This window comes from Pandoraea bronchicola, from assembly GCF_902459805.1.
Lineage (GTDB): Bacteria > Pseudomonadota > Gammaproteobacteria > Burkholderiales > Burkholderiaceae > Pandoraea > Pandoraea bronchicola.
In genome coordinates, this window is record NZ_CABPST010000003.1 from 1 (window position 1) to 227406 (window position 227406).

Below are 227406 nucleotides of genomic sequence, written 5' to 3' on the forward strand. Positions count from 1 at the left end.
CAATCGCCGATTGCCGGCATGCCGATTCTCGAGGCCTACAAGGCCAAGACGATCATCGTCAACAAGCGTTCGATGGCGGCGGGCTATGCCGGGCTGGACAACGACCTGTTCTATCTCGACAAGACCATGATGGTCTTCGGCGACGCGAAGAAGGTGGTGGAGGAAATGGTCAAAGCGGCGGCTTGATCCGATCGATCGGCTTGATCGGGGTATCACGGGGCGCGCCGCCGGATGCGGCGCGCCAGAGCCATTTCGATGGCTCGTTTGCTCACTTTCTGGCAGGGCACAAGCACATGAACGTATCGCTGAGACAGCTCAAGGTCTTCATGGTCGTGGCGCGCAGCAAGAACTTCAGCCGCGCGGGCGCCGAGATCGGCCTGACACAACCGGCCATCAGCCGTTGCATCAACGAACTGGAGGGACAACTTGGCCTGCGCCTGGTCGACCGCACCACGCGCGAGGTCGCGCTGACCGACGCGGGTGTCACGCTCGCCAGCAATCTCGACCGTGTGCTCGACGAACTCGAGATCGCCCTGCTGCAAACGCACGGCGCTGAAGCGCGCACGACCGGCCGCGTTCGTATCGGTGCCGCGCCGACGATCTCTGCGACGCTGTTGCCGCGCGTGTTGCTGGCGTCGCAGGCGACGTATCCCGACATTGCGCTCGCGCTCGTCGACCAGATGCAGCGCGCCGTGCTCGACAGTGTGCGTGCAGGAGACGTGGACTTCGGTATCGTGGTCGCCCCGCAAGGCGCAGACGATCTCACGACCGAGCACCTGATGAGCGAGCCATTTTGTCTTGTGTGTCGCAGCGATCATCCGCTTGCGACGCAGGCGGCAGTGCACTGGTCGGAGCTCTCGGGCGAAAACCTGGTGCTGCTCAATCAGAGTTCGGGCAGCCGTCCGTTGATCGATCGCGCGCTGACTACCCAGAAGGTGCAGGGCACGATCACGCAGGAACTGGGGCACGTGAGCACCATCTTCCGCATGGTGCAGGAAGGGTTGGGGGTGAGTGTGCTGCCGCCGCTGGCGTTGCCGTTGCCGGAGAACTCGACGCTGGCCGTGCGTCCGCTATTGCCAGCCTTCGAGCGCAACATCGTGCTCGTGCGCCGCAAGAACCGCTCGCTCTCGCCGGTGGCCCATACGGTGTGGGAGTTGATTCACCGCGTCGTTCGAGAGCGCAACAAGGGATTCGCGATGGGGGCGGAACACCATGTCGCTGCCGCAACGGCTTCGGAGAACTGAATCTTCGATTCGAATCAATTACTTGAGTCCCGTCGTCAAGGACTTTTCCACAGACTTGAACACAAAATCTGTGGATAAATCAGAGGGGCATGCGGCGCATTTGCCTGCGAGTGCCTCCTTCTGATCTATTTCCCCAAAAACGCCATACCGATCAATCGCTTGGCGATTCTCCCGTGCTCGTTGTCCACAGCCTTGTGAACAAAAACGGTGGATAACTCCCGGCTCGGCGGCTGTCTCGTGACGTCGACTCCCGACAGGTTAGTGTCGGATTGCCAAGATGCCCCGGCGCGCGGGTGCATAGGATGCCCAACGGCTGGTGCCTGCGCACTCGCGGCTCGGGCATCGACCTGATCCTTCGCGGGCGGGCTGGCAAGCCCTCATCCCTTAGATCAGGAGTTGCTCGATGTTCCCTTCGCCAAGCGGCGGCCTCGCCCCGTATCGTTCCGAAGTCCCGGTGCCGTCGTTCGAGCATCGGCCGTGTCGCAGTCATTGCCAGTCCGATGTCGCGGATCTGCGCCAGCGGTACCTGCGGGCGCCACGAGACAGCCCGCTTCGCGAGAGCCTGTTCTCGATGGCGACGAGTGCCTCCGGCAGTGTGGCGGTATTTCTCGAGCCATTACTGCCTCGCGATGTCAGGGGCGGCTTCCTGTTGAACGCGCAGGAGCTGGCGACGTTGCGATGCATTGCTTTCCTGCCTGCTGCGGACGTCGGCCTGGACCTGCTGCTGCGCGCAGGTCTGCCGGAAGACGCGGCGCACGACCTGTGCGAGCTGCTGCGCAACGCGCCCGAAGATGCTGTCATGACCACACTGGCGTCGCTCCTGACGGCACCGTCACCGCTCGCGCACTGGTGGAATCACGCGCCGGCACCCAGCGGCGACAGCGTGTCGCGCGATGCACGGCGAGCGCTTCGCCTGCTGCAACTGGCCGGCCACCGTCAGTGGCCGTTTGCCGAACATGTCTGGCGCGGCGCGGTGACGCTCGCGGGGCAGGCATTGCGAGGCGACGCTAATTCCGGGGTGCCGCCAGATCCTCACTTGGGGGTCGCGTTGCTCGATTTGCTGCCGCGAAATCTGCATTCGCAGCGTCTCATGGTGGCGTTTACCGGCGAACCGATCCTGCTGTTCTCGATGCGCACCGGATTCCCGGCGGCAGCCGTCGAGAAGATGTTGTCGCTCGGATTCGATGCCAATGTCTCGTCGCCAGAGGGACGTGCGCCCGCAGGAGATCCAGTGCCGATTCTGCCGGGGGCCACGCCGTTGCATTACGCAGCCCTTCACGGCGATCTCGAGCTGATCGGGCTGCTTGCGAGTCATGGTGCCGATCTCAACGCGCGCGATGCACGCGGCTATTCGCCCATGCTGTATGCGAAGGCGGGGGCACCGCTACTGTATGGCTACGACACGGTGACGACGCTCAGGCCCGAGGATCGTGCCGACATAGGGCTGCGCGACGCGACGGCCGCAGTCGTGCGTTCGCTGTGCCGTCTCGGCGCCGATCCGAGTGTTTGCGGCCGTGACGGCGCGGGGCTGGGGCGCACGCTGATCCTGTCCGTCATCGCGTCGTTTTAGGGCGGTGGCATGGCGCAGTGGCCTGAGTTCGAACAGTTGCTCGTCATGCTGAAGGGCAGGGGAGTGCACTTCAACATGCCGGGCGGCACCGGGGTCAGCCATGTCACGGCATTCGCCGAGGTCAATGCGCGCGACGATCCGGACGACGCGATCTGGGCGCTTCGCACCCTGCTGGCAAAGCTCGACGCCCGATGACGCGCACGCGGCCGAGAGGCGGTGCCCCGTCTTTTTCAACGCCACATGGATTCGCCGCCCAACGGCAATCGCGCGATGGGTGCACAGCACCGTCACACGGAGTGCGTTAGAATTCCGGGACCGGGCAGCCCCGCATCCTGCCGGGGCTTCGCCGGTCTTCTCTTCAAACGACAACGCAGTTGTCTCTGCCGCGTCATTCCCGCTTCTCCTGCGATTCCCATGACTTCCGAAATGACGAAGCCACGTACGGGCTTTTGGCCTGCACGCGCGGCGACGATGGCATTGCTGTTTTGCAGCGGATTCCTGTATGCGACGTGGGGTGTTCATGTGCCCACCGTCAAGGCGATGTTCGACCTGAACGACGCCAGCCTTTCCGTGGCCATGTTCGCCGTGGCGGGCGGCGCGATCGTCACGATGTCGCGTATGGCGCGCTGGGTCGGCCGCGCGGGCAGCCGGCGCGCGAGCCTGCACTCGGGCATCGCGTTGGCGCTCACGAGCGCCTTTATCCTGTCGATGCCGAGCTATTGGGGGCTCGTGGGCTGGCTTGCCCTTTACGGCGCGGCGAACGCGACGTACGACGTCGCCGTGAATGCGCAGGCCGCCACGCTCGAAGCCCGCTATCGCCGGCCGATCATGGCGTCGCTGCATGGCTGCTTCAGTCTGGGTGGCATGGCGGGGGCGCTCGTCGGTGGCGCATGGCTCGCCCATCACGGCTCGCCGCAATGGCACATCGGCCTCGCTGCGCTCATGTGCGCGGTGGTGATCGTTGTTGGCGCCCGTTTCATGCAGTCCGACATGATGCCCGGCGAAGCGCCAGTCGCGAACGAAAGCGACGGCAAGGGGGCGGCCCGCCAGCATACGCCGCCACCCGCGCTGGACGACGCCGCGCGTCGCAAACTGCATCGCAAGCTCACGGGCTTCGGCGTTCTCGCGTTTCTGGGGCTGGTAGTCGAAGGCGCGATGTACGACTGGACGGCGGTGTACATGCGCGAAGTGATTGCCGCGCAAGGGGCATGGGTGGGCGCCGGGTATGCCGCCTTCTCGCTGGGCATGGCCGGCGGGCGCTTCGGTGGCGACCCGGTACGTGCCCGCACGGGCGGTGCGCGACTGCTGCGCGTGAGTGGTCTGCTATGTGTCGGCGGTGTTCTGCTGGCGTTGTTCTGGCGTGTGCCTGCGGCAGCCGTCGTGGGCTTCGCGCTCGCGGGACTCGGACTGTCGAATGTGATGCCCGTGATGTTCGCCGCGTCGGGCGAGGTCGCGCGCGGCGCTGGCATGGCGAGTGCCGAAGCCATCGCGGTGATGGCGCGGCTGGCCTATCTGGGACTGCTTACCGGTCCGGTGCTGATCGGCGCGATTGCCCACGGCATCAGCTTGCCGGTGGCGTTGGGCGCGGGGCTGCTTTGCATTGTGCCGATTGCGTTACTCGCGCCGAAGATGCTGGCAGGCGCCGACGGGCGCGCCACGCAGCGCTGAAAAGCCGCGTGTGCGCCGGACGCGTTCACTTCAGCGTCACGGACACTTCACCGATGCCATCGATGGTGCCACGCAGCAAGCCTTTCGCACTGGCGGGGATCATGCCGACGTAGGAGCCGCAGGTGATGATGGCGCCTGCGCGCATGGTGATGCCGCGCTTGCCGTTGTGGTTGACGAGCCAGGTGAGCAGGGCGCGCGGATCGCCACCGGTGTTGCCGGTGTGCGCCGGCGCGATGTTGTTGCCGTCGAGCGAGAAGGTGAGCTTCGGCGTCAGGTAGTTCAGCGAAGCATCGTAGTCACGGCCGCTGCCGATCACGAGCGCGCCATTGTTCTGCAAATCGGCGAGCGTGAATCGGCTGTCGAGACCTTTCGACGCGAAGCGGCTGTCGGTGACCTCGATCGTGGTCAGCGTTTCGCCGACGAACATCATGGCCTCACGCTCGTCGTAGCTGCCCGGTTTGATGTCGCGTGCCAGACGGAACGCGATTTCCAGTTCCAGACCCGGGCGGAAGAAGTCGTCGAGGCTCAGGGTGCCGCCGGCATCGCTCACGACGGACGCGGGAATCGGCGCGCAATTCGGCAGATCCGACGGCGCCTTGGCGCCCACTTTCCACGCCGCAATCGTCTCGCCGAGCAGGTCGAGTGTGCGCAACTGCACGGCATAGGCGGTGCTGGCGTCAGCGGGCAGCAGCGCAGGTGCGGGGGAGTCGATCGGCGTGTCGCCGCGGCGGGTGTCGGCCAGCAGTTGCGCCAGCGCGTCGACAGCGGCTTGATTCTCGAACATCTTGCAGGTCTCCTGAGGGAAGGGCGATGCGCCAGGCATTTGCCGGCTGCCCATTGCCCACATCGTATACAAAATTCATGTGCCATTGCGCAGTGCAACGAACGTGATGCTTACTCAGTGAAAACACCACCTAACGTAGTCAAATTCGCCTTGATCTGCGAGAATCGGACTTCGTAATAATTCGTAATATTTCGTGCGGTGTGGCAGCGGAGGTGAACGCCGTCGCGCGCGAAAGTGCAGTGCGTGCAGTCGATGACCTTCTTCTCAAAGCGAACGACCCGGCCAAGCCTATGCACTCTGTGACCCTGAACGCCGTACGTGACACGCTCATCCATCCGCCGGACAACGGTGCGGCGCAGCCGATCAGCCGTCAGGCGCTGCATCATGCCGTGATGGATCGTCTGCGCAAGATGATTACCGAGGGGGCCCTGTTGCCGGGGGCGCATCTGAATGAGCGGGCCTTGTGCGAACAGCTTGGCGTGTCGCGCACGCCGCTGCGCGAGGCGCTCAAGATGCTTGCCGTCGAGCGGCTGATCGAACTGCTGCCGAATCGGGGTGCGCGCGTGGTGACGCTCTCGGCCAGCGATATTGCCGACGCGTTCGAACTGCTCAGCGGTCTCGAAGCGCTGGCGGGTGAATTGGCCTGCGAGCGCATGACTCAAGCGGAAATCGACGAGATTCAGGCATTGCAGTCCGCCATGGACGCGTGTCACGCGAACGGCGATCTGTCCGGCTATTTCGATTTCAATCAACGGATTCACGATTGCATCAACGCTGCAGCCCGCAACCCCGCACTCACGCAGATGTATCAATCGGTCAATCGGCGCTTGCAAGCGCTTCGATTCCGATCCAATCTGCACGCGGGCAAATGGGAGCAAGCCATTGACGAGCACTCGGCGATGCTGCGTGCCTTGCATCAGCGCGACGGTGCCGCATTGGGACGACTGCTGCGGGGACACCTGATGGTCAAATGCGCGACCGTACTCGCCAGCATGCGCGCCGCCGCGTGACGCTCAGGCGCGGCGCACACTCCCACGCGCCTGCACTCATGCCGCGCGACTCATACTCACCAACCCGTCGTTGAGCATGGCCGCCACGTAGGCGTCGGTCTTGCTGCGCAGGTGCGCCTCCATCAGCGCGCGCAATCGCTTGCCATCGCGGCGACGCAGCAGCGCGAGCATTTCAGCGTGTTCGTCAACGGCCTGACGCCAGCGCTCGGGCGTGGGCGTGAGGCGCTCGCGCACGTGCCGCAAGCGGGCATTGAGATTGTGAAAGTACTCCGCCAGCGGGCCATTGTCCGCCATGCGCAAAATGCTCAGGTGGATCTGCTGATTCAGCGCGAAGTAGGCAGCATGATCGCAGCGTTCATAAGCCGATTCCATTTCGCGCTGTCGTTGCGCCAGGTCGTCCAGATCGGCGTCCGACGCTTTCTCGCACGCCTGCTCCCCAGAGAGTCCTTCGAGCACCGCCATCACGGCGAGCAGGTTCACGACCTCATCGACACTCACACGCGCCACGCGTGCCCGGCGGGTTTCCGAAATCTCCACCAGTCCCTCGTTCGCCAGCCGCTTGAGCGCTTCGCGTAGCGGCGTGCGCGAGACCGCCAGTTCGTCGCAGAGGGTGCGTTCCGAGAGCGGCGCGCCAGGGCGCAAGTCACCGCGCACAATGCGCGCCTTGAGGGCTTCGTAAGCGGCAGCATTCAGCGAGGCGGACGTGCTCATGTGCAAGGATTGAAAAAAATGGAATACCAATTTTGGTGGTAACAGGCGAGGCCGTCAATCGAAAATCCTATGTTTTTGCACGTTAACCCTAATTTTCGAGATTGCTGCTTGCCAACAGCCTGACGATGAATTTATCGTTTACCAAAAATTGGTATACCAAAAAGGAAGCCGGCTGACATCGGGTGCGTGCTGGCATTTGAAGGAGGCAATGTGACATCGAACGTTCTGACCGAGCGACACGGCGCAGTTGCGCTGGTCACGCTCAATCGCCCAGAGAAGCTCAATGCGTTGACCCGGCCGATGTGGCAAGCCTTGGGTGACGCGATCCTCGCGTTGTCCGAGACGCCCGGTGTGCGCTGCATCGTGCTGCGCGGCGCGGGAGAGAAGTCGTTTGCGCCGGGCAACGACATTGCCGAGTTCGAGACGGATCGGGCCAACGTGGAGCAGGCGCGCACGTATGGCGCTCTCATGCACCGCACGCTCGATGCGCTGGCCCATTGCCCAGTGCCGCTCGTCGCGATGATTCATGGCATTTGCGTGGGGGGTGGCATGGAAATCGCGGCGGCCTGCGACGTGCGTATTTGCGGTGAATCGAGCCGCTTCGGTGCGCCGATCAACAAACTGGGTCTGGTGATGGCGCACGCCGAGCTGTCGGGGCTTGTGCGGCTGCTCGGGCCCGCCCGGGCGCTGGAGATTCTGCTCGAGGGGCGGATTTTCGATGCGCAGGAGGCGTTGCGCATCGGCCTCGTCACTCGCGCCGTAGCCGACGCCGACGTCACGCGCGAAGCGCTCGCGAGTGCGCAACGCATTGCCGCCGGGGCGCCGCTGGTTGCGCGCTGGCACAAGCGCTTCGTGCGCGAACTGGCGAGCGGCCAGCCGCTCACGCCCGCGCAGATCGATGAGGGGTTCGCGTGCTTCGGCACGGCCGATTTCCAGACGGGCTATCGGGCCTTCCTCGCGAAGACCGCGCCCGTGTTCGAGGGGCGCTGACATGACCCGTCCGGAGAAGAAGGCCAGCGGGCCGTTGCACGGCGTCAAAGTGATCGAGCTGTCGCACATCATGTCCGGTCCGGTGTGCGGCATGATGCTCGCGGACATGGGGGCCGATGTCATCAAGGTCGAGAAGCTGGAGGGCGACGATGCGCGTCGATTCGCACCGATCCTCCCGCACGGCGAATCGGCCTCGTTCATGATGCTCAATCGCAACAAGCGCGGCATTGCACTCAATCTCAAGACGGAGGGCGGCAAGGCGGTGCTGCGCAAGATGTTGGCGAGTGCCGACGTCGTCACTGAAAACTACCGCAAGGGGACGATGGAAAAGCTCGGCCTCGGCTACGAAACGCTGCGCGAGGCCAACCCCGGCCTCATCTATTGCGCCATTTCCGGCTATGGCCGCACTGGCCCGTATGCGGACAAAGGTGGCTTCGATCTGATCGCGCAAGGCCTCTCGGGCCTGATGAGCGTGACCGGCGAGCCAGGGCAAGCGCCTATCAAGGCGGGCTCACCGATTGCCGACATCAACGCGGGCATTCTGGCGGCACTCGGCATTTCGGCGGCCTATGCCCATCGACTGCGCACGGGGCAAGGGCAGATTGTCGACACGTCGTTGCTCGAGGCGGGTTTTCAGCAGATGTACTGGGCCGCCGCCAACTTCTTCGCGAGCGGCGAGAATCCGCCGAAACTCGGCTCTGCGAACCCGACGAGCACCCCCTATCAGGCCTTCCGCACGCGCGACGGCTGGATCAACATCGGCGCGGCCAATCAGGCGAACTACGAGCGTCTCCTTCAGGTGCTCGACGCCCCCGAGATCGCCAGCGATCCGCGCTTCGCCACCAATGCCGGGCGCACCACGCATCGCGCCGAACTCGTCGAACGGCTCACGGATTATCTGAAGCGCGACACCACGCAGCACTGGGTCGAACGTCTCGACGCGGTGGGCTTGCCCGTCGGCCCGGTGCTGCCGATCTCCGAGGCGGTGTCGCACCCGCAGATCGTAGCGCGCGAGATGGTGGTGGAGACCGTGCATCCGCTTGACGGCCCGACGCGCAGCATCGGTTTGCCGATTCGCTTCTCAGAAACGCCGAAGTGCACCGGCGGTCCTGCGCCGCGGCTTGGCGAACACACTCGCGAAGTGTTGGCCGAGTATGGTTTCGATGCGCAGCAGGTCCATGACCTGTTGGCGCAGGGAGCGGTGCATGGACTGGAAGCGGCGGCGCCTGCGAGCGCATGACGTATGTGCCGCGTTTGCGATGCGGATTCTCCGCGTCTTCGCAAATTGCATAGAACTTCCCTCCCGGTGGCCGGTCGGTTTTTGGACGGGGGCCTGACAGGCCTCCGACCAATCTGACCCGACGGCAACGTCGTAAGGAGGGAGAGCATGACGCTTGACACAATCTCCGGCAGCAACCCCGTCCCACCATTTGCCCGATGGCCGCGTGCCGGCGACGCGCGTACCATAGGGCTTCACGCGCTCGCGTTCCCCGGCCGCAGCCGGGGGGCACCGTTCCTCCCCTGTTCGCGAGGTGAGCATGCCGGCACGTATTGAAGATTACGCAATGATTGGCGACTGCCGCAGCGCCGCGCTTGTCGCCCGCGACGGCTCCATCGACTGGCTCTGCTGGCCATATTTCGATTCCCCCGCCTGCTTCGCTGCGCTTCTCGGCGGTCCCGAGCACGGCCGATGGAAGCTCGCTCCCGACGACCCCCATGCCACCTGCACGCGGCGTTATCACGACGACACGCTGATTCTCGAGACCCGCTTCGAGACCGTGGAAGGTTGCGTCGCCGTGATCGATTTCATGCCGTTGCGCGATGGTGCCGCCGATCTGGTGCGGCTGGTCAAGGGCATACATGGCACGGTGTCGATGTCGATGGAGCTGATCCTGCGTTTCGACTACGGCGCGTCGGTGCCGTGGTCGCGTCCGCTCGAGAGCGACGATCCGACCGGGCCGGGCATGCGGCTCATCGCCGGGCCCGACAAAGTGGTGATGCGCACCCCGGTCGAGATTCAGGATGTGCCGGGCAGTCTGCGTGCGCGATTCGACGTGAAGGCGGGCGACACAGTGCCGTTCGTGCTCTCGCGCGTGCCGTCGCATCACGCCGATCCGCGCGAGATCGATCCGCTCGCGGCGCTGACCGATACCGAGCGCTACTGGCGCACATGGGCCAATCGCTGTCAGCTCGACGGCCGCTGGACCGATGCGATTCGTCGCTCGCTCATCGTACTCAAGGCGCTCACGTTCGTGCCGACGGGCGGTGTGGTCGCTGCACCGACGACGTCGCTGCCCGAGCAACTCGGCGGCGAACGCAACTGGGACTATCGCTATTGCTGGCTGAGGGACGCCACGCTCACCTTGCAGGCCCTCATGCTCGGCGGCTATTACGCCGAGGCGAACGACTGGAGCCATTGGCTGGTGCGCGCCGTCGCAGGGGCACCGTCGCAGGTGCAGATCATGTACGGTCTGTCGGGCGAGCGGCGCCTTCCCGAGTGGGAAGTCGAATGGCTGCCCGGCTACGAAGGCGCGAGACCTGTGCGCGTGGGCAACGGTGCCGTAGGGCAGTTGCAGCTAGACGTTTATGGCGAGGTGATGGATGCCTTGCATCAGGCCCGTCTGGGCGGCCTGCGACCGGACGACGCCACGTGGGAGGTGCAAACCAAGCTGGTGGCCCATCTGGAAACCGTCTGGCGCAAGCCGGACGAGGGCATCTGGGAGGTGCGCGGCGGGCGTCAGCACTTCACCTACTCGAAGGTGATGGCCTGGGTCGCGTTCGATCGCGCGATCAAGTCGGCCGAGCGCTTTGGCCTGCCGGGGCCGGTCGATCAATGGCGGCGCTTGTGCAAGGAGATTCACGCGGATGTATGTACGCATGGCTTCGACAAGGGGCGCAATGCGTTCATGCAGGCCTACGGTTCGTCGGAGATGGACGCGAGCGCGCTGATGATTCCGCTTGTGGGTTTTCTGCCGGCGCACGATCCGCGCGTGATCGGCACTATCGAGGCGGTGGAGCGCGAACTCATGCATGACGGGCTGGTGCAGCGCTATCGCACGAGCCGTGTCGCCGATGGTTTGCCGGCGGGCGAGGGCGCGTTCCTTGCGTGCAGCTTCTGGATGGTCGATTGTCTGGTGATGATCGGCCGTCAGGCTGACGCCCGGGAGCTGTTCGAGCGATTGCTGTCGTTGCGCAACGATGTCGGCCTGCTGGCCGAGGAGTACGACACGCATCACAGGCGCCAGGTCGGCAACTTTCCGCAAGCGTTCTCCCACATCGCACTCGTGCACGCGGCGATCCGTCTCGAGGCGTTCGCCGCCGACGATCATGCAGACGACGCGGCAGAAGCGCGCGAAGCCGATGACGAAGCGCGGTTCGAGCATGTGGGCTATCGGGCGGTGAGGGTCTGAGGCGCAGGGGGGGGCTGCGGCGGGTAAGCGCCGAAGCGCCGAAGCGGCGACGGGGGCGACGGGGGCGACGGGGGCGAGTGGACCGGCGCCGCTGCTGCGGCTCAAGGAACTCGGTGGGTTGCCGTAAATACTTTTGAATCCTTACCAATCCTTACTATCTCTTCCTGCCGAGCCCCCGTTTTCATGACTATCATCATTCCGAACAAGGGAAGTGCGACGTCCGGCCTGCTGGAGGTCTGGCAATCGCATATCCAGCAGCAACAGACTGAAAAGGCGCAGGCGGCGGCCAATGTGTCCAGCAGCACGTCCGGCGGGACGTCCGGGAGTGCGGCCCAGCCCAGCCCGGCACCCAACGCACCCAACGCACCGGACGCGGTAAGCGCTGCCAATGCGGCCAACGCCGCCGGCACCCACGCAACCGAGAGCAGCGACACCAGCGACGCCGGCTCGAACAACGGATCGAACTCCCGCCGGATCGACACCAATATGGTCGATATGGTGCGCGGCGCGCGCGATGGCGCGAAGCAGACCGGCAAGGCGGTGAGCGCTGCTTCAGACGCTGGCGGTGCGGGCGACCCCATCGTTGCCGAGACGATCCGAAAGCTCAAAGCGATGCTTGCGAAGGTCATGGCGCAGCTCGACGCTGTGCGCAACAATGATCGGCTGCCGCCGGAAGACAAGCTCCAGCAGACGACGGCCCTTTCCGCGCAAGCGATGTCGATTCAGGCGCAGATCTTGGCGCTGATGGATCCGACAAAGACGAGCGGCACGCACGTCGATACGACAGCCTGAGTCTGGCCGGCATCGCCGCTGATGCAAGATTCGCATCAGTCGGTCAGGCCAGGCGCGCTAGAATTCTGCTTTCGCTTAATTCTTCACAGAGCCACGGCCAGCCGCCATGCCTCGTCAACGTGCCGCATGAAGCAAGACAAGACACTCACCGCCCTGCTATGGATCGTCGCGGCGGGCTTTTTCATGCAGGCGCTCGACACGACCATCGTCAACACGGCGTTGCCCGCCATGGCGGCAAGCCTTGGCGAGAATCCGCTGCGCATGCAGCCGGTGGTGGTGTCTTACTCGCTGACGATGGCCATGCTGACCCCCGCATCGGGGTGGCTGGCGGACCGCTTCGGCACGCGCCGTGTCTACTTTGTCGCCATTCTGCTGTTCGTCCTCGGCTCGATCTGCTGTGCGATGGCGCATACGCTGCCGCAACTGGTGCTCGCGCGTGTCTTGCAGGGGGCGGGGGGCTCGATGCTGCTGCCGATCGGCCGTCTGGCGGTGCTGCGCACTTTCCCGGCTGGCGAATATCTGGCGGCGCTTGCCTTCGTGTCGATTGCCGGACAGGTCGGTCCGATGATCGGCCCGGTGCTGGGCGGCTGGCTCGTGCAAGTCGCTTCGTGGCACTGGATATTTCTCATCAACGTGCCGATCGGCGTCATCGGCAGTCTGGCCGTGCGGCACTACCTGCCGCGGCCCTCCCGGGACGATGTCATCGACACTGGTTTCGACTGGGGCGGCTTCGCGTTGCTTTCGGTCGCGATGGTGACGTTCACGCTCGCACTCGATCATCCGTTCTCCGATACGGGATGGGGCGTGTCGGTGGGGCTGGCGTTGCTTTGCGTCGTCACGACGTTGGCGTACTACCCGTATGCCCGGCGCCGCGCCGCGCCACTGTTCCCGCTTGAACTCTTCGAGACGCGCAGTTTCAGCCTTGGCCTGCTGGGCAATCTCGTCGCTCGGATTGGCAGCAGTGCGGTGCCGTTCCTGTTGCCGCTGCTGCTGCAAGTCGCCATGGGCTACAGCCCGCTCGCGTCGGGCCTGATGATGCTGCCGGTCGCCCTCGCGGGCGTGGTCGTCAAGCGCATGGTCACGCCGCTGGTGCAGCGCCACGGCTACACGCGCTTTCTGATGGTCAACACGGCCGTTGTCGGTGGATCGATCGCGAGCTTCGCGCTGTTCGGTCCGGGCTGGCCGATGTGGCTGGGGCTGGTGCAGTTGGCGGTGTTCGGCGGTGCGAACTCGATGCAGTTCGCCGCGATGAACAGCGTCACGTTAAAAGACCTCGGCACGCGTCGTGCGAGCTCGGGCAATGGGCTGTTTTCGATGGCGCAGATGCTTGCGCTGGGATTGGGCGTGACCATCGGCGGCCAGTTGCTGGCGCTGTTCGGTCATCTGGCCGGGCAAGCGGGTGAGGCGGGGGTGGCGGGGGTCGCGGGGGATGTGGGCCTGGGCAGCACCGTGGCGGGCTTTCGCATGACGTTCGTGTGCGTCGGCCTGATTACGCTTGCCTCGGCGCTCGTGTTCCGTCGCGTGGAAGACCCGGCGGCGGGCAAGGCCCGCGCCGGTGGCGAGACGCCATCCGCGTCTGCCACCGATCTCAAGCGCTAAGCGCGCAGCTTACTTCTTTACCAGCGCACACTTCGAATCGGCCAACGGGGCGAATGCCTTGTCGCCCGGAATCGTCTCCACGATCTTGTAAAGATCCCATTCCGACTTCGACTCGGCCGGCGTCTTGACCTGCACCAGCAGCATGTCGTGCACCAGCTTGCCGTCGGCGCGAATCTGGCCGTTGCGGATCACCGGATCGTCGATTTTCATCGACTTGAGCTTGGCCATGACGGCGTCGGCCTCGTCCGTGCCGGCCGCCTGTACTGCCTTCAGATAGTTGAGGACTGCCGAATAGACGGCGGCCTGCATCATCGTCGGCATCTTCTTGTGCTGCGCGTAGAAGCGCTGGGCGAACGCCCGCGAGCGGTCGTCCTGATCCCAATAGAAGCCGTTGGTCAGCATCATGCCCTGAGCGTTCTTCAGGCCCATGCCGTGGACTTCCGTGATCAACGACAACAGCGGGGTGAAGACCTGCTTGCCGCCCTGGATGATGTTGAACTGCGAGGCCTGCTTGACGGTGTTGAGCGTGTCCGTGCCCGAGTTCGCCAGCGCAATGACCTGCGCGCCGGACGTCTGCGCACGCAACAGATATGACGACAGATCGGGCGAGTTCACCGGGTGCTTTACCGAGCCCACGACCTTGCCGCCCTGACGCGTGAGAATCTCGCTGGCGTCCTTCTCCAGCGCCTGACCGAACGCGTAGTCGGCGGTGATGAAGTACCACGACTTGAGGCCGCGACGCAGCAGCGCCTGTGACGTCGAGTTCGCGAGCGCATAGGTGTCGTACATCCATTGCACGCTGTGCGCCGTGCATTGCTCGTTGCTGATGGCGGAAGAACCCGCACCAGTCACGAGCGCGATCTTCTTCTTTTCGTCGGCGATGCGATCGACCGCGAGGGCCACGTTCGAGAACGTGAGGTCGGTAATCATGTCGACCTTGCCCCGGTCGTACCACTCCCGTGCGATGGTGGCGCCGGTGTCGGTCTTGCCTTGCGAATCGGCGGAGATCAGTTCGATCGGTGCGCCCAGCACCTTGTGATCGCGTGAGAAGTCGTCGATCGCCATGGTGGCGGCAAGCACGCTGCCTTTGCCCGCGTTGTCGCTCGACACGCCGGACAGGTCGGTCAGCACACCAATCTTCACGACACCATCGGAGATGCCGCTCGCCGGTGCGGCATGAGCGGTCGTCGTGGCGGCGCCAAGTGCGGTGAGGGCGAAGGAAGCAGCGATGGCAATCGTACGGCGCAGATGGCCGGTGAGGCTGGGCATGTCTTGTCTCCAATATTCGAGTGATGGCGCCCCGTCGGCCGCTATCTCTTTCGGATGGCTGGTGCCGCCGGGTCTCAAACATCTTAAACATTTCGTAATCGATTGCGCAATCCGTAATGACCGTGAGGTGCATCAGGATTTTCCTGACCTTTCGCGTTTGTGCGAGACGGCGTATGTGCCGCTTCGACGCGCGGCTTTGGCAAGCCGCGAGAACGGGACGTGCGAACGGGATCGGAAATCACGATTTTCAGTCAGCAATGCGACATAATCGGACGCATCGCCAGCACACGATCCCTTGCACGCGTTTGCGCGTCGCCTCTCGAATGCCGACCGTTTTCCTGATACGGATTGCGCAATGGCCAGACCGCTGCGCGGCTGGGCATGACCGAGAAGTCCGTCAAGGCGCATGTGTCGGCGGTGCCGGGCACCCTCGGTGCGCTCAGCCCTGGCAGCGCGGCGTAGTGCCTTGTGCGTTGGTGGCGATGGCGTTGGCGATGCCGTTTGCCAGACGATCGGCGAGCTTGCGTTGCGCGGCAACGACCTCGGCAATGCCGCCCGAGGCGGGCTCCGTCCCCGCGAAACGGCAGGTCAGCACAATATCGCCCGGCACTCGGCGAACACTCCAGACGGCGGTGAGCGAGGCTTGCTCGCCGGGGACGGACTCGAAACGTTGGACCGACGTCGACACACGGTACACGCTGAGGCCGTCGGCGCGGGGCAGCCCGTAGACGTCCATCGCACCGAGACGCTGCGTGAGCTCACGTGAGATCGTCGACGTCAGCTCGTTCTTCAGCGGGGCGGCCCAGCGTGATTCCTCCAGAATGTCGACGCGACCGCCGCCACGCGTCACGACGATCTGTGGCCGGTCGACCTGCTCGGGCACGGCCACCGGTGAGACTTCGATGGCATAAGGCGTTGCTGGCGCGTTGGCGCCGGTCGCAGCAACGCCGCCTGAGCTGGCGGTGCCGAGGGCATCGGTCAGCGTGTAGAAGCTCGACGGCGGCGATGCGCAACCGGCGAGTATCAACGTGAGGGCGGCCAGGGCGGTGCCGGCCATCGGCGTTGCACGACGGCGCGGGCGACGGATCATCTCGGTTGGCCTTGTCATGGTTGCGGGTCCTTCGGTTTGCCACGCAGCAGCGCCTCGGGATGCTGCTGCAGATAGTCGGCGAGCGTGTTGAGCGAACGCAGGGTCTTCGTGAGTTCCTGCATGGCCTGGCGAACGTCCTGCTGCACCGGAGCGTCTTCCGAGAGCGTGCGCTCGGCGGCGCCGAAGCTCTTCTTCGCCTCGCCCAGCGTGGCCTTCGCCTCGGGCGCGATCTCGCCGTCGAGCTGGCGGAACAGGCCCTGTGCGCTGTCGAGTGTCTTGTCGAGCTTGCGCAGCGACGAATCAAGGCTCTGCCCGATGCTGTCGAACGGAATTTTGTCGAGTTTGCTCGCGATATCGGCGATCTGAAGCTGCAACTGGTCGAGCGTGTTGGGCACGGTCGGCATGATCAGGATGTTGTCGACTTCTTCGGCCTTGGCGGGCTTCACGTTGGGGAAGAAGTCGAGCGCGACGTACAACTGGCCGGTCAGCAGGTTGCCGGTACGCAACTGGCCGCGCAGACCACGCGCCACGAGCGCATTCAGAATCTGATGGCTGGCGAGCTGCGTGGGCGGCAAGTTCTTCTTCGGATCGCGGCGGCGCAGGCGGTCCGGATAGAGCTGCACCGTCACCGGCATGCTGATCTGCTTGGTCGCCTGATCGAATTCCACCCCAATCGACGTCACTTCGCCCAGCGCGATACCGCGGAAGTCCACCGGTGCGCCCACGGCCAGGCCGCGCAACGACTGCTGGAAGCGGAACACTACTGTGACCGGATGCGTGTCCGGTGCCTTCATTGCGGTGGTCTCATCCGGCGCCAGACTGAATTCCTGCCCCGGCTTGGCCATCACGCCGGCACCTGAGTCGCCCGGCGCCTGGAACGCAATGCCGCCAATGACCACCGACGCCAGCGACTGCGTGTTGACCTGGAAGCCGTTCGAGTCGAGCCGCAGATCGATGCCGCTGGCGTGCCAGAAGCGGGTGTTGGAACCAACGTACTGGTCGTAGGGGGCTTGCACGAATACGCGCAGCGTCACGCCTTTGCCATCCGGATCGAGCGAGTAGGCTTCCACCTGACCGACCTGAATCCGGCGGTAGTAGATGGGCGAGCCAATATCGAGCGAGCCGACGTCTGCCGCATGCAGGATGAACGGCTTGCCAGGCTGGCCGGTGGAGACGACCGGCGGCACTTCGAGTCCGATGAAATGGCTCGCGGTATCCCTCGACTTGCCTGCGTCGGCGCCAATGTAGGCGCCCGAGAGCAGCGTCGAGAGGCCTGAGACGCTGCCCCCGGCCACGCGCGGGCGCACGATCCACCAGCGCGAGTCCTTGACGGCGAATTTCTTGGCGTTTTGCGTGAGGTCGACGGTCACGCGCACATGCGACAGATCGTCGGACAACTCGATGCTCTTGACCGTGCCGATGTCGACTTCCTTGTACTTGACCTTCGTCTTGCCGGCTTCGAGGCCTTCTGCCGACTTGAAGTCGATGACGACACTTGGCCCGCGCTCGATGAGCACCTTGACGACGAGCGACACGCCAATCAAGGCGGCCACCAGCGGAATCAGCCAGACGAGCGACGGCGCCCAGCGTTTGCGCGGTTCGATCGTCGGCGTGGGCAGGTCGTTGGCGCCGGGCGGCGGCGCGGCCTTCGGGTCTTGCGGATCTTTCGGGTCAGTCATGATCGTCCTGTTCGGTATCGTCGTCTCGGATCTGATCCCAGATCAGGCGAGGGTCGAACTGCATGGAGGCCAGCATCGTGAGTACGACCACCGAGCCGAACGCCACGATGCCCGGACCAGCCTGAATGACAGCCAGCGACTGAATATTCACGAGCGCCACCATCAGCGCGACGACGAAGACATCGAGCATCGACCAGCGGCCGATGAACTCGATCATGTGATACAGCTTGGTGCTTTGATGCGGTTTCCAGCCGGTGCCACGCTGCGCGGTAAAGCACAGCAGCGACAGCGCAATGAGCTTGAGCATCGGGACGAGAATGCTCGCCGTGAAGACGACGATGGCCAGGTCGTACTCACCGCTGGTCCAGAAATAGATCACCCCGCTCATGATGGTGTCGCTGGAGTTTCCGAGCAGCGAGCGCGTCTGCATCATGGGCAGGACGTTGGCGGGAATGTACAGGATCGCGGCGGCGATCAGCAAGGCCCAGGTGCGGGCAAGACTGTCGACCTTGCGTTGGTGCAGCACGGCCCCGCAACGCGGACAGCGCGCCTTTTCGACCGTTTTGACGTCGCGCGAGAGCCGTCCGCACGCATCGCATGCCACCAGACCAGCGTCTTTGGCGGATAGGTATTTCATCGCTGCGACGCCCGCGATTGTGCGGCGCGGTCCCCGTTCGGGTCTGGTGTGCGATCGATGATGATCCAGAGATTGCGCACATCGTACGACAGCACCAGCGCCAGCAACACGGTGAGTGCCCCGAACGCCCACAAGGCGATGCCGGGCAGCACGCTTGCCATGGCCGAGAGTTTGACCAGCGAAACCAGTACCCCCAGCATGAAGACTTCGATCATGCCCCACGGGCGGCAGAATTCGATGGCCCGCATCACATGGAAGACGGCATACGGCCGCCGGCCCACCGAAAGCGGGGCGATCATATGCACCAGGGCAAGCAGTTGCGACAGGGGAATCAGCACTGTCGTGGCGAAGACCAGCAGCGCGACGAGCCACATGCCTTCGCGATAGAGCGCCCAGGCGGCGCCCACGAGGGTCGTCGCCGTATAGATACCCTGTACCTCGATCTCGACAATGGGGAACGCGTTTGCGATGGCGAACACGATCAGGCAAGTCAGGGTGAGCGCGAGCACGCGCGACAGGCGTAAATCGAGAGCGCGGTAAAGAACCGAGTGACAGCGCACGCAGCGGGCGGTCTTGCCCAGCGGCAGGTCCAGGCGACGGTGCAGCGTGTCGCAGTTCGGACATGCGATCAGGTTCGTCACGTCATCTTGTGGGGGCAATGTGTCCATTACCGGGGACCGTGACCAAAGTGACGCTCAGAATACCAAATTGACAAGGAAGTTCCCATGGAGTCAGGCACAACGCATGATGCGGCACGATTTGTGCTAAGTCACGGAAAACATTACGCCTTTGCTCTATACTCAACGAACTCCAGCAAAGTTTCTCAAAATTTGAGGAGAATTCCCCCATGCTAAATATGTCCAGGCGCCAGTTCCTCAAAGTGAGTGGCGCAACGCTGGCAGGGTCCAGCCTGGCAATGCTCGGGTTCGCGCCCGACGCGGCGCTGGCGGAAGTCCGCCAGTTCAAGCTGGCGCGAGCGACCGAGACCCGTAATACCTGTCCGTACTGTTCTGTCGCTTGCGGCATTCTCATGTACAGCTACGGCGACGGTGCCAAGAACGCGAAGAAGAGCGTTTTCCACATCGAGGGCGACCCGGATCACCCGGTCAATCGCGGCACGCTGTGCCCGAAGGGCGCCAGCCTGATCGATTTCATTCACAGCCCGAACCGCCTGAAGTACCCCGAGTACCGCAAGCCGGGCTCTGACAAGTGGGAGCGCATCTCCTGGGATGACGCGCTCGATCGCATCGCCAAGCTGATGAAGGCCGACCGCGACGCCAATTTCGTCGAGAAGACGGATGACGGCATGACGGTCAATCGCTGGCTGACGACGGGCATGCTCGCCGCATCGGCGTCGAGCAACGAAGTCGGTTACATCACGCACAAAGTCATCCGCAGTACCGGGATGCTGGGATTCGATAATCAGGCGCGTGTCTGACATGGTCCGACGGTGGCAGGTCTTGCCCCGACGTTTGGCCGTGGAGCGATGACGAACCATTGGGTCGACATCAAGAACGCGGATCTGGTTCTCATCATGGGCGGCAACGCAGCCGAGGCACACCCGTGCGGTTTCAAATGGGTGACCGAGGCGAAGGCGCACAACAAGGCGCGCCTGATCGTCGTTGACCCGCGCTTTAACCGTTCGGCATCGGTCGCGGACTATTACGCCCCGATTCGTACCGGCACGGATATCGTCTTCCTCGGCGGGTTGATCAACTACCTGCTCACGAACGACAAGATTCAGCACGAATACGTCAAGAACTACACCGATTTCACCTTCCTGGTGAAAGACGAGTTCACGTTCGAAGACGGCATTTACTCGGGCTACAACGCGGAGAAGCGCACCTACGACCGCAGCTCCTGGGACTACCAGAAGGGCGCGGACGGTTACGTGCTCACCGATCCCACGCTGCAACATCCGCGTACGGTCTTCCAGTTGATGAAGCAGCACTACTCGCGCTACACCATCGAGATGGTGGAGCGGGTGTGCGGCACGCCGGCTGACAAGGTCGAGCACATCTTCAAGCAGATTGCCGAATGTTCCACGCCGACGCGCACCATGACCATCATGTACGCGCTGGGCTGGACGCAGCACTCCATTGGCTCGCAGATGATCCGCACCGGCGCGATGGTGCAGCTGTTGCTGGGCAACATCGGGGTGGCGGGCGGTGGCATGAACGCGCTGCGCGGTCACTCGAACATCCAGGGGCTGACCGACCTCGGCTTGATGACCGACTTGCTGCCGGGATACATGTCGTTGCCGAAGCAGGCCGAGCAGAGCGTCGAGCAGTACCTGACGGCGCGCACGCAGAAGCCATTGCGTCCGAACCAGCTCAGCTACTGGCAGAACTACCCGAAGTTCTACGTGAGCCTGATGAAGGCGTGGTGGGGCGATGCGGCGACCGCCGAGAACAATTGGGCGTACGACTATCTGCCCAAGCTCGACAAGCCATACGACCTGCTGCAGGTGCTCGAGTTGATGAACCAGGGGAAGATGTCCGGCTACATCGCGCAGGGCTTCAACCCGATCGCGGCCGCGCCGGGCAAGTTCAAATGGGATCAGGCGCTTGCCAAGCTCAAGTTCCTGGTCGTCATGGATCCGCTGGCAACCGAGACGTCGGAGTTCTGGAAGAACTTCGGCGAGCACAACAACGTCGACTCCAGCAAGATTCAGACGGAGGTGTTCCGCCTGCCCACGACCTGCTTTGCCGAAGAAGACGGGGCGCTGGTCAACTCGGGACGCTGGCTGCAATGGCACTGGAAGGGGGCCGAGCCGCCGGGTGAAGCGCGCACCGACATCGAGATCATGACGGGACTGTTCCTGCGCCTGCGCGAGATGTACAAGACGCAGGGCGGCAAGTTCCCCGACCCGATCGTGAATCTGTCGTGGCCGTATGCCCAGCCGGAGAGCCCGTCGCCCGAAGAAATCGCCAAGGAGTACAACGGCCGTGCGCTCAAGGACATCGTCGATCCGAAAGATCCGACCAAGGTCACGCGCAAGGCAGGCGAGCAATTGGCCGGCTTCTCGGAACTCAAGGATGACGGCAGTACCTCGTCCGGCTGCTGGATTTTCGCCGGTGCCTGGACGCAGGCGGGCAACCAGATGGCGCGCCGCGACAACAGCGATCCGACCGGTATCGGTCAGACATTGAACTGGGCGTGGGCGTGGCCGGCAAACCGTCGCATTCTGTACAACCGCGCGTCGGCGGACGTGGCCGGCAAGCCGTTCAACCCGAAGCACAAGCTCGTTTCGTGGAACGGCAAGGCGTGGGTGGGTGCCGATGTGCCCGACTTCAAGGTGGATGAAGATCCGGCCGGTGGCATGGGCCCGTTCATCATGAACCCCGAAGGCGTAGCGCGCTTCTTCGCGAAGGCGGGCATGGCCGAAGGGCCGTTCCCGGAGCACTACGAGCCGTTCGAGACGCCGTTGGGCTACAACCCGCTGCATCCGAAGCAACCCAAGGCCACCAGCAATCCGGGCGCACGCGTGTTCCCGGACGATCTGGCGATGATGGGGACGGTGGATAAATTCCCTTACGTGGCGACAACCTATCGTCTGACCGAGCACTTCCACTACTGGACCAAGCACGCGTTGCTCAATTCGATCATCCAGCCTGAGCAGTTCGTCGAGATCGGCGAAGCGCTTGCGAAGGAGATCGGCATCGTAGCGGGCGACACGGTCAAGGTGTCGTCCAACCGGGGCTTCATCAAGGCCAAGGCGGTTGTCACCAAACGCATTCGTGCGCTCAAGGTGGACGGCAAGACGATTCACCACGTGGGCATTCCGATTCACTGGGGCTTCAAGGGGGTGGCTAAACCCGGGTTCCTTGCGAACACGCTCACGCCGATCGTCGGCGATGGCAATTCGCAGACCCCCGAGTTCAAGTCGTTCCTGGTGAAGGTCGAGAAGGCATAGGGAGGCGCCATGGCATTGCAATCACTTGATATCAAACGGCGCTCGGCAACGACACTGCCGTCGCCCTCGGTGCGCGAGGCGCACACGGGCGACGTCGCCAAACTCATCGACGTCTCGAAGTGCATCGGCTGCAAGGCTTGCCAGACCGCGTGCATGGAGTGGAACGACCTGCGTGACGAGGTCGGCGAGAACGTTGGCGTGTACGACAACCCGCGCGACCTGTCGGCGGACTCGTGGACGCTCATGCGTTTCACCGAGTACGAGAACCCGAAGGGCGACCTCGAGTGGCTCATCCGCAAGGATGGCTGCATGCATTGCGAGGACCCGGGCTGCCTGAAGGCTTGCCCGTCGCCGGGCGCGATCGTGCAGTACGCCAACGGCATCGTCGATTTTCAGGAAGAGAACTGCATCGGCTGCGGGTACTGCATTACCGGGTGCCCGTTCAACGTCCCGCGCATCTCGCAGAAGGACCACAAGGCGTACAAGTGCACGCTGTGTTCCGACCGCGTGTCTGTCGGGCTGGAGCCGGCGTGCGTGAAGACGTGCCCGACCGGCGCCATCATGTTCGGCACCAAAGAAGCCATGCAAGATCAGGCGGCCGAGCGCATCGAAGACCTGAAGTCGCGGGGCTTCGATAATGCGGGGCTGTACGATCCGGCGGGGGTGGGCGGCACGCACGTGATGTATGTGCTGCATCATGCGGACAAGCCGTCGCTGTACCACGGCCTGCCGGATAACCCGCGCATCAGCCCGATGGTGACGTTCTGGAAGGGTATCGCCAAGCCGTTGGGCGTGGCCGCCATGGCGTTGACTGCGATTGCCGGCTTCTTCCACTACATCAAGACCGGTCCGAACGAGACGGCCGAGGAGGATGAAGAGGACGCCCGCCGGTACGATGCCTCCCGTAAGGGCGGCGGTCCCGATGGCCAGAAAGGCGTTGCCACGCACGAGGAGGTCTGACCATGTCGCACGAACAAAGCGATCGCAAGGATGATCTGATCGAGCGTTACAACGCGGCGGAGCGCATCAACCACTGGATTGTCGCGGGCACGTTCGTCCTGCTCGCGCTCTCCGGGCTGGCGCTGTTCCATCCGTCGATGTTCTGGCTCACCCATCTGTTCGGTGGCGGGCCGTGGACACGGGTCCTGCATCCGTTCGTCGGGCTGGTGATGTTCGTCGCCTTCGTGTGGCTCGCGCTGCGGCTTGCCCGCTACAACAAGTTCGAGTCGCGCGATACGGAGTGGATGAAGAAGATCGGTGACGTGCTCAACAATCGCGAAGAGAATCTGCCGGAAGTCGGGCGCTACAACGCCGGACAGAAGCTGCTTTTCTACGTGATGGTGTTGTGCATGATCGGACTGTTGCTCTCGGGCATCGTGATCTGGCGCGCCTACTTTGCGTTCTACTTCCCGATCTGGGTGATTCGTCTGGCATCCGATGTGCACGCGGTGTGTGCATTCGTGTTGATTTGCGGCATCATTACGCACATCTACGCGGCGATCTGGATCAAGGGTTCCGTGCGCGCCATGACGCGCGGTACCGTCACCCGCGGCTGGGCGTGGAAACACCATCGCGCCTGGTACAAGCAACTCAACAAATGAGTCCGGCCCAGGTGGCCGGACGCTCTTACGAGGCCGGCCACCTTGCAACGCATTCTTGAACCCGGACAGATCGAGTCGCTCGATCGCACCTCCATTCCCCGTCTACGCATGCCGCAACGTGCCGAGGTCTTCTCGGCGCGCGCGGCGCGTTTGCGTCAACTTGCCGACGGCCATCCGCTCGGCGATTACCTGCGGCTAATGGCCGCACTTGTCGACGCGCAGCAACACGTGCTCGACAACTTCCAGGCAGAACGTCCCTCGACCGAATCGATCGAGCAGGCGCAGCAACATTGCATGCCGCTCGTGCCCGCCACGGGGGGATACGATGCCGGTCGCTGGCAGCCGTTGCTCACGCCACTGCTCGATGCCGTGGCGGCACAGCCGGACTTGCCCGCGCCGGTACGCAGTGTGCTCGACCGCGTTCGTGCGGCCGATCCGGCGGCGCTCGAAGCGGGTGCGCAATCGCTGCTCGCCGGGCATGGCAAGGGTGTCGACGCGGCGAGCGCGCCGTTTCTGATGGCGGCGCTACAGGTGCTCTGGACGGGCGTGGCCAGTACGTTCGACGCTGGCGACGTGCCGATGCTCGACGTGCCCAATGTCTGCCCGGTGTGCGGCACGCTGCCGGTGGCGAGCGTCGTTCGCATCGGCGGGGCGCACGAAGGCTATCGCTATCTTGCCTGTGGACTGTGTTCGACCGAGTGGCACATGGTGCGCGTGAAATGCACGCATTGCGAGGCGAGCGAGCATGTGGCGTATCACGTCGTCGACAAGTCCGGCGATGTGGCGGCATCGGCTGCGCAGACACTGGCGGCGGCGGTTGCCGAAGGTGACGACGCCAAGCGCGCCGACGGCCGTCCGACGCTTGACGAAGCGGCCAAGCGTGTCGCGTCGTCGGCCATCCGGGCAGAGTCGTGCGACGATTGCCACGGTTATCGCAAGATCTTCTATCAGGACAAAGACCCGTTCGTTGAGCCGGTCGCCGATGACCTCGCGAGCCTCGCCCTCGACGTGTTGATGGGCGAAGCAGGATACGCGCGCGCCAACGGCAATCCGTTGCTCTGGCAGAACGCCGAAGACGCCTAAGGGGATGGGGATGGGGATGGCCGAGCACGATCGTGGGCTGGCGGGAGCGGCGGATCTGCCGTCGCTCGACCGGCTGCTGGGAATGTCGGAGTTTCAGGCGGCGTTGGCGGATTTCGGGCGCACACAAGTCACGGCCGCCTTGCGCCGTGACCTCGACGAATGCCGCGCGGCGGCGCTGGCGGGCAGACTCACGCACGACACGCTGACGCCGGCCGCCTTCGGCATGCGCGTGACCCACGCGCTGTCCGAGCGTAACCGGGGCACGTTGCGTCCGGTCTTCAATCTCACCGGTACGGTGCTGCACACGAACCTCGGCCGGGCGTTGCTGCCGGAGGCTGCCGTCGAGGCAGTCATGCAAGCGCTTACCGCCCCGGCCAACCTTGAGTTCGATCTTGCGACGGGCGGACGTGGCGACCGCGACGATCTCGTGGCTCCCTTACTTTGCGAGCTGACCGGGGGGGAGGCGGCAACCGTCGTGAACAACAACGCGGCGGCGGTGCTACTGATGCTGGCAACGCTTGCGAAGCGGCGTGAGGTGGTGGTGTCGCGCGGCGAGCTCGTCGAGATCGGCGGCGCGTTTCGCATCCCCGACATCATGACGCACGCAGGGGCGAAGCTCGTCGAAGTGGGCACGACCAATCGCACGCACGCGGCCGATTATCACAATGCCATTGGCGACAGGACGGCGTTGCTGATGAAGGTGCATTGCAGCAATTACGAAGTCTCCGGCTTCACCAAGAGTGTCGATGTCGCCGAGGTGGTGAAAATCGCGAAGCCGCACGGTGTGCCGGTGGCGGTGGACCTCGGCAGCGGCACGCTCGCGCCGCTCGAGCGTTGGGGCCTGCCCCACGAAACCACGGTGCAGGAGACGATTGCGGCCGGCGCCGATCTCGTCACCTTCTCCGGAGACAAACTGCTGGGTGGACCGCAGGCGGGCATGATCGTCGGCCGCAAGGACCTCATCGCAAAGATCAAGAAGCATCCGCTCAAGCGAGCGCTGCGTGTGGGCAAACTGACGCTCGCCGCGCTGGAGCCGGTACTTCGGCTGTATCGAGATCCCGATCATTTGGCGGAGCGGCTTACCACGTTGCGGCTGCTCACACGCACGCGTGCCGACATGGCCACGCAGGCCGGGCGTCTCGCACCAGTGCTCGCGCAGTCGTTGGGCGACGCCTATACCGTCGCCGCGGCACCGATGGTGAGTCAGATCGGCAGCGGCGCATTGCCGGTCGAGCAACTGCCGAGTTATGGACTCGCCATTGCGCCCGCCGGCGGTGGCAAGCGCGGTAGCGGCCGTGCGCTCGCCAAACTCGAGGCGGCGTTGCGCGCGTTGCCGTATCCGGTGATCGGCCGGATTGCGGATCAGACGCTATGGCTCGATCTGCGTTGCCTTGAAGCTGAGGAAGAAGCACGGCTCGCGCTGCAATTTGCGGAGCTGCGCGCATGATCGTGGGCACCGCCGGTCACATTGACCACGGCAAGACGAGTCTCGTTCGCGCGTTGACCGGTGTCGACACCGACCGGCTCAAGGAAGAAAAGGCACGCGGCATTTCCATTGAATTGGGGTACGCCTACACACCGTTGCCCGATGGCGAGGTGTTGGGGTTCATCGACGTGCCCGGTCATGAGAAGTTGATTCACACCATGGCGGCCGGTGCCGTTGGCATCGATTTCGCGTTGCTGGTGATCGCAGCGGACGACGGCATCATGCCGCAGACGCGCGAGCATCTCGCCATTCTGACGATGCTGGGCGTGCGGCGTGGTGTGGTGGCGTTGTCGAAGGCGGATCGCGTCGATGCGGCGCGTCTGGCTGCGGTGACGCAGGAGATTTTGCAGTGGCTCGCGCACACGCCGCTGGCGCAGGCTGAGGTTGTCCCGGTGTCTGCGACGACGCCGGGCGACGCGGGCGTGACGAGGCTGCGAGCGTTGTTGACGCGAGCGGCGCAGGCCCTGAGCGCGTCAGGCAACGCGACGCGTCGCGACGACGCCTTGTTCCGGCTGGCGGTGGATCGCGTCTTCACGCTGGCGGGCCACGGCACGGTTGTGACCGGCACGGCGTTCGCCGGCACCGTGCGTGTGGGCGACACCCTCACCGTGATGCCGCAGGGACTGCCGGTGCGGGTGCGCAGCATTCATGCGCAGAACCGGCCAGTGGAAGCGGGCAGGGCCGGGGAGCGCTGCGCGTTGAATCTGGCGGGTGTCGAGCGCGACCAGCTTGGGCGGGGCGACTGGATCGCCGCCACGGGATTGTCCGGGCCGTCGACGCATGTGGACGTCGAGCTGCATTGGTTGGCGGGCAGCGCACCCCTCACGCAATGGTTTCCCCTGCATGTGCATTTGGGCACGACGCATGTGCAGGCCCACACGGTGCTTCTGGGGGGCGATACGTTGGCACCCGGCGGCACGATGCGCGTGCAGTTGGTCTTCGATACGCCGGTTTGCACGATGCCGGGCGATCGCTTCATCGCGCGCAATCCGCAGGCGACGGCAACCGTTGGCGGGGGGCGGGTGCTCGATCCGGCAGCGCCGGAGCGAAAGCGTCGTTCGGCGGCGCGCTTGGCGTGGCTCGACGCTGTGGCGCAGTATCTCGACGGTGACGGACTGGATGCGCTTCTCGCACAGTCGGCGTCGGGGCTGACGGGGACGCAGGTGGTGGCGCTGACGGGGTTGCCCGCCGGGCAATGGCAGTGGCCGGCGAACGCCGTGGTGCTCGCGGGGGCGGAAGATGAGTCTGTGGCGTTTGCCCCGCAAGCATGGGACACCCTTCGGGCAAGGGTGCTCGACGCGTTGCGCGACTATCACGCTCGCTTGCCCGACGAGCCGGGTCTCGATGCTGCGCGTCTGGGCCGCATGACGTGGCCGTCGCTAGACGCCTCGCGCTGGCGCATGGTGGTGCGTGCGATGTTGCAAGAGGGCGTGATGGCGCGCACGGGGGCGTGGTGGCATCTGCCGGCGCACCGCGTTGAGATGACGGACGAGGAGAGTGCGCTGGCCGAGGCGTTGTTGCCACGCGTGGCGCAGGGGCGCTTCGACCCGCCTTGGGTGCGGGACATGGGCCGCGAGTTGAGCGTGCCGGAAGAGCGGGTGCGGTCGGTGCTGCGTAAGCTCGCGCGGCAGGGGCGAGTGCATCAGATCGTCAAGGATCTCTTTTACGACGACGCTTGCGTCCAGACGCTGGCAGGCATAATCGCCGGCGCGAACGGCAAGGTCGAGGCGGGCGCGTTTCGCGATGCGACGGGACTCGGACGCAAGCGCGCGATTCAGATTCTGGAGTTCTTCGATCGTGCGGGATATACTCGCCGCGTTGGCGATTTGCATGTGCGGCGTCCCGATGTGGAGTGGGGCGCGGCGTAAGGCGGTCGCGGCGTTCTCAGAAGGCGGCGTAGGCGGTTCGCGCAAGGCAGAGCGCTTACGTCAGCATCAAGCAATTGACATGGCTTCGTCTTGAGGAAGGCATCCGTATCCGGTGATACGGCCGGGCTTCAAACCCGGTTGGGGGCGTCAGTCGCTCCCAGGTCGGTTCGACTCCGGCTGCTTTCCGCCATTAAAGGCTCCCAGCGATTCTCGTATGTTCCCGCCTTCACTTTCAAAAGCCCCTTGCGGGGCTTTTTTGTCTTCCGGTAGGTCAGGCCGAAAATCCACCATCAATACTCAGGCTGGCCCCGGTGATATAGCCTGCTTCCGGGCCCGCCAGATAGGCGACAAAGCCAGCAATCTCTTCGGCCTTACCATAGCGATGCAGCGCCATCAGTGCTTTCAACTGCTCGGCTGACTCTCCATCGGCCGGATTCATTTCAGTGTCCACAGGACCGGGCTGCACGTTGTTGACCGTAATACGGCGCGGGCCGAGGTCGCGAGCCATGCCTTTGGCTAACCCAACCAGTGCCGATTTGCTCATCGCGTAAACCGCGCCACCCGCCATGGGAATACGGTCAGCATTGGTACTGCCGATGTTGATGATGCGGCCACCATCACGCATATGGCGTGCCGCCTCTTGGCTGGCGACAAACACGCTCCGGACGTTGATCGCCAGGGTGCGGTCGAGATCTTCCAGAGTGAGGTCCTCGGTTGTGCCCCACGCCAGTACCCCGGCATTGTTGACAAGAATATCCAACTTGCCAAAGTGCTCTGCGGCCTGACGCACGGCACGATGCAACGCTGCGGCATCGGCACTGTCGGCGCGGATGGCGAGGGCTTTGCCATTTTCCGCTTTGATGTCGGCGACTACCGCGTCAGCCCTGTCTGCGGATGCCATATAGGTCAGTGCAACAGCGGCTCCTTCACGCGCCAGACGCTTGGCGATTGCCGCGCCGATACCGCGTGAACCACCTTGCACGAAAGCGACTTTTCCTTGAAGGGTTTGAGTAGCCGACATAAAGTTTCTCCAAGCTTGGCAGACGAGTGGGGAGTCACGAACAGGAACGGCACTGACGTTTCCGCCGCATGGATCACATGATACCGTTTTGCATCAGGAGAGCCTCACTCCTTCGGAGAGCGTAATGACGACTGAGCCTCATGATCAACGATCAGGTGTCGGGCGGCGGCTTGCCAACAACGCTCGGGGCGACGCCGTTCCATTTTGTGACGCCTCCAAACTCGGCAATACCGGTAGCTGCTCATGCACCAAAGGCATAGAAATTCGTTCCGCAACTATGAGGCGACTCTATCAACAACGCGTCCCAAATCAACAAGTTTCCAACCGCTCGCGGGACGCGAAACTACGTAAGCCATTAATCGTTATCAAAAGACGGCCGGGCTTCGAACATGTCGCTGAAGAGGACCCCCATGGCGGGCGCTGCGGCCCGGGAAACGGTTCCTGCCCGTCGGGACAGGCAACGAAGGGGGAACTGCCGACGCAGTCGGGGACAGGCAGCGGACTTGTCGCGAGTGCGAAAGCGTCCGAGTCTTCGGATTCGGAGGTTACGTCGGCAGGTGACGAACGATCGTGGCGACGGCCTGCGCCACCGACACGCGAGCGGTGTCGATGACGAGAGGCTCGGTATCCCATGCGTCGTATTGCCGTTCGAGCACGCTTTGCCATGTCGGCAGCTTGTGGCCGGGAATATCGGCTTGTCGTCGCTCGACCCTCGCACGGTGCATGGCTGAATCGGAGCAAATCAGCGCAACCTCGGCGATCGGCACACCGGCGTCGCGTGCCACCTGTCGCCAGGCGTTTCGCGTCACCTGCAAGGCATTGACCGAGTCTGCGACGACGCTCAGCCCAAGGCGCAAATTGTCCTTCGCCACAGCATAACCGGCGAGATAACCGGCAGGTCCCACCTCGGCGCCACAGCTTCCCGACGAGATAAATGCCTGCTCCAACGTGTCGATGCGCAGATAGACTGCGGCGATTTCGCGAGCGAGCGCTTGCGCCACGGTTGTCTTGCCGGTGCCGGGCAGTCCGGCGAAGGCGATCAACCTTGGAGAGGTTCTCATCAGGGGGCGGTCACTTCGTTGCGCCGTTCGACGTCGCCAACGCGGCCACGCCGAGGCCCATATAAAGCAGGCCGGCCACATATTTCCCGACACCCGGCCGACGGCTGCGGTTGGCGAGGGCACGGCCAATGGCTCGGGCGAGTGCTGCGTAAGTGACGTCGCTCATGCCGCCGACCAGCACAAGCAGCAGACCCAGCGTGACAATCTGCAGCGGCACATGACCCATCGCCGGATTCACGAACTGCGGCAGGAACGCGGCGATGAACAGCCCCGTCTTCGGGTTGAGCAGATTGACGAGAAATCCCTTCTTCATCGAAGCGCCCAACGCACGTGCGGGCGGCTGTGCTTCGGCGCTCGCGGGCGCGGCGCGGCTGCGAATGACCTTGATGCCGATGAAAATCAGATAACCCGCACCGAGGTATTTGATCACCGCGAACATCAGCGGCGACGCGAGCAGCAGGGCGGTGAGTCCGGCCGCAGCGAAGCTCACGTGGACGATCGTAGCGAGCATCACACCGAAGCACGATGCGAGGCCGAAGCGAAATCCCTGACTGGCGCTGGTCGTCGAGATGTATAGGGTGGTCGGCCCGGGAATCGCGACGAGCACTGCGACTGCGGCCAGGAAGAAGGGCAAAAGGGCAAGATCGATCATGACGGAAGTCTCTGCGGAAATAGCGTGACGAAACGACCGGCGATGGGGGCGTCGCTGCGTGTCGCCGCATCGTAACATCGCGCCGGAGAACTGCCGTGTTGCGAGCATTGTCCGGCGCGATGGCGCAACGGCGTGACAGTGTTCAGTGCGCCGCGTGACGCACCGCCGCCAGCATGTCATGCAGGTTGTACGTCATGAGCGAGAGGAAAGCGAGCAGGCCGAGGTAATAGGCCCCATACGTCACCTTAGTCTCCGTCGTCACCCCGTAGTAGCGCACGTTCTCCGGCGCTTGCGGGTCGTAGCGCCAGGCCTTGGCCAACTGCGGGAGCGCGAGGAGGGCGACCAGAATCAGGATCGGGCTCGGATGCCAGAGGAACAGCGCGACGAGTACCGGCACGCCCGCAAACCAGATGCGCGGCGACAACACGGCGGTGATGCGTCCGCCATCGAACGGCGAGAGCGGGATCAGGTTGAACAGGTTTAGGAAACATCCCGCATAGGCGAGCGCGAGCAACAGATTGCTGTCCTGCTCGCGCGCAGCGAAATAGCAGGCCATCGACGCGAGCGTGCCGACGAACGGCCCGCCCAGTCCCACGTAGGCTTCTGTTTCGGCGTTGAGCGGCGTTTCCTTGAGTTCGATCCATGCGCCGACGAACGGGATGAACGTGGGCAGCCCTACGTCCAGCCCGCGCCGGCGTGCAGCCACGTAGTGACCGGCTTCATGTGCCAACAGCAGGATCACGAAACCGAGCGCGAACTTCCAGCCATACACGAAGGCATAGACGACGATGGACAGCAGCATCGTGCCGCCTGTCGTCAACACCTTGCCGAGCTTGAGTCCGCCAAACACCAGCAACAGAAGTTTGGTCATCGTGTCTGTCAGACGCGCGGTGCGTTGCCGTCGTGGGGCGTGGATGCGCCGGCCGATTGGCTGACGACCGCAGTTGCCGCGTGAACGTCAGGGACGGGCACAACAGCGGTTTCGGGAGTGCCGACGCCTGCGGACGGGGTGGCTTGAGGCGGCACGGGCAGCGGCTTCGGTTTGCGCTTGAACAGCTTGCCGAACGCGGCACCCGCGCCGAGCAGGGCCAGCAGGCCGACCTTGGCGAATTTCGCGACGAACGCGGCGATCAGCGCAAACAGGCCGAGCTTCTTCGCAGCAACCCCCGCGACCAGGGCGGCAAGGCCGTATTCCGCGACGCGGTCGGTCTTCTCGTTGAAATCGGCATAGCGCTTGCCGTCGACGAAGGTCAGGCCCGCGAGAATCTTGTCGGCCACGGGCTTGTCTGCCGCCAACAGCGATTCGCTGGTGACCAGCGTGGTCGCCAGATAACCGTCGCGGCCAAGCGCCGTGGTGCGGTAGTTCACCGAAGGATCGTCGTCGACCCGAATTCCGGTCTGCTTGTGCCCCACGCGGGCCGCCCACACCAGCCGGTGCGTGCTGCTGTCGTATTGCGGCAATTGTGCCCAGCCGGTGACTTCCAATTCGGGCACGCCATGCTCGCGTCGTGTGGCGTTCGCGCTTTCCGTGCTCTTGCGCAAGGATTCGAGAATGTCATCCGCCTTCCAGTCACGCGCGTCATCGTCGCGAACGTAGCCGTCGTTGACATAGGCGATGACGTCGAGCCACTCCCCTTTGCCGTCCGTAGGCACGACGAGGCCGGCCAGCGTCGTCTCGTCAATGGTGTTGCCCAGCGCGCGCAGCAGGCGCGCGGCGGTGGCGCCCGGAATCCAGCCCATGCCGCTCGGCAGCGAGAACTTCGCCTGATCGCGGATATCGATGTTCTTCGGGCCTTCGATCAGCGCCTCGTTGGCCGCCTTGAAGGCGGCCCGCGCTTCGGCTTCCCGGGCTTCCGGCGTCGCCGCCGCAACAGGCGCGGGCGCCGGGGTCTGTGCGAAGGCGCCGGATGCGTTCAGCGCGAGAGCAAGCAACAACGTGCGGAGGATGGAAGACATGATTTGGCTTTCCCTGATCGGCGTCGTTTTGAAGTTTCACATCTGAAGGATGTGTGCCGCGGCGGATTATGCCAGAAGCAACATCGGATTCCGAAGTGTTACGACGGCAGCGTACCGCCGGTGCAACGGGGCTCGCGCAGGCGATGACGTCGCATCGATGCGCACAGGTCGCCAGCCAGCCGACGACATACCGGTCACGATCGACCCCGGCAAACTACCGGACCGCCACTGGGCGCCGTCGATTCTCCGTTGCCGAATCCAAGTCATCGCCAACCGTCGAGGCACCCTGCGGAGTCATCATCGTTTACCCGCAATTTGCTTTGCCGGACAGGTTTTCTCATTGACCGGTAAATTGTTTTTTGCTGGTATACCAGTCATGAACCAGACCCAACGCACCCCTGCCCTGAGCGATTCGGCATACGAGGCCATTCGCGCCCTGATCGTTTCCGGCGAAATTCGCGCGGGCGAAGCGCTATCGGAGCGCGCCCTGTCGGAGCGTTTCGGCATCAGCCGCACGCCGGTGCGCGAGGCGATTCGCACGCTTGCCAACGATGGCCTGCTCGAGATCGTGCCGATGCGCGGCACCTTCGTGCGGCAGCTATCGGTACGGGATCTGAGCGAGATTCACGAAGTCCGGCTCGCCCTCGAAGGCATGGCGGCGTGGCTGGCCGCCCAAAAGGGCGTGACGCCCGCGCTCGAAGCGGTCGCCGTGCGTCTGCGTGCCCTCGATGCACAAGGCGAGCAGGGCTTGCCGCTCGACGTCGACATCACGCAGCGCGTGGGTTGGCAATTCCACGAGGCGATGTTTGCCGCGGCCGACAACGGGCGGCTCACCGAGACCTATCACGCGTTGCGAACCCAGAACGGTCTGGCGCTGCAACGCATTCCGCATTACGACGCCGAGCGCACGCGCGCCGCAGTTCGCGAACACCTCGCGATCTTCGATGCCATTGCCGCCGGGCGTCCCGAGGACGCCCAGCGTCATGTCTGGGACCACCTCACGCACGCCATGCAAGCTCGCTTGCAGGCGCTCGTTCCTCCCGCCGCACCGCCCGGCACCGGGCGTTGAGCCCCCTCTGACAAGCGCGCTGCGTCGCCACGCAATTTCCGGAGATAGTCGTCATGTCGTCACGTTCTGCCAGCAAGAAGCGCCTCATCCCGTTGCCCGTCCAGATGCTGATCGGTCTGGCGCTCGGCATCGGCTGCGGCATGGTCGCCCCGGCGCTCGCCACCAAGCTCATGCCTGTGGGCACCGCGTTCGTGCAGGCCGTCAAGATGATCGTCGTGCCGCTCGTTTTCACGGCGATCACACTCGGCATTTATCAGATGGGACACAACGCCCGCGCACTCGGACGTGTCTCGGCTATCAGTCTCATCTACTTCTTCATCGCAACGCTGGTCTCGATCGTGATTGGGCTCGGCCTCAACGCGATCTTCCGCCCCGGGCTCGGGGCGAACCTCGCGGCGGCACATGCGTCGGCCAAACCGATCGCCGCCTCGGTCGACTGGACCAAGTTCTTCCTGGACATGATTCCGTCGAATATCTTTGCGGCGATGAGCGGCAGCAATCTGTTGCCGGTGCTTGTCTTCGCCGTGCTGCTCGGGCTGGCGCTCTCCGCTATCGGCGAGCGCGCCAAGCCGCTCGTGGGCGTGCTCGACGCCCTCATGGGGGCCGTGTTCAAGCTGACGGACTGGATCATTTCGCTCTCGCCGCTCGCGATCTTCGCGATCATTTCGTGGCTGTTCGCAACGCAGGGCGTCGGCACGATCCTCGCGCTCGTCAAGCTCGTGGGCACGATGTATCTCGGCCTCGGGGTGCTGCTGGTACTGTTCTGGATTCTGCTCAAGGCCATTGGCGAAAAGCCGCTTGAGACGACGCGCGCCATCGGTGAGCCGGTGATTCTCGCATTCGCCACGCGCTCGTCGGAAGCCACGCTGCCGCTGCACATGGAGAAGCTCATCGGCATGGGCGTGCCCAAGGCGATTGCCTCGGTCGTGCTGCCGCTCGGTTATGCGTTCAACCGCGACGGCTCGATCATGTACTTCGCACTGGCCGTCGGCTTTCTGGCCGATGCCTATCACGTGCCGCTCGACATGCCGACGCTGCTCTCCATCGTGCTCGTCACCACGCTCGCGAGCAAAGGCAGCGCGAACGTGCCTTCGGGCGGGCTGGTGGCCATCGCCATGGTGCTCACGACCATCGGCGTGCCGATCGAAGCGCTCGCGATCATTGCAGGTGTCGATGCCTTTCTCGACATGGGCCGTACTGCCATCAACGTATTCAGCAATACCGTGGCCATCAAGCTCGTCATGAAGCTCGCCGGCATTCCGTACGAGTCGCCCGAGGCCGTGCAGGCGGCGCTCGCCGCCGAGTCGGCGAGCGCGAACGCAGGCAGCCATGCCCACGGTCAGGAGTTCGCATGACATCAGGGAATACCGAACGCTTCATCGATTTGCGAAGCGATACCGTCACCCGTCCCACGGCATGGATGTGGGAGGCGATGCAGACCGCTTCGCTGGGTGACGACACGCTCGAGGGCGACCCCACGGTACGCGCCCTCGAACATCTCGCGGCGGTCATGACCGGGAAGGAGGAGGCGATGTTCGTCGTCTCCGGCACGATGGGCAATCTGATCGCGTCGCTGTGTCATGCCACGCGCGGCGGCGAAGCCGTGATCGACGCGCAGGCGCACATGGCGAAATCGGAGGCGGGCGGCATGTCGCGGCTCGCCCATCTGTTTCCGGTGCTGATTCCGTCCGTGCGCGGCGAGATGGATCTCGATCAACTGGCCGGGGCGTTGCGTCCCGGCTTTTCGCGTTACGGGCAGCCCACGGCGATGGTGGGTGTCGAGTCGACGCATAACCACTCGGGCGGCTACGTGCCTTCGCTGGCGTATCTAGCCGATGTGCACGCGTTGGCGTTGCGTGCAAGTGTGCCGGTGCATATGGATGGGGCACGCATATTCAACGCGGCCGCCGCGCTGAGTGTCGACGTCGCGCAAATTGCCGCCCATTGCGAAAGCCTGACGTTCTGCCTGTCGAAGGGACTCTCGGCGCCAATGGGCGCGATGCTCGCCGGCTCACACGCGATGATCGAACAGGCGCGCACGTTCCGGCGCATGACCGGGGGCGGTTTGCGGCAGGCAGGCATCATGGCCGCAGCGGGCAAGGTGGCGCTGGAGACGATGGTCACGCGTCTGGCCGAGGACAACCGGCGTGCGCAGCGCCTGTGGACGGGGCTCGCAGCGATCGATCCTCAATTAGTGGATGCTGTGCCGTCCAACAGCAATATCGTGCGGTTGCGCGTGGCGGAGCAGCGGGAGCGCAATCCCAAAGCGTGGGAGGCGGCGCTGGCGAAACACGGTGTTCTGGCGCGCGCGAGCGGCACTGCCACGCTGCGGCTGGTCACGCACCGTCACATCGGTGACGACGACATCGAAGAAACCATCGCGGCCGTTGCCTCCATACGCGACGCATTCGCGGCGAGCGCCGCGCCCCTTGGCGGACTTTGAGCGCATCTGACGAGGCGCGCCGGGGCTGCGTTAGCCGATTCGGCAGCGGCGTGCAACAGTGTGTTGCACGCCGCTGCCGGCTGAAAATTGGAAATGGCGGTACACTCCGAGCACACGCCTCCGCTGTGCGGTGGCACGCGACTCTCCAATTTCGGCCCGTTTGAACGTCATCATGAAGTCCCCTGGTAATGCCTCTGCCACGCCCGCGTGCGACGCTGGCGAATGCGTCGAGCTTGTCGCCACCGCGACCCTGCCGACCCGCTATGGCACTTTCACGTCCCACGCGTTTCGCGTCAAAGGCAGCAACAACGAGCATCTCGCGCTGGTCATGGGCGATGTGTCGACCGACGCGCCGACGCTGGTGCGTCTGCATTCGGAATGCCTGACGGGGGACGTATTCGGGTCCTATCGCTGCGATTGCGGGGAACAACTCGACTCGGGCATGCGCAAGATCGCCGAAGAAGGACGCGGCGTTATGCTGTATCTGCGTGGTCATGAAGGGCGCGGCATCGGCTTGAGCAACAAGATTCGCGCGTACCTGCTGCAAGAGCAGGGCCGCGATACCGTCGAAGCGAACCTCGATCTGGGCCTGCCGGACGACGCTCGCGAATACGACTCGGCTGCCGCCATCCTGCGCATTCTCGGCGTGCGTTCGGTGCGTCTCATGAGCAACAATCCGAAGAAATTCGATACGCTCGCGAAGCACGGCATCCCCGTGTGCGAGCGCGTGACGCTCGACATTCCGATGCGCGAAGAAAACGAGCGCTATATCCGCACCAAGCAAGCGAAGTTCGGGCACTACTTCGAAGAGAACGAGTAAGGGCGTGCCGACCGCACCGGCCGGCACTTCCCGACGTCAAATGCCGCGGGTCAGCGCGGCCTGCGGCGCGCTGCCACGATCAGTGCGAGATACACCAGACCGGCCGCCATGCTGGTCTGGCCGCTGAAGTTCACCAGCCCGAACCCCCATCCCTGATTGGTGACGCTCACGCCGAGCGACACGACCAACGCTGTCCATCCAATGCGGCGGTATTGACGCGTGCGCACGCGCGAGACGCCGTTGAACAGCGTCTCCTGCTGACGTCCGCTCGCCAGTGCCAGTGCGGCGAACCCGGCCACACAGATCGCAAACGTGCAGAGATGCGTCATGCGCGGTCCTCGTTCAACATAGTATTGACCGTCGCCTTGGGGGCCTGTGCTGTCTTTGCCGCCCGCGCCGGCCTCGTTTTCGGCGTGTGCCAGGCGGTGCGCAGCGCGAGCCATGCGTGCAGTGCGGCCAGCGCCAACATCATCAGGTCCACGCCTGCATAGACCCAATCGCCTGCCGCCAGACTGTGCCGGAGGCCGCGCGACGTAGTGACGGCGTTGAGCACTGGCAGTAATGCCAGCAACGCGGCAGCGACCCACAACAGTTCGATCCACGCGCGCCTGGCCGGACGCACCAGCGCGTAAAGCAGCGCGGCAGCCCACACCCCAAAGAACACGTCGACTTCCGAAGCGCTGCGTCCTGCGGCGTCTGCGGGAATCAGACGATTTCCCCACAGGAACGCGGTCATCGCGACCGAAAGCCCTGCAATCGCCGTGATGTTCAGCCGCTCGACTACATGAAAACCGAAGTGCGGCCGCGCCGAGTCCTGCCGTTTGTTGCGACGTTTCACGGTCCACATCACCAGTCCGGTGCCGACCATCGCCGTACCGCCCAGACTGACGAGGAAGTACAACCAGCGCAGATGAAGGTCGCTGAAGCGTCCGAGGTGCAGCGCATACATGACGCCGCGTGTCTCGGCTGCCGCACCGACGTTGTCCTTCACGTCGATCAGCTCGCCGGTCGTGCCGTTGAAAAGCAGGTACTGCGGACTCATCGACACGCGCGTAGCTTCGCCGCGTGTGACGGCGACACGTGCAGCGGCGTCGCCGGGGGTCGTAACGATGACGCGTCCTACGTCGTGCGTGCCCCAGCGGGCCTGGGCCTGTCGCACCATCGCGTCAATGGGGGCGAGCGGCCGAGGCTCGCCGACAGCGTGACCCAGTGGCGCAAACGCACTCAACTGCGCACTCATCTGTGCGCGTTCGACTGGCGTCTTGAGGGCGACCTGACCGCCCCACGGCATGTACATCGCCATGAGGGTGACGAGGCCGGTGTACGTGATCATCAGGTGGAAGGGCAGGCCGAAGACCGAAAGCGCATTGTGGGCGTCGAGCCACGAGCGCTGCCCCTTGCCCCACCGGAAGGTGAAGAAGTCGATGAAGATTTTCTTGTGCGTAATCACGCCACTGATGATTGCCACCAACATGAACATGGCGCACAAGCCTGCAAGCCAGCGTCCCCACATCACCGGAAGCGGATGGAATTGGAAGTGAAAGCGATAGAAGAAGTCGCCCCCGAGCGTTGCACGTGCCTTGAGCGTTTGTCCCGTCACCGGATCGAACGTCGCCTCTTCAAACGTGCGACCGCTGCCTTCCTTGCCAACCGCGGGCGCGTTGCGCCAGAACACACTGGCGACCGGGTTGCGTTCGGTCGGAAGGTAGATGCTCCATTGCGGGCTGCCCGCGGCGCGCGTCGTCAACTGGTTGCTGACCGCTTGCGCGACCGAGGCCGAATCGGGGAGCGCCTGCTGGTGAGGCATTTCGGGGCGCATCCATTGAGATAGCTCGTCTTTGAAGTAACTTACCGTGCCCGTGAGGAACATGGCGTACAGCAGCCAGCCGACGAGCAAGCCGGCCCATGTGTGCAGATCGGACATCGTCTGCCGGATGCCACGGCCCTGCGGTTCGTTTTTCGCTGTATTGGCCGCTGTCATGCGGCACCTCCGCCGATCAGCCCCGACGACACCGCCCACGCGGCGAGCGCGAGCGGTGCGGCAACGGCGAGCAGACCGGCCCAGGCGCGCCATGCGCTACGCACGGCGAACACCCAGACGACCGCGCCGGCATAGATGGCGAAGCTCACCAGCATGCCGGTGATGACCGCCTGAGATTTGTCCATTGGCAACGCGAGAACGGCAACGCTCGCCAGGGCGGCGGCGATGTAGCCGCCGCCGATGGCCGCAACGATGCGGGAGACGAGCGCGCCAATGTTGGCAAACGCCGCGCGACGAACCTGAGCCATGATGCGAGTCGCCTATTTGTTGGGCGTGGCGGCCGGACCGGCCGGGAGCGGTTCGATGCCGTCCGCTTGCATGACGGTCGTGGTCGTCACGTAGCTCACGCCCTGGTAACGCTCGGCTCCCTTGGCACCCGTGCGCTCGCCCGGCGTCTTGTCCGTGTGGCTGACTTCGGCAACATACATGCCCTTCCACGGCATGTCGAAGGTGACGATGCCATGACCATCGGTATGGGCTTCCTTGGCCCAGCCAGACTGGGTGACGAACGACACCTTCGCCTTGGGCAGCGGCTTGCCCTGGAAGAACAACTGGAATTCACCCGGTTTGCCGGCCGGCACCAGATCGAGCGCCAGTTGCGGCTTTTGCTTCGAGAAGTCCGTGGCCAGACGCGCCGACGGGCGGTACCAGTTTGTGACTTCCTGACCGTCGCGCTTGAAGGTGAAGAGCGGGTAATGGGTGTCTTCCGCCACGAGGGCTTCACCGGCGCCGGCCTTGAACGGCAGGGCGAAGCCGTTCGCCGTTTTCGAGGCTTCGGCCGTCTTCTCGCCCTGTGCGGAGGTCAGCGTGCCGGTAGGCGCAACGAACTTGTCGAGCAGGCCCGGCGAGGTTTCGCGCAGGTTTTCACCGAACTCGCCGAAGCGGATCACGGCGTTCTGGCCGGCGCTCTGCTCGATCCAGATCTGATGCGCCTGTGCGGTGCCGGCCATGGCGGCGAGTGCCGCGAATGTCAGTAACGTCAGTCGGCGGGAGGCAGTCTTCTTCATAGCGGTTTCCTTGCTGAAGTGGCTAACGGGGTAAAGAGCAGGGTAAAAAGCACGGTAAAAAGCAGGGCGAAACATGAGGGCGACATATCGGTCTTCCTCAGAAGTCGATCTGCGCGGACAGCAGGAACGTGCGCGGCGCGGCCACGGTGGCGTAGGTGCCGCTCATGAGCCAGTAGTTGGCATTGAACAGGTTCTCAATGTTGGCGCGGTACACGACAGACTTGCCCGCGACACGCGCGCGATAACGTGCACCGATGTCGTAACGGGTCCACGCGGGCAACGCGAGCGTGTTCGACGCGTTGAAGGCCATGCGCGACGTGTTGATGATGCGGCCATTCAACGAGAGCCCCGGCACCCAGGGCGTATCCCAGTCGACCCCAGCGTTGAAGGCCCGCTTGGGCACGCCGTTGGCATCGTTGCCGTCGTTCGCGCCGCCCGCCGTCTTGGTGAGTTTGGCGTCGTAGAAGGTGGCGCTGGCCATCAGACGCAGCCCCTGGATGACTTCGCCATAGGCCGACACTTCGAGGCCACGGTTGCGTTGTTCGCCGTCGAAGCTGTAGATGTTGGTGGCCGGATCGGTGATCGCGTTCGGACGTTGCACCTGGAAGATCGAGACCATCGTCGTCACCCGTCCCCAGTCGGCCTTCACGCCCGCTTCGTACTGCTTGGACTTGTACGGCGGGAATGCCTGACCGGCGTTGCGGGCGGTAGCCGGGGCGATGCCGCCGCGCGACAGGCCCGACGTGAAGTTCGCGTACACCGAGATGTTCTGCCGCGGCTTGACGACGATGCCGGCGAGCGGCGATACGGCGCTCTGGTCGTAGCTCGACGTCAGTGCACCGTTGGCGGTGTTGAAGTTATCGAGTGCGACGCGTTGATGACGCAGACCCCCGGTGAGCAGCAAGCGATCGTTGAAGAACGACAGCGTGTCGGTGACGGCGATACTCGTCAACGCCGATTCGGAGGCCTTCGTCGGATCGGTGCGAGGGGCGTTCACGACCGGCAGCGGCGACGGGTTATAGATATTTGAGGGCACCAACGCCGAGCCCGGCACGTAGGCGTTTCCGGCATCCTGCTCGAGCCGCGAGGCCTGCACTGTGAGCGTGTGGCTAATGTCGAACGTTCTGAACGCCGCACGCGCGCCCGCGTCCGCCGTACGTGAACGTGTGTACGAGTCGTAGTACGAGTTCATCACGGTGAAGTTGCCGAGGGCGTCGGCGGGGCCGCTCGGGAAGGTCTGGTATGCGGTGGCATAGTGGTAGCCCACGGCGCCCCAGACCGTCACGTTGTGCAGCACGTCGTATTCGAGACGCGTCGTCACGGCCGAATCGTGTAGGTGCAGTTCGCTGCCCGGATAGAAGTTGCGGTAGCCCGAGGGCGCCTCCGGAATGCGCGTGACCGACGACTGGAAGCCGATTTGCGGACGGAAGTTGTCGTCGCCTTCGTGTTGTGTGTAGGCGTCGAGCGTCCAGCGCAAGCGCCGGCCGGTGTAGTCGAGTCCGACGGCGCCGAAGCCGATGCTTTGCTTGCCGTTATCGAGCGTGGTATTCCCGTTGCGATAAACGCCGTTCACGCGCACGCCCCACTCTTGGTTCTCGCCGAAGCGACGGCCGACGTCGGCTTCCACACCCAGTTGCGACTTGCTCTGGAAGGTGGTCGTCAGACGCGTGAGCGGTTCGCTCGCGGCGCGCTTGGTCACCACGTTGATCGCCCCGCCGATGCTGCCACTCGGGCCGATGCCGTTCATCAGCGTGCCCGGCCCCTTGAGCACTTCCACACGCTCGACGATGGCGGCGGGCACCCGGCTTGCAGAGGCCATGCCGTACAGGCCGTTTAGGCCCACATCGCTGCTCGACACCGTGTAGCCGCGAATCTGAAAGTCCTCGCCGAAACCGCCGCTCGAGGTCAGCATGCGCACCGACGATTCGTTGATGACGACATCGGCGAGCGTGCGTGCCTGCTGGTCACGCATCATTTGCTCGGTGTAGTTCATCGTGCTGAACGGCACGTCCATCGCATCGGCCGAGCCCAATATGCCAAGGCCGCCGCCGCGGGCGATCTGGCCGCCCGCGTACGCGGGTTGCAGGCCGTTGTCGTAAGCGGCGGCAGTGACGTTGACGGCGGGCAGCATGATGGCGCTGTCCGCCGCGGTGCCGTGGGCGGCGGGCTGAATCAGATAGCTGCCGTTCGATTGCGGCACCACGTCGACCCCCGTGCCGGCCACGAGCGTTTCGAGCCCGTTGCGCGGCGTGTACGTGCCTTTGAGGCCGCTGCTATGACGTCCCGCAGTGACTTCGGGCTTGAAGGACAGCATGATGCCCGCATCGCGTCCGAAGCGGCTCAGGACGTCTTCGAGCGAGCCGGCCGGGATGTCGAAAGCACGGGCGCCAGATGTGGTGGCGCTTTGCGCGTGGGCGGTGAGCGGTGTGAACGATGCCGCGCCGATAGGGACGGCGACGGCCGCACCCAGGGCAATGCGACCCAATGCGCAGGCCAGCCGCGTGCGGCGGTGTACCCGATGTGGTTGGCGTGGCTGGTGTTGCAGCCCCCGGACGTGACCCATGATCTGACCTTTCGTGTGGAAGAAGAGTGGTAGTGCTCGTCCTCCATGACCCGCGAAAAATCGAAACGGATCACCTTTTTCAAAGAAATTTTCGGTTGTGCCGATTGACGGCGAATTACGCCGGCATCAGGCGGATTTCACGGGCGCCCCAGAATCGTGTGACCGACTCGGTTCGCACCGCGAGCGTGGTGCCGAGCGTGTCGAGCACCTTGCCGACGTCGTCGAGCGGAAAAGTGCCCGACACGCGCAAGTTCGCGACACTGGCATCGCACGAGAGCGACGCGTTGCTGTAACGCGCCAGCTCGGCAATGAAATCCGCGAGCCGCATGCTGCGTGCCACGATGAAGCCTTCGGCCCATGCGGCGTCGCCTGCCAGAGCGTCGCTCGGTTCCGAAATACTGTCTGCCGTGTAGCTGGCATGCATGCCGGAACGCAAGATAAGGGACTGCGCGGGCTTGGCTCGCGGACGAATTTCGACCGCGTCCTGATAGACACTCACATGCGTGCCGTCTTCAAATTGCCTCACCGTGTAGCGGGTGCCGAGAGCATGTGCAGTGCCTTGCGATGTCTCGACGAGAAAGGGGCGCGGGGGCACATGGGTGTCCGGCGCCGTGGTAATCAGCACCTCACCGGTAATCAGTCTGACGCGACGCTCGTTCTCTCGATAAGCGATGTCGACTGCGCTGTCGGTGTTGAGCACGAGTTGCGTGCCGTCGGTGAGTTGCAGCGAGCGCCGTTCGCCGACGGCCGTGCGAACGTCTGCTGACCAGCGTTGCCCCGCCGACGAATGCCACAAGCCCCACGTACCGCTGCCCGCAAAGAGAAGCAGGGCGAGCGCCTTTACCGCGCGTCGGCGCTGCTTTGATGCGGGCGGCGCCAACGCCGCCTGTGCGATACCCGCTTCCACGGGGGCGGCGAGCGGCGCCAACTTGCCTTTGACGGACTCAATGCGCTGCCAGGCCCGTTCGTGATCGGGATGCGCTTCGCGCCACTGCTGCCACTCGGCGATGCGCTGCGGCGAGATGCCGTCGCTTTGCCATTCGATGAGCCACTCGACGGCGCGCTCGGCGACTTCGGCCGGCACGGTGGCGGCGTCGGCGGTGGCGTCGTACCAGGTCGAACGAATGGTGGGCATCGGGTCGTCTCTCGCGGTCACTTCAGCGTCAGCCGAGGAACGACAGGTCGGCGAAGTAGCATCGCTGCAATGCCTTGGCGAGGTATCGCTTGACCGTCGGGATCGAGACGCCGAGTGTCTGCGCGACTTGCGCATGTGTCTGACCGTCAAGCTGTGAGTGCAGAAATGCTCGCCGGACGATGTCCGGCAGGCCATCGAGCAGACGATCGAGTTCCAGCAGCGTTTCCAACACCATTGCCCGTGTTTCGGGCGACCATTCGACATCGCGCGGCACGTGAGCGAGCGCTTCGAGATAGGCGCGTTCCAGCTTCTGACGGCGCCAGTGATTGGAGACGAGATTCTGCGCGACCGTCGTGAGATACGCGCGAGGCTCGTCGAATATGGCCGGAACCCGATCGCTGCCCAGCAAGCGCACGAAGGTGTCGTGTGCGATGTCGGCGGCCTGCTCGGCACTTCCCAGACGCCGATGCAGCCAGCCCTTCAGCCAGGAGTGGTGATGGCTATACAGCAGTTCGACAGTGGAGGGGAGGGTGCCCGGTGTTTGCATGATCCTAAGTCTGATGTCCGACCCACTCACGACGCGCTGGACCAGCGCGAGCCCTGGTAACGGTCATGCCGTCGTTGAGACGAGTGCCAATAATTTGGTAATGATAATCATTATTAATATCGAATGGGAAATATCCTTATCAATGCCAAGTGATTTGCGAGGACGCCGATATATCGTCGAGGGCGTAGGGCCGGGGGCGCGCTCAAGCCCGTCCCGTGGCCGTGACCGGCGATGAGGGCCTTAATCGCTGGGCAAATTCTCAACTGAGTTGCGGTGCAACAATTTGTGCTTGACGCTGCAATTTGGCCTCAGTTACCATCCGCCCTGTCTTCAATTTAAGGGGTTGTCCGTGAATTCCGATGCCAGTAGTAGTCGACCGTTGATCGACTGATTGCCTGAGGATCCACAGCCTTCCCTGTGCCGCGTCCTCATGCAGGATGCGGTGTCTCGCGCCAACAAACGCTCTTCCTGAGCGTTACGTCTCCGGCGCAGTTCCCGCAGAAATTCCACCGTTGTGCCCGTGATGGGCGTTGTCGTCTTGCGCATGCGTTTAGCATCGAGACGGCGCGCGCACGAGCCGACCGTTCATGCCGCGTACGGTAAGGACGATTCGCAGCCATGCGAGGAAGTCATGCGAGTTTTTCAAACGTTTCAGGTTTTTCAAAGCCAACCGACACGCACCGCCCCGGTGTCGCGTCTGACCATCGTCTGCCTGGCCGATGCCCTAGGGGCACTGCGCAAGCAGATGTTCATCGATCTCACGGCACTCGGGCTTCGCGCCACACACGTCAGCATTACGCGCTGGAGCGATCGCGACGAAGCTGCCGCTACCGTCACACTCGACTGCCCGCTCGCTTCGCGCGCGTCGCTCACGTCGCTCGTCATGCGGCTGTCCGGCGAGCATAGCGTTCGCCGTGTGTTCTGGTCCGACGATGGTGCACGTCGTGCGCCCGCCGGCACGATGCCCGCGCACGCGTAGTGCACGGGTTTCTGATTGATACGCCATTTCCTTGCCGCGCAGCGCAATAGCGTCTGCCGGTGTACCGAATAGTGAAAACCCAGGAGTCCGATATGGAAGATGGAAGTAGCCGAATGAGGCCCGTCGGAACCGCGCGCGCAGCGCGCGGACTTCCGGCGGGCGATCCGATGCCAGACCCAAGAATTTTCGTTATTACCGACCGCGCGCCGCGCGGCGCGGCTGGGTGCGTTCGCGCTTTTTTCCGGAGACATGAGATCCGGTAGCGCTTGACGAGACCGGCCGGCCGCCATGCCAGCGTAAGCCGTGCCAGGAAATCGTCATGACTAAAAACCTTCGCTCGCGCCATAAACAGCGCGGCTTCGTCGAACATTCGACAACATCCGACCTGCCGCTCTCGGGCCCCGACGCCGTTGCCCGGCTCGCGACCGAGCCGCTGCAGGACGTTCTCCACACCCTCGGGACCGACGTGAGTGGCCTCACGCTCGCCGATGTCGGCCAGCGACAGACGCGCTATGGCCCCAACGAAATTGCGCACGACAAGCCGCCCCACTGGACGGTGCAACTGTTCTTCGCCTTCAAGAACCCGTTCGTGATGGTGCTGCTGGCACTTGCCACGGTCAGCTTCTTCACCGACGTCTACTTCGCTGACCCGGACGACAAAGACTACAAGGGCATCATCATCCTGTTGACGATGGTGACAATCAGCGGCCTGCTGCGCTTCTTCTCGGAGTTCCGCTCGCTGCGCGCGGCCGAGAAGCTCAAGGCGATGGTGCGCACGACGGCCACCGTACGCCGCCGTGTGACAGTCTCCGGGGAGTCGGAACGTCACGAAGTCGCCATGCGCGAGTTGGTCGTGGGTGACATCGTGACGTTGCAGGCGGGCGATATGATTCCGGCCGACCTGCGTCTGATCGAATCTCGTGACCTGTTCATCAGTCAGGCAGTGCTGACCGGCGAGGCGCTGCCCGTCGAGAAGTACGACACGCTGGGGGCTGTCGCGCAGAAGTCGGCGGAGATTGCCGCCGGGCAGGGCAAAGCGAACCTGCTCGAGCTGTCGAACGCCTGCTTCATGGGGACCAATGTGGTGAGCGGTACGGCCACCGGCGTGGTTGTCGCGACGGGAGGGGACACCTATTTCGGCGCGCTGGCGAAGAACGTGGTGAGCCATAAGCGTGTCGAGACGAGCTTCGACCGGGGTGTGAACAGCGTGAGCTGGCTGCTTATCCGCTTCATGCTGGTGATGGTGCCGGTCGTCTTCATGATTAACGGCCTGACCAAGGGCGACTGGCTGAGCGCATTGACGTTCGCACTGGCCGTCGCCGTTGGTCTGACGCCGGAAATGCTGCCCATGATCGTGAGCGCCAATCTGGCGCGCGGCGCACTGGCGATGGCGCGCCGCAAGGTGGTGGTCAAGCGGCTGAACTCCGTCCAGAACTTCGGCGCCATGGACGTGCTCTGCACCGACAAGACCGGCACGCTCACGCAAGACCGCATCATCCTCGAGCAGCATCTCGACGTGACGGGCGACGTGCAGGAGGATGTGCTTCGGCTTGGCTGGCTCAACAGCTACCACCAAAGCGGTCAACGCAATCTGATCGATGTCGCGATCATCCGCCGCGCCAACGAGATCGGCGACGCCGTGCAACCGCGCACGTTCGCCAAGATCGACGAACTGCCGTTCGACTTCGTGCGCCGGCGTTTGTCGGTCGTGGTGGCCAACGAGCGCGGCGAGCACCTGATGGTGACCAAGGGCGCTGTCGAAGAAATGCTGTCCGTCTCCACGCATGTGAAGACCCCGCAGGGCGTGCGAGCGCTCGACGACACCGCCCGCGCCATGTTGCTGGCGCGCGCCGAAGCCTACAACGAAGATGGCTTCCGTGTGCTCGTTGTCGCCACCCGTGACATTCCGGCGGGTGAGACGAAGACGCAATACAAGACATCTGATGAGGCGGGCCTGATGGTCTGCGGCTTCCTGACGTTCCTCGATCCGCCCAAGGATTCGGCCGCACCCGCCATTGCCGCGCTGCGCGAGCATGGCGTGACGGTGAAGGTGCTGACGGGCGATAACCCCATCGTCACGATGAATGTGTGCCGTCAGGTGGGCATTGAGCCGGGCACGCCCTTGTTGGGTTCGGACATTGAGCCGATGGACGACACCCGGCTGCGCGAGGTGGTCGGCCGCACGACGGTGTTCGCAAAACTGGCGCCGCTGCACAAGGCGCGCGTGGTCAAGGCATTGCAGGCGAATGGCCACACGGTGGGTTTCCTGGGGGACGGTATCAACGACGCCCCCGCATTGCGCGATGCCGACGTTGGCATTTCGGTGGACACCGGCGCCGATATCGCCAAGGAGACCGCCGATATCATCCTGCTCGAAAAGAGCCTGATGGTGCTGGAAGAGGGCGTCATCAAGGGCCGCGAGACGTTCGGCAACATCCTCAAGTACCTGAACATGACGGCCAGCTCGAACTTCGGCAACGTGTTCTCGGTGCTGGTGGCGAGCGCGTTCCTGCCGTGGCAGCCGATGCTCGCGATGCAACTGCTCGTGCAGAACCTCGTGTACGACATTTCGCAAATGTTCTTGCCGTGGGATCGCATGGACCCGGAATTCCTCAAGAAGCCGCGCAAGTGGGATGCTGGCAACATCCGGCGCTTCATGTTGTGGCTTGGACCTACCTCGTCGGTGTTCGACATCACGACCTACGCTCTGATGTGGACCGTCTTCGGTGCGGGAGCGCTGTATCACGCGCATGGCGGAGATGCCGGGCAGGTCATCATGAACTCGGGTTGGTTTGTCGAAGGGTTGGTGTCGCAAACGCTCGTGGTGCACCTGCTGCGCACGCAGAAGATCCCGTTCCTGCAAAGCACGCCGGCGCTGCCGATCATGCTGTCCACGTCGGTGGCGATTGCGCTTGCCTGCTGGCTGCCGTACTCGCCGTTCGCCGAGGCGCTGGGCTTTGTCGCGCTGCCGGGTTCGTACTTCTACTGGCTCGTGGCGACCATGCTCGGATACATCGCGCTGGCCCAGGTGGTCAAGACGATCTACATCCGCCGCTTTGGCCGCTGGTTCTGACGGAGCCCCGAGCGGTACCAAACACACATTGACCTGAGGCGACGCTCCCGCCCGGCAGGGCGGGGATGGCGCCCTACACGTACGCTCCGGGACTATGAACGGGGCGTAACACACAAAAAAGAGAACGACTCATGAAGAAGCAATTGATGTATCTGGCGCTGTTCTGTCCGCTGGGCGCCTTCGCTGCCCACCCCCTGGTGACCGACGACACCGGCACGCAAGGCGATGGCAACTGGCAATTCGAAACGAATGGCGAGTTCACGTCGAAACAGCAGGACATCGGGCGCCAGACTCTCTGGAACAGCACATTGACACGCGGAGTCGGCGAGGCGCTCGACCTCTATGTCAACGTTCCCTATACGAACCTCCAGAACCGCGCCGATACGGCGGGCAGCGGGATTGGCGACGTGGAGACCGGCGCCAAGTGGCGCATGTACGACGACGGGGCGTTCAGCATTGGCCTCAAGCCCTACCTGACGTTTCCCTCGGGCAACGATCGGCGAGGCCTCGGCACTGGCCGGGTGAACGCCGGTGCGACGTTGCTCACGCAGTACGTCATCGATGACTGGACATTCCTGGCCAACGCCGGTGCCGTGTATCAGGCGAATCGTCAGGGACAGCGGCAGTCTGTGTGGAAGGCCTCAGCCGCCGTGCTCTACCGTGTGTTGCCGACTACGCAACTGATCCTGGACGTTGGCACGTCGCAGAACCCCGACTTCGCCCAGCGGACCCATCCGGCGTTCATGATCGTCGGGGCGATCTACAGCCCGAAGCCGTGGCTGGATCTTGACGTCGGCTATCGACGCGGCCTCAATCCGCAGACTTACGACTACTCGTGGATGGGCGGCATGACCGTGCGCTGGTAAGCACGTCAACCGGTCAGAAGAAGGCCGGGGCGCGGCAGAGCGGGGTGCAGCAAGACCTCGCTCGCCGGGATAAAGATAACTTTGCAGTATAATTTTTTTTCAAAGTCATTTTTCCGACGCGCCGCGCCGCTTACCGATCATTCCCATGCCCAAATCGTCGGCCCAGAAGGCCCTGACCGTTACCAACCCGGCCTGTCTCATCGACGGCTCCGACGCCGAATTCCGTCATCTGATCAACGGCTTGCTGCCGTTCGCCGCACGCTTACTGTCGGTGCGTGACGGCTTTGGCAGTCTGATTGGTCTGACCGGTATCCAATATTCGCTACTCCAGTCGGTAGTGCATCTCTCATCGCTGGGGGATGTCACGGTCAATCAACTGGCGGAGCATTTGCACCTGTCGGGTGCGTTTGTGACCATCGAGACGAACAAGCTCAAGGCGCTCAAGCTGATCGACAAACGACAGAATCCGGAGGATCGCCGCAAGATGAGCCTGACGGTCACGCCAGCCGGTGCCAAGTTGCTCCACGAACTGACGCCTTCGCAGCAGCGTATCAACGATGTGCTGTTCGAAGGCGTGACGCGTACCGAATTCAAAGTGCTGTGTGCCGTCGTCGACAGACTCGTCGCCAACGGCGACCGCGCCACGCTGGATCTGAGCCACCTGCTGGCGATCCGCGATAAGCGCTGATCCCCCGGGCGCGGTACCGGCGTTCGCTGTTCGCTCAGTGAGCGGCCCACTGAATCGTGTTCAGATCGACGCCGTCCTGATACATGTCCCATAGCGGGCTCATCTCGCGCAGCTTGCCGACGGCGCCAAGTACCTGCTCGATCACGCTGTCGACTTCGGCCTCGGTCGAGAAGCGTCCCAGCGTGAAGCGGATGGAGCTATGCGCGAGTTCGTCGCTTCGCCCGAGCGCGCGTAGCACGAACGACGGCTCGAGCGACGCCGACGTGCAGGCCGAGCCTGACGACACCGCCACGCCTCTGATCCCCATGATGAGCGACTCGCCTTCCACGAAGTTGAAGCTCACGTTCAGGTTGTGCGGTACACGGTGCGTCATGTCGCCGTTGATGTACACCTCGTCCATCGCCTGAAGCCCTGCCAGCAGGCGGTCGCGCAGCGCACCAACCCGTTCGGCTTCCGACGCCAGTTCGAGCTTCGCCAACCGGAACGCTTCCCCCATTCCCACGATTTGATGGGTCGGCAACGTGCCCGAGCGCATCCCGCGTTCGTGGCCGCCGCCGTGAATCTGCGCTTCGATACGAATGCGAGGTTTGCGCCGCACGTAAAGGGCGCCGATGCCCTTCGGCCCGTACAGCTTGTGGGCCGTGACCGTCATCAGATCGACCTTGAGCGTTTGCAGATCGATCGGAATCTTGCCGGCGGCCTGCACGGCGTCGCAGTGAAATACGATGCCGCGTTCGCGGCACAGGTCGCCGATCTCTGCGATCGGCTGAATAACGCCAATTTCGTTGTTCACCATCATCACCGACACCAGAATGGTGTCTGGCCGCAGCGCGTTGCGCACGGTATCAACGGTGATCAGACCGTCCTCCTGCACGTCGAGATAGGTGACCTCAAACCCTTGCCGCTCCAGATCACGCATGGTGTCGAGCACGGCCTTGTGCTCGGTCTTCACGGTGATGAGGTGCTTGCCCTTGCCACTGTAGAAATTCGCCGCGCCTTTGATGGCGAGGTTGTTGCCTTCGGTGGCGCCCGAAGTCCAGACGATCTCACGCGGGTCCGCACCCAGGAGCGCCGCGACGTGTTCGCGGGCTGTCTCCACAGCCTCTTCGGCGGCCCAGCCGTAGCTGTGACTGCGTGAGGCGGGATTGCCGAAACTGACGTTCAGGTAAGGAACCATTTTCTCGACCACGCGCGGATCGACCGGGGTCGTTGCGCTGTAGTCCATGTAGATGGGGGCTTCGAAAAGCGACGGCGTAGTAGACGGCATAGGGGACTCCGAATCGTCCGGTGGACATCTTGAATTGCGGCCGAGTGTAGCACCGCATTTCTCACGCATTGCACTCTCCCACATTGAAAAAAGGGTTTCATGCCGCCCATTTTGGGTGCCGATCGCCTCGGGTAAACGAGACGAATTGTGCGCAATACGGTTGTGTCTTGTGCATCGCGTGAATCGCATAACCCCAATGCCAGCAAGGGATCTGCCGGTTTGTGGTGCGGCGATGCACCAGAGAAATGCACGTGCACTTTCATTGCGCTCAGGGTTTACCTTGCTTGTTTAGCTATTTTTGTTAACGTTAAATAATTGCTAACAAACAAAGCTAAATGAACAAGGCGGTTTGTCTGGGGGAACGGCGCGGACGATGTCGTTTCGCTCGTCGGACTGGTTTGAGAAGGAGGTAATCGTGAACGATGCATCGACCGCAGTGCAGGTTTTGGAAGACGAGGCGCGACAGTTTCGTCGCACGCTCGCCATGTTTGCCACGGGGGTGGCCGTGATTACAGCGCCGCGTAATGACGGACCGCCCATTGGCATCACCGTGGCCTCGTTCAATTCCGTCTCGCTCGCGCCGCCGCTGGTGTTGTTCTCGGTCGACCGGCGCTGTCTTAGTCTCGCCGATCTGTGCTCGGCAGGGCGCTACACGGTGAACGTGCTCGACGAGAGCCAGCGCGAGACCTCAAACCGATTCGCGACTGCCCGCGGCAACAAGTGGGACGGGGTGAGCTTCGAGGGCGAGGGCATTGGCCGGCTGCCCGGGGCGCTGGCCGCTTTCGAATGCGAGCCTTACGCACAGCACGATGGCGGCGATCACGTGATTTTCATTGGCCGCGTCGTGCGGCACGCGGCGCGGCATGGTGGCCGGCCGCTCATATTCTTCGGCGGGCAGTACCGCTCGCTCGATACCGCGCCGGTTGCGGCGTGAGTTCCCCCAGGGTTTCAGGAGAGAGTCATGGTAAAGAACGGTAGTCAACATATCGGCCAGCTGCGTGACGGACGCGAAGTGTATATCGACGGCAAAGCCGTCGGCGACGTGACCACCCATCCCGCGTTCCGCAACTCCATTCGCAGCTACGCAAGCCTGTACGACTTTCAGGCGCGCCCCGAGAATCTCGAAGCGATGACCTTCGCGTCGCCGGACACGGGCGATCGGGTCTCGCGCATTTGGCAATTGCCCACGAGCTATGACGCGCTGGTGCAGCGCCGGGAGATGCTCGAGGCGTGGAGCGAATTGCATTACGGCTTCATGGGACGCTCGCCGGATCACGTGGCATCGTGCATTTCCGGCATGGTGATGGGCATTGACGTCTTCGAGCAATACGACACCAGGCGCGCCGGTGCGCTGCGTGACTACTACAAATATGCTCGCGACAACGACCTGTTCCTGACATATGTGATCGTCAACCCGCAGGCCAATCAGTCGAAGGCCGCGCACGAGCAGGAGGACAAATACCTCGCAGTCGGCATCGTGGATCAGGACCATGAAGGCATTACGGTGCGTGGCGCCAAGATGCTCGCCACCAGCGGCATCATGGCCAACGAGGTCTTCTGCAGTTGCATTCAACCGCTCAAGGCGGGCGACGAAATGTACGCGTTGTCGTTTGCCATCCCCATGAATACCAAAGGCTTGCGCGTGCTGTCGCGCAAGTCTTACGAGGGCAGCGCTACATCCGTGTTCGACAATCCGCTCGCCTCGCGCTTCGACGAGAACGACGCCGTGCTGTATTTCGACGATGTGAAAGTGCCTTGGGAGCGCATCTTCGTCGCAGGCGATACGGCCATGTGTGCGAAGCAGTTCCATGCCACGCCCGCCCACAGCTACCAGAACTACCAATGCCAGGTGCGCTTGATGGTCAAGCTGCGCTTCCTCGTGGGCATCGCCCTGCGCATTACGGAGGTGAACGGCACGAACGCCTTCCCGCAAGTGCGCGAGACGCTCGGACAACTCGCGGCCGAGGCGGCCATGGTCGAAGCGTGGGTGCACGGCATGGAAGCGAAGGGCCATATGGAGAAGGGCTACTACGTGCCGGATCGCAGCTTGCTGTATGGCTCGCAGGTACTCACGCAGCAGCTCTATACGAAGGTGCTCAGCACGCTTCGCGAACTGGCGGGTGGCGGAATGATCATGCTGCCGTCGAGCATCCACGACTTCGAGAACCCGATGCTCGCCAGCATCATCGAGAAGACGCAGAAATCGCCGGTGGTCGACGCCGAAGCGCGCGTCAAGTTCTTCAAGCTTGCCTGGGACGCCGTCGGCTCCGAATTCGCGTCTCGCCATAACCAGTACGAGATGTTTTACGCCGGGGCCACGTTCGTGACCAAGGGCCACGCCTATCGCACGTACGACTGGCAGAAGGCCACGCGTCTGGTCGACACCCTGCTCGGCACCTATGCGCTCTCGGACGAGATCGTCCGGCAGCCCGTCGCGGCCTGATCCGCACGTCACTCAGACGACATCCGCATTACCCCGACCGTCCCCGCCACAGACAAGGAGTTCCCATGGCGATCAACAAGTTGCACGACGAGTTTCACTCCATCGACATGAAAGAAGGATGGGAGGTGCCGCCGGGCTATCCCCCGGGCATCGAACAGAAGATCCTCGCGGGTTCGCTCGACGAGCCGAACCGCGCGGGCAGCCGCACGCGCTTGCTGCGTTTCGCGCCGGGTATCTACACCAAAGCGCCGTTCGTGCATACGTATTGGGAAGAGGTCTATCTCGTCTCGGGCGATTTGACCGTCGGCAACGACGCTCAGGGTGAGGGCGGCGAAGCCTTTGCGCCGAACACGTATGCATGCCGTCCGCCCGGCGCGTTCCACGGCCCGTTCAAGTCGAACGGCGGCTGTCTGCTTCTCGAAATTCACTACTACGACCCGGCCTGACACGTTCAAGGCAGGGCGTCGGGCGCGGCGAACGTGAGGGCGTTGCCGCGCCGTCGGGAGACCGTTTCACCTACACCACACCTCTACAGGCTATCGGGAAAACATCATGTCTACGTTTCGCGCAAGTCGTATCACGTCAATGGCCGCACTGGTGCTCGCCGCCGCCTTCGCCACGCCGTTCGCCGCACGGGCCCAGCCGGCCAGGATGAGCGACGGTGTCGTGAAGATCGGCGTGCTCACCGACATGTCGTCGATCTTCTCCGACATCGGCGGCAAGGGCTCGGTGATCGCCGCGCAAATGGCCGTCGACGACTTTGGCGGGAAGGTCAACGGCGTGCCGGTCAAAGTGATTTCGGCCGACCACCAGAACAAGACCGACGTGGCGGCGACCATCGCCCGAGACTGGTTCGACAACCAGCAGGTCGACGTGGTCGAGGACTTGCTGCCGTCCTCCGTGGCACTGGCGGTGGCCAATGTCGCCAAGGCCAAGCGTCGTATCGCCATCGTGACGGGCGCGGGCACCACACGGCTCGTGAACGAAGACTGCTCGCCCTACACGGTGCAGTACTCATACGACACCTATTCGTTCGCGTCGAACACGGTCAAGGCGATGACGCGCAGCGGCGACAACAGTTGGTACTTCCTGACGGTCGATTACGCGCTCGGTGCGTCTCTCGAGAAGGACGCCACGCAGGCGCTGCAACACGTGAACGGCCAGGTCGCGGGCCGCGCGAAGCATCCGCTCAATTCGGCGGACCTGTCGTCATACCTGCTGCAGGCGCAGGCCTCGCGCGCCAAGGTGATTGCGCTGGCGAACGCGGGTGCTGACACCGTGAACGCTATCAAGACGGCACGCGAGTTCGGCATCACCGGCCCTGGAAAGCAGAAGATCGCGGGGCTGCACATGTTTATCAGCGACATTCACAGTCTCGGGCTTGAAGCGGCGCAGGGAATGACGTTGACCACCGCCTTCTACTGGGATCGCGACGACGCCTCACGCACCTGGGCCCAACGCTTCTTCGCGAAGACCGGCAAGATGCCGACGCTCGTCCACGCGGGAACCTACTCGTCCGTCATGCATTACCTGCAGGCCGTGCAGCGCACTGGCACCGACGAGGCCGACACGGTCATGGCGTCGATGAAGCAAACGCCCATCAACGACTTTTTCGCCAACGGCGGACAGATTCGACCTGACGGCCTGATGGTGCACGACATGTACCTCGTCGAAGTGAAGTCACCCAAGGCGTCGAAGAAGCCCTGGGACTACTACAAGGTGCTGCAGACGATTCCCGCCAATGAGGCGTTCCGTCCGCTCGCCCAGAGCCAGTGCGCGCTCGTCAAGAAGTGATCTCAGGAAGTCAGGCCATGACCGGAGTTGGGAAGATGAATCTCATGCATTTCGTTGTGCAAACGGCAGACGGTGTCGTCGATCGCGACATCGCCATCAAGCAGCTCGTGATTGCGGGCTGGACAGGGCGAGACGTCGACGCGATGGAACATCACATCCGCGAGCTCGAGGTGTTGGGCGTGAAGCGCCCGGCCGCCACGCCGATGTTCTACCGGGTGTCGAGCGATCGGCTCACGACGCAGGCGCATATCGAGGCGAGCGGCCGCGCAAGCAGTGGAGAGGTCGAGTTCCTGCTCGTGCGCAGCGGGGGCGAGACGTATGTCGGCGTGGCGTCGGATCACACCGACCGCGAGGTGGAGACATACGGCATTACGGTCTCGAAGCAGATGTGCGAGAAGCCTTGCGCAGCGGTGCTCTGGCGGCTGGCTGACGTGGAGCCGCATTGGGACCGGCTCATGCTGCGCAGTTACGCCAATATCGGCGGCGAAAAGGTGCTGTACCAACAGGGGCCGGTCACGGCAATGCGCTCGCCGCAAGACCTGCTTGCGCGCTTCGCCGAGGCCGGCGGACGCTTTGAAGACGGCACTGCCATGTTGTGCGGAACGCTGGCGGCCATCGGCGGGATTCGGTCGGCCGAGCGTTTCGATTTCGAGCTGGAAGATCCCGTGCTCGCGCGTCGTTTGCAACACGGGTACGGCATTACCCCGCTGCCGGTGGCGGGGTAAGCGCATGCATCACGACGACATCATTCTCGAGACCCGCCGGCTTACGAAGGCGTTTCGCGGCTTTACCGCTGTGGGCGGCGTCGACCTGAAGGTCAGACGCGGTGCGATTCACGCCCTGATCGGCCCGAACGGGGCGGGTAAGACAACGTGCTTCAATCTGCTGACCAAGTTCCTGACGCCGACCTCGGGCCAGATTTTCTATCGTGGCGAGGACATTACGCGTCTCGCGCCAGCGGCGGTCGCGCGGCGCGGCATGATCCGCTCGTTCCAGATATCGGCAGTGTTCGGGCATCTGTCGGTCATCGAAAACGTGCGGGTGGCTTTGCAGCGCGCCACCGGCCAGTCCTATCACTTCTGGCGCAGCACGCGCGGCCTGGGCGATCTGGATTCGCGTGCGATGGCGTTGCTCGATGAAGTGGACATTGCGGCCTATGCGGACGAGTTGACCGTTTCGCTGCCCTATGGACGCAGGCGTGCGCTGGAAATTGCCACCACACTCGCCATGGAACCCGATGTCATGCTGCTCGACGAACCCACGCAAGGCATGGGACATGAGGATGTCGACCGGGTGGCTGCGCTCATCCGGCAAGTCGCGGCCGGCCGCACAGTGCTGATGGTCGAGCACAACATGAAAGTGGTGTCGGGCATTGCCGACACGATCACCGTATTGCAGCGTGGCGAGGTGCTGGCCGAAGGCGACTACGCCCAGGTCACGGCGGACGCCCGCGTGCGCGAAGCCTACATGGGGTCGGCGCACGCCTCACTGGAAGGAGCGCACGCATGAAGGCGCATGAATCGTCGCTCGTTGCGGCCAGCGTTCCGGCGCTGGCCGTGACCGGCCTGCAAGCGTGGTATGGCGAATCGCACATCTTGCACGGCGTCGATCTGGTGGCGGGGCAGGGGGAGGTCGTGAGTCTGCTGGGACGAAACGGCGCAGGCCGCAGCACGACATTGCGCGCCATTCTCGGGCTCACGGATACGCGCGATGGCTCGGTGCGTGTCTTCGGACGCGAGACCATCGGCCTGCCGACGCGCAAGATCGCGCGATGCGGCGTGGGCTTCTGTCCGGAGGAGCGGGGCATCTTCGCCAGTCTGTCTTGCGAGGAAAACCTGTTGCTGCCGCCCGTGCTGGTGCCGGGCGGTTCAGCGACCGGACAGGCCGGCATGTCGCTCGACGAGATCTACGCGATGTTCCCGAATCTGGCGGAGCGCCGGCACAGTCCGGGCACACGGCTATCGGGCGGGGAGCAGCAGATGCTGGCGATCGCGCGCATTCTGCGCACGGGCGTCCGGCTGTTGCTGCTGGACGAAATCTCCGAAGGGCTTGCCCCCGCCATCGTGCGCACGCTCGCCCGCATGATCGAGACGCTCAAATCACGCGGCTACACCATCGTCCTTGTCGAACAGAACTTCCACTTCGCCGCACCGCTTGCCGAGCGCTTCTACGTAATGGAGCACGGCCGCATCGCGCTGCAGTTCGACGCCGCCCAGTTGCCCGCGCACACGCAAGCACTGCAAACCCTGCTCAACGTGTAACCGCTCAGAAGGTCATTGCCGTGAATCCTTTCGATATTCCTCTTCCGGCGTTGCTCAGTCAACTAATGCTCGGGCTGGTCAACGGATGCTTCTACGCCGTGCTGAGTCTGGGCCTGTCGGTCATCTTCGGCTTGCTCAATGTCATCAACTTCGCGCACGGGGCGCTCTTCATGATCGGGGCGCTCGTCGCGTGGATGGGCGGCCAATATCTCGGCCTGAACTACTGGGCGATGCTGGTGATCGCGCCGCTCGCGGCCGGATTGCTCGGCGCGGCCATCGAGCGCGGGCTGCTCTCGCGCATTTACAAGCTCGATCATCTGTATGGACTGCTGCTTACGCTCGGGCTCACCCTGATCATCGAAGGGCTGGGCCGGTCGGCGTATGGCGTCTCGGGCATGTCGTTCGACGCGCCGTCGTTGCTCGTCGGTGCCACGCGTCTGCCATTCATGGTGTTGCCGAACTATCGCGCTTGGGTCGTGGTCGCGTCGCTCGGCGCCTGTGCGCTCACGTGGTTCGTCATTGAGCGCACACGTATCGGGGCGTTGCTCCGGGCCGGTACCGAGAATGCACGGCTCGTCGAGACGTTCGGGGTGAACGTGCCGCTCATGGTCACGCTCACCTATGCGTTTGGTGCCGCGCTGGCAGCGTTTGCGGGTGTGCTGGCGGCGCCCATCATGCAGGTCTCCCCCATCATGGGGCAGCCGATGATCGTGACCGTCTTTGCCATCGTGGTGATCGGCGGTATGGGATCGATTGCCGGTTCGGTTGTGACGGGCCTTGCGCTCGGCGTGCTGGAGGGACTGACCAAGATTTGGTACCCGGAGGCTTCGGCCACGGTCGTGTTCGTGATCATGGCGTTGGTGCTGCTCGTGCGCCCGCATGGTCTGTTCGGTGGTTATGCCTACAAGTGAGTCGTCGATGATGCGTCAATACCGTTTCGATCTTGTGCTGCTCGTGCTGCTGGCCGCACTGCCGGCCCTCGGGGTCTATCCCGTCTTCGCAATGAAGGTGCTGTGTTTCGCGCTGTTCGCCTGCTCGCTCAATCTGGTGCTCGGTTACACAGGACTGTTGTCGTTTGGCCATGCCGCGTTCTTCGGCGGCGCGGCGTACTTCGCGGGGTACGTGATGCGCGATCTGGCGTGGTCGCCGTTGGCCGGTGTGTTGACCGGCGTTGCGACCGGGGCCGTGTTCGGGTTGGTTTTCGGGTTGTTTGCGATCCGGCGTCAGGGCATCTACTTCGCAATGATTACGCTCGCCTTCGCACAGATGTTCTATTTTTTCTGCCTGCAAGCGCCTTTCACCGGCGGTGAGGACGGCCTGCAAGGCGTGCCCCGTCAAACGCTTTTCGGCCTGTCGCTGGACAGTGATCTCACGCTGTACTTCGTGGTGCTCGTCGTGGTGGCGGCAACGTTCGCGCTGATGTCGCGGGTTACGGCGTCGCCCTTCGGCCGAGTGCTGGCCGCCATCAAGGAAAACGAGCCGCGTGCGATCTCGCTGGGCTACGAGGCCGAGCGTTTCAAGCTGCTGGCGTTCGTGCTCTCTGCTGCGGTGGCGGGCCTCGCCGGGGCGCTAAAAACGCTGGTGCTCGGCTTCGCCACGCTCTCCGACGTGCATTGGTCGCTCTCGGGGTCGGTCATTCTGATGACGCTGGTCGGCGGCATGGGCACGCGTTTCGGGCCGGTCGTGGGAGCATTGCTCATCGTCTCGCTGGAAACCAAGCTGGGCGATATCGGCAACTGGCTGGCGCAGGCCACTGGCTGGCAAGCCTTTACCGGACTTGGCTCGATGGTGAGCGTGGTCACAGGGGTGATCTTCGTGCTTTGCGTGCTGTTGTTCCGCCGTGGCATCGTGGGTGAATGGCTCGTCTGGCGGCAACGCTGGATGGCGCGCCGAAGCAGCGCGATGGGCCGGGCGGCATTGGTCGGCGCGCTCAAAGGGTAGGCGGCCGGAGGATGGGGGCATTCGGGATGGCGTCAGGTCCCGGCGGGCTATAAGATGCCTGTCGCGGCCATGTTAAACTGCCTCGCGAGATTATCGGGCGGCACACCGTGCCGCCTCGTTTGTTCCCGCCGTGTCCCCCGCTGAATGCGACTCACCGACCATACCGACTACAGTTTGCGCACGCTCATCTACGTCGCGGTTCATCCCGACGAGCTGGTGCACGTGCAATCCGTGGCGGAAGCGTTCGACATTCCCAAGAACCATCTTGTGAAGATCGTGCAGAAGCTCGGTCAACTGGGCTTCTTGCACACCGTGCGAGGGCGTTCGGGCGGGATTCGCCTGGGACGCGCGCCGGAGCGCATCAGACTCGGCGAAGTCGTAAGGGCGATGGAGCCTGACTTCGCGCTGGTCGAGTGCTTCCATGAGGGCGAGAACGCTTGCGTCATTACGTCGGCGTGCAATTTGCGCGGCGTGCTGGGCGAGGCGCTGCGCGCCTACTTTGCCGTGCTCGACCGCTATACGCTGGCCGATCTGGTCGGCAAGCCTGCCGTGTTGCGGCGCCTGCTCGGGGATGCGGTGGCCGCCGCCATTCCGGTCGCGGACATCAAGGTCAAACGGCGCATCGCCGAATCGTAATTCCGAATCGATGACGGACAGCCTTCACCGGCATTTTTCCCCGTGCTTTCTGCACACCCTTTTTTCGACGGACTCATCGACGTTGGCTATCGGCGCCATAGCGCGTGTCAATGGCTATCGCGAGATCTGGACGATTGGTTGCATCTTGCGGACGCGCAGCCGCGAAATTTGCGCCGCCCTTTCGTAATCTTGAGTCGTACCCGATAGCGCCAGCCGAGTGGTTCAAGGCTTGAGAAGGCGCTCCGAGGAAACCGACAACCGGCACGCATTGCCGAACGAAAGGAGTCTCACCATGAACGCTCGTATTTTCGCCGCCGCCCTGATGGCCACCGCCACGCTGGCTTCCGCTTCTGCTTTCGCCGAAACCCAGATCGCCGATGCGGGTCAGGCGGCCACCACGCAAGGGGTCACCCGCGCACAGGTGCGCGAGGCATTGCGCCAGGCACGGGCGTCGGGCCAGCTCGACCAGTCGCTCGAGACCTATCCGTCGCTGTTGCAACAACGCTCCTCGGCCGGTCGCTCGCGTGCAGAAGTGCGCGCGGAAATCGGTTCAGGCACGACTGCGAGCGACAACCGCGCCTGAGGCGTTGCCATCGATTGGCAGTCGTCGAACGGGGAGCGGCCGGTCCAAGCAAGCGTTGGCCAAATCCTCCATAATCGGCGCACCGGGTTATATAAGTTGAGTGCGCTATGGATCGGCTCTCCACTCTGATTTCAAATTTCGGCGTTCGCGCCGGTGTTTTTCATAGCGGCGGCCTGTGTGGCATTGCCAGCTATGGTGTCGATGCACACGATGGCGGACACTTGCATTTGCTGCGCGCGGGCGAAGTCTCGCTGGTGCTCGAAGACGGCTCGCGGCAGGATATCGTCGAGCCATCGTTGATTTTCTTTCCACGCCGCAATCATCACCAGTTGCTCTCGGGCGAAGATTCGCGAACTGAACTCGTGTGTGGATCGTTGTCGTTCGACGGCGGCCATCACAATCCGCTCGTGGCGGCGCTGCCGGAATATCTCGTCCTTCCGACGAAATCGCTTTCCACGCTCGAACTGACGTTGAACTGGCTCTTCACGGAAGCGTTCGGCGCTCAGTGCGGGCGCCTTGCCGTGATGGACCGGTTGTTTGAATTGCTGGTCATCCAGTTGCTGCGTCATGTGCTGGAAAAGCGCATGGTGAGTCGTGGCATGCTGGCCGGGCTGGCCGATCCGCGGCTCGCGCGAGCGCTTCATGTGATTCACCATCAGCCGGGGGAAGCGTGGACGGTGGAGTCGCTGGCCGGGACAGCCAATATGTCGCGCGCAAACTTTGCAGCGCAGTTTCGCGAGGTCGTCGGGCAATCTCCGGCGGATTATCTGCTGGACTGGCGTATCGGCCTCGCACAGAAGCGTCTGCGCGACGGTCAGCCGATAGCACGCGTGGCCGATGAGGTGGGGTACGAAAGTGCATCGGCGCTCGCTCGCGCCTTCCGCCGCAAGACGGGCAGCAGCCCGCGTGATTGGTTGCGCGCCCAGATGCATGCTGTGACAACGCTGCCGCCGCCGCGCGTGACACTCGTTCCGGCGCTACCGGCGCAGGCGGCTTAACGTCTTACGCGCCTTAAGCGGGGGCATCGAAAAACGCCCGGCGAAGCCGGGCGCAAGTCATGTGTCACAAGACCGGCCGGCACGTGCGTCAACGCGCAACGTCATCGGCCGGTTAGCTTGTCAGACTTAGAAAACGTGGCTGACCCCCAGGCGCACGACGGTCTGCGAATTGGTTGCCGACGACATGCCATTCGCGGCATCGCCTACCGAGGCCGTCGCGTCGATCACGTTGCCGAAAGCGTCGAGCGTGCTGCCGGAGGCCTTCTGATAGCCGGCCAGTGCGTACAGCTCCGTGCGCTTGGAAAGGTTATAGAACGCCGCGAGATTGAACTGGTGGTACTTCGCACCCGACGCGTTCGCTGCCGGCGCATTCACGTTGGTGAAGCTATAGCCGCCGCCCAACCGGAACGCATTGGTGAAGCGATACATCGCCAGCACGCCGACCGAGTCGAACTTGGCCGTGCGGGTAAAGCGCGAGTAGCTGCCTGCCGAGTACTCGGTGTGGCTGTAGTTCGCACCCAGCGTGGTGTCGCCAATCTGATAGGTCATCGAGGTGGCAATGATGTCGCGTGCCTTGGCGCTCGCATAACCGGCGTTGATCGACGACGCGAATGCCGATTCGGACGAACCCGCCCAGCTTCCGATCGTCGTGTCCGTAGCGCTCGCCTTGTCGTTGTTGGCATGCGAGTAGCCGACGCCCCAGGTGATCGGGCCGTTCGCGTACTGCCCGGCGAGGCCCCATGTGTTCTGGCGTCCCATGGTGCCCGGCTGGCCACCGAAGCCGTACATGGCGCCGAACGTGAAACCGCCCCATGTCGGCGAGCGGTATTTCACGCTGTTGTTCACGCGCGAGCTGTGATCGAGGTTATCGACGTCGCCCGGGTGTGCTGCAACGCCCGAGAGCAGCGCCGTGCCGCCGACCGAGCCGACCAGATCGATCAGCGGGTCGTACTGGCGGCCCAGCGTAACGGTGCCGTAAGCCTTGTCTTGCAGGCCGACGTACGCGTGACGGCCAAACTCCGCGCCGCCCTGACTCGCGGTGCCGTTGCCAATGTTGAAGCCATTCTCAAGGCGGAACAGCGCCTTGAGGCCATTGCCGAGGTCTTCCGTTCCCTGCATGCCCCAGCGGCTGCCTTGCCAAGTGCCACTCTGGAACGCGTAGTTCGATGCGCCGCTCATGAGCGCCGGGCGGCCGGCAGCACCTGCACGCGTGACGGAGGCGACATTGCTGGCATAGCCGATGCCGCCATCGACGATGCCGTACAGTGTGATGTTGGACTGGGCGTGCGCAAGCGTGGCGGCGCCGCAGCCGATAACCAGTGCGGCTGCACGGGCGAGAGGAGAGCGAGCAAGAGACTTCATGGTGTGTTTCCTGTGCGTAGTGGTGAGGTGCGATGCATTTCCCGGCGTGACGATCCGTGTTGTCGCATGGCGATTTGAATTAGGAATCCTAAAAAATAAGCGATGGACGCTCCGAGAAGACATCACCTGACTTCAGCGGAAAATCATGCCGCGCGAGGTTCGTTCAGCGCGCGGCCGCAGAGGGCCTCGTGGAAAGACGGATTACTTCGCTACCCCCTGTCCCTGATGGGCCAGCGCCGCGCGCAAGCGGGCGGGGGAGTCGGTCATCACGGCATCGAAACCAAGCTGCGACGCCGCTTCGAAGTCCTGCGGCGTTTCGATACCGAAGGCGACGAGATGCACGTCGCCGCGTGATTTGAAGCACTGCACGGCGGCGGGTGTCCACCAGTTCGCGACGACTTTCGAGATACCTTCACCGAGCGTAAAGCGCTCCACCACTTCGACCTGTCGATGGAATTCGATGCCGGCCCACGTGCCGGGCGCGGGCGGCGTGGCGCATTGGCCTGCGAGGGCGGCGGCAACGAGGCGGTTGCGGGTGGCGTCGCGCGATTCGAACAGTTGTGCCTGAGGACGGCGAGCGCGCATGCGGTCGGTCGCTTCGGCTTCGGTCGAATAGAGGCGCACGCGCGACCAGGCGTTGGTCTCGTCGAGCACCTTGATGACGGCTTCGACCAACGGCGCGGCGGGCGTTTGCTTCATGTCGAGCAGCACGGGCACGTTGGCGGGCACGGCGGCGAGGGCTTCGCGCAAGGTGGGAATGGGCAACGGATGGTCGCGGTACGGATAGGCGGTCTGACCGTCGGCGCCCTTGCGGGAAAACGCATAGCCCGCATTGAGCTTGTGCACGTCGGTGTAATCGACGTCGGAGAGCTTGCCGCGTCCGTCAGTCAGCGCGGAAAGATCGGCCGGACGGTACATCACCGGAACGCCGTCGCGCGTGACCTGCACGGTCATCCACAGCGCCTGCGCGCCGTTCTGCAACGCGTTGGTGAAGGCCTGCACCGTGTTCTCGGGGGTGTCGCCGGTGCCGCCTCGATGCGCGACGATCAGCGGGGCGGCGCTGGCGGCGACCGGCGTCAGCGCACCGGATGCGCAGGCGAGGGCGGCGATGCTTGCGGCGGCAAGGCGTGTCCACGCGGGCGTGGCCGACACGGCGAGGAAGCGGTGGGAGCGAAGCAAAGCGGATGACATGACGGGCGGTCTCGGGGGCGAAGGGGATGCGTTCGGTATCGGGTCAGACGGTGAGAATTTCGGGCGAGGCAAATGATGACGGCGACGCCCGCAAGTGCTCGCGCAACGGCTCGGGCAGCGCGCCGTCGGTGACGACGAGATCCTGTTCGTCGATCTGACCGCCTCGCACGCTGGGCTTGCGGGAGAACTTGTAGGTGTCGGCCACGAGAATGCGATAGCGGCTGGCGTCGCGCAGGGCTTCACGCGAAGCGGCTTCCTGACGGTCGTAATCGAGCAGCGTGCCGTCGTCATCGATACCGCCAACGCTGTACACGCCGACATCGGCGCGATAGGCGCGGAACAGCCGGTCGGCTTCGTCCCCAAGAATCTCCGGGTTGGGCGAACGCAGTTCGCCGCCGGGGACAATCACGCGGTGCTCGGGATTGCTTGCCAGTGCGAGCGCAGCACGCAAGTTGTTGGTGATGACGCAAAGGCGCTTGCGATGCACGAGGGCAACGGCAACTTGTTCGGGCGTTGTGCCAATGCCAAGCAGCACGGTGGCGCCATCGGGGATACGCTCGGCCGCCGCGTGACCGATGCGCAGTTTGCCTTCGAGGTTGCGCACGCGACGCACTTCGTACGGCTGGTTCGGACCCGGCGTGAGCAGACGCGCGCCACCGTGATAGCGACGCAAAACGTTGGCGTCGCACAGCGTATTGACGTCGCGGCGAATCGTCTGCGTGGCCACGCCGAAGTGATCGGCAAGCGCATCGACACTCATTTCACCATGCTGGCGAAACAGGGCAACGATGCGAGTCTGGCGTTCGGAAAGGTCCATCTGGCGGTCGTGTCGCGCACATTCGTTCTGGAATGGGCGTCACTTTGACAGCCGAGCGTGACATTCAAATGACGATGCTGAATGTTCAAATGAACATTTTCAGTCAGCGGGAAACGTTCGGACGAATGCGCGCGTTGGCCTCGAATTTTGCGCATCGCGTTGAGAAGAACGTGCGCACGTTGCGAATATTCGCCGAGCTTTTGAACAGCCGTCGCGCGAGTTCGTCGTATTCCGCCATGTCGCGGACTTCGGCAATGATCACGAAGTCAGGCCCCGGCGACACACGGTAGCACTGGGTCACGGCAGGCTCTGCGCAAATGTATGACTCGAAGGCGTCGTAGTCCTCCGCGGTTTGCCGGTCGAGACTCACTTCGACGACGGCGCGCAATGTCGGCCCAAGCGTCGACGGATCGATGATGGCGATCTGGCGCGCGATTACGCCCGCTTCGCGCAGTGCCCGCACCCGGCGCAGGCAGGTCGGGGCAGACGCGTGGACGCGTCGCGATAATTCAAGATTCGAGAGGGAGGAATCGGCTTGCAGCACGTTCAAGATACGCAAGTCCAGATCGTCCAGCGTGATACCCGCCATGAGATCTCCTATGGGTTGATTTGAAATTAAATTTCACATCAAGATTATTGTGAATTTATATTTCACATATCAAGAAATATCGATCATTAATTTCAATTCATCGACTCTACCATCGCTTCACTGGCTGGCATCGAATCATTTCGGAGAGGTGTTATGTGTGGAATCATCGGCGCGGTCGCGCAACGGAATATCGTCCCCAATCTTGTCGACGGTCTGAAGCGTTTGGAGTATCGGGGGTACGACTCGTGCGGGGTTGCGCTTTATCGCGATCGTGGGTTGGTCCGGGCGCGCAGCGTCGAGCGCGTGGCGAATCTTCAAGAAGAAATCGGCCGAATGGCGCTGACGGGTTACACCGGCATCGCTCACACGCGCTGGGCGACGCACGGCAAACCGATCACCGATAACGCCCATCCGCACTTCTCGCCGAGTGCTGAGGCGCCGCGCATCGCGCTGTCGCATAACGGCATCATCGAGAATCACGAGGCGTTGCGCGCAACGTTGGAGGCGCATGGCTATGACTTTTCGAGCCAGACGGACAGCGAAGTCATCGCGCATCTGATCGACCACCTCTACGATGGGGATTTGTTCGAAGCGGTGACGGCGGCAGTGGCGCAATTGCGCGGTAGCTATGCCATTGCGGTGATTTGCCGCGACGAGCCGCATCGCCTGGTCGGGGCGCGCGACGGCATGCCGTTGATCGTCGGTGTGGGGGAGGGGGAAAACTTCATTGCGTCGGACGCGATTGCGCTCGCGAACGTCACTGACCAGATCGTGTATCTGGAGAACGGCGACGTGGCGGACGTTCAGCTCCACCGCTACTGGGTCGTGGATGCACGGGGGCAGCGGGTCGAACGCGCAGTCAATCGGGTCGCCGCCCACAGCGGGGCGGCCGATCTCGGACCGTACCGCTACTACATGCAGAAGGAGATCTTTGAGCAGCCGCGCGCGGTGGCGGACACGTTGCAGGATGTGACGTCGATCATGCCGGAGCTATTCGGCGACAACGCGTGGCGGGTGTTCAATGCGGTGGACTCGGTGCTGTTGCTCGCTTGCGGCGGCAGTTATCACGCAGCGTTGACGGCGAAGTACTGGATCGAGAGTCTTGCGCGACTGCCGGTGAGTGTGGAAATCGCAAGCGAGTATCGCTATCGCGACAGTGTGGCCAATCCGAAGACATTGGTCGTCGCCGTCTCGCAAAGTGGCGAGACAGCCGACGTGCTTGGTGCCGTGCACGTGGCGAAGCAGCGAGGGATGTGTCACACACTGGCCATCTGCAACGTAGCGACGAGTGCGTTGGCGCGGGAGTGTGCATTGACGTTCTTCACGCGGGCCGGGGTGGAGATTGGGGTGGCGTCGACGAAGGCGTTCACGACGCAGCTCGTCGCCTTGTTTCTTCTGGCGCTGACGCTGGCGCAAAGCCGCGAGCATCTGTCGGATGACGACGAGCAACAGCATTTGCGCGCACTGCGCCATCTGCCGGACGCCATCGCGAAGGTGCTGGCGCTTGAGCCACAGATCATCGCCTGGGCCGAGCAATTGACGCGGCGGCAGGACATCCTCTTTCTGGGCCGGGGGCTGCACTATCCGGTTGCTATGGAAGGGGCGCTGAAGATGAAGGAGATTTCGTACATCCACGCGGAAGCGTATCCGGCGGGTGAACTCAAGCATGGGCCGCTTGCTTTGGTGAGCGATGAAATGCCTGTGGTGGCGGTGGCGCCGAACGACCGTCTGCTGGAGAAGCTGAAATCGAACATGCACGAGGTCAGTGCGCGAAACGGCAAGCTCTATGTTTTCGCCGACAGCGATTGCGGCCTGTCGCCCGGCGCAGATATCGACGTCATCCGGCTGAATGAACACTACGGACTGCTGTCCCCCATTCTCCACACGATCCCGATGCAACTGCTGGCCTATCACGCTGCCGTTGCGAGAGGGACCGATGTGGACAAGCCGAGAAACCTGGCGAAATCGGTGACGGTGGAGTAGGGGATATGAAAGGCTGGCCGGCGCGCATTGATCGCCGTCATGGCATCTCCGTACGAGGCTAATGCGCCTTCGCCGAGGCGCGTTGCCGTACCAGCAGCAAGCTCGTCAGAATAAACGCTAGTAAGGCCAGCGAGGCTGAGTATCGGCTTAACGCCAGCCCGCCGGCGCTGATGGGCTTATCCAGAAAATCGCCGACGACCGCGCCTAGCGGACGGGTGAGGATGAATGCGGCCCAGAACAGAAAAACGCGTGACGTTCTCGTCCAGAAATACGCGCCCACGAGAACCAGCAGAAGCCCACCGAAGACGACCGCTGCACCGGTGTAGCCGAGCCCGGCCGTATCGGCCGTCCAATCCCCCAACGCCGTCCCCAGCGTCTGGGAGAACATGATCGTGACCCAATAAAACGCCTCCGCCTTTGGCGAGTTGACCGTATCGACAGCCACCGAGCCCATCGCGCGGTGCCAGACCCACAGCGAACCGAGCAGCAATGCCAGCAGGATCGACGTTCCACCAGCGTACCCGATGCCCAGCGAACGGTCGGCAAAGTCGGCCAGTGTCGTACCAACGGTCGTCGTGGCAATGATCGTCCCCCAGTACAACGCTGGATGAAACGATTTCGCGCGAATCTGTGCCGTGACGGCGACGGCGAAGACCAGCGCAAAGATCGCCGTGGCGACGAGGTATCCAAGATTCATCGACATGGAAACTGCATCGCCGCCCGTTTCGCCCAGGGTCGTCGCCGCAATCTTGACCACCCAGAACATAAGCGTGACTTCAGGAACCTTGCCTAAAGTTTTCTGCAAATCTGCGTTCATGTCTCAACCTATTGTGCAGACGCTCGCGCTTGTTTTGCGCTAGCGTGAATGGTGAATAGGTTAAGTTTCTCGCGAGACTCTTAGTTCAGGCATAGGCCGAGGGGTTGGGGTATTGTCGTGTCTGCGCATGAGAGCCAATGGCAGCGTGCGTCGCATGTGCCGCCAGCGCGAGCATCTCACTCCGCCGCTGACCAGACGGCGAGTTCGTAGCCATCCGGGTCGGTGAAGTGAAAGCGGCGGCCGCCCGGAAATGAGAACACCGGGAGCGTGATGGCGGCGCCTGCGGCTTCGATGCGGCGTTGGGTTGCCGCGAGGTCGTCGGCATACAGAATGATCAACGGTCCCCCCGGCCTGGCTTCGCCAGTGGTGAAACCGCCGGTGAGCCGGCCATCGCTGAATTCGGTGTAGGTCGGGCCGTAGTCGGTGAACGTCCAGCCAAACACACTGCCGTAGAAGGCCTTGCTGCGAGCGATATCGCTCACGTTGAACTCGATATTGTCGATCTGGCGGTCAATGCCTCGCGTGCTCATCACAGTCTCCCGATGGGTCGTTCAGTGGTGTGCGCCGCCATGCCCCTCGGGCAGCGCGTAGTCGAACACGTAGGAATGCTGGCCGTCGGCGATGGTGATGACCAAACTCCCGGTGATTCCCGACAGCGCGTCGGTACCGGAATCGGGCACCACGATGATGGACTGCGCGGGCACCCCGCGCGTCATGGTCGAGCTGTGCTGAAGCACGAAAGTGCCGTTGCGGCCATGCAGCGTCCCGCGCACCGTTTCCATCGCCACATAGCCCGCAGAACCCTGGGTGCTGCTGCGGAACGACAGCATTTCCCCTTGGCTGCTCGCCTCAAGATCACCATGAAACGTTTTGTTCAGCGATAGACGGCCGAGTCCGGTGCCGTCGGCAACAGGGCTCAGTGGCTGTGGCTCGAGTTGAATGTCAAAGCGCCCTTTGGCTGATGGGTTCATTTTCGGACTCCTTAATAGGGGGGGGTAAAAATACTGTGTTTTTGTACAGTGCCAAGTGTACCCAAACATTGCCAATATGCAAGTGGTGGATGCAAGGGCACCCCAAAAAAAAGCCCCGGGCAAGGCGGGGCTTTTTTGTACAACGAACCTTGGCGGGTTTTCAGGTGCGGCGTGACACCAACCGTAAGCCGCTGGCAAGGCAACCGGCTGCCGAGAATACGGCACCCCAGGCCAGCGCCCACGTCGAACCGTGTGTGCCCGCAAGACCGAGGGCGAGGGCGACGAGTGCCGCGCCCGTCGCCTGTCCCAACAGTCGTGATGTGCCCACCATGCCGCTTGCACCACCGCTGCGTTCGGGCGGCGCGCTGTGCATGAAGGCTTTCAGATTCGGCGACTGGAAGAAGCCGAAGCCCAAACCGCACAGCGCCATGCGCCAGCCGATGTCCCATAACGCGGCATGCTCGGGCATGATCGCGAGCAACGCCATGCCCGCGCTCAGCATCGCCAGACCAATCGCACCCAGCGCACCGGGCGGGTAACGGTCCGACAGGCGTCCCGCCACCGGTGCAATCGCAGCCACGAAGAACGGCCACGGCGTCATCAGAAAGCCTGTCTCGATAGGGCTGCGATGCAGCACGTTCTCGAAATAGAACGGCAACGACACAAGCCCCAGTCCCTGCGTCGCAAACGCGCAGATCGCCGTGATCGTCGAGAGCGCGAAGGCAGGCAAGCGCAGCAGATCGACCGGCAGCATCGGCGCACGATGGCCGCGTTCGCGGCGAATCAGCGCCCAGCCGGACACCAGCGCCCCGACGAAGCAGCCCAGCGTCAGATGCCAGTCCGCCTGTTGCGCGCTTTGACTCAACGCGAAGATCAGCAGTGAAAATGTCAACACGTTGAGCAACGCGGCGATCATGTCCGGCTTATGCTCACTGCGCGGTGTGTCCGGCAGGTTGCGGCGCGAGAACGCCAGCGCCAGCAGCGCTGTCGGCACGTTGATCAGGAACAGCCACGGCCAACTGGCGAACGCAAGCACGAGAGACGCGATCGTCGGCCCGATGGCGAAGGAAATGCCGACGATGAGTGCGTTCAGCCCGACGCCGCGTCCAAGCTGATTCGCCGGGTACAGGAAGCGAATGAGCGCGATGTTCACGCTCATCACCGCCGCGGCCCCCACGCCTTGCAACACGCGAGCGCCGGCGAGAAATCCGAGCGTGGGCGACAGCGCGCACAGCAGCGACGCCACGAGGAACACCGCCACCCCCCACATGAACACGCGTTTGTGACCGACGCGCTCGCCCAGCGAAGCAAAGGGAAGCAGCGTCGCGACCATCGCCAGTTGGTAAGCGTTCACGATCCAGACCGACGCCGACGGCGTCGTGTTCAGATCGAGCGCCATCTGCGGCAGGGCAGTGTTGGCGATAGCGGTGTCGAGACTGGCGAGCGAGACGGCGAGCAGGATCGCCGTCATGGCGAGGCCGCGTCCTGTGGCGGGCGGTTCGTGCGATTGCGCTCCGGCAGGGGCGCCAGCCGCCGGAGTATCGGCAGTCGGGGGCAGCGACGACATGACGGATCAGCCCTCGGCGAGAATCTGGCGGATGGCCTGCTCGAAGACTTCCGGCGGTTGGCCGCCGCTGATGAGATGGCGGTTATTGAAGATGATGGCGGGCACCGAACGGATGCCGAGGTTCTGGTAATGACGCTCGAGCGCGCGAACTTGCTCGGTGTATTCGTCGGTCGCGAGGATCTCGCGGGCGCGCACCGGATCGAGGCCGGCTTGCTGCACGGCGTCGACCAGAACTTCCGGATCGCTGGTGCGCTTGCCGTCGGCGAAGTAGGCGCGGAACAGCGCTTCCTTGAGTGCCAACTGCTTGTCGTGACCGACCGTCTGCGCCCAATGCAGCAGACGATGCGCATCGAACGTGTTGTAGGCGTGCGTGCGCAGATCCATGCGCATCGGGAACCCTTCTGCCGCTGCGCGCGCGCTGATGTTCGCCTGATTCTGTGCCAATTGTTCCGGCGAGAGCCCGTACTTGTGCGACATGTAATCGGCGAGCGGGACACCTTCTGCCGGCATGTCGGGATTGAGTTCGAAAGGGCTGAAGTGCAGGTCGGCATCGACCTCGTTGCCCAAACGGCCGAGGGCTGTCTTCAGCGAGGCAAGGCCGATGGCGCACCAGGGGCAGGCGACATCGGAGACAAAGTCAATCTTGAGTGTGGCGGGCATGGTCTGACGGCGCCGTAGCGGCGCGTGCAATGAAAAACGCGTCGCCTTGCGCGACGCAACGACGCAATCGTCGCATAATTCGACAATTCTCGCCGGTCCCCGGCAAGATGGGGCCGCTAGCCTTGATTCATGCCGTCCTCAGGGCGTGAGCGAGAGGAGAGCGTTGGGGCTATGTGTTTTGACAGATGGAATCGATGTTTCGTCTGGTGAGTCATTGGGCGCTGGGTGGCAGATGATGGCCGCAATACGATAGCGTGCAGTGTGCTCGTTTTGATTGCCCCTTTCCCTATTCAGGAGTCCGTCATGGTGTCTGCCGCCGATCTCGTCACCGCTCTCGCGCTTGAGCCGCATCCGGAAGGCGGGCACTATCGCGAGACATACCGTGCGTCTGGCACGATCGCCGAAGAGGCGCTGCCTGAAGGCTTTTCAGGGCCGCGCAACATTTCCACGGCGATTCTCTATTTGCTCGAAGCCGATGATTTTTCCGCGTTTCATCGGATTCGCAGCGACGAGATCTGGCATTTTCATCTCGGCGGCACGCTCTGGATTCATGAGATCGACCCGGCCGGTAAGTTGACGACGACATGGCTGGGTAGCGATGTCGCTGGCGGTGAGCACCTTCAGCACGTGGTTCGCGCAGGGCACTGGTTTGCCGCACAGCCTGCGCCGTCAACGCGCTACTCGCTGGTCGGATGTACCGTCGCCCCCGGTTTCGCGTTCGAGGACTTCGAGTTGGCCGACCCGGCGGCGCTTGCGGCGCAGTGGCCGGCACACCGAGCGCTGATTGAGCGCTTCGGGCGGAGACCGTCAGCCTGATCGAAACGACACTCGCCGTGCAACGCACGATCACGGAGTGCGTTAGCATCAGCTGCAACTTCTCAACTTCTCAACCTCTCAACCTCGTCTTCGCTGTCTCATGTCCAACGACGTCCATTTCTACGACCCGGCCAAGGGCCATGGTCTGTCCCACGATCCGTTCAAGGCCATCGTCGCGCCGCGTGTGATCGGCTGGATCTCCAGCCGCGACGCCGAGGGGCGAACCAATCTCGCCCCCTACAGCTTCTTCGGCGCCTTTGCGACATTCCCGCCGATCATCGGTTTTTGCAGCGAGGGCTTCAAGGACTCCATCGCCAACGTCGAGGCTACCCGCGAATTCGTCTGGAATCTGACGAGTCGTTCGCTGGTCGAGCAGATGAACCAGACATCGGCCCCCGTACCGCATGACGTCGACGAGTTCGAACTGGCGGGATTGACGAAGGCACCTGGCGTGAACGTCGATGTCCCTCACGTGGCGGAGTCTCCTGCGTCGCTCGAGTGCAAATTGCTGCAGATCGTGCGCCTGCAAGATCTCGACGGCAAGCCGATGAACAACTGGCTGGCCCTCGGGCAAGTGGTGGGGGTTCACATTCGCCGCGAGTATTTGCGCGAAGACGGACGCTTCGATACGGCGAAGGCGCATCCGGTGATGCGTGCGGGTTATCTCGGTGACTATGCCGAGATCGGGCCGATGTTCGATCTGCGTCGTCCGAAGGGCTGAGCGGTCATTATCGTCATCTCGTCTTCCCGAGGGCTCGCGCCTTTTTTCGCGGCGCACCTTCGCGTCTCTCTTTCGGGTGTCGCAAGTCGCGACGCCCGCAATGCCTTCAAATTCTGCAATGCGTTATTGACGAATTCGATGCAAGCGTCGATTGACTTCGTCACATCCGCGTCGACGCATCTGGCCGTGCTTGACCGCGTGGGCATGACAACGCAGACGCTATCGCCGACCGTCCGGTCGGACGAAGTGCTCGCAATCATTCGTAAAATTTGCTGCGATGCAAAATGTTTTCGAGGCGCGTATGCTTGCGACCTTCGTTGACGCCCTCGCGCCTGGCGTCCCCTCCCGTAGGCATTGATTTGCCGTGATTTGTGCGCATCGCAACCCGCGATGCGTGCTGGGTTGGTTCGTCCCTGGCCACGTTGAAATGGTGCGTTTGCGCTGAATTTTTGTTGCAGCACATCAGGACCCCCCCAATGTTCCCCATCCTGTCCCTTCTCATCTGGCTTCCTATCGTTGCTGGCGCGCTCGTCATGCTGCTGGGCCAGGATCGTTATCCCAATACCGTTCGGTGGGCGTCGCTTGCCGCCGCCGTGATATCGGCATTGCCCATCGTGCCGCTCGTGCAGGGTTTTCGAACCAGCGTTGCGAACCTTCAGTTCGTTGAGCGTTTCCGCTGGATCGATTCGTTCGATGCATCGTGGCACGTCGGCATCGACGGCATATCGCTGTGGCTCGTGGCGTTGACCGGGGTGACGACCATCATCGTCGTGCTGGCGTCGTGGCGCGCCGTGACGACGCGCATGAGCTCGTACTTCGGCAGCTTTCTGGTGCTCTCGGGGCTGATGCAGGGCGTGTTTACCGCGCAGGACGGCATGCTGTTCTTCGTGTTCTTCGAAGCAACGCTGCTGCCCCTGTACCTGCTGATCGGCGTGTACGGACGCGCCAATCGCACGCATGCAGCCGTGAAGTTCTTCTTCTTTTCGCTCACCGGCTCGCTGATGATGCTGGTCTCGATGCTCTATCTGTACATGCAGACGCAGAGCTTCGACATCGCGCGCTGGCAGACACTGCATCTGCCGCTTGCCGTGCAGGTGATGCTGTTCATCGGCTTTCTCGGCGCGTTCTCGGTCAAGGTGCCGATGTGGCCCGTACACACGTGGCTGCCCGAGGTGCATCTCGATGGCCCGACGGGGGCTGCCGTCATGCTCGGCATGCTCAAGCTCGGTGGCTATGGGCTGCTCCGATTCAATCTGCCGTTGTTGCCGGATGCGAGCCATTTCCTCGCGCCGCTCATGGTCGTGCTGTCGCTGATCGCCGTGATTTACGCGAGTCTGGTGGCGCTGGTGCAAACGGATCTGCGCAAGCTGCTCGCCTATTCGGCCGTGGCGCACATGGGGCTGGTGACGCTCGGGCTGTTTCTCTTCTCGGAGATGGGCACCGACGGGGCGGTGATGCAGATGATCTCGTACGGCATCGTCTCTGGCGCGATGCTGCTGTGCACGGGCATGCTGTATGACCGAACCGGCAGCGCATCGATCGATAGTTATGGCGGTGTGGCGGCGACGATGCCGCGCTTCGCCGCGTTCGCGATGCTGTTCTCGATGGCGAATGTCGGCATGCCGGGAACGTCCGGCTTCGTGGGCGAGTTTCTTGTGTTGATGGGGGCGATCAAGGCAAACTTCTGGATCGGCGCCCTGGCGTCGCTCACGCTGGTGCTGAGTGCGGCGTATACGCTGTGGATGGTCAAGCGCGTGATCTTCGGGCGCGTACGTCATGCGCGCGTGGCATCGCTCACGGATGTGAGCCGTCGTGAGTTTGCGCTGCTCGGTGCGATGGCGGTGATGGCGCTCGGCATCGGCCTCGACCCCAAGCCGCTCACAGACGGCATCGATGCTACGGCGATCCAGATGGTGCAGGACATCGAGAACCATCGCCTGCCGGCGGGCGATCCGGGCAGTCGCGAGATGGCCGGGCGTCGGCATGGCGATGCCGCTGGGCATGCGGCGGCGACGGTGAAGAGCACACGGCCTGCCGCTTGATCGAGCCTGACCGGCGAGACGTGATTCAGAAAAAACGGGCGCAATGAAGCGCCCGTTTTTTTATGTCGGCAGAGCGGGGCGCGACGGTTCCCCGGTCAGGGGCGATCAGCGCTTGTTGCAGACAACACCGCCGACAACCGACGCCACGGAGTCGCCGTTCAGCGCGATATCCCACTTGTCGGAAATGCCGCCGTCGAAATTCAGCTCGTAGAGCGTTCCGTAGCCACGTTCGCAATCCGCCGAGGCAATCACGAATTCGCTGTACTCGTATGTCTTCTCGCGAAGATTGTCAAAGCGCGACAGAATCGACACGGACGGCTTGCCCTTGAAGGCGCGCTTGCGAAGCGTGTCGCGTTTCAGGAATACCTTATTGCCGGACTTCTCCACCTGTGCGGCAAACTCCCATGAATCGCCCTTTTCTGCGAGTGAGACTTTGCCTGTGTCGTTGTCCCAACTCTGGCAGGCGGTACTGCCGAGATTGTCAGCGACGGTGGGGCCGAAGCGCACGAATTGGTCTTTGCCGAGGAACTGGCCTTCCATGCCGTTGTAGTAGACGTACCCGAAGCCCTTCCTGCACGCATCGAGCAGCACAACGGCCTGCGCATAGTCGAAGGTGTTCTTCGACTTGTTCCTGACTTGATAGAGATACTTGTAGCCGCTGTTCTTCTTGCCGTCGACGTTGGACAGCGCGCCGCTGCCTTTCTTGCCCTGCCAGAGGGATTTCTGCGTTTCGGCGATGGTGACCCAGTCTCCTCCGTCTTCTGCCCATGCGGCATTGATCAGCGCAGCACCGGCCAGCGCCCCCAGAACGGTTTTCACAAACATGTAGTTCTCTTCCCCGACGTCGATGGATTGAAGCGTTACTTGTCCCCCGCTGCGTGCAATGCGACGCGTCGTTTTACGTTACCGGGAGACAGAACGCTTCTTCGGCATGTCGGCGGAAAACTTTAGGGGGATCGCTTCGAGGTCCCGCTGATTTTGAGAGGTATCGGTCTCTGGGTTTCATCAGGAATCACCGAAGCGACGTTCACAAAAATAGCGTCGGCAGTGCTGCGGTGCCATCACGTTCGCGTATGCGCATTACCAATGCCGCTGGCACGTCGGCTCCGATCGCTGTGACGGTCACTGTGCAGGCCGTGCCGGTGACGGCCTCCGGCCGTCAGGTCAACGTAAGCGCAAACGAGTCGACAAATCACAAACCGGGCTTTGTAAAGGACACGCGAATCGGCACCCTCTCGCCGTATATCCGGGTGGAGTTGCAGCACGACGTTAACGGACAGCGTGTCGCTGGACTTGCCTATGCCGACATTGCCGGCAGCGGCCCGGTGTACTTCGTGCCGGGTAGTCCGTAGGGCAGCGATCGCGTGCAGGTCGGATTCGGCGCCAAGCTGCGCGCGGGCGGAGGTCCGCCCGCTTCGAATGGGCTCAGAAAAACATTTCGAAATTCACGCCGACGTGCGTGCGCGAGCCGACATCGCCGCCAGCGACACCATTGACGAATGCCGACACCTTCGCCCGCCGGCTCATCTTGTAGCCCACCCGGGCACCGTACTCGAACCAATTGAGTTGGCTCGACACCTGCGGTGTGAGGCTGCCGGCGCCGCTCACAGTCAGTTGCGAGCCGTCACGGTAGCTAAAGCCATGCGCCCACGCCCCCCAGACCGCGGCGTCGATGGTCGACGTGAACGCGTGTACCCATTTCTGCCTGATTTTCAGCAAGTTCATCGTGGATGACGAGGCCCCCATACTCGCTTCGAACGGGTTGCCCGGTGAGAGCACTTCACTGTAAGACGACGTGCGCAAGACCTGACGCCCGAGTTCAATCGATTGCGTCAACTGATCGTTGGCCGTCACGTTGATGAGCATGCCGAGGCGCCCGAATCCATAGGCTTGCCGCCCGGACGCGCTGGCGCTCCCCGTCGCCGTGCCGGCGCCGTTGGCATAGTTGCGGGAAAAGCGGTAGTTGCTATCCGGCGAGAAGAAGCCCCCGAGCTCACCGAACCATCCGAAGCGCTCGTCGAACATATGCGTGTAACGCAGTTTGGCCGCCGCTGTGAAAGCGCCTTTCATCTCCGTATCCGCATAGCGCTCGGAGGCATATCCGACACCCGCGATGAGTTCGAACGGCGCCAGATTCAAATGCCCCGTGATGCCCGCTGCCAAAGAGCCGACTGAGCCAAAGGCCGCCACGCCGCTTGGTGAATCGGAGATTTTCCCTTCCCCCAGCATCTGGTCGGCAAATCCGTGCATTTGTCCCATGACGCCCTGCCGGGCTTTACCCACCTGATTGGCAGAGGCCTGAACCGATGACGGCGTGGTGACACCGGCAATCACGGGGTTTGTCGGCGGGGAGGATGCAGAAGGCGTTGAAGGTGTCGTGGGGGGTGACCCGCTTCCCGGCGTGCCGGCCGGGTCAGGGTCTGGGTTCGGCTTGGGCGAGACCGTCGCATCGATGTAGCGAACGAGGTAGACCTGGCCAACGCCGCTTGATGCCGGTGTGCCGCCATCTCCCGCGATGTATTGCCCGTTCGCGGATATGCCGGTTACGGAGCTCAGGATGATGCCTCGCATGTTCACGCCGGCGTTCGTTAGCAGCGTTACCAGATCTTGCATGCCTGTTGCACTCGTCCAGCGAAAGACGCGCATGTTGCCTTGATCGTTGTACGACAGTCCCGCAACGACGGCCCCGTTGGCGTTGACCGCCACCGCGCCGGACAACGGCCCGCCCAGCGTTCCGAGGTCGACCATCCCTGTCGCGTTCGTCCAGCGAAACGCATGCATGTAGGGGCTACCCTGCGTGAGCGCGCTACCAACGACGGTTGAACCATCGGAACTCATGGCGCCGAAATAGGCGTCAGTCCCGCCTAACGTGCCGAGATCCTGCATGCCAGTGGCGCTTGTCCAACGGAATGCGCGTGTGGCGCTGGTCGCGGTGTTCGCGATGCCGGCGACAGCGGAGCCGTCGGCGCTGACGGCCCGGGCATCGGAAAGACTGCCGCCGAGCGAGCCGAGATTTTGCATGGCCGTGGCCGATGTCCATCGGAAGGCGCGTGTCTCAGTGCCCGTCGTGGCCGAACCGACCACGACGCTGCCATCGGCGTTGACGGCATTCGCGATGGAGCTGGTGCCGCCCAACGTCCCCAGGTCCACCATGCCGGAGGTCGTCGTCCAGCGAAACGCGTGTCGATCGATCGAGCCGCTCAAGTCGCTAACGCCCGCGATCACTGCACCATCGGCACTGACAGAGGTCGCTGTGGAGGCGTTGCCGCCAAGCGTGCCGAGGCTCTGCATGCCAGTCGCGCTTGTCCAGCGAAAGGCGCCACCGCCGGTATTCCCGACGATGACGCTGCCATCGGCATTCACGGCGGTAGGCGAAGCGTTGTTTCCGCCCAAGGCCCCGAGCTGCTCAATACCCGTGGCGCTCGTCCATCGAAAGGCTGGCGTGCCATTGGCCATTGTCAGGGTGCCGATCACGGTGGACCCGTCGGCGCTCATGGCCACGGAATTCGTCGAGTTGGCCTGAGGCAGTGAGAAAAGAATGGGGGCGTCCGCGATCACCGCATCGGCGGCGAAGGCTGCCGGGGAAAACAACGTACCGACCGACAGTGCGACGAGGGACAGGCGCGGTGAAGCGCTTCGGCGAGAAAGGAAGAGGGCTGACATCGTAGAAGATCAGGGAAAAAAGCCCGATCTTCCACGAACAAAAGAACGCTCACCCCGCATCACGTCTCAGAAAACATGACCGTGGATCCAGGCGGCGGCGATCGCGCTTGGGGCGTTGTCACGCACAACTAAACACCCTTTTCGCTCGAGAAGCCGTAGCGCGCCGGGGAGAAGCAGGGATTCAGCAGCGCCTGGGAATAGCAGCAACGTCTGATCGCGACGCAGGTTCTCTTCGAGCCGGATAACGCGATGGGGAAGGCGGTACGCTGGGCAATCGGCATGGCCTGCGGCGAGCCGGTTGTTATCGCCCGCTGACGAAACGTCTCCATCAGCCGGGGAGCGAGAAGCGTTCGGTCATCATCATCAAGCCCGCCGACTACGACGACTGCTTTGGCGCTCGATCGATGGATGAGGCAAGGTCTTTTATCATGCTGCCGGATGCAACGGAGTTGATTGGTGCTGCGGCGTCGAAGACGTAGGACTGCTTGCCTGGTTTGATACAAACGTGTCACAGCGAACGCTCAAAGCCTTATTTCGCTGGTCCCCGCGACAGGCCGGTGCGGCGAACGTGTGCAGGCGTCGCGAACTCCAACAGAAAGCCCACGAACCATTCGTTACGCGTGGTGCACCAGCAGCGGTGCATTTCAGGGAGTACAAGGGAAGGCAGTGATTGATACGCGAGTGCTGAACCTTGGTGCGAGCCCTCGACACCTGGTAATAGGTTTTGGCCAATTCCAGCAAGTCGTGGTGGCCGGCGAGCTGTGAATCCAAGTGTTGTCGATAGGCTCCGGGCCTGAGCATCTCTCGGATGACCTGCGCATCTTTCGGATCGTTCTTGTCCCACGAATTGCGCACGGCTTCGCGGTAACGCACCTGTGCCTCCGAGTTGATACTGGCGACTTCATGTCCGGCCCGCAACGGTCGATTCGCTAAGGGGGGGATGATGGTCGGCAGTAGGCTCGAGCGCCACCCGGCAGTTTCCCGGTTGCGCGTGAAGATAACTCAATAGCCGATCAAAGTCGGCCGCGCTGTTCGTCATTCGAAAGCGTTGCCGCTTGCCGTCCTATGATTCAATCAATACGGCGTTCGAATAGCGCGCGAAATCAATTGCGATGAGATTTTCAGGGGCATCGTGTCATCGAGCAAGTCAGCCATCTTGGTTTCCTCCGGTAGCGACCGGAAAAAACGAAGAATGCCTGTTGCCCTGATGGCTGACGTTTTGCATGTACTACTGGCCGGAATTTGTCAGTACGGCGCTTTTGAAATGGGCGCTCCAGGAGCAGATCGAGACGGCGCTGATTGATCCAGGCAAGCTCTGGCAGAACGGCACCAACGAAAGCTTCAACGGGAAATTCCGTGATGAGTGTTTTGCGATGGAGTGGTTTCGGAGCCGAATCGAAGCGAAGATCGTGATCGAAGTCTGGCGAACACACTACAACGAAGTGCGCCTGCATTCGAGTTTGCAATACCTAACCCCGGCAGAATTTCGACGGTTCGGCGAACGTAGTTCAACCACTGGGGCCGTGAATCTCTAGACACCAGCGGTACGAAAAAGTCCGTCAGGTTAGGGCGACTGCTGACGCTGTGCTAAAAGAGGCATCGATCGCGTCTGGTGTACTGGCGCGGCGCGCGTGGCTGATGTATGAAGGGGGGTACGGCGCATTGCGTTGAGGGACTGGCGACGCCGATGACGAGACGTGGAGGCGAGAGCACGGCAGTTGCCAACGGTCTGGCAGCCGCCGTGCCTGCTGTCAGAACTGACGTGATATCTTGGGCTGGCTTTGCTGCAGTTCGCCATCGAGGTATCGATCGACGACGCGGTTGCCATACAACTCATACACGGTGTGGAGGTGCGCGGGACGCCAGTCGACCGATCGCCAAATGCGACCTGTCGTGGTTTGCTTAAACGGTCCCTTTATATTGTCGGCCGCCACAATCGCCATCAACTGCTCCATGTCGTTGCACAGGGACGTGACGGCACGACACGCAGTGTCATGAACGCCGTCGCCTCGCACCATCTCAGCCAGGCTCTGGTGGATCACGTCACCGCCGTCGATGTCCTTCGTCAACTCGTGGACGGTCATGCCTGTCATCTGCGGCTCAAGAAGGAAGCTCGGCCAGAAGTGCGTGATAACCCCGCGATACCACGGCGAAAGACCACCGTGAATGTTCCACTTCAGAGGTGCGCGGATTGCATCAAGCGTTTCCGGCGTGAGCTTGTGTACGCCGTACGACAAAACCAAATCCGGTGCCAGAGCGTTGATGAAATCGACGGTCGCCTGAGTGTTGAGTTCTTGCATTTTGACCGGGCGTGTGGGCACGTCAGGTACCGTCGCGTCCCCGAAGAACTTGGCTTCAGCCTCGTCACGTCCCTCGAAATGCTCGATGAATAATTGCCGCGTCGAAGCGGGGATGTCCTCAGGCGGGGCCGGGATAAATGCTTCTCGCTGCTCGATGACTAGGCCCGCGAGAACGCCCGCGTTTGCGATCGCGCGCGCCACGTGAGCGTGTCGCGGGTGTGATCCAGTAAGAAATACAACTTTCACTGCGCGCCTCCCTGGAAGCTCAAAATGCCTTCCTTATGAAGGCGGTTAGCGACCGGCAACAGATCGCGGACTGTGCAGCCGCAGCGACGCGAGATGTCAATCAGATCGTTTTGCCCGTCACTATAGCTCAGCACGTTTAGAATGCGTTCGAGCAGCACGCGGCCATCAAATTCGCCATCGCTCGACGAGCCCCACGTGTTGGCTGAGTTCAGGTTCGGGTAGAGGCCACGTCGGCCAAGCTGCGGTTCGCCGTAGGGCACGAGATTCATCCAGCCACCGACGTTGTCGAGTTCGCGGGCGAAACCTTCGATGCTGTGAATGCTGTCTATCAGCGCGTCAATACCCATCGACTCTTTGGTGTCTAACGAGTTGTGGTAGCCGTCATACTCCCCGTAGACCGTGCGGGCGAACTGTCCCATTGGCAGGTTGAATCCAGGCGAGCAGTACTGACGCTCGTCTGATCCGCCTGTCGGTGTGAACGCGCGAACCTCGATTGGCTCGCCACGCCCCACCCAATGCTGCGCCAGACGGTCGATCTTGGCATTCTCGCGGCGTGTCTGCTTATAAGACAGTCGCCCCGGGCCGCCTAGGCAGGTCAACACCAGCCCTGCGTCCATTTTTTCCTTGAGATGCTCGCCGTGCGTGTGCAGGTAGCAGAGGCTGCCGATCGTTTCGGGATTCAGGACGAAGCGGAAGGTGTGCTGACGCTCAGGCCACGCTGCAATACGCCGATAGAGGCCGAGTAATGCCAGCGGTCCGCTCAGTTCATTGTTTGCGAGCGACGGGTGACAAAGGTAGCTTGAGATCACAATTTCGCGATCGCTCTTGCCCGGCAGCGTGGTGTGTGCAAGCGGCACTCGGCCACCAATGAAATCGGCGTCGATCTTCGCGTGGTAGATGCCGTCCTTGAGTGCATCCCGCTGTTGCTGGGACAAGCAAAATCCCCACGTGCGCTTGTAGTAGCTCGTGACGTACGGGATAGCATTTGGAAGATGCTTCAGACTATGGATATGCGGCTGAAGTTCGGCGAGTGTGAGCTTCTTGTCGACAGCTTCCGAATAGTTCACGACATGCAGATTGGATTGCGCCATGTCGCATACGACTTTCCCGTCAGGTCCAATCAATATCGCGGACCTGCAATGCCATTCGGGAGGAGTGATCCAGTCGAAGACCTGCCGCCCAGTCGGAACGCCGAACGTTTCGAGCGGCATGTGACGCCCAATGATTCTATAGCTTTCCTCGATTCCCGGACCGGTTATCGACCGCAGCAGCGGAAAGAGTTCGTCGAATAGGCTGTCGACCAGCAAGTACTCCTCAGTGCAAGACATATGGGTTCCCGTTTCTCTTAAATAGTCTGAAGCTTGCGTCTCACCCCGAACGCCAGAGAATATAAGACATCTAGCGGTGATGCGATACGTAACCAATCCATTTGCGCGGATTCTTATTTTGTAAGTGATCGGAAGGGTTCGTGATAGCGGTTCATCGGAAGGTGTTTGAAACGCTTCGAGGATGGTAGCACTACTCGACGGCCGTGCCAGGCGGGTCAACGCTTCGGCTCATACCCGCCGTGATTGTTCGGTCTGAACTGGCCCGGCGCTTCAATCCCGACGGCGCCGCGCTCGAGCGGCTCTTATATGGCCCCGGCTTGAACTACGCAAACTACTCCCGCGCTCTCGCTAGGTCCATGTGGTGACGAGTCTTATACCAGCGCTTCTCGCCGGGCATTTGGTAGCAGAAGCAGTGGATGGGCTTCATGGTGTTTTGCGAAAACAAAAAGGGGTTGCGATGACTCGCAACCCCTCGAATTCGTTTGGTAGGCCGTGCGGGATTCGAACCTGCGACCAACGGATTAAAAGCCGATACGCATCCGATCTAGGTGACAGGAGATTACCCGGAGACGCAGGGGAATTCAAGCGCTTTTGTGTCTAGGTGTGTCTCGGTGTCACATGCCACTACGGTCGATTTCCGGCACTTTTCCGGCGGCAGATCTGCCGGATGAGGGGCGTCGCGCACCGGGCGGGTCATATTTGGGGACAAGCCATTCGCCGTCCGCTGAAATTGCAAAGAGAGCCATTTCTGGCTCACAAGCGCGCCGTAATAGATCACGCGACTTCAAGCCGGCAGACAAGTCACCTAAGACGGTGAAATGATGGGGTGGTGCGGATGGGGACACGAAAAAGACATTTGCGCCTCGAGACTCGTCCCAGCTACTCTCGACGAATCTGCAAGAAGCAGGGTCAATTTCGATGACTTGTAGCCTTCTGGCCCGGCGTTGTGACAGATAAGCCACTCGAGACTCCAGCCGCAGAAGTCCAGCAAGGCTTGGGGCGGTTTCTCCCCGCAGATACTCGCTGAGTACCTGGCCGATTGGATTTCCTGCCAAACCGAGCATTTCTTCCACCTCGCTGCGAGACAGGCCGCGTTGCTGTCCCGAAGCGACGGCTTCTTCTGCAAGCGCTTGAGCAGCCGTGCGGCGCGCCTCGGTCAGATTCGACTTCACCTAGACCTCCCTAAACACAAATTTGCCTTAGACGCGTAGTTTGTCGTCAGCAACTATACGCCATCTACTGCTATGTGATACGGGAGGTTACATGGACTTTCGAGTGGCGTTCGCGAAGATGGATCCCGCCGCGCTGATAAACGGGGAGGAGCTGGCTATCCTCCTATGCACGACCTATCGGAATATTCTGGTCATGAAGACTAGGGGGCAGCTTCCGCCCACCGCATTCCCGGCTCGGAAGATCAACCGATGGAATGTGGCCGTGGTACGCAATTGGCTGTTACCCAACGCAGATGCCCCAGAGGCTAGCAACGATGTCGTCGATGGGGTTGGACAGCGATGCAATGTGAGCGAATTGAGAAGGCGTCCTACCGGGCGTCCGAGGGCCCAGGTCGAACGCTTGTGAGGTTGGCCCAATGAGCGTCGTCAAAGTTATACGGCCGGATACCGGGTTTGCTCAGATTCCAAATGAATTCGCTGAGGATCTTCGGCTGAGTGAGGCTGCCGTGGCGGTGGGTTTGTTCTTGGCATCTCGATGGAACGATTACCGATTTCGTCCAGAAGACATTAGGAAAACCTTCTCAAAGAGGCCGGGAAAGACTCGAGGGCGCGACTGGTGGAGGCGGGTTTCAAACGAGCTGGAATCTGCAGGATACATGCGGCTTACCGTCAGTCACGGGACCAACGGAAGGTTCGTAAGCGAATGGTCATTTTGCGTAATTGGATTTCCAGACGAGGACCCTGATGGGGGATCAGCCGCTGTCGGCTCAGCCGACAGCGGTGAACCCGCCGGTGGTTCGGCCGATAGCGGCACACCCGGCACATATACACAACAAGGGTCTTCACAAGAAGGGTTTACACAACACGAAACTACCACTACAAGGGCGATGGTAAGTGGTGTTGCTTCTGAAAATAGACGTTGGAAAACTGAAGAGCTAATGCTTGATCGGTACATAGCGGCGCATCGCGATGATCTCGCCGAACTGCTCGGCAATTTGCCGCTGGAGCATGCTCAGGACATCGCGGATGAGCTGGCAGGCGCGATGCGTAAGGCGAACTTGGGGGAGCGGCCGCCGATCGGCAGCGTTTATCGGTGGGTCAAGTCAATGGTAAAGAAGCTCAGAAAGGGCGACTTCAAACCAGAGCTTGGGAAGGCGATCAAGGCTACCAGGGCTGAACAGCTCGCTGAAGCCAATCGGCTATCCGAGGAGCGCGAATCCGCTTTGCGAAATACCGAGCTATCGCGCGCCTGCATTCGCCAAGGTCTGGACGCTATAGCGAAGGGGCAACGCAATTTGCATTCGAAAAGGGTTGCGCAACGGGGGAAGGATGCCGAGAGCCTCTAGTTGCGCCATCGGCTCGCCGGGCTACGGGGTCGCCCTTCGGGCGAGTCCTGCCGGACCGGCCCCTACCGGCTCGGCGGCTTCGCCGCTTCCCTACATGGCTTGGTGAAAACGTCCCGGTTAGGAAATGTGGGAATGGTTTTGCAGAGAAAAGGCGAGGTGGCAGGACTTCGCCCATTGCGGCTTGAACATGGCCCCGTAGTGCCGTTGGTTATCGTCGGGGAATGGCTCGGGGGCGGCTCGCGGGGCCAGGGGCTACAAGGGCCGGAATTTGCGTGGCCACTTTGACAAAGATCGAGCGACTCCTGCTTTTCCGAACGCTCAGCCTTTCATTGCGTAGCAGTTGGCACGGGCGTCGTTCAGCGCATGATGGCGGCCTCCGTGCGTGCGGTAATAGTCCTCAATGCGGGTCGGATCGATCTGGGCATTGACCTGCAGGGCCTGCCAGCCGGGTGGCAGTTCGTGCACCAGGTCAAGCAGTAGCTCCCAATCGCCTGCATAGTCGAAACACAGCGCTCGGTAAGGCGTCCCGGCGAACTGTTCGAGCCAGGCTAGCAATGCAATGCGTAGCGCGTCGCGTGTGAACGAGCGGCCAGGAGGCTGGCCAAGCTGGGGCAACACAGCCGCCCGTACAAACTCGCTACAGGCCGCCCGGTCGAAGTCGGAGCGCTCGCCGTAGAATTCACGACCGTCTTCAGCCACCACAGCCACGCTGATAAGGTCGCAGTCGATGAAGTCGGTGAATTCGGTGTCTACAAAAAATCGCATTGTTTTGCCCCGGAACGTTCCGCCAGTCTCCTAGCTGCACTCAAACTGGCTAACATCGCATGGGTCTTCAAGATTTCGACGAGTTCATTGTCGGACTGGGGCAATCGAAGCCAACTGGCACATATGCTGGCGGAATATATGGCCCATGCCCAAGCGAGCTTTTCGCGCTCGTAGTCTATCCCCGAATCGCGGGCACTGATTTCCATTCGCTCAACGTCGTCGGCGAAGTCTTCCATCAATGCCAGCACGTCATTTCTGTCCGGTTTCATCATCGATTCATTCTAACTGGCATGGCGTTCTTGGTTAGCGCGACCGTCCAGAGTTCGACAAATAGCCGGGAAGGTCAGTCAAGGGCCAGCCCGCAGGCCGCATGCCCGACCGGGAGGGAGGGATCGGGCGAGGACTGGGCGAAGCGAACCCTTGACGGGCCTGGAGGGCGCGACGCTCGCGCAAACGGGGCAGGAGTTGTATCCCTGCCCCGGCTGCCTCCCGGCGAGGGCGGGGTGCGGGGCGGAGCCCTGCAGGGGATTCCAAAGGGGGTTCCCCCTTGGCCCATGACTTTGCGGAAGCAAAGTCTAGTGGGTTAGACCTCGCAATACTGCGAGGTCGTCGCCAGTCGCAACGCGACTGTGCGCTGCGCGCAAAAGCAAACTCCTGAGCAAAATATCCCTTGCGCGTGCTCTCTCTGGCCTGCGATTCTGAACGGCGACGATTCAATTTTGAGTTGGAGCCGAAGGGGATGGCGAACTACTGCATCATGCGCGTAAAGAAGAGGCGCACCGGGGAAGCGGCCGCGATGGCACGGCACGCACTCCGGCAAGAGAACGTACACAACGCAGACCCTTCGAAGCGCGGGCTTAACGAAATATTGATTGGCGCCGGGACGGTCGAATCGGTAATGGTCGCGCTCCGGCACAAGCTTCCTCCAAAACGTAGGCGCGACGCCGTAACCTGTCTCGAGTTCTTCATCGGCGCCAGCCCCGAAGCCGTTGCGGCCATGAGTAAGGAGCAACAACGGGCGTATTTCGAACGGGCTCTAGCTTGGGTTGGCTGGCGCTTCGGCGGCATGGAGAACATCGTTAGCGCGGTTGTGCATCGAGACGAGACATCGGCGCACCTGCAGGTGCTGACAGTCCCTCTTCTCAATGGACGATTGAACGCGAAACAGCTCGTCGGCAACAGGCAGCACCTTCAGGCCCACCAGGACTCGTTCGCAGAGATTGTCGGTGCCTCTCACGGACTCAGGCGAGGTGTGCGTGGATCAAAGGCCAAGCACACTTCCATTCGTCAGTTCTACGGCGCAATTCAGGCAGCAGGAAGCGCGGAAGCGCTCCCGGCGAGAATGGCTGTTCCAGAAATCCCCAAAGAGCTACCGTTCTGGGCGACGTCCGAACAACGAACCGCCCGTAACGCCGCGTTGAAACGTCGTGACGACGCATTAGCGTCAAACCGCCGCCGCCAATCTGAAATAGAAAGGTTGGCGCGCCTCGCACTCGCCACACACGGGCGCGCGAGTCGACGCTCTCCAGACCCGGAGGCTGCGCGCAAACAGACGGAGCGGGCAGAGACACTCTTAGCCAGCCAGCGAACCGAGTTCAATGCACGGGCAAATCGGTTATCCCAGTTGCAGGAGAGCTTAGATGTAGCCGCGCGGAACCTGAAAGAAATCGAGCGCGTACGTGGTGACTTGCTGAAAGAGATTGAGGCTCTAAATCCTGAGCTCGCGCGAGATCTCGGACTCGATTCGAAGATTACACAAAAGCCTGCAGAAATTTGATGCGCGTGCCCAAGCACAGTTGGTACTTTTGTTGAGTGAGCAAAGAACACAACAGAGGTCCGACCATGAAAATGAAGCACGTATGTCGCCAGGCGCTTGTTTCGATTGGCTTGTATGTGTTTACATGCGTTGCGTCTGCACAAGACTCCGGCGCATCCCTAGACGGGTTGATGAGCGCTACGCCAGCCTCTGATCAGAGCATTCAGATGCTCCGGTATGTATTCGGCTCGTTCGCCGACAATCCATTCGGGTCTTTCGGAGGAATAGGTGACAGTCTGATCGGGCAGCTTTTCTATAACCTTAACGTCTTCGTGTTCCTCGTGGCTGGCTTCTGGTCTGCCTACACGATTGGCGCGAGCATTGTTCAAACGGCCAATGAGGGGCAGTTTCTCGGCCAGCGGTTCTCCACCGTTTGGTATCCGGTCCGGATGATCTGGGGCGCCGCAACGCTGATCCCGATCTTCGGCGGATTCGGTCTTGGGCAGTGCATCTACATGTACTCTGGTTTGGCCTCGGTCGGCGCAGCCAATTTGCTAACCAACACTGCGATCGAGCAGACAGCGAAGTTTACCGAGATGGTTCAGGCACCCGCGATCAGTCCGGCGACCAGCGCGGCAACAGCGGAGATGGCCGACAACCTGTACCAGATGTGGTTGTGCCAGCAGGTTCTCTCCTCGCGCACCGACGTTGCACCGAACAGTCAGGTTCAGTTGAAGGTAATCACCGGAGGCATACAGATTGGCTCCGCCGCAGAGCCCACTTTGTGCGGTCGGGTTACGGTGACGCCGGCCACGAGCTTCCGCTCGACAAACACGCTTGGCTTCAGCGTCAATAGCGTCAACTATCAGGGCATTGCGAATGCGGTCTCGCAAAACATCGGGCAGGCGCACCAAACAGCGCTAGTGAAGATGAGCAACGACCTCGCCCTGAATGCCCAGTCGTGGTACGGCAAGTATCAGGCAGCGAAGACGTCTGGCCAGCCGATCGCTGAGCTGGGAAGCAACGTGCTTGAGGCGGTGCGAATCACGTACAACGAGGCGGTTCGGCAATCTCTGCACGATTTGTTAAGTCAGAATCAGACCAAGGCGCTGACGGATCAGGCCATCAAGAACATGAAGTCGACTGGCTGGATTGGTATTGGTGCCTGGTACTCCACCTTTGCCGAAGTCAATGCCGCAATGGCAGATGCGACGAAGGTGGAGTTCCACTTTTCGCCCCCGACATCGACGGACTCCGAGTTTGTAGAGGCGCTCACTGCGTTCCGAAAGTCCATGACGCAGCTGGCGGCAACCGGGCAAGTCGCGGGCGCTACCGATGCGGAAATGAGTGCCGGTTCGCTTGCGACAAGGTTGATCAAACGAGCCTTTTGCGAGAACGAGACGGGTAACGTGTCGATCGGGCAGTGCTTCGTTGGCGCGGGCATGTCGGCGGTCTATCAAAACTCGGAAGGCAATGGTCTCGTCGACCCGATCATCGCGAGCAAGAATTTTGGTGACTATTTGATGACCGGTGCTGAGACGTTGCTGGTCGTGGCCGGAGGCATCGAGGTTGCCATGTCTGCGGCAGATGCGGCGAAGTATACGGTTGCTGGAAAGACAGTGGGGTTCTTCTCCGGGGGCCTCAGCGATATCGCGATTGGCGCTTTGAAGGCGGTAGGCAAGGTCGCGATCAAGATCATCTACTTCTTCATGATGCCGCTGTTTGTCGTGGGACTTGGGCTGGCCGTGTACTTACCACTGGTCCCATTTATAGCGTGGTTCAGCGGCGTTCTTACCTGGTTCGCGGCGTTTATCGAGTCTCTGATCGCGTCGCCGCTGTGGTCGATGGTTCACCTCGAAGGTGAAGGCGAGGGCATGGGCCGGCGCTCGCAGCACGGCTACTTGTTCCTGGCCAACATGCTATTGCGGGCGCCTTTGATGGTGATTGCTTTCTTCGTGGCCAGTGCTGGCACGCGCATCGGAGGGACAATCCTCTACTTTCTGTTCAGTAGTGCTGTTGCCAACGCGCAGGGGAATTCAGTCACAGGACTCGCGACGATTGTGGGCCTGCTGATCATCTTTGCAGGGCTAAACATCCTTGTCGTTCAGATGATGTTCAATGTCGTCCATGTGATCCCAGACCAAGTAATCGGCTGGTTGGGCGGCAACGTGTCGGCAACGCTCGGTCGCGAGCTGGAACAGCGCGTGAACGGATTATTCATTAAAGCCGGAGGGAACCTTCAAGGAGGTGTTGCATCAAGCGTTGGCAAGCGACAGAAGGAGGGCACCCCTCCCGGAGGTAGCAAATCCAAACAGGCTAAAAAGGAGTTTTAGTCTCAAGCTGGGGGCATGAGTGATTTGCTCACTACCCCAGCGTCGGCGAGATCCTCGCGGCCGCCGTGAATGAACGCGGCCAACCCGCGCTCTGCTACGCTGCGCCGAACGTCTTCCTGCAGCAAGGGATTTGTAGGATCTAGGCGCCGCAACTCAACAAGCAGAGCATCCCTGATGGCCGACTGCTCTGCAGCGGCATCCCATCCCTCCCAGCCTGCAGCGCCTGGAAGGAAACGTGCAGCCTCCTCCGCCCTAGTTCGCGCACGCTCGTCCCAGCGAGATTCCAATGCTCGTACAAATGCTGCCGACGACTCGCCAAGCCTCTCCCAATCTTCTCGTGTAGACATACGCGTAACCTTTAAGCATGCCGAATTTCGCTTAGACTACTACAAGATTTGCTAGCGAACGGTACTTCTCGAAGGCGTTTTACCGGTAAAACGATCCGACGCAAATGAATTCAAATATTTCGAATTCTTCCATCGACAAGGCCCCCTCCGCACATCGCCCTAGAAGTCCGTGGAAGCTTAGGTTCTTCCTCGACGCGGAGTTCTCTAGCTTCGTCGAGACGGACCGCCAGCTTATCAGTATCGCGATCGTTGCTGAGGACGGTCGTGAATTCTATGGGGAAGTGAATGACTTCGATGCGGGCCGGCTGAGTGACTTCGTGAGACAGACGGTCGTGCCTCAATTGGGCCTCTTTCCCGGGCGAGCCATGACACGAGCTCAATTGCGGGCCGAACTGTTTGCCTGGATCTCAAGTGTTCCTGCGAAGCCGAGACGACCAATTCTAAGTTTCGACTATGAGGGTGATCGCGTGCTACTGCTGGAGCTATTGTGTGGGCCCTTGCCGCCGTTCTGGCGGCAAGAGAATATCCGAAATCGGGTAGACCCGGCTCGCCGCGCTGCGTATTTTCAGCGTAATGGGGGAGAGCACCATGCCCTGCTCGATGCGAGGGCCAATAGCGAAGCGTTCATCTAGGGCAATGAAACTGCGTCCGATTCCTCTTACCTAGACTTGGCTAGACCCTTTCAGGTGGGCGGCCCCTCCCATCGGCTTAGGGGGCCTCATGTTTGGCGGCTATTATGCATCGAAATAGGCCGTATCTGCCATTTTTCCTCTGAGTGGGAGTGACAACGACAGCTTGCGGCTGCGGATTCAACCGGTCAAGGCGCGCGCCTCGATTGCACACAATCCCGCGATTGACATGACGGCGCCCACCCGAAAAAATGCGCAACTATGCTAACGAATGAATAGCCAGTAAATTCGAGTAACGTGCGTCGAGCTCGGGAAAACTACGTTTCCGACTGACCATCTACCAATCGCACCATGCCGCACTTCTCTGACCTAAATCCTGAACTCCTTAACCCGGCTGGCGATCCCCTCGTATTCCGCGCCACATTGAATGCACACGGGCTTTACAGCACGGAGAACTTCGTGCTTCGGCTGAGCCCGCGCGTTCACGAGCTGATGGATGCCGTCCTGCAGGGAGAGACGGACGGCTTGGATCCGGCCGAGATTGTGCAAGCCTACTCCACGTATTTGCATGAGACATTGCACTGGTGGCAGCATGTCGGCTCCTCTGCGGGCTTAATCCTCAGCTTGGCCTACCCGGCCCAGGTTCTTGGCAGCATGGAGTTTGCTCGGTCGTTCGGACAGATAGTAGGCGCCGTGAAGCCGATGATGGCATGGGCTCTGCGCGCAGAGCTTGATGGGAAGACCCACGAAGATCCAGCGCTTCAGGCTGCGAACATCGTGGTCAACAACACACTCGACATCAGCTACTACAAGCAGATCGCGTCCAATCCACGGCGCACCAAGGAACTGGCGCGCTCCACTCCCTACTTCGAGAGCGTCGGACATAGCTATTTGAAGGCTTATGGGGACGTCCTTGGGGCCATCACCGGGTCATGCGACTTCCCCAACGATGAGTTTCCGGACCCTACACGCTGGGAACCGGAGTGGTATCGGCTCAGGGAGGAAAGATGCGATGGCTTCGTCCACGGTTCAATTCCTCCCCTCGCCAAGGTAGGACTGTTTGCCATCTTCGAAGGCCAAGCTCGCTTCTCGCAGATTCAATTTCTAGCCTCGTCCGGGGGGCCAGCACTGCTTCAGACATATCGGGAGGATGGTTACTTCGCTTCTCCGTACGGCGATGCATTCGAAGAGTTCCTACGGCTTACCGGTCGGGAATGGCCGGAACGTTTCGATAGTCCACTCGTCGGCCTCTTTCTGTTGATCTGTGATCTCGCGATCAACCCAACGCGGGGATTCCCACTCGATATCGAATACTTCGAGGACTTCATCCGCGACGTCGACCCCGGGGCACGATTCACAATACTTTGCCTAGCAGCGGCCGACCAGCCGGAACTTGCCTCTGCCATTCAGAAGTTCAATGCAATTGAGTACGAGTTCGTCGCCATGCGTCTTGCCGAGCGTTGCGGCTACGATGATCCCCGCAAAGCGCTCGATGCCGTCGTTGCTCTGCTTGGTGATAAGGGCCCCGTAGACGCGCTGATGGAGGAATATCGAACCTTCGCGTATGGGCTCACCAACATGCCAATACGAGTGATGGTCTCCCACTACATTGCGTTCTGCCGCGACAAGAGAAAGCGGCCAGAGTTCTTCTGCTGGCCTGGGATCTGGATGGCCGCGAGCAAGGCTACCGCCGAGCATCAATCACTGTTCCTCGCCCATCTGTCGCTGTTTCAGGACCGGGGGGACACCAGCAAGATTTTCCCGCGCGCTATGCCAGGAAAGACTCCAGGCAACCTTACAAGGCTGGTCAATGGATTCTACAGCTCCATGCTTCTCTTCGACATGACTTTGCAGTGGGCGGTGGCCCCCGGTCCCTTTCGATATGATTTTTCGTGGCTTACTGGGGAGTCCGATAACCCTGAGCTGGTGAGAAGTGCAAAGCGCCAATTCGTCCAATTCTACGGGTTGGATCCCGACTCGTTTGACCTCATTGACAGCTCCAACGCGCCATCCGTCGACAAGAAAGGCGCCTAATGAGGGGCGTGCCGCTCACCGCCCGCACCGAGATTTGCGTGTTAGGACTACCTCGCAACCGCGCGTGCTCAGTAACTCTCAAACATCAATGGGCGGCGGTGGACATAGTCGGTGAGCAGGCGCTTGCAACCTGCCAATGCCTGTGGGGCCGACCAAACAACCTCAAACGACCGCTTTAGATCAAGGCGGCAGGCTGCTCAGGGTCGCAAACCGTCCATCGCGCCCGTCAGCAACCGGCCACGTTCTGTCCCTCACTTGAACCATGCGATGGTCGCCCGAACGACTGGTCCACTCCGAAATCCGCCCGATGCTCAATGCGTAGTTGTCGGCCTTTGCTGACATTGAGGCGTGTTGGGTTGTACGCTGGCAATGTGGCAGATTGCTGACGATGGAGGCGCGGACCAGCCGAACGACAGCTTCCTTCATCGGCGAACTCACACTCTCGCCCCTGAGCGGAAGCCCGATTGCTCGGCCGTGTCGCCTAAATTCGGTCATACAGGCAACCAGTCAAAAGGTTGGGCGCTCCCTGTCTTGTTGTCTACCGGTGCGGCACGGACTTTAGCGACGCGACGCGGCGCGTGAACCACTGATTCCGCCAACTGCATCGTCCTGATCCGAAATATCTCCGCTACTATCCTCCGGTTCGTCGAACACCAACCGCAGCGCGTACGGAATGGACCGGGGCCGGGTCACGCCGGCAAACATCACGAGTAGCCGCTGCACCTCATGACGGGCGAATCCCGCCGGCGGCACATGCAGCTCCAGGCGTGCGGGAAGCGGAACACTGTCGCCCGCACGTTTTCCAGCCCGTTCGACCCTAGCGCGCGCTTGACGCATACGCTTTGCCAGCTCGGCGGGAGCGGGCCCGATTTCCGGGGCAGAGACCGATTTGGCCAGCCACCGCAGCAGCGACCCGATCGGCGGACGGTTGCCACTAGCGATGCGTTCCGCCACCTGCTGCGAATTGAGTTCCACTGGGAACGATATCTCGTGCAAGGCCTGTCGCACCGGCTCCCACGTGCACTGCGACGGCGCACCAGCAGGCTGAGCGTGCTCTAAAAGCTGCGCCCATTGCGCCTCCGTGTCGACGTGGACGATCGAGCCAGTCAGCGACGCCACATACAGCGCCGCTTCTAGGCTTAGCCCCTTGAGGATCTGGTACTGCGCAGCGTCCTTGCCTACCGGAAGCGGTTGCAGCAGCGTGTAGGGATCAGCTTCGGCCAAACGCTTGAAATACGCGATGACCCGATCCGTCATCACCGCGTCTGCGTGTGGCATGCGCTCGGCAATGAAGCGCCGCTGGGACGCTTCTGGGAGCATCCAGATGACGCGACGGGTTTCCTCTTCCTCGAGTTTCAGGAACCGGTGCAGGCCGCCGCCCTTGGGGGGCGTCCATCGCAAGGTGCGCCGCGTGAGCACTTCTCGGACATGATGGCCGAGCGGGGCACTGACCTCGCCAGGATCGGGCACCAAATGCACCAGGCCGGTGCGAATAAATGGCTCCAGCACCAGGAGCAGCATGACATTCTTGAGCGTCTGCATCTTGTGGCCGGTAGGCGACTCGATGGGGCTGAACTCGGGCTTTATGCGCGTGCCTAGGAAGAATGGGTTCACGAGCACGATCTCATCGACAAACGGCAGCCAGCCCAGCACCGCCGCCTCGACGGTGCGCGGATCGCTGAAGCCCATGTAGACCGAGCGCAGGACTTTCGGGTTGGGCCGCGGTAGCAGGGAGGCCAGATCGGTGTCTTCGGGCCAGAGGCTCGCAAACGCGCTATGGATGCGCTTGACGTGCTCATCGCTCAGGTTGCGGCGCACGTCCTCCCAGGACACACCGTCAGAGAGGCCCAGGATGCCTCGAACGGCATTGCAGAACATCAGGTTGCGCTCGCGCAGGCCGTAGACATCCCACGACGGACGCTCTGCGGCGGGCAGCCGCTGGCAGCAGTCCCTGAACGCGTAAGCGCTGCCGCAGCCGCAGAAGTCATTGGCCCCGATATTCTTGCGGGGAGACTTGCGGGTAAGGAACTCGTGGGCCTTGGACGTACGGCCATACTCGTCCCAATAGCCAGAGCTGCCGTCCTTGTAGCCGACGTAGGTCTCTCCGCCGAAGCGCCATAGATCGGTCTTAGGCCGCAGCACGTTGGCGATTTGCGCCCATGACCCGTTGAATTCCCGCTCCGGGTAGAGCCAGGTCTTGTCGGCACCTGCGATGTAGCGCTTCGCCCGCGACTTGAGCAGGTGGTTGATCGCGATCACCTCGTCCCGGCTCAGTCGCCGGTCTCGGATGAAGTTGTCGGTGCGCGTCATGCCCACACCCAGATGCCGCGCGTTCGTGCGCAGACGCGTCAAGCCTAGTTGATCCGGCTCCTTGGCATATTCCAGGTGAGTGAGGATCAGGCAGGTATTGGCGTCAAGCGCGAACACAGTCTGAGAGCCCAATGCTGCTACAAGCGGATCCTGCGGGTAGGCACACTGCTCGGACGTGGGATCCACCGCCGCGTTGTAGATCGTTACCGGGTGGTCCGTCAGGATGAACTTCACGTCCGAGTCCTGCGCCGAGACGATCTCCCGCACGCCCTCGACCCACATGGTGCAGTGCATCAGGCGCAGAGCCTGCATTTCAACCATCAGGTCGACTTGGCCCAGCGCGCCGTAGCACGAGCGGATCCAGTCGAGGCCCTTGGGCGTGCGTAGTTTCTGCGCTGCCATGTGCTCGAAGAAGTCTTGGAACGACTCATGCACGTCAGCGTGGTTGCCGAGCGAGAAGGCGCGGACTGCTTTTGCCCCCTGGTCGTCGATCACGCCAAACAGATACCTTTCCACGTCGTCGTTGATGATCGGACCGAAATGCGTGGTGTACAGGTCGTACTCGACGAAGCAGTTCTTCGTGCCCCATTCGTGAAGCGCCGTACGCGGCACCTGCCGGCCATCGGGCAGTGTCTTGCGATCCGGGGCCAGGTTGAGATGAAAGAGGCGGGACTGACCGGGAGCGAGGAAGCCGCGCTGGTACCACTGCGGGACGTAGTGGTTGTTCCGGGTTTGTTGATCGGTCATCGTCTCACTTGGGCTCGTTGGTGCACAGATTGTCCCTTGGCCGTTGCGGGCTTGCTGGTAGCCGCCGTCCACTGGCGTGTTCGAGGTCGCAAGATAGAGGGGTAGCCCCAAAGCTGACGGTGGCCCTACCAGACGTTTTCAGGTACTGACGAGACGATAGAATAGACGAAACCTGAGGCGCCGCTATGGCGAAAATCGGAATTCGGGTTCTCGGCGTACAGAAGCACTTCGACAACACTAAGACGCGAAGAGGAAAGACGTAGTGGAGATCATCGGCAACCAAAAGATCTGGACGTTCTCGGCCGCCTCAGGAGGCATCAAACCGTTGACCTGTGGCGCTATTCGTAAGGAGCCCGCTTTTTTTGTCCGCACGTATATGGAACTAGCGACGAAAGTCGCCGAACTGCAGTTCCTGAACCGCGATTTCGTTCTTATGTTTCGCGGCCAAGCTGGGGATTACAAGAACAAATCCGGGTATACCTCGCTGAAACCATCACTACTGCGTGCCGGTGTTCCAGGCAAGGTCCCGAAGGACAGCACGATCAGCGCGCGCTTTGACAAACTCGTTGAGGCAGAGAAAGCTCTTGTGACTGAGTACGAGGCGCGAAAATATATCGGACGCGATCGACTGAAACGGCAGCGTATTTTGCGTTGGGCGATTCTGCAGCATTATGAGATCTGCGACACGCCACTTCTCGATGTCACGCAATCGCTTCGCATCGCGGCTTCCTTCGCCACTCACCACGCAAACGGCGAGGCCTTTATTTTCGTTCTCGGCATCCCCCACATCAGCGGCGCGATCACAGCGAGTGCTGAAGCTGGAATCCAGATCGTTCGCCTCGCTAGCGTGTGTCCTCCCGCGGCCGTCCGCCCCCATATTCAAGAAGGCTATCTGCTTGGTGAATACCCAGAGTTTGCCAGCGCCGAGCAGAAGCTTTTGTACGAACACGCCGAAATGGATTTCGGTCGAAAGTTGGTTGCCAAATTTCGCTTCACGCCTGAGACGTTCTGGAAGAAGAGCGGATCTTTTCCGCAGATTGGCAAGCAGGCCCTCTATCCCCCTGCTACCGAGGATCCCTTGTCCGGGCTCGCCAACGCAGTGAAGGCCGCAATCCATCGGTAGCGGAGAACGTAATTACTTGCATCCGGGATCGGACGCGACGCTTTTACTCGTCGCCAAAAGCCTTCCGAAGCAAATCTGTTCGCGTAGAACCGCGAAATTGTGCGGCAGCAGCATCGTATTCCGTCGAGTGACTAATCGCGGCTATGGCCAGTAGTAGCTGGAGCGCTGTCACACTGGCGACCGATATGCTTTCGGAGGCGGCCGACTGGAATGAGGTATGCAGAACGGCCGAGTTGGGTCGGAAACGGTCAGCCGACAGCGGGCCGTTACCCGCCATTTCCGTCCGTTCAATGGGCCGGGAAGCCCGCCGTTGGAACGGCTGCATTACTTGGGAACCTGACGGGCGAGCTAGGAGCGTGATTTGGCCTTTTCTGACGCTCATGTAACGGCCTCCTCGAGGCAGTTAGCGGGCGCTTTGGTGATGCTCGCTCTGCCATAGCCGAACAGCCTTATTCAATGTGGCTTCAGCGCGCGTTCAAGATGCGGCTGAAGTTCGTCGAGGTAAGTGTCCACGTCCGCATCCTGTTTCGCCTGGGGCGCCTTCTGTGCAACGGTGTCCAGAGGCCAGTTGATCATGGTTGCCGACTTCATGATCGCGTCCAGCAGTGCCGACAGCGCAACTCCGGGATACCGGCGCTCTAGCTGCCCGGTACGCACAGCATAGCGAACAAGGATCGGCGCGATGGATCCGGTAGCCATGAGGTCCACCGGATCTTCAATTGCACCCAACCGCTCGAAAGACATAGCGCGGACTTCATCAAGTTCATATTGCTTCATTGGTTCCCCCATGGTGTCCTGTTTCACTTCATCGCATTCAAACACGACGCGAATGTCTTCGGCATCGATCGGGATCGGCGCTAGGAAATCTATTTGAGTTGCCTCACCTCTGAGTTTCTTTCGCGCTATAGACGCGATAATAAAGCAGATCGCGGACGCTTCGGACCGGCTGGCACATTAACTTGCTGTTGTGCCACGCCTTGCGAGATCGTTCAGTCTCCCGAACAAAAGAGGCCGTGGGCTCGTTGCCACCAGTCTGTCAGTCGCTTAGCAAGTCTGAGGCGGAGGAGATCAAGAGGGAGAGGAGATTTGCTGCATTTAACGCATCGTCCAGCGCGCGGTGGTGCGCTCCCTCAAATTCCACGCCGGCCAATTCACATGCCTTTCTCAGTCCTACGTCTTTGATTCCACCGCGAGCCTTTGAGAACCATCTTTTTGCGTTGACGTGGGGGAGGGCGATCGGATCCTCTAAGCCGTGAAACTCGCAATCGTGTGCAAGTTGGCGTTTATCCCAGGCACCCCAACTGATCCAGAGGGAGTTGGGCTGTTGGTATGCGGTTACGAATTCGCGAAGCAAACTTGCCGCAAAGGCAAATGACGGGGCGGCATCAACGTCGGATTGGTGGATGCCGGTCAGATCTGAACAAAATTCCGTGAGGTGGGGGTTGATGACGGGCCGAACGAACGTCTGGAATCTATGCGGAGTGGACGCGTCCGGCTCGAGCCAGCAGGCCCCGATCTCAATCACCTCCATATCCCAGTTGGTCATGACTTCGTCGCACGTGGCTTCCAAATCGACGACGAGGATTCTGGTGTACATGGCATGAGGCGCGCCGGCGCGGCAAGTTGAAAGTTGAACGTGGCACGACGTGTGAGAAGGTGTTTGAGACCATTGTGATACGTTGCACCAACGTGCCCCAAGGTGACCTGTCGACGAACTATTGGACAATGGGCGGACATGTCTTCGCCGGAAGTACGCGTGCAAGATCCACGATCCTTTGGCGTACAGTATCGTCTTGCGCCCACCGAAACAGATCAAATACATCATGTGTGAGCATCAGAACCACGTCGTCGAGCGAGATGGCGATGTTTGTTATCACACTTGGCGCTACGGAGAATGTTACATTTTGACTAGCCACTCGTTCACCTCGCGGTAGGTGATGCTTGGTTAGATCCGACCTGTTGTTGGCGCAGCAGGTCGGATCGCTTCTAACTGCTTATCGTCTTACCCGAGCTTCTCGAGCAAGTTCTCAACACGAAGGTGCGTGTACCGCTTGAGCATGATAAGCGTCTGATGGCCGGTAATGGCCGCGACCTCCATGGTGGCCAGTCCCCGTTCGAAAAGACGGCTCGTGGCTTCGTGGCGAAGGTCGTGCCATCTCAGATCTGCAATTTCGAGATCGGCCAGTGATCGTTTCCAAACGCAACGAATTGCGTTTGCGCTAGTGTCCAAGACGGTACCCGCAGGGTTGTCTTGTAACTGGCCATCTGGTGTTTGGGGATGAATTTCGCGTAGGGCAGCCACCGCTCGTGTCGAAAGGGGAAGGACAGCCGGCACCCCCTTGTTCTCGGCACCGCGCTGCTCGAGTGGAATGCGAACCATCCGTGCCTCCAGATCGACCCACTCCCACTGCAAGCGGAATAGGGCACCTTGTCGCAAGCTAGTTTCGATCGCGAGATCAAATGCGGCCCTGGCAAAGCGATTCCCCGACTGTTCGAGGCGGCTTCGGATTAGCTCGTACTCGCCGGCCCTGAGCCGGCGTTCGCGCGCCCGGCTTCCGCTCGGCTTCTTGATGTTCTTAAGCGGATTCGAAAGACTCTCCATCCCCCATTCCTTCCGTGCAGTCTCAAAAAGATGACTGATCAGTTGGAGTTCGAGCCGAATGGTGTTTTCGGCACGACCGGCGTCACGCCGTTCGTCGCGATATCGGGCGAAGTCTGCGCCGCGCAAGCTTCCCAAGGTCCGATAGGCCAAGTCGTGCCGTAGCCAGCGGTCCACGCGTTGGTACTCTTGGTTCGGATATCGCTTCAGGGCTGCGACGTCGTTCTTATATCGTTCGAGCGCCTCTCGGAGGGTGGTGCGCTCAGCGTCAGTGCGATCAGTGAAAATGCCACGATCCATTTCTGACTCGATCAACCTGGACCATTGCTGAGCCTGCAGACGAGTGTCGAATGTTCGGTAGACGGGTTTGTAACCTCGGCGGCGGACTTCCGCCCGCCAGAATTGGCCGCGTTGCGCGATGTATGCCATCGATATCTCCAGACAAAAATATGGTCTGGATCGGATGGTGCAATTCCGGCATTTTTCCGGCAAAGGCGAATTTGTGCGTCCGCTTTGCGGAAAAGAAAAGGGCCTGCATCTCTGCAAGCCCTCGAATTCGTTTGGTAGGCCGTGCGGGATTCGAACCTGCGACCAACGGATTAAAAGTCCGCTGCTCTACCAGCTGAGCTAACGACCCAACGAAGAAAAAGATTATAGCGTCGCGGTCGTTATAGTGTCAATACCCGTGTGACGCGGATATGTCCGATTCGCGAGCATTTCCCGCATACGCGCGCGAATTACCGTCAAACGCTGCGCTCAATGCGCCACATCTGATACTTGAATGCGCAGACGCCGCCCGCGAGAATCGCCACGATCGCAAGGAACGATCCCAGCGCCAGTGTCGACACGCCCGACAACCCCTGGCCGACCGTGCAGCCCAATGCCGTCACACCACCGAAGCCCATCAGCACACCACCCACCATGTGGTTCGCCGTGTCTTCCGTGCCCTGAAATCCTTCCCAGCGGAAATTACGCGACGCGAGCGCGTAGACGAACGAACCGGCAATCACGCCCAGAACGCTCGCAATGCCCAACGTGATGACGTTGCTCGTGTCGCTCCACATCATCAGCCAGTACAACGTGTACGCCAGCGGCGAGACGAACGACAGGGCTTCCATCTTCCCGGAGTTCGTCGCAACAAAGCTCTCCTCCAGCGTGTTCGGATTCTCGGCAACGTAACCGACCTTGCCCGAGACGTACCACAGCGCCACGATGATCGCGCCCACGACAAGGCCGCCCAGCAGATTGTCGAACGTCCAGAATTCGCGCCGTGCGAGCGCCGCAATGACGAATGCGCCACCGATCAACAGCCCAAGAATGAGCTGCGCACGATGCACGTCGCCACCGAACATGCCGCCCAGCAATGTCGGCAAATCCTGTGATGTCGCCAACGTCGTCTGCACGCTGTCGATGGCCGTCACGCGTAGTACCGCGAACACACCCTTGAGCGTCATGTAGGCCGACAAGCCGATCATCATGAACACGAGCAGCGACTTCAGATTACCGCCGCCGATGCGAACCAGCGTCTTGCTGCCGCAACCGGATGCCAGCACCATGCCGAAGCCGAACAGCCAACCGCCCACGATATACGACAGCCACGTAAAGCGCGGCGTCGTGTAGATCGCCTTGACCGGGTCGATGATGCCCTGTGAAGCGAGGATGCCGGTGCCGATGGTCGCCACGCCGATGGCAAGCCACCACATGCGCATGCGATTCCAGTCACCGATGTTCACGATGTCGGAGAGGGCGCCCATCGTGCAGAAATGCGTGCGTTGGAGCACGGCACCAAACACGAAGGCCAGACCAAAGGTGAGCCACACGACAGTGTGGGAGAGGGCGGTGAGGTCGACGTCGGTCATGAGGCGAGAAGACGATAGCGGCCGGGCACGGCCGTTCGATACATTGTCGCGAGCCACGGGGTGTGGCCGGCTTTGTTGTTATCAGATATGCCGCGCATGTCGTGCGCAAACACATCGCGGGTGCGGTCGTCGTGTGATGCCGGGCCATTCTATCGGCCGGCACACATCCCCTGAGACGCCGCGCCTCGAGCGCTTGGAAAGACCGTATTCTACTTGAGGTCGCCGCCTGTTCTCGCAAACCCCGGAAACGACAACGCCGCCCAAAGGCGGCGTCGTGCGTTTGACGAGAGTCCTCACGCGGAAGGCTGGTTCGCGCAACCTCCCGAGGGGCGTATTACTTCAGCTTGGCCACACGCTTCTTGGCCTCCGCTGCCGATTCGCTGTCCGGGTACTTGGCCACCAAATCCTGCAACGTTTTTTTCGCTGCTGCAATCTGCCCCGATTCTGCCTGGTTGCTGGCAATTGCCAGCATGGCCTCGGCAGCCTTCGGGCTCGTCGGGTACTTCGTCACGATCCCCTGCAGCGTCGCAGTCGAACCCTTCAGATCCTTGTTGGCATACTGCGCATTGCCAAGCCAGAACTGTGCTTCGGGTTGATACGGACTGCCGGGATACTTGGCCGAGAAGGTCCGGAAATCGGTCTGCGCACCCTTGTAGTCACCGTTGCGGAATTTCGTCAGCGCGGCGTCAAAGACATCTTTCTCGCCCGGTTGGACGGTGCCTGTCACGCCGCCGACGGTCATCTGCTGCGGTTCGAATTTCTTCAGACGGCCATCGAGGTCGGTGTAGAAATCCTTTTGGCTCTGCTGCAGGTTCGCAAGCTGATTCTTCAGATCTTCGTTCTGACCGCGCTGGTCGGCCAGATCACGTTGCAACTGCTGGATCTGGTTGTTCAAATCCAGCACGTTGCGCGTGAGCCCCTCGATCCGCTGCTTGTCCGAATCCAGACGGCTGCGGATATCGAGGATCGCTTTGCGCGCCTCGTCGTCGTCGAACAATCCGGCATGCGCCAGCGGACTCAGCACCGCAGTGCCGAGCGTCGCCGCGCAGATCATGTTTTTAAGCAAACGAGACGTCATGACGATTCAATCAATAAGCCAGATCGGCGCGACGGTCCTGGGCCCAACCCGCTTCGTCGGTACCCGTGGCCTTTTCCTTGCCCAGCGAAACGGCTTCCATCTGGCTGGTGTTGGCGCCCAGTGCGGACATCGCCTTCACCACGGCTTCAGCACGCTTCTGACCCAGGGCCAGGTTGTACTCGCTCGTGCCGCGCGGGTCGGTGTTGCCCTGAACCAGCACGTGACGTTGCGAGTACTTGTTCAGGAAGCTGGCGTGCGCCTGGAGCATCGGGGTGTACTGAGCGTCGACGCTGTACTGGTCGAAGCCGAAGTACACGCTGCGCTTGGCGAGCGGGCCGTTCGGGTTGTTCAGTTCGTCAGCCGATGCGTCGACGGGGGCGACAGCGCGGGCGTCGGTCGTGGTCTGACCCTTGTTGGCGTTAGCCTGGTCGTCGAGCTTCACGCCCGACGAGCAAGCGGCCAGAGCGGCCAGCGAAGAGATGGCGAGGATGTTACGAAGCAGGGAACTCATATGAGCCTCCGATTGATGTTGCTGTTGATGTTATTGCATGAAAGGGCCCCAGGAGGGTTCGCGAACTTCCCCTCCCCGGACCTGAAGAATCTGCCGGGTTTGCCCGTCCACCGAGACTGCCGCGAGAACCTTGCGGCCTCCCGACTGCGTTGCATAAAGAATGTACTTGCCGTTTGCGGCGAAACTCGGTGACTCGTCGTGGCTGGTGTCGGTCAGAGCCGTAACATCGCCAGTACTCATATCCTGCACGCACAGCTTGAATCCGCCACCCTGACGCGCGATGAACGCGAGCAACTTGCCGTCGGGGCTGATTCGCGGGCTGACGTTGTAACTCCCCTTGAAGGTGACGCGCTGCGCTCCGCCTTCACCTTCGCCACCGGCCGGCATCTTGTAGATCTGCGGACCACCGCCACGATCGCTCGTGAAGTAGATCCATTTGCCGTCCGGGGAATACTGCGGTTCGGTGTCGATCGCGCCGCTGCGCGACAGACGCTTGAGGCCACCGCCATTGGCGTTGACCTGATAGATCTGCGTATTGCCATCACGCGAAAGGGCCACGGCGAGCTTGCTGCCGTCCGGCGCCCACGACGGCGCGGAATTGTTGCCCTTCTCGTTGGCCAGCACCGCACGGCGGCCCGACGGCAGATCGTGGATGTACACGACCGGCTTGCGCTTCTCGAACGACACGTAAGCGACCTTGGTGCCGTCCGGCGACCACGCCGGCGAGATGATCGGCTCGCGGCTGTTGAGCGCGACGCGTGCGTCCTGACCGTCCGAATCCGAAATCTGCAACTGGTAGTTGCTGCCGCTATGCAAAACGTAAGACAGGCGCGTGGCGAACACACCGCGATCGCCCAGCAGCTTCTGATAGATGTAGTCGGCGATCTTGTGCGCGGTCAGCCGCAGATTGGCGGCCGACGAGGTGAGGGCCAGGCCGCCGAGCGGCTGACCATTCACGGCGTCGTACAGACGGAAGCTGACCTGGAAGTTGCCGTTGCCTGCCGGGGCGATCGTGCCGGAGACGAACGCGTTCGCTCCCTTGGCGCGCCACGTGCCGAGATCGACCGAATCGTCCACGCCGACGGTGGCGCCGCCCGTATCGATCTGATTAAAACGGCCGCTGTTGCTCAGGTCAGCCTTGACGACGGACACGATGTCCGTCGGCGCGACGCCCTTGAAGTTCGACACGGCGATCGGGTAACGGTTGGTACCGACGCCATTGATCTCGACGGTAAGCGGGGTTTGCGCATGGGCGATCGTGCAAGCCGCAGTAAGCCAGGTGGCTACCAGCGCACGCCATGCATATTGACTGGAAATTCGCATGCGTTCGATTCGTCAGTTACGCGGTGCAAGGGCCATTTTTACCACATCCAGATGAAAATGGACTCGCATCGCTCGGTTTTCGTTCCCGTTTGACAACATTCCTCAGCCCTTGGGCCGGAGGCGAATGTCGAGCGTCGGGGGCGGAGCCTTGCCGTCGGCACCGCGCGGCAAGGGGTCTGATTTCTTGATGGCGGCCATGGCGGCGGCGTCCCACGCCGGATTGCCGCTCGACTTCGTCAACTGCATCGACAGGATGCTGCCGTCCGGCGCAATGCGCACGGCGACGATAGCCTGCGGGTTGCCCGTCGTATCGCCGGCATAGGCAATATTCGGCATGACCTTGGCGCGCACGCGTTCGGCATAGCCCGCCGCGCCCGTGCCGCCGCCGCCAGCGCCCGTGCCGCCAGCCTGTGTGCCCAGACCGTTGCCGTTGGCGCCCGGCGTGCCGTTCGCCATGCCGCGCAACGACGCCAGACGCTCGGCGCGTGCCGCGTCAGCCGCCTTCTGCGCGGCAGCTTCCTTCGCGGCCTTGGCCTTGGCGGCCTTGTCTTCCGCAGCCTTCTTCTCGGCGTCCGCCTTCTTCTGGGCATCGGCCAGTTGCTGCTGCTTCAATTGTTCGGCCTTCTTGGCGTCTTCTTCCTTCTGACGCTTCAACTCGTCAGCCTTCTTCTGATCGGCCAGTTTCTGCTGACGTGCCGCGTCCTCGGCGGCCGCTTTCTTGCGGGCGAGTTCGGCCGCTGCCTGCTGCTCGGCGAGTTGCTTGCGCTTGAGCGTGTCCTGACGCGCCTTTTCCTGCTGGGCCTCGAGCAGACGCGCCTGTTCGGCAGCTTGCTGCTCCTGCTTGCGCTTTTTCTGCTGGAGGGCGATGTCGGCGTCTTCGGCCGGCGGCGTCGGTGCGGCGATGGCGGGCGGTGCCGGTGTCGGCGCGGGCGTCACCACCGGTGGCGTCGGCTCGGCGACCTCGGAGGGCGTCCACAGTTCGGCTTCGGAACCGGCAGGGGAGCTGTTCTGCCAGCGCATGCCATAGAAGAGCAGCGCGAACAGCAGCGCGTGCATGAACAGCGCGAGGAGAAATGCCCGCCCCGTGCCGCGCTCGTCGTTGCGCGGGCCGATAGGGCGATTAGGACGGTCGGAACGGGCTACGGTGCGGCTCATTTCTGCTTGACGAGCAGGCCCACGCGCTTCACGCCCTGGGCCTTGAGATCGGACATCACATTCATGACGATTTCATAGCGCACCGACTTGTCGGCGGCAATGACGACCGGCTGATCCGGATTCGCGGCCTGACGGCCTTGCAGAAAACCGGTCAGATCGCCGCCGCTCATGCGCTGCTCGATGGTGTTCTCCCCATCCTTGTAGCGCACCAGCATGCGGTTATCGGCTTCGATATTGACGACTACCGGCGGCGTCTGCTGCTGCGGACTCGCGTTAGCGACGCTCGGCAAATTGACGATTGACGGCGCGACCAGCGGTGCGGCCACCATGAAGATGACGAGCAGCACCAGCATCACGTCGATGTACGGCACGACGTTGATGTCCGCCATGGCGCGACGGCCGCGGCGAGCGTTGCGCATAGAACCTGCCATGTCTCGGCGCTCCCGGAATGCTTAGTGAATCTGCCGTTGCAGGATGTTGGAGAACTCTTCGATGAAACTCTCGAAGCGGATCGACAGCCGGTCGATGTCGGTGGCGAAGCGGTTATAGGCAACCACGGCAGGGATAGCGGCGAACAAACCGATGGCCGTAGCCACCAGAGCTTCCGCGATACCCGGCGCCACATTGGCGAGCGTGGCTTGTTGCACGTTCGACAGGCCGCGGAATGCGTTCATGATACCCCACACCGTACCGAACAGGCCGATGTACGGGCTCACGGAACCGACCGACGCGAGAAACGGCAGATTGGCTTCGAGCGAGTCCATTTCACGCTGATAGCAAGCGCGCATGGCACGGCGCGCGCCGTCCAGAATGGCATGCGGATCGTTCAGACCTTTTTCGCTCGCCTTGATGTATTCGCGCATGCCCGATTCGAAGATTCGCTCGAGCGAGCCCGTCTGATGGCGGTTGTTCAGGGCGCTCTGGTAGAGCGCCTGAAGATCGCCGCCCGACCAGAAATCGCGCTCGAAGCGCTCGGTCTGGGAGCGGGCACGGCGAATCGCGAAAATTTTGCGGAAGATGTGCGTCCACGAGAGCAGCGAGAGCAGCAGCAGCAGGCCCATGACTGCCTGGGCGAGCACGCTGGCATGCATGACCAGCGAAATAATAGAAAGATCTTGATCGGGCATGGTGTGGTTGTTGACTGACCGGAATTCTTGTCTTGGGCTTCAGGCGGCTGCCGGACGGGCAGACTCACCCGCTGCGGCGTTGGCCGACTTGGCGGCCGATTGCATGACGAAGCGCACTGGCGCTGGGATTTTGCCCGGGCGCAGGGTGTCTGCCGCCACGCAGCCGATTTTGATGGTTCCGCGCGCCAACAGTTCGCTGCGCCCGTCGGGCGTGTCGCGCCAGGCTTCCTGTTCAAAATCGACGGAGGCCCCGCCAATGCGCTCGATACGGCTTTTGATGGTGAGGAGATCGTCTAGCCGGGCGGGGCTCAGATAGTCGACGGCGGTTGAGCGCACGATGAAAATCATCCCGGTACTGCGGGCCAGCTCGAGTTGCTCGATACCGAGCGAACGGAGCCACTCGGTGCGGGCCCGTTCAAAGAATTTTAAGTAGTTGGCGTAGAAGACGACGCCTCCGGCGTCCGTGTCCTCGTAGTAAACGCGAATTGACCAACTGGTATCAAAATCAGCCATGCCGCGCATTGTATCGGAACCGGGCAGCAACGCCAGTCACGGAAACAGAATTTTTCAAACCGGCACTGCGGGGTTCTGTTTACAGATGATTATGAGAACCGCTGCGACGCACCAATCTGGGGCGAAAAGGCGTGAATGCCCCGTGTGGCGGGGGATTGCGCTGGCGCACGGGGGCAGCCCGTCTCTATAATGATGGCTCGCAAGCCCCCTGAATTTCAGACAGGACCATTGTGTGCGCATGCCGGCATCGCGTGCCCGTGAGCCCCTTCTTAGCGAATCAACCTGCGAGGCCCTCGAATTGACTTCCCCCTCATCGCAAGCATCTTCCCTTCGCGTCGCATTTCTCGGTCTGGGCGTGATGGGTTATCCCATGGCCGGCCATCTGCAACGTGCGGGCCATCAGGTCACGGTTTATAACCGCACGGCGGCCAAAGCGCAGCAATGGGCGAAGGAGTATGGCGGGGCATCCGCCGCCACCCCGGCCGAAGCGGTGCGCGACGCCGATATCGTCGCTGCCTGCGTGGGCAACGACGACGATTTGCGCAGCATCGTACTCGGCGAGCACGGTGCCTTCGCCGGCATGAAGGCTGACGCTGTGTTCGTCGATCACACGACCGCATCGGCCGATGTGGCGCGCGAACTTTACGCAGCGGCCCGTGAGAAGGGGCTGCACTTCGTCGACGCCCCTGTGTCGGGCGGCGAAGCCGGCGCCAAGAACGGTGTGCTCACGATCATGTGCGGCGGCGACGCCCCGGCGTTCGACCGGGTCGCGCCCACGCTCGGCGCTTATGGCCGTGCCGTCACCCGGATCGGCGAGGCCGGCGCGGGCCAACTCGCCAAGATGGTCAATCAGATCTGCATCGCGGGACTGGTGCAGGGCTTGTCCGAGGCGATCAACTTCGGTCAGCGCGCCGGTCTGGATATGCCGCTCGTGCTCGACGTCATCAACAAGGGCGCAGCGGCAAGCTGGCAAATGGACAATCGCGGCCAGACGATGATCGACGGCAAGTTCGACTTCGGTTTCGCGGTGGACTGGATGCGCAAAGACCTCGGGCTGTGTCTGTCCGAGGGACAGCGCAATGGGGTATCGCTGCCGGTCACGGCGCTCGTCGATCAGTTCTATGGGGATGTGCAGGCGCTCGGCGGTTCGCGCTGGGATACGTCCAGCCTGATTCATCGCTTGCGGGTGTTATCCGGCAAGGCCTGAGCCACTCAGGCGAGACAGCCGTCCCGGCGGCGGTGAGACGCCCGGCAACGAGCCGGGTATCTCACCGCCGTGCGTCGCGGTCAGGCATCAGGTATTAGGTATTCGAAATATCTCCGGGTTTGTCTCCAATCGTCAGCAGGTGCCGATTGGCACTAGAATGCGGAAAACGGGACGTCGCGGCGCGACGGTACGCGGCGTGGCGGCTTGGGAGCGGGCTGAAGCGGTGGCGTGCCGACGTTGGGCAGCAGGGAGACCGCCGCGAGCGATAACGATCTAGAACACAACTCGAACCCGAGATCCAGATACCGACATGAGCAATCAGTCGAACGCCGCGGCCGTCCGCGCATTTCGCATTCTCGAAATTCTCAGTGCCTCAGGCACGCCTATGACGCTGGCGGAGATTGTCGCCGTCATCGGTCTGCCGAAGCAGACCGTGCATCGTATTCTCAAACAACTCGAAGCCGCCTGGCTGGTCACGCGTGAGGCCGGCAGCCGGCATTACGAGCCGTCGTCGCGGGTGCGCGCGATGGCCGTCAACGCGCTGATGCACGTGGGCCCGGCGGCAGCGCGTCATGCCATCCTCCAGCAACTGGTCGACAAACTAGGCGAGACTTGCAATCTGTCAATGCTCTCGGGCGACGACCTTGTCTATCTCGACCGTGTGGAGACCGAGTGGTCACGTCAGCTCAAGCTCTCGCCCGGCTCGCGTGTGCCGCTGCACTGCACGGCGAGCGGCAAGCTGTTGCTGGCGTTCCTGCCGCGGGCGCGTCGCGAGAAGCTGATCGCGCATCTGCCGCTGCGGCCGCGTGCGGAGAACACCATCACCGATCTCGAAGACCTGCGCGAGGAACTGACCGAGACACGCAAGCGCCGGGTGGGGACCAACAACGAAGAGCACGTGCCGGGCATGATCGCGGTGGCCGTGCCGGTGATGCTCGACCGCAATCGTGCGTGCGCCGCTATTGCCGTGCAGGCGAGCGCGCAGCATTGCACGCTCGACAAGCTCATGACGTTTTTGCCCGAGCTCGAGGCGGCGGCCGAGACGATGGCGGCGACGTTCAACGAGTAAGGCGCGCGACCTCACGTCCGTTCTCTACACCGTCACTGGGCCGCAGCGGCAGCGGCGCTCGCGGCGGCGGCCGGTATTGACGCGGGGGCAGAGGGCGCGGGGGCCAGCGCCGCGAAGACCTGTTCGAGCTGCTTCGCGCCTTGTGCCGATTCTGCGCGCATGCGCGGCCCGATGAAGATCGGATCGAGGATCAGGAAGAGCAGATTCGGTGTGCGATAGATGAAGTCGCGCTCGAAGCGGGTGCCGGTGCCGTCCGGCGTGAGTTTGTAGCGCACCTCGCCCGACGCACGCCGGTTGACCTCGCCTTCGACGCGCCATTCGAGCGGCGGATTCGCGTCGACGACTCTCCAGTGAACGATGCCGTGACGACCCGCGAGCCGGAATTCTTCGGCGACTTCCTCGCCCACTTTGAGCGGATGGTCGGTCGCCCCTTGCACGGTGAGCGAAGCCGGATGCCACTTTGGCCAGTTGTCAGGCGTGGTCGCGTAGTCGTAGACGATCTGCGGTGGCGCGCGCAGCGTGACCGTGCTCACCACGTGCGTCTGGCGCTCGAACGGCAGGGGGAGCAGCGAGAGCAGGGCGGTGATCGCCACCGCCCCGAGGACGAACAGGAAGGCTCGCTTCATCGGTGCGCGCTCACGCACCGCCAGGCGAATCGAGTTCGACATCGACCATCAGGTCATCGGCAAGGCTTTCCAGCGTCTCGCGCAACGATTCCGTACTGACGCTCGCAGGCACGTGAAGGCGGGCTGTGGCGCGGAACAGCGTGCCGCCCGACATCGACCCCTCGACGCATTCCGTGGCGAGTTCATCGATGCTGATGCCGCGCGAGAAGAGGACGTGCGAGATTTCCTTGACGATGCCCGGATGATCCTGCCCGACCAGATCGAGCTGTAGTGTACGGGCGGCGGGATCGGTGGCCGCGCTCTGGGCACGCGTGACCGAGATTTGCAGGCCGTGCGTTTCCAGCGCGTGCAGGGCTTGCGTGAGCGCGTCGGCGTGCTCGTCGGGGACTTGAAGATGAATGATGCCGGCGAACTGGCCGGCAAGATTGGCGAGGCGGCTCTCCAGCCAGTTGGCGCCGGAGGCCGTCGCGCGATCGGCGATTGCATTGACCAGGCCCGGGCGATCCGGGCCGATCACGTTGAGAATCAGGGACGTCGTCATCACAGGCTCCGTCGAAACTGAGAGGCAAGAGGCGGCGCAGGCCGCGCGCTTGCTTTTCGGCAGGCGCCGTCGCGCGCGGCAGGCTTAAGTGTAGTGCAATCGCGGGGTGCCCCGCTACGGCGAGCCTTCCGTGCAACGTGGATTTTCGGCAACCGTCTATGGGCGATCGGCTGCCATGGCGAGCAGCGCGATCACGGTGGCGTCGTCGGTTTGCGCAAACTCGTTATACGCCACGCTAACTGCGTAGAACGGCTGTGGCGTCTCGAGGCAGACGACAGCGTCGGCCAACGTCGCCAGCCGTGCAATGGCGTCGGGCGCGCCGACCGGCGCACAGGCGATGAGCGGTGTCGCCCCGAGACGCCGCATCGCTCGCAGTGCGGCGATCATCGTCGAGCCGGTCGCGATGCCGTCGTCGACCACTACGACCGGCCGGCCCTGCACATGCGGCGCCCCACGCCCCGGTGTATACGCCTGACGCCGCTGCTGGATGAGCGCGCGCTGACGCGCGGTTTCATGCGAGAGATAAGTGCCCGTCGCACCAAGGGACAGCGCGTGGTCGTCGAGGAAGATGCCGCCGAACTCGTCGACGGCGCCCACGGCCAGTTCCGACTGATGCGGGGCGCGCAGCTTGTGAGCGAGCAGCACGTCGAGCGTGCCGTTCAGTTGGCGGGCGATGGGCAGTGCCACCGGCACGCCGCCGCGAGGAATGGCCAGCACCAGCGGCGGCGCACAGCGCGTGATCAATGCATGGGACGCGAGCATTTCGGCCAGCGCATGGCCTGCGGCGGCACGATCGGGAAACGAGGCAACGGCGGGCATGGGGCGAGGGCGGGGAGCGAACCCGGTAGAGGCATCGGTTCCGTCATCCTAACGCCGGGTCCTCACGCCCGTTTGCGCCAATCCGCGCGTTTGCCGATGCAACGCCGAGCAATTCAGGTTTGGCAATCGCGAACACGTGCAGCATCTGCGCCGTGATGACGCCATGCTCGAGATAGCGAAGCGCGCATACACCGACCGGCACCCCGATCAGGCCACACCTCGCCGACTCACGAAATGGCTGCCTCGCCGGGGGGGGCGTCACGCACCCGCGCGGATACGCCAGCGCTGCCAGGCGGCCACGAATGCCGTGCCGACTGCGATGCCCAGTGCTGCGCCCGCAAGCGCGTCGCTCGTCCAGTGATAGGCGGCGGCGATCTGGCCGAAGCTCGTGAGTGCAATGGCGACGGCACATGGCCAGCGCAGCGCGCGATGTCGCAGCGAGAGCACCGTCGCGAACGCGAGCATGACGGTGAGGTGCCCGGACGGAAATGACGCGTAGGCCGCGCCGTCGCCGCCGAAGAACCGGAATTCGAAAACGCCGTCGCGCAGGTACGACGGATTCTCATGAATCCACGTGGCTGGCCACGTGCGTCCGAACGCGAGCTTCAGGCCTTGTTTGAGCTCACGCCCCACGCCTGTCGCGCCCGCCGCGAGCCAGAGGGTGATGGCCCATGCCGGCAACTCGCGGCGCCAGATCAGCACCGCGCCAATGATCGCGAACGTCGGCCAGGCGAGGACGAACAGCGGCGAGGGCAACTCTGCGATCTGCTGAATCCAGCGTGTGCCCTGCGTGTGGACGTGCGCGAAGTCCACCACCGGCCGGTCGACCCACGCAATCGCAACCAGCGCCATCAACAGGCAGGCCGCCGCGCTGAGCCACGCCGTGCGAAGACAGGGCCGCGAGGCAAGGGAGGTGTCGGCGGCCGGTGATGCCGCCGGTCGCGAGTTCGGAGCCAGTGGGTTCATGACGTGGATTCGGCCAAGAGAGGGTGTCGACGTGCGATGGAACCGCGACATGGTAGTCGCCCTTGGGGGACGGCGTCGCGTCGAATTCCACATTCCCGATGTGCATGCCCCGTTGAGCGCCTCCCCGGCATGACTACGCATGACGACGGATAGGCACGACAACGCATATATCGCTGCTCGCCCGACGTCCCCGGTACGGCAGAACGTTCGACGCTGCGCTGCCGTCATGGCGATTTGATGACGGTCACGGTGCGGGCGTTGCGCCTATGACATGCTTGGGCCGCAAGGAAAAGAAAGATTTCTTTGCGGGTTGAGGGGGCAACGTCCTACAATCGTCCCCTACGTAAATGTCGTGCAATGGCGTGTCGTGCAATGCCGGTCGCATCGCTCGACGACGATCCGGGTCTCCGGGCCCAACTCCGTATCTGGGCGTCGCACGAGGTGCCGCGCTTCGAGAACTGGCAGCCGGGCCGTTGAGTTGGCAGCGGGGATATGCGTTCACACAGACATCGAACAAAGTCACAGCAGTCTTGGATGTGGTAGTTCGCTTGGCAAAACAAAATCAATATCGCATGCGGGGGCAGTAGTGAACCGGGGATTCGAGAGCATCATCGATCGTCTGGCGCGTGAGTTCTGGCGCGCCGCACACACGCGCGAGCAGCAACACGCCCAAATGCAGGCACGCTCGCTGGCGGAAGTCCGCGCCGTGGATCAGGCGCAGCGTGCCGCGCAAGAGGCGCCAGCCGCGGACGCGGCCGTTCGCGAACGTCTGCTGCTCGCGTGGCGTCAGGCAGAGGCGGCGGCGCAGGGGGCGAGGGCGAAGCTGGAAGTCGCGCGGCTCGAGCGTTTGCTCGCCGACGGCCTCACGCGCGATCTGCGCATCCCGCCGGCCGACCTGCGCGCGCGCAACACGCCGCCGGTGCTCGATACCCGGCATCTCCCAAAGATTCTGGCCAAACCCGAATGGGAGTCTTTCGCGCCCGAAAAACCGGGTAGGCTCGCCTTGGCCATGCCGGGCGCATCGGGGCGTTACGAGCAGGCCGTCGCCAAGGCGCGCAGCGAATTCGTCCATGCCGAGCGGGAGTACGAGGCGTCGAAGATCCGTCGCACACAAGGCTCGATGATTCTCCAGATCGCGCAGCAGAAGGCCACGGAAGCCGCGCGTGCCGATAGCGCGCGTCATAACGCGGCCGTGGCCGAGTTCGAGGGGGCGCTGTTGCGCGGTGAAGCGGCGGCCGTCACCGGCTATGCGCGCATCGTGCTCAGCCGCAGCCCGTATCCGGAAGCGTTCTTGCAGACGCTCGCGGCGCATTACGTCGAAAACCACAAGCTGCTGGCCATCGGCTACGACGTGCCGACGCTCGACGCCACCGTGCCCGTCGCGCTCGAGTACCACTACAACGCTGCGGAAAATCTCGTGCAGGGGGTGCCTGCCGGCGAGGCGATGCGCGCGCAGGTCTACGCCAACGCGCTGCGCCAGATCGTGCTGCGCTCGTTGCACGAGCTGTTCTCGGCGGACCCGCTGCGACATGTGAACGCTATCGTGTTCAACGTCTACGCCGCCGATGGCGACGCACGCGTGTGTCTGGCGAGCGCGCACGTGGCGCGTGCCGACTTCGCGGCGCTCGCGCTTGCGGAGGGCGATCCGGTGACGCATCTGGCGGCGCTGGGGGCTCGCATCTCCGCGCGTCCCGAGGCGCTGGAAGCGGTTGTGCCCGTGGCGGGTGTCGACATGACGCAGGTCGTCACGGACGCCGACGTGGCCGTCGACCGCCGTTTCAATCTGATGACGCTCACCGACAAGGATTTCACGCAGGTCATGTTCCACTTGCTGCGCTCGCACGGCTTCGAAGGCCCCCCGCTGCTGCCGGGCGAGACGCCGGGCTTGCTGACGTGCCGCGCGTGGGACCCGCATCCGATTTTCGGTGGTGATGTGGTCGTGCACATCTACCGGGAGTTGGTCCCTTGCGCGCGTCTCGGGATGAATGCCGCCCGCGCCATGCTCGCGGAGATGCAGCAGATTGGGGCGGCGCGAGGCATGCTGATCACCACGGGGGAGTTCGACGACGGCGTCGAGGAGTTTGCACGCGATCGCCGCATCGAGTTGCTCGCCGGGCATCATCTGGTCTTCCTCCTCAAAGAGAACGCGGGCGTGGATGCCAGCGTCGCAGTGCCGGAAGCGCTCGATACCGCCGCGGCGTTGTTCTGACGTTTTCGCGCTGGCGGCATTCATCGTCCCCGCGCAGACGTCCTGCTATAGTGAGCCGACCTGACCCACGTCATTTGCATCACGGAGGATCGTATGTCGCGACGCACGGAACGTTTGGCTGATGCCGGTTGGACGAGAACCAAAACCGGAGTGGTGGGGGCAAGCCTTGCACTGGCGCTGACCATCGGCGCACCGATGCTTGCGCATGCGCAACTCGATCTGCTCAAGAACGCCGTTGGCGGAAACTCTGGCGGCGGCAACGCCGGCGGACTCGCTGGCAGTCTTGGGGGGCTTGGCTCGGCCGGCTCGCTGACCTCCGGCAGTGTGGGCAATGCAACCGGCGTGTTGCAGTTCTGTATCAAGAACAACTATCTCAGCGGCGCGAATCTGAGTTCGGCGACCGATGTCAAAGACAAACTGCTCGGCAAGATCGGTACCCAATCGGGGTCGCCGGCCGCCAGCCCCGGCTATCTCGATGGGGCCAAAGGTCTGCTGTCTTCCCCGGACGGCAAGACAGTCGATCTGAATGGCGGCGGGCTCAAGGAGCAATTGACGCGTCAGGTCTGCGACAAGATTCTCGATCAGGCCAAATCCTTCCTCTGACACGGCCCTTGGCGTCGTTTTCGGGCTGCATCCGTCACCCGAAAACGACTGGAGCAAGGTGCCGCCAGGTACCTCGATGGCACCAAGAAAATTACGAGCGCTGGGTCTTTGCTAAGGGCCACGCGCGGACGTACGCTACGCGTTGTGCCACCCCCGCCGATTTTGTCCGGAGCCATCGATGTATCAGCCCGCCGCCTTCACCGAGACTCGTCCCGACGTTCTGCACGAGCTGATTCGCGCCCATCCCCTCGGTCTGCTCGTGAGCGCCGGTTCGCAGGGGTTGATTGCCGATTCGATTCCGTTTCTTGTGTATCCCGGCGAAGGCGAGTTCGGCACATTGCGCGCGCATCTGGCCCGCGCCAATCCGCATGGTCCGGCGCTGCGCGAGGTCGAGGAGTGTCTGATTGCATTCACGGGACCGCAGGGGTATATCACGCCATCGTGGTACGCCGCCAAGGCCGAACACGGCAAAGTCGTGCCGACCTGGAACTACGCGGCCGTGCATGTGTGGGGCAAACCGCGCGTCATTGACGATGCGGCATGGGTGCGACGCCTCGTGGGCGATCTCACACAATCGCAGGAGCGGGGCCGCTCCGCCCCGTGGGCGGTGGAGGATGCCCCGGCCGACTTCATCGATAGCACGCTGCGCGCTATCGTGGGTGTGGAGATTCCGATTCGTCGCATCGAGGGCAAATTCAAGATGTCGCAGAATCGCGCGATGCCCGATCGGGTCGGTGTGGTGCAAGGGCTGCGTGCCGACGGGCCGATGAACGAGCCACTGGCCGCGCTCGTCGCCCAGCGAGGCGAGGTGCCTGAGGCCTGAGCGGCTTGAGCAGGTACGGCGCGGCGGTCGCAAGCCGGCGCGATCAGCGTAATCGATGTGATCGGCATGATCGACAGGACCGGCAGGACCGGTGTAACCAGCGGAAGTCGTCGACGTAACGAATCGAAACAATTCAGTGGGGTGGGGACAGGCTGTCTGGCGGTGTCCCCGCATACAATGCGGCAACCCAACTCGGATGCCGCAATGAAAACGCTGCTCCTCATGCTCGCGATGGTGCTTTGTCTGCTCTTTCTCGAACAGGCATGGTTGCCGGCTGCGCAAGCGGACGAGTGCGGCAACCTGGGCCCCGCTCAGACGCTGCAATGCGCGGCCTACGGCGCGGGGAATGTCGTCCCCGAATAGCCGTTCATCCGCTACAATCGCACCCCCTGAGGTCTTACCCTAAGCAGTGCGATGAAGCAGTCTCGATGGACGGTCACCGCAGTGCGCGCGAACGGCTTGCGCGCGATGGCCGGGCAGTTGGCAGTGTCCTTTGCCTCTCTGATTTCCCTTTCTTCCGCAGTTGCCATCACGGCATTTCCGGGCGATGCGTTCGCAGCCGCCTCGGCGTGCGGCGATCACTACTGGGCCGGAACGGCGCCCGATATTACCAACACCGCGATGACGCGCAACGCGCGCGAGGTGTGCTTCAGCGCGTTCGGTGTGATGCACTCGGGCGTGACACGCACGCCGCTGTGGTCGGCGGAGCGTCTCACGCGAGCCGGTCTGAGCGATGCACGTCAGGTCTCTCGCGTCGACAAATTCCATGCCGAGTCGCAACTTCCCCCCGGGGAACGGGCGGAACTGCGCGACTATGTGCGCTCAGGGTATGACAGGGGGCACATGGCGCCCTCGGCCGATATGCCGGACGCGCAGGCGCAGTCGGAGAGCTTTTCGCTGGCGAATATGGTGCCCCAGAACAGCGAGAACAATCGTTATCTGTGGGCGGGCATCGAGTCGAGCGTGCGCAAGCTCGCGCAGGATCGTGGCGAATTGTTCGTGCTTACCGGACCGCTTTTCAAGGGCAAGTCGATCACGCAGGTCGGCAATCGCGTGATGGTGCCGACGCAGCTCTACAAGGTGATCTACGATCCCAAGCGCAAGCAGGCGGGCGCCTACCTTGTCGCCAACGAAGCGACAGGTGACTATTCGGTCGTGAGCGTGGCAGAACTCGAGACGCTGGCCGGCATCGACTTCTTCCCCGGTATGCCCGCAGACGTGAAGCGTACGGCGATGCGTCTGCCCGCGCCTAAGGCGGCGGGCGGCAAGCGCAAGCGAGATCCGGACGTGCCGTCGTATCGCGAGGTGCAGACGGTGCTCGACTTCTTGCGTACGATCATCCGTTAAGCACAGCGGCAACGCTCTTGCCGCATGGTTTCGGGCGTTGCCGGGTCGACGGGCTTGCCGCGCTCGTTGACCGGTCTCCACCGACTGATTTCTCTCTTGACTCAGGAGCCTCAGATGTCCGCTTCGTCTCCAGCCGACGCCAAATTCGCCCCGTTTGCCAACGACGCCGATGCGCTCACACTTGGCGAACTTAACGTCGAAAATCACACGGACCACGTTGCCATCTTTGGCAACCTCGAGCTTCGTCGCGATGCCGAAGGGCTACGCCAGGCGCAGGCGCTCAAGACGGTGCTCGACGCCGTGGTGGCGTCGCTCGCCAGCGCCGATCTGCCAGCCCATGTGGAAGCGTCGGGCGGCACCACCGCACGACAGGTGAGGAATCCGTTCGAATCGTAACGGTGAAGGGAAGGGGGCGCCGCACCCCCGGATTTACCCCAGCTTTGTGGCTTATTCGAAGAATCGATGTTGCACCGCACGACGCCACTGGTGCTCCGCTCCGCGCACGCCCTATCCTTCCCGGTCGCCCGGTTTACCGCGGTTGTCGCACCTGCGGCATGACACCCGCTGCCGCACCCCGAAAATTCCCCAATTCCACGGTTCATGCGGGTTGCGCGACAACTTGTCGCACCTGCGACATTCTGTCGCATTGACACGCTCCGTCACAAATCCCGAATCACGTCACCGTGACGGTATTCATCGGTGTATTTTCCCGTCTCGAAAACCATCCGAATCAAGCGTTTTGCTTGCGGCGACGCAGCACGGATAAGGGGTTTACGGTTCCCAGACAAAGCGCATACTAGCCCTGCGTCTCGTCGATTCCGATAGTGTGAATCGATGACCGGCAAGGCTACGAACACTAAACAACGCGAGGTAACTTATGCACATCCGTTGGAAAAAAGTGTATTCGAGTGGTTGGGGAACGATTCATCACGATGCACCCCGTTCCCATCGCAGCGCTGCTGAGCGCGAGCAACTCTTTCAACGCCTGTTGGCAATCGCGATCGCCTGTAGCGTCGGCGGTTTCGTGCTCTTGTCCGTAGGTGCGGCCTTTCTGGGGCGCTAAAGTCACCGATCTTCCCGATCTTCCTTTTCGTGCGCGGCACCGCCTTCGGCGGATTGCCGCGCAGCGTTGCTTCGGCTGACGTATCTCCCGCACTCCCTGCTTTTCACTCGGATAATCCGCTCCCGCCTCGATGGTGCAGGAGGCTGTGGTTCGTTCGTCACGCCGATTCAATCACCCGCTTTGAACGAACGTCCGTGCTGTTTTGAAACGTCTTGTTACAAAGATAGGGGGTTTCAAAAAGGCTGGCGTGGCCAATTTCCGGCAATTTTCTGCAATTCTCTGTTAAAGATCTGTCGCGACATACGATAAAGCGCGCAATATGCGTTGATATCCATCGTCGATGACGTGGTCTCTCGTGGTGCTGCGGCCGCATTCTGCAAGTTCACGCTATTGCGTTTACGAAAGAATAGTGCGATCTTGAAGCCAAAGCGCGGTGTCGGAATTTTGGCTAATTCTCATTCGGAATTTGCCCGGATTTATCCGAATTGTCTTGCGCTTCAAAACTTTCGATAAATAAGAAAAGAACAGTAGTGCGGGCTGGTTTGATTGATTTGTGAGGTGCGCCATGGAAATTCGCTGGGAAAAGTTGTACTCGGGCGGATTGGGTCGTTTCTACGACACTTCGGAATCGAGCCGCCGCCGGGCACGGCGCGCGCAGTTGGCATGGTTTGGCGTGGTGATCTCCATTGGTGTCGCCATCGGGGCCATTGCCATCGCATGGCGCTGGGTCTGATGTTCATCACGGCAAAGCGCTGCTCGGGAATCAAGGCAATGTGGGTGCTGCTCGCCTTCGCGGCGAGCGTGCCGGTTCGCGCTCAGACGCCGGCCATGCCGACAGAGCCGCTCGATGCGGCCGGAAAGCCGTGCGGGGCGCTGCGAGCGCTGCCTGCCGATGTCACGCAGTATCGCTACGAGGTGATGAACCGGTGCGAACGTCCGGTCACGTTCTTCTGGCGTTGCAGCGCCAGCGACATCGAGCATTCGCTCGAAGTCCCGGGCAAGGCGACGCAGGCCGCCACATGCGTCAAGGCGACGGCGGCGGCCGGGGAAATCGTGTTTCGCTTCGACCCGCCGGGCACGGGCAACTAAGCGTCGCTTCGGCGCCCTCGATTCACCCCATTTTCACCCCGCATGACCTGCGCCGCGCCCTGACCGGCTGAGGATGCCGGGGGCGCACGCCACCGCTGGCCGGCCGGTCGCCACCGCGGCCGGGAATGGCTATCATGACGCCATATGGCCCGCCGGAACCCCCAGCGAGTGCCCGGGACGGCGTCGCGCCCCCTGCGACCGGATCCGTCACGTCAACCAAGACACCCCCAAGGACTTCCCCATGACCGACCCTGTCACCTTGACTCAGCCGTCGCTCGATTCGGCAGCATTGCGTGAATTCGTCGAACGCAAATGGAATGACGAAATCCTGCATGCGCTGACCGACTACATTGCCGTACCCGCCAAAAGCCCGGGCTTCGATGCCGATTGGGCGCGCAACGGGTATATCGATCGCGTGGTGCGCGACGCTGCCCAGTGGGCAGAACGTCAGCCCGTGAAGGGGCTGACGCTCGAAGTGATTCGTCTGGAAGGCCGCACGCCGGTGATCTTCTTCGAAGCCCCGGCCACCCGCTCGGGCAGTACCGAGACGATCGTGCTCTACGGTCACCTCGACAAGCAGCCCGAGTTCGACGGATGGCGCAAGGACCTTGGCCCGTGGACCCCCAAGTTCGAAGACGGCAAACTCTATGGCCGCGGCGGCGCAGACGATGGCTACGCCATCTACTCGAGTGTGACGGCGCTCGCCGCCCTCGATGCGCAAGGCGTGGAGCGCCCGCGTTGCGTGGGGCTCATCGAGACGTGTGAAGAGTCGGGCAGCTACGATCTGCTGCCGTATGTCGATGCGCTGCGCGAGCGCCTGGGCCGCGTCGGTCTGGTTGTTTGCCTCGATTCGGGGGCCGGCAACTATGACCAACTGTGGCTGACGACATCGCTGCGTGGCCTGATCTCGGGCAGCCTCGAAGTGCAGGTGCTCGACGAAGGCATTCACTCGGGTGGCTACGGCGGCATTGCGCCGTCGAGCTTTCGCATCATGCGCCAGTTGTTCGAGCGGCTCGAAGACGCCGGCACCGGTAACGTGCTGCCGCAGGGCTTTCATACCCCGATTCCGTTGCAGCGTCTGAAAGAGGCGGAAGCCACCGCGCACATTCTGGGCGACGATGTCTGGAAGAAGATGCCGTGGGCGTGCGGTCAGGACGGCCTGTCGGTGTTGCCGACCACGACCGATCCGAAGGAAGCGCTGCTCAATTCGACGTGGCGTCCGTCGCTGTCGGTGACGGGGGCCGCCGGTCTGCCTGCACTGGCCGATGCCGGGAATGTGTTGCGTCCGCGTACGGCGTTCAAGCTCTCGCTGCGCCTGCCGCCGCTCGTCGACGCGGCCAAGGCCGTGGCCGAACTCAAGTCACTGCTCGAACTCGACCCGCCGTACAACGCGAAGGTGACGTTCAAGTCCGACGCCGGTGCGGCCTCCGGATGGAATGCCCCTGACGTCGCGCCGTGGCTCACGTCGGCGCTGAACACGGCATCGCAACGGCATTACGGGGAGGACGTAGCGTACATCGGGCAGGGCGGCACGATTCCCCTGATGAATACGCTGCAAGCGGGTTTCCCGACGGCGCAGTTCATGGTGTGCGGCGTCCTCGGACCGAAGTCGAACGCACACGGCCCGAACGAGTTCCTGCACGTGCCCTATGCGAAGAAGCTGACCGCTGCGGTGGCCGAGGTGATCGCCTTGGCGCCGTGAGCACACTAAGTTCGCCAAGGCGGTCAGTGCCGCCGCGATAAACGACCCGTCGGGCCGCCTGAGTGCGGCCCGATTTGTTTTCGGCAGCGAGGGATGGGGGTGGGTTCAGAGGCGACGCGTGGCGGCGTCGATGACCTGTACGCCGCGCATGAAGTCATCGAGGTCCATGCTTTCGAGCGGATTGTGCGAGCCGTTGGCATTGCGCACGAACACCATGCCGCTCGGAATGCCTGCGTTGGCGAAGATTGCGGCGTCGTGACCGGCGCCGCTCGGCACCCGTTCTTGCGGAAGATCGAGCATGCGGCAGGCATCGAGCAGCAGCGACGACACGTGCGTGTCCATGATCGCCGGAGGCGACGCCAGACGCCGGTCGAACACAAACCGCACGCCGCGATCGCGTTCGATGGCGCGGCATTCCGTTCGCATCAGCTCATAGAATACGTCGAGCGTATCGGCACTCTGGCTGCGGACTTCCAGACTGAAATCCACCTTGCCCGGAATGCGCGAGATGGCGTGCTCGGCGGGATCGGTGCCGACGATGCCGGTCGTCACCACCATGTCGATGCCACGCTCGAGCAGGGCGCGCCAATGTTCGTCGAGACGCGTGATGAGATCGGCCACCGCGAACATGGCGTCGTGACGCAGCCAGCGCGGCACCGCGCCCGAGTGACCCGCTTCGCCCACGCACGACACTCGGTTGTGCCGCACATTGCCACGAATGCCGGGCACGACGGCCACGGGCATGTTGCGTGCGATCATCACCGGGCCCTGCTCGATGTGCAGCTCCAGCCACGCCTTGGCTCGCGAGGCGTCGAACAGCGTGGCGCCGCCGCGAATCGCGTCGATATCGGCGCCGGCCTGCGCCATGCATACCGCGAGTGTGCGGCCATGCGTGCGGTGGGGCATGGCGAGATCGGCCTCGTTGAGTTTGCCGAACAGCGCGCTCGATCCCATATAGGCCTTGCCGAACCAAGCGCTTTCCTCTCCGCGCAGCGCGAGTACGCGCACCGGCGTGGCGGTATGGTGCTGAGTGCGCCGTTGTTCGACGAGACACAGCAGACCGGCCACGATGCCGGCGAGACCGTCGTAATTCCCGCCTTGCGGCACGGAGTCGAGATGCGAGCCGATCCACGTGGCGGGGGCGTCGCCGGTATCGTCGGGCAGGGTGAAGATCAGGTTGGCGGCGCCGTCGCGGGTGACGCTCAGGCCCTGATGGCCGGCCCATTCCGTCAGATACGAGGCTGCGGCATTTTCGCCTTCGCCGTAGCTGTCGCGGGTAATGCCGACGCCATCGTCGCCAAGATGGCGCAGGTCGGTGAAGAGTTGTTCGGCCAGCGGGGCCAGCGCGTTCAGTTCCATGAGTGTGCTTCTTTTCGCGCGATGCTTCGCGAGGGTTGCGTATAACGTGTGACGGCGCTCAGCCGGACTGCTGCGCGAAGCGCAGCCAACGGTCGGTCAGTTGGGCGTCGAGGGCGACGGCACCGGTGAGCGTCGCGATGCGATCGACGGCCTGCGTATCGCAGTACGCGGCCAGCCCGTCGATGATGTGTCCCATCACGGCCGGATCGCGGAACGACGCCGTGCCGACCTGCACAGCCGAGGCGCCCGCGAGCATGAACTCGACAGCGTCGTCAGCCGTTTCGATGCCGCCGCAGCCAATGATCGGGATGCGCACCGCACGATGACACTGATGCACGAGCCGCACCGCGAGCGGTCTGATTGCCGGCCCCGACAGTCCGCCCATTACGTTGCCCAGCTTGGGCTTGCGCGTGCGCACGTCGATGGCCATGCCGAGCACGGTGTTGCCCATGACGATGGCGTCGGCGCCCGCATCTTCTGCTGCTCTGGCAATCAGCGCGATCTGGCCTGCGTTGGGCGTGAGCTTCACCCACAGCGGATGCGAGGTGCGCCGCCGAATGGCGCTCACGGCCTTGTAGGTGCTCTCGGGCTGCATGGCGAAGGCCATGCCGTCCGCTTCGAGGTTGGGGCAGGAGATGTTCGCTTCGATTGCCGCGACCTCCGGCAGCGACAGCGTCTCGCAGGCTTGTCCGAAAGACTCTGCCGTGTCGGCCGACACGGATACCACGACAGGCGTATCGAAACGCGTATACGCGGGCAGGACATCGCGCCGATAGGCGTCGAGCCCCTTGCTCGGAATGCCGATGGAGTTGAGCATGCCGCTGGCCGTTTCTGCCACGCGCGGCGTCGGATTGCCCGCACGCGTGGCAGGTGAGACGCTTTTGACGACGAGCGCGCCGAGTCGCGTCAGGTCCAGCGCTTCGGCATATTCGACCGCGAAGCAGCCGGAGGCCGGCATGACCGGATTGCGCAAGGTGAGCGAGCCGATGCGTACGGAAAGATCAGCCAAAGTCCACCTCCCCGACGACGTCGCGAATCGGAAATACGGGGCCTTCGCGGCACACGCGCAGAAATTGCTTGTCGCCATCGCGATCGAACAGGCGCACGCACGACAGGCAAACACCCATGCCGCACGCCATACGTTGCTCCATCGCGACCTCGGCCGTGATTTGCGGGTGAGCGCGCAGCACGCGCTGGAGCAGCATCAACAGGCGGTGCGAGCCGCAGGTGTAGACGGCGTCGTGCGGTGTCGCGTCGAGCAGGGCGCGAATTCGCGGCTCCAGTGCCTCGACGGCCGACGAGCCGTCGGTGTCGAATACGCAATGCACGTCGGCCAATGCGAGGGCCTCAGGTGAGCGCAGGAATTCCTCACGCATCAGATCGGCTTCGCTGCGGGCCGACATGACGACCGTCAGCTTCAGCCCGGCGGCTGCCGCTCGCTGCACGAGCGGCGCCATCGTCGCCAGACCCACGCCGCGCGCCACCAGCATCACGCGCTGCCACTGCGTATCGAGCGTGAAGGTGTTGCCGAGCGGGCCGACGATGTCGAGCGTCGCGCCTTCGGGCAGCGTAGCGAGCGCGCGCGTGCCGACTCCCGTCACGTTGTAGAGAAACTCGATGGTGTCCGGCTCGGGGCCGGTGCCGTACACGCTCATCGGACGCAGCAGGAAGGGGGCGTCGCTGTCTGTCACCGGGCACTTCAGTTGGTAGAACTGGCCGGGATGTGTCGTGAGGGCGATGGGGGCATTCGCCTGCAGACGCAGATAGCGATAACGGGCATTGACAGCGTGATGTGCGAGCACGCGGCAGCGATGCGTCGCGACCGTGGGCGTGGCGCACGTGGCACGGTGCGCGTCGCAGGTGTGCGGGTGTACCCGCCCCAATGGGCGGGGGACGCCGGTACACGTCAGAGTAGCAACTGACATGAGGACTCCGAATAGTGGGGGGCTGGCGCTGCATCGCGACGCGGCGACGTCGTAACGTTGCGCGCGTCGCAGACGTCACGTATGTCGTTATTCGAGTTCAACGCCTTTGAGTTCGGGGATCAGGAAACGCGTCGCGAGCATGTCGAGCACATACAGGCCCGCGAGCAGCGCGATGGCAATCTGGAACGAGTAGCGGGCCGCGAGCGCCCCGACGACGACAGGCCCCAGTCCGCCGATGGCGCGTCCGATGTTCCACAGCACGTTCTGCGCGGTGGCGCGTGCGGCGGTAGGGTAGGCCTCCGACATGAGCGTGCCGTAGCCCCCGACCATGCCGTTGACGAACATGCCCATCAGTGCGCCGGCGAAGAGCATGACTGTCGGGTCGGTCAACTGAGCGTAGACGATCACCATCACCACGGCCCCTGCCTGATACAGCAGGAACGTGGGGCGGCGTCCGATGCGGTCCGCCAACTGCCCGAAGACCCAGACGCCGATCATCATGCCGATCACGGTGGCCGCGGTCCAAAGGCCGGATTTCGTGAGCGAGAAGCCGAGCTTTTGCGAGAGGAACGTCGGCAGCCAGATCATGATGCCGTAGTAGCCGAAGTTCTGAACCGAGCAAAGAATCACGATACCCAGACTCACACGGGTCGTGCGGGCATCCTTCACGAGCAGGCGGAAGGCGTTGCTGCCCTGACCCGGCTTCGCGGTCCTGTCAGTGCGCCGCACGAAGACTTCCGGTTCGTGCAGCTTGTTGCGCAACACCCAGGCAACGAGCGCGGGCAGCACGCCCACGAGGAACATGCCGCGCCAGCCGATGTGCATCAGCAGCAGCGGTGTGAGCAGCGCTGCCGCGAGAACACCTGTCTGCCACCCGAGCGCGACGTACGACGAAACGCGTGCGCGTTTGGCCGCCGGCCAGGCCTCGGCGGCCAGCGCCATGCCGATACCGAACTCGCCGCCGAGACCGATGCCCGCAATCGTGCGATACACGAGCAAGTCCCAGAAGCCCTGCGCGAATGCGCACAGCCCGGTGAAGATGGCGAACAGCAGGATTGTCCACGTGAGCATGCGCACGCGGCCGTAGCGATCCGAGAGCGCACCGAAAAGAATGCCGCCCGCGACGGCACCGATCAGTGTCCACGTCACGAGTGCGCCGGCCTGGCCGGGCGAGAGTTGCAGCCCGGCCGTAATCGCCGGCAGCATGAAGCCGAGAATGAGCAGGTCGAAACCGTCCATCGCATAGCCGATGGCAGAGCCCGCGAGCGCTTTCCATGCGTATGGCGTGACGACTTCGTCGGACGTGGCACCCGCGCGTTGCGCACTCGGTGTGTTCAGGTTGGCTTCCATGATCGGTTCCTGTTGGGGGCAGCGAATCGGCGCAGCGATAAACGCCGCGCGGTTTTCGTCGATTTGTCTAAATTTATAGACGATCGGGTCAAAAAAATACCGCCGGTGGGGGCGCGCCGATACTTGCGGACTCACACATAGACTTCGGTCGTCAACTGCGCGGCAAAGCCGTTCAGCGTGGCGAGGAAGCTGGCATCGGACGTGGCCGCTGCATCACGCAACATCGTGGCATAGGCTTTGCTGCGGGCGAGGAATGCCTGAAACGTCTCGCCATTGGCGGCAATGCCAGACTGACGTTCCACGAACGTTTGTGCGGCCTGTGCCAACAGCAGCAACGCAGCTGATTCCCGCGTAGCCGTGCGCGACGCATTCAGACAACGCGCAGCAAAATCCTCGATGTCGGACAGACCGACCGTGTCGCGTTGCAACCAGACGCATGCAAGCTGCAGATCCATCATGCTCTCCATTTGTCTAAATATTTAGACTAAACGAACCCGGCGGGGCAGGCAAGGCGAAAATAATCGGGTCAAACCCTGATGTCGATGCAGTGCGACGGCAGCCATAAACGAGGAGAATCGCGTGCCGCCGCATGCCTCGGGAGCGCTGGCGCTATCGCCGGCGCTCGCTCAGAACTTCATGCGCAGGCCGGCGCCGTATGTCTGGCCGGTCGACAGGTCGCTCATGTGGTCGTACTTGTACGCGGCGTAGATGTCGGTGCGCTTGGACAGCGGATAGTCGTAACCGAGTGCCCAGGTGGTGCGACGCTGGTTGTCGCCGGAGCCGTTCGATCCGGTGTAGGCGACCGATGCGAGCACGCTGCCACGGCCGAGCGGCACCGAAGCGCCCAACTGTCCCGTATTGGCGTGAAAATTGCCGCTCGCGGCCTGACTTGCGATGAGCATGTACTGGGCGAAGACCTTCACCACGGCGAAGTCGTACGAGAGGCCGAGCTGTGCCGTGTTCTGGTTGGTCAGGCCAGTGACGCCGGGCAGTTGCGTGCCAAAGTCTCCCGGTGTCGCGCTGAAATTCACGTACTGATAGTTCACGGCAGCGGCGAACGGGCCGTTGGCGTAGGTGATTGCGGCTGCCCATTTCTTCGCGCTGTGGTCGGTCGGGCTGTTGCCGGTGGCATAGAGCAGCGTGCCCGCGACCCCGGCGTAGTTCGGCGACGTGTACGCCACCGCGTTGTTCCAGGCCGAGTCGCCCACCACACCCTGCGTCCCCAGACCCTTGTAGGTGTGGAAGATCATCGGCGAGAAGGTGTACGAGTTGTTGAACGGGTTGAACTGGATCGTGGCGAGATAAAGCGGGGTGGTGATGCGTCCGAGGCGCAAGGTGCCCATGGCGTTGGACAGGCCGACGTAGGCGTTGCGCGAGAAGAAGCTGTCGCCGGCGAAGCGGCCGTACGTTCCGTTGTTCGGCTGGAAGTAGCTTTCCAGCACGAACAGCGCGCTGTTGCCACCGCCCAGATCTTCGGTGCCAGCCATGCCCCAATACGACGTGGTCATGCCGCCGCCTTGCTGCACGACCGCAGCGTTGCCGCCGGGGTTCTTCACCGAACCGACGTAGGCGTCTGCCAGGCCGTAGAAGCTCACACTCGATTGCGCGTGAGCCGTGGTTGCGAGCGTTGCGGCGCTCAACGCGGCGGCGCCAGCCACCTTGTGCCAGGTTTTCATCATTCCCTCTTTGTTTGTATAAATTTCTGGACGGCGCGCAGGCTATCACTGCCAGCGCGTGGGGTCATCCCCCAAACTGCGTCGGGCTTGCCCTCGGTGCACGGCTTTCCCACGCCGTGGGGTATCCGTATGCGGCATCGTGCGGAAATCTAAAAAAATAGACAATCGGAAAAATATTCTGCGTGCCGATGTGGGGTGTTTGCGACACAGAGGCACGCGCTCAGTGCCGAGTCGTGGTCGCACGGGCGTGGCGTCAGGACTTGCGGGTGACCGGTATAATCCCGGCACTGCAATGTGGGCGAGGCTTGACTGGCCGGGCCAGGCATTGGCATCCGACAGGGGGCGATTTGAATCGAGCTGTGACGACATCCCGGGCGCCGAGAGGCGCGCGTTTCAATTTTCGAGCCATCGGCGAACGTTTGCGCGCCTACCGGCTGGCGGCGGAGTTGCGTAGTGAGGATGTGGCCGAGCAGCTCGACATCTCACGCGCGGCCATCTATAAGCTCGAGCGCGGCGAGATCGTCAAGATTGACACGCTTGAGCGGCTTGCGGCGCTGCTGGGCGTGTCGCTGGCCAATCTGCTGGGCGTGGAGGTCGAATATCACGACTCGGCGGTGAGCTATTTCGAGCGGATGCGTCAGTTGGAGAGCCGCTCCGAGCGTATCGTCGCGCACTTCGATCCGATTTCCTTTCTGCTCACGTCAGACGACTACGACGTGTGGCTGCGTCACATGCTCGACGAGAGCATTCCGCCCACGCTCGCCGACCGCCATTGGGCGAACACGATCGATCGGGTGCTGGGCATTCTGCAGGAGCGCAAGTCGAGCTTCTCGCGTCAGCGGCTGGCAGTGACCAGCCTGATCGGGCTGCGTCAGATCGAGCAGTTCCTGCATCACGGACTCGTTGGCCGGCTGGGACTGCCGCCGGGTGTTCAGCTCGAGCGGAAGATGGCGGCCCGTCGCGAGGTCGCGCGCATTGTCGAGTTTCTCGAAGCCGACACGGCGGGCGTGCAGATCGGCATTGTGAGCGACAACATGCCCAACGAGACCTTCCAGATCTTCGAAGCGCAGGGCGAAGCCTATGTCGCTGTCTCGCCGTTCCGTCTGGGCGAGTTACCGAACTTGCGTACCGGTATCGCGACCATCACCACATCGCCTGACGGTGTGGGCATGTATCGCGCCATGATCGACCGTCTGTGGGCCGATTCGGCCAAGGGCAAGGAAGGCGCCGCCCTATTGGGACAATTGCTCGCACGATTCTGATCGCTGGCGCAAACGGATGCGCTGGTGCCACAAAGCGAAGCCATTCGACATTATCGAAATCGCCTCACGGCGATTCCCTTTAGTCTCCTCGCGCCTGAAGACCATCCGGTCTGTTTACCTGGAGACGATTATGGGAACAATTTCCGCGGCATCGAGCCATTCGCCGGTGCAAGTCATTTCCACTAGCTGGTCGAAGCCGCCTGGGGACGGGAATAGCTTCGGCTCAGACTTTCAGCGGCTGGGATCGGTCGCAACCTCTGCGCTCGCGCCGCTCGGCAAGGCTTGGCAGACATATCCTGCACGTCAGAGAAGCGATTTGGAGAACAGCGGCATTCCGCTCGGCAGTTGGTGCGGCGAGCGCGATCGGGATGTGCTTCGTGCGAACCGCCTGCAAGCGCACCCGCTGATGCCCAAGCTTGTTGGCGAAACACTCGAGCGCTGGCGCGCCACGTACCTCGACGCCATTGCCAAGGACGTGAGCTTCGAGCGCGATCGCTCGACGTCCATGCAATTGGTGCGCAATGGTATTCAACTCGGCGTCGAGCCGTTTGTTCGAACATTCGATGTCGCGCCAGTGCGGGCCCAGCTCGAGGAGATCGCGCCGCTAAACGATGAGATTCGTAAGTTGCGGGCGACGGTGCAATCGTTGCCGGATGGGGAAGGGAAGCGGATCGCACAGGGAAGTCTCGCTGATCTCGCTTCACTCCGGGATGCCATGCTGGATCTGACGCTGGGGGCGCATGAACGCAAGCGCGACGAACTCAAGGTGGAAATCAGCGTGCTGATCGCGCTCAACGACATGGCGCGCGAAGCGGAACGAGAGATGCGCAATGGCGGCGCCAATGTGCCATTGCGACTCTGCGTGCGCGATGGTAACTGGGTGCTCAAGCCGGCCGCGTCGACATCCTGGTTCGCCAAGAACAAGACGCGTGCGGCCAACGATGCGGCGCGGCTCGCGTTGCTTCTTGGTTATCCGGCAGACCAGCGCATCACGCTCAAGACGATTCGGGAGCGGGGGTTCGGGGCACACGAGTATTCGTCGGTGCTCAACGATGCCCGGGCCCTGGGGCAGGGGTCCACGTGTTCGTGGCTCGCGGCCAGAGCGTTGGACATCGACGTTTGGAAGCGCGAAGGCAGCACGGTACTGGATGACGTCATGCGCACCCACGAGCGCCGCAGGCTTGGCGACGCACCGGTGCCTGCACACGACGACACCATGCTCGACGAGGAACACGACGCCGTGCCGCATCTCTTCGGTCCGGATGGCGCGGAGTACGCACTCGTTACGCACGTCAAAACATCGTCGAACGTCGCCGGGAGGTCGCAAGCGTCTGGAAGGGTACATTTTGCGGAGGCGCTCGGCGCGGCTCGCTCGCTTGAGCGGCAAGCGTCGGAGGTGTTGCCGCCCCCGGTGCCGCCGCGGATGCCGCCGCTGCCGGCTTCCCCGCCGCCAGCCCTGCCGGCATTACCGTCGTCACTGCCGCCCATCCTTGAGTAATTCACTGCAATCGCCGAGTTAAGCAGAACAGGCCGCGACCGGAATAGGGAGCGGCCTTTTTCGTGCTTCAGAACACTTCGGCCATGACGCATCTCTCATCCCGTAACCAAAACGCAAGGCTGAAATTTCGCCGGCCGAAACGCTTCATGCGCGCGTAATAGTAAATATTTTAATTATTCGCAAGCCTTTCTAATCAATATGTTGCGCGATTTACGCAACAATCTCTTGCTTTGCCATGTAGGGAACTTGTCAGTAGAATGGCCGCGTTAAATGCGCTACGCGAGGTGAATAGCCTGTCAGGTTTTCTTCACGCACGGCGAGCCACCGCTTGACTGTCATGCGTGATTCGTCCCGTCCCCCACAAAAACGGAGAACTCCATGTCACAGGACAAGGAACCGCGCCGGCGCTTTCTGCGCCAGGTGCTGGCGATCGTGCCTGCCACGACGCTTGCCACCGGTGCGACGCTTACGCAGTCTGCCTGTAGCAGCGACAAGCCTGCTGCCCCCGCCGCTTCGACCACTCCCTACGAGCCCAAGTACTTCACTGCCGACGAATGGCGTTTCGTGAATGCTGCCGTGGACCGTTTGATTCCCGCCGACGATCTCGGGCCGGGTGCGCTGCAAGCCGACGTGCCGCAGTTCATCGACCGCCAGATGGAAACGCCCTTCGGGCACGGCAAGCTCTGGTACATGCAGGGGCCGTTCCATCCCGATCAGCCGCCCGAGATGGGCTACCAGTTGAGCCTCGTGCCGCGTGACATCTATCGCCACGGCATTGCGGCTTGCGATGCCTACTGCAAGAAGCAGTACAACAAGGCGTTTGCCGACCTCGATCACGCTACGCAGGAAACCGTGCTTGGCGATCTGGAGCACGCGAAGGTCGAGTTCGATAGCGTGCCGGCGCGCACGTTCTTCTCTTATCTGCTGGCCAACACGAAGGAAGGGTTTCTCTCGGATCCTATCCACGGCGGTAACAAGGACATGGTCGGCTGGAAGCTGGTCGGCTTCCCTGGCGCTCGCGCTGACTTCATGGACTGGGTGGATCAGCCCAACGTCAAGTACCCGTACGGGCCCGTGTCGATTTCTGGAAAGCGGGGCTAAGGGGGCGAAGCTATGGCAATCAAAAAAGATAAGGTCGACGCCGTCATCGTGGGCTTCGGCTGGACCGGGGCCATTCTCGGTCAGGAACTCACCGACGCAGGACTCAACGTGGTGGCGCTCGAGCGCGGCGGCATGCGCGACACGCCCACCGATGCGCAGTATCCCAAGGTCATCGACGAACTCGAATACTCGGTGCGCGGCAAGCTCTTTCAGGAACTGGCGCGCGAGACCGTCACAATTCGTCACACGCCGGACGATCTCGCCGTGCCCTACCGCCAGAACGGCTCGTTCCTGCTCGGCAACGGCGTGGGCGGCGCGGGGTTTCACTGGAACGGCATGCATTACCGCATCCTGCCGGAAGAACTGAAGCTGCGTAGCCATTATGAAGAGCGCTACGGCAAGAAGTTCATCCCCGACGGCATGACGATTCAGGACTTCGGTGTGAGCTACGAAGAGCTGGAGCCGCATTTCGATTTCGCCGAGAAAGTGTTCGGCACGTCGGGTAAGGCCGGGAACCTGAACGGCAAGATCGTGCCGGGTGGCAATCCGCGCGAGGGCGCACGCTCGAGCGAATTCCCCACGCCGCCGCTGCAGAACACCTACGGTGCGACGCTGTTCGAGAAGGCCGCCCGCGAAGTTGGCTTCAATCCGTATCCGGCACCTGCCGCGAACACCTCCGAGCCTTATACGAATCCGTACGGCGTGCGTCTCGGGCCGTGCAACTTCTGCGGCTTCTGCGAGAACTACGGCTGCTACATGTATTCGAAGGCGTCGCCGCAGACGACCATCCTGCCGGTATTGCTCAAGAAGACCAATTTCGAGCTGCGCACGAACGCATATGTCGTCAAGGTCAATCTCGACAGCGATGGCAAGAAGGCCACCGGTGTGACTTACATCGACGCACAAGGTCGTGAAGTCGAGCAACCTGCCGATCTCGTCATCATGGCCGCGTACCAGATGCACAACGTGCGCTTGCTGCTGCTCTCGGGTATTGGCAAACCGTACGATCCGAAGACGGGCGAAGGCGTTGTCGGCAAGAACTACGCTTATCAGATGAACGGCGCCGTGAACGTGCTGCTGCCCAAGGGCACGCAGTTGAACCCGTTCATCGGCACGGGCGCCGGCGGCGTGTCGATGGACGACCTGAACGGCGACCAGTTCGACCACGGACCGCTGGGCTTTATCGGCGGCGCGAGCATTCGTCACATTCGCTATGGCGGACGTCCGATCAAGATGACTCCGACCGTGCCGGGCACGCCTTCGTGGGGCAGCAAGTGGAAGGCGGGCATTGCAGATGCGTATCAGCGTTACATGACCATCGGCATTTCCGGCTCGGTCATGTCGTATCGCGACGCGTGTCTCGATCTTGATCCGACCTACAAGGATGCCTATGGCGTGCCGCTGCTTCGCATGACGTTCGACTGGCATGACAACGAATACGCCATGCTGGGCTATATGGGCGATCGGATGGAAGAGGTCGGCCGTGCGATGAACCCGGAGAAGGTGTTCCGTGCGATTCGCAAGAAGGGCACCCGCTACGACACGCGGATCTATCAGAGCACGCATACGACCGGGGGCGCCATCATGGGCACGAATCCGTCGAACAGCGTGGTCAACAAGTATCTGCAGAGCTGGGACGTGTCGAACGTGTTCGTGATGGGGGCATCGGCGTTTCCGCAGAACATGGGTTACAACCCCACGGGCGTGGTGGCGGCGCTGGCGTACTGGTCTGCGAAGGCGATTCGCGAACAGTACCTCAAGAACGCCGGCCCGCTGGTGCAAGCCTGAGGAGCGAACCATGATCCGCAAAACGATGATGAAACGCTCTGTTGGCGCACTGACGGCCGGTGCCTTGGCGCTTGCAGTCGCCGCCGTGTGGGCGCAGACGGCGACGGCGCCTTCCGGGGCGGCCGTTTCGCCGGTGCCGACACCCTCCGTGCCCGCTGTGACGGTGGAGGCTGGCACCCAGACACCCGCCGCGAACGATCCGCAAGCGCGACTCGTGAAGCAGGGCGAATACCTCGCGCGTGCTGCCGATTGCGCCGCGTGTCACACGGCGCCCAAGGGCAAGCCGTTCGCGGGTGGCCTGCCGATTGCCTCACCGATCGGCACGATTTACTCGACGAACATCACGCCGGACAAGGACACCGGTATCGGCAGCTACAGTCTTGAGGACTTCGACAAGGCGGTGCGTCACGGTATCGCGAAGAATGGTTCGACGCTGTACCCGGCCATGCCGTACACGTCGTACGCGAAGGTGCGTCCGGCTGACGTGAAGGCGTTGTATGCCTACTTCATGAGCGGTGTGCAGCCCGTCGCGCAAGCGAACAAAGCGACCGACATTCCGTGGCCGATGTCGATGCGCTGGCCGCTCTCGATCTGGCGCAAGATGTTCGCGCCGGCGGTCGTGGCCGATGCGGCGTCGACCGATAACGATCCGATCTCGCGCGGACGCTATCTCGTCGAAGGTCTGGGCCATTGCAGCGCCTGCCACACGCCGCGCGGCATTGCCTTGCAGGAGAAGGCACTGACCGACGACAGCACGGCGTTCCTCTCGGGCGGAGTCGTCGAGAACTTCCTCGCGAAGAACCTGCGTGGCGATGTCACCGACGGTCTGGGCAACTGGAGCGAAGGCGATATCACGGCGTTTCTGAAGGGCGGGCGTAACGATCATTCCGCCGCCTTCGGCGGCATGTCGGACGTGGTGCAGCACAGCACTCAGCACATGAACGACGACGATCTGAGCGCCGTCGCCAAGTACCTGAAGACGCTGAAGCCGGTCGACCCGAACGCCAAGGCGCTCGCTTACGACGAAACCGTAGCCAAGGCATTGCGCGCGGGTTCCGACAAGAGCAACGGTGCGCTCACGTTCATCGACAACTGTGCGGCATGTCACCGCAGCACGGGCAAGGGCTATACGCAGACGTTCCCGACGCTTGCGCTCAGCTCGACGGTGAACTCGGCAGACCCGACCTCGCTTGTCCATATCGTGTTGCGCGGCGCGGAAATGCCGTCGACCAATACAGCGCCGACGCATTACGCGATGCCGGGCTTCGACGATCGTCTGACCGATCAGGATGTGGCCGATGTGCTGACGTTCGTGCGCTCGAGTTGGGGCAACAAGGCGCCAGCAGTGACGGCCGCGCAGGTGGCCAAGGTGCGCAAGGACGTTGGCGCGGCGCCGCAGCCGCAGCGCTAAGCGCAAGAGGCGTTGCGTTCGCGACCGGTGCATGCCGGCGCGAGTGCCTCGCCTGTGGTGAAATGAAGCCCCGCCGGGCAGTTCCGCTGGCGGGGCTTTTTTGATGTTCGCGATGGATGGTCGCGAACGGTGATGATGCAGGGAGAAAGCTGTGCCATTCATTCTTCTGGCGCTCGTTGTGCTGGCGGGCATTGTGTACGGAGCGGTGCGGCTATACGCGGCCGTAGCGCTTCGGTTCGGCACGCCGGCCGCCGTGGCGACGATTGCCGTGTGTGTGCTGCTCGTCGTGTGGCTCGTGGGGGATGCGGTGCGCCGTTATCGCGCCGTGCATGGCGTGCGGCGCGACGGCAAGCGCCTTGTGAGCGTCTCAGGCGAGTGGGGCGAACTTACGCTCGACGCCGATCGCAAGATGGGGACGATTCGCGTGGACGGTCGCCAGGCCCGGTTCGTGTTTTCGGATGTCCTGTCGGCGCATGCGGTCAGCGAGGGCGGACGTTGGTGGCTCGTGCTCGAACTCGCCCACAGCAAGCAGGCGAATTGGCGCGTGCCGATGCCCGCCCGCTCGCTGGCGCAACGCTGGACGAAGATCTTCCGGCTGACGAATGCGCACCGGCTGTAACGTGAGGGCTCAGGCGCCGACGGGCATCGGCTGCCGGACCGGCGGCAGCACGCTTTCGTCGTTGATCGGGAAATGCAGGGCCGCCGCCACAACGCCCAGGATCGCTGTCGCGGCCCAGATAAGGTTGTAGGAGCCGGTGACGTCCAGTACGTAGCCGCCGAGCCACGCACCGAGGAACGAGCCGACCTGATGGCTCATGAAGCACAGGCCGAAGAGCGTGCCCAAGTGTTGCGTGCCGAACACCTTTGCCACCAGACCGCTGGTGAGCGGCACGGTACCGAGCCACGTCAGCCCCATGACCGCGGCGAAGATCACCACGCTCGCATCGGATTTCGGCAGGAGGAAGAAGAGCGCGATGGCCGCCCCGCGAATCAGGTACAGCCAGCCGAGTACGTGATGTTGACGATACCGTCCGCCGAGCCAGCCGCAGGCCCAACTGCCCGCCATATTGAACAGCCCGATCAGCGCGAGCGCGGTAGCCCCGAGACCGACGGGCATGTGACACATCAGCAGATAGCCGGGCAGGTGTGTGGCGATGAAGGCCAATTGGAAGCCGCAGGTGAAGAAACCCAGCGTCAGCAACTGGAAGCCGCGATGGGTGCGCGCCTGCTGGAGGACGTCGCGTAGCGAGACGTGTTCGCCGTCGTTGCTCGCGGCCGGTGCGGCCGTTGTGTCGGCATCCGCCGGTGCAGCCGCCTTGCTGCGCCGGTTCAACGTCATGAACAGGCCAAGCGGGGCGGCGCAGCACAAGATCACCGCGAGGACGAAGAGCGACGTCGACACGCCGTAGGTCTGCCGCAGACCTTGGGCGATGGGCACGAGTGCAACCTGTCCGAGCGAGCCGCCGGCGCTTACGAGGCCCATCGCCATCGTGCGTTTCTCCGGCGTGACGGCGCGGCTCACGGCGGGCAGCACCACGCCGAACGTGGTGCAACTGATGCCGAGTCCGACCAGCACACCGAGTCCAATGACGAGCCATAGGCCCGACGGCGCCAGGGCCGCCATTGCCAGTCCCGCAGCGAACGCAAATGCGCCGAATGCGACCACGGGGGCCGGACCATGGCGGTCGGCCATCGCCCCGGCAAACGGCTGGGCGAATCCCCACACCAGGTTATGCAATGCGATGGCGAAGGCCACAAGGGTGACGGGCACGCCGCGGTCGTACGAGAACGGATTGATGAACAGACCGAACGTCTGGCGGGTGCCCATCGCGGCACTCAACACGAGTGCACCAGCAATGATGATCAGCGTGACGCGGTTTTGCAGCAAGGGTGATGCGGATGCGATAGGTTTTTGCATGGTGATGAGTCCTCCTCACCGTAGTCTCGCAATGAAATTCCCTTGTAGCAAAGGAGTTGTGCATTGGGCGAGGTGAATTTTATTCACCTGAGGGGGTGTCGGCTTGTTCAATTACCCAATCACGGAACACCAGGCATTCGGGGTGCGGCTCGATGTCGTCTGCGCAGATCAGCCAGTAGGCGCCTTGCGCGGGTGTCGTGATGTCATGCGCGGGCACGAGGGCGCCGCTCGCGAGATAGTCGTCGACCAGCGGGCGGCGTCCGATGACGACGCCAAGGCCGGTCATCGCCGCTTCGAAGGCCATCTGAATGCTGTCGACACTGATTCCGCCCTGGGCGTCGAAGTCATCGATCCCCGCGCCTTCGATCCAGCTTTGCCAATCTTCGCTGGCGCTGCTGACGTGAATTCGTGTGACGGCGCGCAGATCGATCTTGCCGTTGGCGCCAGCGTGGCTCGCATGATATGCCGGACTGCAGACGGGGACAAATCGTTCTCCGAAGAGCCGGTGCCAGGTGCCGCTCGCGACCGGCGCACGTGACAGGCGGATCGCGAAGTCGAAGCCGTCGGTAGGGAAGCCTACCTGCCGGCGCGACGTGTCGACCGTGATATCGACGCCCGGAACGCGCTGCAAAAATGTGCCGAGACGCGGCAGGAGCCAGCGCGAGGCGAGGGTTGGCGCGCAAGTGACGGCGATGGCGCGCGAGGCGTCGGGCGTGGGCAGGCGTCGCGTGCCGGTGAGCAGCAGTGAGAACGCTTCGGTCACGTAGGCGAGATAGTCGACGCCTTCCGGTGTGAGCGAGAGGCCTTGCGGCGAGCGGGTGAACAGGGCGACGCCCAGTGTCTGCTCCAGCCCGACAATGCCATGGCTGACGGCGCTCGGCGTGAGGTGCAGTTCAGCGGCGGCGCGTTTGAAGCTCTGGTGCCGCCCGGCGGCTTCGAACAGGCGCAGAGCGGACAGTGGTGGCAGGCGGGGTGGCATCGGGTGAGGTGTCGAGCGGTCGGTGAGCGGGGCGCAAGCGCGCCGGTATCGAAGGCGTCGTTCGGATGGCGTCGATTCTCGCATGACGCCGGGCGTTGTGCGGCAGAGGGATGCGAGTCGCGCCGCGCAACCAGGGCTCGCTGACGCTCGCGCCTCGCAACTGTGATGGTCGGCAGCCGGTACAGGCCTGTCCGCATTTGATGAACTGTACCGGGATTCGGGCGGTGCGCATGCTTATGCTGTGACCCCGCGAGTCCCAGGCGATTGCAGAACGCAGCGCTGGGGGGCGTTTCAGACTTTCGAATATGACGACCGAACAATTGCTGGCTTTCTGTGCTTTCGCTGTCATCACGCTGGTGACACCGGGGCCGAACAACATGATGATCCTGGCTTCGGGCCTGAACTACGGATTCAAGCGCACGTTGCCGCATCTGGCTGGCATTGCCGTTGGCTTCGCCTTGATGGTGTTCTTGACGGGCGCGGGGCTGCACTCGGTCTTCGTTCGCTTCCCGGTGATTCACACGGTATTGAAGTACGCCGGGGCGGCTTACCTGTTGTGGCTTGCGTGGCATCTTGCCCGGTCGGGTCCGATGGACGACGAACGTCGCGGACGGGAGCGTCCGATGGGGTTTTGGGGCGCGGCGGCGTTCCAGTGGGTCAATCCGAAGGCGTGGGTGATGGCCGTGGGCGCGATCAGCACGTACCTGCCCAACGCATCGCATCTGCCCGACGTGATGGTGCTCGCGCTGATCTACGGCGTGTTGGGGGCCCCGTGCATCGGTCTGTGGGCGGGGTTTGGCGTCGCGATGCGACGGGTGCTCACCGATGCGCGCTCGGTCCGGATCTTCAACGGTTTTGCTGCCGCATTGCTGGTGGCGTCGCTTTATCCGATTTTGGTCGAGTGAGGCCCGGTGGCGTTTGGCACGCGCAGGGGCAAGCAACTGACGGGGGTGAACAGATTCCATCGTTATACTGACGGTTCTTGCGAATCCTTCCCCCAACGTGAGGTGTTGACATGGCCCGATTCCGCTTCAAGACCCTGCCTTGTCTCGTTGCTGCGGCAACACTTGCATTTTCCCCGCTGTCGTCAGTGGCGTGCACCCGCGTGGTGTATCTCGGTGCCAACGACGACGTCATCACGGCGCGCTCGATGGACTGGAGGGTTGACGTCTCCACCAATCTTTATGTGCTGCCGCGCGGTATCGCGCGCTCGGGCGAAGCCGGCCCGAACTCCATGCGGTGGACGGCGAAGTACGGCAGCGTGGTGGCCACGGGCTATGACGTCTCGACGACCGATGGCGTCAACGAGAAGGGGCTGTCGGCGCAGTTGCTGTGGCTGGTGGAATCGCAGTATCCGAAGATGGACAAGGGCTCGAAGCCGGGGCTGACGATTGCGGCGTGGGCGCAATACGTGCTGGACAACTTTGCGACGGTCGCCGAAGCCGTGTCGGCGCTGGAGAAGGAGCCGTTTACGATCGTGACGGACAACGTGCCGGGCGAGAACCGGCTCGCGACGTTGCATCTGTCGATGTCGGACAAGTCGGGCGACAGTGCGATCGTCGAGTACATCAATGGCCGGCAGGTGATTCACCACGGCCGTCAGTATCAGGTGATGACGAATTCGCCGACATTCGACGAGCAACTCGCCTTGAATACGTACTGGAAGCAGATCGGGGGCACGACGTTCCTGCCGGGGACGAATCGCTCGGCGGATCGCTTTGCACGGGCGTCGTTCTACATCAACGCGATTCCGAAAAATGAAGACTCGGTCGAGGCGCTGGCGAGTGTGTTCAGCGTGATCCGCAATGCGTCCGTGCCATACGGGATCACCACGCCGGACGAGCCGAATATCTCGTCGACGCGCTGGCGTACGGTGGTCGATCATAAGCGCATGCTGTATTTCTTCGAATCGGCCCTCACGCCCAACACCTTCTGGGTGGATCTGAACAAGGTGGATTTCACGTCGGGGGCGCCGGTGAAGCGGCTCGATCTCGGTAAGGATCAGCGCAATACGTTCAACGGCGAAGTGTCAGCCGCTTTCAAAGTGGCGCCGCCGTTTCCGTTTCTCGGGATAAATGCCGGCAAGGGGAATTGACAAAGAAAAACCCCGAAGAGGCTTGCTCTATCGGGGTTTTACGGAAGACTGAGACAGTCTTCGGAGGTGTTGTTGGCGGAGCCCACCGCCATTGGATGGGCCGCAATCAAAGCTATCTCACCAGTCGTGGTCTTTCGCCCCGCTTCGACGCGTGAATAATGACCCGGGGGCCCATCAACATGTCCGTCGCCACCATCGCTTCCGCAAACGTATCGAAGTAAATCGCGTGCTCAGGGTCGGACACGTGCGCTCGCCTGATTTCTCCAGCCGCCTCGTCCCAAGCGTAACCAAGGTACTTCCTGTACTCGTGGAACCAGACCACATGCCCTTCACGCGCCAACGACTCGGGGAGGTCGAGTCCGCCTTGAGCGTCGTTTCCTCCATTCTTTCCGCCGTTGTCATTTGAATTGCTCATCAAAGTCTCCTTAGATGCAGGTGGATTTCGCCGTGTTGGCGGCTGAATTCATCATCGCAGGAGTGCCGAGCCTCGCGTTTCAGTAACTTCCGAATATCCCCGCCTATGCGTCGACACTCGAAACGTTTCGACACGCAGCAAAAACGCTTACGGCGTGCCGTCGTTCAGCTCGAGCACGCATACTCCGTGGTGGTAATCAGTGGGCATTTCAGATCCTCCGGAGGTGTTGGAAAGCCTGCCGGTAGGATCACTCGCGCTCGCGCGAGACACACGCGTAGGGTGTTGTGCTGTCTCCAGGCACAACACAACACGACACCCCTTGCTATTTCGCGTTAGATTTCGTTGCTTTCAGCGGGATTGCGCAGCCATCCGACGAGGAAAGCCGCGAACGCCACGAGCAGACAGCCGAAGCCGAGAAGCCACTCGTCAGCCGACGCTTCGGCGATGGCGGCGAGAATCCAGCCAACCTGTGCGGCGTGCCAGATTGCGAGGTCTTTGAGCGCAAGTTCCATGCGATTGTTCCAGAGTTCGGGAGCGCACCATTGCTCTCCCGAAGAGTATAGGCAGATCGCAAATCTCACTTACGCAGCCAAACCCAGTAAACGAAGCCGAGTCTCGGTAATGTCCGCGTAGGCCGGTTCCAGCTCGCAGCCAATCCAAAAATGCCCTGCATCGCTTGCCGCTTTCAGGAAAGTGCCACTACCCGCGAACGGGTCGAGCATCGTTGAACCGGGAGGAACGAGCCGGACGACCTGACGTGCCAATTCGTCGGGTTTCTGCGTGAGGTGCTGTTTCGGACGTGGGACGCGCTCATTGAATACGCCAGGCAAAAAGGTGCTGGAATCCATATGCGTTGGCCGAGGACACCAAGGCAGCATAGAGCCGCGCAACTACCTTTTCCGCTCGATTGGCGCGGCCGGGCATGCTCGGCTGCGTCACGCTCACCTTGCTCGCGTGCCGAGCGCATGCTATTGACCCTGGCTCCTGCCACGCAAGGCTCGTCCAACAGGCGAGCGCGCAGCGACTCGATCGCTACCAACCATCCCTCCACTTCTTGCTTCCATTCCCCCCGGATGATGTCCACGTCCACCCGGCATGCGACAAGCGTCACATGTAGCCGGTGAATCTCCCACAGCAACTCACGCACCTCTGGTGTCGGTGTGCGCGCCCAGATCGCGCGTAGGTCGGAGGGGGTTAGTGCCCGGCGTTCGGGCGCGGTCGGGTTCCGTCGTCGCATGATCATAAATACTGTATGCATGCACAGTATTCTAAACTATTTCCGAAACCGCATGAGAGGCGCTACAACAGGCTGATTGTCGGGGTAGGGCCAGCGTCTCGGGAGATCGCGGGCGGCCGGCCGTGAGGGCTGGCAGGTACGTTGTCGCCGGGATTTTGGAGGCGCCGACCCCCTGACCTAGACCCCAGCGCGCGCGGTCATGACCCCGCCACGCCTGCGCGCTTGATACAACACTTTTTATACACCTTTGCGCCGACCGTCGAGACCCGTCAGTACAGGCGCGGTAGGGCATTTCAGGGGCCACAGAACGTGTGCACTTTTATGCGCCAAGCTCATGCAGTGAGGATTCGGAGTTGGCGATGCGGAGCGCTTGTTTCGGTCGTATGTATCGGATTTTCGAATCGTTTTGCGATTCCGTTGTAATTTAGCCTTGCACTACGTTATATCCAACTGGTATGATTTTCCAATCAAGCCCATGGCAGTAAGCCGTTGCAAATCATCCAGCAGCGTGCCGAGCCCTTGGGCTTTTTTCATTTCCGGGCAGAAAAATTACAAGAGTTAGGTGATGGCAACTGCGATCCTAATTGACGGGGCTTTCTTCATCAAACGCTTCCGGGCGATTGAACCAAAGAATGCTTATGACCCACGCAGAGCGGCGGAATGCGCCCATCGGTGGGCATGTGCGCATTTGACTCCGCCGTTGCCGCGCCGAAATGGGGCGGGTGATGATCTGCGCCCTGTTCGCCAACGGCAGCGAGGACAAAGACGCGATCTTTACCGGATTTTCTTTTACGACTGTCCGCCGCTCGAAAAGAAGATGCATAACCCCATCAGCGGGAAGGCAGTAGATTTCGCTAAATCTAAGGAAGCTCAATTTCGTGTCGAGCTTCACGAGCATCTTCGTGGTATGCGGAAGGTCGCGTTGAGATTGGGGCACTTGTCCGCATACACGCAATGGGCTATCAAACCAAACAAGGTTGCCGAGCTACTGGCGCGCAAGATTACGATGGACCAACTGACGGAAGATGATGTCACTGTTGATGTTCGTCAGAAAGGCGTCGACATGCGTATTGGCGTTGATGTGTCCTCGTTGGCTTTCAAGAGGCAGGTAGATCAAATCGTGTTGATCGCTGGCGACGCAGATTTTGTGCCTGCGGCGAAGCAGGCGCGTCGGGAGGGAATCGACTTTGTTCTCGACCCTATGTGGCAGCGAATACCTGCGAACTTAAATGAGCACATCGATGGATTGCGATCGACTTGCCCCCAGACTAGAAAAGTCCAAGGAGAGCAGTAACTTACGCTTTCCAAATCGTTAGCGAGTGCTTTTTTCTTTAAAACTAGAGGGGCACAGATGTTAGTCGTCCAGGACTCACTCCTGTGTTGAACGTCATAACAAGATAAAAAGGAAGTCGAAATCGTGAAAGTATTTCTCAGTTGGTCGGGGCAGCGTAGCAAAGATGTTGCAAACTTGCTAAGCGATTGGCTTTGTTGTGTCATACAGGCATCAAGGCCGTGGATTTCAACACGCGATCTTGATCGTGGCTCACTTTGGTTTGGGGAAATCAATGATCAACTGAAGGACACGACCGTCGGCATTATCTGTCTAACGCAAGAGAACAAAACACGCCCTTGGATTCTCTTCGAGGCCGGAGCGTTAGCCAAGGGGCTGACAACTTCACGCGTTTGCACGTTGTTGGTCGATCTTGAGCCGAAAGACATTGAAGATCCCCTCGCCCAGTTCAATCATACGAACCCAACTAAAGAAAGCGTCTCTGGGCTCGTTAAAACGCTCAACGCTACACTCGGAGCGAACGGTTTGGACGTCCGAATCCTAGAGCAGGTTTTTGAGACGTATTGGCCGCAATTCGAAACTCGATTCGCTGAAATTCTTCAGACGACCAAAGACCAGCCACCGAGCAAGCCTCGCAACAAGGAGGACGTGCTTGGTGAGATCCTCGAGAACACGAGGGTGCTCAACAGCAGAATACGCCGGCTAGAACACGATGTGGAGCGTGGAAGAATGATTGAAAGTGAAGGTGTTTTTATGCAAGCCCGACAACACGCTAAGGATGGCATGCCACCAGAATTGATAATGGACATCTATAAGGACAAACTTCCAGCGCGGTTGCTGAAGGAAATTGTTGCCGGTTCCGAACGTATCGAGCGGCGTTCCGAGTAACGAAGCTCAACCGCATCGCCCCAGCTAGCGAGGCCTGACAAGTATAAAGTTTCGTCAGATCGCCCGCTAAATGAGAAACGACCGCCGCCAGCGCGGTCGTTTTTTCTAGAATTTTCACGTTCCCGCGAGTGTCATTTGCGCTGGTTGCGTTAGGAGTGGCGTACCGAAACGCCCTTCATTCGAGGTGAACGTACCCGAAGTTGCGTGCCGTTTACGTGCCATTTTTGCGACAACCAACGACAAGCAACGACAGTTCGTTATAAATGAAAAACGGGCCCGAAGGCCCGTCTCTACAAGGGTTTTGACTGTCGTTCGTTGTCGTTGACAGTCGGCATATTGGTGGAGCCGGCGGGGATCGAACCCGCGTCCGCAAGCACTCTACGACCAGTTCTACATACTTAGTTCAGTCATTTAATTTAACCGTTTTGTCGCGGACGAACACGCTACGCAACAGCGATCCATTTAATTTTCGGCCCCGGCGCCATGGCACCACCGGAGATTATCTGACGTAAATGACCTCGCGAGGTATTGCTACCCTGGCCCGTCAGCGAGCCAGTGCGAGGAAGGCGCCCTTAGGCAGCCAGTGCGTACGAGTTATCGTTAGCAGTTACTAATTTCCCATTGATTAACGAGGTGACGGGTCCTCGGTATGCCCTGCGCCGCTTCGCTACCCACGTCGAAACCATGTCGGCCCCAGTGGAATCACAATTATGACACAAATGGATCACTTCAGCGCGAAGTCCACTCGCGTGGTCGCCCCCTTGTCCTTGATGCCGTCTGCGTTGACCTTCGGCGCCACCACGAACAGCCGGTCAGACGCAATCTTGCCGTCCAGCCACGACCGCACGCGTTGTGCCCGTCGCTCCGCCAACGCCCGCAGATCGTCGTCGCTCACCTTGACGTTGGTCGCCAGCAGCTTTTCCATTTCGTCGTCCGGCAGCGATTTGGCAAACCCGATCATGTTGCGCGGTTTGGCAAAGTCGGCCGCCTTGTAAGCCGCCGTCAGATACTTGCTGCGCTCTTCCGGACTCACCGTCACGCTGTCCACGTCGACACTCTCACCCTTGCCGACCATCGATTTGACCTTCTGCGCCTTGATCGCGCGCTCCACGGCCACATTGCGCAGACCATCGGTGTCCTTCGCCGGATCGACGCGGCCCTCGATATCCAGCTTCAGCGCCGTGCGATCGGTCAACGCCTTCACCAGCGTCTCAAGCCGTTTCTCGCTCTCGGGCGTCAGACGCGCGCTGCCCGGTGCGAACTCCACGTAGCCCAACTCCTGATCGCCGCCGCCGAACGCCGACGCCAGCAAGCTGAACGGCGCCGTTACCGCCTTGACGATCAGATTCACGAACGCGCGGAAAATCACGCCACCCAAACTGAACTGCGGATCGTCAAGGGAACCGGAAATCGGAATGTCGACATCGATCTCGCCCCGCGAATTCTTCAGCAGCGACACCGCGAGCCGTACCGGCAGATTCGTGGCCGTCGGACTTTCCACCCGGTCACCGAACGTCAACTGATCGATGAAGATGTGATTGTTCGCCGTGAGCTTCGCCTGATCGAGCAAGTAGTGCACGTCGACCGTGAGCTTGCCCTTTTCGATGGGATAGCCCGCGTACTTCGTGGAGTAGGGCGTGAGATTGGTCAGTTCGATGCCGTCGGCCTTGGCCCCCAGATCCACGAACGCCATCGGCGCGAGCGGATTGATCTTGCCGTTGATGTCGATCGGCGCATTGCGGTTGACTTTGCCTTGCAGCGCCACGTCGGCCGGCTCGGTCGTCGCCGTTCCGAACGCACCAATGCGCCCGCCAATATCCGTCAGATTGGCCGTGTAGTTCGGCTTGACGAAGTTGTCGGTGAAGTTGATATTCCCGCCTTGCAGCGTGATACGTCCAATGTGCACGTCCGCAGGCAACGCCTTGCCGGCACCGTAGCCCGGGCCGCGCTGCACCGTAGTCTCACCCGGCTTCTGCTCCTTCTTCTCCACTTCCGTCGGCTGCCCGGCTTCGACCGCCGAGGCGGCCGCATCGAGCGGCGGCTTGGCCGCGGTGCCACCGAGCGGCACGCCTTCGTTGGCGCGCGTCAGCGACCGGGGTGCGGCTTCCTTGTTACCGACCACATCGGCCAGATTCAGACGCCCGTTGGCATTGATGATCAAACGTGCGTAGAAACGCGACAACGCAATGCTGCCCAACTGCACGTTCGGCTTGCCGCTGCCCACCGCCAGATTGATCTGCTGCACCGATAGCGCGTTCCAGCGCATGAAGTCGTCCGTCGTCACCTTGTCGAGCAAACGGACATTGCCCAGCGTTGCATCGCCACGATACGTCGCCTGCGGGGTTTCACCCTTCATGGCAAACGTGGCACGTCCGTTGCTGGAGAGCAGGGCACTCGCAATACTCGCGTTCAGTTGATCGCTCATGTAGGAGTCGAACGCTGCCAGATCGAGCTGCTGCGTCTTGATCTGAAGGTCGGCTGCGAGCGGTTGCGGCGTGACGTTGCCGGCCACGTTGAGCGAACCCTTCTTGTTGAGCGTGCCATTGACGTCGAGCTGCAACGGTTTGCTCATGTCCTGTGACGCGCCTTGCACCTTCACGTTCAGCGGTGCGAACTTCGCATTGATCGGACGGCCTTTGACGTCGCGGTCTTCGAATCCGATGCTTGCATTCTCGAGCGCCACCTTGCCGACCTTCCATTGCCAGCCACCAGCGCTCGGTTGCGACGCTGAAGCCGATGCCTTGGCGGAAGTCCGGCGACCCCGTTCCGTGCCGGCACGAGGGTTAGCGTCTTGGCCATGGCGTGCGGCGGCCTTGGGCTGACCGTCCCCGGTCAGGGCGAGCAGGTTGATCTTGCCGTCCTTGTCGCGTCGTGCCGACACATCGAGTCCGCTGACGATGACCTCGTCGACGACGGCTTGCCGCGCGCCCAGATCGAAGCGGGAGAGTTTGGCCTCGGCCTTGGCGAGCTTGAGCGGTGCGTCCCCTTTTTGCCCGGTGAGCCACTCGATCTTCTCAAGCGTGGCCGTGGCCGGCGCGATCTGCACGTTCGGCTGCTTGTCGGGGGCAAAGGCCGCATTGAACTTGGCCTGCGCGCCAACCGTACCGCTCTTCAGATTGCCCGCGAGTGCGCCTTGCGCGAAAGGCAGCAGCGGCGCGAGGGCGATCGACTGAGCATCGAGTTCGCCGCTCGCGTTGTACGCGTTCAGGCTGAACTGGCCATGCGCCTTGAGCGAACCGCCGCTCTGGATGCCGAGCGACGCGTCATACGTCGCGGGGTCCTTGCCCAGCGTCGAGAACTGCTTCACGCCGATCTGGATATTTTCCAGCGACACGCTTGCCGGTTTCGCCCCACGTTCGTCGGTGAAGCGCACCTTGCTGTCGACGAGCGAGATGTCGCCAATCAGCAAGTCGAGCGGTGCGGGCTGGGCCGCAGCCTGGGCTTTCGCTTGTGCGGCCTCTGCTGCCGAAGCAGGGGACGCAGGTTGCGCGGTCTGCTGGGCCGGGACCTGCGGTGCTCCCTTTGCAGCCTCGCTGCCCTTCGGTGACGCGGCGGCCTGGTCGACCGCCTTGCCTACCGCCTTGATGACCGTACGTTGCGGCAGCAGCGCCTTCTCGACGTTGATCGCGCCGCCTTTTTCCAGCGTGACCTGCTGGTCGAGACCGTCGATCCGAACACTGTCGATGTGATAGACGTTGTTGAGCGGCTCCACCTTGCCCAGCTTCACGTCGACCTGTTTGACGGCGACGAGCGGTGTGCCGTCCGGCTCGACGACCTTGGCATCGGAGAGAGCCGCCGTGCCGGTGAGCAGTACGTGATTGCCATCCTTGTCGCGCGTGAAGTGCAGCTTGAGATCGGTGCTGACGCTGGCGCTCTTGATCTGCGCGGGTACCGTGACCGGCGAATAATCGAGGTACTTGGGCACGTCGAAGCGGTCGAGCTTGATGTCGACCGTCGATTCCAGTGAATCGGCGAACGGCTTCGTCTGACCCGAAATATGCAGCGGTGAACCGTCGATGGACGCCTGCAGCAGCGGCTGCACGAAGATGTCGGTGTCGGCTGGCAGGTTCGCGATGAACGGCACACCGACTTGCAGATTGTCGATGACGTGCTTTTCGTTCTGCACTTCATCGTCGAAGCGAATCGTGCCGTTCTTGATCTGCACGTTGTTCAACGCAAAGCGCGCGGGCTTGGATGGCTCGGGCGAGGGCGGTCCGGACGTCGCGCGATCGATGATGTCCGAGAAGTTGAAGCGTTGCGGCGCGGTGCGCACGATATTGACGACGGGCGTGTCGACGTAAAGCTCGTCGACGACCGGTGCGAAGCGGAACAGCGAACCCCATGAAGCGTTCACGCGCAACATGCCGACATCCACGAACGGCTGTCCCGGAGTCTTGTCGCCGATGTGCACCTGATGCAGATCGAGGCGCAGCGTGTAGGGGTTGAAGCTGACGTCGCCCACGCTCACCGGCCGTTCCAGATAGGCCGAGAGCTTGTCGACGGCGTAATGCTTGAGGACGGCCGGCACCGTGAAATAGCCGACGACACCGAACACGGCGATGACGCCAACGGCCCACAGACTGGTTTTGCGCGCGCGACGGCGTACCTCGGGGTCGCGTCCGAGCCGCTGTGCGCGGGCGAGGCCCTGCTGCAGGCGGGAGTCGCCTGAGGGAGATTCAGAAGTTGGTTTGCGATCGTTCGCTTGCTCGGCCATGCGGTCTCCCGTAAGTCGCCAGTGAAGCATGCGCCGCGCCTCTATTGCGCGGCGGGACAGACCCGGGACCGGCCGCTACGGCGGCGGCCCTGTCCCGGCAGGCAATGGGGCGACTGTTCAGGCCGACGACATCACCAGCGGGGCGATCGCACCCGCGCGTTCGACGACCGCATCGGCTTGCCATTGGGCAGGGGCCAGCGCGTCGCCGCAATAACCGTAAGCCGCTGCGACGGTTGCCATTCCCGCCGCTTTGCCCGCCAGAATGTCGCGCAGGTCGTCGCCGACATAGACGATCTCCGCAGGTGCGACCCCGATGCGCTCGGCTGCGTATAACAAAGGCGCCGGGTGCGGCTTGCTATGAGGCGTTGTGTCGCCGGATACCACGCATGCGGCACCGTCGGCGAGCCCGAGCAAACTGACGAGCGGATTGGTCAGGCGTGCCGCCTTGTTCGTGACGATGCCCCACGGCATGCCGCGTTCGACCAGGGCCGCAAGCAGCGCGGGAATCCCGTCGAACAGTTGACTCTGCACACACAAGGCAGCTTCGTAGTTGGCGAGAAACGCGTCGCGCAGCGAGGGGAATGCCGCATCGTCAGGACCAACGCCGAACGCACTGCCGATCAAGCCGCGAGCGCCGTGCGAGGCCTGCAGGCGCAGTGTCTCGTAAGGACCCGGCGGCAGGCCGCGGTCGGTACGCACCTTGTTGACTGCGGCGACGAGATCCGGTGCCGTGTCGGCCAGCGTGCCGTCCAGATCGAACAGGACAGCACGCACGTTGCCGTTGAGCAGATGCGGCGCGCTGCCAAGGGAGGAGGGCACTCGGGCGGGGGACTCGAACATATCAGGCATCGCGTGTGCACGCGATCATGTAGTTGACATCCGTGTCGCGATTGATCGCGTAACGCTTGCTCAGCGGGTTGTAGGTCATGCCGCGCAGATCGCGTACCGTCAGGCCGCTTGCGCGGGCAAACGACGCGAGTTCCGACGGGCGGATGAACTTGGCGTAATCGTGCGTGCCGCGCGGCAGCATGCGCAGCACGTATTCGGCACCGACCACAGCCAGCAGCCAGGCCTTCGGGTTGCGGTTGAGCGTCGAGAAGAATATGTGACCACCCGGTTTGACGAGCGTTGCACAGGCGGCCACGATCGATGCTGGCGACGGCACATGTTCGAGCATTTCCATGCAAGTCACCACGTCGTACGTGCCCGCATCGCGGGCGGCGAGCGCCTCGGCGGAGATTTCCTCGTAATCGATGGAGAGGCCAGCTTCGAGGCTGTGCAGATCTGCCACGCCGAGTGCTTTCTTCGACAGGTCGATCCCCTTGACGCGCGCACCCTGGCGGGCCATCGATTCGGAGAGGATGCCGCCACCGCAGCCAATATCCAGCACGCGCTTGCCTTGCAGCGGCACGTGTTGCTCGATCCAGTCGAGGCGCAGCGGGTTGATCTCGTGCAGCGGCTTGAATTCGCTGTGCGGATCCCACCAACGGTGGGCCAGTTCACTGAATTTATTGAGTTCTTGCGGATCGGCGTTCATCACTTGCTCATGGACATTGACGGCTCGGGGCAGGCAGGATGCTGCGCGGCAGCGCGCGCCCGTGTACCGGGGTTGACCGGTGGGTGCCGTCGAGATGGGGCAAGTATAACGAAGTGAGTGCGCCCATGTCCAAAGCGCGAGGCGTGGCGCGGGCCCGCAGCCAATTCGTCGCACATGCTGCGCCGGTAAAACAGACGTTTGGAATCCACGGAAATACCCCTCGTGCAGGCATGGCGCGAGCATGGCAGCCCGCTGTCAGTCACATGGCAAAGCCTTGTTTGGGCAGGGAAAATGCCGACTGCGAGCCCCGCGCAGATGCGACACACTCGGGGGCAAATCCCGCCATCGGGCCGGAACGATATCGTGTCTGTCGCGGCGCCAGACGGCGCCGGCCGCCGCTGCGACAGGGCCCAGGCCATTCCGGATCGGACTCCCCAGGGAGGCGTCATGACGCAACCCACGGCGCAAGACAATTCCGGCCCCGCGCCCGACGACTTACGCCGGCCTGGCCCGTGGCGTCGCAGGCGCTGGCTCACGCTCGCCGCATTGATCATCGTTGCGCTGCTGATCTGGCGGTGGGCCGCACATCGCGCGCCACCGCCCGTGCTCCCGCCTCCACCCGTCGCCGTCGTCTCGACAGTTGTCACGTCTGCGGACTTGCCGCGTTACGTCATGGGAATTGGCACCGTGCAGGCGACAACGTCGGTCACCGTGCGCGCGCGTGTGGACGGCCAGATCGAAAGGGTGGCGTTCGCCGAGGGGCGAGACGTGAAGGCGGGTGATCTGCTGGTGCAGATCGACGCGAGGCCGTACCGCGCACAGCTCGAGCAGGCGCGTGCCACGAAGGCGCGCGACGTCGCGCAGCTTGTCAACGCGCGTCTCGATCTACGGCGCTATCAGACTCTCGCGGCACAGGGCGCATCGCCCCAACAACAAGCGGATACGCAGGCGGCGCTCGTCAAACAGCTTGAAGCTGCGGTGCTGACCGATCAGGCGCAAATCGACTACGCGGCGGTGCAACTCGATTACACGACGATCCGGTCGCCCATCGACGGACGCACCGGGGTGCGGCTGGTCGATGTCGGCAACATCGTGCATGCAGCCGACGCGAGCGGCATTGTCATCGTCAATCAGATCGATCCGATTACGGTGCTGTTTACCTTGCCGGAAGACACTGTCGGGGCCGTGAATGCCGCGATGCAGGCGGCGGGCAATGCCGGGTTGGCGGTCGATGCCTTTGCGCGAAACGGCGGTGAGCGGTTGGCGTCAGGCAAGCTCACGCTCATCAATAACCAGATCGACAACGCGAGCGGTACCGTGCAACTCAAGGCGACCTTCGCCAACGCCAGCCATCGACTGTGGCCGGGCCAGTATGTCAATGCACGGCTAACGCTTGGGGTGATGCCGCGGGCCGTCGCGCTCGACGCGTCGGTGGTGCAGAACGGTCCTGGCGGGACCTTCGTCTACGTGGTGAACGAGCAAGGCAAAGCGGCGGTTCAACCCGTCAAGGTCGGGGTTACGCAGGGCACGCAGGCCATCATCGAAAGCGGCCTGACGGCAGGCACGCGTGTGGTCGTCGACGGGCAACTCAAACTGCGTCCGGGGACGCCGGTCACGGAGGCGCGCAACGCTTCCGGGAGAAGCTCGGGAGGGCCTCCGGCAATGACTCGTGACGGCGGGGCGATGCCGCCACCTGCCTCGTCGGCGGGCAGTCCGTTCGGCGCGTCGGGTCGTGCAGGCCGGTAGCCCGCTCGCAGACCCAGCGCACTCACCCATGTCCATCTCCGCCACGTTCATCAAACGGCCCATCGGCACATCGCTACTCGCTGCCGCGCTGTTTCTGATCGGTGTGGCCGCGTGGCCACTGCTGCCGGTCGCGCCGTTGCCGCAGGTCGATTTCCCCACGATTCAGGTGTCCGTCACGCTGCCCGGCGCCGATCCGTCAACGATGGCGTCGAATGTCGCCACGCCGCTCGAGCGGCAGTTCTCGCTGATTGCGGGTCTTACGCAGATGACGTCGGCAAGTGCGCTCGGTACCACGTCGATTACGTTGCAGTTCGACTTGAATCGCAGCATCGATGCGGCCGCTGTCGACGTACAGGCCGCCATCAATGCGGCGGGCGGACAGTTGCCGAGCAACCTGCCAAGTCCACCGACATACCGCAAGATCAATCCGGCCGATTCGCCAATTCTGATCATGTCGGTCAAGTCGGACACGTTGCCGCTCACCGTCGTCAATGACTACGCGGACAACGTGCTTGCGCAGCAAATCTCGCAGATCGACGGCGTGGGGTTGGTGAACATTGGGGGCGTGCAGAAGCCTTCCATCCGCATTCAACTGGATCCGGACAAGGTGGCCGCGCTAGGACTCGATCTGGAGAGCACGCGAGGCGCGCTGGTCAATGCGACGGTCAATGCGCCCAAGGGAAGTTTCGATGGGCCGCGGCAGAGCGTGACGGTCTACGACAACGGTCAACTGCTCGATCCCGCGCTTTGGAACGACGTGATCGTCGCCTATCGCGGCGGGGCGCCTGTGCGCGTACGCGATCTGGGACAGGCGGTGGCCGGGCCGGAAAACGCGCGGTTTGCGGGCTGGGCATTTCGCGGGGCTGCCATGCCGGAGGGTGAGACGCTCAAAAGCGGGCGCTCGGTATTTCTGGCGGTGACAAAGCAGCCGGGCGCCAACGTCATTGCCACGGTCGAGCGCATCAAGGCGGCGCTGCCGCGTTTGCAGGCATCGATTCCCCCCGCCGTCGAGGTGAATATCCTGACCGACAGAACGCAGACGATCCGGGCGTCGGTGGAGGACGTGGAGTTCACGCTGGTGCTGACCGGGGTGCTGGTGGTGCTGGTGATCTTCCTGTTCCTGCGCAATTTGCCCGCTACGCTGATCCCGGCGGTGACGGTGCCGCTCGCCATGATGGGAACGGCGGCCGTGATGTACTTGATTGGATTCAGCCTCGACAATCTGTCGCTCATGGCGCTCACGATCTCGGTGGGCTTCGTCGTTGACGACGCCATCGTGATGCTGGAGAACATCTACCGTCACGTGGAAGACGGAATGCCCCCGATGGAGGCGGCATACCGCGGGGCAGCCGAAATCGGCTTCACCATCGTGTCGATTTCGGTCTCGCTCGTGGCCGTTTTCATCCCCCTGTTGCTGATGGGCGGGATCGTCGGCCGGCTCTTCCGGGAGTTCGCCATTACCGTGACGCTGACCATCGCCATCTCGGTAATCGTTTCCCTGACCCTGACACCGATGCTGTGCTCACGGTTCTTGCGGCATACGCCTGCAGAGCGGCACGGCCGCCTGTATCGATGGTTCGAGGCTGGCTTCGGGCATATGCAGAACGGGTATCGGCGCGGCTTGCAGGTGGTGCTGGCGCATCAGTTCGCGACGCTGCTGGTGTTCCTCGCGACGCTCGCGTTGACGGCCGTGCTCTACATCGTGATTCCCAAGGGGTTCTTCCCGCAGCAAGACACGGGGTTCGTATTCGGTTTCGCGGAGTCTGCCCAAGATACGTCGTTCACGTTGATGAGTGAGCGCGTGGTTCGTGTCGCGGATGTCGTGCGTCAGGACCCCGATGTGTTGAGCTTTGTCGCCAACACCGGTAACAACACCGCCAATACCGCCAACTTCTTTATCAATCTCAAGCCCAAGGCGGCAGGGCGTACGCTGTCTGCCGATCAAGTCATTGCGCGATTGCGACCCAAGCTCGCGCAACTGGAAGGTATCAATCTGTTCTTGCAGGCGGGGCAGGATATCAACGTCGGCGGGCGCCTTGCGCGCACCCAATACCAGTACACGCTGACCGACGCGGATATTAACGAACTCAACCACTGGGCGCCCCTGCTGCTCGAACGGCTGCGCCGGTTGCCGCAACTCACGGACCTTGCGACCGACCAACAGAGCAACGCGGCCACCGCGACGCTGACCATCGACCGCGACCGGGCGTCGAGCTTCGGCATCTCGCCTGCGCTCATCGAGGCCACGCTATATGACGCCATCGGGCAGCGACAGATCGCGCAGTACTTCACACAGATCAACAGCTATCACGTGGTCATGGAGGTCACGCCGGCCTTGCAGGCCGATCCGGCGCTGCTCGACAAGCTCTATCTGATGTCGCCGACGACGGGCAATCGGGTGCCGCTCTCCACGTTCGTACGCATCGACCGTAGCAAAACCAATTACCTGCTCATCAGCCACCAGAGCCAGTTTCCGGCGGTGACGCTGTCGTTCAATCTCGCGCCGGGCGTGTCGCTTGGCGAAGCCGTCGATGCCATTCGCCGTACACAGGCGCAGATGAATCTCCCACTCTCGCTCAACAGCAGCTTTCAAGGAACGGCGCAGGCGTTCCGCGACTCGCTGTCGACCCAGCCATACCTGATTCTGGCGGCGCTGGTCGCCGTGTATATCGTGCTGGGCCTGCTCTACGAGAGTTATATTCATCCGCTTACGATTCTCTCGACACTGCCTTCGGCCGGGGTCGGTGCGCTGCTGATCCTGATGCTCGGCGGCCACGATCTGAGCGTGATCGCCCTGATCGGCATCATCTTGCTGATCGGGATCGTGAAAAAGAACGGGATCATGATGGTGGACTTCGCGCTGACGGCCGAACGCGATCATGGGCTTTCGCCGCAGGAGTCGATCTATCAGGCATGCCTGCTGCGTTTCCGTCCGATCATGATGACGACGATGTGCGCATTGCTCGCGGGACTGCCGCTGATGCTCGGCACGGGGGCGGGGTCTGAGTTGCGACGTCCGCTAGGGTACGCGATGGTCGGTGGGTTGCTACTGTCGCAAGCGCTTACGCTGTTTACAACGCCTGTCATCTACCTTTATCTCGACCGGGCGAGTCTCTGGTTCCGCGAGCGCAAGGCGCGTCGAGTGCAGCAGGACACGCGAACGCCGGAGTGAAGCGGGAGCGGCGCCGGGGATGAAGTCGTTCGGCGCCGCGCCAACGTCCGGCGAGGTTACGCTGCGGCCGGCACGCTCGCCAGCACGGCATGCGGGTCGTGATAGACCAGACCCAGCGCGTCGGCAACGCCTCGGTTGGTCACCATGCCGCGCGCCACGTTAAGCCCGGCGAGCAGATGCGGGTCGGCAAGCATGGCGGCGACCGGTCCGTGATCGGCCAGTTGCAGGATGAACGGCAACGTCACGTTGTTCAGGGCGAACGTCGAGGTACGCGGCACACCGCCCGGCATATTGGCCACGCAATAGTGGACAACGCCGTCCACCACGTACACCGGATCGGCATGCGTCGTGGCGTGCGATGTCTCGCAGCAACCGCCCTGGTCGATCGCCACATCGACAATCACCGAGCCCTTGCGCATCAGGCCGAGCATCTTGCGGGTGACGAGCTTCGGCGCTGCCGCACCCGGAATGAGCACGCCGCCGATCACGAGATCGGCTTCACGCAGATGGGTTTCGATGGCGTGCTGCGTTGAGTAGACCGTCTGCACGCGGCCACCGAACTGCGCGCTGATGCGGCGCAACGCATCGACCGATTTGTCGACGACCGTGACCTGCGCCCCGATGCCCACCGCGACCGTTGCCGCATTGGTGCCGACGACGCCGCCGCCCAGAATCACGACCTTGCCTGCTTCCACGCCCGGCACGCCGGAGAGCAAAAGCCCCAGTCCGCCATGCGTCTTCTCGAGGGCAGTGGCGCCGGCCTGGATCGACATGCGGCCCGCCACCTCGGACATGGGGGCGAGCAGTGGCAGACCGCCGTTCGCAGACGTCACCGTTTCATAGGCGATGCAGGTAGCGCCGCTCTTGATCAGGTCACGGGTCTGGTCGGGATCGGGAGCCAGGTGAAGATATGTGAAGAGCGTGTGATGGGGACGTAACCGGGCGCGCTCGACCGCCTGAGGTTCCTTGACCTTGACGATTAGCTCGGCGCGGTCGAATACGTCGACAGCATTGGCGGCAATGCGCGCTCCGGCGCCAACGTAGACCTTGTCATCCATGCCAATGCCTGCACCGGCCTGAGTTTCGATCCACACTTCGTGCCCGCGTGCCACCACTTCGCGTACGGCTGCGGGCGTCATGCCTACGCGGTATTCGTGGTTCTTGATCTCCTTCGGTACACCGATTTTCATGATGCGTCTCCTTTGTTGTGATGGGGCAGCAAAAAACGAGTGCTTCTCATGCAAACCGCAAACATGTCGGCGGCCCAAACAAAAAACGGCACCCGAAGGTGCCGTTTCCAGGGTCAGGCAAAGGCTGGTTGGGCCTGCGCCTCGGACGCGCCGCTGTAGCGCGCCACCGATAGATCGTCGGCCAGAATCGCCGGCCTGCGCCCTGACATCAGATCGGCCAGCAACTGGCCCGAACCGCAGGACATTGTCCAGCCCAGTGTGCCGTGCCCTGTATTCAGGAACAGATTGCGCTGGGCAGTGGCGCCGACAATCGGCGTGCCGTCCGGGGTCATCGGGCGCAGCCCGGTCCAGAACGACGCTTCGGCCGTGTTGCCAGCCCCCGGATACAGATCGTTCACCACCATTTCCAGCGTGGCGCGGCGTGCCGGATTGAGTGTCTTGTCGTAACCGACCACTTCGGCCATGCCGCCAACGCGGATACGGTCGTCGAAACGGGTGACGGCGATCTTGTACGTTTCGTCGAGCACCGTCGACACCGGGGCGCGGGATGCGTCCACGATCGGCACGGTGATCGAATAGCCCTTGAGCGGGTACACGGGAATGTCGACGATGCCGCGCAGGAACGGCGTGGAGTATGAGCCGAGCGCGACGACGTAGGCGTCAGCGCGCTGCATCATGCCCGCGCAGACAACGCCTTCGATCTTGTCGCCGGCGACTTGCAAACCGTCGATCGGCATGTCGTAGCGGAATTTCACGCCGAGGGCCTCGGCCATTGCCGCGAGACGCGTGGTGAACAACTGGCAGTCGCCCGTCTCGTCGTTCGGCAAACGCAGTCCGCCAGTGAGCTTGTGCGACACAGCCGCCAACGCGGGTTCTGCGCTGGCAAGTGCCGCGCTGTCGAGGAGTTCGAACGGCACTCCCGCCTCTTCGAGCACGGCAATATCGCGCGCGGCGTTCGCCAGTTGCTCCTCGGTGCGGAACAGTTGCAGCGTTCCCGCCTGACGGCCCTCATAGGGAATGCCGGTCTCGGCGCGCAGTGAACGGAAGCAATCGCGGCTGTACTCGGCGATCCGCACCATGCGTTCCTTGTTGACGGCGTAGCGCTCGGGGGTGCAATTGCGCAGCATCTGATAGAGCCACTTGAGCTGCGTGAGCGTACCGTCCGGCCGGATGGCGAGCGGGGCGTGCTTCTGGAACAGCCACTTGATGGCCTTCGTCGGAATGCCCGGTGCTGCCCACGGGGAGGCGTAGCCCGGTGAGATCTGGCCAGCGTTACCGAAGCTGGTCTCGAGTGCCGGACCGGCCTGGCGATCGAGCACCGTGACGTCGTGCCCGGCCTTCGCCAGGTAATAGGCGCTGGTTACGCCAATGACGCCGCTGCCGAGAACGATGACCTTCATTGCGTTGACTCCTGTAAAACTATAGTTATCCAGTAATAATTCGCATGCTATTCTCGGATTGCTAGGTTTAGTTAATGTATATGAGCGGAATTCAGGAATAAATCATGCGAGTTCAGCAGCAATCGATCCGTACGCTGGATCGCCTCGACCGGCGCATCCTGACGTTGCTTCAGCAGGACGGCCGGATGTCGATGAAAGATCTCTCGGAGCAGGTCGGTCTGTCGATCACGCCGTGCATCGAGCGTGTGAAGCGCATGGAGCGCGACGGCGTGATCATGGGCTACTTCGCCCGGGTGAATCCGGCAGCGCTTGGGGCGTCCTTGCTGGTATTCGTCGAGATCACGCTGGACCACAAGTCGGGCAACATGTTCGATCAGTTCCGCCGGGAGGTTCTGCGAATCCCGGAGGTGATGGAGTGCCACCTGATCTCCGGGGACTTTGACTACCTGATCAAGGCACGCATCCGGGAGATGTCCGAGTACCGCAAGCTGCTCGGCGACATCCTGCTGCAGTTGCCGGGTGCTGTGCAGTCGAAGAGCTACGTCGTGATGGAGGAGATCAAGGAGACGCTCACCATTCACGTCGAGGAGTGAGCGGAGCGGTGCGACAGGCGGCGACGGCTGTGCGATACGCCGGTCTGTTGGCAATTGCGGCTTCGCCGCGTGCGTTGTCGCGACGTTCGGGTATGCGCCTGGGCGACCGGATTAGAAGAGTGGCATTTGCGGGTCAACATTACCGGCAGCGTCGGTCTGCCCTTGTCGTTGACCGGCAGGTGCCGGCTGCCGACGTGAATTCATTGCGCTTCGTCCGCCGTCAACGGTGGATGCCGCAGGCTCCGGGACTTTGAACTGATCGTTGCGCAATGGCGGTCTGGCCTGATTGAGTCCCAATTTGCGGGCTGCGAGATGGAAACGCTGACGGATCAACTCGGCGTGCAAACCCGCGCCTCGCATACGTGTGCCGAATTCGGAACTGTTGTGTTTGCCGTCGCGCACCTGCTCGATCAGGCTCATGACGTGGCGTGCCCGCATCGGGTAATGGACTTCCAGCCAGTCGACAAAAACGTCGTGAACCTCACGCGGCAGTCTCAACATCACATAGGCCGCGTACGTTGCGCCGGCCTCCGCCGCGGTCGTCAATACCCGTTCGATGTCGAAATCGGTCAATGCCGGCACGATCGGCGCCACGATAACCCCGGTCGGTATGCCTGCCTCAGTCAGCTTGCGTATGGCTTCGATGCGGCGCGAAGGCGTATTGGCGCGCGGTTCCATTTTGCGGGCGATGTCGGCATCGAGCGTGCCCACTGAAATGAAAACGCGGGCCAGCCCACGTTGCGCCATGCGCGACAGGATATCGATGTCCCGTGTGACCAACGCCGATTTCGTCGTGATACCGACCGGATGGCCGAAGCGCTCCAGCACTTCGAGCACGCTTCGCGTGATGCGGTACTCGCGCTCGATGGGTTGATACGGGTCGGTGTTTGCGCCGAGTGCGAGCAGGGCGGGTTGATAGCCGCGTTTGCGTAGTTCGGCGTCGAGACGCTCGGCGGCATTGTGCTTCGCATAGAGGCGTGTTTCGAAGTCGAGTCCCGGGGACAGCCCGAGGTAGGCGTGCGTGGGGCGTGCGAAGCAATAGGTGCAACCGTGTTCGCAGCCTCGGTACGGGTTGATCGAACGATCGAACGGGATGTCTGGCGATTGGTTGCGCGAGATGATCGTCCGAGCGTTCTCCAGCGCGACTTGCGTCACGAACTTGACCTCACATTCTTGGGCCGCGTCTGATTCATGGCGCGTTTCGTCGCTTTCGCGGCGGAACTCGGAATAGCGGGATTCGAGATTGGCGGTGGCGCCCCGGCCTTTGCGCGACGGGGGCGGCGCGAATGAGGAAGCCATGGCTCGTCTCCTTGGTGGCTGTCGGGGGCACGAATGCGGGGCATCCGCGAGGGATGCGGGTCATTATACTGTGTTTTTATACAGTATTCGAGCGGGAGACAAGCATGCTTGCAATCGGACTGGAATATGCGACGGATTGGTCCTGGCGCGTGGCCTCGGCCTGCTGGACGTGCTGGAGACGCTATGTGCGCTTAAGCGCCGCTTTCCGGCGGAAAGGGAGGCAAATAGGGGGCGATGGCGTGTGCGATGGCGTCGAGCGCGGCGTTGTCCGCATTCGGCCGTTGACGAGCGAGGTGAATGGCGCGAAGCGTGAGGAGCGAGTACAGCGTGGCGTGATTGCCGCCCAAAGAAGCAAGCGCTTCCGTGTGACGCGCGACGATCCCGGCATCGCCGCGCGATACCGGGCCGGCAAGTGCGCCGGAGAGCCCGCGCTCGCGAGCTGCGTTGAGGGTACCCATGACGAGCGGCCACATCGCTTCCTGCGCGTCGTTTTCGGGCATGCCGATCGCTTTCCACAACTGGGTGGCTTCGTCGAGCAGGCAAAGCAGAAAACTGGCGGCATAGTTGGCGCCTGCGTGATAGCGCATTCGCTGACCGGGCGGGATCGACAGGGCACGGCAGCCGATGGCGCCGGCAAGGCCATGCAATGCACCGTTCAGTGGTGCGTCAGCTTCAATGGTGACTGCACTGCCGGACATGCGCGCCGCGTCGTCGTCAAGTCCCGCGAAGAGAAACAGCGGATGGAAGCCGCCGATCTGCGCACCATGCTGCGCCGCAGGGGCGAGCAACTCGACCTCGGACGCGCCGCTGCAATGCACCAGCGCCTGACCGGTCTGCGGGGTGAGATGCGCGGCACACGTGGCGATGGCATCGTCGGGAACCGTCAGGAAAACCAGATCGGCGTGCGAGAAGACCGTATTCATGTCTTGCGCCCGGTGAATCGGCAATGCCTCGCAACCCGGCAGCGCAGACGCGATGCGCTGCGCGGCCTCGACGCGCCGGCTGGCGACTGCTGTCACGCGATAACCAGCACGGTCGGCGGCGCTCGCAAGGGCGCGAGCGACGCGGCCGGCACCGATGAAACCCAGTGTCGGCCGGTGGGGGGTGGCAGCAGGCGTTGTCACGGCGGCGTGTTACTGCGACAGCCGGTTGGGCGTGTCGTGCGTTTCGAAATAGGTCTGAAACGCAACGGCGAGGCCGACCATCATCGACATCGCACCGACGAACAGCGACACGCTGACAATAATGACGGCGATCCAGCCCGAATGCGATTTATGCCCAGCGCGGCTGTTGAACTGGGCATCCCAGCGCTCGTCGGGACGAAGTCCGTAGACGATGGCTGCGAGGAACGCCGAGAAGAGCGAGATGGCGCCGAGAATCGTGAGAATCCACCCCGCAGGCGAACGCAGTTCGCTTGTCACCAAAAGCGCCCAGCCTGCCACGCCGCATGCCGATCCCACGATATGGGCCCAGCCGAAGCGGTCTCGCAAACCGTACAGATAGAAGCGATGCAAGCCGAGCGTGCCGAACAGCATGGCCAGGCCGGCGGTCAGGGTCTTGGATTTGTAGGCGACTGCGTTCATCTGGAATGGTTATCGGGCAGGCGTTTCGCGAATGACTTCGACGAGCGTCCAGCGCATGCTCGAAGCGTCGGCGGGCGGATTGGCGACAGGTTCGCCGTGAATTTTCACGCGGTATTCTACGCCGGGCTTCCACTCGAATCCATCGATGTGGGCATACCAGAGTTCCCACTGCGATTTGCCGGAATCGTCGGCATTGCGCACGCGCAGACACTTGCGCGGCGCGACGCCCACGCAATCCGCCATTTGCGAATCGACATCGATGACGCGGTCTTCCGTCTTGACGGCGGCGCCGGTGCTTGCGACCGGACGATTGAGCAACGTTTGCGACGCGTAGGTCAGCGTTTCACCGTTCGATGCGCTCAGAATCAACTGCGTGTCGCGGCGTTCGAAGCGAGTGACAAGGGGAAGTGTCTTCAGATAGCGGTCTTCGAACGCCATGGAGTCGGGGCAGGCCATCCGAGTGGCGGCCGGGGCCTTGAGGCTGACGCTTCCATTGGCCGGGCCAACCGTATATTGACCGAAGATCCGGTTGCATCCGCCCGTGCCCGAGAACGCACCCTTGTCGTTAAATGTCAGGTTGATCGTGCGGCCCTCCGGCAGGCTAGGAACGTCGCTCGCGCCTTCCCATTTCACCAGTTGCCAAGTGCCGAGAATATCGGCCGGCGTCGTTGCCGCGGCAGTGGCGCCGGACGTCTCCGATGGCGGCGTGGCGCCGCCTCCCGAGGGGGCGGCACAGCCGGCCAGCATCGCAGCCGGTACCAGCAGGGTCGCCATATATGAAGCAAAGGAGGACGGCAGGAACGAGAGTAGGCGTTGGGTCATGATCTTGTGTCGACGTAGTTGCGAAGGTGGCAGGGACGGCGGAAAAGTCGCGACGGACGAGGGCGGAGATGTCCGAACGGCGCCGTGAGTGCCGTGAAAGATTGACCGGACAGGGAGCGGGACAGTTCCTTGCGTAGTCTTTGCTGCCGGATGACTGAAACGGTGCCCGGGCGGGTCATCAGGATGCCTCACGGTTTCCGGTAGGTGATGCGATAAATGGCACCTGCATGGTCGTCACTGATGAGCAGAGAGCCGTCTGGCAAGGTGAGGAGATCGACCGGACGGCCCCAGACCGATTCGTCGTCACCCAACCAGCCTTGCGCGAATATCTCCTGCTTCACGACATTGCCCTTGGTATCTAGCACGACGCGTACTACCCGGTAGCCAACTTTGCGGCTTCGGTTCCAGGAGCCATGCTCGGCGATAAAGATGCTGCCACGATAGTCCTCCGGGAACTGCTTGCCGGTATAGAACTTCATGCCAAGCGCAGCAACGTGAGCGCCGAGCTTTGCCATTGGCGGTGTGAAGGCCGAGCAGCGCTTCTCCCGTCCGAATTCCGGGTCGGCGACGTCGCCGGCATGGCAGTAGGGGAAACCGAAGTGTTCTCCAACCCGCGTGAGCCGGTTGAGTTCGTCGTCGGGAACGTCATCCCCGAGCAGGTCTCGGCCGTTATCCGTGAACCAAAGGGTGTGGGTCCCGGGTTGCCAGTCGAACCCCACGGTGTTGCGCACGCCGCGAGCGACGACGCGCCAGTCCGTGCCGTCCGGCTTCATGCTGCCGATCATCGCGTAGCGGTTCTCGTCGCGCTTGCAAACATTGCAGGGCGCCCCGACGCCCACATAGAGACGTTGATCGGGGCCGAATGCGATGTACCGCCAGCCGTGATGACTCTCGCTCGGCAGCTTGTCATAGACGACGGCCGGTTTGCCGGGATTGTCCAGGCGGTTCTCGATGTCGTCGAGTTTGACAATGTCCGACACCGCAGAGATATAGAGTGCGCCGTTGCGCATGGCCACCCCCACGGGCATGTTCAACCCGGAGGCCACGGTTCTGACTTTTGCGGCGTAGGCGCGAGACGGGTCAAGCGTGATGGCATAAACGTCGCCTTGCGCCCGGCTGCCGACGAACAGCGTGCCTTTCGGGCCCAGTACCATCCCCCGGGCGCCGGGCACCTGATCCGAGAGGACTTCCACGTAAAAGCCTGGGGGAAGGGTAAGGCGTTCGATGGGAAGGGCGTCGCGTGCGGTCGCGAGTTGGGGCGCGAGCGCTATTGCTGTGCCGATAAAGCGGCCGACCTGACGCGCATATTGAGCGAGGCGACTGACTCGTACGCTGATGCGTATTGGCCTTTGCGGCCGGAGAGGGTGTTGCCATCCATCGAGAAATCGTCGCATGCCGGACTCGCTCCGCTCACAGGATGGGTGCATTGTAGACCAGTGCCAGTGGGGGCCGATGCCCCCCGTATCGCCAGCCTAATCAGGAAGCGACTCGCCGGGATCTAGCCGGTGCCGGGGGAAGTGTTTGTTTTGACGAGGGTTTTGCGCTATAATCACGCGTTTTCTGTCCGAACACTTCTGGATTCACAAGGATTTATTATGGTCGTTATCCGCCTGGCTCGCGGCGGCGCGAAGAAGCGCCCGTTCTACAACATCGTTGCAACCGACTCGCGTAACCGTCGCGATGGCCGCTTCATCGAGCGTATTGGCTTCTACAACCCGGTCGCTGCCGAAGGCACGGAAGGTCTGCGTATTGCTCAAGACCGTCTGACCTACTGGCAAGGCGTTGGCGCACAACTGTCGCCGACCGTGGCTCGTCTGATCAAGCAAGGCGCCAAGGCTGCTGCCTAAGCGCGCTTCAGCTAGTCGAGCTGTACGCATTGCTGTCGGTTTGCCGGCGGCATGAGAATTGAACGGCGGTGCCTGTTCCTGAGTGATCAGGAGCAGGCGCCGCCGTGTGTTCGTCACAACGTTGGATTGGCATGGTTCGTTCCGCTCGACCCGCCCGTGAGCGGGTACCGCTGAAAATCGGTGCTGAGGCACGGCGTGCCGCTGGCATGCGTGCAGAGCAGGTGCTCGCTCCGGTGACCGAAGTGCCCGACGATCTCGTCGAGCTGGGTTATATCGGCGACGCCTACGGCATTCGCGGCTGGATCAAGGTGCAGCCGCACACGGGCAAGGGCGAAGGGCTCTTGGCCGCAGAATGCTGGTATTTCCGTCGTCCCGGCGAGTCCGCCTACACCCAGGCCAACGTGCTCCACAGTCGGGGGCATTCCGGCACGGTCGTCGCGCAGTTGCGCGGCAGCGACAGCCGGACTGCCGCCGAGGCGCTCAAAGGCCTTCAGGTCTGGGTGTCACGCAGTGCGTTTCCGGCGGCTGGCGAAGACGAGTTCTACTGGGTGGACCTGATCGGTGCCCAGGTAACGAATTTGCAGGACGAATCGCTGGGTAAGGTCGTCGGTTTGCTCGATAACGGCGTGCACACTGTGTTGCGTGTCGTCTACGACGTACCCGCCGTCGACGATAAGCCGGCGAAGACCGCCGAGCGGTTGATCCCGTTCGTGGGCCAATATGTGCAGACCGTCGATATCGAGGGTGGGCGCATTGTGGCCGACTGGGGTCTCGATTACTGAGATACCGATTGATCGCCCGGTCGTTGTTGCGTCCGGGCACCTCTGGACGGAACCGGTTTGATGCAGTTTGACGTCGTCACGCTCTTTCCCGAGATGTTTCGGGCACTGACCGACTGGGGCGTCACCAGCCGGGCGCTCAAGCAGTCGCGCTACGGTCTGCGGTTTTGGAATCCGCGTGATTTTACGCACAACAACTACCGCACGATCGACGATCGGCCATATGGCGGCGGCCCCGGCATGGTCATGCTTGCCAAGCCGCTTGACGATGCGATCAGTGCAGCGAAAGCCGCGCAGGCGGAAGCCGGTGTGCCGCGTGGTCGCGTGTTGTTGATGTCGCCGCAGGGCAAGCCGCTCACGCATCGTCGGGTTGTCGAGTTGCGCGAACAGGAGCAGGGACTGATTCTGCTCTGTGGCCGCTACGAAGCGATCGATCAACGGTTGATTGATCGGGTGGTGGACGAAGAGGTCAGTGTTGGCGATTTCGTTTTGTCAGGGGGGGAGTTGCCCGCCATGGCATTGATGGACTCGCTGATCCGGTTGTTGCCGGGCGCGCTCAATGACGCGCAGTCGGCCGAGCAGGACAGTTTCGTGAATGGACTGCTCGATTGCCCGCATTACACGCGACCGGAAGAGTACGAAGGTGTGCGCGTGCCCGACGTGCTGCTGGGCGGGCACCACGCTGAGATTGAAAAATGGCGGCGCCGCGAGGCGTTGACCAATACCTGGCGCAAGCGTCCCGATCTGATCGAGAGCGCGCGTGCCAACGGATTGCTCAGTCGTGCCGATGAGGCATGGCTGGCAAGCCTGCGGGTCGATACGTCGGCCAAGTAGGCAACGGGTGTCGTCATGGGGACGGCATTCGGTTTGAACCCATCCTCTGTCGGGGCCGGCCATGCCGGTATATAACGCCGATACGATGGCACAAGGAGTGGTAAATGAATCTGATCGCCAAGATCGAGCAGGAAGAAATCGCGCGTCTGACCGCGAACAAGACGATCCCCGACTTCGCCCCGGGCGACACCGTGATCGTCAACGTGAACGTTGTGGAAGGCACGCGCAAGCGTGTGCAGGCTTACGAAGGCGTCGTGATCGCCAAGCGTAACCGCGGCCTGAACTCGGCGTTCATCGTTCGCAAGATTTCGTCGGGTGAAGGCGTTGAGCGTACGTTCCAGACGTACTCGCCGCTGATCGCCAGCATCGAAGTCAAGCGTCGTGGTGATGTTCGCCGCGCCAAGCTGTACTACCTGCGCGAGCGTTCGGGCAAGTCGGCACGTATCAAGGAAAAGCTCTCGTTCAAGAGCAAGACCACGGCTGCTGCCGAGTAAGTCGGACGCCGCTACGCCTGACCACCTCGTGGCCGGGCGCAGCCAAAGCCGCATGGAAAAAGCACCCTTCGGGGTGCTTTTTTCATTGTGCCGCACCGCACCGATTCGAATGCGGCGGCGCGTCATCGCTATCGATGGCTGGGAATTGCCATGGGGTTGGCATTTTCTTCGTGTGTACGCATTTTTAGCTTCCTCGCTAAAATAGCGAAGTTCTTCCTCGTTCAAAGGTCTACGTGGCGCCACCTCTTATCCTGCATCCTGAAGCGTTACCCATCGTCTCGACGGGCGAAGGGGAGCCCGCGGTGCCGGCGCAGCGGTTGACCCCCGAAGCGTTACGAGACCGCCTTGCCAGCCCGCCGATCTGGACGCCGGAATCGGGCGCTGTCGAACTTGTCTCCCCGTCGCTGTTCACGCCACGTGCCGCTGCCGTGCTAGTGCCGCTGGTCATGCGTCCGCATGGCACCACGGTATTGCTGACCCGGCGAACGCAGCATCTCAGCACACACGCGGGACAGGTGAGTTTCCCCGGCGGCAGTCGCGAGCCCGATGACCCCACGCCGATTGCCACCGCCTTGCGCGAGTCGCGAGAGGAGATCGGGCTGGATTCGGGGGCGGTGGAAGTGATCGGCAGCTTGCCTGACTACGTCACCGGGACGGGCTTTCGCGTTGCTCCGGTCGTGGGCCTGGTCAAGCCTCCGTTTGATCTCGTGGCCGACGCGGGCGAGGTGGACGAGATTTTCGAGGTCCCGCTCGATTTCCTGATGAACCCCGCGCATCATCAGATTCGTGTCTTCAACTATCAAGTGGGCGAGCGCCGTTTTTATGCGATGCCTTATCCGAAGCCGACGGGTGGTGAGTATTTCATCTGGGGGGCGACGGCCGGCATGCTGCGTAACTTCTATCAACTTCTGCGGGCCTGACGCGAAAGGCGAATCGTTTTCGCGAATTGTCTGCTCGAATGGTGAAGTGAGTGCGTCGCAAAGGCGCTAGGGGCGGGCATTCGCGAGAAGCTGTGCTATCGTTACACCATTCCGTCTGGTGATCTGAACGCACGCATGACATTCTTTTCGGTACTCCTCGCGCTGATCCTCGAGCAGGTGCGTGCGCTCTCCACGCAAAACCCGATCTACAACCTGATTCGCTCCCACGCGACCCACACGTCGCAGACCTTTGATGCGGGGCAGCCGCGTCATGGCGTGCTGGCTTGGCTGGTCGTGGTGTTGCCATTTGTACTGGCGGTCGGCGTTATCTACTACCTGCTCATGCGGGTCAACATTTTCCTGGGCTTCGCGTGGAATGTGTTCATCGTGTATCTGACGATGGGCTTCCGGCAGTTCAGTCATTATTTCACCGACATTCACGTTGCGTTGAACAACGACAACGTGAACGAAGCGCGTGAGATTCTGCGTCAGTGGATCGGTATCGACACGGTCGACATGCCGGTGGACGAGATCGTGCGGCATACGCTGCTGCATGCGGTCATTGCTTCGCATCGCCACGTATTCGGCGTGTTCTTCTGGTTCCTGATGCCGGTCGGTCCGGCGGGGGCGGTGCTATACCGCCTCGCGGAATATCTGTCGCGCCGCTGGACGGAAAACGTGCCGGATCGCAGCCCGGCATTCGGTGCATTCGCACGTAAGGCGTTCTATGTGATCGACTGGGTACCGGCGCGATTGACGGCCATCGGATTCGCGATCGTCGGTAACTTTGAAGACGCGATCTACGCATGGCGTCACTACGCAAAGCAGTGGCCGAACGAAAACGAAGGCATTCTGCTGGCGGCCGGTAGCGGTGCGCTCGGCGCGCGACTCACCGGGCCGCTGGCGGAGGTCTCCAGCGTCGACGCACTCAATCAAGGCGACGACGCGGTTCTGCCGGTCGGCAGCGAGTGCACGCCTCGCACGCTTCAGGCGGCGGTGGGTCTGGTGTGGCGGGCCGTCCTGCTGTGGATGCTGCTGCTGTTGCTGCTGACCCTCGCCGTCTGGCTGGGCTGACGTTCAAGCAACTGCCGCTCATAAAAAAACCCCGCTGAAGCGGGGTTTTTTGTTGCGGGTCGGGGTAGGGAGAAGCGTCAGTAAGGAATCTGTTGCTCCGACTCGTGAACGAGCTGCGCATACAGCGCGTGCCGCTGCTGCGAGATTTGTCCGTCGGCGACGGCTTCGAGAATGGCGCAACCCGGCTCTTTCAGGTGATGGCAGTTGTAGAACCGGCACCCAGTAAGCAGTGGACGAAACTCGGGGAATGCGCGCTCCAACGCCCCCTCTTTGAGGTGATGCAGACCGAACTCCTGAAAGCCCGGCGAATCAATGAGCAGGCCGCCTTCGGGCAGATGGAAGATGCGCGTGAAGGTGGTCGTGTGCTTACCGGAGTTCAACACCGTGGAGATTTCACGGGTCGCGGCATCGGCATCGGGTACAACGAGGTTCACGAGGCTGGACTTGCCCATGCCGGACTGTCCAAGCAGCAGCGATGCCTGATGTGCGAGACGCGGCAGCAGCAACGCCTTCGCCGTTTCCGGATCGGCGCGCACGGACAGCTCCAGCACCTCATAACCCAGCGCGCGATACGGCGCCAGACGCTCACGTGCCGTGGGCAGGGCGTCGGTCACATCGGTCTTGTTGAGGACGATCAGCGGCCGCAACGCATTGGCTTCTGCCGCAACGAGCGCGCGGCCCAGCAGATCTTCGCTGAAGTACGGCTCGGTCGCCAGCATGATGACCAACTGGTCGATGTTGGCCGCGAAGAGCTTGCTTTTGAACTGGTCCGAACGATAGAGCAAATTGCGTCGCGGCAGAATCTCTTCGATGACCCCCTGATCGCCGGTGCGCGCCCAGGCAACTTCGTCGCCTACCGCTATTTCGCTCTTCTTGCCGCGCGGAAAGCACAGCACCGTCTCGCCATCGTCAGCTTCCACCACGTAGTGACGGCCGTGGGCTGCAGCCACGCGGCCGTGGCGTCGTTCCTGTGCGGTCGTCTCGACCGGCGTGGCTCCCCCCTTGCTGCTTCGCTTCATGCGTGCCCCAGCAGACGGTCGATACGCTGGGATGCAGGCGGATGCGAGTAATAGAACGCGGTATAGACGGGGTCGGGCGTCAGCGTCGACGCGTTGTCCTGGTACAGCTTCACGAGGGCGTTGACCAGATCGCTGGCTTGCGTCTGGCTGGCGGCAAAGGCGTCGGCCTCAAACTCATGTTTGCGAGACGTCAGGCTACTCAGCGGGCTCGCGAAGAAGCCGAACACCGGCAGCACAAGGAAGAACAGCACCAGTGCCAGCGCATTGTTGCTGCCGGTCATCGACGGCATCACCCCGAGTTCGGTGTAGAACCAAGTGCGTCCGGCCAGCCACCCTAGCAGGGCGAGGAACGCCAGCGACAACGCGAAGGCGACGATCAGACGCTTTGTGATGTGGCGACGCTTGAAGTGTCCCAGCTCGTGCGCCAACACGGCTTCGATTTCTGCGGGCGAGAGGCGCTCGATCAGCGTGTCGAAGAACACGATCCGCTTGGCGCGGCCGAAGCCGCTGAAGTAGGCATTGCCGTGCGCCGAGCGTTTCGAGCCGTCCATCACAAAGAGTCCGCGGGCCGCGAAACCGCAGCGCTGCATCAGTCCTTCGATGCGCTGTGCCAGCGATGTGTCCGAGAGTGGCTCGAACTTGTTGAACATCGGTGCGATGACGTGCGGGAAGATGAACTGTACGAACAAATTGAAGGCGACCCAGACGATCCACGCGTACAGCCACCACAGCGGCCCAGCGCGTTCCATCAGCCACAGCACGACGAAGAGCAGCGGCAGCCCGAGCACGACGCCGACGGCTGTGCCCTTGATCATGTCGACGATGAACAGCCCGAGCGACATGCGGTTGAAGCCGAAACGCTGTTCGATCACAAATTGCCGGACGTAAGTGAAGGGCAGGTCGACGAGGCCGGAAATCAGCAAGACGGCGGCAATCAGCGCGATCTGGCCCACATAGCCTTCACCGAGCCATTCCGAAATGCCGATATGCAGCAGGTTCAGTCCGCCGAGCAGCGTGAATGCGACGAGCAGCACCGCCTGAGCGAAGATCTCCGCCATGCCCAGACGCGTCCGGGCGACCGTGTAATCGGCGGCGCGCTGGTGATCGGTCAGCGTGATCGTGTCGGCGAATCGCTCGGGGACGGCGGCTCGGTGGGCGACCACATGGCGAACCTGACGGGCGGCCAGCCAGAGCTTGGTCATGACCATCGCCAGCAGGAAGATCACGAAGAGATAAGTGAACATGCGCTTTAGGAGAATCTGAAGTATGCGAGAATTATAAGTTCTTTCGACCGGCCAGGCGCCGTGCCGGTCGCCCATCGGTGTGTTTTCCAGAGTCTTCCGATCATGTCTGTCATTCCGTCCCAAAATCCCACGTCTGCCGCTGCCGAGACGACGCTCGCACGCGCCGAGTTCAATTTGGTCTGGCTCGACATGGAAATGACGGGTTTGCAGCCCGATAGCGACCGGATCATCGAGGTGGCGGTCGTCGTCACGGATTCTGCGCTGACGCGTCGCATCGAGGGGCCGGTCTTCGCGATCCATCAGTCGGACGCCACGCTCGATGGCATGGACGACTGGAACAAGTCGACGCACGGGCGTTCGGGCCTGATCGACCGCGTGAAGGCTTCGACCGTCGACGAAGCGTCGGCCGAAGCCCAGTTGATCGAGTTCCTGTCCCAATATGTACCGCCGAACAAGTCACCAATGTGCGGCAACTCGATCTGTCAGGATCGCCGCTTCATGGCACGTTACATGCCCAAGCTCGAGGCGTTCTTCCACTACCGGAATCTGGACGTCAGCACGCTCAAGGAGTTGTGCCGCCGCTGGGAGCCGACGATCTACAAGGGCTTTACCAAGCGCGCGGCCCACACGGCGTTGGCCGACATTCACGAGTCGATCGATGAATTGGTGTACTACCGCGAGCATTTCCTGAAGACGGCCGTGCCCGGCGCATCAGACGCCACGACATCGGCCCAGGTTTGATGTCTGAAGTATGAAAAAAACGCCAGCGAAACCGCTGGCGTTTTGTTTTGGGTCACGGAATCGGATGGCCCGGAAATTCAGGCTGGCGGACTGTCACACCGATTTCGGTGCGCGAATCGCGCTCTTGGGGCGGAACGCCTTGCAGATGCCTTCGTTGGTCTCGATGTAGGGGCCGCCAATCAGGTCGATGCAGTACGGCACGGCGGCGAAAATACCAGGTACGACGGATTTGCCGTCTGCGTCGCGCAGTCCTTCGAGCGTTTCCCTGATCGACTTGGGTTGTCCGGGCAGATTGATGATGAGGGCAGCGTGGTTTGCCGTCTCGCGAATCACGGCCACCTGACGCGACAGGATCGCCGTCGGCACAAAGCGCAGACTGATCTGGCGCATCTGTTCGCCGAATCCGGGCATTTCCTTTGTGCCTGCCCGCAGCGTGGCTTCCGGCGTGACATCGCGCCGCGCCGGCCCGGTGCCGCCGGTCGTGAGCACCAGATCGCACGCCAGGGTGTCGACAAGGTCGATCAGCGTGGCGGTGATGCCATCGGCGTCGTCAGGAATCAGGCGGGTTTCGGCCACCCATGGCGAGACGAGGGCGCCGCCAAGCCATTCCTGAAGTGCCGGGATGCCCAGATCCTCATAGGTGCCCTGGCTCGCCCGGTCGCTGATCGAGACGAGACCTACGCGGAGTTCGTCCGGATGTGAGCGGGCGACCATCAGTCTTCCTCGCGGGTCGGGAATTCCGGCAGATCGTTATCGGCATCTTCCGAAGATTCGGCAGTGCTGGACGATCCCGTGCCCAGCAGATCCTTGAGGGCCTGAAACAGTTCGCGGAAGGCCTTGGGCGGCTTTTGCGCGGCCTGCTCGCGACGTGCGTTGCGCACCAGCGTGCGCAGTTGCTGGGCGTCGGCTTCCGGGTGCTGGGAGAGCAGTTCGGTGAGGGCCTCGTCCTTGGCCAGCAGGCGTTCGCGCCAGCGTTCGAGGGCGTGCAGTTTGGCCGTTTCTGCCTTCGAGACGCCGTTGATGATGTCCAGGGCGCGGCGAATCGCCTCGACTTCCGACTCGTCCAGGGTGCGCATTTGTTTGCCGACGTACTGCATTTGGCGGCGGCGGCCTTCATGCGCGGTAATCTTGCGGCAGTCCCGGACGGCGCGTTCGAGGTTTTCGGGCATGGGGACGCGGGCGAGCGCGTCCTTGCCAAGGTTGACCAGTTCTTCACCCAGATCCTGCAGGGCATGCGACTCGCGCTTGCGCTGGGATTTGCTCGGGACTTCGTCGGCGAGCTCGCTGTGGGCGATACGGTTAAAGCGTTGAATGTGCGTCATGGGCGCTATTGTAACGCGGCGCGCGCCGTCCAAATAGTTGCTGGGCCCACGCACGACGGTGCGCAAGTCGCGCTAAGATGGCGGTTCCTATTCAGCCACTGACCGAATCGCGCAGATGTCCCAAGCGACCCAGCACTTCACGCATACCCAGGATCAACTCAAGGAAATCGTCAGCGACGTATTGCAGTACGCCCGTTCGCTCGGCGCAACCGATGCGGCGGCCGAGATCTCCGAGGGCGACGGTCTGTCGGTCTCGGTGCGGCGCGGCAAGGTCGAGACCATCGAGCGCAACCGCGACAAGCTCGTGGGTGTCACGGTCTTCATCGGCCAGCGCCGCGGCAACGCCAGCACGTCCGACTTCTCCCGCAAGGCATTGCACGACACGGTCGATGCCGCCTTCAACATTGCGCGTTTCACTGCGGAGGACGATTGTGCCGGGCTCGCCGAGTCCGAGCTGCTGGAAATGCATCCGCAGGACCTGTCGCTGTTTCACCCGTGGCGTATCACTGCCGACGAAGCGGTTGAGCTGGCGCGTCTTGCCGAGAAGGCGGCGCTCGATGTGAGTCCGGTCATCCGGAATTCCGAGGGCGCCAGCGTGTCGGCCCAGCATTCGCAGTTCATGCTGGGGACAACGCGTGGTTTCCTCTCGGGCTATCCGTATTCGCGCCATTACCTGTCGGTCTCGCCCATCGCCGGTTCGGGCAGCCATATGCAGCGTGACGATTGGTATTCGTCCAAGCGTGCCGCCGGGGATCTGGCGTCGCCCGAAGCGGTTGGCCGCTATGCCGCCGAACGTGCGCTGGCTCGCCTGCATGCCCGCAAGCTCTCCACACGCAAATGCGCGGTGCTGTTCGAGGCACCGCTCGCCGCCGGTCTGTTGGGGGCGTTCGTGCAGGGCGTGAGCGGTGGCGCGCTGTACCGTAAGGCCACATTCCTTGTCGACACGCTGGGCAAGCCGGTGTTTGCCGACCACGTGGGTATTCATGAAGATCCGCATGTGCCGCGCGCCATGGGCAGCGCCCCGTACGACGAGGAAGGCGTGAAGACGCGTGCCCGCGATGTCGTGAGCGACGGCGTGGTGCAGGGGTACTTCCTTTCGACGTACTCGGCCCGCAAGCTCGGTATGCAGACGACTGGCAACGCTGGCGGCTCGCATAACCTGCGCATGTACAGCAAGCTCACGGCACCGACCGACGATTTCCGGGCGATGTTGCGCAAGCTGGGCACGGGCCTGCTCGTCACCGAACTGATGGGGCAGGGCGTGAACTACGTGACGGGTGACTATTCGCGGGGCGCGTCGGGCTTCTGGGTCGAGAACGGTGAGATTCAGTACCCGGTCGAGGAGATCACGCTGGCGGGCAACCTGAATGACATGTTCCGCCAGATCGTTGCCATCGGGGCCGACACGCTCGTGCGCGGCACCAAGGAAGTCGGATCAATCCTGATTGAGCAAATGACCGTCGCCGGTCATTGATGCTGCAAAAAGGCGTTATGGCGCGATAAACGCGTTGCATTTATGCGCCATAACGGGGCAAAAACCCATTTGCCATGTCCGGCGCAGGCAGTTTGCGTTATGCTTAGGAGTTTTCTTAAGCCGTGGCTTAAGAACGGACACGGTAGTTAGGGTTAATGGGCGCGCTCATAAGGCGCGCCTTCTCATAACTAGAGACTAGGTATTGGAGGAAGAGGACTCATGAAAAGCACCATGACCAAGTTGCTGAGCGCGCTTGTCGCTACGGGGATGGTGGCTGCGGCCCACGCAGCCGATCTGAAGATTGGCGTGGCCGAAGCACTGTCGGGCGGTGCTGCGCAGTATGGCGCAGCCATCAAGAATGGTTTCCAGCTTGCTGCTGACGAAATCAACGCCGCTGGCGGCATCAATGGCAACAAGCTCGTACTGCAGGTCGAAGATGAGCAGGGCAAGAAGGAAGAGGCGATCAACGTCTTCAAGAAGCTGATCTTCCAGGACAAGGTGCTCATGGTGTTCGGCCCGACGCTGTCGAACTCGGCACAGGCTGCCGATCCGATCGCGCAAGCCGGTAAGACGGTGGCGTTCGGTACGTCGAATACGGCCGACGGCATTACGTCGATCGGCGACTTCATCTTCCGCAATTCGGTGACGGAAGCCGACGTGCTGCCGGAGACCATCAAGGTCGCGGCCAAGCACACGGGCATCAAGAAGGTCGCGGTGCTGTACGGCAACGACGACGTGTTCACCAAGAGCGGCTATGACAACTTCAAGAAGGCGCTCGAGGATCTGAAGATTCCGGTCACGACGACCGAGACGTTCGCCAAGGGCGACGTGGACTTCAAGGCGCAGCTCACGAAGATCAAGGCGAGCAACCCGGACGCGATCGTGCTGTCGGCGCTGATCGCCGAGGGCGCGCCGATCATGGTGCAGGCGCGTCAACTGGGCATCAACGTGCCGTTCATTGGCGGCAACGGTATGAACTCGGTGAAGGTGTTCGATCTGGCCAAGGGCAGCTCGGACGGCCTGTGGGTGGGTAGCCCGTGGTCGATCGAGAACAACACGCCGGCCAACACCAAGTTCATCGGTGCCTACAAGGCGAAGTACAACGTGGCTCCGGATCAGTTCGCAGCGCAGGCATATGACGCGATGTATATCGCGGCGGGTGCGATCAAGAACGTGAAGATCTCGGGCAACCTGGAAGCTGACCGCAAGGCACTGCGCGACGCGCTGCCGAAGGTTACGCACGAAGGTGCTACGGGCAAGTTTGCGTTCCGTCAGGCCATGGGCAAGAACGGCAAGCCGGCCGGCTACGATGCACAACAGGCACCGATCGTCAGTGTGACGAAGGGTGGCAAGTACGTCATCGAGAAGTAAGCAGCCCGGCAGTACTTGAAGAAGTCCGCATGGGCGTAGGGCCGAAAGGCGCTACGCCCATCGGCGTTTCTGGCGCACGGCGTACCCCCTTACGGCGCGTGCCTCCGTCCCTCAGGCTGGAATACACACCATGCTGGAACAGCAACTCGTCAACGCGCTCTCCCTAGGGTGCGTGTACGCCTTGTTCGCGCTCGGGTTCACACTCGTGTTCGGCATTCTTGGCGTTATCAATCTTTCGCACGGCGCGGTCTTCATGGTCGGCGCCTATGCGGCGCTGCAAGCCGTCGTGCGCCTTCATCTGCCGCTGTGGGCGGCCATCCTGACGGCGGTGATCGTTGCCGGTCTGCTTGGCTTGCTCATCGACGTGCTGGTGCTCAAGCCGTTGCGCAAACGCGGCGCGCCTCACCTGATCCCGATGATCGCCACCATTGGCGTGGGCATTTTGCTCAACAACGGTGTGCAGGGCATCTTCGGTGCGGAGAATCTGCGTTTCCCGTACGACGTCGTGTCGCAAGAGACCCTTACGGTCGCTGGCGTTCACATGACCGTACTCGAACTCGCGATCATCTTCATCTCGTTTGCGCTCATGGCCGTGCTCATCACCACGATCAAGAAGACGCAACTGGGTCGCGCGCTGCGAGCCATTGCCGAATCGCCGAAGGCGGCTTACCTGCTCGGGATCAACGTCGAGGGCCTGTTCCTGGCGACGTCGTTCGCAGCGGCCGGCCTGGGCGGTATGGCGGGTGTGCTGATCGGGCTGTACTCCAACGCGGTATTCCCGCTGATGGGGCAACCGATGCTGCACAAGGGTATTGCGGTGATCATTCTGGGCGGTATGGGCGACATTCGTGGCGCGATGATCGGAGGCTTGTTCCTGGGCTTTGCCGAGGTCATGTCGGTCGCGTACATCGGTTCGAACATGCGCGACGCTGTGGCGTTCGGCCTGCTGTTCCTGATCCTGCTGGTGCGTCCGCAGGGGTTGTTCGGCAAAGTGCTCGAACGCAAAGCGTAATCACGGGGGCGCAATGGACTGGTTCAATAATTTCTGGGCGGTTTACAGCAATCTGGTGCTGACTCTTGGCACCAATGCGCTGCTGGCCCTGTCGATTTACCTCACGCTCTCGTGCGGCATGCTGGCCATGGCCAACGCGGCGTTCATGGGCATTGGTGCGTATACCGCCGCGTTGCTCACGATGAACTACGACACGCCGTTTGCGGTGTCGCTCGCGGGTGGCATGGCTGCGCCGGCGCTTGTCGCGTTCATCATCGGCAAGCCGACGCTGCGTCTGTCGGGCGTGTATCTGGCGATGGCGACGCTTGGCTTCGGCGAAGTCGTGCGTGTGCTGATTCTCAATACCGAAGACTTGACGGGGGGGGCGCTTGGCCTGAACGGCATTCCTCAGCTCACGCAGTGGTGGCACGTGGCGGGGGCAGTCGTGATCGTTCTTGCCGTGCTGTGGCGACTGCGCCGCTCCAAGGTTGGCCGAGCCTTCGAGGCCATCAAGGAAGACGAGACCGCCGCGGGCCTCATGGGCATCAACGTCACGGGTTACAAGATGCTGGCGTTTGTGCTGGGGGCGGTGCTTGCCGGGTTGGCAGGGGCGCTCAATGCGCATCTGACGTTCTTCATCGGGCCTAACGAGTTTGGTTTCGACCGTGGCGTCGAGATTCTGACCATGGCAATTCTTGGCGGTATCAACGGTCTGGTGGGCCCGGTACTGGGCAGCACGATTCTCACGTTGTTGCCTGAGTTGCTGCGCGCGTTCAATGACTTCCGCCTTGTGGTCAACGGCCTGATCCTGGTGTTGATCGTGCTGTTCTTGCCCAAGGGTATCTGGGATCCGATGCGATTTCGCCGTTGGTTCCGTGCCGACAAGGCGCGTTCGGCCTCTTCCACGTAAGCGGACGGGGGACACGACATGCTAAAGCTTTCCAATATTTCCAAACGATTCGGTGGATTGCACGTTCTGCAGGACGTGAACATTGAGGTGCCGCAAGGCACCATCTTCGGCCTGATTGGCCCGAACGGTGCGGGTAAGACGACGGTATTCAACCTGATTACCGGCCTGTTGCAGCCGACTGGCGGCAGCATCACGTTTGGCGGTGAGAGTCTTGTGGGGCAGAAGCCGCACAAGATCACGCAGCGGGGCATTGCCCGCACGTTCCAGAACATCCGCATCTTCAAGGAGATGACGCTGATCGAGAACGTGGTCGTTGGCATGCACCGCCATCTTTCCTATGGCCCGGCCGGCTTGTTGCTCTCGCTGCCGGGTTTCCGGGAGATGGAGAAGCGTTCGCGCGAGCGCGCCCATGAATTGCTTTCGTGGGTGAAGCTCGATCACAAGGCGTACGACATTGCGGACAACCTCTCGTACGGCGACCAGCGCAAGCTTGAGCTGGCGCGGGCACTTGCGACGGAGCCCAAGTTATTGCTGCTTGACGAGCCGGTGGCGGGCATGAACACGGGCGAGAAGGTGGATCTCATGAGTGAGATCGAAAACATCAAGGCGCGTGGTTACACGATCTTCATGATCGAGCACGACATGCGTTTCGTGATGGGCCTGTGCGAACGTATCGCGGTGCTGAACTTCGGCCGCATCATTGCCGAAGGTAAGCCTGACGAGATCAAGCACAACCCGCAGGTCATTGAAGCTTATCTTGGTCGTGATGACGACGACGATGCGGCTGCGCTTGCGGCTGGCGCGGAGGACAAGGCATGAGCGCGCTGCTTGAAGTGAAGGGCCTGAAGGTGGCCTATGGGCATATCGAAGCTGTGAAGGGCGTCGATTTCTCGTTGCGCGAGCACGAGATTACCTCACTCGTGGGGGCTAATGGTGCGGGCAAGTCGACGACGCTGTTAGCTTTATCTGGTCTCATCAAAAAGCAGTCTGGTTCGATCCTTTTCGAGGGTGAAGAGATTGGTGGCCTGCCGCCCAACAAGATCGTGCAGCGCGGTTTGGTGCAGGTGGCTGAGGGTCGGGCCACGCTCACGACGATGTCGGTGCGCGAGAACCTTGAGCTTGGTGCGTACACGCGTCGGGACAAGCAAAACGTGAAGCCGGATCTGGACAAGGTGTTGCAGCGTTTTCCGCGATTGGCGGAGCGAATCGACCAGATGGCGGGCAATCTGTCGGGTGGTGAGCAGCAGATGTTGGCGATTGGTCGTGCGTTGATGGCGCGTCCGCGTTTGCTTTTGCTGGACGAGCCGTCGATGGGGTTGGCGCCGATCATCGTGCAGGGGATCTTTAGCACGTTGAAAGAGATCAATGCGGATGGTTTGACGATCTTTCTGGTGGAGCAGAACGTGCGTCAGGCGTTGAAGATCGCGCAACATGGCTACGTACTGGAAACCGGCAAAGTGGTGTTGGAAGATACGGGCCGTAACCTGCTGGGCAATCCGCGTGTATTGGAGGCGTACCTGGGCGGCTGACGGCAAGAAAAGAGAGAAGAGCAATCCCCCCTGAATACAAGGGGCGGAAAAGAACAAGCAGGCGACGTAAATCGTGCGGCGTCGACGGGTTATCTGACGATAGCTGGTCGGCGCTTTTTTTTGTGTGGCGGGTAAAGAAAATGCTGAAGAATCCCGAGGGCGAGGGCCAGGGAGAAGGTCAGGGGAGAGGGAGGAGACGGATCGGGGCCCCTTTCTGCAGCGAGTTGGGTTTATGTCTGAGAGGCGGAAAGGGGCCCCGATCCGTCTGGAGGGAGGTGTTGAGGGGGGAAGAAAAGACGCGTTAAGCGCGTATCAATGAGATATCAAAGAGGCAAACGGGCAGACAAAAGGCGCATTGGCACAGGGCATGAATTGGTGCATGCTGCGACTAAACGGCAGTCGGAAGGATGGCATCTCGGGGTTGGTAAGTTGTGAAGTTTGAAAGGGACTTCGAACGAAAAAAAAGGGATGACATGGACGGCTTTCTAATGGAGCGGGCGTCGCGGGGGCAGCGGGTATTTGCTGGCTGCCTGGCGATATCGATCGTTGCCGCCTTGATATTGGCGGCGCCGCGGGCGACGGCGGTGTTGCCTGCTGTTGTGCCATTTTTGCCGATGTGTGGTTTGACGGTGTTCACGACGGCGACGATTGCGTCGTTTCTGTTGGCGGCGCAGTTTCAGGTGAGTCGATTGCCGGTGTTTGGGCTGCTTGCGGGGGCGTATGCCTTCACGGCGTTGACGGTCGCGATGCAGTTATTGACGTTCCCCGGTCTGTTCTCGCCGCAGGGGTTATTTGGCGCATTCCCGACGACATCCGGCTGGATCTGGGCGATTTGGCACGGTGGGTTCCCTGCGCTTGTGCTCATCGCCATGGTTTCGCGGCGACTTTTCGCGCCGCGGTCCGTGACGCAATTGCCGCCGGCGGGGCGTGCGTTGTGGTTATTCGTCGGTTTGCCGTTGGTCGTGGGGGTGTTGCTTTGTGTGACGGTATTGGCTGTGCCGTTGCCGCCCGCGTTGTCGCCGGCGACGGCACCGGGCGACTTCTCCGTGCGCGGTGCGGGTGTGGTGTTGCTCGTGGTGAATTTTGGTGCGCTGGGCGCAGTACTGGCGATCGGCCGTCTGCGGACGGTGTTGGATCTCTGGATGGCGCTGGCGGTCCTCGCGTGCGTGACGGACACCGTGCTTAGTTTGTTGAGCACTGTGCGATTCTCGCTGGGCTGGTACCTTGCCAGATTGTTCAGCATGTCGGCACCGGGACTGCTCGTCTGCGTGCTTGTGTGGGAGGTTACGCGGTTGTATCGCGACCTGACCCGGGCGCATCTGCGACTGATTGAATACAGCAACCGCGATGCGCTCACGGGCATCTTCAATCGTCGATACTTCAACGACCGGTTTCCGCGCGACTTCGAGCAGGCTCGCCGCTCGGGGCAACCGTTATCGCTGTTGATGATCGACGTCGATCACTTCAAGCGCTACAACGACGAGTACGGGCACCCTATGGGTGATCAGTGTCTTGAGCAGGTGGCGCTGGCCATTATGCGGGCGACGCATCGTCCGGCGGATCTGGTGGCGCGTTACGGTGGAGAAGAGTTCGTGATCGTTCTGCCGGAAACGGATGAGAATGGTGCGTACTTCGTCGCGACACGCGTGACGGAGAGCGTCCGGGCGCTGGCGAAACCCGCTCCGGGTCCGCGAGGGGTCGTGACCGTGAGTGTTGGGTGTGCGACACACGTGCCCCGGCATGGCGCTGTTAGCGATACGCCTGCGCGCCTGATTGCACTGGCCGATGAGGCGTTGTACACCGCCAAGCGTCTTGGCCGCGACCGCGTGCATGTGTCCGAGGGCATTGCGCTGGCGGATGAAGGGGTGCGTGGCGCGGCGACCTGAGCGCCTGACCCGGAGGATCGGTGGAAGCGCGGCGCGCGCGTGCGCGCCGCAAATCAAATCCGTTCGTAGGTCACGAACGCATAGTCGAAGTCGTTCGGCGCGGGGGAGTGGTGCGTCTCGCGTGCCGTCTCTTGCCATTGGGTATTGGGCAGATCGGGGAAGCGTGCATCGCCTTCGAAGGCCTTGGCAATCTCCGTGACGATCACCTTGTCTGCGCTCGCCAGCGATTCCGCGTACAACTGCGCGCCGCCGATCAGGCAGATTTCTTCGACACCTGCGCACAGCCGCATTGCGTCAACGAGCGAGTTGGCCACTTCGCAGCCATCGATCTTCAGATCGGGGTTGCGCGACACCACGATATTGCGGCGTCCCGGCAGCGGACGGCCGATCGAATCATAGGTTTTGCGCCCCATGACGACCGGCTTGCCTAGCGTCGTGCGCTTGAAGTGGGCGAGATCTTCCGGCAAACGCCAGGGCAATTGATTGTCGCGCCCGATCACGCCGTTTTCGGCGCGGGCGACGACCAGCGTCAGAATCGTCATACGGCCACCGGCGCTTTGATGTGCGGATGCGCTTCGTACCCGACGATCTGGAAGTCTTCGAACCGGTAATCGAAAATCGAATCGGGCTTGCGCGCGATCTCGAGCTTCGGCAGCGGGAACGGCTCACGCTCGAGCTGCGTGGCGACCTGCTCCAAATGGTTGTTGTACAGATGGCAGTCGCCGCCTGTCCACACGAAATCACCGACATCCAGCCCGGTTTGTTGCGCCATCATGTGCGTGAGCAGTGCGTAGCTCGCGATATTGAAAGGCACACCGAGGAAGATGTCCGCACTGCGCTGGTAGAGCTGGCACGACAGCTTGCCGTCGGCCACGTAGAACTGGAAGAACGCGTGACACGGCGGCAGCGCCATGCGGGGAATCTCGCCGACATTCCATGCGGATACGATCAGGCGGCGCGAATCGGGCGTCGTGCGGATTTGGTCAACGAGTTGCGTGATCTGGTCGATGTGACCGCCGTCGGGCGTCGGCCACGAGCGCCATTGCGCGCCGTAGACCGGGCCGAGTTCACCGTCGGCATTGGCCCATTCGTTCCAGATGGATACGCCGTTTTCCTGCAAATAGCGCACGTTCGTGCTGCCCTGCAGAAACCAGAGGAGTTCGTGCACGATGGACTTGATGTGCACCTTCTTGGTCGTGACGAGCGGGAATCCTTCCTGCAGGTCGAAGCGCATCTGATAGCCGAACACCGAGCGCGTGCCCGTGCCCGTGCGGTCGGTCTTGTCTGTGCCATGTTCAAGTACATGGCGCATGAAGTCGAGGTACTGTTTCATAGGCCCATCCGTTTTGGCGGATTTTACCAGCCTCTGAGTGACGGTGCGCTGCCGGCGCGTCAGACCGCGCTGGCGCTGGCCGCGAACGCCACCGGATGTCCCACCGTCAGGCGCAGCCCCACGCGCTCACCGGCTTCGTGGGTCAACTCGCCGTCCACGCGGGCAATCACCTCACGGCCCGAGGCCAGACGCAGCGTGTAGAGCTGATCAGCACCACGGAACGCACGCCTCACGAGCGTGGCTTCGAACGGACTGGCGGGGTCGTGCGCAATGTCATCCGCTCGCAGCAGAACGTCGACGTTCACCGGATAGGCGTCTTTCACGGCGGCGCGCAGCAACTTGTCAGCCAGTGCTGGCGAGACGGAAATTTCCCCGAGTTCGAGCGAGATGCCGCCGCCATCGGCATTGCCCCGGAACGTGCCCGGAATCAGCGTGCCGCGCCCGATGAAATCCGCCACCGCACGATTGGCTGGCGTGCGCCACAACTCTCGCGCGGGCGACCACTGGGCAATCGCACCCGCGTGCATGACCCCGATGCGATCGGCCATCGCAAAGGCTTCGTGCTGATCGTGCGTGACGAGAATCGCTGTCGCGCCGCTCGCCCGGATGATCTCGCGCACCTCCACGGCCAGACGCTCACGCAGTTCGAGATCGAGGTTCGAAAAGGGCTCGTCGAGCAGCAGCAGGGCCGGTGAGGGGGCCAGCGCGCGCGCGAGTGCCACGCGTTGCTGCTGGCCCCCCGAGAGTTCGTGCGGGTACTTTCGCAACGCCCCCGCCAGACCGACTCGTTCGGCGAGCCTCTCCACCCGGTCCCGACGCTCGGCTCGCGTCATGCGCCCGAGGCCAAAACCGATGTTCCGGGCGACATCCAGATGCGGAAACAGCGCGTAATCCTGAAACACCACGCCCACGTGACGGCGCTCGGGCGGCTCGCTTAACTGCGCGTTGGCGACCTCATGACCGTCGAGCACGATACGCCCGCCTGCCAGCGGCTCGAAGCCGCACACGGCGCGCAGCACCGTCGTCTTGCCGCAGCCGGACGGGCCGAGCAGGCAGCCGATCTCGCCGCGTGCGAGCGATAACGACAGGTCACGAACGGCCGTGTGGACTTGGCCGGCCGCGTCGTAATTCACGGAGATATGGTCGAGCAGCAGATAAGGCAGGGGCATCGGCGTGCAGTAGCGTGTGTCGACGCAAGCGCGTCAACGGAGAGAGCAACGAAGGCGAGTCGGGGGCTTTGCCCGGCGGCCGGGCACTTTCTGGTGCCGGCCGCGTCAGAGTCCCAATCGCGAATGCGTATAATTTACAACGTTTTAGACCGGTGAATGTCTGCCGGTTCCCTGCGGCGAAGCGAGGCGCACGGCGACGGGCCGTCGCTGGCGTGCTTGCCCGCCGCACCTGATCGTCCACCCATTCACCGATACCCCTCACGGTTTGCCGATGTCATCGACGCCTCCGTCACGCGCCGCCACTGATTCTTTTTCCGTCGATGCTTCGACCGGGCCGAACGATCCGATCGGCGGCCGGGTCACGTCCGCTGCGCTGGCTGGGACGGCACCGGCACCATCACCCGGCCGTGGGCCTTACGTCGCCCGCCGCGGGCAAGCCGGCCGGCGCTCCGGCGTGTGGGCGTGGCGGCTGGTGGCGTGGGTTCCCGCCCTGATCGTTCTCGTGCCGATGTTCGGCATCGTGGCGGCGCTGGGCGCGGGAGACGCACACACGCGCGCTATCCTCGTCCACATGCTCGATACGGTGCTGCCCGAGTACGTACTCAATTCGCTGCGTATCTCGCTGGCGGTGAGTGCCGGCGTGCTCGCCATGGGCGTGGCGAGTGCCTGGCTGGTGGTGCACTACGCGTTTCCCGGACGGCGCCTGCTCGAGTGGGCGCTGATCCTGCCGCTTGCGATGCCTGCATACGTCACCGCCTACGCGTACACCGACTTCCTCCAGTTCGCCGGCCCCGTGCAGAGTGCCTTGCGCACGCTGCTCGCGGTCGAGCGCGTCGCGTGGTTTCCCGAAATGCGCTCGTGGTACGGGGCGGCGTGGGTCTTCACCGGGGCGTTCTACCCCTACGTCTATTTGCTCGCGCGCACGGCATTTCTGGAGCACAGTCAGCGCTTTTTCGAAGCGGCGCGCACGCTCGGGTGTACGCCCATGCAAGCGTTTGTGCGCGTGGCGTTACCGCTGGCGCGACCCGCCTTGGTCGCGGGCGTGGCGCTCGTGCTTATGGAGACCCTCGCCGACTACGGGGCGGTCGCCTACTTCGGGGTGCCCACGTTTACGACTGGCATCTACCGTGCCTGGCTGTCGATGGGCGACCGGGTGGCGGCGGCGCAACTCTCTGCGTGTCTGCTGTTGGCTGTGCTCGTCTTGTTGATTGCGGAAGCCCGTAGCCGGGCGCGACTGCGCTATTACGGGGCACCGGGACGGGCACCGACGACATCACGACGGACCCGTCTGCAAGGCGCACACGCGGTGCTGGCGACGCTCGCCTGTACGGTGCCGCTCATCATCGGCTTCGTGCTGCCGGCACTCATCATGCTGCGGCTGGCGGTCTCCGAACTGGATCAGGTGCCTTGGCCCCGTTATGGCGAATGGGTCTACAACACCGTGCGCCTGGCGGCCGCGGCGGCGCTTGTAGCGAGCGCCGCGGCCGTTGTGCTCGGTTATGCCCAGCGACTGGCGCCGGGACGCGTGACCCGCGTCGCCGTGCGCCTCGTGGGCGTGGGCTACGCGATCCCGGGGGCGGTCATTGCCTTGGGTATTCTCACGCCCGTGCTGCATCTGGACACCTGGCTGGGCAACGCATTCGGGGCCGATGGGCTGGTGCTGGCGGGTACCAGCGGCGTGCTGATCTATGCCTATGTCGTACGGTTTCTGCCGGCGGCACTGCAAAGTGTGGACGCCGGTTTCGCCCGCATCGCCCCCAATCTTGACGCCAGCGCCCGCAGCCTCGGCGTGGGCGGCTGGTCGATGTTGCGCCGGGTGCATCTGCCGCTACTGCGCGGCAGTGTGCTGACGGCGGCATTGCTAGTGTTCGTTGACGTCATGAAGGAACTCCCCGCCACGCTCGCGCTGCGGCCGTTCAACATGGACACGCTGGCGGTCGTCACCAGTCATCTTGCGGCCGACGAGCGCCTCGCCGAGGCCGCCGTGCCCGCCCTGACGCTCGTGCTCGTGGGCCTGCTTCCGGTGCTGGTGCTTGCTCGGGCCATTGCGCGGCGCGCCTGAACGCGCACGACAGACCGCCGGCCGCGTTATCTCTTGAAATGTTTGGTGGTTGCCGCCCCGATAGCGCCGCACTATAGTCAAATCAGACCCGGCAACGAAACCGGGATGATTGAGCGTCAACAAAATGATTGCGATCGTCATTTGCAAATGTTGGCTGTTCATGGCCTTGGCGTCGGCACCCCCGCCTGACGTATCGTTCGACGCGGCAGACGGCGGCTGGAGTGCCGTTCTGTTAGCGGGAGCGATGCGCTAGCAGTTGTCCTGGGAGGGGCCGGCGCAGGCAGTGAAGACGGACGCCCGGTGTCCGATGGCAGCGTGCAACCTGTCGGCTTGAAGTCGGTTTCGTGTCGTTCGACGCCTGATGCGTTCTCCCCCCTGAGTCGTCGAACTACCGTTTTCCCCGATTTCGCACTCGCCGCCGCGCTTTCATGATGCTTTGCGAGCGTTTGTTTGTCGGTTCGGTGTTGTTTTCCTGTGTCGTGAGGGGCGGTCGCGAGTGGCATTTTTGCCACGTGCACCGCAAAATCGCTGTCAATGCAGTGCCTTCGGGAGATGGGCATGGCGCTATGGCGGATCGATCTTGTCTCGTTGCGACTATTCGTCGCCGTTTGCGAAGAGAGCAGTATTGCCCGCGCGGCCGAGCGCGAATTCATCGCGCCGTCGGCCGTCAGCAAGCGTATCAACGACCTCGAGTCACTCGTCGGTTCGGCACTCCTGCAGCGGCACAAGTGGGGGGTGCGGGCTACCCCGGCAGGCGAAGCCTTACTGCATCACGCGCGCAATGTGCTGCGCAGTCTCGAAAAGATGCAGGGCGACCTGTCCGAGTACACCAGTGGCGTACGCGGCCACATCCGCATCTTCGCCAACGTTTCCTCCATCGTCGAAACACTGCCCGATGAACTCGGGGCTTTCCTGCGTCGCCATGACGGAGTGAAGGTCGACCTCGAAGAGCACACCAGCGCGCAGGTTGTGCGCGGTGTGGCGGATGGCGCCACGGACATCGGCATCTGCTGGGATGCCGTCGACACCCGTGACGTCGAAGTCTTTCCCTACCGCAACGACCAGATTGTGGCCGTGCTTCACCGTGAACACCCGCTTGCCTGCGCAGAGCAGCTCGGGTTCGTCGAAACACTCGATTTCGATCATGTCGGTGTGCATCCGGACAGCGCCATGTACACCGTGCTGCGGCGGCTGGCCGCCGAGCAGGGCAAGACTGTCAAATTCCGCATCCATGTCTCGACGTTCGAAGCCGTATGCCGCATGGTGCGGGCCAATCTCGGGCTGGCGGTGGCGCCACGCGAGGCTGTCGGCATCTATTCGCAGGTGACGGACGGGGAGGCGCTGCGCATCGTGCCGCTCACCGATCCGTGGGCACAGCGGCGTCTGATTGTATGCGTGCGCCGCTACGACGCCTTGCCTGTGGCGTCGCGCATGCTGGTCGACCATTTGTGCGCACGTAACGTAACAGGGGGTAACGCATGATGCGTTGTGAGGCAGGAAGCATCGTGATCGGCGATGTCTGGCATGCCGAAACACAACTTGTCGCGGCACCGGGGGCAGCGGATGCTTTGGGGGCCGATAGCGATTCCGGCCGGCGAGCCGGAGCGCGCCTGTGTCCCGCACAGTGCGGGAGGAGACACGCGATGACACATGCTGAAGCGCGCCGTGTGCGCGATGCCGTGGGACGTCTGGTCCTCGTTCTCACGTTGATTGCGCTGGGTCTCGTGGCATTGAGCCTGAGCGCCGGGGCGTCTGCCGCGCCCGCGCAGCCGCTTGAAAAGCCAAAGATCACGATTGCCGTGGGCGGGAAGCCGGGCCTCTATTACCTGCCGCTGACCATCGCCGAGCAACTGGGCTACTTCAAGGACGAAGGCCTTGATGTCACCATCGACGACTTCGCTGGTGGCTCGAAGGCGCTGCAGGCGGTTGTCGGCGGAAGCGCGGATGTGGGCACCGGCGCATTCGAGCACACGCTGCTGATGCAGACCAAAGGGCTGACCTATCAGTCGTTTGCGGTGCTGGGCGCCGCACCGCAACTGGTGCTCGGTGTGGTGAAGGCCAAGGCCGGCGAGGTCAAGTCGGTCAAGGATCTGAAGGGTATGCGCATCGGCGTGAGTGCGCCGGGGTCGAGCACGCACATGCTGGTGAACGTGGCCCTTGCGAAAGTGGGGCTCAAGCCGAGCGACGTGTCCATTGTCGGCGTCGGAAGCAATGCGACGGTGGTCGCCGCCGCGCGCGGCGGACAGGTCGATGCGGTCTCCAACGTTGATCCGATGATGACGTTGCTGCAGGAGTCGGGCGACCTCAAGGTGCTCGTCGATACGCGTACGCAGGCGGGCACCCGAGCCATGTTCGGCGGGCCGATGCCGGCGGCCGTGATGTATGCGCCGCAGAGCTTCATTCAGAAGAACCCGAGGACGGTGCAGGCCCTGGCCAACGCTATCGTGCGGGCCGACAAATGGCTCCAGCGCGCCTCTGCCGCCGATCTCCTGAAGACGGTGCCAGAGCCCTATCTACTGGGGGACAAGACGCTTTATCTGAAAGCCTTCGCCAACTGCCGCGAGGCATTTTCGCCGGATGGCATGATGCCCGCCGACGGTCCTGCCACGGCATTGAAGGCACTCGCTTCGTTCACACCTGAGGTCAAGCCGTCGCAGATCCGGCTTGGCGACACGTGGACTAACGCTTTCGCAATACAGGCGAATCGGCAGTACCCCTGAGCGTCTGCTGACGAACGCGCGTTTGGACGTCATGACTTCACTTTCTCCACGTGGCCGCGCGACAGTTCGGCACGGAACTTGCGACCGAATCGGGTGAACCCATGCGGGAACATTCGAGGAGCGATCTCATGCAAGCCACCGTACAACTGAATGGACGCGTGCTGTGGTTGAGCGACCGTGCCGACGCCATGACCCGGCAACTGGCAGGCGAGTCATTGACCCGGGCCGAAGCCGGCCCCCTGCGCGACCAGATTTCCACTGACGAGATGACGCCCGCATGGGCGTGTCTGGCGTTCGACGAAACGCTGGGCGACTACGTCTATGTCGGGTTGCGCTGCAGTGAAGATGCGATGGATCCTGCCGGCGTGTTTCCCGTCCGGCCGAAGGCGGTGCGCGAAGGCGGTTTCGCGGTGTCGGTCGCGGGGCTGCGCCGGGGCAAGGGATCGTCGCGCGAGGCCAGTCCGTTTGCTGAGTGGTGTGCGGGGATTCGCGTGGTGATCGCGGAGAGTTTCGAGCGCATCTACGCGCAGAACTGTCAGAACCTCGGACTGCTGATGTCGACCGACCTCGCGCTGGCCGAGCGCTTGCAGGCCGGTGAAGCCGTGCCGATCGAAGCCTTTCTCGAGGACTGCGATCCACTGGGCGAGGCCATCGTGCGCAGCGGGGGCCTGTTCGGCTATACGCGACGCCGCCTGGCGGGGGACACCGTTGCGCCGCGCCCAGCCCATGCGCCGGGTGCGATGACCTACGGCGAGAAGCTCATCGCGAAGGCGCTGGGCGTGGCTCGCGTGCGTGCGGGAGACGCCGTGTTTGTCCCTGCCGACTGGCGTTTCTCCCATGAGTATGTGACGCCGATGGCCGTGAGCTTCCTGCGTCACGCCTTCGGCGATGCGGTGCCCGCGTTGCACGATCCGGCGTCGATGATGTGCTTCGAGGACCACCTCACGCATCTCGATGCCGTGTCTGCCGACGGCAGCCGGCCGCCGCCGTTGGTGGATGCGGCGAGGCGTCTGGGGGCAGTACAGCGCGAATTTTGTGTGCAGCACGATCTGCGTCTGCACGGGCGAGTGGCTGGTGGCGGCTCGGAAGGCATCTGCCACGCCCTGATGCTCGAACGTTATGCGCTGCCGGGGCAGGTGATCGTCGGTACCGATTCGCACACACCGCATTGCGGTGCTGTCGGCGCATTTGCGTTCGGCGTAGGGGCAACGGAGATGGCGAACGCCTGGCTGACCGGAGACGCACGTCTGGCGGTGCCCGGCACCTGCCTTGTGCATCTGCGCTCGCGTTTGCCTGAGGGCGTGGGGGCGAAGGATCTGGCGCTGCATCTGCTGCATCTGCCGTATATCCGCGACGGTCGCGCCATCGGGCAGATTATTGAATTCGCCGGTGAAGCCGTGGCTCACCTGTCGACTGACGAGCGAGCCACGCTGACCAATATGGTCGCGGAGATCGGCGGGCTGACGGGGCTGGTCGTGCCCGATGCCGAGACGGTCCGGTACCTGCGCGAGCGGCGCGGCATCGACTTCACCCTGGCGCCATGGATGACCAGCGATACGCAGGCGTCGTATGCCCATGTCATCGAGATCGATTGTGCGCGTCTCGGGGCGATGGTGGCGAGTCCGGGCGATCCGGGCAACGGTGTGGCACTGACCGATCTGACGGCGGTGGTGCCCGTCGATATTGCGTACGGCGGGTCGTGTACGGGCAGCAAGCGTGACGACCTGCGGGCGTGTCATGACGTGCTGGCGTGGGGGCTTTCGCAAGGGCATCGCGTGGCCGATGGCGTGCGCTTCTATCTGCAATACGGCAGTGAAGACGTGCGGACGTGGTGCGAGGCACAGGGCTACACCGAAGTGTTCAAGGCGGCAGGGGTGACGATGCTCTCGCCGGGATGTGGCGCGTGTGTGAACGCCGGTCCGGGCGTGTCTCGTGCGCCCGGTGAAGTGGTGATCAGTGCGCAGAACCGGAATTTCCCCGGCCGTTCCGGACCGGGACAGATGTGGCTGGGCAGTCCGGCCACCGTGGCGGCAAGTGCCTTGGCGGGGTACATCGTCGGCTTCGATCAACTACGACGCGACGGATTCGTCTCGCATGCCGTGAGCACGCCGGGCCGGCCGTGTGGCGAAGTGTCGCAAGCGGGTTCGGGAGGGTAGCAAATGCCGGATGTGTCCCCTGTGGCACCAACGCCGTTGCAAGGCATTCGCGTCGTGGAGTTTTCCCACATGGTCATGGGGCCCACGTGCGGCATGGTGCTTGGCGACCTCGGTGCCGACGTCATCAAGGTGGAACCCGTGGGCGGCGACGCGACGCGGCGTCTGCTCGGTACGGGGGCGGGCTTCTTCCGCTCGTTCAATCGCAACAAGCGCAGTCTCGCCGTGGACGTCACCCGGCCCGAAGGACGAGAGCTGATTCTGCGTCTGGTGAGCACGGCCGACGTGTTGACCGAGAACTTCAAGCCCGGGCGAATGCGTCAGATCGGGTTGGACTACGCGACGCTGTCGCGTTTGAATCCGGCGCTTGTCTATGTCTCGCTCAAAGGTTTTTTACCGGGCCCTTACGCCGGGCGCACCGCGCTCGACGAAGTGGTGCAGATGATGGCCGGGTTGGCCTATATGACCGGACCACCCGGGCAACCGCTGCGCGCAGGGGCGTCGGTCAACGACATCATGGGCGGTGTGTTTGGCGCGCTCGCCGCGCTGGCGGCGCTTTATGAACGCAAGACGACCGGGCGCGGGCAGGAAGTGCAGGGTGCGCTCTTCGAGAACTGCGTGCTGCTCGCCGCGCAGCACATGCAGCAATACGCGGTAACGGGGGTGGCGCCCGCCCCGATGCCTGCGCGTGTGTCGGCGTGGGGCATCTACGATGTATTCACGGCGCGCGACGGCGTGCAGATATTCCTCGCCGTCGTGAGCGATAGCCAGTGGCGGACATTCTGCGATGTGTTCGGCCGTCACGATCTGGCCGACGATGTTCGGCTCGCCACGAACAACGACCGGGTGCAGGCGCGCGACTGGCTGCTGCCCTTGCTGCGCGAGATGATGCGGGGGTTTGACGCCAGCTATCTGGCGGCCGCATTCGAGCGTCACGGTCTGCCGTTCGCGCCGATCGTTGCACCGCAGGCGCTGTTCGACGATCCCCATCTGCGCGCCAGTGGCGGATTGGGCGATCTGGTGACGGAGGACGGCGAGCACACACAGGTGCCGCTGCTGCCCATCACGATGGCGGGGCAGCGCTTGCCTGCGCGCCGGCCGTTACCGGTGGTGGGTGAGCACACGAACGAGATTCTGCGCGATCTGGGGTATCTCGACAGCCAGATCACTCGTCTGTTGACCGAGGGGGTGGTAGCGGGACCGGTGCACGACACCTTGCCGGACGATGCCTCCGGTGCCAACGATCACACCGGTCCCGTTTTGTGGGAAGACGGCGCCAGTCCGGGCTAAATTCGGAGTGATCCGAGCGAGAAGTGCGTGCTGTCTGCTTGCGGGCAGACGGCACGGCGCGGTACGGTGTGGGCATCGACCGTCACTTTTTCCTCGCCCCGCCATGACCGAATCGCTCGACCCATCCCAGGCATATGAATCGTCGGCACCGTCGGCATCTTCCGACGCGCCGCTGGCCGGCATCACCGTGCTCGATCTCACGCGCCTCTTGCCCGGACCGCTCGCCGGGCTTCGTCTCGCCGAACTCGGAGCGCACGTCATCAAGATCGAGGACAAGGGCGCTGGCGATTACGCCCGCGAGATGATGCTTGGGGATGATGAGCCGCCACCGAGCGCCTTCTGGCGTTTGCTCAATCGTGGCAAGTCGGTCGAGCGGCTCGACCTCAAGAACGACGCTGATCGTGCGACGTTTCGAGACTGGGTGTCTCGTGCCGATGTGTTGCTTGAGGGGTTTCGCCCCGGCGTGATGGCACGGCTGGGCTTCGATTACGAGACGCTTGCGCGCCTGAGGCCCTCGCTGGTGGTGGCATCGATCACCGGCTATGGACAGCATGGACCGATGGCGCAGGCGGCCGGGCACGACATCAACTACATCGGTTATGCCGGGGTGCTCGATCAGTTGGGGGATGCGGCGGACGCGCCCATCGTCCCGAACTTCCAGATCGGCGACTTGTACGGCGGCGGGCAAGCGACGGTGCAAGCCGTGTTGGCGGCGCTCGTCGCGGCGCAGCGCACCGGGCGCGGCCGGTGGCTGGACATCTCGATGACGCATGAGGTGTTTCGCGCGAATCTCATCCCCGCAGTGGCGATGCACCGGCAGGGGCATGTGTCGCGAGCGGGCAAGGATTTGCTCAACGGCGGTGTGCCTTGCTACCAGGTCTATCGCACCCAGGACGGACGCTACATGGCCGTAGGGGCACTCGAACTCAAGTTCTGGCAGACCTTGTGTGACGTGCTTGGACGCAGCGACTGGAAGACGCGGCATTGGTCGCTGGGGCAAGTGATTGGCGGCGAGGACGCACGCTCGCTTCAGGGCGAACTGGCAGCGGTGTTTGCGAGTGCGTCACTGTCGGACTGGACGTTGCGTTTCGCCCATGCGGATTGCTGCGTCACACCGGTGCTGCGACTGGAAGAAGCCGTAACGCACCCGTTGTTTGCTCGTGCACGTGAGGCACTGAGTCCGTGACGCCGGGGCGAGGGCACGTTACCGAATGTCACAATTTTTCGAGGAGGTGAGACGCGAAGTGTGGCCTTCCATCGCGTAGAGTCGTCGCTTACCGACACCGATATGCCCATGACTCGACGGCTTGCCTTGCTCCGACATCGAAACGGTTTCATCCATGCCGCGCGAGGACGATTGGCTGTTGCAGTCGTTAGCGCGGCGGCCGGCACCGCGATGACTGGATGTGTGTCCTATCAGGACACCCCGGTGGATCACGGGAAGGTTCGCTCGACGGCGATGACGACGGCGGATCTCGCACAGACGGACATCAATCGCATGGCGACGCTGGGCATGCGCGCCAATCTCGAGAGCTTGTACGTACTGGCCGACAAACTCTACAAGCGCAACCCTCGCGAATGGCGCAAGTCCGGGGCGACGACGCAGGCGCAGGCGATAGCGCAATTGCGTGCGGCTGTCGAGGGCAGACGCAGCCTGCCTGAGTTGAAGGACCTTCGCGACGTGAAAGCCCTGTCGCTCTCGCTCGACCCGGCGTTCAGCGGCGATCGCGTGGCCGCGTTCGTCTTCAGCCTGTCGGACACGATCATCGCCGCGCATGGGGGGGCGACCGTGTTTTATCTCAGCGATGGCCTCGACGCACAGCGGATCTACAACGCGGCGCGCAACGTCGAAATCGCCGCGTGGCTGCTCGCGAGCCGTCGTGACCCAGTGGGCAAGCCGTTACTGCTGGCAAACGAAATTGCCGACGTACGCAACGTGAGCTTCGAACGGGAGTTCGGCAAAATCATTGGCAGGCTCGATCTGCTGGCCGAGATGCTCGACGAAAAATACCGCCGTGCCGGCATCGGCTACGTCCAGAATCTGCTTGGCGCGCAGTTTCTCCAGTTCCTGCCCGTGCGATGACGTGATGTCACTGATGGGGCGCAAATGTTGTGCAAATGCTGTATATTTGCACAGTGTTTTCGCCGCCCGCCATGTCATCCTCAACGCGCAAGATCATTCACTGCGATGCCGACTGCTTCTACGCGTCTGTCGAGATGCGTGATGATCCGTCGCTGCGAGGAATTCCGCTGGCCGTCGGCGGCCAGCCCGATCAGCGAGGCGTGGTAGCCACGTGCAATTACGAGGCACGCGCCTTTGGCGTGCGCTCCGCGATGCCGTCGGCTCAGGCGATCAAGCTGTGTCCCGAGTTGCGCATCATTCCCCCCACGATGAGCCGGTATCAGGAAGCGTCGCGACGCATCATGGCGATCTATCGCGATTATACGGATCTGGTTGAACCGCTCTCGCTGGACGAAGCGTATCTGGATGTCACAGACAGCGAGCATTGCGATGGCTCGGCGACGTTGATCGCGCGCGAGATTCGCGCACGTGTTGCTGCCGAGGTCGGGTTGACCGTCTCGGCGGGGGTCGCCCCCAACAAGTTCATCGCCAAGATCGCCAGCGATTGGCGCAAGCCCGACGGCATGTTCGTCGTGAAGCCTGCCGAAGTGGATGCCTTCGTGGCTGTCCTGCCGGTCGAGCGTCTGTTTGGCGTGGGAAAGGTGACGGCGGAGAAGCTCCGCGCGCTCGGCGTGGATTCGTGCGGCGATTTGCGAAGTCACTCGATAGCCGATCTCACCGAGCGCTTCGGCGTGTTCGGTCAGCGCCTGTTCGAGCGTTGCCGTGGCATCGACACGCGTGAAGTGAGCCCGGACCGCGAGCGGAAATCGATCAGTGTCGAGACGACCTACACGCGTGACCTGCGCACGCTCGCCGAATGCGAGACGGCGCTTGAACCGCTGCTTCGCCAGTTATTCGAGCGCATCGAACGGGCACGTCGCAGCGAACCGCTGGCCGTCGCCAAAATCTTCGTCAAGATCCGCTTTGCCGATTTCTCCCGCACGACGGCCGAAGCCGGTGCACTGGGGGTCGACCCCGGGCAATGCCGGCAGTTGCTGGCCGAGGCGGTTGGCCGCAAACGCCGGCCGGTTCGCCTGATGGGCGTCGGCGTCCGGTTGCTGGAAGCCCAGGCTGCACGTCAGTTACGGCTGTTCGACGACTGGGGTGACGGCACCTCGCCGACCGCGCCGCCGCCGGGCGATAATGCGGCATCACAGACATAGATCGCACAGGCGAGCGGGTTGAAGGATGGCGGAGAGCATCGAAGTCACATTGCGTCTCACAGCGGCGTTGATTCTTGGCGGCCTGGTCGGGCTCAATCGAAATCTGCATCACAAGTCGGTCGGCTTGCGAACGCTGGCGATCGTGTCGTTCGGCTCGGCGTTGTTCGTGCTGGCGGTCGTGCCGTTTCACGGGTCGTCGCTGACCTATGACGAATCGTCGGTCAGCCGAGTGATACAGGGCATCGTTGCCGGCATCGGCTTTCTCGGTGCGGGTTGCATCATCCGTCCGAGTCACGGCGCGTCGGTGCATGGGTTCACCACGGCGGCAGCGTTATGGAGTACGACAGGGGTCGGCATTATTTGCGGTTTGGGCCGCTGGCATATCGCACTCGTGGCGATGGTGCTGATGCTTATCGTGCTGGCGCTCGGCGGGCGCATCGAAGCGCTCGCACACCGCTGGCTGGGGCACGACGAGCCGCCGGCGCCTTCGTCTGACGGGGACGCGCCGGGGCCGCGTGAGCGCGACGGCAAGTAACGTCCATCCAGCGTCTGCAGAAGATGCACATCGCCGCCTCCTCGTCCTGGAAGTCACGGGAATAACCCTGCGGATACCGAAGAAAAATGCCCGCCGAAGCGGGCAAATGACGTTGTCGCAGTACCCCCAAAAGGACGTAAGAGGGCGATTTCATTTTGGTCAGCGACGTGTCGCGCGCCAATCGGGGCTTGCCCGATTAGGGAAAGCACGTCAGGGGGACTACGTAGACCTGCCGCGCGATCAGGCGGACACTCAGCGTATGGCGCGCAGTTCCGTGGCGCGCGCACGCGCGACCCGCAGGCCGTCGGTCTGAAGCGCGAGCGTGGCGGCATCGGCTTGCTGCGCGGCGTCGGTTGCTGAGGTGTACGTCACAATCGCAGCCTGCCGTTCACGGTGGAACCGCTCGGTGATCGGCGCGCACTCGGTGGCCGCTTCGTCCGCCAGACGGACGGGATCGGGCACGAGATTGATATAGCGCGCGACGTGGCCGTAAAGGCACGTACGGTACTGGTCGGCGGCAGCGTCTGCGGCTGCCAGATGTCGCTCACGCAAGGTGGCGGCGTCGGGGGCGGCAGGACGCGTCGCCGCAGGCGCGGCGGTCGGTTTCGACGGGGTGGCGCAGCCAGTGACAAGCAGGGTGGCCGCGACGCAGAACAGGGCCGGTACCGCAGTGCGGCCGCGGGTCAAATTCAGAAACTTCCGAGTCATGAGGTAATCGACGCCGATGGCATAAAGTCTGCGATGTCGCTATGGTACGGGATTTGACGCATTCGTCCCGAATCAACCGATAGCGGCGCGCAGGTGTCGCGCCAATCTGACATGAGCGAATTCCAAAAAGGGCTGGTATGGCTGCGGCGCGATCTGCGCTGCACGGACAACGCAACGCTGACGCAGGCGCTTACCACGTGCCGCGAGGTGTATGTCGCGTTCGTTTTCGATACGACGATTCTCGGGGATTTGCCGCCCGACGATCGCCGTGTCGCTTTCATTCACGACAGTGTTGCGGCGTTGGCGAGCACCCTCGAGGAGGCCGGGGGCGCACTGATCGTGCTTCACGGGGATCCCGCCGCAGAGATTCCTTCGCTGGCGAAGTCGCTTGGCGTTCAGGCCGTCTTTGCCGGGCGAGACTACGAGCCTGCTGCCGTAGCGCGTGATCGCTCGGTGGCGCGCTCGCTTAACGAGCTCGACATCGTATTCGAGACCGTCAAGGATCAGGTGATCTTCGAGGCCAGCGAGATTCTCACGGCGCAGGGCGAGCCTTACAGCGTGTTCACGCCCTACCAGCGGGCATGGTTGAAGCAGGTGCGGCCCGTCGATCTGGCGCCTCACGGGCGTGAGCGTGACCTGCAACATCTGGCCGCGCCACCGAATGGCACTGGGGCATTTCCCTCGCTCGCCTCATTGGGTTTCGACGTGCCGGAAGCCCGCCGGATTGCGATCTCGGCCGGAGAGTCCGGTGCTCGCCAATTGCTGGACGATTTTTTGCCGCGAATGGCGCATTACCACGAGCGACGCGACTACCCTGCGGTGCGCGGGCCAAGCTATCTGTCGGTGCATCTGCGTTTCGGCACGATCTCGATCCGCACGCTGGCCCGCGAAGCTCACGCGGCCATGCTGCGGGGCGGCGACGCCGGCAGCGGCGCCCAGACGTGGCTCAGCGAACTGATCTGGCGCGAGTTCTATTTCATGATCCTGCATCATCATCCGGCCGTGGTCGGCAAGGCATTCAAGCCGGCGTACGACGCCATCGAATGGGCCTCGGGCAAAGACGCCGACGCGAATTTTCAAGCCTGGTGCGAGGGGCGTACGGGGTATCCGTTGGTCGATGCGGCCATGCGGCAGATCAACCAGACGGGCTACATGCACAACCGTCTTCGCATGGTCACGGCGAGCTTTCTCGTCAAGGATCTGGGCATTGATTGGCGACGGGGAGAGGCGTACTTTGCGCGGGCCCTCAACGATTTCGATCTGGCGGCGAACAACGGTGGCTGGCAATGGGCCGCGTCCACCGGGTGCGATGCGCAGCCGTATTTCCGTATTTTCAATCCGGTGACGCAGTCGGAGAAGTTCGACCCGCAGGGGCGCTTCATCCGGAAGTATGTGCCGGAGCTGGCCAATTTACCCGATAAGGCCCTGCACGCGCCTTGGCGAGCCGATGCTCAGGTGCTGCTCGACGCCAAAGTGACGCTGGGACACGACTATCCGCAGCCGCTAGTTGCCCACGATGTGGCACGTAACGAGACGCTCGCGCGATACGCCGTCGTGAAGACGCCGGCCGTCTCCGGTCAGCGTGGCGAAGACGGGAACGCTGCCGGATGAAAGATCGGTGTATACCCCGGTCAACTTTTTTCACGTTTGACCGTTGATACGGGTAAGGCACACCAGAGGGCCTGGGCTTCGGTAGCGGTTCGCAACGTCGGGGGGCGTTAGCGGGCGTCAGGGAGGAAGCAGTACAAGAACGAGAAGTGCTCGGCAACGAGCGAGGGCAGGCCAAAACCACACGGAGAAGCTGAAAAATCCTTGGCCGCACAGACGGCAGCTTCACCACACGGGGTTAGCGATGAGCGAGTGCCCGGAGCGTCAGCGTTCCGGGCATTTTTTTATGGGGAATCGTGCTGCCGGCCTTGAGCGGTTGCGCCTAGTACGACCCAGACCGCCAGATTGAACGGCAGCGTGAAGTACGGCCAGCCCAGCGAACCGAGCGCTTGACCGAGGGCGATGCAGATGACGCTGGCCAGAACGGCACCGGCGAAGCACAGGGCAGGGCGGCGCGCGAATACGCCCAATCCCAATGCTGCAAGAAATGCATTGACGCCAATACCGCCGGCTTGCCCTGCCATCGCAGGCCATACCGTCGCCAGGGCGGTGAGGCACAACCATACCGCGATACCTGCTGCCAGTGCCCACAACGTGGCGCGCGCATTCCAGAGCGCGAGCACGTACCAGGTGAGCAGGCCCAGTACCAGTGGGGTCACGAAGATGACTTGCCCCACCGAGCAGAAGACGAAACCGGGTGTGCCCGCGTCGCATGCGAGCGCCCCGGCGCGCGGTGACAACGTGAGCCAGGGCTGCGCGGCCAAGGTGAGCGCCATGACACCCACGAACGGGCCTGTCAGGGCCGGGAGCCTGTAGCGCGTGAGTATGGCCGTCGCGAAGACGGTCAGGCAGACACCCACCGCCAGCCACGCGAGGAGTGCGATATCGGGTTGCCACAGGGCACCGAACGCAAGGCCGGTCAACGCGGCGTTATACCCTGATAACCCGCTGCGCCGTTGGTCGCGCGGCAGCCGCAGCACGATCGACAGACAAGACGCCGCCACGCTGGCGGCCAGCCCCAAAATCGCCGCAGGCAAGTCGGCGAGGGCTAGCACGGCGAGCAGCAGCACGCCGATGCCTGCCGACGGGATGAAGTAGATCTGTGCGAAGTTTGCGGCTGCGCCGTGAAGCTCGTCGATCACCCGGCTGCGCGCATTCGAAGCGTGCTGCGGAGCCTGTGATGCGGGTACCGCGATTGATGCCGGCAGGGGCGAGGAACGAGGCATTGGCATGGACAGACAGCAGCGACTCGGGTGAATTTGGCAGTGGATTCGCGACGTGAGGGTGCCTCAATGGACCTGAACAGCCCATACGGCACGGGAGCGATGGGCGCGAGCTTACGCCGAACCGGCGTGTCCGGGCGGCTCGGCTCGTTATAGTCGGTATTTGGTCTGAAGCCGTCGCTTCCGGCGGGTCTGGAAAAGCAAAACCCGCGCACGAAGGCGCGGGTTCTGTTCGGCGATGATGGCGATGGGACGATTACTTGCCGCCGCCCTTGGCCGGCTTGACTGCCCAGCTATCCTTGAGCGACACGCTGCGGTTGAACACCGGCTTGCCCGGTGTCGAATCGTAGCGATCGGCGACGAAGTAGCCATGACGCTCGAACTGCACGCGTTCTTCCGGTGCGATGTTCATCAGACCCGGTTCGACAAAGGCTTGCGTGACACGCTTGGCATTCGGATTGATGGCGTCGAGGAAGTTCTTGTCGCCGGCGTCCGGATTCGGATCGAGGAACAGGCGGTCGTAGATGCGCACCTCGGCGGCGATGGCATGCAGCGCACTCACCCAGTGGATATTGCCCTTGACCTTGTAATTGTCCGCGCCCGGCGTGCCCGAACGGCTGTCTTCGAAGTAGTTGCAATGCACGGCAGTGACGTTGCCTTCGGCATCGGTATCGAAGCCCGTGCACTCCACCACGTAACCATAGCGCAGACGCACCTTGTTGCCCGGGAACAGACGGAAGAAGCCCTTCACCGGCTCGGCCTGGAAATCTTCGCGCTCGATCCACAGCTCACGCGAGATCGGGAACGTGCGCATGCCACGCTCGGGGAAGTGCGGATGCACGGGGGCCTGACAGTCTTCTTGCTTGCCTTCCGGGTAGTTGTCGATGATGAGCTTGAGCGGATCGAGCACTGCCGTCGCGCGGGGCGCCTTCGGGTCGAGATCGTCGCGCAGGGCTTGCTCGAGAATGCTCATGTCGATCCACGACGCCGACTTCGCGACACCGATGCGATCGCAGAACAATTGCAGGCTTTCCGGCGAGAAGCCCCGGCGGCGCAAACCGACGAGCGTGGGCATGCGCGGATCGTCCCATCCGTCGACATGCTTTTCGTCGATCAACTGGCGCAGCTTGCGCTTGCTGGTGATGGCGTAAGTCAGTTGCAGACGCGCAAACTCAATCTGTTGCGGCATCGGACGCGTGAACATGCCCGCATCGGCCAGCTCGCCCAGCACCCAGTCGTAGAACGGACGCTGATCTTCGAACTCCAGCGTGCACAGGCTGTGCGTGATGTTCTCGATAGCGTCTTCGAGCGGGTGCGCGTAGGTGTACATCGGGTAGAGGCACCAGGCGTCACCCGTACGATGGTGATGTGCGTGACGGATACGGTAGATGGCCGGGTCGCGCAGGTTGATGTTCGGCGAGGACATGTCGATCTTGGCGCGCAGCACGTGCGTGCCGTCGGCGAACTCGCCCGCGCGCATGCGACGGAACAGATCGAGGTTCTCGTCGACCGAGCGGTTCCGGAACGGCGAATCCTTGCCCGGCTCGGTGAGCGTGCCACGGTTCGCGCGCATGTCGTCGGCGCTTTGGCTGTCGACGTACGCCTTGCCGCGCTGGATCAGGATCTCGGCGCCCTGATAGAGCTGTTCGAAGTAGTCGCTCGCGAAGTAGAGGTGTTCCTTCTGCGGTGTCTCGTAGCTGAAACCGAGCCACTTGACCATTTCAATGATCGAGTCGACGTATTCGGTGTCTTCCTTCTCGGGGTTGGTGTCGTCGAAGCGCAGATGGCACACGCCATCGTAGTCGCGCGCTATGCCGAAGTTCACGCAGATGGCCTTCGCGTGACCGACGTGCAGATAGCCGTTCGGCTCCGGCGGGAAGCGCGTTTCGACGCGCTGGCCCCATTTGCCCGAGCGATTGTCTTCGTCAATGATGTTGCGGATGAAGTTGGATGCCGCGTTCAGCTCTGTGCTCATGCCTGTCCAGTGTTCGGAGTTTGGCGAATATTCTACCGTACCGCATTGCACCACGGGCGAGCGTTCGCGCGGCAACCCGGCGTCTGGGGGCTGCGGCGAGGCAGGAATCGCCAAGAGGTTTGGGTCGGGACGTGGGGCTGGCGCGACCGGACGGGAGCGGTCTGGGGCGCAGAGGGGGCGGCCGGTGCCTCGCGGACGCGCAACACCGGCGCGTGGCGTTTACATGTTCGGTACCTGGACCGCGGAGCGTTGTCCCGGCCAGTTGGCATAGGAGAGCAGCCACAGAGAAATGATGTTCACGACCGGGATAAAGGCCAGTATCGTGAACCATGGCGACAGGCCGAGCCGGGTCAGAATGCGCCAGACGGGAACCCCAACGAGCACGATAGCGACGAGCAAGCCAATAAGACTGGACATACGATATCTCCCGAAAGTCCCGCCGGCGGCGGGCCGTGACGCCAAGTATATAGTGCCGGCCCGCCGTCGCAGCGCCCGGATTGTTCTATCCTGAAAAGACTGCCGGTGCTGCCGGCGGCCTGTGAGTAACCCTCAAGGGAGGACATCATGGAACTGCACCTCCACTCGCATCGCTACACGCACCGCTCGCCCGACTGGGTGGCCGCCGCCGTCGCCGGCTTTGTCGCCTGCGCGTTCTTCTCTGCGGTGGAAATGCTCATGGTGCTGCTGGTCTCAGGCCAGAGCCCGTGGGTGCCACCCCGGATGGTCGCTGCCATCGTGCTGGGGCCGGGCATTGTGTCGCAGCCTGCCACGTTCGACCTTTCCATCGTTGCCATGGCACTCATGGTCCATGCGGCCATCGGCGTCGTGCTGGGCGTGGTGCTCGGCGCCATCATCGCGCCCTTCCGGCTTGACTCTGACGTGGTCACGGTGTCGGTCGCGGGCGCGGTCTTCGGACTGGTCGTATACGCCGTCAATTTCTACGTGATGACACAGTTGTTCCCGTGGTTCATCGAGTCGCGTGGCTGGACGATGCTGGCCGGGCACGTGATCTTCGGCGCGTTCGCGGGCTATATGTACTGGGTGCTGGCCCAAATTGACGAGCGTACGGCGACGTCCTAGCCATCGTTTTCGGCGGGGCTGCTTTGGTGCATGTGCAGCATTTTTCTGTTATCATTCGCCAACTGCACTCGTTTTTCCGTCATTTTCGGAATCAATAGGGTGCAGTCATCCGTGGCATGAATTGCCGGGCAGGTTCAGACCCCGTCCGGAGATAGCCAGCGTGTGGCACGATTATCACTACACATGTGCCGCGCAACCGTGCTATCGCATGTCACCCTGAATGATTGGCGCGATTCCACGTGACCAACGTTCTTGCCGCCGCCCCCGACCGGGCGGCAGTGCATCGTTCCCCGAAACAGGAAGTCGTACACAGAACGCCCCCATTGCGCCTTACGTTGCGCATTGACGGTGTGCATGAGGTCTTGCGCCGCATGCAGCGTTCAGCAGTGTCGTCTGTCTCGTGTCAGTCACGCGAATGTCGCGTGTTTGTCACATTGGACAGATAGGCTGCGTGCACTTCACGGAAACATTTGTGCAAATCTGCACTCTCATCACCGTAAGCCGATTCGAGAGGGATAGTTATTAGTCAAATTTTATGCAGTAAGAAGGATACAAAATGAAAACATCGCAATACCAGGAATTCCAGTACAGCGTTCGTGCAGTGGAGCGTGACAACGCCCGTTGGGACGCGTTCTACGAGATTCATCGCCCGACCAACCAAGGGATGGAAAAAGTGGGTGCCTACCAGGTTCAGAGCGCCTACGGCTTTGCTACGCAAGGCTATGCCCTGGATGACGCCGAGCGCAATGCCCGTGCCGACATCGAGCAGGGCATCGTCTACTACCAGTAAGTCTGATTCCCCCAGTTCATTCCCTGTGCGCGATGCTGGCATCGTCGCGTTGCGACGGTGCTATAGTCCCGCCTTTCGCAACGCGAGGCTGGAGAGTCGGGAATGGAATGGATGTGCAAGTCGTTCGATGCGTTGGGCAGCCCTCTGCTTTACCGTATTCTGGCGGCGCGAAATGCCGTGTTCGTGGTCGAGCAACAGTGCCCCTATCAGGACATCGACGGACGCGATCCCCATAGCCTGCATCTCGTCGCGCAAGTGCGCGATGCGTCGGATCAGCCACAGATTGCTGCGTATTTGCGCCTGCTGCCGCCGGGACTTGCCTACGACGAAGCGTCGATTGGCCGTGTGATTACGGCGTCGTCGCATCGCGGTACCGGACTCGGGCGCGAGTTGCTGGCCCGGGCGGTTGCCATTGCCGAGGTGCAATGGCCGTCGGCTGCACTGCGCATCGGGGCTCAAGCGCATCTCGAAGCGTTTTATGGCGCGTTCGGGTTCGTTAAGGCCAGCGAGCCGTATGACGAAGACGGCATCTTGCATATCGAAATGCTGCGAGCGCCCGCAGCGCAATGACAGTGCCATAGCAGTGCAATATCGGCCGGGCTTTCGTGCCCGGCACTACAATACCTCCCATCGCAGTTCTCCCGTTTCCCGACTCATGGCCTTGTATTCCATCACGGGCGCCCAACTGGCGTTCGGTCACGTGGCATTGCTCGACAATGCCGATTTTTCGCTCGAAGCCGGTGAGCGCGTCGGGCTTATCGGGCGCAATGGCGCAGGTAAGTCGTCGCTGCTCAAGATCGTGGCGGGGTTAACGGTGCCTGACGACGGGCTGGTTGCCCGTCAGGCCGGACTCAATACGGTCTACGTGCCGCAGGAACCCGAATTCGATGCCGATCAGACGGTTTTCGACGCCGTCGCGCTCGGCCTGGGTGATTTGCATGTGCTGCTCTCCGATTACGATCGCACGGCTGAAGCGCTTGCCGACGCCCCCGATGGCGCCGAGCACGATGCACTGCTCGCGCGTCTCAATACGTTGCAGTCGTCGCTCGACGCCGCTGACGCCTGGCAGGTCAAGACTCGTGTCGAGACGACCATCGCGCAGCTTGGGCTCGACGGACACGCCCGCGTCGGCGCGCTTTCCGGCGGGATGCAAAAACGCGTCTCGCTTGCGCAGGCGTGGGTGGCCAAACCCGACGTGCTGCTGCTCGACGAGCCGACCAACCACCTCGATTTCGACGCGATCCGCTGGCTCGAAGATCTGCTCATCGGCTATCGCGGCGCGCTGCTGTTCATCACCCACGATCGCAGCTTCCTCGACCGTGTCGCCACACGCATCGTCGAACTCGATCGCGGACGTTTGCTCTCGTACCCCGGTAATTTCACGCAGTACCAGGAACGCAAAGCCGCACAGCTCGAAGTCGAGCGGGTGGAAAACGAGAAGTTCGACAAGCTGCTCGCGCAGGAAGAGGTGTGGATTCGTAAGGGCGTCGAAGCGCGCCGCACGCGCAGCGTGTCTCGTATCGAGCGCTTGAAGACGATGCGTAACGAGCGCGCCGAGCGTCGTGAAATTCAAGGCAACGTGCGCATGGATGTGGCGCAGGCCGAGAAGTCCGGCAAGATCGTGGCGGAACTGACCCATGTCACGAAGTCGTACGGCGGCCGAGTCATCGTGCGTGACTTCACGGCGACCCTCATGCGCGGCGACAAGGTCGGTCTCGTCGGCCCGAACGGCGTCGGCAAGACGACGATGCTCAAGCTCATCCTCGGCGAGATCACGCCGGATAGCGGACAGATTCGCGTCGGCACCAATCTTCAGGTAGCGTATTTCGATCAGATGCGCGCGCAACTCGATCCCGAGAAGAGTCTGCTCGACACGATCAGCCCGGGCAGCGACTGGATCGAAATCAGCGGCGTGCGCAAGCACGTCATGAGCTATCTCGGTGACTTTCTGTTCTCGCCGGAGCGCGCCCGTTCACCGGTGAAGTCGCTGTCGGGCGGCGAGCGAAACCGTTTGCTGCTGGCCCGATTGTTCGCGCGTCCGGCCAACGTGCTGGTGCTCGACGAACCGACCAACGATCTGGACATTCCGACCCTCGAACTGCTCGAAGAACTGCTCGAGGAATACAGCGGCACGGTCTTCCTCGTGAGTCACGACCGCACGTTCCTGGATAACGTGGTGACCTCGGTCATCGCCGCAGAAGGCGACGGCAACTGGCGCGAGTATGTCGGCGGGTTCACCGACTGGCAGGTGCAGAGCGACCGCTCTGCTGCGCTTGCCGCGCAGCGCGCACCGGCCGACGACGCAGCAAAGGAAGCGCCCAGCGCACCGAAGCGCAGCGCTAATCGCACCGTCAAGCTGAGCTACAAGGAGCAGCGAGAACTCGATGGCCTGCCGGAGCGCATCGCCGCATTGGAAACGGAACAAAAGGACGCCGCAGCGAAGATCGAAGATGGTTCGATCTTTGTGAAAGATCCGGCCGCCGGGGCGGCGTTGTCCGAACGTTTCGAGGCCATTGAACTGGAGTTGCTCGAAGCGCTCGAACGCTGGGAAGTCCTCGAGGCCAAGCAGCGCGGCGAGAGCGCGTAAGTGCCGGCGCAACGGCGCGCGGCTTGATGTCCGGCCGCATTGTTGGGGCCGGCGGGGGCTGTCATTCGATCGCGTCGCGAGTGACAGTACAATAGGCCGCAATTCATCAGGCGCGGCTCACCCCCGGACCACCCATGCCGGGCATTGGGCGCGCTCAGAGTGCCCATTATGTGGGCGCCGCAACTCAAGTCGTTGATCCGGCGTCACTTTTGTCATGTGTTAATGGGTTTTCCCCGTGGTTGTCCACAGGATATGTGGATAATTGCAGGGCGTCGTACCCCAATTCAGTCACGCTATGTCGAAAAAAAATACGCCTGCCCAATACAGCGAAGCGTCCATCAAGGTCCTGAAGGGCCTTGAGCCGGTCAAGCAACGCCCGGGCATGTACACCCGCACCGAAAATCCGCTGCACATCATTCAGGAAGTCATCGACAACGCGTCCGACGAAGCGCTTGGCGGTTTCGGCAAGCAGATTCTCGTCACGCTGAACAAGGATGGTTCGGTGAGTGTCGAGGATGACGGCCGGGGCATTCCCGTCGGTATCCATCCGGAAGAGGGCGTACCGGTCGTCGAAATCGTGTTTACGCGTCTGCATGCAGGCGGCAAGTTCGACAAGGCTGCCGGCGGCGCCTACACCTTCTCCGGCGGTTTGCACGGCGTTGGCGTGTCGGTGACGAACGCACTGGCGACCCGGCTTGCCGTGACGGTCTGGCGCGATGGCCAGGTCTCCGAACTCGAATTCGCCGATGGCGGTAACGTCGATGTGGCGCTGCATTCGCGCGCGACACAGCGCGGCGAGAAGAAGAGCGGCACGCGTGTCACTGTCTGGCCGGACACGAAGTACTTCGACAGCCCCGCACTGCCGCTGGGTGAGCTGCAACGTCTGCTGCGATCGAAGGCCGTGCTGTTGCCGGGCGTGCGTGTCACGTTGCGGCAGGAGAAGAACGGCGAAGAGCAGACGTGGTTCTATGAACACGGTCTGCGCGGCTATCTGGTCGAATCGCTGGGCGGTGCCGAACCGCTCATTCCGCTGTTCGAAGGTGAGCGTTTTGCCGATGGCAACGAAGACAGTTTCGCCGAAGGCGAGGGCGCGGCGTGGGTCGTGGCATGGACCGAAGATGGCGCGCCGGTGCGTGAGTCGTACGTCAACCTGATCCCGACGCCGGCTGGCGGCACCCACGAATCGGGGTTGCGCGAAGGGCTGTTTCAGGCCGTGCGTGGTTTCATCGAACTGCATAATCTCCAGCCTAAGGGCGTGAAGCTGCTGCCCGAGGATGTCTTCTCACGGGTGTCGTTCGTGCTGTCTGCGAAGGTGCTCGATCCGCAATTCCAGGGACAGATCAAGGAACGTTTGAACAGCCGCGACGCGGTGCGTCTCGTGTCGTCGTTCACGCGTCCTGCGCTCGAACTGTGGCTCAACCATCACGTCGAGCATGGCAAGAAGCTCGCTGAACTGGTGATTCGCCAGGCGCAGGCGCGTACGCGCGCCGGCCAGAAGATCGAGAAGAAGAAGAGCTCGGGTGTGGCCGTGTTGCCGGGCAAGCTGACCGATTGCGAGACCGAAGACATCACGCGTAACGAACTGTTCCTGGTCGAGGGTGACTCGGCGGGCGGCTCAGCGAAGATGGGCCGCGACAAGGAATTCCAGGCGATTCTGCCGCTGCGCGGCAAGGTCCTCAACACCTGGGAAACCGAGCGCGACAGGCTCTTCGCGAACAACGAAGTGCACGATATTGCCGTGGCCATCGGTGTTGATCCGCACGGCGCGAACGATACGCCGGATCTGTCGAATCTGCGTTACGGCAAGATCTGTATCCTCTCGGATGCCGACGTTGATGGTTCGCACATTCAGGTGTTGCTGCTCACGCTGTTCTTCCGGCATTTCCCGCAGTTGATCGCGAAGGGGCATGTGTACGTGGCACGTCCGCCGCTCTATCGCGTGGACGCACCGGCACGTGGCAAGAAGCCCGCGCAGAAGCTCTACGCGCTTGACGAAGGCGAACTCGAGGCGATTCTCGACAAGCTGCGCAAGGATGGCGTGCGAGAATCCGCATGGTCGATCAGCCGCTTCAAGGGGCTGGGAGAAATGAGCGCGGCACAGTTGTGGGAAACCACCATGAATCCCGACACTCGCCGGTTGAGCCCCGTGGCGCTCGGCGGCCTCGATTTCGACGCGACCGTGGCGCGGATGAACATGCTCATGGGCAAGGGCGAAGCGGCGCAGCGGCGCAGCTGGCTCGAGGCCAAGGGCAATGAAGTGGAAGCCGACATCTGAGCGACTGAGCAGGCGTCGTTCCAATGGCGGGAGCCTCGCGCATGGGCAGGCCAGCGTGAGCGCTCTCATAGTGGGATAATCCAACCTCCACCCTACCGGGAGTCGCGTTATGTTGCGTTCCATGCGTTGCATTTTCGTGCCGTTGCTGCTTGCAGGCGCAAGCCTTACCGCTTTGGCACAGTCGGCTCAGCCGCGCGTCTTCTTCGTTGCCCCCGCTAACGGTGCAACGGTTTCGAACCCGGTAGTGGTCAAGTTCGGCGTCGAGGGAATGGAGATCAAGCCGGCGGGCGATATGACGCCGAACACCGGTCACCACCACCTCATCATCGACGGCGATACCATTCCGGCAGGTCAGGTCGTACCCACCGACGACGCGCACCTGCATTTTGGCAAAGGCCAGACCGAGACGACCGTCAATCTGACACCGGGTGATCACACGTTGACGATGCAGTTCGCCAACGGTGCGCACCAGTCGTACGGTCCGGCCATGAGCCAGACGATCAAGGTGCATGTCAAAGGTCAGCAATAACGAAGTTTCGACGGCGGATCGCATTCGAGCGCTGCGCCGAGCGTTCTCTCTGCGCAATTTTGCAGGGTCTGCGCTGGCGGTCGCGCTGCTTTTCGCGACGCCGTTTGCGCACGCCGAACTCTACGGTTACGTCGACGAGAACGGCGTCGCCCATCTGGCGGCGCGCAAGCTCGACGCGCGTTACCGTCTGGTCGTCGGGGCGGGTGGCAATGCCGGTCTGCGCGCACCGCAGAGCGGTGTCGTCAGCGGTGCAGATCGCTCGCGTCTGTACGACGCCCTCGCACGTCATCCCAATCTGAAAAAACTGGCACCTGTGATTGCACAGGCGGCGCAGCGTTTTCAGGTGGATGCGGCGTTGCTCAAGGCAGTCATCGCGGCAGAGTCGGGATTCGACAGCGCGGCGGTGTCGCCCAAGGGGGCCGTCGGCCTGATGCAGGTGTTGCCGGCCACCGGCGAGCGCTACGGCGTGCGTGCCGACGCGAGGCGCACGGTCGCTGACAAGCTCACCGATCCGCGTATCAACGTTCTGACCGGGGCGCGCTATTTGCGTGATCTGCAAGCACGTTATCCCGATCGTCTCGAGCTTGTCCTGGCGTCCTACAACGCCGGTGAGGGCGCCGTGGCACGTCATGCCGACCAGATCCCGCCATATGCGGAGACCCGTGACTACGTGGCTGCCGTGCTCGAGCTCTATCGCCGCTTCCATCCCGGCGCACTGGACGCTGCGCCCGGCGGTGGTCTGATCCGGGCGAGCGGTGATGCGGGACAAGTCGGCCGCGCCCGCGTGAGCGGTTCGCGCGACGGCCGTATTCACGTCATTCTGGGAGCGCCGTCCGGCCTGCCCGTCGTGCCTGCTACCATGCCGAACGCGTCGACACGTGATTCGGCGCCAAGGGCACTGTCTTCCGCGCCGTCGACTGACTGAGACCCCGTTTCGTCAGTGCCGTGACCGTTGTCGCAAGTGCAGTGGCGGCGCCGTCGCATGTCGATTCCCGCAGTCCTGACGCTCGGATTCATCCGAAACAGAAGCAGAGTCCTCCGGATTCCCGTCTCCTTGCCGCCGAAATCACGTCTCGCTTTGTCAATCGGACGTGTTTTTGCCGAAATGTGCCGACGAGCTTGGTATGATCTCGCGGTCAACGTCCACCCGAACTCTCGTCAAACGTTCGCAGCAAACCCACAGGTTTTATGGAACAAGCAGAAGATCTCTTTACGCAACCGTCGGATGACGACACGCTGACGCTCGGCGCGTATGCCGAGCGCGCTTATCTGGACTACGCGATTAGCGTGGTCAAAGGCCGTGCACTGCCAGATGTCTGCGACGGCCAGAAGCCGGTGCAGCGCCGTATTCTGTTCGCGATGAACGAAATGGGCCTCGCGGCCGATGCCAAGCCGGTGAAGTCGGCGCGCGTGGTCGGCGATGTGCTTGGCAAGTTTCACCCGCACGGTGACCAGTCCGCCTATGACGCTTTGGTGCGTCTCGCGCAGGATTTCTCGATGCGCTATCCGCTCATCGACGGTCAGGGCAACTTTGGCTCGCGCGACGGCGACGGCGCGGCGGCCATGCGGTACACCGAAGCGCGTCTGACGCCTATCGCGAAACTGCTGCTCGACGAGATCGATGCGGGCACGGTGGACTTCGTGCCGAACTACGATGGCTCGACAGAAGAGCCGCGGCTGTTGCCGGCCCGCCTGCCGTTCGTGCTGCTCAATGGGGCGTCGGGCATTGCCGTGGGTCTGGCAACGGAAATTCCGTCGCACAATCTGCGCGAAGTCGCGTCGGCGGCCGTCGCCCTGATTCGCAACCCGAAGCTCGACGACGCAGAGTTGATGACGTACGTGCAGGGCCCTGACTTCCCGGGCGGCGGCCAGTTGATTTCGAGCGCGTCCGAAATTCGTGCCGCCTACGAAAGCGGCCGCGGCAGTCTCAAGGTGCGTGCGCGCTGGAAGATCGAAGAGATGGCGCGCGGTCAGTGGCAAGCGGTGGTGTACGAGCTGCCGCCGAACACCTCGGGTCAGAAGGTGCTCGAGGAAATCGAGGAAATCACCAATCCTAAGGTCAAGCTCGGCAAGAAAACGCTCACACCGGAACAGCAGAACCTCAAGCAGTCAGTGCTTGGCATGCTCGACACGGTTCGCGACGAATCAGGCAAGGACGCGCCCGTGCGGCTGGTGTTCGAGCCGAAGTCGAGCCGCGTTGACCAGCAAGAGTTCATCACGATGCTGCTCGCGCACACGAGCCTGGAGTCGAGCGCATCGGTCAATCTCGTCATGGTTGGTGCCGATGGGCGCCCGGCGCAAAAGTCGTTGCGCGACATCATCACCGAGTGGATCGGATTCCGCTTCGAGACGGTCACGCGCCGCTCGCGCCATCGCCTGGGCAAGGTCAACGACCGAATTCATATTCTCGAAGGCCGGATGATCGTCTTCCTGAATATCGACGAGGTCATTCGCATCATTCGCGAGTCAGACGAACCGAAGGCCGCGCTGATGAGCGCGTTCCGGTTGAGCGAGCGTCAGGCGGAAGACATTCTGGAAATCCGCCTGCGTCAGTTGGCGCGTCTGGAAGCGATCAAGATCGAACAGGAACTGGCTTCGTTGCGCGACGAGAAGGCAAAGCTCGAAGAGTTGCTCGCCAACGACAGCACGATGAAGCGTTTGATCATCAAGGAAATCGAAACCGACGCGAAGCAGTTCGGCGACGATCGCCGCACGCTGATTCAGGAAGAAAAGCGTGCGGTCGCCGAAGCACGTGTGGTCGATGAGCCGGTGACAGTGGTGGTGTCTGCCAAGGGCTGGGTGCGCGCCCTCAAGGGCCACGGTCTGGATGCACAGGGCTTTTCGTTCAAGCAGGGGGACGCCCTTTACGGCGCGTTCGAATGCCGCACCGTCGATCCGCTGATCGCCTGGGGCAGCAATGGCCGCGTCTATTCGGTGGCGGTGGCGCAACTGCCGGGCGGCCGCGGCGACGGTGTACCGCTCACATCGCTGATCGAACTGGAGTCGGGCTCGCGCTTGCTGCACTACTACGCGGCATCGGGCGAGCAGCCGTTGTTGCTGGCCACCTCGGCAGGCTTCGGCTTCACCACGAAGCTCGGCGATATGGTTAGCCGGGTGAAGGCCGGCAAGTCGTTCATGACCATCGACGACGGTGCCGAGCCGCTGGCTCCGACCCCGATCTGGCAGGGCGCGAGCGCAGTCGCCTGCCTGTCGAGCGACGGCCGTCTGCTCGTGTTCGGCATGGACGAAATGAAGTCGCTCACCGGCGGCGGACGCGGTGTCACGCTGATCGGGCTCGACGACAAGCAGACGCTGGTGTCGGCCGTGCCGATCAGCGAAGCTGGCGTCACGGTGTACGGTGAAGTTCGCGGCGGCAAGGTTCAGTCCGAGACGCTGTCGGGCGCATCGCTGGCACCGAACATCGGCAAGCGTGCGCGCAAGGGACGCTCGCCCGCGGTCAAGTTCGCCACATTCAAACCGCGTTCGCTCGCGCCGGTGTTGCCGGCCGCGCCTTCGGCATCCTGACGGGAGTCACGCATGAGCGTTTACGCCTTTAGCCTGTTTTTGCATCTGGTGAGCGTGGCCCTGTGGATGGGGGGGATGTTCTTTGCGCTGGCCTGTCTGCGGCCTGCGTCGTCCGAACTCTCGCCGCAGCAACGCCTGCCGTTATGGGAGGCGGCGCTCACGCGCTTTTTCACGTGGGTGGGCGTCGCGATCGTGGTGATCTTGCTGTCTGGCGGTCACATGATGCTCGGGATGGGCGGTCTGCACGCCCGTTGGCCCGTGCATGCGATGGCAGGGATCGGTGTGTTGATGATGCTCGTCTTCGGTCACATTCGCTTCGCACTGTTCCCGCGCCTGCAACGCGCGGTGCAGGCGCAGTCGTGGCCGGACGGTGCGGCGGCCGTCAATCGCATCCGCAGGCTAGTGATTCTCAACCTCGTGTTGGGCATTGTCGTCATCGGTCTCGCGGCTTCGCTACGCGGTTAACCCCGCGTCAGCCTGCTGGCTGGTTCGTCTCATGAAGACTGCCCGCCACTTCGTGGCACATCGCGACGAACGCTTGCACCAGCGGGCTGGCGTCGTCGTGACGCTTGGCCAGCAGCAGGGGGGTATGGGCATCGGGCTCGCTGAGATCCATGAAGCATGCCCCCTCGATCCGGATGCATTGCACGGCGGCGGGGAGTACCGCAACCCCCAGCCCGCTTGCCGCGAGTGCGACGATCGTCGTCGACTCGCGCGCTTCCTGCACGACGCGCGGCGTAAATCCCGCGCGCTCGCACATTCGCCGGATTTTCCCGTCGACGGCCGTGCCGACGTCGTGCGGATGCATGATGAACGCTTCGCCGGCCAGATCCGCAATGGACAGGCTCCTGCGTCCTGACAGCGCGTGACCCTGGTGCAGGACCACAACCAGCGCTTCGTCAATCAACGTCTCGAAACTCAACCCCGCCACGGGCGGCGCATCTTCCGCCTGACGCAACAGACCAATGTCGAGTGTGCGCTCGGCGAGTGCGTCGCGCTGCCGTTCCGACGGGGATTCGCTCAGCGTCAGCGTCACGCGCGGATAACGCTGCCGATAGCCGGTGAGCACGCGTTTCATCAGATTCGTCATCGGTGCGGAGGTCGTGAACGCGATGCGCAACTCCCCGGCATCGAGCCCCGCAATTTGCTGCACCTCCTGACGAGCCGCGTCGGCATCGGCGAGGATCTGACGCGCTCGCACGAGGAATGCGCGTCCGGCGGTGGTCAGAAAGACACGCCGTTGCGAGCGCTCGAAAAGCGGTACGCCAAGCTCTTCCTCCAGCGCACGGATCTGCATGGAGAGCGGAGGCTGCCCGATATTGAGCTTCTGCGCGGCACGGCTGAAATGCAACTCTTCAGCGACAGTGACGAAGTAACGGAGATGACGCAGTTCCATTTGTCGGCCCTGGATTTATCTGTTTTATATATAGAAAAACAGCTTAAATATATATTGGACGTGGGGTAAGGGCAAACCTATGATGCGTTTTACACATTTCACCCTGGGTTCGCGCGAAGCGGGCCAGCATCATGGCATCAACGAACTCCCTTCCTGTTCCTAACGGCCTGCCGGCCGCAAGTGCGTCTGAGCCCAGGCTCCCGTCGGGTGTCGCACGCGGCACACCCGAGTATGCGGTTATCAGCCGGGCGCTCTTTTTTGGCGGATTTTCGACGTTTGCGCAGTTGTATTGCATGCAGTCGCTGTTGCCGCTGCTGACGACAACGTTCGGCATCACACCAGCGCAGGCGAGCTGGTCGGTTTCGGCGGCCACGATGATGATGGCGTTGGGGCTGCTGGTGACCTGCGTCGCAGCAGATCGTGTGAGCCGCAAGCGCATGATGACGATCGCGCTGCTCAGTTCGTCGGTGCTCACGCTCGCGAGTGCCTTTTCGACCAACTTCGAGACCGTTGTGATTCTCGGCGCACTCAAGGGGCTGGCGCTCTCCGGATTGCCGGCTATCGCGATGGCGTATCTGAGCGAGGAGATCGATCAGCGCTCGCTCGGCATGTCGATGGGGCTGTACATCGGAGGCAACATTCTGGGCGGCATGGCTGGACGCGTGCTTGCCGCGTTCGTGGCGGACATGTTCTCGTGGCGCGTGTCGGTCGCGGTGATCGGGCTGGTGTGTCTGGCGATGGGGCTGGAGTTCGCTCGCAGCCTGCCGCATTCACGCCGCTTTACCCCGCGTCACATGTCGGTGAGCGAGGCGCTTGGCCATGCGCGTCGCCATTTGGGCGATCCGGCGCTGTTGGGGCTTTATCTGTTCGCCGGGCTAATGATGGGCAGCTTCGTGAGCGTCTACAACTATCTGGGTTTTCATCTGTCCGCACCGCCGTTCCATCTGCCGCACGCAGCGATTGGCGCGATCTTCGCGATGTATCTGATCGGCGTGGTCGGCTCGTTCATCGCCGGGCCGCTGTCCGATCGCGTGGGGCGTCCCCGTCTGCTGTGGGTGCTGGTCGCATTGTCCCTCGTGGGCCTCCTCACCATGCTCTGCTCGCAGGTGCTGGGCGTGGTGGCCGGTCTGGCGATTTTCACCTTCGGCTTCTTCGGCGCGCATACCGTCGCCAGCAGTTGGGTAGGGCGCCGCGCGACGCAAGGGCGCGCGATTGCCTCGGCGCTGTATCTGTTCTTCTACTATCTGGGCTCCAGCCTGCTGGGCAGCTACTCCGGCGTGATGCTCAAATCGCACGGCTGGCACGGTGTCGTGGCGTTGCTCGCTGTCGCGGTCGTGCTGTCGCTTGCCGTTGCGATTGCCATGCGCCGCGCTTACGGCAGCGCAAAGCCCGTCTGATTTACGCGGCCGACGCCCACCTTGCGCCCGTAAAACAACAGCCACCCAAGGGTGGCTGTTGTCGTTTGGTACAGGAGGAAGACCGCAACGCGGCTTGCCTCATGCCACGTTGCCGTTACGCGAGTTCGGCGATCAGCTCGATTTCGACGCACGCTCCCAGCGGAATTTGCGCGACGCCAAAGGCCGAACGCGCATGCTTGCCGGCGTCGCCGAACACTTCTGCGATCAGTTCCGACGCGCCGTTCGTCACCAGATGCTGGTCGGTGAATTCCTGTGTGGAGTTGACGAGGCTCATCAGCTTCACGATGCGTTTGACCTTGTTCAGGTCGCCCGTGTGAGCGTGCAGCGTGGCGATCAATTCGATGGCGACGGCACGCGCGGCAGCCTTGCCCTCGTCGACGCTTACGTCCTTGCCGAGCTTGCCGGTCCAGATCTTGCCGTCTTTCTTCGGCAGATGGCCCGAAAGGAACACGGTATTGCCGGTTTGTGCGCTCATCACGTAGGCGGCAGCGGGGGCGCCGGCGCTCGGCAGTTCAATACCCAGTTGCTTCAGTTTGTCGTAGACGGACATGTGCAGCTTCCTTGCAAATGCGTTGAATCGGACCGATCGATCGGTCTGATAGATCGGTGTGATGCCGGTGTGGCGACTGGCGTCAGGCGCCCTCAATGGCCGGCCCGAATCCGTCTCAGGCCGGCAGATACCACAGGTGCAGCAGACAGACGGGGCTGACGGATCAGGCAGCGCGGCGCGTGAGCGCGTCGGCCACGAGGGCGCCCAGGCGCGCAACGCCCGCCTCGATCTTCTCGGGCGGCACGGTGACAAATGACAGCCGCAGCGTATTCGATTGCGGCGTGCCGACATAGAACGGCGCGCCGGGCACGAACGCCACATTCTGCGCAATCGCTTTTTCCAGCAAATGCATGGTGTCGATGCCGGCGGGCAATGTCAACCAGATGAACATGCCGCCGGCCGGCGTGGTCCAGGTGGCATTGGCCGGCATGTGCTTTGCCAGCGAGGCGAGCATCGCCTTGGCTTGCGCGGCATAGAGCGTGCGGATCGACGGGATGTGCGTGTCGAGGAAGCCATCCTTCACGACTTCGTACACGATGCGCTGCGTGAGGCTCGGCGTGTGCAGGTCGGCGGCCTGTTTGGCCTGCACGAGCTTGGCGATCACTGCCTGCGGGCCGATGACGAAGCCGAGCCGCAGTCCCGGCGCGAGCACCTTCGAGAACGAACCCATATACAGCACATGCTCCGGTGCGAGCGACATGAGACTGGGCAAGCGCTGACCTTCGTAGTCGAGTTCGCCATACGGATCGTCTTCGATGATCGCCAGTCCGTCGCGCTTGGCAACGGCCGCCAGTGCCTCACGGCGCGCCATCGGCAGGCGGCGTCCGGTCGGGTTCTGGAAGTTCGGCATGGCGTACAGAAAGCGTGCGCCATTGACGATGTCCGGCGTGAGCGCCTCGGGCAGCAAGCCGTGGTCGTCGGTTGGCACCGGCACGTATTTCGGCGCGAACAGCGAGAACGATTGCAGCGCGCCCAGATAGCTCGGGGCTTCCACCAGCACGCGGCTGCCTTCGTCGATAAAGATCTTGCCGATCAGGTCGAGGCCCTGTTGCGAGCCCGTAGTAATCAGCACGTTCTCGGGGACGAGCGTCAGGCCGTCGCGCGAGTAGCGCTTCGCGATCCACTCGCGCAGCGGTGCAAAGCCTTCGGTGGCGCTGTATTGCAGGGCCGCTTGGGGCGATTCGGTCAGTATGCGCTCGGCGGCGGCTCGCATCTGGGCGACGGGGAAGGTGGCGGGTGAGGGCAGGCCGCCAGCGAACGAAATGACGTCGGGGCGCTCCGTGACCTTCAGAATTTCGCGAATGGCCGAGCTGGTCAGATTACGGGCACGTTCGGAATATTGCCAATCATGCATGATGGTCTCGCTTTGAGAGTGCGGCCTTGCTGAGCGGCCGCGAGTATCAGGCGTTGCGGGTGCCACGTGTGTAAAGGCAGGCGCCAACGCCGGGGGGGCAGGTGCGTTACGGTGCAGGGATCGCATGCACCGCGACGTGCCTTCAGACCGGTTTGCCCGTGAGTCGCGAGGCGCCGATCTTCATGTTCTTGCCGAGTGCGATAGTGAGTACGACGCCAGCGGCGAAGAGCCACGTCACTGCGTCGACCTGTTCACCGAAGAAGAGGGCGGACAGCGCAATCGTGAAGAAAATTTGAAGCAATTGTACTTGGCCCACGCGTGCGATTCCGCCCATGGCGAGACCGGCATACCACGCGAAAAAGCCAATGAACTGCGAGAAGAGGGTGACGTAGGCGAATGCGCCCCAGGCTTTGCCGCTCACGGGCCAGGGTTGTTGCCACGCGAGCCAGCCCACCGGCAACACCAGCACCGGTGCGCACACCACGAGCGCCCAGCAGATCACCTGCCAGCCGCCCATCTCGCGCGCGAGTTTGCCGCCTTCGGCATACCCGAGGGCACCGATCACCACGGCGAGCAGCATCAGGCCGTCGGCGGCGTGCAGGCTGCCGCCCCCGGCACGCAGGGCGAACGCGATCACCAGCGCACTGCCAGCGAGGGCAAAGACCCAGAAGCCGCGCGACGGACGCTCGCCGCCGAGCCAATAGGCGTAGATCGCAACGAAAAACGGCTGCAAACCGTTGACGACCGCGCCATGCGACGCCGGGATCGTCTTCATGGCCCAAGCAGAGAACACGGGGAACGCGACGATCACGCCCAGCGAGGTAATGGCAAGGCTTTTGAGCTGCGGCAGCGTAGGCCAGGGCTCACGGCGCCACCAGAGCAGGGCACCCGCGAAAATTGAGGCGACCAGCGCGCGTCCCAGTCCGTTGAGCAGCGGGTTGACTTCTGCAACGACGATGCGTGTCATCGGCAATGTCAGACTGAAGATCAGCACGCCGATCAGTCCGATCAGCATGCCCCGGGATTCGCGCGAATTCATGATGTCGCCTTGTATGACTCGTTTTGTGTGGACCGCCCGCCATGCGTTGTGCCGGGCGCTCGGTGTCACTTCGCCCCTAGCGCAACGTGCGCGGGCCGTCGGGGGTATCGATTTCTGCGGCGAGCGACGGCTCGACCAGTGTGGCTTCGACGTTGATGAGGGCATCTGCGCCAAGCCACTGCAATTGTTCGTTGATCGCTGCGGCCTGCGGGTGAAAGCCACGCAACAGCGAGACGGCGCAATCGGCGCTCGGCAGCGTATCGGCGGGGTGTTGCGGCGAATCCCATTGGATCAGCGTCGGCAACACCCCCTGGCCCGCGCCTTGCCATGCCGGCAAGCTGCCATCCTCGGGCACCCCGATTTGCCATGTCAGCGCCCCGCGTTGCATTTCGACGACCGGAGCCAGCCGCTGCGGATATTGCGCTTGCCAGCGCGACAGCGAACGCGGACGCTCCACCCGTGCCACCCAATGCGCAAGATACGGTCCCCGGGCCAGACGCGCCTGCACGGCCTCGTCGTCGAGCCCGAACCAGCGCGGACGGCTCGGTACGGGAGCGTCCGGATCGATGGCGATGATCTCCAGATACGCGCCGCCCCACAGTCCCAGCAAACTGTTATGCGTGCCCATGCGCGCGTGCTTGCCACCGCGCTGCGGCACAACGTCCGTCAGGCCGAGTTGCTCGATGACATGGGCTTCGCCCGCCTCCAGCGTTTGTGCGGCAACGACGAGGTGATCCAGTTTCAGGGCTTGGGGTGCAGACATGGTGGGTGCAGGCGACAAAACCGATAGCTTACTCTGCCTCGTGCCGTTAGCGACTCATCCACGCGAGAGCCGCGTCACCGTTCGACGGGGCAGACGCGCGGTAATGCCGCGCCACACGAGACGCCAGCCAATGCGCCGGGCCGGCTTTCCGTCCGGGGACGAGCGTGCCGTTGCCGGATGGCTCACGCGCAAGCGCACGCCTTCCTGCCACGTGCCAAGCCATACCCGCTGACCGCGGCGAATCTCGAAACTTTCGCCGGCATGCAGCCAATGGTCGACGGGCTCGCCTTCCACGGTCAGCCACAGTACGCCCTGCAGTACCTGAAGCGATTGCGGCAACTCGGCAGCCGGGCTCTGCCAGAAGACGGTCTGTCCCTGGTCCAGTTCGAAGAGTCGGATTTCACGCATAGCGGTCTCCAGTTGAGGGGACACTTTATCGGTTAACTCCGGTACAGTACCGGTACAAATATCAAGGTAATCTTCGGTACAGTTCGGGATTGACAGGGAATCTGGCCGGCGTAGAGTGGCGACCCATGAGCGGCAATGGGCGGACACTTCGGCGGTCAAGTGCCTGTCAACCGTGCAGAGATGGGTAGACGATGACGACAACGAACCGTATTTCTCCGCTGGTGCTGGCGGACAACGCCGCGCTCGACACGGCGCGCATGACGCTCGTCGATCAGCTCGTCCACTGGGCGAGCCTGCGCATCGAGGAGCGTGTTTTTCTGCCGGGCATGCGTATGCCGTCGATCCGCTCGCTGGCGGAAGACAAACGTGTGTCGCGCTTTTCTGTGGTCGAGGCGTATGAACGTCTGGTGGCGAAGGGGTATCTTGAGGCGCGTCGCGGCTCGGGGTTCTATGTGCGTGAGCGGCCCGTGATGCCCTCGCAGAACGCTGCGGCACCGATGCTCGCGCAGGGCCCCATCGACGTGGCCTGGCTCGTGCGCAGCATGCTGCACACGGTCGCACCCGAGCGCGGTCCCGGCATGGGCTATCTGCCGCCGGGTTGGCTAGACGCCGACATGATGACGTCAGCCATGCGTTCCATGAGCCGTCAGTCGAGCGCTCATCTGCTGCACAGCGGCCATCCGCACGGCTTCCTGCCGCTGCGCGTCCAGCTGCAGACGCAACTCGCCGAACTTGAAATCGGCGCACGCCCGGAGCAGATTGTGCTGACCTCGGGCATCACGCAGGCGGTGGACTTTCTGTTGCGCCTGTACGTGCGGGCGGGCGATACGGTGCTCGTAGGCGATCCGGCGTGGTTCGTGATGTTCGGACGCATCGCATCGCAAGGCGCGAACACCGTCGGCGTGCCGTACACGCCTGACGGGCCCGATATGCAGGCGCTGGAGCGTCTGGTGCAGCAGCATCGACCCAAGTTGCTGATCGTGAACTCGATCCTGCAGAACCCGACGGGCACGTCGCTGACTCCGGCGCGCGCTTTCCAGATCCTGCGTCTGGCGGAACAGTATGACTTCATGGTGCTCGAGGACGATATCTACTGCGACCTGTGCCCGCCGCACCAGCCAGTGGCGCGTCTGGCGAGTCTCGATCAACTCAAGCGCGTGATTTACATGGGGAGCTTCTCGAAGACGCTCGCCGCGAATCTGCGCGTGGCGTTCGTGGCGTGTTCGCCCGAGTTGGCGAAGACGTTCGTCGACCACAAGATGCTCTCGGGTTCGACCACGCCGGAGATCAACGAACGCATCGTCTACAAGGCGCTCACTGAGGGGCACTACCGGCGTCACGTGGAGCGCTTGCGCTCGCGGCTCGATGAGGTGCGCGACAGCACGCGACGGCATCTGGAACGGATCGGCCTGCGCATGTTCGGCGATCCGACGTCGGGCATGTTCCTTTGGGCCGACACGGGGGTCGATACGAGCGCCGTCGCGGCCGCAGGCCACGAGGCCGGCTTTCTGTTTGCGCCGGGGGCGTTGTTTTCGCCGCGTCAGGTGCCGAGTACGTGGATGCGCATGAACATTGCATGCTCCAGCGATCCCGCCATGCTGACGTTTCTGTCGCGGCAGCTCGAACTGGCCGCCTGACATCGCGGGAGGCGGTCTTCCGGTTGGCAGCAGAGCATGCCGCTGCCCCCCGGTTTTGCCGGGTCTCGATGCAACTTTCCGTATCTTCGCGCAACTTGCCTCGAAATAACCCTCCTGGCGGCCTTGAAATGCCGGCGTCCTGTCCCTATGTTCCGATCTGTACCGCCGCTCAGGCAGCGCGCGCGCAAGTGCGCCGGGCGGCGGTCAGCGTCGATATTCCATCCATCTCACCGATTCACGAGGGTTCCCGACCATGGCGCAAGAAACCATGAGCTTTCAGGCAGAAGTCAAACAGCTTCTGCAACTGATGATTCATTCGCTGTACAGCAACAAGGAAATCTTCCTGCGCGAACTGATCTCCAACGCTTCAGATGCCGCCGACAAGCTGCGCTTCGAAGCCATCAACAACGCCGCGCTGTACGAGCAGGATCCGGAACTCAAGATTCGCGTGTCGTTCGACAAGAACGCGCGCACCGTCACCATCGAGGACAACGGCATCGGCATGAGCCGCGAGGAAGCCATCTCGCATCTCGGCACGATCGCCAAGTCCGGCACCAAGGAGTTCTTCTCGCGCCTGTCGGGCGATCAGCAGAAGGACGCCGCGCTCATCGGCCAGTTCGGCGTGGGCTTCTACTCTGGCTTCATCGTGGCCGATCGCATGACGGTCGAATCGCGCCGCGCCGGTCTGCCGGCAGCAGAGGGCGTGCGCTGGTCGTCGACCGGCGAGGGCGACTTCTCGGTCGAGACGATCGAGCGCGCTTCGCGCGGCACGGCCATCACACTGCATCTGCGCGAAGGCGAAGACGAACTGCTTTCGTCGTGGCGGCTGCAGTCGATCATTCGCAAGTACTCCGACCACATTTCGCTGCCGATCGTGATGCGCGGCGAGACGTGGGACGAAGAGAAGAAGGCGATGGTCCCCGCCGAGACCGACGAGACCGTCAATCAGGCGAGCGCCCTGTGGACGCGCAGCAAGAGCGAAATCACCGACGAGCAGTACACGCAGTTCTACCAGCACATCGCGCACGATATGCAGGCGCCGCTGGCCTGGACGCACAATCGTGTCGAAGGCCGCAGCGAATACACGCAACTGCTCTACGTGCCCGGCCATGCCCCCTACGATCTCTGGGATCGCAACGCGCAGGGCGGGCTGAAGCTGTACGTCAAGCGCGTGTTCATCATGGATGACGCCGACCAGCTGCTGCCGAACTACCTGCGCTTCGTGCGCGGGGTGGTCGACTCGGCCGATCTGCCGCTGAACGTGTCGCGTGAAATCCTGCAGGAAAGCCGCGACGTGAAGGCGATCCGCGAAGGCTGCGCAAAGCGCGTACTCGGTCTGCTCGAGGATCTGGCCGAGAACCAGAAAGACAAATACACGCAGTTCTGGGGCGCGTTCGGCCAGGTGCTCAAGGAAGGCACCGGCGAAGATCATGCGAACCGTGAGCGCATTGCCAAGCTGCTGCGCTTTGCAAGCACGCACAACGACTCGGCTGAACAGAGCGTGTCGCTCGCCGACTACGTGAGCCGGATGAAGGAAGGCCAGGACAAGATTTACTACGTCACGGCGGAGAGCTGGGTGGCGGCAAGCCACAGCCCGCATCTCGAAGTCTTCCGCAAGAAGGGCGTGGAAGTGCTGCTGCTGACGGATCGCGTCGACGAGTGGATGCTCTCCTACGTGCATGAGTTCGACGGCAAGGCCCTCGTGAGCGTGGCGCGTGGCGATCTGGATCTGGGCGCGCTGGAGGATGCGGGCGAGAAAGCGGCGCAGGAGAAAACCAGCGACGAACTGAAGCCGCTCGTCGAGAAGATGAAGGAAGTGCTCGGCGACAAGGCCAAGGACGTGCGTGTGACGTTCCGTCTGACCGATTCGCCGTCGTGCCTGGTGTCGGACGAGAACGATATGAGCGGCACGCTCCAGCGTCTGATGAAGGCGGCCGGGCAGAAGATGCCGGAATTCCGTCCGATTCTCGAAATCAACCCGGAGCACGCGCTGATCCAGCGCCTCTCGGCCGAAAGTGCCGATCTGTCCGACTGGGCGCAACTCCTGTTCGATCAGGCGTTGCTTGCCGAAGGGGGCAACCTCGAAGACCCGGCAGCGTTCGTGAAGCGTACCAACGCGCTGTTGCTCGCCGCACGCTGATCGCGGCATCGCAGGTAGCGTCGTTAAGAAGCCCCCGCACCGAAAGGCTGCGGGGGCTTTTCGTTTCCGGCGAGCGTCTTGCCGGCAGGGGCGCTGGACATGTCCGGCGAGTTGGGGCGGGGGCGTTGCGGACGGCGCACCGTCGCGTCGCGCCTTTATAATGCCGAGCCATGACTTTCCGATTCGATGTAGGCGGGCGGCGCTGGCAGGCTGTCCCGGCACCGGCGCTCTCGCGTCGTCATAAGGACTGGCTGACCCGGGGCGGCGCGCTCACGCGCCATCTGTCGGCACTCGGCCGGGTAAGCGTGCGCGTGGTGGCCGAGCGGGTGATGCCCGCCGACGCTGACCAGTGCCGCGCCATCGGCGTGCCGCTGCGCACGCCGATGTGGGCCCGCGATGTCATCCTGATGGTCGACGACGAGCCGGTGGTCGTGGCGCACAGCGTCACGCCGCTCACCTATAGCCGCTCGATATGGCAGGCGATGCGTCGTCTGCGTACGCGACCGCTGGCGGATCTGCTCTATCACGATCCCACGGTCACGCGTTCCGTGCTGGTGTCGAGCCCGTTGGGACCCCGCCATTTGCTGCACGGCCGGGCGCGCCACGATGCCCGCGATCCACTCGTCGGCGCAACGCCGCGTGCGCGGTTGTGGGCGCGCCGCTCGGTATTTCTGCGGCACGGTGCGCCGCTGCTCGTGACCGAAGCGTTCCTGCCGCGATTCTGGCGGCGTTTGCAGGCCGCACACGGCTTGCCGGCTCGCGACTGAGCGCGATGGCGACACGCACAGCCCCCGACCTCAAACGCAACTTTGCGCCGGTGGTGGACGCGCACACGCGCGTCTTGATCCTCGGCAGCCTGCCCGGCGAAGTGTCGCTTGCGCACCAGCAGTACTACGCGCATCCGCAGAATCGCTTCTGGCATCTCGTGGGCGAGGTGATCGGCGTGCCGTTGCCGTCATTGCGGTATGACGCACGGCTGGAAGTGCTGCACACGCACGGCGTCGGACTCTGGGATGTCGTGGCAGAGGCACATCGTAAAGGCAGTCTCGACAGCAACATACGCCTGCATGCGGGAAGCGATCTCGCGGGCTTGATCGACACGCTGCCAGCGCTGCGTGCGGTGGCGTTCAACGGCGGCACGGCCGCCCGTATCGGGCAACGCGCGTTGGCGCAGCGCGGCGTGACCATGCCAGTGGTGGTGCTGCCGTCGAGCAGTCCGGCCTATACGATTCCGTATGCGACAAAACGCGACGCGTGGCTCGCATTGCGCGACTGGTTGGGGACAACGGCATCTGCCTGAATCCACCGGCATGACCGGTGGCGACGAGGCGTGCCTGACGGCTGTCCCGCGCGAACCCGGTACAATGCGAACCCATCGGAATTTCCCGAGCTTCACTGAAGGACACATGACCCTCATCAAACGCAAATCCATCGAAGCCGAAGCGTTCGTCGGCGACGAGCGCGCCGCACGTGCTCCCCGTCCCGCTTATCAGCCGCGCTTCGCGCCGGTGACATTCTCTGAACAGGGTGGCGTGCGTTACCTGCACTTCGGCACGGAGTGGGTGCAAGGGGCAATGCGTCTGTCCAAGCCTGACCGTATTGAGCTGGAATATGCGCAGCAGATGATGGCGTGGTTGCTGTTCATGCGCGCGCCGAAGCACGTGGTGCAACTGGGCCTCGGCACCGGCTCGATCACCAAATTCTCGCATCAGCATTTCCCGCGCACGCAGGTGACGGCAGTTGAGCTGAACCCCGCCGTGGTCGTTGCCGCTCGCACGATGTTCAGCCTGCCGGATGACTCACGTCACCTGAAGGTGCTGGAAGCGGATGCCTGGGATTTCGTTACCGATACCGCGAACCACGGGTCGGTCGACGTGCTGCAAGTCGATCTCTACGACGCCACCGCGCGTGGCCCGGTGCACGACACGCCGGCCTTCTACAAGGCCTGCCGTGCCACGCTGCGCGAGCCGGGCATGCTGACGATGAATCTGTTCGGTGATCACGACAGCTATCCGAAGAACATCCGTCGTTTGCGTCAGGCCTTCGACAACCGTGTGATCGAATTCCCGGAAGTGCATGACGGCAACGTCATCGTGCTGGCCTTCAACGGCCCGCTGCTGTCGGTCGAGTGGAAGGACGTGGAAGCACGCGCAAAGGTGGTGGAAGCCGCCACGGGTCTGCCGGCCAAGCGTTGGGTCAAGCAGCTTCGTTCGGCCAACGGCGACGGTGGCCCTGTGCTGACGATCTGACATCAGGTTCGCCATCCCGGCCGATCCCGCGCCGCTCATGCGTGTGCGGGAGACGCAAAAAAAAGCCAGCCGTGAGGCTGGCTTTTCTCTTGGCACGACGGCGGTTGCCGTCTCAGGCCGCGATTTCGTTGATGCTCAACGCTTCGCCGCCCGCCACGATGGCCAGCAGACGATCGACGTTCGGGTGCGCGCCCGGACGGTTACGTGCGTCGGCCGTGTGCTCGCCGAAGACAGCCAGACCGTGCTCGGCAGCCTTGGCGTCGAGCGTGCCGAAGGCCTGCTTGAGGTAGTGGTACACGGCGAGCGAGCCCTGCTTGCCCGGGGCGTTCTCGATGGTCGCCACGACCGCGTGCTTGCCGTCGCGCAGTTCGATGCGAGCGATACCCTCGATGCTGCCGATGGCGGCCATCTGCGCGAGGTTGTCCTTGAAGACCGGGGTCGGTTCGATCACTGCCATGGTTGTGCTGCTCCTGCGGTTACGTTGAATTCGGAAAAACGGTGCGGGCCGAATGGTATCACCTCGCCCCTCGAGGCTTCATGCCGCCGTCATGCGCGTCGCCACTGCAAGATGGTCAGCGTCAGCACGCCCGCAATCAGCCCCCAGAACGCCGAGCCGATGGACAGCAGCGTCAGGCCCGAGGCCGTCACCATGAAAGTGATGAGCGCGGCTTCGCGCTGTCTCGTGTCGTGCATGGCGTTGGCAAGGCCGTTCATGATCGAGCCGAACAGGGCGAGGGCGGCAATCGACACCACCAATGCCTTCGGAAACGCGGCGAACAAGGCGGCAATGGTCGCGCCGAACGTGCCCGCGACCAGATAGAACACACCCGACCACACCGCTGCGGTGTAGCGCTTGGCCGGGTCTTCGTGCGCTTCGCGTCCGGTGCAGATGGCGGCGGTGATGGCCGCCAGATGAATGCCGTGCGAGCCGAACGGCGCGAGCAGTACCGACGCGATGCCCGTCGTCGAAATCAGCGGCGACGCCGGCACGTTGTAGCCGTCTGCGCGCAGCACGGCCAGACCGGGCACGTTCTGCGACGCCATCGCCACCACGAACAACGGGATCGCGATGCTGATCGTCGCCGACAGCGAGAACGACGGCGTGGTCCACACGGGCTTCGCGAGCGAGACGTTGAAGTGGCTGAAGTCGAGCAGGCCGAGCCCGCCCGCCACGGCCGTGCCCACGATCAGCGCGAGCAGAATCGCGTAGCGCGACGCCAAGCGCTTGACGACGAGATACGTGAAGAACATGGAGAGCACGAGCGCCGTCTGATGCTGGGCCGCGACGAAAATCTCGAGCCCGATGCGAAACAGAATGCCTGCGAGCAGCGCCGACGCCAATGCCGGCGGCACGCGGCGCATGATGGTCTCGAAACCGCCCGTGAGCCCACACAAGGCGATGAGGGCATTGCAGACAATGAACGCGCCGATGGCTTCGCCATAAGGCACGCCGGGCAGCGAGGTGATCAACAGGGCGGCGCCCGGTGTCGACCAGGCGATGACCACCGGGGTGCGGTAGCGCAGTGATAGTCCGATGGTCGTCACGCCCATGCCGATGGACAGTGCCCAGATCCACGACGAGATTTGCGCCGCGGAGAGGTGGGCGGCCTGTCCGGCCTGAAACATCAGAACGAGCGAACTGGTGTAGCCCGTCATCATGGCCACGAAGCCGGCGACGATGGCCGAGGGCGACGTGTCCGCCAGCGGCCGGAGCGGTGGCAGGGGAGTGGTGCTGGACGTCATGGTGGGAGGGGGGTCTCTCGTTACGTTGTTATCGTGATGGCGTGCCACGTCACGCGGTGCCGGGTCGCGTGACACGCTGCCGGCAGTCTCCGGCCGGCGTTCGGTCTGCGGCGAGCCTTATTTGCTTAGCCCGCGCATGGCCGATTCCAGCCCGGCCAGCGTGATCGGATACATGCGGCCTGCGAAGAGCTGGCGGATGACCGAGATCGATTGACGATATTGCCATATCGCCTCGGGCTCGGGATTGAGCCATGCGTGATGCGGGAAGCGGTCGATGAAGCGGCGCAGCCATACGGCACCGGCTTCCTTGTTGTTGTATTCGACCGAGCCGCCCGGTTGCAGCACCTCGTAAGGACTCATGGTGGCGTCGCCCACAAAGATCAGCTTGTAGTCTGCCGGATACTTGCGCAGCACGTCCCACGTCTCGAAGCGCTCGCTGTGACGACGTCGATTCTGCCGCCACAGATAGTCGTAGACGCAGTTGTGGAAGTAGTAGAACTCGAGATGCTTGAATTCGGATTTCGCCGCAGAAAACAGCTCTTCGGTACGCGCGATGTGGTCGTCCATCGAGCCGCCCACGTCGAGCAGCATCAGCACCTTCACGTTGTTGTGACGCTCCGGCACGAGTTTCAGGTCGAGCCAGCCGGCATTGGCAGCCGTGGCGCGAATGGTGTCGTCGAGATCCAGCTCTTCTGCTGCCCCTTCGCGGGCAAACTTGCGCAGACGCCGCAACGCGACCTTGATGTTGCGCGTGCCGAGCTCGACGGTGTCGTCGTAGTCGCGATAGGTGCGTTGGTCCCAGACTTTCACTGCCGTGCGGTTGCCGTTGCTCTCGCCGCCGATGCGGATCCCTTCGGGATTGAAGCCGCCGTTGCCGAACGGCGATGTGCCGCCCGTGCCGATCCATTTGCTGCCGCCTTCGTGACGGCCTTTCTGTTCGTCGAACAGTTGCTTGAGCCGCTCCATGAGCTTGTCGATGCCGCCGAGCGCCTGAATGCGAGCCTTGTCCTCAGGGGAAAGCTCGCGCTGCATGCGCTTCCTGAGCCACTCGAGGGGCACCTCG

At 62.6% G+C, this 227406-nt stretch carries 204 protein-coding genes, 2 tRNA genes, 1 other RNA gene and 1 pseudogene (1 of these 208 only partly in view); 113 read left to right on the forward strand and 95 right to left on the reverse strand.

From position 1 onward, the window contains the following. From PBR20603_RS07575 to PBR20603_RS07595, 5 genes are all read left to right on the forward strand, one after another. Positions 1–186: NAD(P)(+) transhydrogenase (Re/Si-specific) subunit beta (locus PBR20603_RS07575; protein WP_150558950.1), on the forward strand; the 186-nt coding region annotated here is incomplete at its 5' end. 107 nt (positions 187–293) lie between these two features. Then, complete coding sequence (locus tag PBR20603_RS07580) at positions 294–1244, forward strand: LysR family transcriptional regulator (protein WP_150558951.1); 951 nt, start codon at positions 294–296, stop codon at positions 1242–1244. A 403-nt stretch (positions 1245–1647) separates the two neighbouring features. Continuing rightward, on the forward strand, positions 1648–2814 hold the full coding sequence (locus tag PBR20603_RS07585) for an ankyrin repeat domain-containing protein (RefSeq protein WP_150558952.1): 1167 nt from the start codon (positions 1648–1650) through the stop codon (positions 2812–2814). A gap of 9 nt (positions 2815–2823) precedes the next feature. Further along, the gene (locus tag PBR20603_RS07590; protein ID WP_150558953.1) at positions 2824–3009 is read left to right on the forward strand and encodes a hypothetical protein; all 186 of its coding nucleotides are present in this window, start codon (positions 2824–2826) and stop codon (positions 3007–3009) included. 231 nt (positions 3010–3240) lie between these two features. Continuing rightward, a complete protein-coding gene (locus PBR20603_RS07595; RefSeq protein ID WP_174977833.1) occupies positions 3241–4482 on the forward strand; it encodes an MFS transporter in 1242 nt (413 codons plus the stop codon). 25 nt (positions 4483–4507) lie between these two features. Here the strand turns inward: PBR20603_RS07595 and PBR20603_RS07600 are convergent, their stop codons facing one another. Then, positions 4508–5266, reverse strand: coding sequence for a 2-keto-4-pentenoate hydratase (locus tag PBR20603_RS07600; protein ID WP_150558955.1), 759 nt, complete (start codon positions 5264–5266; stop codon positions 4508–4510). A gap of 290 nt (positions 5267–5556) precedes the next feature. On the opposite strand from PBR20603_RS07600, the gene PBR20603_RS07605 reads away from it, so the two are divergent. Beyond that, the gene (locus PBR20603_RS07605) at positions 5557–6276 is read left to right on the forward strand and encodes a GntR family transcriptional regulator (RefSeq protein ID WP_150558956.1); all 720 of its coding nucleotides are present in this window, start codon (positions 5557–5559) and stop codon (positions 6274–6276) included. 36 nt (positions 6277–6312) lie between these two features. Here PBR20603_RS07605 and PBR20603_RS07610 read toward each other — a convergent pair whose 3' ends face one another. Continuing rightward, positions 6313–6987 carry a GntR family transcriptional regulator gene (locus tag PBR20603_RS07610; RefSeq protein ID WP_150558957.1) on the reverse strand — a complete coding sequence of 225 codons (675 nt, stop codon included), beginning with the start codon at positions 6985–6987 and terminating at the stop codon, positions 6313–6315. A gap of 210 nt (positions 6988–7197) precedes the next feature. Here PBR20603_RS07610 and PBR20603_RS07615 point away from each other — a divergent pair, with 210 nt between their 5' ends. The 5 genes from PBR20603_RS07615 to mdtD all read left to right on the forward strand — a co-directional run bounded on the left by PBR20603_RS07615 (position 7198) and on the right by mdtD (position 13778). Then, entirely contained in the window at positions 7198–7977 is a 780-nt protein-coding gene (locus PBR20603_RS07615; RefSeq protein WP_150558958.1) for an enoyl-CoA hydratase/isomerase family protein, read from the forward strand. Position 7978: 1 nt separating this feature from the next. After that, positions 7979–9217, forward strand: coding sequence for a CaiB/BaiF CoA transferase family protein (locus PBR20603_RS07620; protein WP_150558959.1), 1239 nt, complete (start codon positions 7979–7981; stop codon positions 9215–9217). Between the two features lie 298 nt (positions 9218–9515). Next, the gene (locus PBR20603_RS07625; RefSeq protein ID WP_150558960.1) at positions 9516–11387 is read left to right on the forward strand and encodes a glycoside hydrolase family 15 protein; all 1872 of its coding nucleotides are present in this window, start codon (positions 9516–9518) and stop codon (positions 11385–11387) included. Between the two features lie 183 nt (positions 11388–11570). After that, entirely contained in the window at positions 11571–12179 is a 609-nt protein-coding gene (locus PBR20603_RS07630; protein ID WP_150558961.1) for a hypothetical protein, read from the forward strand. Positions 12180–12200: 21 nt separating this feature from the next. After that, complete coding sequence (mdtD, locus tag PBR20603_RS07635) at positions 12201–13778, forward strand: multidrug transporter subunit MdtD (RefSeq protein WP_281355991.1); 1578 nt, start codon at positions 12201–12203, stop codon at positions 13776–13778. A gap of 9 nt (positions 13779–13787) precedes the next feature. Here the strand turns inward: mdtD and PBR20603_RS07640 are convergent, their stop codons facing one another. The 5 genes from PBR20603_RS07640 to PBR20603_RS07660 form a co-directional block, all read right to left on the reverse strand. Then, the gene (locus tag PBR20603_RS07640) at positions 13788–15047 is read right to left on the reverse strand and encodes an ABC transporter substrate-binding protein (RefSeq protein WP_150558962.1); all 1260 of its coding nucleotides are present in this window, start codon (positions 15045–15047) and stop codon (positions 13788–13790) included. 439 nt (positions 15048–15486) lie between these two features. Beyond that, entirely contained in the window at positions 15487–16155 is a 669-nt protein-coding gene (locus tag PBR20603_RS07645) for a PqiC family protein (protein ID WP_150558963.1), read from the reverse strand. Continuing rightward, entirely contained in the window at positions 16152–17816 is a 1665-nt protein-coding gene (locus tag PBR20603_RS07650; RefSeq protein ID WP_150558964.1) for a PqiB family protein, read from the reverse strand. Before PBR20603_RS07650 ends, PBR20603_RS07645 begins: the two co-directional genes overlap by 4 nt. Then, entirely contained in the window at positions 17809–18453 is a 645-nt protein-coding gene (locus PBR20603_RS07655) for a paraquat-inducible protein A (RefSeq protein WP_150558965.1), read from the reverse strand. Before PBR20603_RS07655 ends, PBR20603_RS07650 begins: the two co-directional genes overlap by 8 nt. Next, the gene (locus PBR20603_RS07660) at positions 18450–19094 is read right to left on the reverse strand and encodes a paraquat-inducible protein A (protein WP_343041919.1); all 645 of its coding nucleotides are present in this window, start codon (positions 19092–19094) and stop codon (positions 18450–18452) included. Before PBR20603_RS07660 ends, PBR20603_RS07655 begins: the two co-directional genes overlap by 4 nt. A gap of 206 nt (positions 19095–19300) precedes the next feature. On the opposite strand from PBR20603_RS07660, the gene fdnG reads away from it, so the two are divergent. From fdnG to PBR20603_RS07695, 7 genes are all read left to right on the forward strand, one after another. Further along, complete coding sequence (gene fdnG, locus PBR20603_RS07665; RefSeq protein ID WP_150558966.1) at positions 19301–22369, forward strand: formate dehydrogenase-N subunit alpha; 3069 nt, start codon at positions 19301–19303, stop codon at positions 22367–22369. A gap of 9 nt (positions 22370–22378) precedes the next feature. Further along, positions 22379–23329, forward strand: coding sequence for a formate dehydrogenase subunit beta (gene fdxH / locus PBR20603_RS07670; protein ID WP_150558967.1), 951 nt, complete (start codon positions 22379–22381; stop codon positions 23327–23329). 2 nt (positions 23330–23331) lie between these two features. Next, positions 23332–23970: a formate dehydrogenase subunit gamma gene (locus tag PBR20603_RS07675; protein ID WP_150558968.1), complete on the forward strand. Its 639-nt coding sequence runs from the start codon at positions 23332–23334 to the stop codon at positions 23968–23970. A gap of 51 nt (positions 23971–24021) precedes the next feature. Further along, a complete protein-coding gene (fdhE, locus tag PBR20603_RS07680; protein WP_150559365.1) occupies positions 24022–25053 on the forward strand; it encodes a formate dehydrogenase accessory protein FdhE in 1032 nt (343 codons plus the stop codon). 16 nt (positions 25054–25069) lie between these two features. After that, complete coding sequence (gene selA / locus PBR20603_RS07685) at positions 25070–26500, forward strand: L-seryl-tRNA(Sec) selenium transferase (RefSeq protein WP_150558969.1); 1431 nt, start codon at positions 25070–25072, stop codon at positions 26498–26500. Continuing rightward, positions 26497–28407 (forward strand): selenocysteine-specific translation elongation factor, encoded by a 1911-nt coding sequence (gene selB, locus PBR20603_RS07690; protein WP_150558970.1) that lies wholly within the window; start codon positions 26497–26499, stop codon positions 28405–28407. Before selA ends, selB begins: the two co-directional genes overlap by 4 nt. Before the next feature lie 94 nt (positions 28408–28501). After that, positions 28502–28597, forward strand: a tRNA-Sec gene (locus PBR20603_RS07695). An 81-nt stretch (positions 28598–28678) separates the two neighbouring features. Here the strand turns inward: PBR20603_RS07695 and PBR20603_RS07700 are convergent. The 5 genes from PBR20603_RS07700 to PBR20603_RS07720 form a co-directional block, all read right to left on the reverse strand. Further along, a complete protein-coding gene (locus PBR20603_RS07700; RefSeq protein ID WP_150558971.1) occupies positions 28679–29428 on the reverse strand; it encodes a 3-oxoacyl-ACP reductase family protein in 750 nt (249 codons plus the stop codon). 545 nt (positions 29429–29973) lie between these two features. Further along, entirely contained in the window at positions 29974–30489 is a 516-nt protein-coding gene (locus PBR20603_RS07705) for a P-loop nucleotide/nucleoside kinase family protein (RefSeq protein WP_150558972.1), read from the reverse strand. 10 nt (positions 30490–30499) lie between these two features. Further along, positions 30500–31141 (reverse strand): LysE family translocator, encoded by a 642-nt coding sequence (locus tag PBR20603_RS07710; protein WP_174977835.1) that lies wholly within the window; start codon positions 31139–31141, stop codon positions 30500–30502. Positions 31142–31283: 142 nt separating this feature from the next. After that, positions 31284–32012 carry a site-2 protease family protein gene (locus PBR20603_RS07715; RefSeq protein WP_150558974.1) on the reverse strand — a complete coding sequence of 243 codons (729 nt, stop codon included), beginning with the start codon at positions 32010–32012 and terminating at the stop codon, positions 31284–31286. An 8-nt stretch (positions 32013–32020) separates the two neighbouring features. After that, positions 32021–33097 (reverse strand): DUF2167 domain-containing protein, encoded by a 1077-nt coding sequence (locus tag PBR20603_RS07720; RefSeq protein ID WP_150558975.1) that lies wholly within the window; start codon positions 33095–33097, stop codon positions 32021–32023. Positions 33098–33473: 376 nt separating this feature from the next. Between PBR20603_RS07720 and PBR20603_RS07725 the strand changes: the two genes are divergently transcribed. The 4 genes from PBR20603_RS07725 to ribA all read left to right on the forward strand — a co-directional run bounded on the left by PBR20603_RS07725 (position 33474) and on the right by ribA (position 37429). Then, a complete protein-coding gene (locus tag PBR20603_RS07725) occupies positions 33474–34166 on the forward strand; it encodes a GntR family transcriptional regulator (RefSeq protein WP_150558976.1) in 693 nt (230 codons plus the stop codon). A 53-nt stretch (positions 34167–34219) separates the two neighbouring features. Further along, complete coding sequence (locus tag PBR20603_RS07730; RefSeq protein ID WP_217425950.1) at positions 34220–35521, forward strand: dicarboxylate/amino acid:cation symporter; 1302 nt, start codon at positions 34220–34222, stop codon at positions 35519–35521. Beyond that, positions 35518–36609, forward strand: a complete 1092-nt coding sequence (locus tag PBR20603_RS07735; RefSeq protein WP_150558977.1) for a threonine aldolase family protein — start codon at positions 35518–35520, stop codon at positions 36607–36609. Before PBR20603_RS07730 ends, PBR20603_RS07735 begins: the two co-directional genes overlap by 4 nt. 172 nt (positions 36610–36781) lie before the next feature. Further along, complete coding sequence (ribA, locus tag PBR20603_RS07740; RefSeq protein WP_150558978.1) at positions 36782–37429, forward strand: GTP cyclohydrolase II; 648 nt, start codon at positions 36782–36784, stop codon at positions 37427–37429. A gap of 50 nt (positions 37430–37479) precedes the next feature. Here ribA and PBR20603_RS07745 read toward each other — a convergent pair whose 3' ends face one another. The 7 genes from PBR20603_RS07745 to PBR20603_RS07775 all read right to left on the reverse strand — a co-directional run bounded on the left by PBR20603_RS07745 (position 37480) and on the right by PBR20603_RS07775 (position 44722). Beyond that, the gene (locus PBR20603_RS07745; RefSeq protein ID WP_150558979.1) at positions 37480–37758 is read right to left on the reverse strand and encodes a DUF3325 domain-containing protein; all 279 of its coding nucleotides are present in this window, start codon (positions 37756–37758) and stop codon (positions 37480–37482) included. Next, the gene (locus tag PBR20603_RS07750; protein ID WP_150558980.1) at positions 37755–39410 is read right to left on the reverse strand and encodes a PepSY-associated TM helix domain-containing protein; all 1656 of its coding nucleotides are present in this window, start codon (positions 39408–39410) and stop codon (positions 37755–37757) included. The genes PBR20603_RS07745 and PBR20603_RS07750 overlap by 4 nt, the downstream gene beginning before the upstream one ends. Next, complete coding sequence (locus PBR20603_RS07755) at positions 39407–39718, reverse strand: DUF3649 domain-containing protein (RefSeq protein WP_150558981.1); 312 nt, start codon at positions 39716–39718, stop codon at positions 39407–39409. Before PBR20603_RS07755 ends, PBR20603_RS07750 begins: the two co-directional genes overlap by 4 nt. 12 nt (positions 39719–39730) lie before the next feature. After that, entirely contained in the window at positions 39731–40477 is a 747-nt protein-coding gene (locus PBR20603_RS07760; RefSeq protein ID WP_150558982.1) for a DUF4198 domain-containing protein, read from the reverse strand. 97 nt (positions 40478–40574) lie between these two features. Beyond that, positions 40575–43040 (reverse strand): TonB-dependent receptor, encoded by a 2466-nt coding sequence (locus tag PBR20603_RS07765; RefSeq protein ID WP_150558983.1) that lies wholly within the window; start codon positions 43038–43040, stop codon positions 40575–40577. A gap of 115 nt (positions 43041–43155) precedes the next feature. Then, positions 43156–44175: a FecR domain-containing protein gene (locus tag PBR20603_RS07770; protein WP_174977836.1), complete on the reverse strand. Its 1020-nt coding sequence runs from the start codon at positions 44173–44175 to the stop codon at positions 43156–43158. 28 nt (positions 44176–44203) lie between these two features. Next, complete coding sequence (locus tag PBR20603_RS07775) at positions 44204–44722, reverse strand: sigma-70 family RNA polymerase sigma factor (RefSeq protein ID WP_150558984.1); 519 nt, start codon at positions 44720–44722, stop codon at positions 44204–44206. Positions 44723–45353: 631 nt separating this feature from the next. Between PBR20603_RS07775 and PBR20603_RS07780 the strand changes: the two genes are divergently transcribed. The 4 genes from PBR20603_RS07780 to PBR20603_RS07795 all read left to right on the forward strand — a co-directional run bounded on the left by PBR20603_RS07780 (position 45354) and on the right by PBR20603_RS07795 (position 50328). Next, positions 45354–45701, forward strand: coding sequence for a hypothetical protein (locus tag PBR20603_RS07780; RefSeq protein WP_150558985.1), 348 nt, complete (start codon positions 45354–45356; stop codon positions 45699–45701). 319 nt (positions 45702–46020) lie between these two features. After that, positions 46021–48774: a magnesium-translocating P-type ATPase gene (gene mgtA, locus PBR20603_RS07785; RefSeq protein ID WP_150558986.1), complete on the forward strand. Its 2754-nt coding sequence runs from the start codon at positions 46021–46023 to the stop codon at positions 48772–48774. 131 nt (positions 48775–48905) lie between these two features. Then, positions 48906–49640: a transporter gene (locus tag PBR20603_RS07790; RefSeq protein WP_150558987.1), complete on the forward strand. Its 735-nt coding sequence runs from the start codon at positions 48906–48908 to the stop codon at positions 49638–49640. Positions 49641–49785: 145 nt separating this feature from the next. After that, positions 49786–50328, forward strand: coding sequence for a MarR family winged helix-turn-helix transcriptional regulator (locus PBR20603_RS07795; RefSeq protein WP_150558988.1), 543 nt, complete (start codon positions 49786–49788; stop codon positions 50326–50328). Positions 50329–50362: 34 nt separating this feature from the next. Here the strand turns inward: PBR20603_RS07795 and PBR20603_RS07800 are convergent, their stop codons facing one another. After that, the gene (locus tag PBR20603_RS07800) at positions 50363–51595 is read right to left on the reverse strand and encodes an IscS subfamily cysteine desulfurase (RefSeq protein ID WP_150558989.1); all 1233 of its coding nucleotides are present in this window, start codon (positions 51593–51595) and stop codon (positions 50363–50365) included. A gap of 373 nt (positions 51596–51968) precedes the next feature. Here PBR20603_RS07800 and PBR20603_RS07805 point away from each other — a divergent pair, with 373 nt between their 5' ends. The 12 genes from PBR20603_RS07805 to PBR20603_RS07860 all read left to right on the forward strand — a co-directional run bounded on the left by PBR20603_RS07805 (position 51969) and on the right by PBR20603_RS07860 (position 62251). Then, on the forward strand, positions 51969–52529 hold the full coding sequence (locus PBR20603_RS07805; protein ID WP_150558990.1) for a flavin reductase family protein: 561 nt from the start codon (positions 51969–51971) through the stop codon (positions 52527–52529). A gap of 27 nt (positions 52530–52556) precedes the next feature. Next, positions 52557–54038 (forward strand): 4-hydroxyphenylacetate 3-hydroxylase family protein, encoded by a 1482-nt coding sequence (locus tag PBR20603_RS07810; RefSeq protein ID WP_150558991.1) that lies wholly within the window; start codon positions 52557–52559, stop codon positions 54036–54038. A gap of 65 nt (positions 54039–54103) precedes the next feature. After that, positions 54104–54484, forward strand: coding sequence for a cupin domain-containing protein (locus tag PBR20603_RS07815; RefSeq protein ID WP_150558992.1), 381 nt, complete (start codon positions 54104–54106; stop codon positions 54482–54484). A 106-nt stretch (positions 54485–54590) separates the two neighbouring features. Further along, entirely contained in the window at positions 54591–55832 is a 1242-nt protein-coding gene (locus PBR20603_RS07820; protein WP_150558993.1) for an ABC transporter substrate-binding protein, read from the forward strand. Positions 55833–55867: 35 nt separating this feature from the next. Further along, the gene (locus PBR20603_RS07825) at positions 55868–56557 is read left to right on the forward strand and encodes a DUF2848 domain-containing protein (protein WP_150558994.1); all 690 of its coding nucleotides are present in this window, start codon (positions 55868–55870) and stop codon (positions 56555–56557) included. Between the two features lie 4 nt (positions 56558–56561). After that, the gene (locus tag PBR20603_RS07830; protein ID WP_150558995.1) at positions 56562–57341 is read left to right on the forward strand and encodes an ABC transporter ATP-binding protein; all 780 of its coding nucleotides are present in this window, start codon (positions 56562–56564) and stop codon (positions 57339–57341) included. Continuing rightward, the gene (locus PBR20603_RS07835) at positions 57338–58093 is read left to right on the forward strand and encodes an ABC transporter ATP-binding protein (protein ID WP_150558996.1); all 756 of its coding nucleotides are present in this window, start codon (positions 57338–57340) and stop codon (positions 58091–58093) included. The genes PBR20603_RS07830 and PBR20603_RS07835 overlap by 4 nt, the downstream gene beginning before the upstream one ends. 20 nt (positions 58094–58113) lie before the next feature. Next, on the forward strand, positions 58114–59004 hold the full coding sequence (locus PBR20603_RS07840) for a branched-chain amino acid ABC transporter permease (protein WP_150558997.1): 891 nt from the start codon (positions 58114–58116) through the stop codon (positions 59002–59004). A gap of 7 nt (positions 59005–59011) precedes the next feature. Further along, positions 59012–60034, forward strand: coding sequence for a branched-chain amino acid ABC transporter permease (locus tag PBR20603_RS07845; protein ID WP_150558998.1), 1023 nt, complete (start codon positions 59012–59014; stop codon positions 60032–60034). Between the two features lie 144 nt (positions 60035–60178). Beyond that, positions 60179–60670, forward strand: a complete 492-nt coding sequence (locus tag PBR20603_RS07850) for an Rrf2 family transcriptional regulator (protein ID WP_150558999.1) — start codon at positions 60179–60181, stop codon at positions 60668–60670. 292 nt (positions 60671–60962) lie between these two features. Further along, a complete protein-coding gene (locus PBR20603_RS07855) occupies positions 60963–61253 on the forward strand; it encodes a DUF4148 domain-containing protein (RefSeq protein ID WP_150559000.1) in 291 nt (96 codons plus the stop codon). A 107-nt stretch (positions 61254–61360) separates the two neighbouring features. Further along, positions 61361–62251 carry an AraC family transcriptional regulator gene (locus PBR20603_RS07860; RefSeq protein ID WP_150559001.1) on the forward strand — a complete coding sequence of 297 codons (891 nt, stop codon included), beginning with the start codon at positions 61361–61363 and terminating at the stop codon, positions 62249–62251. A 126-nt stretch (positions 62252–62377) separates the two neighbouring features. On the opposite strand, the gene PBR20603_RS07865 is transcribed toward PBR20603_RS07860, so the two are convergent. From PBR20603_RS07865 to PBR20603_RS07880, 4 genes are all read right to left on the reverse strand, one after another. After that, positions 62378–63613, reverse strand: coding sequence for a porin (locus PBR20603_RS07865; RefSeq protein ID WP_150559002.1), 1236 nt, complete (start codon positions 63611–63613; stop codon positions 62378–62380). Between the two features lie 201 nt (positions 63614–63814). Continuing rightward, a complete protein-coding gene (locus tag PBR20603_RS07870) occupies positions 63815–64804 on the reverse strand; it encodes a glycerophosphodiester phosphodiesterase family protein (RefSeq protein WP_150559003.1) in 990 nt (329 codons plus the stop codon). 43 nt (positions 64805–64847) lie between these two features. Continuing rightward, positions 64848–65621: a DeoR/GlpR family DNA-binding transcription regulator gene (locus PBR20603_RS07875; RefSeq protein ID WP_150559004.1), complete on the reverse strand. Its 774-nt coding sequence runs from the start codon at positions 65619–65621 to the stop codon at positions 64848–64850. A gap of 103 nt (positions 65622–65724) precedes the next feature. After that, positions 65725–66210 (reverse strand): Lrp/AsnC family transcriptional regulator, encoded by a 486-nt coding sequence (locus tag PBR20603_RS07880; RefSeq protein WP_150559005.1) that lies wholly within the window; start codon positions 66208–66210, stop codon positions 65725–65727. A 153-nt stretch (positions 66211–66363) separates the two neighbouring features. Between PBR20603_RS07880 and glmS the strand changes: the two genes are divergently transcribed. Then, entirely contained in the window at positions 66364–68193 is a 1830-nt protein-coding gene (gene glmS, locus PBR20603_RS07885; RefSeq protein ID WP_150559006.1) for a glutamine--fructose-6-phosphate transaminase (isomerizing), read from the forward strand. 58 nt (positions 68194–68251) lie between these two features. On the opposite strand, the gene PBR20603_RS07890 is transcribed toward glmS, so the two are convergent. The 5 genes from PBR20603_RS07890 to PBR20603_RS07910 all read right to left on the reverse strand — a co-directional run bounded on the left by PBR20603_RS07890 (position 68252) and on the right by PBR20603_RS07910 (position 72208). Continuing rightward, on the reverse strand, positions 68252–69010 hold the full coding sequence (locus PBR20603_RS07890; RefSeq protein ID WP_150559007.1) for a COG4705 family protein: 759 nt from the start codon (positions 69008–69010) through the stop codon (positions 68252–68254). Between the two features lie 176 nt (positions 69011–69186). Then, positions 69187–69540, reverse strand: a complete 354-nt coding sequence (locus PBR20603_RS07895; protein ID WP_150559008.1) for a VOC family protein — start codon at positions 69538–69540, stop codon at positions 69187–69189. Positions 69541–69561: 21 nt separating this feature from the next. Next, the gene (locus PBR20603_RS07900; RefSeq protein WP_150559009.1) at positions 69562–69981 is read right to left on the reverse strand and encodes a DUF3224 domain-containing protein; all 420 of its coding nucleotides are present in this window, start codon (positions 69979–69981) and stop codon (positions 69562–69564) included. Positions 69982–70141: 160 nt separating this feature from the next. After that, positions 70142–71548, reverse strand: a complete 1407-nt coding sequence (locus tag PBR20603_RS07905; RefSeq protein ID WP_150559010.1) for an MFS transporter — start codon at positions 71546–71548, stop codon at positions 70142–70144. A gap of 6 nt (positions 71549–71554) precedes the next feature. Beyond that, positions 71555–72208, reverse strand: a complete 654-nt coding sequence (locus PBR20603_RS07910; protein ID WP_150559011.1) for a DsbA family oxidoreductase — start codon at positions 72206–72208, stop codon at positions 71555–71557. 303 nt (positions 72209–72511) lie between these two features. On the opposite strand from PBR20603_RS07910, the gene PBR20603_RS07915 reads away from it, so the two are divergent. From PBR20603_RS07915 to PBR20603_RS07925, 3 genes are all read left to right on the forward strand, one after another. Beyond that, a complete protein-coding gene (locus PBR20603_RS07915) occupies positions 72512–73024 on the forward strand; it encodes a cupin domain-containing protein (protein WP_150559012.1) in 513 nt (170 codons plus the stop codon). A gap of 100 nt (positions 73025–73124) precedes the next feature. Further along, positions 73125–73745 carry a flavin reductase family protein gene (locus PBR20603_RS07920; protein WP_150559013.1) on the forward strand — a complete coding sequence of 207 codons (621 nt, stop codon included), beginning with the start codon at positions 73125–73127 and terminating at the stop codon, positions 73743–73745. Positions 73746–74221: 476 nt separating this feature from the next. Beyond that, the gene (locus tag PBR20603_RS07925; protein ID WP_150559014.1) at positions 74222–75787 is read left to right on the forward strand and encodes a complex I subunit 4 family protein; all 1566 of its coding nucleotides are present in this window, start codon (positions 74222–74224) and stop codon (positions 75785–75787) included. Positions 75788–75892: 105 nt separating this feature from the next. Here the strand turns inward: PBR20603_RS07925 and PBR20603_RS07930 are convergent, their stop codons facing one another. Further along, positions 75893–76612, reverse strand: a complete 720-nt coding sequence (locus tag PBR20603_RS07930; RefSeq protein ID WP_150559015.1) for a hypothetical protein — start codon at positions 76610–76612, stop codon at positions 75893–75895. Positions 76613–76860: 248 nt separating this feature from the next. On the opposite strand from PBR20603_RS07930, the gene PBR20603_RS07935 reads away from it, so the two are divergent. Then, positions 76861–77139, forward strand: coding sequence for a hypothetical protein (locus PBR20603_RS07935; RefSeq protein WP_150559016.1), 279 nt, complete (start codon positions 76861–76863; stop codon positions 77137–77139). A gap of 73 nt (positions 77140–77212) precedes the next feature. Here PBR20603_RS07935 and PBR20603_RS07940 read toward each other — a convergent pair whose 3' ends face one another. Next, the gene (locus tag PBR20603_RS07940) at positions 77213–79450 is read right to left on the reverse strand and encodes a hypothetical protein (RefSeq protein ID WP_150559017.1); all 2238 of its coding nucleotides are present in this window, start codon (positions 79448–79450) and stop codon (positions 77213–77215) included. Positions 79451–80685: 1235 nt separating this feature from the next. On the opposite strand from PBR20603_RS07940, the pseudogene PBR20603_RS07950 reads away from it, so the two are divergent. Next, positions 80686–80985: pseudogene (locus tag PBR20603_RS07950) on the forward strand (integrase core domain-containing protein); the annotation flags it as partial. A 216-nt stretch (positions 80986–81201) separates the two neighbouring features. Here PBR20603_RS07950 and PBR20603_RS07955 read toward each other — a convergent pair. From PBR20603_RS07955 to PBR20603_RS07965, 3 genes are all read right to left on the reverse strand, one after another. Then, on the reverse strand, positions 81202–81996 hold the full coding sequence (locus PBR20603_RS07955) for a formyl transferase (RefSeq protein ID WP_150559019.1): 795 nt from the start codon (positions 81994–81996) through the stop codon (positions 81202–81204). After that, positions 81993–83303 carry a DUF4910 domain-containing protein gene (locus PBR20603_RS07960; RefSeq protein ID WP_174977838.1) on the reverse strand — a complete coding sequence of 437 codons (1311 nt, stop codon included), beginning with the start codon at positions 83301–83303 and terminating at the stop codon, positions 81993–81995. The genes PBR20603_RS07955 and PBR20603_RS07960 overlap by 4 nt, the downstream gene beginning before the upstream one ends. Before the next feature lie 635 nt (positions 83304–83938). Next, positions 83939–84496: a hypothetical protein gene (locus tag PBR20603_RS07965; RefSeq protein ID WP_150559021.1), complete on the reverse strand. Its 558-nt coding sequence runs from the start codon at positions 84494–84496 to the stop codon at positions 83939–83941. Between the two features lie 416 nt (positions 84497–84912). On the opposite strand from PBR20603_RS07965, the gene PBR20603_RS07970 reads away from it, so the two are divergent. Next, positions 84913–85842, forward strand: a complete 930-nt coding sequence (locus PBR20603_RS07970) for a hypothetical protein (protein ID WP_150559022.1) — start codon at positions 84913–84915, stop codon at positions 85840–85842. 318 nt (positions 85843–86160) lie between these two features. Here PBR20603_RS07970 and PBR20603_RS07975 read toward each other — a convergent pair whose 3' ends face one another. Both PBR20603_RS07975 and PBR20603_RS07980 read right to left on the reverse strand, forming a co-directional pair. Further along, complete coding sequence (locus tag PBR20603_RS07975; RefSeq protein WP_150559023.1) at positions 86161–86607, reverse strand: 3'-5' exonuclease family protein; 447 nt, start codon at positions 86605–86607, stop codon at positions 86161–86163. Next, complete coding sequence (locus PBR20603_RS07980) at positions 86592–86879, reverse strand: hypothetical protein (protein WP_150559024.1); 288 nt, start codon at positions 86877–86879, stop codon at positions 86592–86594. The genes PBR20603_RS07975 and PBR20603_RS07980 overlap by 16 nt, the downstream gene beginning before the upstream one ends. Before the next feature lie 404 nt (positions 86880–87283). Here PBR20603_RS07980 and mobV point away from each other — a divergent pair, with 404 nt between their 5' ends. The 4 genes from mobV to PBR20603_RS08000 all read left to right on the forward strand — a co-directional run bounded on the left by mobV (position 87284) and on the right by PBR20603_RS08000 (position 93706). Then, positions 87284–88384 (forward strand): MobV family relaxase, encoded by a 1101-nt coding sequence (mobV, locus tag PBR20603_RS07985; protein WP_246174509.1) that lies wholly within the window; start codon positions 87284–87286, stop codon positions 88382–88384. Between the two features lie 65 nt (positions 88385–88449). Beyond that, positions 88450–90696: a DotA/TraY family protein gene (locus PBR20603_RS07990; RefSeq protein ID WP_150559026.1), complete on the forward strand. Its 2247-nt coding sequence runs from the start codon at positions 88450–88452 to the stop codon at positions 90694–90696. A gap of 451 nt (positions 90697–91147) precedes the next feature. Beyond that, positions 91148–91675: a 3'-5' exoribonuclease gene (locus tag PBR20603_RS07995; protein ID WP_150559027.1), complete on the forward strand. Its 528-nt coding sequence runs from the start codon at positions 91148–91150 to the stop codon at positions 91673–91675. 348 nt (positions 91676–92023) lie between these two features. After that, on the forward strand, positions 92024–93706 hold the full coding sequence (locus tag PBR20603_RS08000) for a hypothetical protein (protein ID WP_150559028.1): 1683 nt from the start codon (positions 92024–92026) through the stop codon (positions 93704–93706). Positions 93707–94264: 558 nt separating this feature from the next. On the opposite strand, the gene PBR20603_RS08005 is transcribed toward PBR20603_RS08000, so the two are convergent. After that, a complete protein-coding gene (locus PBR20603_RS08005) occupies positions 94265–96763 on the reverse strand; it encodes a DUF4238 domain-containing protein (protein WP_150559029.1) in 2499 nt (832 codons plus the stop codon). Between the two features lie 262 nt (positions 96764–97025). On the opposite strand from PBR20603_RS08005, the gene PBR20603_RS08010 reads away from it, so the two are divergent. After that, entirely contained in the window at positions 97026–97886 is an 861-nt protein-coding gene (locus tag PBR20603_RS08010) for an FRG domain-containing protein (RefSeq protein WP_150559030.1), read from the forward strand. Positions 97887–98339: 453 nt separating this feature from the next. Here the strand turns inward: PBR20603_RS08010 and PBR20603_RS08015 are convergent, their stop codons facing one another. From PBR20603_RS08015 to ybgC, 12 genes are all read right to left on the reverse strand, one after another. Then, complete coding sequence (locus PBR20603_RS08015) at positions 98340–98663, reverse strand: hypothetical protein (protein WP_150559031.1); 324 nt, start codon at positions 98661–98663, stop codon at positions 98340–98342. A gap of 259 nt (positions 98664–98922) precedes the next feature. After that, positions 98923–99483 (reverse strand): 3'-5' exonuclease, encoded by a 561-nt coding sequence (locus PBR20603_RS08020; protein WP_150559032.1) that lies wholly within the window; start codon positions 99481–99483, stop codon positions 98923–98925. A gap of 405 nt (positions 99484–99888) precedes the next feature. Further along, positions 99889–100914 carry a tyrosine-type recombinase/integrase gene (locus tag PBR20603_RS08025; RefSeq protein WP_150559033.1) on the reverse strand — a complete coding sequence of 342 codons (1026 nt, stop codon included), beginning with the start codon at positions 100912–100914 and terminating at the stop codon, positions 99889–99891. 132 nt (positions 100915–101046) lie between these two features. Continuing rightward, positions 101047–101122: transfer RNA gene (locus PBR20603_RS08030), tRNA-Lys, on the reverse strand. A gap of 106 nt (positions 101123–101228) precedes the next feature. After that, a complete protein-coding gene (locus tag PBR20603_RS08035; RefSeq protein WP_150559034.1) occupies positions 101229–102344 on the reverse strand; it encodes a YeeE/YedE family protein in 1116 nt (371 codons plus the stop codon). 334 nt (positions 102345–102678) lie between these two features. Next, positions 102679–103422, reverse strand: coding sequence for a tol-pal system protein YbgF (gene ybgF, locus PBR20603_RS08040; protein WP_246174473.1), 744 nt, complete (start codon positions 103420–103422; stop codon positions 102679–102681). 10 nt (positions 103423–103432) lie between these two features. Then, a complete protein-coding gene (locus tag PBR20603_RS08045; RefSeq protein ID WP_150559035.1) occupies positions 103433–103933 on the reverse strand; it encodes an OmpA family protein in 501 nt (166 codons plus the stop codon). 30 nt (positions 103934–103963) lie between these two features. Next, the gene (gene tolB, locus PBR20603_RS08050; RefSeq protein WP_150559036.1) at positions 103964–105256 is read right to left on the reverse strand and encodes a Tol-Pal system beta propeller repeat protein TolB; all 1293 of its coding nucleotides are present in this window, start codon (positions 105254–105256) and stop codon (positions 103964–103966) included. A gap of 102 nt (positions 105257–105358) precedes the next feature. After that, positions 105359–106411: a cell envelope integrity protein TolA gene (gene tolA, locus PBR20603_RS08055; protein ID WP_150559037.1), complete on the reverse strand. Its 1053-nt coding sequence runs from the start codon at positions 106409–106411 to the stop codon at positions 105359–105361. Continuing rightward, positions 106408–106842 (reverse strand): protein TolR, encoded by a 435-nt coding sequence (gene tolR, locus PBR20603_RS08060; protein ID WP_023873635.1) that lies wholly within the window; start codon positions 106840–106842, stop codon positions 106408–106410. The genes tolA and tolR overlap by 4 nt, the downstream gene beginning before the upstream one ends. Before the next feature lie 21 nt (positions 106843–106863). Beyond that, positions 106864–107538 carry a protein TolQ gene (tolQ, locus tag PBR20603_RS08065; RefSeq protein ID WP_039369362.1) on the reverse strand — a complete coding sequence of 225 codons (675 nt, stop codon included), beginning with the start codon at positions 107536–107538 and terminating at the stop codon, positions 106864–106866. A 39-nt stretch (positions 107539–107577) separates the two neighbouring features. Continuing rightward, complete coding sequence (gene ybgC / locus PBR20603_RS08070) at positions 107578–108051, reverse strand: tol-pal system-associated acyl-CoA thioesterase (protein ID WP_150559038.1); 474 nt, start codon at positions 108049–108051, stop codon at positions 107578–107580. A gap of 298 nt (positions 108052–108349) precedes the next feature. Between ybgC and PBR20603_RS08075 the strand changes: the two genes are divergently transcribed. Both PBR20603_RS08075 and PBR20603_RS08080 read left to right on the forward strand, forming a co-directional pair. Continuing rightward, positions 108350–109258, forward strand: coding sequence for an NAD(P)-dependent oxidoreductase (locus tag PBR20603_RS08075; RefSeq protein WP_281355992.1), 909 nt, complete (start codon positions 108350–108352; stop codon positions 109256–109258). 310 nt (positions 109259–109568) lie between these two features. Further along, entirely contained in the window at positions 109569–110327 is a 759-nt protein-coding gene (locus tag PBR20603_RS08080; RefSeq protein ID WP_150559040.1) for an IclR family transcriptional regulator, read from the forward strand. Between the two features lie 32 nt (positions 110328–110359). Here the strand turns inward: PBR20603_RS08080 and PBR20603_RS08085 are convergent, their stop codons facing one another. The 4 genes from PBR20603_RS08085 to PBR20603_RS08100 all read right to left on the reverse strand — a co-directional run bounded on the left by PBR20603_RS08085 (position 110360) and on the right by PBR20603_RS08100 (position 113279). Then, positions 110360–110995, reverse strand: a complete 636-nt coding sequence (locus tag PBR20603_RS08085; RefSeq protein ID WP_150559041.1) for an SRPBCC family protein — start codon at positions 110993–110995, stop codon at positions 110360–110362. After that, positions 110964–111494, reverse strand: coding sequence for a glycine cleavage system transcriptional repressor (locus tag PBR20603_RS08090; RefSeq protein WP_150559042.1), 531 nt, complete (start codon positions 111492–111494; stop codon positions 110964–110966). The genes PBR20603_RS08085 and PBR20603_RS08090 overlap by 32 nt, the downstream gene beginning before the upstream one ends. A gap of 156 nt (positions 111495–111650) precedes the next feature. After that, positions 111651–112313, reverse strand: a complete 663-nt coding sequence (locus PBR20603_RS08095; protein WP_150559043.1) for a phosphoribosyltransferase — start codon at positions 112311–112313, stop codon at positions 111651–111653. Positions 112314–112571: 258 nt separating this feature from the next. Further along, on the reverse strand, positions 112572–113279 hold the full coding sequence (locus tag PBR20603_RS08100) for a phosphatase PAP2 family protein (RefSeq protein ID WP_174977839.1): 708 nt from the start codon (positions 113277–113279) through the stop codon (positions 112572–112574). 586 nt (positions 113280–113865) lie between these two features. On the opposite strand from PBR20603_RS08100, the gene PBR20603_RS08105 reads away from it, so the two are divergent. From PBR20603_RS08105 to PBR20603_RS08135, 9 genes are all read left to right on the forward strand, one after another. After that, complete coding sequence (locus tag PBR20603_RS08105; protein WP_174977840.1) at positions 113866–115488, forward strand: restriction endonuclease; 1623 nt, start codon at positions 113866–113868, stop codon at positions 115486–115488. Between the two features lie 93 nt (positions 115489–115581). Then, positions 115582–116091, forward strand: a complete 510-nt coding sequence (locus PBR20603_RS08110) for a YjjA family protein (RefSeq protein ID WP_150559046.1) — start codon at positions 115582–115584, stop codon at positions 116089–116091. A 178-nt stretch (positions 116092–116269) separates the two neighbouring features. After that, complete coding sequence (locus tag PBR20603_RS08115) at positions 116270–116914, forward strand: FMN-binding negative transcriptional regulator (protein WP_150559047.1); 645 nt, start codon at positions 116270–116272, stop codon at positions 116912–116914. A gap of 204 nt (positions 116915–117118) precedes the next feature. Then, a complete protein-coding gene (locus tag PBR20603_RS24090) occupies positions 117119–117277 on the forward strand; it encodes a hypothetical protein (RefSeq protein WP_174977841.1) in 159 nt (52 codons plus the stop codon). A gap of 51 nt (positions 117278–117328) precedes the next feature. Next, a complete protein-coding gene (locus PBR20603_RS08120; RefSeq protein WP_246174476.1) occupies positions 117329–118261 on the forward strand; it encodes a DNA/RNA non-specific endonuclease in 933 nt (310 codons plus the stop codon). A 114-nt stretch (positions 118262–118375) separates the two neighbouring features. Continuing rightward, complete coding sequence (locus tag PBR20603_RS08125; protein WP_150559048.1) at positions 118376–118657, forward strand: hypothetical protein; 282 nt, start codon at positions 118376–118378, stop codon at positions 118655–118657. A 1232-nt stretch (positions 118658–119889) separates the two neighbouring features. Beyond that, positions 119890–120057, forward strand: a complete 168-nt coding sequence (locus tag PBR20603_RS24095; protein WP_174977842.1) for a hypothetical protein — start codon at positions 119890–119892, stop codon at positions 120055–120057. Then, complete coding sequence (locus tag PBR20603_RS08130; protein ID WP_150559049.1) at positions 120042–120413, forward strand: hypothetical protein; 372 nt, start codon at positions 120042–120044, stop codon at positions 120411–120413. Before PBR20603_RS24095 ends, PBR20603_RS08130 begins: the two co-directional genes overlap by 16 nt. Positions 120414–120654: 241 nt before the next feature. Then, positions 120655–122115 (forward strand): M20 family metallopeptidase, encoded by a 1461-nt coding sequence (locus PBR20603_RS08135; protein ID WP_150559050.1) that lies wholly within the window; start codon positions 120655–120657, stop codon positions 122113–122115. A gap of 105 nt (positions 122116–122220) precedes the next feature. Here PBR20603_RS08135 and PBR20603_RS08140 read toward each other — a convergent pair whose 3' ends face one another. The 6 genes from PBR20603_RS08140 to PBR20603_RS08165 form a co-directional block, all read right to left on the reverse strand. Beyond that, positions 122221–123474, reverse strand: a complete 1254-nt coding sequence (locus PBR20603_RS08140) for a hydantoinase/carbamoylase family amidase (protein WP_150559051.1) — start codon at positions 123472–123474, stop codon at positions 122221–122223. A gap of 58 nt (positions 123475–123532) precedes the next feature. Then, complete coding sequence (locus tag PBR20603_RS08145; RefSeq protein WP_150559052.1) at positions 123533–124483, reverse strand: dihydroorotate dehydrogenase; 951 nt, start codon at positions 124481–124483, stop codon at positions 123533–123535. Beyond that, a complete protein-coding gene (locus tag PBR20603_RS08150) occupies positions 124476–125399 on the reverse strand; it encodes a dihydroorotate dehydrogenase electron transfer subunit (RefSeq protein ID WP_150559053.1) in 924 nt (307 codons plus the stop codon). Before PBR20603_RS08150 ends, PBR20603_RS08145 begins: the two co-directional genes overlap by 8 nt. Positions 125400–125486: 87 nt before the next feature. Continuing rightward, entirely contained in the window at positions 125487–126749 is a 1263-nt protein-coding gene (locus tag PBR20603_RS08155; RefSeq protein WP_150559054.1) for an MFS transporter, read from the reverse strand. 131 nt (positions 126750–126880) lie between these two features. Next, a complete protein-coding gene (locus PBR20603_RS08160; RefSeq protein ID WP_246174477.1) occupies positions 126881–127207 on the reverse strand; it encodes a hypothetical protein in 327 nt (108 codons plus the stop codon). Between the two features lie 168 nt (positions 127208–127375). After that, on the reverse strand, positions 127376–128428 hold the full coding sequence (locus PBR20603_RS08165; RefSeq protein WP_150559055.1) for a porin: 1053 nt from the start codon (positions 128426–128428) through the stop codon (positions 127376–127378). A 356-nt stretch (positions 128429–128784) separates the two neighbouring features. Between PBR20603_RS08165 and PBR20603_RS08170 the strand changes: the two genes are divergently transcribed. The 6 genes from PBR20603_RS08170 to PBR20603_RS08195 all read left to right on the forward strand — a co-directional run bounded on the left by PBR20603_RS08170 (position 128785) and on the right by PBR20603_RS08195 (position 136104). Next, a complete protein-coding gene (locus PBR20603_RS08170; protein ID WP_150559056.1) occupies positions 128785–129687 on the forward strand; it encodes a helix-turn-helix domain-containing protein in 903 nt (300 codons plus the stop codon). 130 nt (positions 129688–129817) lie between these two features. After that, positions 129818–131185, forward strand: a complete 1368-nt coding sequence (locus PBR20603_RS08175) for a hypothetical protein (protein ID WP_150559057.1) — start codon at positions 129818–129820, stop codon at positions 131183–131185. A gap of 378 nt (positions 131186–131563) precedes the next feature. Beyond that, a complete protein-coding gene (locus tag PBR20603_RS08180) occupies positions 131564–132286 on the forward strand; it encodes a gluconate 2-dehydrogenase subunit 3 family protein (protein WP_150559058.1) in 723 nt (240 codons plus the stop codon). 12 nt (positions 132287–132298) lie between these two features. Next, positions 132299–134074, forward strand: coding sequence for a GMC family oxidoreductase (locus PBR20603_RS08185; RefSeq protein ID WP_150559059.1), 1776 nt, complete (start codon positions 132299–132301; stop codon positions 134072–134074). A gap of 10 nt (positions 134075–134084) precedes the next feature. Then, entirely contained in the window at positions 134085–135485 is a 1401-nt protein-coding gene (locus PBR20603_RS08190) for a c-type cytochrome (protein WP_246174479.1), read from the forward strand. A gap of 151 nt (positions 135486–135636) precedes the next feature. Beyond that, positions 135637–136104 (forward strand): hypothetical protein, encoded by a 468-nt coding sequence (locus PBR20603_RS08195; RefSeq protein ID WP_150559060.1) that lies wholly within the window; start codon positions 135637–135639, stop codon positions 136102–136104. Positions 136105–136113: 9 nt separating this feature from the next. On the opposite strand, the gene PBR20603_RS08200 is transcribed toward PBR20603_RS08195, so the two are convergent. Together PBR20603_RS08200 and PBR20603_RS08205 are read right to left on the reverse strand one after the other, a co-directional pair. Next, entirely contained in the window at positions 136114–137403 is a 1290-nt protein-coding gene (locus PBR20603_RS08200) for an MFS transporter (protein ID WP_150559061.1), read from the reverse strand. A 79-nt stretch (positions 137404–137482) separates the two neighbouring features. Further along, positions 137483–138382, reverse strand: coding sequence for a LysR substrate-binding domain-containing protein (locus tag PBR20603_RS08205; protein ID WP_150559062.1), 900 nt, complete (start codon positions 138380–138382; stop codon positions 137483–137485). 305 nt (positions 138383–138687) lie between these two features. Here PBR20603_RS08205 and PBR20603_RS08210 point away from each other — a divergent pair, with 305 nt between their 5' ends. Both PBR20603_RS08210 and PBR20603_RS08215 read left to right on the forward strand, forming a co-directional pair. Further along, entirely contained in the window at positions 138688–139287 is a 600-nt protein-coding gene (locus PBR20603_RS08210) for a LysE family translocator (RefSeq protein WP_150559063.1), read from the forward strand. 110 nt (positions 139288–139397) lie between these two features. After that, complete coding sequence (locus PBR20603_RS08215; protein ID WP_150559064.1) at positions 139398–140477, forward strand: linear amide C-N hydrolase; 1080 nt, start codon at positions 139398–139400, stop codon at positions 140475–140477. Positions 140478–140589: 112 nt separating this feature from the next. Here PBR20603_RS08215 and PBR20603_RS08220 read toward each other — a convergent pair whose 3' ends face one another. The 3 genes from PBR20603_RS08220 to PBR20603_RS08230 all read right to left on the reverse strand — a co-directional run bounded on the left by PBR20603_RS08220 (position 140590) and on the right by PBR20603_RS08230 (position 141740). Beyond that, a complete protein-coding gene (locus PBR20603_RS08220; protein ID WP_150559065.1) occupies positions 140590–140892 on the reverse strand; it encodes a hypothetical protein in 303 nt (100 codons plus the stop codon). A gap of 332 nt (positions 140893–141224) precedes the next feature. Next, a complete protein-coding gene (locus PBR20603_RS08225; RefSeq protein ID WP_150559066.1) occupies positions 141225–141404 on the reverse strand; it encodes a hypothetical protein in 180 nt (59 codons plus the stop codon). A gap of 69 nt (positions 141405–141473) precedes the next feature. Next, positions 141474–141740 (reverse strand): DNA methyltransferase, encoded by a 267-nt coding sequence (locus PBR20603_RS08230; protein ID WP_246174480.1) that lies wholly within the window; start codon positions 141738–141740, stop codon positions 141474–141476. Between the two features lie 954 nt (positions 141741–142694). On the opposite strand from PBR20603_RS08230, the gene PBR20603_RS08235 reads away from it, so the two are divergent. Together PBR20603_RS08235 and PBR20603_RS08240 are read left to right on the forward strand one after the other, a co-directional pair. Next, positions 142695–143423, forward strand: coding sequence for an NYN domain-containing protein (locus PBR20603_RS08235; protein ID WP_150559067.1), 729 nt, complete (start codon positions 142695–142697; stop codon positions 143421–143423). A gap of 123 nt (positions 143424–143546) precedes the next feature. After that, positions 143547–144308: a toll/interleukin-1 receptor domain-containing protein gene (locus tag PBR20603_RS08240; protein WP_150559068.1), complete on the forward strand. Its 762-nt coding sequence runs from the start codon at positions 143547–143549 to the stop codon at positions 144306–144308. 337 nt (positions 144309–144645) lie between these two features. Here PBR20603_RS08240 and ssrA read toward each other — a convergent pair. The 4 genes from ssrA to ubiG all read right to left on the reverse strand — a co-directional run bounded on the left by ssrA (position 144646) and on the right by ubiG (position 150562). Next, positions 144646–145003: a transfer-messenger RNA gene (gene ssrA / locus PBR20603_RS08245) on the reverse strand. A 29-nt stretch (positions 145004–145032) separates the two neighbouring features. Further along, the gene (locus PBR20603_RS08250; RefSeq protein ID WP_174977843.1) at positions 145033–149022 is read right to left on the reverse strand and encodes a DUF748 domain-containing protein; all 3990 of its coding nucleotides are present in this window, start codon (positions 149020–149022) and stop codon (positions 145033–145035) included. Between the two features lie 117 nt (positions 149023–149139). After that, positions 149140–149862 (reverse strand): HAD-IA family hydrolase, encoded by a 723-nt coding sequence (locus PBR20603_RS08255; RefSeq protein ID WP_150559070.1) that lies wholly within the window; start codon positions 149860–149862, stop codon positions 149140–149142. 1 nt (position 149863) lies between these two features. Beyond that, on the reverse strand, positions 149864–150562 hold the full coding sequence (ubiG, locus tag PBR20603_RS08260; RefSeq protein ID WP_150559071.1) for a bifunctional 2-polyprenyl-6-hydroxyphenol methylase/3-demethylubiquinol 3-O-methyltransferase UbiG: 699 nt from the start codon (positions 150560–150562) through the stop codon (positions 149864–149866). 444 nt (positions 150563–151006) lie between these two features. Here ubiG and PBR20603_RS08265 point away from each other — a divergent pair, with 444 nt between their 5' ends. Beyond that, the gene (locus PBR20603_RS08265) at positions 151007–152305 is read left to right on the forward strand and encodes an efflux RND transporter periplasmic adaptor subunit (RefSeq protein ID WP_150559072.1); all 1299 of its coding nucleotides are present in this window, start codon (positions 151007–151009) and stop codon (positions 152303–152305) included. A 28-nt stretch (positions 152306–152333) separates the two neighbouring features. After that, complete coding sequence (locus tag PBR20603_RS08270) at positions 152334–155477, forward strand: efflux RND transporter permease subunit (protein WP_150559073.1); 3144 nt, start codon at positions 152334–152336, stop codon at positions 155475–155477. A 56-nt stretch (positions 155478–155533) separates the two neighbouring features. Here the strand turns inward: PBR20603_RS08270 and ald are convergent, their stop codons facing one another. Continuing rightward, entirely contained in the window at positions 155534–156667 is a 1134-nt protein-coding gene (gene ald / locus PBR20603_RS08275; RefSeq protein WP_150559074.1) for an alanine dehydrogenase, read from the reverse strand. Between the two features lie 113 nt (positions 156668–156780). After that, the gene (locus PBR20603_RS08280; RefSeq protein WP_150559075.1) at positions 156781–158067 is read right to left on the reverse strand and encodes a D-amino acid dehydrogenase; all 1287 of its coding nucleotides are present in this window, start codon (positions 158065–158067) and stop codon (positions 156781–156783) included. Positions 158068–158171: 104 nt separating this feature from the next. Here PBR20603_RS08280 and PBR20603_RS08285 point away from each other — a divergent pair, with 104 nt between their 5' ends. Continuing rightward, positions 158172–158660, forward strand: coding sequence for an Lrp/AsnC ligand binding domain-containing protein (locus tag PBR20603_RS08285; protein WP_150559076.1), 489 nt, complete (start codon positions 158172–158174; stop codon positions 158658–158660). A 111-nt stretch (positions 158661–158771) separates the two neighbouring features. Here the strand turns inward: PBR20603_RS08285 and PBR20603_RS08290 are convergent, their stop codons facing one another. The 5 genes from PBR20603_RS08290 to PBR20603_RS08310 all read right to left on the reverse strand — a co-directional run bounded on the left by PBR20603_RS08290 (position 158772) and on the right by PBR20603_RS08310 (position 163707). Further along, entirely contained in the window at positions 158772–159959 is a 1188-nt protein-coding gene (locus PBR20603_RS08290; RefSeq protein ID WP_246174481.1) for a PA0069 family radical SAM protein, read from the reverse strand. Between the two features lie 191 nt (positions 159960–160150). After that, positions 160151–161083 carry a Rossmann-like and DUF2520 domain-containing protein gene (locus PBR20603_RS08295; protein ID WP_150559077.1) on the reverse strand — a complete coding sequence of 311 codons (933 nt, stop codon included), beginning with the start codon at positions 161081–161083 and terminating at the stop codon, positions 160151–160153. A 9-nt stretch (positions 161084–161092) separates the two neighbouring features. Then, positions 161093–161542: a TM2 domain-containing protein gene (locus tag PBR20603_RS08300; protein ID WP_150559078.1), complete on the reverse strand. Its 450-nt coding sequence runs from the start codon at positions 161540–161542 to the stop codon at positions 161093–161095. Between the two features lie 9 nt (positions 161543–161551). Further along, positions 161552–162364 (reverse strand): META and DUF4377 domain-containing protein, encoded by an 813-nt coding sequence (locus tag PBR20603_RS08305; RefSeq protein WP_150559079.1) that lies wholly within the window; start codon positions 162362–162364, stop codon positions 161552–161554. Between the two features lie 188 nt (positions 162365–162552). Continuing rightward, positions 162553–163707, reverse strand: a complete 1155-nt coding sequence (locus PBR20603_RS08310; RefSeq protein ID WP_246174513.1) for a PQQ-dependent sugar dehydrogenase — start codon at positions 163705–163707, stop codon at positions 162553–162555. 252 nt (positions 163708–163959) lie between these two features. Here PBR20603_RS08310 and rpsP point away from each other — a divergent pair, with 252 nt between their 5' ends. The 6 genes from rpsP (at position 163960) to PBR20603_RS08340 (ending at position 168312) form a co-directional block, all read left to right on the forward strand. Next, a complete protein-coding gene (gene rpsP, locus PBR20603_RS08315; protein WP_017234865.1) occupies positions 163960–164211 on the forward strand; it encodes a 30S ribosomal protein S16 in 252 nt (83 codons plus the stop codon). A gap of 131 nt (positions 164212–164342) precedes the next feature. Beyond that, entirely contained in the window at positions 164343–164993 is a 651-nt protein-coding gene (rimM, locus tag PBR20603_RS08320) for a ribosome maturation factor RimM (RefSeq protein ID WP_246174482.1), read from the forward strand. A gap of 60 nt (positions 164994–165053) precedes the next feature. Continuing rightward, positions 165054–165824 carry a tRNA (guanosine(37)-N1)-methyltransferase TrmD gene (gene trmD, locus PBR20603_RS08325; protein ID WP_150559081.1) on the forward strand — a complete coding sequence of 257 codons (771 nt, stop codon included), beginning with the start codon at positions 165054–165056 and terminating at the stop codon, positions 165822–165824. Positions 165825–165928: 104 nt separating this feature from the next. Next, complete coding sequence (rplS, locus tag PBR20603_RS08330) at positions 165929–166318, forward strand: 50S ribosomal protein L19 (protein ID WP_150559082.1); 390 nt, start codon at positions 165929–165931, stop codon at positions 166316–166318. 233 nt (positions 166319–166551) lie between these two features. Further along, on the forward strand, positions 166552–167238 hold the full coding sequence (locus PBR20603_RS08335) for a CoA pyrophosphatase (protein ID WP_246174484.1): 687 nt from the start codon (positions 166552–166554) through the stop codon (positions 167236–167238). 135 nt (positions 167239–167373) lie between these two features. Continuing rightward, a complete protein-coding gene (locus PBR20603_RS08340) occupies positions 167374–168312 on the forward strand; it encodes a CobD/CbiB family protein (protein WP_150559083.1) in 939 nt (312 codons plus the stop codon). Between the two features lie 77 nt (positions 168313–168389). Here PBR20603_RS08340 and rsgA read toward each other — a convergent pair whose 3' ends face one another. Both rsgA and PBR20603_RS08350 read right to left on the reverse strand, forming a co-directional pair. After that, positions 168390–169331 carry a ribosome small subunit-dependent GTPase A gene (gene rsgA, locus PBR20603_RS08345; RefSeq protein ID WP_150559084.1) on the reverse strand — a complete coding sequence of 314 codons (942 nt, stop codon included), beginning with the start codon at positions 169329–169331 and terminating at the stop codon, positions 168390–168392. Then, complete coding sequence (locus PBR20603_RS08350) at positions 169328–170575, reverse strand: M48 family metallopeptidase (protein ID WP_150559085.1); 1248 nt, start codon at positions 170573–170575, stop codon at positions 169328–169330. The genes rsgA and PBR20603_RS08350 overlap by 4 nt, the downstream gene beginning before the upstream one ends. Before the next feature lie 102 nt (positions 170576–170677). Between PBR20603_RS08350 and orn the strand changes: the two genes are divergently transcribed. Further along, on the forward strand, positions 170678–171316 hold the full coding sequence (gene orn / locus PBR20603_RS08355) for an oligoribonuclease (protein ID WP_150559086.1): 639 nt from the start codon (positions 170678–170680) through the stop codon (positions 171314–171316). Positions 171317–171409: 93 nt separating this feature from the next. On the opposite strand, the gene mog is transcribed toward orn, so the two are convergent. Beyond that, positions 171410–172030, reverse strand: a complete 621-nt coding sequence (gene mog, locus PBR20603_RS08360; protein ID WP_150559087.1) for a molybdopterin adenylyltransferase — start codon at positions 172028–172030, stop codon at positions 171410–171412. Further along, positions 172030–172638, reverse strand: a complete 609-nt coding sequence (yjgA, locus tag PBR20603_RS08365; protein WP_150559088.1) for a ribosome biogenesis factor YjgA — start codon at positions 172636–172638, stop codon at positions 172030–172032. Before yjgA ends, mog begins: the two co-directional genes overlap by 1 nt. A gap of 115 nt (positions 172639–172753) precedes the next feature. Between yjgA and pmbA the strand changes: the two genes are divergently transcribed. The 7 genes from pmbA to PBR20603_RS08400 all read left to right on the forward strand — a co-directional run bounded on the left by pmbA (position 172754) and on the right by PBR20603_RS08400 (position 180799). After that, on the forward strand, positions 172754–174112 hold the full coding sequence (pmbA, locus tag PBR20603_RS08370) for a metalloprotease PmbA (protein WP_150559089.1): 1359 nt from the start codon (positions 172754–172756) through the stop codon (positions 174110–174112). 219 nt (positions 174113–174331) lie between these two features. After that, positions 174332–175483: an ABC transporter substrate-binding protein gene (locus tag PBR20603_RS08375; RefSeq protein ID WP_042115362.1), complete on the forward strand. Its 1152-nt coding sequence runs from the start codon at positions 174332–174334 to the stop codon at positions 175481–175483. Positions 175484–175613: 130 nt separating this feature from the next. Next, a complete protein-coding gene (locus PBR20603_RS08380) occupies positions 175614–176495 on the forward strand; it encodes a branched-chain amino acid ABC transporter permease (RefSeq protein WP_150559090.1) in 882 nt (293 codons plus the stop codon). Between the two features lie 13 nt (positions 176496–176508). After that, a complete protein-coding gene (locus PBR20603_RS08385; RefSeq protein WP_150559091.1) occupies positions 176509–177384 on the forward strand; it encodes a branched-chain amino acid ABC transporter permease in 876 nt (291 codons plus the stop codon). An 18-nt stretch (positions 177385–177402) separates the two neighbouring features. Next, the gene (locus tag PBR20603_RS08390) at positions 177403–178203 is read left to right on the forward strand and encodes an ABC transporter ATP-binding protein (RefSeq protein WP_150559092.1); all 801 of its coding nucleotides are present in this window, start codon (positions 177403–177405) and stop codon (positions 178201–178203) included. After that, positions 178200–178913, forward strand: coding sequence for an ABC transporter ATP-binding protein (locus tag PBR20603_RS08395; protein ID WP_150559093.1), 714 nt, complete (start codon positions 178200–178202; stop codon positions 178911–178913). Before PBR20603_RS08390 ends, PBR20603_RS08395 begins: the two co-directional genes overlap by 4 nt. Before the next feature lie 473 nt (positions 178914–179386). Then, positions 179387–180799, forward strand: coding sequence for a sensor domain-containing diguanylate cyclase (locus PBR20603_RS08400; RefSeq protein WP_150559094.1), 1413 nt, complete (start codon positions 179387–179389; stop codon positions 180797–180799). A 53-nt stretch (positions 180800–180852) separates the two neighbouring features. Here the strand turns inward: PBR20603_RS08400 and PBR20603_RS08405 are convergent, their stop codons facing one another. From PBR20603_RS08405 to PBR20603_RS08415, 3 genes are read right to left on the reverse strand one after another with little or no spacing between them, the layout of a single operon-like run. Further along, entirely contained in the window at positions 180853–181341 is a 489-nt protein-coding gene (locus PBR20603_RS08405) for a dihydrofolate reductase (RefSeq protein ID WP_150559095.1), read from the reverse strand. After that, positions 181338–182132, reverse strand: coding sequence for a thymidylate synthase (locus PBR20603_RS08410; protein WP_150559096.1), 795 nt, complete (start codon positions 182130–182132; stop codon positions 181338–181340). The genes PBR20603_RS08405 and PBR20603_RS08410 overlap by 4 nt, the downstream gene beginning before the upstream one ends. Positions 182133–182191: 59 nt before the next feature. After that, positions 182192–183301, reverse strand: coding sequence for an ABC transporter ATP-binding protein (locus tag PBR20603_RS08415; protein ID WP_150559097.1), 1110 nt, complete (start codon positions 183299–183301; stop codon positions 182192–182194). A 271-nt stretch (positions 183302–183572) separates the two neighbouring features. Here PBR20603_RS08415 and PBR20603_RS08420 point away from each other — a divergent pair, with 271 nt between their 5' ends. From PBR20603_RS08420 to PBR20603_RS08460, 9 genes are all read left to right on the forward strand, one after another. Continuing rightward, the gene (locus PBR20603_RS08420) at positions 183573–185363 is read left to right on the forward strand and encodes an ABC transporter permease (protein ID WP_174977844.1); all 1791 of its coding nucleotides are present in this window, start codon (positions 183573–183575) and stop codon (positions 185361–185363) included. A 558-nt stretch (positions 185364–185921) separates the two neighbouring features. Then, positions 185922–186845 (forward strand): LysR family transcriptional regulator, encoded by a 924-nt coding sequence (locus tag PBR20603_RS08425; RefSeq protein ID WP_150559098.1) that lies wholly within the window; start codon positions 185922–185924, stop codon positions 186843–186845. Positions 186846–187006: 161 nt separating this feature from the next. Continuing rightward, positions 187007–188083: an ABC transporter substrate-binding protein gene (locus PBR20603_RS08430; RefSeq protein ID WP_174977845.1), complete on the forward strand. Its 1077-nt coding sequence runs from the start codon at positions 187007–187009 to the stop codon at positions 188081–188083. Positions 188084–188211: 128 nt separating this feature from the next. After that, positions 188212–190239, forward strand: a complete 2028-nt coding sequence (locus PBR20603_RS08435) for an aconitase family protein (RefSeq protein ID WP_150559099.1) — start codon at positions 188212–188214, stop codon at positions 190237–190239. A gap of 3 nt (positions 190240–190242) precedes the next feature. After that, positions 190243–191526 (forward strand): CaiB/BaiF CoA transferase family protein, encoded by a 1284-nt coding sequence (locus PBR20603_RS08440; protein ID WP_246174487.1) that lies wholly within the window; start codon positions 190243–190245, stop codon positions 191524–191526. Positions 191527–191629: 103 nt separating this feature from the next. Further along, on the forward strand, positions 191630–192712 hold the full coding sequence (locus PBR20603_RS08445) for a CaiB/BaiF CoA transferase family protein (protein ID WP_150559100.1): 1083 nt from the start codon (positions 191630–191632) through the stop codon (positions 192710–192712). A gap of 210 nt (positions 192713–192922) precedes the next feature. Then, positions 192923–193609: a hypothetical protein gene (locus tag PBR20603_RS08450; protein WP_150559101.1), complete on the forward strand. Its 687-nt coding sequence runs from the start codon at positions 192923–192925 to the stop codon at positions 193607–193609. 71 nt (positions 193610–193680) lie between these two features. Next, complete coding sequence (gene dinB / locus PBR20603_RS08455; protein WP_150559102.1) at positions 193681–194811, forward strand: DNA polymerase IV; 1131 nt, start codon at positions 193681–193683, stop codon at positions 194809–194811. Positions 194812–194836: 25 nt separating this feature from the next. Further along, positions 194837–195346: an MgtC/SapB family protein gene (locus PBR20603_RS08460; protein ID WP_150559103.1), complete on the forward strand. Its 510-nt coding sequence runs from the start codon at positions 194837–194839 to the stop codon at positions 195344–195346. Positions 195347–195598: 252 nt separating this feature from the next. Here PBR20603_RS08460 and PBR20603_RS08465 read toward each other — a convergent pair whose 3' ends face one another. Further along, entirely contained in the window at positions 195599–196054 is a 456-nt protein-coding gene (locus PBR20603_RS08465) for a hypothetical protein (protein WP_150559104.1), read from the reverse strand. Positions 196055–196165: 111 nt separating this feature from the next. On the opposite strand from PBR20603_RS08465, the gene PBR20603_RS08470 reads away from it, so the two are divergent. Further along, entirely contained in the window at positions 196166–197665 is a 1500-nt protein-coding gene (locus PBR20603_RS08470; protein WP_150559105.1) for a cryptochrome/photolyase family protein, read from the forward strand. 281 nt (positions 197666–197946) lie between these two features. On the opposite strand, the gene PBR20603_RS08475 is transcribed toward PBR20603_RS08470, so the two are convergent. The 3 genes from PBR20603_RS08475 to PBR20603_RS08485 form a co-directional block, all read right to left on the reverse strand. Further along, positions 197947–198804 carry an urea transporter gene (locus tag PBR20603_RS08475; protein WP_174977846.1) on the reverse strand — a complete coding sequence of 286 codons (858 nt, stop codon included), beginning with the start codon at positions 198802–198804 and terminating at the stop codon, positions 197947–197949. Positions 198805–199141: 337 nt separating this feature from the next. Beyond that, a complete protein-coding gene (locus PBR20603_RS08480) occupies positions 199142–200860 on the reverse strand; it encodes a glutamine--tRNA ligase/YqeY domain fusion protein (RefSeq protein ID WP_150559107.1) in 1719 nt (572 codons plus the stop codon). Between the two features lie 219 nt (positions 200861–201079). Further along, the gene (locus PBR20603_RS08485) at positions 201080–201277 is read right to left on the reverse strand and encodes a hypothetical protein (protein WP_150559108.1); all 198 of its coding nucleotides are present in this window, start codon (positions 201275–201277) and stop codon (positions 201080–201082) included. A 147-nt stretch (positions 201278–201424) separates the two neighbouring features. Here PBR20603_RS08485 and PBR20603_RS08490 point away from each other — a divergent pair, with 147 nt between their 5' ends. The 9 genes from PBR20603_RS08490 to PBR20603_RS08530 all read left to right on the forward strand — a co-directional run bounded on the left by PBR20603_RS08490 (position 201425) and on the right by PBR20603_RS08530 (position 212111). Beyond that, positions 201425–201940, forward strand: coding sequence for a hypothetical protein (locus tag PBR20603_RS08490; protein WP_150559109.1), 516 nt, complete (start codon positions 201425–201427; stop codon positions 201938–201940). Between the two features lie 556 nt (positions 201941–202496). Continuing rightward, a complete protein-coding gene (locus PBR20603_RS08495; protein WP_150559110.1) occupies positions 202497–202730 on the forward strand; it encodes a hypothetical protein in 234 nt (77 codons plus the stop codon). 102 nt (positions 202731–202832) lie between these two features. Continuing rightward, positions 202833–203300 carry a GNAT family N-acetyltransferase gene (locus tag PBR20603_RS08500; protein WP_150559111.1) on the forward strand — a complete coding sequence of 156 codons (468 nt, stop codon included), beginning with the start codon at positions 202833–202835 and terminating at the stop codon, positions 203298–203300. Positions 203301–203385: 85 nt separating this feature from the next. Beyond that, complete coding sequence (gene abc-f / locus PBR20603_RS08505; protein WP_150559112.1) at positions 203386–205317, forward strand: ribosomal protection-like ABC-F family protein; 1932 nt, start codon at positions 203386–203388, stop codon at positions 205315–205317. Between the two features lie 295 nt (positions 205318–205612). Then, positions 205613–207592: a DNA topoisomerase IV subunit B gene (locus PBR20603_RS08510; RefSeq protein ID WP_150559113.1), complete on the forward strand. Its 1980-nt coding sequence runs from the start codon at positions 205613–205615 to the stop codon at positions 207590–207592. Between the two features lie 109 nt (positions 207593–207701). Next, positions 207702–208121, forward strand: a complete 420-nt coding sequence (locus PBR20603_RS08515) for a DUF4399 domain-containing protein (protein WP_174977847.1) — start codon at positions 207702–207704, stop codon at positions 208119–208121. Continuing rightward, entirely contained in the window at positions 208102–209046 is a 945-nt protein-coding gene (locus PBR20603_RS08520) for a lytic transglycosylase domain-containing protein (RefSeq protein WP_150559114.1), read from the forward strand. The genes PBR20603_RS08515 and PBR20603_RS08520 overlap by 20 nt, the downstream gene beginning before the upstream one ends. 263 nt (positions 209047–209309) lie before the next feature. Then, positions 209310–211646 carry a DNA topoisomerase IV subunit A gene (parC, locus tag PBR20603_RS08525; RefSeq protein ID WP_150559115.1) on the forward strand — a complete coding sequence of 779 codons (2337 nt, stop codon included), beginning with the start codon at positions 209310–209312 and terminating at the stop codon, positions 211644–211646. Positions 211647–211658: 12 nt separating this feature from the next. Continuing rightward, positions 211659–212111, forward strand: coding sequence for a CopD family protein (locus tag PBR20603_RS08530; protein WP_150559116.1), 453 nt, complete (start codon positions 211659–211661; stop codon positions 212109–212111). 7 nt (positions 212112–212118) lie between these two features. On the opposite strand, the gene PBR20603_RS08535 is transcribed toward PBR20603_RS08530, so the two are convergent. Then, positions 212119–213042 (reverse strand): LysR substrate-binding domain-containing protein, encoded by a 924-nt coding sequence (locus PBR20603_RS08535; protein ID WP_150559117.1) that lies wholly within the window; start codon positions 213040–213042, stop codon positions 212119–212121. A 131-nt stretch (positions 213043–213173) separates the two neighbouring features. Between PBR20603_RS08535 and PBR20603_RS08540 the strand changes: the two genes are divergently transcribed. Further along, positions 213174–214439, forward strand: a complete 1266-nt coding sequence (locus PBR20603_RS08540; RefSeq protein WP_150559118.1) for an MFS transporter — start codon at positions 213174–213176, stop codon at positions 214437–214439. 115 nt (positions 214440–214554) lie between these two features. On the opposite strand, the gene PBR20603_RS08545 is transcribed toward PBR20603_RS08540, so the two are convergent. The 5 genes from PBR20603_RS08545 to PBR20603_RS08565 all read right to left on the reverse strand — a co-directional run bounded on the left by PBR20603_RS08545 (position 214555) and on the right by PBR20603_RS08565 (position 218574). Continuing rightward, positions 214555–215010 carry a RidA family protein gene (locus tag PBR20603_RS08545; protein WP_150559119.1) on the reverse strand — a complete coding sequence of 152 codons (456 nt, stop codon included), beginning with the start codon at positions 215008–215010 and terminating at the stop codon, positions 214555–214557. A gap of 163 nt (positions 215011–215173) precedes the next feature. Continuing rightward, positions 215174–216364, reverse strand: coding sequence for an aminotransferase-like domain-containing protein (locus PBR20603_RS08550; protein WP_150559120.1), 1191 nt, complete (start codon positions 216362–216364; stop codon positions 215174–215176). Positions 216365–216506: 142 nt separating this feature from the next. Further along, positions 216507–217403, reverse strand: coding sequence for a DMT family transporter (locus PBR20603_RS08555; protein ID WP_150559121.1), 897 nt, complete (start codon positions 217401–217403; stop codon positions 216507–216509). A 76-nt stretch (positions 217404–217479) separates the two neighbouring features. Then, a complete protein-coding gene (locus PBR20603_RS08560; protein ID WP_150559122.1) occupies positions 217480–218166 on the reverse strand; it encodes a VOC family protein in 687 nt (228 codons plus the stop codon). A 54-nt stretch (positions 218167–218220) separates the two neighbouring features. Further along, positions 218221–218574, reverse strand: coding sequence for a DUF2917 domain-containing protein (locus PBR20603_RS08565; RefSeq protein ID WP_150559123.1), 354 nt, complete (start codon positions 218572–218574; stop codon positions 218221–218223). Positions 218575–218765: 191 nt separating this feature from the next. On the opposite strand from PBR20603_RS08565, the gene PBR20603_RS08570 reads away from it, so the two are divergent. From PBR20603_RS08570 to PBR20603_RS08590, 5 genes are all read left to right on the forward strand, one after another. Continuing rightward, positions 218766–220211 carry an aminotransferase-like domain-containing protein gene (locus tag PBR20603_RS08570; RefSeq protein ID WP_150559124.1) on the forward strand — a complete coding sequence of 482 codons (1446 nt, stop codon included), beginning with the start codon at positions 218766–218768 and terminating at the stop codon, positions 220209–220211. A 253-nt stretch (positions 220212–220464) separates the two neighbouring features. Continuing rightward, positions 220465–222351 (forward strand): molecular chaperone HtpG, encoded by a 1887-nt coding sequence (htpG, locus tag PBR20603_RS08575; RefSeq protein ID WP_150559125.1) that lies wholly within the window; start codon positions 220465–220467, stop codon positions 222349–222351. Positions 222352–222521: 170 nt separating this feature from the next. Continuing rightward, complete coding sequence (locus tag PBR20603_RS08580) at positions 222522–223118, forward strand: chorismate--pyruvate lyase family protein (RefSeq protein ID WP_150559126.1); 597 nt, start codon at positions 222522–222524, stop codon at positions 223116–223118. A 5-nt stretch (positions 223119–223123) separates the two neighbouring features. Continuing rightward, the gene (locus tag PBR20603_RS08585) at positions 223124–223651 is read left to right on the forward strand and encodes a DNA-deoxyinosine glycosylase (protein ID WP_150559127.1); all 528 of its coding nucleotides are present in this window, start codon (positions 223124–223126) and stop codon (positions 223649–223651) included. A gap of 106 nt (positions 223652–223757) precedes the next feature. Next, positions 223758–224600, forward strand: coding sequence for a class I SAM-dependent methyltransferase (locus tag PBR20603_RS08590; RefSeq protein WP_150559128.1), 843 nt, complete (start codon positions 223758–223760; stop codon positions 224598–224600). A gap of 112 nt (positions 224601–224712) precedes the next feature. On the opposite strand, the gene PBR20603_RS08595 is transcribed toward PBR20603_RS08590, so the two are convergent. The 3 genes from PBR20603_RS08595 to PBR20603_RS08605 all read right to left on the reverse strand — a co-directional run. Further along, complete coding sequence (locus PBR20603_RS08595) at positions 224713–225051, reverse strand: DUF2322 family protein (protein WP_150559379.1); 339 nt, start codon at positions 225049–225051, stop codon at positions 224713–224715. Between the two features lie 95 nt (positions 225052–225146). After that, positions 225147–226343: a benzoate/H(+) symporter BenE family transporter gene (locus tag PBR20603_RS08600; protein ID WP_150559129.1), complete on the reverse strand. Its 1197-nt coding sequence runs from the start codon at positions 226341–226343 to the stop codon at positions 225147–225149. A gap of 117 nt (positions 226344–226460) precedes the next feature. Next, on the reverse strand, positions 226461–227406 hold the 3' portion of the coding sequence (locus tag PBR20603_RS08605; RefSeq protein WP_150559130.1) for a vWA domain-containing protein. It continues 230 nt past the right edge of the window; only the last 946 of its 1176 coding nucleotides appear in the window; its start codon lies beyond the right edge, outside the window — the gene reads right to left on this strand; it ends in the stop codon at positions 226461–226463.

Excerpts from the sequence above, each read along its gene's own strand:
- PBR20603_RS07640 (WP_150558962.1), bottom strand. The coding sequence starts at position 15,047 with ATGCCCAGCCTCACCGGCCATCTGCGCCGTACGATTGCCATCGCTGCT.
- PBR20603_RS08140 (WP_150559051.1), bottom strand. The coding sequence starts at position 123,474 with ATGGAACTGAACGCGCTGGCCCCGCTGGCCGAACAACTCTTCACCGAC.
- PBR20603_RS08385 (WP_150559091.1), top strand. The coding sequence starts at position 176,509 with ATGGACTGGTTCAATAATTTCTGGGCGGTTTACAGCAATCTGGTGCTG.
- PBR20603_RS08215 (WP_150559064.1), top strand. The coding sequence starts at position 139,398 with ATGGCCCGATTCCGCTTCAAGACCCTGCCTTGTCTCGTTGCTGCGGCA.
- PBR20603_RS07920 (WP_150559013.1), top strand. The coding sequence starts at position 73,125 with ATGTCCAACGACGTCCATTTCTACGACCCGGCCAAGGGCCATGGTCTG.
- PBR20603_RS07655 (WP_150558965.1), bottom strand. The coding sequence starts at position 18,453 with ATGAAATACCTATCCGCCAAAGACGCTGGTCTGGTGGCATGCGATGCG.
- PBR20603_RS07620 (WP_150558959.1), top strand. The coding sequence starts at position 7,979 with ATGACCCGTCCGGAGAAGAAGGCCAGCGGGCCGTTGCACGGCGTCAAA.
- PBR20603_RS08025 (WP_150559033.1), bottom strand. The coding sequence starts at position 100,914 with ATGGCATACATCGCGCAACGCGGCCAATTCTGGCGGGCGGAAGTCCGC.
- PBR20603_RS07990 (WP_150559026.1), top strand. The coding sequence starts at position 88,450 with ATGAAAATGAAGCACGTATGTCGCCAGGCGCTTGTTTCGATTGGCTTG.
- PBR20603_RS07940 (WP_150559017.1), bottom strand. The coding sequence starts at position 79,450 with ATGTCAGCCCTCTTCCTTTCTCGCCGAAGCGCTTCACCGCGCCTGTCC.
- PBR20603_RS07870 (WP_150559003.1), bottom strand. The coding sequence starts at position 64,804 with ATGTCATCCGCTTTGCTTCGCTCCCACCGCTTCCTCGCCGTGTCGGCC.
- PBR20603_RS08490 (WP_150559109.1), top strand. The coding sequence starts at position 201,425 with ATGGAACTGCACCTCCACTCGCATCGCTACACGCACCGCTCGCCCGAC.
- PBR20603_RS08265 (WP_150559072.1), top strand. The coding sequence starts at position 151,007 with ATGACGCAACCCACGGCGCAAGACAATTCCGGCCCCGCGCCCGACGAC.
- PBR20603_RS07675 (WP_150558968.1), top strand. The coding sequence starts at position 23,332 with ATGTCGCACGAACAAAGCGATCGCAAGGATGATCTGATCGAGCGTTAC.
- PBR20603_RS07790 (WP_150558987.1), top strand. The coding sequence starts at position 48,906 with ATGAAGAAGCAATTGATGTATCTGGCGCTGTTCTGTCCGCTGGGCGCC.
- glmS (WP_150559006.1), top strand. The coding sequence starts at position 66,364 with ATGTGTGGAATCATCGGCGCGGTCGCGCAACGGAATATCGTCCCCAAT.
- PBR20603_RS24090 (WP_174977841.1), top strand. The coding sequence starts at position 117,119 with ATGAAAACGCTGCTCCTCATGCTCGCGATGGTGCTTTGTCTGCTCTTT.
- PBR20603_RS08045 (WP_150559035.1), bottom strand. The coding sequence starts at position 103,933 with ATGAGTTCCCTGCTTCGTAACATCCTCGCCATCTCTTCGCTGGCCGCT.
- PBR20603_RS07995 (WP_150559027.1), top strand. The coding sequence starts at position 91,148 with ATGAATTCAAATATTTCGAATTCTTCCATCGACAAGGCCCCCTCCGCA.
- PBR20603_RS08390 (WP_150559092.1), top strand. The coding sequence starts at position 177,403 with ATGCTAAAGCTTTCCAATATTTCCAAACGATTCGGTGGATTGCACGTT.
- PBR20603_RS08035 (WP_150559034.1), bottom strand. The coding sequence starts at position 102,344 with ATGACCGACGTCGACCTCACCGCCCTCTCCCACACTGTCGTGTGGCTC.
- PBR20603_RS08600 (WP_150559129.1), bottom strand. The coding sequence starts at position 226,343 with ATGACGTCCAGCACCACTCCCCTGCCACCGCTCCGGCCGCTGGCGGAC.
- PBR20603_RS08570 (WP_150559124.1), top strand. The coding sequence starts at position 218,766 with ATGACGACAACGAACCGTATTTCTCCGCTGGTGCTGGCGGACAACGCC.
- PBR20603_RS08005 (WP_150559029.1), bottom strand. The coding sequence starts at position 96,763 with ATGACCGATCAACAAACCCGGAACAACCACTACGTCCCGCAGTGGTAC.
- PBR20603_RS08180 (WP_150559058.1), top strand. The coding sequence starts at position 131,564 with ATGTCACAGGACAAGGAACCGCGCCGGCGCTTTCTGCGCCAGGTGCTG.
- PBR20603_RS08405 (WP_150559095.1), bottom strand. The coding sequence starts at position 181,341 with ATGACGATTCTGACGCTGGTCGTCGCCCGCGCCGAAAACGGCGTGATC.
- PBR20603_RS08480 (WP_150559107.1), bottom strand. The coding sequence starts at position 200,860 with ATGAGCACAGAGCTGAACGCGGCATCCAACTTCATCCGCAACATCATT.
- PBR20603_RS08555 (WP_150559121.1), bottom strand. The coding sequence starts at position 217,403 with ATGAATTCGCGCGAATCCCGGGGCATGCTGATCGGACTGATCGGCGTG.
- PBR20603_RS08465 (WP_150559104.1), bottom strand. The coding sequence starts at position 196,054 with ATGACTCGGAAGTTTCTGAATTTGACCCGCGGCCGCACTGCGGTACCG.
- PBR20603_RS08520 (WP_150559114.1), top strand. The coding sequence starts at position 208,102 with ATGTCAAAGGTCAGCAATAACGAAGTTTCGACGGCGGATCGCATTCGA.
- PBR20603_RS08125 (WP_150559048.1), top strand. The coding sequence starts at position 118,376 with ATGTCCGCTTCGTCTCCAGCCGACGCCAAATTCGCCCCGTTTGCCAAC.
- PBR20603_RS08530 (WP_150559116.1), top strand. The coding sequence starts at position 211,659 with ATGAGCGTTTACGCCTTTAGCCTGTTTTTGCATCTGGTGAGCGTGGCC.
- PBR20603_RS07835 (WP_150558996.1), top strand. The coding sequence starts at position 57,338 with ATGAAGGCGCATGAATCGTCGCTCGTTGCGGCCAGCGTTCCGGCGCTG.
- PBR20603_RS08450 (WP_150559101.1), top strand. The coding sequence starts at position 192,923 with ATGACTGGATGTGTGTCCTATCAGGACACCCCGGTGGATCACGGGAAG.
- dinB (WP_150559102.1), top strand. The coding sequence starts at position 193,681 with ATGTCATCCTCAACGCGCAAGATCATTCACTGCGATGCCGACTGCTTC.
- parC (WP_150559115.1), top strand. The coding sequence starts at position 209,310 with ATGGAACAAGCAGAAGATCTCTTTACGCAACCGTCGGATGACGACACG.
- PBR20603_RS08230 (WP_246174480.1), bottom strand. The coding sequence starts at position 141,740 with ATGGATTCCAGCACCTTTTTGCCTGGCGTATTCAATGAGCGCGTCCCA.
- PBR20603_RS07820 (WP_150558993.1), top strand. The coding sequence starts at position 54,591 with ATGTCTACGTTTCGCGCAAGTCGTATCACGTCAATGGCCGCACTGGTG.
- PBR20603_RS08290 (WP_246174481.1), bottom strand. The coding sequence starts at position 159,959 with ATGGCTTCCTCATTCGCGCCGCCCCCGTCGCGCAAAGGCCGGGGCGCC.
- PBR20603_RS08090 (WP_150559042.1), bottom strand. The coding sequence starts at position 111,494 with ATGACGACGTCCCTGATTCTCAACGTGATCGGCCCGGATCGCCCGGGC.
- PBR20603_RS07865 (WP_150559002.1), bottom strand. The coding sequence starts at position 63,613 with ATGAAGTCTCTTGCTCGCTCTCCTCTCGCCCGTGCAGCCGCACTGGTT.
- PBR20603_RS07810 (WP_150558991.1), top strand. The coding sequence starts at position 52,557 with ATGGTAAAGAACGGTAGTCAACATATCGGCCAGCTGCGTGACGGACGC.
- PBR20603_RS08205 (WP_150559062.1), bottom strand. The coding sequence starts at position 138,382 with ATGCCACCCCGCCTGCCACCACTGTCCGCTCTGCGCCTGTTCGAAGCC.
- rplS (WP_150559082.1), top strand. The coding sequence starts at position 165,929 with ATGAATCTGATCGCCAAGATCGAGCAGGAAGAAATCGCGCGTCTGACC.
- PBR20603_RS08500 (WP_150559111.1), top strand. The coding sequence starts at position 202,833 with ATGGAATGGATGTGCAAGTCGTTCGATGCGTTGGGCAGCCCTCTGCTT.
- PBR20603_RS07715 (WP_150558974.1), bottom strand. The coding sequence starts at position 32,012 with ATGACCAAACTTCTGTTGCTGGTGTTTGGCGGACTCAAGCTCGGCAAG.
- PBR20603_RS08210 (WP_150559063.1), top strand. The coding sequence starts at position 138,688 with ATGACGACCGAACAATTGCTGGCTTTCTGTGCTTTCGCTGTCATCACG.
- PBR20603_RS07750 (WP_150558980.1), bottom strand. The coding sequence starts at position 39,410 with ATGACAGCGGCCAATACAGCGAAAAACGAACCGCAGGGCCGTGGCATC.
- ribA (WP_150558978.1), top strand. The coding sequence starts at position 36,782 with ATGAAGTCCCCTGGTAATGCCTCTGCCACGCCCGCGTGCGACGCTGGC.
- PBR20603_RS08250 (WP_174977843.1), bottom strand. The coding sequence starts at position 149,022 with ATGGCCGAGCAAGCGAACGATCGCAAACCAACTTCTGAATCTCCCTCA.
- PBR20603_RS07815 (WP_150558992.1), top strand. The coding sequence starts at position 54,104 with ATGGCGATCAACAAGTTGCACGACGAGTTTCACTCCATCGACATGAAA.
- tolB (WP_150559036.1), bottom strand. The coding sequence starts at position 105,256 with ATGCGAATTTCCAGTCAATATGCATGGCGTGCGCTGGTAGCCACCTGG.
- PBR20603_RS07970 (WP_150559022.1), top strand. The coding sequence starts at position 84,913 with ATGAGCGTCGTCAAAGTTATACGGCCGGATACCGGGTTTGCTCAGATT.
- ybgF (WP_246174473.1), bottom strand. The coding sequence starts at position 103,422 with ATGACGTCTCGTTTGCTTAAAAACATGATCTGCGCGGCGACGCTCGGC.
- abc-f (WP_150559112.1), top strand. The coding sequence starts at position 203,386 with ATGGCCTTGTATTCCATCACGGGCGCCCAACTGGCGTTCGGTCACGTG.
- PBR20603_RS08515 (WP_174977847.1), top strand. The coding sequence starts at position 207,702 with ATGTTGCGTTCCATGCGTTGCATTTTCGTGCCGTTGCTGCTTGCAGGC.
- PBR20603_RS07645 (WP_150558963.1), bottom strand. The coding sequence starts at position 16,155 with ATGACAAGGCCAACCGAGATGATCCGTCGCCCGCGCCGTCGTGCAACG.
- PBR20603_RS07800 (WP_150558989.1), bottom strand. The coding sequence starts at position 51,595 with ATGCCGTCTACTACGCCGTCGCTTTTCGAAGCCCCCATCTACATGGAC.
- PBR20603_RS07730 (WP_217425950.1), top strand. The coding sequence starts at position 34,220 with ATGTCGTCACGTTCTGCCAGCAAGAAGCGCCTCATCCCGTTGCCCGTC.
- PBR20603_RS07630 (WP_150558961.1), top strand. The coding sequence starts at position 11,571 with ATGACTATCATCATTCCGAACAAGGGAAGTGCGACGTCCGGCCTGCTG.
- PBR20603_RS07650 (WP_150558964.1), bottom strand. The coding sequence starts at position 17,816 with ATGACTGACCCGAAAGATCCGCAAGACCCGAAGGCCGCGCCGCCGCCC.
- PBR20603_RS07975 (WP_150559023.1), bottom strand. The coding sequence starts at position 86,607 with ATGCGATTTTTTGTAGACACCGAATTCACCGACTTCATCGACTGCGAC.
- PBR20603_RS08160 (WP_246174477.1), bottom strand. The coding sequence starts at position 127,207 with ATGATGGATCTGCAGCTTGCATGCGTCTGGTTGCAACGCGACACGGTC.
- PBR20603_RS08175 (WP_150559057.1), top strand. The coding sequence starts at position 129,818 with ATGGGAACAATTTCCGCGGCATCGAGCCATTCGCCGGTGCAAGTCATT.
- PBR20603_RS07725 (WP_150558976.1), top strand. The coding sequence starts at position 33,474 with ATGAACCAGACCCAACGCACCCCTGCCCTGAGCGATTCGGCATACGAG.
- PBR20603_RS08585 (WP_150559127.1), top strand. The coding sequence starts at position 223,124 with ATGGCGACACGCACAGCCCCCGACCTCAAACGCAACTTTGCGCCGGTG.
- PBR20603_RS08485 (WP_150559108.1), bottom strand. The coding sequence starts at position 201,277 with ATGTCCAGTCTTATTGGCTTGCTCGTCGCTATCGTGCTCGTTGGGGTT.
- tolA (WP_150559037.1), bottom strand. The coding sequence starts at position 106,411 with ATGAGCCGCACCGTAGCCCGTTCCGACCGTCCTAATCGCCCTATCGGC.
- PBR20603_RS07610 (WP_150558957.1), bottom strand. The coding sequence starts at position 6,987 with ATGAGCACGTCCGCCTCGCTGAATGCTGCCGCTTACGAAGCCCTCAAG.
- PBR20603_RS07765 (WP_150558983.1), bottom strand. The coding sequence starts at position 43,040 with ATGGGTCACGTCCGGGGGCTGCAACACCAGCCACGCCAACCACATCGG.
- PBR20603_RS08420 (WP_174977844.1), top strand. The coding sequence starts at position 183,573 with ATGTCATCGACGCCTCCGTCACGCGCCGCCACTGATTCTTTTTCCGTC.
- mgtA (WP_150558986.1), top strand. The coding sequence starts at position 46,021 with ATGACTAAAAACCTTCGCTCGCGCCATAAACAGCGCGGCTTCGTCGAA.
- PBR20603_RS08545 (WP_150559119.1), bottom strand. The coding sequence starts at position 215,010 with ATGTCCGTCTACGACAAACTGAAGCAACTGGGTATTGAACTGCCGAGC.
- PBR20603_RS08435 (WP_150559099.1), top strand. The coding sequence starts at position 188,212 with ATGCAAGCCACCGTACAACTGAATGGACGCGTGCTGTGGTTGAGCGAC.
- PBR20603_RS08540 (WP_150559118.1), top strand. The coding sequence starts at position 213,174 with ATGGCATCAACGAACTCCCTTCCTGTTCCTAACGGCCTGCCGGCCGCA.
- PBR20603_RS07625 (WP_150558960.1), top strand. The coding sequence starts at position 9,516 with ATGCCGGCACGTATTGAAGATTACGCAATGATTGGCGACTGCCGCAGC.
- PBR20603_RS08130 (WP_150559049.1), top strand. The coding sequence starts at position 120,042 with ATGGCGCTGGGTCTGATGTTCATCACGGCAAAGCGCTGCTCGGGAATC.
- PBR20603_RS08080 (WP_150559040.1), top strand. The coding sequence starts at position 109,569 with ATGAGCAATCAGTCGAACGCCGCGGCCGTCCGCGCATTTCGCATTCTC.
- rsgA (WP_150559084.1), bottom strand. The coding sequence starts at position 169,331 with ATGAAGCGAAGCAGCAAGGGGGGAGCCACGCCGGTCGAGACGACCGCA.
- PBR20603_RS07850 (WP_150558999.1), top strand. The coding sequence starts at position 60,179 with ATGCGACTCACCGACCATACCGACTACAGTTTGCGCACGCTCATCTAC.
- PBR20603_RS08535 (WP_150559117.1), bottom strand. The coding sequence starts at position 213,042 with ATGGAACTGCGTCATCTCCGTTACTTCGTCACTGTCGCTGAAGAGTTG.
- PBR20603_RS07710 (WP_174977835.1), bottom strand. The coding sequence starts at position 31,141 with ATGATCGATCTTGCCCTTTTGCCCTTCTTCCTGGCCGCAGTCGCAGTG.
- PBR20603_RS08150 (WP_150559053.1), bottom strand. The coding sequence starts at position 125,399 with ATGTCAGTTGCTACTCTGACGTGTACCGGCGTCCCCCGCCCATTGGGG.
- PBR20603_RS08550 (WP_150559120.1), bottom strand. The coding sequence starts at position 216,364 with ATGCATGATTGGCAATATTCCGAACGTGCCCGTAATCTGACCAGCTCG.
- PBR20603_RS07905 (WP_150559010.1), bottom strand. The coding sequence starts at position 71,548 with ATGTCGTCGCTGCCCCCGACTGCCGATACTCCGGCGGCTGGCGCCCCT.
- PBR20603_RS07895 (WP_150559008.1), bottom strand. The coding sequence starts at position 69,540 with ATGAGCACGCGAGGCATTGACCGCCAGATCGACAATATCGAGTTCAAC.
- PBR20603_RS07700 (WP_150558971.1), bottom strand. The coding sequence starts at position 29,428 with ATGTCGGCTACTCAAACCCTTCAAGGAAAAGTCGCTTTCGTGCAAGGT.
- PBR20603_RS08220 (WP_150559065.1), bottom strand. The coding sequence starts at position 140,892 with ATGAGCAATTCAAATGACAACGGCGGAAAGAATGGAGGAAACGACGCT.
- PBR20603_RS07735 (WP_150558977.1), top strand. The coding sequence starts at position 35,518 with ATGACATCAGGGAATACCGAACGCTTCATCGATTTGCGAAGCGATACC.
- PBR20603_RS07930 (WP_150559015.1), bottom strand. The coding sequence starts at position 76,612 with ATGTTTGTGAAAACCGTTCTGGGGGCGCTGGCCGGTGCTGCGCTGATC.
- PBR20603_RS07925 (WP_150559014.1), top strand. The coding sequence starts at position 74,222 with ATGTTCCCCATCCTGTCCCTTCTCATCTGGCTTCCTATCGTTGCTGGC.
- PBR20603_RS07855 (WP_150559000.1), top strand. The coding sequence starts at position 60,963 with ATGAACGCTCGTATTTTCGCCGCCGCCCTGATGGCCACCGCCACGCTG.
- PBR20603_RS24095 (WP_174977842.1), top strand. The coding sequence starts at position 119,890 with ATGGAAATTCGCTGGGAAAAGTTGTACTCGGGCGGATTGGGTCGTTTC.
- PBR20603_RS08375 (WP_042115362.1), top strand. The coding sequence starts at position 174,332 with ATGAAAAGCACCATGACCAAGTTGCTGAGCGCGCTTGTCGCTACGGGG.
- PBR20603_RS07775 (WP_150558984.1), bottom strand. The coding sequence starts at position 44,722 with ATGCAAACACCGGGCACCCTCCCCTCCACTGTCGAACTGCTGTATAGC.
- PBR20603_RS08135 (WP_150559050.1), top strand. The coding sequence starts at position 120,655 with ATGACCGACCCTGTCACCTTGACTCAGCCGTCGCTCGATTCGGCAGCA.
- PBR20603_RS08350 (WP_150559085.1), bottom strand. The coding sequence starts at position 170,575 with ATGTTCACTTATCTCTTCGTGATCTTCCTGCTGGCGATGGTCATGACC.
- PBR20603_RS08510 (WP_150559113.1), top strand. The coding sequence starts at position 205,613 with ATGTCGAAAAAAAATACGCCTGCCCAATACAGCGAAGCGTCCATCAAG.
- PBR20603_RS08185 (WP_150559059.1), top strand. The coding sequence starts at position 132,299 with ATGGCAATCAAAAAAGATAAGGTCGACGCCGTCATCGTGGGCTTCGGC.
- PBR20603_RS08120 (WP_246174476.1), top strand. The coding sequence starts at position 117,329 with ATGAAGCAGTCTCGATGGACGGTCACCGCAGTGCGCGCGAACGGCTTG.
- PBR20603_RS07590 (WP_150558953.1), top strand. The coding sequence starts at position 2,824 with ATGGCGCAGTGGCCTGAGTTCGAACAGTTGCTCGTCATGCTGAAGGGC.
- PBR20603_RS08165 (WP_150559055.1), bottom strand. The coding sequence starts at position 128,428 with ATGATGAAAACCTGGCACAAGGTGGCTGGCGCCGCCGCGTTGAGCGCC.
- PBR20603_RS08425 (WP_150559098.1), top strand. The coding sequence starts at position 185,922 with ATGGCGCTATGGCGGATCGATCTTGTCTCGTTGCGACTATTCGTCGCC.
- PBR20603_RS08155 (WP_150559054.1), bottom strand. The coding sequence starts at position 126,749 with ATGGAAGCCAACCTGAACACACCGAGTGCGCAACGCGCGGGTGCCACG.
- PBR20603_RS07825 (WP_150558994.1), top strand. The coding sequence starts at position 55,868 with ATGAATCTCATGCATTTCGTTGTGCAAACGGCAGACGGTGTCGTCGAT.
- fdxH (WP_150558967.1), top strand. The coding sequence starts at position 22,379 with ATGGCATTGCAATCACTTGATATCAAACGGCGCTCGGCAACGACACTG.
- PBR20603_RS07890 (WP_150559007.1), bottom strand. The coding sequence starts at position 69,010 with ATGAACGCAGATTTGCAGAAAACTTTAGGCAAGGTTCCTGAAGTCACG.
- trmD (WP_150559081.1), top strand. The coding sequence starts at position 165,054 with ATGCAGTTTGACGTCGTCACGCTCTTTCCCGAGATGTTTCGGGCACTG.
- PBR20603_RS07760 (WP_150558982.1), bottom strand. The coding sequence starts at position 40,477 with ATGAAGAAGACTGCCTCCCGCCGACTGACGTTACTGACATTCGCGGCA.
- PBR20603_RS08000 (WP_150559028.1), top strand. The coding sequence starts at position 92,024 with ATGCCGCACTTCTCTGACCTAAATCCTGAACTCCTTAACCCGGCTGGC.
- htpG (WP_150559125.1), top strand. The coding sequence starts at position 220,465 with ATGGCGCAAGAAACCATGAGCTTTCAGGCAGAAGTCAAACAGCTTCTG.
- PBR20603_RS07875 (WP_150559004.1), bottom strand. The coding sequence starts at position 65,621 with ATGGACCTTTCCGAACGCCAGACTCGCATCGTTGCCCTGTTTCGCCAG.
- PBR20603_RS08255 (WP_150559070.1), bottom strand. The coding sequence starts at position 149,862 with ATGTTCGAGTCCCCCGCCCGAGTGCCCTCCTCCCTTGGCAGCGCGCCG.
- PBR20603_RS07600 (WP_150558955.1), bottom strand. The coding sequence starts at position 5,266 with ATGTTCGAGAATCAAGCCGCTGTCGACGCGCTGGCGCAACTGCTGGCC.
- PBR20603_RS08190 (WP_246174479.1), top strand. The coding sequence starts at position 134,085 with ATGATCCGCAAAACGATGATGAAACGCTCTGTTGGCGCACTGACGGCC.
- PBR20603_RS08110 (WP_150559046.1), top strand. The coding sequence starts at position 115,582 with ATGTCGCGACGCACGGAACGTTTGGCTGATGCCGGTTGGACGAGAACC.
- PBR20603_RS07860 (WP_150559001.1), top strand. The coding sequence starts at position 61,361 with ATGGATCGGCTCTCCACTCTGATTTCAAATTTCGGCGTTCGCGCCGGT.
- PBR20603_RS08305 (WP_150559079.1), bottom strand. The coding sequence starts at position 162,364 with ATGACCCAACGCCTACTCTCGTTCCTGCCGTCCTCCTTTGCTTCATAT.
- PBR20603_RS08415 (WP_150559097.1), bottom strand. The coding sequence starts at position 183,301 with ATGCCCCTGCCTTATCTGCTGCTCGACCATATCTCCGTGAATTACGAC.
- PBR20603_RS07935 (WP_150559016.1), top strand. The coding sequence starts at position 76,861 with ATGCGCATTACCAATGCCGCTGGCACGTCGGCTCCGATCGCTGTGACG.
- PBR20603_RS07585 (WP_150558952.1), top strand. The coding sequence starts at position 1,648 with ATGTTCCCTTCGCCAAGCGGCGGCCTCGCCCCGTATCGTTCCGAAGTC.
- PBR20603_RS08440 (WP_246174487.1), top strand. The coding sequence starts at position 190,243 with ATGCCGGATGTGTCCCCTGTGGCACCAACGCCGTTGCAAGGCATTCGC.
- PBR20603_RS07705 (WP_150558972.1), bottom strand. The coding sequence starts at position 30,489 with ATGAGAACCTCTCCAAGGTTGATCGCCTTCGCCGGACTGCCCGGCACC.
- PBR20603_RS08590 (WP_150559128.1), top strand. The coding sequence starts at position 223,758 with ATGACCCTCATCAAACGCAAATCCATCGAAGCCGAAGCGTTCGTCGGC.
- PBR20603_RS07770 (WP_174977836.1), bottom strand. The coding sequence starts at position 44,175 with ATGCCCACCATTCGTTCGACCTGGTACGACGCCACCGCCGACGCCGCC.
- PBR20603_RS08495 (WP_150559110.1), top strand. The coding sequence starts at position 202,497 with ATGAAAACATCGCAATACCAGGAATTCCAGTACAGCGTTCGTGCAGTG.
- selA (WP_150558969.1), top strand. The coding sequence starts at position 25,070 with ATGGCCGAGCACGATCGTGGGCTGGCGGGAGCGGCGGATCTGCCGTCG.
- tolR (WP_023873635.1), bottom strand. The coding sequence starts at position 106,842 with ATGGCAGGTTCTATGCGCAACGCTCGCCGCGGCCGTCGCGCCATGGCG.
- ald (WP_150559074.1), bottom strand. The coding sequence starts at position 156,667 with ATGAAAATCGGTGTACCGAAGGAGATCAAGAACCACGAATACCGCGTA.
- selB (WP_150558970.1), top strand. The coding sequence starts at position 26,497 with ATGATCGTGGGCACCGCCGGTCACATTGACCACGGCAAGACGAGTCTC.
- PBR20603_RS08200 (WP_150559061.1), bottom strand. The coding sequence starts at position 137,403 with ATGCAAAAACCTATCGCATCCGCATCACCCTTGCTGCAAAACCGCGTC.
- PBR20603_RS08095 (WP_150559043.1), bottom strand. The coding sequence starts at position 112,313 with ATGCCCGCCGTTGCCTCGTTTCCCGATCGTGCCGCCGCAGGCCATGCG.
- PBR20603_RS08340 (WP_150559083.1), top strand. The coding sequence starts at position 167,374 with ATGACATTCTTTTCGGTACTCCTCGCGCTGATCCTCGAGCAGGTGCGT.
- tolQ (WP_039369362.1), bottom strand. The coding sequence starts at position 107,538 with ATGCCCGATCAAGATCTTTCTATTATTTCGCTGGTCATGCATGCCAGC.
- pmbA (WP_150559089.1), top strand. The coding sequence starts at position 172,754 with ATGTCCCAAGCGACCCAGCACTTCACGCATACCCAGGATCAACTCAAG.
- mog (WP_150559087.1), bottom strand. The coding sequence starts at position 172,030 with ATGGTCGCCCGCTCACATCCGGACGAACTCCGCGTAGGTCTCGTCTCG.
- ybgC (WP_150559038.1), bottom strand. The coding sequence starts at position 108,051 with ATGGCTGATTTTGATACCAGTTGGTCAATTCGCGTTTACTACGAGGAC.
- PBR20603_RS08100 (WP_174977839.1), bottom strand. The coding sequence starts at position 113,279 with ATGAACCCACTGGCTCCGAACTCGCGACCGGCGGCATCACCGGCCGCC.
- PBR20603_RS07595 (WP_174977833.1), top strand. The coding sequence starts at position 3,241 with ATGACGAAGCCACGTACGGGCTTTTGGCCTGCACGCGCGGCGACGATG.
- PBR20603_RS08085 (WP_150559041.1), bottom strand. The coding sequence starts at position 110,995 with ATGTCGAACTCGATTCGCCTGGCGGTGCGTGAGCGCGCACCGATGAAG.
- PBR20603_RS07805 (WP_150558990.1), top strand. The coding sequence starts at position 51,969 with ATGTCGTTTCGCTCGTCGGACTGGTTTGAGAAGGAGGTAATCGTGAAC.
- PBR20603_RS07980 (WP_150559024.1), bottom strand. The coding sequence starts at position 86,879 with ATGATGAAACCGGACAGAAATGACGTGCTGGCATTGATGGAAGACTTC.
- PBR20603_RS08410 (WP_150559096.1), bottom strand. The coding sequence starts at position 182,132 with ATGAAACAGTACCTCGACTTCATGCGCCATGTACTTGAACATGGCACA.
- PBR20603_RS08020 (WP_150559032.1), bottom strand. The coding sequence starts at position 99,483 with ATGTACACCAGAATCCTCGTCGTCGATTTGGAAGCCACGTGCGACGAA.
- PBR20603_RS08430 (WP_174977845.1), top strand. The coding sequence starts at position 187,007 with ATGACACATGCTGAAGCGCGCCGTGTGCGCGATGCCGTGGGACGTCTG.
- PBR20603_RS08560 (WP_150559122.1), bottom strand. The coding sequence starts at position 218,166 with ATGTCTGCACCCCAAGCCCTGAAACTGGATCACCTCGTCGTTGCCGCA.
- rimM (WP_246174482.1), top strand. The coding sequence starts at position 164,343 with ATGGTTCGTTCCGCTCGACCCGCCCGTGAGCGGGTACCGCTGAAAATC.
- PBR20603_RS07720 (WP_150558975.1), bottom strand. The coding sequence starts at position 33,097 with ATGTCTTCCATCCTCCGCACGTTGTTGCTTGCTCTCGCGCTGAACGCA.
- PBR20603_RS08285 (WP_150559076.1), top strand. The coding sequence starts at position 158,172 with ATGCGAGTTCAGCAGCAATCGATCCGTACGCTGGATCGCCTCGACCGG.
- PBR20603_RS08380 (WP_150559090.1), top strand. The coding sequence starts at position 175,614 with ATGCTGGAACAGCAACTCGTCAACGCGCTCTCCCTAGGGTGCGTGTAC.
- PBR20603_RS07915 (WP_150559012.1), top strand. The coding sequence starts at position 72,512 with ATGGTGTCTGCCGCCGATCTCGTCACCGCTCTCGCGCTTGAGCCGCAT.
- PBR20603_RS08270 (WP_150559073.1), top strand. The coding sequence starts at position 152,334 with ATGTCCATCTCCGCCACGTTCATCAAACGGCCCATCGGCACATCGCTA.
- PBR20603_RS07755 (WP_150558981.1), bottom strand. The coding sequence starts at position 39,718 with ATGGCTCAGGTTCGTCGCGCGGCGTTTGCCAACATTGGCGCGCTCGTC.
- mdtD (WP_281355991.1), top strand. The coding sequence starts at position 12,201 with ATGCAAGATTCGCATCAGTCGGTCAGGCCAGGCGCGCTAGAATTCTGC.
- PBR20603_RS07795 (WP_150558988.1), top strand. The coding sequence starts at position 49,786 with ATGCCCAAATCGTCGGCCCAGAAGGCCCTGACCGTTACCAACCCGGCC.
- PBR20603_RS07780 (WP_150558985.1), top strand. The coding sequence starts at position 45,354 with ATGCGAGTTTTTCAAACGTTTCAGGTTTTTCAAAGCCAACCGACACGC.
- orn (WP_150559086.1), top strand. The coding sequence starts at position 170,678 with ATGTCTGTCATTCCGTCCCAAAATCCCACGTCTGCCGCTGCCGAGACG.
- PBR20603_RS07745 (WP_150558979.1), bottom strand. The coding sequence starts at position 37,758 with ATGACGCATCTCTGCACGTTTGCGATCTGTGTGGCCGGGTTCGCCGCA.
- PBR20603_RS07580 (WP_150558951.1), top strand. The coding sequence starts at position 294 with ATGAACGTATCGCTGAGACAGCTCAAGGTCTTCATGGTCGTGGCGCGC.
- PBR20603_RS08115 (WP_150559047.1), top strand. The coding sequence starts at position 116,270 with ATGTATCAGCCCGCCGCCTTCACCGAGACTCGTCCCGACGTTCTGCAC.
- PBR20603_RS08470 (WP_150559105.1), top strand. The coding sequence starts at position 196,166 with ATGAGCGAATTCCAAAAAGGGCTGGTATGGCTGCGGCGCGATCTGCGC.
- PBR20603_RS08580 (WP_150559126.1), top strand. The coding sequence starts at position 222,522 with ATGACTTTCCGATTCGATGTAGGCGGGCGGCGCTGGCAGGCTGTCCCG.
- PBR20603_RS08445 (WP_150559100.1), top strand. The coding sequence starts at position 191,630 with ATGACCGAATCGCTCGACCCATCCCAGGCATATGAATCGTCGGCACCG.
- PBR20603_RS08280 (WP_150559075.1), bottom strand. The coding sequence starts at position 158,067 with ATGAAGGTCATCGTTCTCGGCAGCGGCGTCATTGGCGTAACCAGCGCC.
- PBR20603_RS08300 (WP_150559078.1), bottom strand. The coding sequence starts at position 161,542 with ATGAACGCAGTCGCCTACAAATCCAAGACCCTGACCGCCGGCCTGGCC.
- PBR20603_RS07845 (WP_150558998.1), top strand. The coding sequence starts at position 59,012 with ATGATGCGTCAATACCGTTTCGATCTTGTGCTGCTCGTGCTGCTGGCC.
- PBR20603_RS08235 (WP_150559067.1), top strand. The coding sequence starts at position 142,695 with ATGGCAACTGCGATCCTAATTGACGGGGCTTTCTTCATCAAACGCTTC.
- PBR20603_RS07605 (WP_150558956.1), top strand. The coding sequence starts at position 5,557 with ATGCACTCTGTGACCCTGAACGCCGTACGTGACACGCTCATCCATCCG.
- PBR20603_RS08565 (WP_150559123.1), bottom strand. The coding sequence starts at position 218,574 with ATGCGTGAAATCCGACTCTTCGAACTGGACCAGGGACAGACCGTCTTC.
- PBR20603_RS08395 (WP_150559093.1), top strand. The coding sequence starts at position 178,200 with ATGAGCGCGCTGCTTGAAGTGAAGGGCCTGAAGGTGGCCTATGGGCAT.
- PBR20603_RS08015 (WP_150559031.1), bottom strand. The coding sequence starts at position 98,663 with ATGAAGCAATATGAACTTGATGAAGTCCGCGCTATGTCTTTCGAGCGG.
- PBR20603_RS08225 (WP_150559066.1), bottom strand. The coding sequence starts at position 141,404 with ATGGAACTTGCGCTCAAAGACCTCGCAATCTGGCACGCCGCACAGGTT.
- PBR20603_RS08400 (WP_150559094.1), top strand. The coding sequence starts at position 179,387 with ATGGACGGCTTTCTAATGGAGCGGGCGTCGCGGGGGCAGCGGGTATTT.
- PBR20603_RS07830 (WP_150558995.1), top strand. The coding sequence starts at position 56,562 with ATGCATCACGACGACATCATTCTCGAGACCCGCCGGCTTACGAAGGCG.
- rpsP (WP_017234865.1), top strand. The coding sequence starts at position 163,960 with ATGGTCGTTATCCGCCTGGCTCGCGGCGGCGCGAAGAAGCGCCCGTTC.
- yjgA (WP_150559088.1), bottom strand. The coding sequence starts at position 172,638 with ATGACGCACATTCAACGCTTTAACCGTATCGCCCACAGCGAGCTCGCC.
- PBR20603_RS07880 (WP_150559005.1), bottom strand. The coding sequence starts at position 66,210 with ATGGCGGGTATCACGCTGGACGATCTGGACTTGCGTATCTTGAACGTG.
- PBR20603_RS07910 (WP_150559011.1), bottom strand. The coding sequence starts at position 72,208 with ATGCCCGCCACACTCAAGATTGACTTTGTCTCCGATGTCGCCTGCCCC.
- PBR20603_RS07900 (WP_150559009.1), bottom strand. The coding sequence starts at position 69,981 with ATGAACCCATCAGCCAAAGGGCGCTTTGACATTCAACTCGAGCCACAG.
- PBR20603_RS08460 (WP_150559103.1), top strand. The coding sequence starts at position 194,837 with ATGGCGGAGAGCATCGAAGTCACATTGCGTCTCACAGCGGCGTTGATT.